Origin of the sequence: Mycobacterium sp. 852002-51057_SCH5723018 (assembly GCF_001667035.1) — a bacterium.
Lineage (GTDB): Bacteria > Actinomycetota > Actinomycetes > Mycobacteriales > Mycobacteriaceae > Mycobacterium.
Genome location: NZ_LZIR01000070.1, coordinates 1 through 230,686, shown reverse-complemented (window position 1 = coordinate 230,686; position 230,686 = coordinate 1). Strand labels below are relative to the sequence as shown.

The following is a 230,686-nucleotide window of genomic DNA, read 5'->3' as shown; positions in this document are numbered from 1 at the left end:
GAAAGACGACCCTGGCCGCGCTGATATCGCAGGCGACCGGCCGCCGGTTCGAGGCCCTGTCGGCGTTGTCGGCCGGCGTCAAGGACGTCCGCGCCGTCATAGACACCGCGCGCAAGGCGCTCCTGGCCGGCGAGCAGACCGTGCTGTTCATCGACGAGGTGCACCGGTTCTCCAAGACGCAGCAGGACGCGCTGCTGTCGGCGGTGGAGAACCGGGTGGTGTTGCTGGTGGCGGCGACCACCGAGAACCCGTCGTTCTCCGTGGTGGCGCCGCTGCTGTCGAGGTCGCTGATCCTGCAGCTGCGCCCGCTGTCCTCCGACGACATCCGCGCCGTGGTGCGGCGCGCCATCGACGACCCTCGCGGCCTGGCCGGGCGGGTCGCGGTGGCGCCCGACGCCGTCGACCTGCTGGTGCGGCTGGCGGCCGGCGACGCCCGCCGCGCGCTGACCGCGCTGGAGGTGGCCTCTGAAGCGGTGGAGGAAGCGGCCGAGGCAGCCGGCGAGGCGGTCAGCGTCGAGACCATCGAGCAGTCCCTGGACGAGGCCGCGGTCCGCTACGACCGCGACGGCGACCAGCACTACGACGTCATCAGCGCCTTCATCAAATCGGTGCGCGGTTCCGACGTCGACGCCGCCCTGCATTACCTGGCCCGCATGCTGGTGGCCGGGGAGGACCCGCGGTTCATCGCGCGCCGGCTGATGATCCTGGCCAGCGAGGACGTCGGGATGGCCGACCCGACCGCGCTGCAGACCGCCGTCGCGGCGGCCCAGACCGTGGCGCTGATCGGCATGCCCGAGGCCCAGCTGACGCTCGCGCACGCCACCATCCACCTGGCCACCGCGCCCAAGTCGAACGCGGTCACCGCCGCGCTGGCGGCGGCGATGGGCGACATCAAGGCGGGCAAGGCCGGCCTGGTGCCGCCCCACCTGCGCGACGGCCACTACTCCGGTGCCGCGGGGCTGGGCAACGCGCAGGGCTACAAGTACTCCCACGACGACCCGGATGGCGTTGTCGCCCAACAGTATCCGCCTGACGAGCTGGTGGGCGTGGACTACTATCGGCCCACCGGCCACGGCTTCGAACGGGAGATGGCCGGCCGCCTGGACCGGCTGCGCGCGATCATCCGCAGGAAGGGACGGCCATGAAAACCTTCACCGACGAGGAGATGGGCCAGCTGCTGCCCACCGCCAAGGAATACAGCGTCGTCATCCTCAAGCGCGGCCCGAGGTTCGGTGACGAGTCGTCACCGGGGCTCATCTGGGAGCACGGGCGGCGCAACTTCGGGCTGCGCGACGACGGCGTGCTCGCGGTGGTGCTGCCGGTCACCGACGAGTCCGACGTCTGCGGGATCGGGGTGTTCGCGGCGACCGTCGACGACACCGCCGCGATCATGAACGACGACCCGGGGGTGGCGGCGGGGGTGTTCACCTACCAGGTGCACCCCTGCCGCGGATTCCCCGGCGACGCCCTGCCCTAGCCAGGCCGACTGCGCGGCTAGACCAGCTCGGGCACCCGCAGGTGGGCGATGGCCAGCTCGAACTCGGCTACGTCGACCACCTCGGCGCCCAGGTCCCGGACGCGCCGGCTGCGCAGCTCGGTCGCCCGGTCGCGGTTCCGCGCCATCGCGTCCATGCTGTCGAACGTCGAGCACGACACCGCCCGCCGGCACGCGGGGTGGTCGACCATCAGGCTGGCGCTGCAGAACCCGTCGAGGTCCTCCAGCTCCGGAAGCACCGACGTGCGGTAGAAGCTCAGCGATCGGCTCAGCTGATCCGGGACCACCTTGAGCCAGGTGGCCCGCACGCACGCCCCGTCGTGCGAACGGTGGTCGCGGTGCAGCAACGCGATGTCCCACTCTTCGACCTTGGCGCTGCCGTCGAACATCAACGCCGCGCGGTCCCGGATCGGCGCCACCCTCTCGGCGCCGGCGCGCATCGCCTCGATGGTCTGCCAGGCGCTGGTCGCGATGCATCTGCCGGACTGGCGGTCCACCAGCAGCGACAGCCCGACATACCCGTTCATCTCCCGCAGTGCGGGCATGACGACGTCGCGAACGTGCGCAATGCCAATGTCGACCGACAGAGGTTGCGCCTGGATGGTGGTGGAGCGTGCGTACACGATCGAGCCTCCTGTGTCGGGGCTTATATTTCCGGGCCCCGGTGGCGGCACCGGTCCCACCGAATACCTTCCTCCTAGCGACCAAGCGTGGCAATGGCCCCGAGACGAGATCAGGCCAGCTCGGGCACCCGTAGATGCGCTACCGCCAACTCGAACTCGCGCTCGTCGACTTCCTCGACGCCCGCCTCGCGCACCGACGCGGTCTTGAGCTCGGTTGCCCGGTCCCGGTTGCGCTGCATCGCGTCAAGGCTGTCGAACGTCACCGAGGACACCGCTCGCCCGGATGCGCGGTCGACAAGCAGGCTGGCGCTGCAGAAGCCGTCCAGCTCCTCGAGCTGGGGCAGCACGGACGACTTGTAGTACTCGATGCCTTGGTCCATTTGGTCCTGCGGCACCTTGACCCAGGTCGCGCGCACGCCCGCGCCCTCGGCCGAGCGGTGGTCACGATGCATCGACGCGATCTCCCACTCCTCGGTGTTTGCCGACCCCCCGAACCTTTCCGAGGCCCGATCGCGGATGGGCGTCACCTGTTCCGCGCTGCCGCGCATGGCCTCCTCGGACTCCCAGGCGCTGGTGGCGATGCACCGGCCGGACTGCCGGTCGACCAACAGGGATACGCCGACGCACCCCTCGAGGTCCCGGAGCGCGGGCATGACCTCATCGCGAACGTGCGCAATTCCGGCGTCGATCGACGAGGGTTGCGCCTGAATAGTGGTAGAGCGTGCGTACACGATCCACCCCCTCTTTCCTCGGGGCGGCGCCCCGGTGGCGCCACCGGTCCACGAGCTACGTTCCTCCTGCCGGTCAGCCCTGGCAATGCCCCCTGGGGGTGTGGCTGCGCTCACAAACGATTGGCCGGTGGCAGTCGGTCCGCCGTAGGCTTGACCGGGTGCATACCGATGTGCTGGAGGTGGACACCGCGCGTCGCCGCATCGTCGATCTGACCGATGCGGTGCGCCGGTTCTGCTTCAGCTACGGCGACGGTCTGTGCAACGTGTTCGTCCCCCACGCGACGGCGGGGGTCGCGATCATCGAGACCGGCGCCGGCTCCGACGACGACCTGGTCGACACGCTGGAACGGCTGTTGCCGCGCGACGATCGCTACCGGCACGAGCACGGCTCCCCGGGGCACGGCGCCGACCACGTGTTGCCGGCGATCGTCGCGCCGTCGGTCACGGTGCCGGTCGCCAGCGGCGACCCGCAGCTGGGCACCTGGCAGAGCATCGTGCTGGTCGACCTGAACCGGGACAACCCGCGGCGGTCGGTTCGGCTGAGCTTCCTGGAGGGTTAGCGGGAGCGCACTCGACCGGCGAATAGGCTGGAAAGGTACGTCAGGCTAGCGGGCTACAAGGAAGAAGCGAACGACAGTGCAGACACACGAGATCAGGAAGCGATTCCTCGATCACTTCGTGAAGGCGGGCCACACCGAAGTGCCGAGCGCCTCGGTGATCCTCGACGACCCCAATCTGCTGTTCGTCAACGCCGGCATGGTTCAGTTCGTGCCGTTCTTCCTGGGCGCGCGCACGCCGCCCTACACGACGGCCACCAGCATCCAGAAGTGCATCCGCACGCCCGACATCGACGAGGTGGGCATCACCACCCGGCACAACACCTTCTTCCAGATGGCCGGCAACTTCTCGTTCGGCGACTACTTCAAGCGCCGGGCCATCGAACTCGCGTGGTCGCTGCTGACCAATCCCATCTCCGACGGCGGATACGGGCTGGATCCCGAACGGCTCTGGGCCACCGTTTATTTCGACGACGACGAGGCGTTTTCGCTGTGGCAGGAGATCGCCGGGCTGCCGGCCGAGCGGATCCAGCGCCGCGGCATGGAGGACAACTACTGGTCGATGGGCATCCCCGGACCGTGCGGCCCGTCGTCGGAGATCTACTACGACCGCGGCGAAGAGTTCGGCGTCGGCGGCGGCCCGATCGCCAACGAGGACCGCTACGTCGAGCTGTGGAACCTGGTGTTCATGCAGAGCGAGCGCGGCGAGGGCACCGGCAAGACCGACTTCGAGATCCTCGGGCCGTTGCCGCGCAAGAACATCGACACCGGCATGGGCGTCGAGCGGGTCGCGTTCGTGCTGCAGGGCGTGCACAACGTCTACGAGACGGACCTGCTGCGGCCGGTGATCGACGCCGTGGCCGCCCGCGCCCCGCGTCCTTATGACGCCGGCAACCACGAGGACGACGTGCGCTACCGCGTCATCGCCGACCACAGCCGCACCGCGGCCATCCTGATCGGCGACGGCGTCAGCCCCGGCAACGACGGGCGCGGCTACGTGTTGCGCCGGCTGCTGCGCCGGGTGATCCGCTCGGCCAAGCTGCTGGGCATCGAGGAACCCGTCGTCGGTGACCTGATGGCCACGGTGCGCGACTCGATGGGCCCGTCGTATCCGGAACTGGTCACCGATTTCGACCGGATCAGGCGCATCGCCGTAGCCGAGGAGACCGCGTTCAACCGCACGCTGGCGTCGGGCTCCAGGCTGTTCGAGGACGTCGCGGGCGCCACCAAGGCGGCGGGCGCCACCGTGGTTTCCGGCTCCGACGCCTTCACCCTGCACGACACCTACGGCTTCCCGATCGAGCTCACCCTCGAGATGGCCGCCGAGGCCGGCCTGCAGGTCGACGAGATCGGCTTTAGGGAACTGATGGCCGAACAGCGGCGCCGCGCCAAGGCCGACGCCGCCGCCCGCAAGCACGCGCATGCCGACCTGAGCGCCTACCGCGAGCTGGTCGACGCCGGGCCCACCGAGTTCACCGGCTTTGACGAATTGGCCTCCGAGGCAAGGGTTCTCGGCATTTTCGTGGACGGCAAGCGGGTGCCGGTGGTCGCGCACGGATCGCAAGGGGAGGGCGCCGGGGCGGACCGCGTCGAACTGGTGCTGGACCGCACCCCGCTTTACGCCGAGTCGGGCGGGCAGATCGCCGACGAGGGCACCATCGGCGGGACCGGGGCCAACGAGAGCGCCCGGGCGGCGGTGACCGACGTGCAGAAGATCGCCAAAACCCTGTGGGTGCACCGCGTCAACGTGGAGTCCGGGGAATTCGTGGAGGGCGACACCGTGGTCGCCGCGGTGGACCCGGGCTGGCGCCGGGGCGCCACCCAGGGCCACTCGGGCACCCACATGGTGCACGCCGCCCTGCGACAAGTGCTGGGCCCCAACGCCGTGCAGGCCGGGTCGCTGAACCGGCCGGGCTACCTGCGGTTCGACTTCAACTGGCAGGGGCCGCTGAGCGAGGAGCAGCGCACCCAGATCGAAGAGGTCACCAACGAGGCCGTGCAGGCCGACTTCGAGGTGCACACCTTCACCGAGCAGCTGGAGAAGGCCAAGGCGATGGGGGCGATGGCGCTGTTCGGCGAGGCCTATCCCGACGAGGTGCGCGTGGTCGAGATCGGCGGACCGTTCTCGCTCGAGCTGTGCGGCGGGACGCACGTGCACAACTCGGCGCAGATCGGCCCGGTGACGATCCTGGGTGAATCCTCGATCGGCTCCGGGACCCGCCGCGTCGAGGCCTACGTCGGGCTGGAATCCTTCCGGCATCTGGCCAAGGAGCGCGCCCTGATGGCCGGGCTGGCGTCGTCGCTGAAGGTGCCCTCCGAAGAGGTGCCGGCCCGGGTGGCCAACCTGGTGGAGCGGCTCAAGGCCGCCGAGAAGGAACTCGAACGCGCCCGGCTGGCGGGCGCGAAGGCCGCCGCCACCAACGCCGCGGCCGGCGCCGAGCGGATCGGTAACGTGCGTGTGGTGGCGCAACGGATGTCGAGCGGGACGACGGCGGCCGACCTGCGCTCCCTGGTCGGCGACATCCGCGGCAAGCTCGGCAGCGATCCGGCGGTGGTGGCGCTGATAGCTGTGAGTTCGGCGGGCGACGGCGGGTCGAGCGTCCCGTATGCCGTCGCCGCCAACGCGGCCGCCCAAGATCTCGGCCTGCGCGCCAACGACCTGGTCAAACAGCTCGCCGTCGCCGTCGACGGCCGCGGCGGCGGCAAGGCCGACCTGGCGCAGGGCTCAGGAAAAGACCCGACCGGCATCGATGCCGCACTCGACGCGGTGCGCGCAGAGATAAAGCGGGTCGGTTGAGTGGTCTTGACACAGCACCGCCTCCCCGACCGGCCCGGCGATCCTGACCAGGACCCCGGGCCGGGCCGACGGGTCGGCGTCGACGTGGGCAGGGTGCGCATCGGCGTGGCCGCCAGCGACCCCGACGGCATCCTGGCCACCCCGGTGGAGACGGTGCGCCGCGACCGCTCCGGCAAGCACCTGCGCCGGCTGGCCGAGCTGGCCGCCGAGCTGGAGGCGGTCGAGGTCGTCGTCGGCCTGCCCCGCACCCTGGCCGACCGCACCGGGCCGTCGGCGCAGGACGCGATCGAGCTGGCCGAGGCCCTGGCCCGGCGGATCGCCCCCACCCCGGTGCGGCTCGCCGACGAGCGGCTGACCACCGTGAGCGCCCAGCGGTCGCTGCGCGCGGCGGGCGTGAAGGCCCGGCAGCAGCGGTCGGTGATCGACCAGGCGGCGGCGGTGGCGATCCTGCAGAGCTGGCTCGACCAGCGTCGCGACGCGGTGGCGAGGGGGGTCACCGATGGTTGACAGCGCGCGGGGCCAGCGGGCCGAGCCCGAGGCGGTCGGGCCGCCGCGACGCCGGATGAGCCGGGTCGCCCGAAACCAGGCCGAACGCGGCAAGCGGCGTAAGCGCTTCGCCGGCCGGATCGCGCTCGCCCTGCTCGTCGTGCTCATGGTCGTGGTCGTCTTCGTCGGCACCCGGCTGTGGAACACGGTGTTCGGGTCCGGCGACGACTACAGCGGCGGCGGCAAGCGGGACATCGTGATCCAGATCCAGTCCGGCGACTCGACGACGATGGTCGGGGAGACGCTGCACAACCAGGGCGTGATCGCCACGGTGCGGGCGTTCGTCAACGCCGCGCACGGCAACTCCGCGATCACCTCGATCCAGCCCGGCTTCTACCGGTTGCGCACCGAGATCCCCGCCGCCAACGCCGTAGCGCGGCTGGCCGACCCCAACAGCCGGGTGGGGCGCCTGGTCATCCCGGAGGGCCGTCAGCTCGACGACACCACCGACATGAAGACCAACGTGCTGACCCCCGGCATCCTGACGCTGATTTCCCGGGCCACCTGCGTCGACCTCGACGGCAACCGGCGCTGCGTCTCCGTCGACGACCTGCGCGCGGCGGCCTCCAACACCAGCCCCCTGTCCCTGGCGGTGCCGCCGTGGGCCGTTGAACCGGTCAACGAGCTGGGCAAGGACCACCGCCGCATCGAGGGCCTCATCGCGCCGGGGACCTTCAACGTCGATCCCTCGTCGTCGGCCGAAAGCATCCTGACCGGCCTGATCAGCGGGGGCGCCGTGGAGTACATGAGGTCGGGCCTGCTGGACTCCGCGCAGGCCATGGGGCTGTCGCCCTACGACATCCTGGTGGTGGCGTCGCTGGTGCAGCAGGAATCCAACATGCAGGACTTCCCGAAGGTGGCGCAGGTCATCTACAACCGCCTGCACGCCCACCACACGCTGGAATTCGACTCGACCGTGAACTACCCGCTGGACCGCCGGGAGGTGGCCACCACCGACGCCGACCGCGCTCAGAAGACCCCGTGGAACACCTATGTGTCCCAGGGGCTGCCCGCCACGGCGATCTGCTCGCCGGGCGTGGACGCGCTGCGCGCGGCCGAGCACCCGGAGCCGGGTGACTGGCTGTACTTCGTCACCATCGACGGCCAGGGCACGACGCTGTTCACCAAGGATTATCAGCAGCATTTGGCCAACATCGAGCTGGCTAAGCGCAACGGTGTCCTCGACAGCACGCGCTAGGAAGGCGGCCGTCCTCGGCTCGCCGATCGCCCATTCCCGTTCCCCGCAACTGCACCTGGCCGCCTACCGCGCGCTGGGCCTGCACGACTGGACCTATGAGCGCATCGAGTGCGGCGCCGACGAGCTGCCGGGCGTGGTCGGCGGGTTCGGGCCCGAGTGGGTCGGCGTGTCGGTGACCAAGCCGGGCAAGTTCGCCGCGCTGCGCTTCGCCGACGAGCGCACCGAGCGGGCGGCGCTGGTCGGCTCGGCCAACACCCTGGTGCGCACGCCGGCCGGGTGGCGGGCCGACAACACCGACATCGACGGGGTGTCGGGCGCCGTCGCGTCAATCGGGGGAGCCTCTGGATGGGCGCTGGTCTGTGGATCGGGCGGCACCGCGCCGGCGGCCGTCGTCGGCCTGGCCCGGCTCGGTGCCACCGGTGTCACTGTCGTCGCGCGCGATCGCGAGAAGGGCGAGCGGCTGGTGGATCTCGGCACCCGGATAGGCCTGGCGACGCGGTTCTGCGGCCTCGGCAGCGGCGCGCTGGCCGACGAGGTTTCGGCCGCCGAGGTGCTGGTCAGCACCATCCCGGCCGACGTGGCGGCGCGGTACGCGGGCACGTTCGCCGCGATCCCGGTGCTGCTGGACGCTGTCTACGACCCCTGGCCCACCCCGCTGGCCGCGGCGGTCCCCGCCGCGGGCGGCCGGGTGATCAGCGGTCTGCAGATGCTGCTGCATCAGGCGTTCGCGCAGGTGGAACAGTTCACCGGGCTGCCCGCGCCGCGAGCGGCGATGGAGGCGGCGCTGCGTTAGCCTGCCGCGCATGGCCGCCGGGGTCGTGTTGCTGTGGATGGGCGCCCTGAGCTTCTGCGACATCCGGCACCGCCGCCTGCCCAACGCCTTGACGCTGCCCGGGGCGGGTCTGATTCTGGTGGCCGCCGCCGTCACCGGCCGCGGGCTGCCCGCGCTGGCCGGGGCGGCGGCGCTGGCGGGGGCCTACCTGCTGGTCCATCTGGTGGCGCCGGTCGCGATGGGCGCCGGCGACGTCAAGCTGGCGATCGGGCTGGGCGGGCTGGCGGGGTGCTTCGGCGTCGACGTGTGGTTCCTGGCGGCGCTGGGCGCTCCGCTGCTGACCGCGCTGGTGGGTGTGGTCGGCTCGGTGCGCGCCGTGCCGCACGGCCCGTCGATGTGTCTGGCCACCGCGGCGGCGGTGAGCCTGGCCCTCGGGTGACGTCCGCTTCGAAATCGACGGCAGCGCGGAAAAGTGCGAGTAGGTCGCGCGCTAGCGTCGATCTGAGCGATAGCCGCGACGGGTGAGGGCTTGAAGCACGCGGTTGAGGATGTCGTCGCGCCTGTCCTCGGCGATCACCCGGATCACGGCCCAGCCCAGGTCTGCGAGTTTGGTTAGTCGCCGCTGGTCCCACACGTATTGCCTGCGGTCGGTGCGGTGTTGGTCGCCGTCATACTCCGCGGCGACCATGTAGTCCTCCCAGCCCATATCCAGCACGCCGACGGGCCGCCAACCGTCGTTGACCGGTATCTGCGTCGTTGGTTTGGGCAGTCCGGCGTCGATCAGAAGCAACCGCAACCAGCTCTCCTTCGGCGACGCAGCGCCACCGTCCACCAGAGGCAGCACCTCCGCCAGTCGTCGTAGACCGCGAGCGCCGCGGTATCGCTTGCCCAATACCGAGACATCTTCGAACGAGAACGGCGTGGCCCGCATGAGCGCGTCCAGCCGCACCAGCGCCTGCTGGCGTGGCAGGTGGCGGCCGAGGTCGAAAGCGGTGCGGGCGACTGACGTCACCGGTAGCCGCCTGATTGTCGTCACTTCGTCGGCCCCAAGGGTTTCGTTTCGGATGATCAGCCCGGGTTGGGGCCGCGCGCTCTTCGAAATGAGTTCGATAGGCGTATCGGCGTCAACCCAGCGTGCACCGTGCAGCGCGGACGCCGCAGTGCCCGTGATTACCGCCCGTCGCCGCGACCACAGCCAGGCGCCAAGCATGCGGTCATTCAGCGACGCCTCGCCGAACTTCGATACATAGACGTCACGGAAGATAGTTCGATACCACCGGCGCAACTGGTACTCGTTCAACGCGCCGGCAGAAATCGCTTCGCTGCCTACAAAGACTTCGCCCATGCCGAGAGAGTGGACCGGAGCACCGACACATCCATCCAGATCGACGCCAGCCCGAAAAAGTTCGAGCAGGCGTGACGGTAGCGTCGATTTCGGTGTGACCTCGCGGATTTAAGTCCGTGGCGGCCCACATGGGAAGATGAACGCGTGTTGCGCTGGATCACCGCCGGAGAATCCCATGGCCGCGCGTTGGTGGCCGTGGTCGAAGGCATGGTCGCGGGAGTGGAGGTAAGCTCCGCCGAAATCGGCGACCAGCTGGCCCGCCGCCGCCTCGGCTACGGGCGCGGCGCCCGGATGAAGTTCGAGCGTGACGCGGTCACCGTGCTGTCCGGGGTTCGCCACGGCGTCACCCTGGGCGGGCCCATCGCCATTGAGATCGGCAACACCGAATGGCCGAAGTGGGAAACCGTGATGGCCACCGACCCGGTCGACCCCGGGGAGCTGGCCGACAGCGCGCGCAACGCCCCGCTCACCCGGCCGCGGCCCGGCCACGCCGACTACGCCGGCATGCTCAAGTACGGCTTCGACGACGCCCGCCCGGTGCTGGAGCGCGCCAGCGCCCGCGAGACCGCCGCCCGCGTCGCCGCCGGCACCGTCGCGCGCTCGTTCCTGCGTCAGGCGCTCGGCGTCGAGGTGCTCTCCCACGTCCTCGCGATCGGACCGTCGGCGCCCTACGACGGACCGCCGCCGTCCGCCGGGGACCTGCCCGCGATCGACGCCAGCCCGGTGCGGGCCTTCGACAAGGCCGCCGAACAGGCCATGATCGCCGAGATCGAGGCGGCCAAGAAGGACGGCGACACCCTCGGCGGCGTGGTCGAGGTGGTGGCGCTGGGCCTGCCGGTCGGGCTGGGCTCGTTCACCAGCGGCGACAACCGGCTGGACAGCCAGCTGGCCGCCGCCGTCATGGGCATCCAGGCGATCAAGGGCGTCGAGATCGGCGACGGCTTCGAGACCGCTCGGCGCCGCGGCAGCCGGGCACACGACGAGATGTACCCCGGCCCCGACGGCGTCGTCCGCTCGACGAACCGGGCGGGCGGCCTGGAAGGCGGGATGACCAACGGCCAGCCGCTGCGGGTGCGGGCCGCGATGAAGCCCATCTCCACCGTGCCGCGGGCGCTGGCCACCGTCGACATGGCCACCGGCGACGAGGCCGTCGCCATCCACCAGCGCTCGGACGTGTGCGCGGTGCCGGCCGCCGGGGTCGTGGTCGAGACCATGGTCGCGCTGGTGCTGGCCCGCGCCGCGCTGGAGAAGTTCGGCGGCGATTCGCTGACCGAGACCCGCCGCAACATCGAGTCCTACCGGCGCGCCGTCGCCGACCGCGAAGCGCCGGCCGCCCGGGGAACCGCGTGATGGCGCCCAAAGCCGTTCTCGTGGGACTGCCGGGCTCGGGCAAGTCCACCATCGGGCGGCGGCTGGCCAAGGCGCTCGGCGTCGGCCTGCTCGACACCGACGCGGCGATCGAGGAGCGGACCGGCCGCGGCATCGCCGAGATCTTCGCCACCGACGGCGAGCAGGAGTTCCGCCGCCTCGAGGAGCAGGCCGTGCGCGCGGCGCTGGCCGACCACGACGGGGTGGTGTCGCTCGGCGGGGGCGCCGTCACCACCTCCGGGGTGCGCGAGGCGCTCGCCGGCCACACCGTGATCTACCTGGAGATCGGTGCCAGGGAAGGGGTGCGGCGCACCGGCGGCAACACCGTGCGGCCGCTGCTGGCCGGGGGAGATCGCGCCGAAAAGTATCGCGCCCTGATGGCCCAACGCGTTCCGCTGTACCGGCGCGTCGCGACCATTCGGGTCGACACCAACCGCCGCAATCCGGGCGCGGTGGTCCGCTACATCCTGTCGCGGCTGCAAGCCCAACAGAGCATCCCGGCGGCCCGCCGATGACCGACGGCACCGGGCCGGTCACCGTGCAGGTGGCGGTCGACCCGCCCTACCCGGTGGTGATCGGCGCCGGCGTGCTCGCCGAGCTGGACGGCCTGCTCTCGGACCGGCACCGGGTCGCGATCCTGCACCAGCCGGTGCTGGCCGACACCGCCGAGGTGATCCGAAACAGCCTGGCCGACAAGGGGGTTGACGCGCACCGCATCGAGATCCCCGACGCCGAGGCCGGCAAGGACCTGCCCGTGGTGGGATACATCTGGGAAGTGTTGGGCCGCATCGGGCTCGGCCGCAAGGACGCGTTGGTCAGCCTCGGCGGCGGGGCGGCCACCGACGTCGCCGGTTTCGCGGCGGCCACCTGGCTGCGCGGCGTCGACATCGTGCATGTGCCCACCTCGTTGCTAGGCATGGTCGACGCGGCCGTCGGCGGCAAGACCGGCATCAACACCGAAGCGGGCAAGAACCTGGTCGGCGCGTTCCACCAGCCGCTGGCCGTCCTGGTCGACCTGGCGACGCTGAAAACTTTGCCGCGCAACGAACTCGTGTCCGGGATGGCCGAGGTGGTCAAGGCGGGGTTCATCGCCGACCCGGTGATCCTCGACCTCATCGAGGCCGACCCGCAGGCCGCGCTGGACCCCGCGGGCGACGTGCTGCCGGAGCTCATCCGGCGCGCGATCGCCGTCAAGGCCGAGGTCGTCGCCGCCGACGAGAAGGAGTCGGAGCTGCGCGAAATCCTCAACTACGGCCACACTTTGGGGCATGCGATCGAGCGCCGCGAGCGCTACCGGTGGCGGCACGGCGCCGCGGTGTCGGTGGGCCTGGTGTTCGCCGCCGAGCTGGCCCGGCTGACCGGCCGGCTCGACGACGCCACCGCGCAGCGCCACCGCACCGTCCTGACCTCGCTGGGCCTGCCGGTCAGCTACGACGCCGACGCGTTGCCGCAATTGCTGGAATACATGGCCGGGGACAAGAAGAGCCGCGCCGGTGTGCTCCGCTTCGTGGTCCTCGACGGGCTGGCCAAGCCCGGCCGGCTGACGGGACCCGACCCGTCGCTGCTGGCCGCGGCGTACGGCGGGCTGGAGGCCTCGTGACTACGGTGAACATCATCAACGGCCCCAACCTGGGCCGGCTGGGCCGGCGCGAGCCCGACGTGTACGGGGACACGACGCACGACCAGCTGGCCGCGCTGGTCGAGCGGGAAGCCGCCGCCCTGGGCCTCAAAGCCGTTGTGCGGCAAAGTGATAACGAAGCGCAGCTGCTGGACTGGATCCACTCGGCCGCCGACGCCGGGCAACCGGTGATCCTCAACGCCGGCGGCCTGACCCACACGTCGGTGGCGCTGCGGGATGCGTGCGCCGAGCTGAGCGCCCCGCTGATCGAGGTGCACATCTCCAATGTGCATGCGCGCGAGGAGTTTCGGCGGCACTCCTACATCAGCCCGGTCGCGACGGGGGTGATCGTCGGGCTGGGAATCCAGGGCTACGTGCTGGCCCTGCGCTACCTGGCCGAGCCGGCCAAGGGTTAGTCCTGCTTGGGCTCCGAGCCGGGCCTGGCGTGCTTGGCGTCGGTGTCGGTGCGGATCGCCTCGGTCTTGGCGTCGTCGTCCCGCGTCGAGATCGTCTCGGTGGGGGCCTCCCGCTCGGGGGTGCGGATAGTCTCGGTCGGCGCCTCGCGCTCGCCCCCCCGATCGGCAACCGCGACCGACGTGGGCCGCTCCTCGGTGCGCGCCTCCGACGCCGTCTGCGCCGGAATCTCGCCGGTCGGCGCGTCGTCGCCCCGAACGGCGGAGAAGACGTCGGTGTCGGCGCGTTCCTCGTCCTCGGCGCCGGCGCGCCGCGCTGGCGGATTGCGGTCGATCCGCCAGCGGCCGAAGGCCACGCCGATGATCGCGGGCACGAAGACGATCAGCGCGGTGAACGCCGCGAACGTCGTCAGCTCGTTGAGCAGCCCACCGGTGTAGATGTCCTTGTACACCAGCGCGATCAGCCAGGCGATCGCGCCGCTGAGCACACCGGCCAGCAGGCCGGCGAGCAGCCAGGTCATCGCCATGTCCTGGCGGCGGTCCGGATCGGGCTGGGCTTTGGCGTCCGCCCGGCCGTCGAGCACCCCCCACACGACGACGCCGGTGATGAACAACAACAGCAGCACTATGCTGATCAGCCCGGCCTGGGTCTGCCACGCATTGATCAGTGCTCCCTGAAACACTCGGACGACGACCATCGCGGCCGCAAACACAAATCCGCGCAGCATCCAGTTCCTCATGAGGGAAAAGCGTAGCGAGTACCGTCAAGAGTCGTGACACATTCCCAGCGTCGAGACAATCTGAAGGCGCAGATCGGGGCCAGCGGACTGGACGCGATGCTGGTCACGGACCTGGTCAACGTGCGTTATCTGTCCGGATTCACCGGATCCAACGGCGCGTTGCTCGTGTTTGCCGACGACTCCGACGATCGAGGCGCCGTGCTGGCCACTGATGGCCGGTACCGCACCCAGGCGGCCGAGCAGGCCCCCGACCTCGAGATCGCCATCGAGCGGGCCGTCGCGCGCCACCTGGCGGGCCGGGCCGCCGACGCCGGCGTGGGAAAGCTGGGCTTCGAGAGCAACGTGGTCACCGTCGACGGCTTCGACGCCCTGACCAGCGAACTCCACGAGCGCAGCGGGACCACCGAGCTGGTGCGGGCCGCCGGGACGGTGGAGGCGCTGCGCGAGGTCAAGGACGCAGGCGAGCTGGCGCTGCTGCGCCTGGCCTGCGAGGCCGCCGACGCCGCGCTGACCGAGCTGGTGTCGCGCGGCGGCCTGCGGCCGGGCCGGACCGAGCGGGAGGTGAGCCGCGAGCTGGAGTCCCTGATGCTCGACCACGGCGCGGACGCGATCTCGTTCGAGACGATCGTCGCCGCCGGGCCGAACTCGGCGATCCCGCACCACCGCCCGACCGACGCCGTGCTGGACGACGGCGATTTCGTCAAGATCGACTTCGGCGCGCTGGTCGCCGGCTACCACTCCGACATGACGCGCACGTTCGTGCTGGGCAAGGCCGCCGATTGGCAACTGGAGATCTACCAATTGGTCGCCGAAGCGCAGCGGGCCGGCCGGGAGGCGTTGAAGCCCGGCGCCGGGCTGCGCGACGTCGACGCCGCCGCGCGCCAGCTCATCGCCGATGCCGGCTATGGCGAGAACTTCAGCCACGGGCTGGGGCACGGCGTGGGCCTGCAGATCCACGAAGCGCCGGGAATCGGCGCCACCTCCGCCGGTACACTACTGGCGGGCTCCGTGGTGACCGTGGAGCCCGGCGTCTACTTACCCGGCCGCGGCGGTGTCCGCATCGAGGACACCCTGGTCGTGCCAGACGAAACCACCGGGCATACCCCGGAACTGCTCACCCGGTTCCCCAAGGAACTGGCCATTCTCTAGGAGACAAACCGACCGTGGCAACGACTGCCGACTTCAAGAACGGACTGGTGCTGGCGATCGACGGCCAGCTGTGGCAGATCGTCGAGTTTCAACACGTCAAACCCGGCAAGGGGCCGGCCTTCGTGCGCACCAAGCTCAAGAACGTATTGTCGGGCAAGGTGGTCGACAAGACCTACAACGCCGGCGTGAAGGTGGACACCGCCACCGTCGACCGGCGCGACACCACCTACCTGTACCGCGACGGCTCGGACTTTGTGTTCATGGACAGCGAGGACTACGAGCAGCATCCCTTGCCGGAGTCGCTGGTCGGCGACGCCGCCCGGTTCCTGCTGGAGGGCCTGCCGGTGCAGGTGGCCTTCCACAACGGCGCGCCGCTGTACATCGAGCTGCCGGTGTCGGTCGAACTCGAGGTCACCCACACCGAGCCGGGGCTGCAGGGCGACCGGTCCAGCGCCGGCACCAAGCCGGCCACCGTCGAGACCGGGGCGCAGATCCAGGTGCCGCTGTTCATCAACACCGGGGACAAGCTCAAGGTCGACACCCGCGACGGCAGCTACCTGGGACGCGTCAACGCGTGAGCCGTCCCGCGCGGCCCGTTAAAGGACGTCACCAGGCCCGCAAGCGCGCCGTGGACCTGTTGTTCGAGGCCGACGCCCGGAGCCTGAGCCCCGCCGAGGTGGTCGACGTCCGCACCGCGCTGGCCGGCTCGAATCCCGAGGTGGCCTCGCTGCACCCGTACACGGTCGCGGCGGCGCGGGGGGTCAGCGAGCACATCGCGCACATCGACGACCTGCTCAGCTCGCACCTGCAGGGCTGGACGCTGGACAGGCTGCCCGCCGTGGACCGAGCCATCCTGCGGGTCGCGGTGTGGGAGCTGCTCTACGCCGACGATGTGCCGGAACCGGTCGCCGTCGACGAGGCCGTGGAGCTGGCCAAGGAACTGTCCACCGACGAGTCGCCCGGCTTCGTCAACGGCGTGCTGGGCCAGGTCATGCTGGTGACGCCGCAGATCCGCGCGGCCGCCCGGGCGGTCCGTTCCGCCGCCGCCCCGGAGGAGCAGGGACCGCAGCCGTGACGCGGCTGGAGCTGCGCGTCGTCGCCGCGGCGTTCCTGGCCGCGACGGTGGTGCTGGGCGCCGTCGTGTGCGCCGCCTACGGGTGGACCATCGGCGCGTCGGCGCTGGCGATCTACGCGCTGGGCGTCGGCGCCTGGCTGTACCACTCGATCGAACGCCTGATCATGGCGCGCCGCATCAGCACGGTCCGCTCGGCGGCCAGGCCGCTGCAGCCGCTGCTGCCGGTGATGGCCGCCATCATGGGCCTGACGCAGGCCGTGGTGCGGTCGCTGAGCGACGTCACCGACCTGCCCGTGCGGCGCTGGGATCTCCCCGTGCTGCGCTGGGTGGACAGCGGGCGGGCGAACCGTCGCGTGGTGGACGGCGACGAGCCGGATCGCTGAGCGAAACGATCCCGCGGTGCCCGCAGGCGAGCACAATGACGACATGAACCGAGACAGTGCGCGCCCGCGCCGCCTTCGCGTGTCCGCACTCGCCGCGGTGGCCAACCCGTCGTACACGCGCCTGGACACGTGGAATCTGCTCGACGACGCGTGCCGTCACCTCGCCGACGTCGACCTGGCCGGGCTGGACAAGACCCACGACATCGCCAAGGTCAAGCGGCTGATGGACCGCATCGGGGCCTACGAGCGGTACTGGCTGTACCCGGGCGCCCAGAACCTGGCGACCTTCCGCGCCCACCTGGAAAGCCTGTCGACGGTCCGGCTCGCCGAGGAGGTCTCGCTGGCGGTGCGGCTGCTGAGTGAATACGGCGACCGCGCGGGGCTGTTCGACACCTCCGCCTCGCTGGCCGAGCAGGAGCTGGTCGCGCGGGCCAAAAAGCAGCAGTTCTACACCGTGCTGCTGGCCGACGACGCCCCGGCGACGACCCCCGACAGCTTGGCCGAGTGCCTGCGGGCGCTGCGCAACCCATCCGACGACGTGCAGTACGCGCTGCTGGTGGTGGGCAGCATCGAAGATGCCATCACCGCGGTCGCGCTGAACGGCGAGATCCAGGCGGCGATCATCCGCCATGACCTGCCGCTGCGGTCCCGCGACCGGGTGCCGTTGATGACGACGCTGCTGGGTTGCGGTGACGCCGACGAAACGGTGGCCGACGACGCCCAGGACTGGGTGGAATGCGCCGAATGGATCAGGGAGCTGCGGCCGCACATCGACCGGTACCTGCTCACCGACGAGTCGATCGCCGCGGAGACCGAGGACGAACCCGACGTCTACGACCGCACGTTCTACCGGCTCAACGACGTCACCGACCTGAACAGCACCGTGCTGGCGGGCTTGCGAAACCGTTTCGCCACACCGTTTTTCGACGCCCTGCGCGCCTACGCGAAGGCCCCGGTCGGGCAGTTCCACGCGCTTCCCGTCGCCCGGGGCGCCAGCATTTTCAACTCGAAGTCGCTGCAGGACATGGGCGAGTTCTACGGCCGCAACATCTTCATGGCCGAGACGTCGACCACCTCCGGCGGGCTGGACTCGCTGCTGGACCCGCACGGCAACATCAGGGCGGCGATGAACAAGGCGGCCGTCACCTGGAACGCCAACGAGACCTACTTCGTCACCAACGGCACGTCGACCGCGAACAAGATCGTCGTGCAGGCCCTGACCCGCCCGGGCGACATCGTCCTGATCGACCGCAACTGCCACAAGTCGCATCACTACGGCCTGGTGCTGGCCGGCGCCTACCCGCTGTACCTGGACGCCTACCCGCTGCCGCAGTACGCGATCTACGGGGCCGTGTCGCTGCACACGATCAAAAAGGCGCTGCTGGACCTGGAGGCCGCCGGGCAGCTGGACCGGGTGCGGATGCTGCTGCTCACCAACTGCACCTTCGACGGCGTGGTCTACAACCCGCGCCGCGTGATGGAAGAGGTGCTGGCCATCAAGCCGGACATCTGCTTTTTGTGGGACGAGGCGTGGTACGCGTTCGCGACGGCGGTGCCGTGGGCGCGGCAGCGCACAGCGATGGTGTCCGCCGAGCGCCTCGAGCAGATGCTCGCCTCCCCGGAATACGCTGCGGAGTACCGGGATTGGGCCGCCTCGATGGAGGGGGTCAACCGGTCGGAGTGGGTCGAACGGCGGCTGCTGCCCGACCCGGCCCGCGCGCGGGTGCGCGTGTACGCCACGCACTCCACGCACAAGTCGCTGTCGGCGCTCCGGCAGGCGTCGATGGTCCACGTCCGCGACCAGGACTTCAAGGCCCTGACCCGCGACGCGTTCGTCGAGGCGTTTTTGACCCACACCTCGACGTCGCCCAACCAGCAGCTGCTGGCGTCGCTGGACCTGGCGCGCCGGCAGGTCGACATCGAGGGCTTCGAGATGGTGCGCAACGTCTACAACATGGCGCTGGTCTTTCGGCATCGTGTCCGCAAGGACCGGCTGATAGGCAAGTGGTTCCACATCCTCGACGAGTCCGACCTGGTGCCCGAGGAGTTCCGGGCCTCCGCGGTTAGTTCCACCGCTTCGATCAGGCAGGGCGCCCTGGCCGAATGGAACGAGGCGTGGCGCTCCGACCAGTTCGTGCTGGATCCGACACGGGCCACGCTGTTCATCGGCAAGACCGGGATGAACGGCTACGACTTCCGCGAGAAGATCCTGATGGACCGCTTCGGCATCCAGATCAACAAGACCTCGATCAACAGCGTGCTGCTGATCTTCACCATCGGGGTCACCTGGTCGAGCGTGCATTACCTGCTCGACGTGCTGCGCCGGATCGCCTGCGACTTCGAGCGCAGTCAGAGCATCGGCGGCAAGGAGGACCGCGCGTTGCAGGAGCGCCGGATCGAGGAGATCACCGAGGACCTGCCGCACCTGCCCGATTTCAGCGAATTCGACATGGCCTTCCGGCCCGTCGACGCCTGCCAGTTCGGCGACATGCGGTCGGCCTTCTACGCCGGATACGAAGAGTCGGACCGCGAGCACGTGCAGATCGGCCGGGCGGGCCGGCGGCTGGCCGAGGGCAAGAGCCTGGTGTCGACCACCTTCGTGGTGCCGTATCCGCCCGGCTTTCCGGTGCTGGTTCCGGGTCAGGCGGTGTCCAAGGAGATCGTCTATTTCCTGGCCCAGCTCGACGTCAAGGAGATCCACGGCTACAACCCCGAACTCGGCCTGTCGGTGTTCACCGAGGCGGCGCTGGCCCGGATGGAGGCCCAGCGCAACGCGGCGATGGCCGCGGTCGGTTCGGCCTTCCCGGCCTTCGAGCTGCCCACTAAAGCCTCGGATGCCTCGGCGCGCAACGGCGACAGCGCCGCGCGGGTGGTTACCGAGGGAGCCTAGGGAGGTCCGCGCGGCCTGGAATGCGGGGCCCCACGGCCGCCGCACCGAGCAGGACGCCGGCGAACACCGCGCCGACCGCACCCGAGATCAGCAGCGGCAGCTGCCCTTTGGCGCCCCACAGGAATCCGGCCCACAGCCCGGCGGCCAGCACCGCGAACCCGCTCAGGCCCTGAAAGAGGCCCTGGGCGCTGGACTGCAGCTCATCGCCGACAATCGTTGACACCCAAGCCTTTCCGACGCCGTCATAGCACGCGGTGAACAGCCCGTACACGACGATCAACACCAGCGCGATCGCGGTGTCAGTCGTGAGGCCCAGGCCGAGATAGGCGACCGAGAAGAACGCCAGCCCGACGCCGTAGACCACGGGCCGGCCGAAGCGGTCCGCGAGCACGCCGGCCGGGAAGCTCGCCATCGCGTAGACCAGGTTGTAACCGATGTAGGCCAAGATGACGGCGACCACCGAGAAGCCGATCTGCTTGAGCCGCAACAACAGCAGCGCGTCGGGGAAGTTGGCGACGCTGAACGCGACCAGGAACGAGACCAGCCGCCAATATCGAAGGGGCAGCCGCTGGGCACCGGCGAGGATCGGCGCCCGGATCGCGCGCGTGTTGTCCCGCGGTCGCTCGCGCACCCAGGCGATCAGCAGCGTGCTCGCCACGGCGGGGATCACGGCCAGATAGAGCACCGGACCGATGCGGTGATCGAACAGCTCGTAGCCGGCCAGGCCGAGCAGCGGCCCGATGACCGCGCCCAGCGTGTCCATCGCGCGGTGAAACCCGAACACCCGGCCTCGCTCGGCGGCCGTCACGCCGTCGACCAGCAGCGCGTCGCGCGGCGCACCGCGCAGTCCCTTGCCCAACCGGTCGACCACCCGCCCGAGCAGCACCCCGGGCCACGCGCCGGCCGCGGCGACGATCAGCTTGCCCAACGCCGCCATCCCGTAACCGGTCCCGATCAGCGGGCGGCGGGCGCACCGGTCACCGAGCGGGCCCGACGCGATCTTGGTCAGCGACGCCGCGCCCTCCGCGGCGCCTTCCACCGCCCCCACGACCGACGGCGGCGCGCCCAGCACGGTGGTCAGGTAGATCGGCAGCAGCGGATACAGCAGCTCGCTGGCCGCATCCTGCAGCAGCGATACCAGCGATAGCACCAGCACGTTGCGGGTGAGCCAGGTTGCGGGCACGAGCAAAGTTATAGCAACGCTTCGGAGATTCCGCTCAGTGGGATCGGAAAGGCGCCGAGCGCACCGAGGTGGCGCAATACCGCCGCCTGCGCCGGTTTGGGCTGGTCGCGGCCGAATCGCCACCGGCGCAATGCGTTGAGGCGCTTTTGCCGGGGCTCCTCGGTCGGCCGAAAATGGCCGTGCCCGGCGATAGCGTGACGGCGTGGCGCAACCAGTACCGATCGGGGACAGTCAAGGCTCGCGGGCCAATCGCGCGCGCCGGGTCGCCGACGTGGTGCGCCAACAGATCCACGCCGGCGCCTACCCGGACGGGCTGCCCGCCGAACTGGAATTGGCGGCCGAATTCTCGGTGTCGCGCAACACCGTTCGTGAGGCGCTCGCCGTCCTCAAACACGAGGGCCTGATCGACCGCGGACCGAAGGTCGGCACCCACGTCGCGCAGCGCAAGTACGAACATGGGCTCGACGCGTTGCTGGGTTTGAAGGAGACGTTCAAGCACCTCGGCGAGGTTCGCAACGAGGTGCGGGCCGCCATGCCGGTGACCGCCCCGCCGTCGGTGGCCCGCCGGCTGCGGCTGCAACCCGGCGAACAGGCGGTGTTCGTCGAGCGGCTGCGCTACCTCGGTGACCTGCCGCTCAGCCTCGACCTGACCTACCTGGCGCCCGACATCGGAAACCAGATCCTGGACCACCCGCTGGAGAACCACCTGGAAAAGCAAGACCTGTTCGCGCTCATCGAGCAGGTCAGCGGGCAGCGGCTGGGCTCGGCGTCGCTGGCGCTGGAGGCCATCCCCGCCGACCCGCACTCGGCGGCCACCCTGCAGGTGCCCGACGGGGCGGCGCTGCTCATGCTGGAGCGGCTCACCTGCCTCGACGACGGCAGGCCCGTTGACCTGGAATACATCCGGATGCGCGGCGATCGAATCACTATGCGCGGCAGCCTGATCAGAGCAACCCGATGAGGAGCAAGCCATGACGCTGGTCAACCACCGCGCCGATGTCCCGGTGACCATCGACGAGTCGCTGTGTATCGACGGCTGCACCCTGTGCGTCGAGGTCTGTCCGCTGGACGCGCTGGCCATCAACCCCGACACGGGCAAGGCCTACATGCATGTCGACGAATGCTGGTACTGCGGCCCGTGTGCGGCCCGCTGCCCGACCGGCGCCGTCACGGTCAACATGCCCTATCTGATCCGCTGAAACGCCAAGGCTTTCCATGAAAAAGCGCGCCCTCCGGCTGATGTCGGTGGCAACCGCCGTCGTCGCCCTGGCCTCCGGTTGCTCGCTGGAATCGCTCTCACAGTCCTCCGGTGTGGTCAACGTCGTGGTGGGCTACCAGTCCAAGACCATCAACACCGTCACCGCAGGCACGCTGCTGCGCGCGCAGGGCTACCTGGAGCACCGGCTCGCCGACATCACCGCCCGCACCGGCACCCGGTACGCGGTGCGCTGGCAGGACTACGACACCGGCGCCCCGATCACCGCGCAGATGCTCGCCGAAAAGATCGACATCGGCTCGATGGGCGACTACCCGATGCTGATCAACGGCTCCAAGACGCAGGCCAATCCGCTGGCCCGCACCGAGATCGTCTCGATCACCGGCTACAACCCCAAGGGCGCCCTGAACATGGTTGTGGTGAAGCCGGATTCGGCGGCAACGGGGCTGGCCGACCTGGCGGGCACGAAGGTCTCGGCCAGCGTGGGCTCGGCCGGCCACGGCACGCTGGTGCGCGCGCTGCAAAGGGCCGGCATCAATGGCGTCGAGGTGCTCAACCAGCAGCCTCAGATCGGCGCCTCGGCGCTGGAATCGGGTCAGGTGCAGGGGCTTTCGCAGTTCGTCGCCTGGCCCGGTCTGCTGGTCTACCAGGGCAAGGCCAAACTGCTCTACGACGGGGCCGAGCTGAACCTGCCCACCCTGCACGGCGTGGTGGTGCGCCGCTCGTATGCATCGGCCCACCCGGAGGTGCTCGCGGCGTTCCTGCAGGCGCAGCTGGATGCCACCGACTTCCTCAACGAAAAGCCGCTGGAGGCGGCCCGCATCGTCGCCCAGTCCAGCGGGCTGCCGCAGGAGGTGGTGTACCTCTACAACGGCCCGGGCGGCACGTCGTTCGACACGACCCTCAAGCCGTCGCTGGTCGACGCGCTGAAAAGCGATGTGCCGTACCTGAAGTCGATCGGCGACTTCGCCGATCTCGACGTCGGAAAGTTCGTGGTGGACGAGCCGCTGCGCGCGGTGTTCGCCGCCCGCGGGCTGGACTACCAGGCCACCCGGGCGCGCACCGCCAACCCGTCGCTGCTGGCCGGCGACCCCGCCCAGGCCAGCGAACTGTGGCTGGACGGGACCGACACGACGCAAACCGTCGCCACCCCAACGGATTTGCTGCGTGCGGTCAGGGACGCGACCGCCCGCGGCGCCAAGGTACGGGCGGCGTACGTGCCCGACGCCGAGCTGGGGACACGCTGGTTCGCCGACAAGGCGGTCTGGGTGCGCCTGCAAACAGGAGGGGCCCAGACCTATCACCCCTTCGGCACCCCGGCCGGGGCGCGTCGCTACGCCACCACGCATCCAGGCAGCGTCGCCATGGATTACCAACAGGCACTGGGAGGTTCGGTATGACCGCCAACATAGTGGTCGATCAGGTGCTCGACCCGGTCGCGGCGCCCCCGCCGGCGCCGCCGCGGCGCCCCACCTCACCCTGGCGGTCGCGCGCGGTGCGGCTGGCGTCGGTGGCCGCCGCGATCGGGCTGTGGCAGCTGCTCACCGCCGGCAAGGTGCGGTTGCTCTTGCACTTCGACACGTTGCCCACCGTGACTTCGATCGTGCACGCGCTGCAGCGCCGGCTCGGCGCCTACGAGTACTGGCTTGACCTGGCGCAGTCGTTGCTGCGGATCCTCACCGGCTTCGGGCTGGCCGCCGTGATCGGCGTCGCGACCGGCGTGCTGCTCGGCCGCTCGCGGTGGTTCGCCGACACCTTCGGCCCGCTGGCCGAGCTGGCCAGGCCCGTCCCGGCCATCGCGATCGTGCCGGTGGCGATCCTGCTGTTCCCGACCGACGAGGCCGGCATCGTGTTCATCACCTTCCTGGCGGCCTACTTCCCGATCATGGTCAGCACGCGGCACGCGGTGCGGGCGCTGCCCACGCTGTGGGAGGACTCGGTGCGCACCCTGGGCGGCGGCCGGCGGGCGGTGCTCAGCCAGGTGGTGCTGCCGGGCATCCTGCCGGGGGTGTTCGGCGGCCTGTCGGTCGGCATGGGGGTGGCGTGGATCTGCGTGATCTCCGCGGAGATGATCTCGGGCCGGCTCGGCGTCGGCTACCGCACCTGGCAGGACTACACCGTGCTGGCCTACCCGCAGGTGTTCGTCGGCATCATCACCATCGGCGTGCTGGGGTTCGCGACATCGGCGGCCGTCGAACTGGTGGGTCGCCGCGTGACGCGCTGGCTGCCGCGGGGCGAGGAGGGCCGGCGATGAAGGGCATGAGCCTCGAGCTGGACCGGGTTCGCTTGTCCTACACCGGGACTCCGGTCATCGACGGCCTGAGCCTGGCGGTGCGGCCGGGGGAGATCCTGGTGCTCACAGGGCCGTCAGGCTGCGGCAAGTCGACGGTGTTGCGCGCCCTGGCCGGCCTGCTGTCGCCCGACGAGGGCCGGGTAGTGGCCGACGGCGCCGAGGTCACCACCACCTCCGGCGACCGCGGCATGGTGTTCCAGGACAACGCGCTGCTGCCGTGGCGCACCGTGCGGTCCAACATCGAGCTGGCGCTGCGGCTGCGCGGGGTGCCGCGTGCGGGCCGACGCGCCCAGGCCGAGCGCTGGATCGACGAACTCGGGCTCACCGGCTTCGGCAACTACCTGCCCAAGAGCCTGTCCGGAGGTATGCGCCAACGCGTTCAGCTCGCCCGCGGCCTGGCCGGGGCGCCGCGGGCGGTGATGATGGACGAGCCGTTCGGGGCGCTGGACACCCAGACCCGGGCCGCGATGCAGCGGCTGCTCATCGCCACCTGGCGCACCCACCCGACCACAATCGTGTTCGTCACCCACGATGTCGACGAGGCGCTGGCGCTGGGGGACCGGATCGTCGTGCTGGGCCGGGCGGGTGAGCCGGTGCGGGCATCGCTTGACGTTCCCGACGCGCGCAGTGATCAACCCCGGTCCGAGCTGCGAGCCGAAGTGCTTGGGGCTCTTGATCATTCGGTGGCGGCATGATGCTGGTTCCGGATCTGGCCCCCGTTCGCCTGGACTGCGACGTGCTGGTGATCGGCGGCGGCACCGCGGGCACCATGGCGGCCCTGTCCGCTGCCGAGCACGGCGCGCAGGTGCTGCTGTTGGAGAAGGCCCACGTGCGGCACTCCGGCGCGCTTGCGATGGGCATGGACGGGGTCAACAACGCCGTCATCCCCGGCAAGGCGGAGCCCGAGGACTACGTTGCCGAGATCACCCGCGCCAACGACGGGATCGTCAACCAGCGCACCGTGTATCAGACCGCCACCCGCGGCTTCGCGATGGTGCAGCGCCTCGAGCGCTACGGGGTGAAGTTCGAGAAGGACGAACACGGCGAGTACGCGGTGCGCCGCGTGCACCGTTCCGGCTCCTATGTGCTGCCCATGCCGGAGGGCAAGGACGTCAAGAAGGCGCTGTACCGGGTGCTGCGGCAGCGCTCGATGCGCGAGAAGATCCGCATCGAGAACCGGCTGATGCCGGTGCGGGTGCTGACCGATCCAAAAATGGGAGGCCGCGCGGTGGGCGCCGCCGCGTTCAACACGCGCACAGGTGAGTTCGTCGCCGTCGGCGCCAAGGCGGTGATCCTCGCGACGGGGGCGTGCGGGCGGCTCGGGCTGCCCGCGTCGGGGTACCTGTACGGGACCTACGAGAACCCGACCAACGCCGGCGACGGGTACGCGATGGCCTACCACGCGGGCGCCGAGCTGTCGGGAATCGAGTGTTTCCAGGTCAATCCGCTGATCAAGGACTACAACGGCCCGGCGTGCGCCTACGTGGCCAACCCGTTCGGCGGCTACCAGGTCAACGCGTTGGGGGAGCGGTTCGTCGACTCCGATTACTGGTCGGGCCAGATGATGGCCGAGGTGAAGAGCGAGATCGACTCCGCCCGCGGCCCCATCTATCTGAAGGTGTCGCACCTGCCCGACGAGACGCTGACCGCGCTGGAGAACATCCTGCACACCACGGAACGGCCCACCCGGGGCACCTTCCACGCCAACCGCGGTCATGATTACCGCACCCACGACATCGAGATGCACATCTCCGAGATCGGCTTGTGCAGCGGTCATTCCGCGTCGGGCGTGTGGGTCGATGAGCACGCCCGCACCACGGTGGCCGGGCTGTATGCCGCCGGAGACCTGGCCTGCGTCCCGCACAACTACATGATCGGGGCGTTCGTCTTCGGCGACCTGGCCGGCACCGACGCCGCCGATTCGCTAGCTGATGTCGCTGCGCCGCAACAGCTTCCGGAAGGCCAGCTGCGCGACGCGCACGAGCTGATCTACCGCCCGCTGCGTCATCCGGACGGCCCGCCCCAACCGCAGGTGGAATACAAGCTGCGCCGGTTCGTCAACGACTATGTGGCGCCGCCGAAGAGCGCCGCGAAGCTGTCCGTCGCGGTGCGCACCTTCGACCGGATGCGCGACGAGATCGCCGAGATGGGCGCCCGCAACCCGCACGAGCTGATGCGCGCCGTGGAGGTGTCGTTCATCCGGGACTGCGCCGAGATGGCGGCCCGGTCCTCGCTGACCCGCACCGAATCGCGTTGGGGCCTTTACCACGACCGCGCCGACCTGCCCGTCCGCGACGACAGCGAATGGGGCTATCACCTCAACCTGCACAAAGGCGGCGACGGCCAGATGGTGTTCCTGAAGCGCCCGGTCGCCCCGTACTTCGTTCCGGTGCCGGAGCTGGACGGCCTGCCGCCGGCCGACCAGACGGTGCACGAGGTGGCGCAGCCGCCACTGATCGGCGGGCAGGCCCCGGCGACCGCGGTGTCCCGAATCGCCTCGACCCCGGCGGGTTTCGAGGCACCCTCGCCGCGCATCGCCGAGGTCCTCGCGCTCGAGGAGCCGGCGATCGCCGACCTCGGGCCCTATCTGACCGATGCCGATCCCGGGGTGCGCCGCACCGCGGTCGCCACGCTGACCGAGCACATTCCCGACGGGTACGCGCCCGCCCTGTTCGCGGCGCTGGACGATGCCGACTCCGCGGTGCGCCGCGCCGCCGCCGAGGGCATCCGTGAGCTGGTCGAGGTGCTGCCCGACCCGGGCGGCGTGGCGGAGCATCTGGGCTCCCGCGACTCGGTGGTGCGCGCGGCCGCGATCTACCTGCTGGCCTCGCGGCGGGCCGGTGCTGCGCAGGAATACCGCCGCGCGCTGGCCGATCCCGATCACCGGGTGCGGATCGAGGCGGTGCGGGCGCTGGTGTCGGTTGACGACGTGGACGGCGTCGTCACCGCCACCCGGGACGAGAACCGGGAGGTCCGCATCGCGTCGGCCGGCGGCCTGGCCACCCTTGGTGGCGGTGGCGGTGGCGGTGGCGGTGCCGTCCGGGCGCTGCTCGCCGACCCCGACCCGCTGGTGCGTGCGGCCGCGCTGGCCGCGCTGGGCGAATTGGGCTGCGAGCAAGGCGATCTGGACGCCGTCGAGCGCGCGCTACTGGCGCCGGCCTGGCAGGTGCGGGTGGGCGCGGCGCGGGCGCTGGCCGGTGCGGCGGCCGAGATTGCGGTGTCCCGGCTGGCCGAGGCGCTGGGCGATGCGCACCTCGACGTGCGCAAGGCGGCGGTGCTGAGCCTGACCCGCTGGGCCGGCGACCCCGCCGCCCGCGACGCGCTGGGCATCGCGCTCAAGGACAGCGACGCCGACGTGCGCGCCTACGCGCGCCGGGCGCTGGAGGGGTAGCCGGGCGCTTTTGAGTGTGCGGTCACGGCTTTGAGTGTGCAGCCCGGGCGGTGTTTGTGCACTCAGGGCGGCCTGGATTCACACGCAAACGGGCCCCTCAGCGCAGCGTCCTGGCGTAGAGCAGGGCGTCCTGCGGCTCGGGGCCGAGCGTGGGGTAGACGGCGTAGCGGGCCAGCCGGCCCTCGAGCGCGAACCCGGCCCGCAGCAGCACGCTCGCCGAGCGCTCGTTGTCGACGTGGCAGGTGGCCCAGGCGCGGTACACGCGGCGATCGGCTTCCAGCGCGGTCATCAGCAGCTCAAGCACCTCGGGCATATAGCCCTTGCCCCACCATTTCCGCCCGAGGCAGTAACCGATTTCCACCGAGTGCGGCACCGGGCGCCGGCAGCTGGTCAGGCCGATGATTTCGCCGCTGTGCCGCAACGTGATTGCCCAGGTTCGTTCGTCGGCGCTGGCGTTGAGTTTCTCGGTGATCACCCGCCGGGTTGCCGCCACGTCGGCGTGCGGTGCCCAGAGCAGGTACTTCGTCACCTGGGGGTCGCGGGCGACCCGCTGGAACAGCGCGCCGGCGTCGTCGAGCACCGGCGGGCGCAACAGCACCCGCGACCCGTCGATGCGGTCGGGCGGGTACTCGGGCATGGCGTCAGAGCCCGAGCGACTGATAGGTCCGGCGGACGAATTTCGGTTGCGCCGTGCGCAGTTTCGCCAGCGACGTGTTACCCGCGACGGCCGTGGCCGCATCCACCGACAGGTCGGGCATGTTCTGAATCAGATACAACAGGATCAGGTCGTCGGCGCTCGGATCGGCTTGCCACCACGTCCCGTAGGCGCCGGGCCAGCTGAATGCTCCCAGCCCGCCCGGGCCGAACAGCGGGATGGACTTCGCCGGGTCGGTCACCACCGACAGGTTCAGCCCGAAGCCGCGGCCCACCCAGTACGGCGCCCCTAGGAAGCTGTGCCGCTTCTGTTCGTCGGTGAGCCGGTCGGTGCGCATGAGGCGGGCCGACTCGGGGGACAACACCCGCACGCCGTCGACCGTCCCGTCGTCCAGCAGCATCCGCACGAACCGCAGGTAGTCGTCGGCCGTCGACCACAGCCCGCCGCCGGCGTTGCAGAACGAGGGCGGCGTGATGTGCGGCGGCCCCATCACGTCGTGGCGCAGCCGGTGATCATCGTCGAGCGAGTACATGGTCGCGGCGCGGCGGCGCGCCTCGGGTGTGACGAAGAAGCCGGTGTCGGGCATGCCCGCCGGACCCAGCACCCGCTCGTCGAGCACCTGGTAGAACGGCTTGCCGTCGATGCGGGAAGCGATGACCCCCAACAGGTCTATGGAGTGGCTGTAGGTGACGCGGTCGCCTGGCTGATGCACCAGGGGCAGCTTGGCCAGTTCCCTCAGCCAGGCGTCCTGCCCCTGGTTGAACGGCAGCCGCATGTAGGCCTTCGAGATCGGCCCGGAGACCGAGAACGCGTAGGCCAGCCCGCTGGTGTGGGTGAGCAGGTCCTCGATGAGGATGGTGCGGCTCGCCGGATGCGTCCGGTCCAGCGGGCCGTGCGGGTCGTCGAGCACCCGCACCTCTGCCAGCTCCGGCGCCCAGCGCGTGACCGGGTCTTTGAGCGCCAGCTTGCCCTCGTCGACCAGGCTCATCACCGCCGCGACGGTGACCGGCTTGGTCATCGACGCGATGCGAAACAGCGTGTCGCGTTGTATGGGCAGGCCGGCGTCGATGTCGCGGTAGCCGATCTCGTTGACCTGCAGCAGTTCTCCGCGCTGCCAGACCACCGTCACCGCGCCGGCCAGCAGGCCGGCGTCGCACACTTCGCGGATGGAGGCCTGGTTGGTGTCGAGATTCATCCGGTTCAGGTTAATGGGCGCCCTGGTGAACTGTGACAAACGGGCATCGGTCCTAAACTGCGCGCATGGAGTCGCGGGGGGCTGCCACCGAGTTGCGGGTCAGCGAGGATGGTCTGCGCGCGGAAGCTGGCTGGTGTGAGGCTTTGGCGGCGAGCCTGGCGGCCAGCAGCGCGCCGACGTTGGTGGGGTCATCAGTACTGGCCAGCGCGGCTGCGGTGAACGCTGCGCACGCGCAGATCGCCGCGGCCGGGCTCAGGTGCAGTTCGCGCATCCAAGCGACGGCCGCCGCACTGACTCGAGTCTCCGCTAGCTATGGCGAGAATGAAGTTCATTCGGCAGCGGAGTTTCGCGCGCTCAGCCCGGTAAAGGCGTGCTAGATGGCGGCCGGCGCAGCGCTGCCGACCTTGTCGCAAGTGCAGACCTTAGACACCGCCTATCTGCGTGAAGCGGCAGAGCATTGGACGCGCGCCGGCCATCTTTGGGAGCAGACGTTCGGCGAAGTGCATAATCGGATTTCGACGCCCGGGGACGCCGCGTGGACGGGTCAGGCCGCCGCCGCGGCCCACGAACGGTCGTACCTCGATCTGGTCAAGGTCCGCGACGCGTCGGACCAGTTGCATGGGGCCGCCGCCGTCGCCGCTCGTGGCGAAGAGCGGTTGCAAGCCTGCATACACGCAGTGTTAGAGGCCGTCGAGGATGCGCGCGCTGACGGCTTTAGCGTGGGTGAGGACTATTCGGTCACCGATCGCATGCGTGGTGGTTCGTCCGAGTTTCGGGCCGCCCGCCTCGCCGTCGCCCAAGGCCATGCGAGCTTCATTCGCCACCGGGTGGCCGCCTTGGTTACCGGCGATCACGAGCTCGCCGCGCGAATCGCCGCCGCTACCAAGGACATCGAGGCGCTCAGCTTCCCCGAGACATCTGCGGTTGATGGCACGACCGCCCGCGAAGACGAGCGCAACAAGGTCCGGGCCGTCGACAATCACACCTTCAAAGAGGCTCCGAATCCCGAACCCGACCCTCCGACTGGCGGCTGGAGCGACGACCCGCTGATGCGGGCCGCACAAAAAATCGCTTACGGTCATGCCAGCAGTCCGAACGGCCACATGGACGATTTTCCCGGAATGACCAAAGACCAACTCGCGGACTTGGTATACGGAAAGTTGAAAAGATCAATTGAGAACCCTGATGGACTACGACTTGGCCCAAGCAGCACCGACCGCGCCCCGGTCATTTACGACCCTAGAGACAATGTGTTGATCATCCGAGACACGAGCGGTGTAGGAGGCGACTGTGGCACAGTATTCAAGCCCGACTTGCAGGCGAGACCCAATTACGTTGACCAAAAGTTCGGCGGTAGCGTCGGCTCGTTTGAGCACCGCCAACTTGCCGACGAGCCGCTTCCGACACCATCCGGATCGCGTCCTGCACCGCCACCGGCGGCCGGCGGAGAACCTGCGCCGACCAAACCACCAGCTGGTCCGCCGGTGGAGACGCCGCCTGTGAAGCCTTTACCCGTTGTCGGAGAGGGCGGTGGCGGAATGCCCGGGCTTCCCTTCGGCGGAGGGCTGTCCATAGAGCCACACGTCATCCATCCGCATAAACCGGGTCAGCACCATGGCATGCCACTATTTGGCGAACTCCCAGATGACAATGAACAATGATGCGACCAAGATGACGCTATTGCCGCGCTGTCCCTCCACTTGGTTAGGCTGAGCCGATGCCGGAATCGGAACTCGTTGCAATCGAGCTGACCGATGAAGAGCGGAAGCTCATTGTTCTTGCCCTCAACGAGTACGCCGGCACCGCACAACACACGTACCGGTTGCTGTGCCCGGTGTTGGGACAATCAAGTAAGCAGGAGTGGTTCCAACTCGTTAACCGGCTCTCTTTAGCCATCGAAATCAAGAAGCCAATGTCTGACCTTGACTGGGCTCGTGCACTGTTTCTCACCGATATTTCGTTCGGCAGTACCCTCGTGGGCTCAGGACTACGTTTCGGACCGGCCGCCGATAAACATTGGTTCGAAGTGCTCCGCTCCGTGCAAAGGAAAGTCAGCAGTCACGACCGGTTTCTTCTGCTCTTGCAGAACACGAGGCAGCCGCCGCTGAAGAGTAAATCCCACGATGGACGCACGAACTAGGTGAACCGAATGACGGAACAAGACCTTGTCGAGATCGAGCTAACCGATGATGAACGTGAATTCATGGTTCTGGCGCTCAACGAGTACGCCGGAACCGCGCAGCACACCTATATGCTCTTGTGCCCGGTATTGGGCCAATCAGATAAACATCAGTGGTTCCAGCTCACTACCCGATTAAAAGAGGCCATCAAGAACAAAGCGCCGCTGTCTGACCTCGACTGGGCGCGAGCTATGTTTCTTACCGATATTTCCTTCGGCAGCACACTTGTCGGCTCGGGCGTGCGTTTCGGACGTTCGGCCGACGAATACTGGTTCGAGATATTGCGCTCCGTGCAAGAAAAAGTCAGTACTTATCCAAGGTTTCTCCTGCTCCTGGAAAACGCCAGCTACCCACCCACAGAGTAGGTCAAACTAGACGTGCTCGTTGCATGACAGAACCAACGTCTCAGCCGGCGTCGAAATGTCGACGTAGTAATGACCCGCACGGGTGGTGCCCTGCGTCATCGCCCTCAACAACTCGATGATCTCTGTGGCCTTGGCATTGTCGAGCCGCCACACCACGCGATCATCGTGCAGCTCGATGTCGGCGGCATCGGGCTCGATGAGAAGATCGTGAACCGCGCCCTCGACCTCCAGCCGCGACGAACCCTGTTGCCGCGCACGGACCAACGCTGAGAGAAAAGTCGTCACCCCATCGGTGTCCATGACCAACACCACCGCGTCGTCACCAAAGTAAAACTGCCGAGCCAGTTCGGCACGAACGACCGTCATGCTTCGCACTGAGTAGCTATCGACACCGACGAAGTCGACTAGCGCCGCTGAGCCCGGACGTACCAGAACGCCATTTCGATCTCGTTGTCATCCACTTCGCGGCGCACCGTCGCGGGCTCCAGCGATTCGATATCCCACCCGGCCCCGCCGAGGACGTCGCGCAGCGTCTGCTCGGACACCGCCGGCCGCGGCCAATCCTCGTTCACCGGGTTCGCGTCGGAGAAGCAGCTGATGAGCAATGTGGCGCCCGGCTTGGTCGCCCGGTGCGCCGCGGCGGCGTAGCTGCGCTTCCCGTCCTCGTCGAGGCAGTGGAACATCCCGCTGTCGACGATCGTGTCGAACGCGTCGGTGTAGCCCTCGAGCTTGGTCGAATCGGTCACCGCGAACCTCACGTCGACGCCCGCGTCCTTGGCCCGCCGCTCGGCGGTGATCAGCGCGGTCGGCGAGATGTCCAGCCCGGTCACGTCGTAGCCGTTCTTGGCCAGGTAGATCGCGTTGTCGCCGAGCCCGCAGCCGATGTCGAGGACGTCACCGTGAACAAAGCCGCCGGTGTGCCACCCGATGACGTTCTCCTTGGGCGCCTTGGTATCCCACGGCGGTGTGGGCATTGGGGGGATTCCTTCGCCGGGGCTCTCGCCGCGGTAGAGGGCGTCGAAGTCCATATCCGCCAGCTTAGGCCTACGCGGCGTGTAGATCGGTGAGTGCGATCGCGACCCGGACTTCGACCTCACTGACGAGGATGTCGAACGGTCCTGGCGGTGGCGGCGCGCCGGACTGGTAGCGCATCTCGGTGGGTGTCTCGAATTCGGCGCGGTGCCCAACCGTTTCGTCCACGGTGGCGGTGACGCGCCAGCCGGGCGCCTCCTTGGCGTAGTTGCACGCTGACCGGGCCTACTCCGTGATCAATCCCGCCGCACCCAGCGCCAGGTTCAAGCCGTGACCGCCCAGCTCCTGACCCTCACCACCAGCAAAGCTGCACCGGGTGCCAAACCGCCAATTAACAAGCGCGCAGGTTTACGTGAGGCAACAGACCGACACGCTGACCGCAATGCGAGCGAGAACGCCGCTAGTGCTACGCTGCCGTGCAGTCGACATCCTTTAACGATCCGTCCAGAGAGGCGGAGAAGGAGGTCAAGGTTTCGCATGGGTGCCGCAGGGGACGCCGCTTTCGCCGGCGAATCCAGGGAATTGATGTCGGCGGCCGACGTGGGCCGCACCATTTCCCGCATCGCGCATCAGATCATCGAAAAGACCGCGCTGGACGGGCCCGACGCGCCACGGGTGGTGCTGCTGGGCATCCCGACCCGCGGCGTGATCCTGGCCAAGCGCCTGGCCGCCAACATCGGCGAGTACAGCGGGGTAGACGTCGCGCACGGTGCCCTTGATATCACCCTCTACCGCGACGACCTGATGCAAAAGCCGCCGCGGCCACTGGAGGCGACATCGATCCCGGCCGGCGGCATCCACGATGCGCTGGTCATCCTCGTCGACGACGTGCTCTACTCCGGGCGTTCGGTGCGCTCGGCCCTGGACGCGCTGCGCGACGTCGGCCGCCCCCGGGTGGTGCAACTGGCGGTGCTGGTCGATCGCGGCCACCGCGAGCTGCCGCTGCGCGCCGACTACGTCGGCAAGAACGTGCCGACCTCGCGCAACGAGAGCGTGCACGTGCTGCTGAGCGAACACGACGGCCGCGACGGCGTGGTGATCTCCCGATGACGCGCCACCTGCTGGCCGCCGGCGACCTGAGCCGCGACGAAGCCACCGCCATCCTCGACGACGCCGACCGGTTCGCGCAGGCGCTGGTCGGCCGCGAGATCAAGAAGCTGCCCACGCTGCGCGGGCGCACCATCGTCACGATGTTCTACGAGAACTCGACCCGCACTCGGGTGTCGTTCGAGGTGGCCGGCAAGTGGATGAGCGCCGACGTGATCAACGTCAGCTCCACCGGATCGTCGGTGGGCAAGGGGGAATCGCTGCGCGACACCGCGCTGACGCTGCGCGCGGCCGGCGCCGACGCGCTCATCATCCGCCATTCGGCGTCCGGCGCCGCGCACCTGCTCGCCGAGTGGACCTGCGTCAAAGACGATGGGCCGTCGGTGATCAACGCCGGCGACGGCACCCACGAGCACCCCACCCAGGCGCTGCTCGACGCGCTGACCATCCGGCAGCGGCTCGGCGGCATCGAGGGCCGGCGCATCGTCATCGTCGGCGACATCCTGCACAGCCGGGTCGCCCGCTCCAACGTGATGCTGCTGGGAACCCTGGGCGCCGAGGTGGTGCTGGTGGCGCCGCCGACGCTGCTGCCGGTAGGGGTCGACGGCTGGCCGGTCACCGTGTCCAACGACTTCGACGCCGAGCTGCCCGCCGCCGACGCGGTGCTGATGCTGCGGGTGCAGGCCGAGCGGATGAACGGCGGCTTCTTCCCGTCGGTGCGCGAGTATTCGTCCCTGTACGGGCTGTCCGATCGCCGCCAGGCGATGCTTCCCGGCCATGCCGTGGTGCTGCACCCGGGACCGATGCTGCGGGGCATGGAGATCGCGTCATCGGTCGCCGACTCATCGCAATCGGCTGTGCTGCAACAGGTCTCCAACGGGGTGCACGTGCGGATGGCGGTGTTGTTCCATGTGCTGGTCGGCACCGAATCTGCGGAGCCGAGGGCCAAGGAGGGCGTGGCGTGAGCGTGCTGCTTCGCGGGGTTCGGCTGTACGGCGAGGGCGACCGCGTCGACATGCTGGTCGATAACGGCCAGATCGCCGAAATCGGCCCCGGCCTTGCGATCCCGGAGTTCGCCGATGTCATCGATGCCACGGACCAGGTGCTGCTGCCCGGCTTCGTCGACCTGCACACCCATCTGCGCGAGCCGGGCCGCGAATATGCCGAGGACATCGAAACGGGCTCGGCGGCAGCGGCTTTGGGCGGGTACACGGCGGTGTTCGCGATGGCCAACACCAAACCGGTCGCCGACAGCCCGGTGGTCACCGACCACGTCTGGCACCGCGGCCAGCAGGTGGGCCTGGTCGACGTCCACCCCGTCGGCGCCGTCACCGTCGGGCTGGCCGGAGCCGAGCTCACCGAGATGGGCATGATGGCGGCCGGTGCCGCGCAGGTGCGGATGTTCTCCGACGACGGCGTGTGCGTGCACGACCCGCTGGTGATGCGCCGCGCCCTCGAATACGCCACCGGCCTGGGCGTGCTGATCGCCCAGCACGCCGAGGAGCCGAGGCTGACCGCCGGCGCCGTGGCGCACGAGGGGCCCACCGCCGCCCGGCTGGGGCTGTCGGGCTGGCCGCGGGCCGCCGAGGAATCCATCGTCGCCCGCGACGCGCTGCTGGCCCGCGATGCCGGCGCCCGGGTGCACATCTGCCACGCCTCCACCGCGGGCACCGTCGAGATCCTGAAATGGGCTAAGACACAAGGTATTTCGATCACCGCCGAGGTCACCCCGCATCACCTGCTGCTCGACGACAGCAGGCTGGCCAGCTACGACGGGGTGAACCGGGTCAATCCGCCGCTGCGCGAGGCCGCCGACGCGCTCGCGCTGCGTCAAGCGCTGGCCGACGGGGTGATCGACTGTGTGGCCACCGATCACGCCCCGCACGCCGAGCACGAAAAATGTGTCGAGTTCTGCTCGGCGCGACCCGGCATGCTCGGCTTGCAGACGGCGCTGTCCGTGGTGGTGCAGACCATGGTGCAGCCAGGGTTGCTGACCTGGCGCGATGTCGCGAAGGTGATGAGCGAAAACCCGGCCCGCATCGTCGGCCTGCCCGATCACGGCCGGCCGCTCGAGGTGGGGGAGCCGGCCAACCTGACCGTGGTGGACCCGGAAGCGACCTGGACGGTCGCCGGGTCCGATCTGGCCAGCCGGTCGGCCAACACACCGTACGAGTCGATGACGTTGCCCGCCACCGTGACCGCAACCCTGTTGCGCGGGAAGGTCACCGCCCGGGACGGAAAGAGCCCGGCATGAACTCAGGCACACTGGTCGGGTCGCTGATCTTCCTGGCCGTGCTGGTGATAGTGATCACGGTGGTCATCCAGCTGATGATGCGCGGCTGGCAGCGCCGCGCGCGGCGGCAAACCGAGTTGATCGGCGGCCTGCCCGACATGCCCGACAAGGTGGGCACCGTCCTCGTCACGGCCCGCGGGGTCTATTGCGGCTGCACGATGGCGCCGGCCTGGAACGAGCGGATCACGGCGGGCGATCTGGGCTACCGCAGCAGGGCGGTGCTGACCCGCTATCCCGAGGGGATCCTGCTGGAACGCGTTCGGGCCAAACCGATTTGGATTCCGCAGGAGTCGATCGTTGCCATCCGGATGGAGCGCGGCCTGGCGGGTAAGGTCGTGGCCCGCGTCGGGATCCTGGCAATCCGGTGGCGGCTGCCGTCCGGGGTCGAGATCGACATCGGTTTTCGCGCTAACAGCCGCGGCGATTACGACGACTGGGTGCAAGACCGGCCGGAAGGCCAGCAGGGAGAGGTTGCGTGAGTTCGTGAGCCGCGCCGACGACGATGCAGAGCGAAGCGATGAGGAGGACCGGCGCTCATGAGCGAAGCCGTATTGGTGCTGGAAGACGGTCGCGTCTTCACCGGCACGCCGTTCGGCAAGATCGGCCAGACGCTCGGGGAAGCCGTCTTTTCCACGGGCATGTCGGGCTATCAGGAGACCCTGACCGACCCGAGCTATCACCGCCAGATCGTGGTGGCCACCGCGCCGCAGATCGGCAACACCGGCTGGAACGGCGAGGACGCCGAAAGCCGTGGCGACAAGATCTGGGTTGCCGGTTACGCGGTGCGCGATCCCTCGCCGCGTGCCTCCAACTGGCGCGCCACCGGTACGCTGGAGGACGAGCTGATCCGCCAGGGCATTGTCGGGGTCGCCGGCATCGACACCCGCGCGGTGGTGCGACACCTGCGCAGCCGCGGCTCGATGAAGGCCGGGGTGTTCTCGGGTGATGCGCTGGCCCAGGCCTTGAACATCGATGTGCTGGTGGAGCGGGTGCGCGGCCAGCAGTCGATGCTGGGCGCCGACCTGGCCGGCGAGGTCAGCACCGAAGGCACCTACGTCGTGGAACCCGATGGCACGCACCGGTTCACGGTGGCCGCGCTGGATCTGGGCATCAAGACCAACACCCCCCGCAACTTCGCCCGGCGCGGCATCCGCAGCCACGTGCTGCCGGCGAAGGCGACGTTCGAGCAGATAGCCGACATCAAGCCCGACGGCGTGTTTCTGTCCAACGGACCCGGCGACCCCGCCACCGCCGACCACGTCGTCGAGCTCACCCGCGAGGTGATAGGCGCCGGAATCCCTTTGTTCGGCATCTGTTTCGGCAACCAGATCCTCGGCCGGGCGCTGGGCCTGTCCACCTACAAGATGGTCTTCGGTCACCGCGGGATCAACGTCCCGGTCATCGACCACGCCACCCGCCGGGTCGCGGTGACCGCACAGAACCACGGCTTCGCGCTGGAAGGCGAGGCGGGCCAGTCCTTCGACACGCCGTTCGGCCGGGCGGTCGTCAGCCACACCTGTGCCAACGACGGGGTGGTCGAAGGCGTCAAACTCGCGGATGGCAAGGCGTTTTCGGTGCAGTACCACCCCGAGGCCGCCGCGGGTCCGCATGACGCGGAATATCTCTTCGATCAATTCGTCGACCTGATGGCGGGTGGGCGATGAGGACCATCTGCGCGAGCGTGCGCAGTTGTACGCGAGTCACGGCGTGTCGGCGTACAGACACGCACGCTCGCGCCGAGAAAGGGGGCCGCTAGTGCCGCGGCGCAGTGACCTCAAGCACGTGCTGGTGATCGGCTCGGGGCCGATCGTGATCGGGCAGGCCGCCGAATTCGACTACTCCGGCACCCAGGCCTGTCGGGTGCTGCGCGCCGAAGGGCTGCAGGTCAGCCTGATCAACTCCAATCCGGCGACCATCATGACCGACCCGGAGTACGCCGACCACACCTACGTCGAGCCCATCACCCCGGCGTTCGTCGAGCGGGTGATCGCCCAACAGGCCGAGCGCGGCAACAAGATCGACGCCCTGCTGGCCACCCTGGGCGGCCAGACCGCGCTCAACACTGCGGTCGCCCTCTACGAGAACGGGGCGCTGGAGCGCTACGGCCTCGAGCTGATCGGCGCGGATTTCGACGCCATCCAGCGCGGCGAGGACCGCCAGCGATTCAAGGACATCGTCGCGAAGGTGGGCGGTGAATCCGCCCGCAGCCGAGTGTGTTTCACCATGGACGAGGTCCGTGAGACGGTCGAGGAGGTCGGCCTGCCGGTGGTCGTGCGGCCCAGCTTCACCATGGGCGGGCTGGGCTCAGGCATGGCGCACTCCGCCGAGGAGGTCGACCGGATGGCCGGCGCCGGGCTGGCCGCCTCGCCCAGCGCCAACGTGCTCATCGAGGAATCGATCTACGGCTGGAAGGAATTCGAGCTCGAGCTGATGCGCGACGGCCGCGACAACGTGGTGGTGGTGTGCTCCATCGAGAACGTCGACCCGATGGGGGTGCACACCGGCGACTCGGTCACCGTCGCGCCGGCCATGACGCTGACCGATCGCGAGTACCAGCGGATGCGCGACCTGGGCATCGCGATCCTGCGCGAGGTCGGCGTGGACACCGGCGGCTGCAACATCCAGTTCGCGGTCAACCCGCGCGACGGCCGGCTGATCGTCGTCGAGATGAACCCTCGGGTGTCGCGGTCAAGCGCGTTGGCCTCCAAGGCCACCGGCTTCCCGATCGCCAAGATCGCCGCCAAGCTGGCTATCGGCTACACCCTCGACGAGATCGTCAACGACATCACCAAGGAAACGCCGGCCTGCTTCGAACCCACCCTCGACTACGTCGTGGTCAAGGCGCCACGGTTCGCGTTCGAGAAATTCCCCGGCGCCGACCCCACGCTGACTACCACGATGAAATCCGTCGGCGAGGCGATGTCGTTGGGCCGCAACTTCATCGAGGCGCTCGGCAAGGTGATGCGGTCGCTGGAGACGACCAGCGCCGGCTTCTGGACCAAGCCGGACCCCGACGGTGACCTCGAACAGGTGCTGACCCGGCTGCAGACCCCGACGGAAGGCCGGCTCTACGACATCGAACTGGCGCTACGGCTGGGAGCCTCGGTGGAGCAGGCCAGCGAGGCCTCCGACGTGGATCCGTGGTTCGTCGCGCAGATCGCTGAGCTGGTCAACCTGCGCGGCGAGGTGGTCGACGCGCCGGTGCTCGACGCCGAGCTGCTGCGGCGGGCCAAGAACAGCGGACTGTCGGACCGCCAAATCGCCGCGCTGCGACCGGAACTGGCCGGCGAGGACGGCGTGCGTTCACTGCGCGAGCGGCTGGGCATCCACCCGGTGTACAAGACGGTGGACACCTGCGCCGCGGAGTTCGAGGCCAAGACGCCCTACCACTACAGCAGCTACGAACTCGACCCCGCCGCCGAGACGGAGGTGGCGCCGCAGGCCGAGAAGCCCAAGGTGCTCATCCTGGGCTCCGGACCCAACCGCATCGGGCAGGGCATCGAATTCGACTACAGCTGCGTGCATGCGGCAACGACGTTGTCGCAGGCGGGATTTGAGACCGTGATGGTCAACTGCAACCCCGAGACGGTGTCCACCGACTACGACACCGCCGACCGGCTGTACTTCGAACCGCTGACGTTCGAGGACGTCCTCGAGGTGTTCTACGCCGAGACGCAGTCGGGGGCCGGTGGCCCCGGCGTCGTCGGCGTTATCGTGCAGCTCGGCGGCCAGACCCCGCTCGGGCTGGCGCAACGGCTCTTCGACGCCGGGGTTCCGATCGTGGGCACCCCACCGGAAGCCATCGACCTCGCCGAGGACCGCGGCGCCTTCGGCGACTTGCTGACCGCCGCCGGACTACCCGCACCGAAATACGGCATGGCAACCACTTTCGCCCAGGCCCGCCGCATTGCCGAGGAGATCGGCTATCCGGTGCTGGTGCGGCCGTCCTACGTGCTGGGTGGTCGCGGCATGGAGATCGTCTACGACGAGGAGACTCTGAAGGGCTACATCACCCGGGCCACCGAGCTCTCGCCCGAGCACCCGGTGCTCGTCGACCGCTTCCTGGAAGACGCGGTGGAGATCGACGTCGACGCGCTGTGCGACGGTGCCGAGGTCTACATCGGCGGCATCATGGAGCACATCGAGGAGGCCGGTATCCACTCCGGCGACTCGGCCTGCGCGCTGCCACCGGTCACCCTGGGCCGCAGCGACATCGAGAAGGTGCGCCGCGCCACCGAGGCCATCGCGCACGGCATCGGGGTGATCGGGCTGCTCAACGTGCAATACGCGCTCAAGGACGACATCCTCTACGTCCTGGAGGCCAACCCGCGCGCCAGCCGCACCGTGCCCTTCGTGTCGAAGGCGACCGCCATCCCGCTCGCCAAGGCGTGTTCTCGAATCATGCTGGGCGCCACCATCGCCCAGCTGCGCGACGAAGGCATGCTGGCACTCGAGGGTGACGGCGCCCACGCGCCGCCCCACGCGCCGATCGCGGTCAAGGAGGCCGTGCTGCCGTTCCACCGCTTCCGCCGCGCCGACGGGGCGGCCATCGACTCGCTGCTCGGCCCGGAGATGAAATCGACCGGCGAGGTGATGGGCATCGACCGCGACTTCGGCAGCGCCTTCGCCAAGAGCCAGACCGCCGCCTACGGATCGTTGCCCGCCGACGGCACGATATTCGTCTCGGTCGCCAACCGCGACAAGCGATCGCTGGTATTCCCGGTCAAACGCCTGGCAGACTTGGGATTCCGCGTGCTGGCCACCGAGGGCACCGCGGAAATGTTGCGCCGCAACGGAATTCCCTGCGACGAGGTGCGCAAGCACTTCGAGCCGCCGCAGGAGGGCCGCCCCGCGGTGTCCGCGGTCGACGCGATCAAGGCTGGGGACGTCAGCATGGTGATCAACACACCGTTCGGCAACTCCGGCCCCCGCATCGACGGCTACGAGATCCGCTCGGCGGCGGTGTCGGTCAGCATCCCGTGCGTCACCACGGTGCAGGGCGCGTCGGCCGCCGTGCAGGGGATCGAGGCGGGCATCCGCGGCGACATCGGCGTGCGGTCGCTGCAGGAGTTGCATAGCGCGATCGGACCGGCGGGGGCCCAGTGACCGGGTTCGGCGCCCGGCTGGCCGCGGCGAAGCTGGCCCGCGGGCCGCTGTGCCTGGGCATCGACCCCCACCCCGAGCTACTGCGGGCCTGGGACCTGCCCACCACCGCGGACGGGCTGGCCGCGTTCTGCGACATCTGCGTCGAGGCGTTCTCCGGGTTCGCCGTCGTCAAACCCCAGGTGGCGTTCTTCGAGGCCTACGGCGCGGCCGGGTTCGCGGTGCTGGAACGCACCATCGCCGCGCTGCGGTCGGTCGGGGTGCTGGTGCTGGCCGACGCGAAGCGGGGGGACATCGGGTCCACGATGGCGGCCTACGCCGCCGCCTGGGCCGGCGATTCGCCGCTGGCCGCCGACGCGGTGACGGCCTCGCCGTATCTGGGGTTCGGCTCGTTGCGTCCGCTGCTGGAGGCCGCCGCGGCCAACGACCGCGGCGTGTTCGTGCTGGCCGCCACCTCGAACCCGGAAGGCGGCACCGTGCAGCGCGCCGCCTTCGACGGCCGCACAGTGGCCCAGCTGATCGTGGACCAGGCCGCGGTGGTCAACCGGTCGGCCACCCCGTCGGAGCCGGGATACGTCGGGGTGGTGCTGGGCGCCACCGTTTTCCAGGCGCCCGACGTGAGCCAGCTGGGCGGCCCGGTGCTGGTGCCCGGTGTCGGCGTGCAGGGAGGCCGGCCTGAGGCGCTGGGCGGCCTGGGCGGTGCGGTGCCGGGCCAGCTGTTGCCCGCGGTGGCGCGTGAGGTGCTCAAGGCCGGGCCGGACGTGGCCGACCTGCGAGGGGCGGGCGAACGGATGCGCGACGCCGTCGCGTACCTGTCGGCGCTCTAGGGGGCGCTAGTCGGACGCGATTGCCGCACTGGGCCTTGCGGTTTCGACGATCACCGTGGTGGCCTTGACGACGGCCACCGCGACGCTGCCCGGCTGCAGGTCGAGCTCCTCGGCGGCCGCGGTGCTCATCAGCGAAACCACCGTGAAGGGACCACACTGCATCTCGACCTGGGTCATCACCTTGTCGCTGACGACCCTGGTGACCAGGCCGACGAACCGGTTCCGGGCCGAGCTGCCGATGCTGAGCGGATCCGGCGGCGGGGCGGGTGCGTTGTTGCGGGAGAACTCGGCCAGATCCTCGCTGGCGATGACCTTGCGGCCGACCGCGTCATGGCTGACCGTCAACGTGCCCTGGTTGATCCAACGGCGGACGGTGTCGTCGCTGACGCCCAGCAGCTCAGCCGCCTGACGGATGCGCAGGTTCGGCACGGGCACGATCGTAGCCGATATGTCGCTGGGCATTCGCTGAAACGTGGCTGGCCACGGGCGCCGACCTGCGGCTTGACGCCGACGCGACACGCGCGACACGCGGCGGGAAAATCCGTGATGCGGGGCACGACCGATTGTGGCTACCCCCGGCCGGCGTCCGCAGCGACCGCCGCCACGGCTTGCGGCGACCTAAAACCGCAGGTGGGAAGGCTATCGCGGGTACCAGCGAGCATCACCCCGCACCCCCGCGAAACCTTCCCCAGCGATGCCGCGAACACCGTCCATGGGCGCTACCCGTCGCGCCCATGCTGGGCTTTTGGCCCATTAACCAGGGGGGCGGGTTAGATTTCGTCAGGAAGGCTGAGTACGGTCGTCTCCGCTGGCAGAAGTACCCGGCAGAGACAAAGAGATCGATTCAGATCGCTTGATCAGATACGGAGGAATTGTGGCCCTTCCCCAGTTGACCGACGAGCAGCGCGCGGCCGCGTTGGAGAAGGCGGCTGCCGCACGTCGAGCGCGAGCAGAGCTGAAGGACCGGCTCAAGCGCGGCGGCACCAACCTCTCCCAAGTGCTCAAGGACGCCGAGAGCGACGAAGTGCTGGGCAAGATGAAGGTGTCTGCGCTGCTTGAAGCATTGCCGAAGGTGGGCAAGGTCAAGGCGCAGGAAATCATGACCGAGCTGGAGATCGCCCCCACCCGCCGCCTGCGCGGCCTGGGCGACCGGCAGCGCAAGGCCCTGCTGGAAAAGTTCGGCTCCTAGCCCGCCCGACGATGCAGGCCGGAAGGCCTGAGGAGGCGGGCCATCAGGCCAGCCGCCCCGGGGGACCGGGCACCGGCCGTGTGGTCGTGCTGTCCGGTCCTTCCGCGGTCGGCAAGTCGACCGTGGTCCGGTGTCTGCGCGAGCGGATTCCCAACCTGCAGTTCAGCGTCTCGGCCACCACCAGGGCGCCGCGTCCGGGCGAGGTGGACGGCGTCGACTACCACTTCGTCACACCCGACCGTTTCCAGCAGCTGATCGACCGGGGTGCCCTGCTGGAGTGGGCCGAGATCCATGGCGGGCTGCACCGATCGGGCACGCTGGCCGAGCCCGTCCGGGCCGCCACCGCGTCCGGGCTACCCGTGCTGATCGAGGTCGACCTGGCCGGTGCCCGGGCGATCAAGAAGGCGATGCCCGAGGTCGTCACGGTGTTTCTGGCGCCTCCCAGCTGGGAGGATCTGCAAGCCAGGCTGGTCGGCCGCGGCACCGAGACACCCGAGGCGATGCGGCGCCGCCTGGACACCGCCCGCGTCGAAATGGCGGCCCAGGACGACTTCGACGAGGTCGTGGTCAACAGTCGATTGGAGTCCGCGTGCGCCGAATTGGTATCCTTGCTGGTGGAAACTGCGCCGGGCCCGGCATGAATCGCTGGCCGGACCAGCCGCCAGATCAGATTCAAGCATCGAAATGTGAGCCGTGAACGGCTCTAATCCGCCAGGAGATTGACTTACGTGAGCATTCCGCAGTCCGACGCGTCGCTGACCGCCGTGGACCAGTTCGATCCGTCGGCAGGTGGTCAGGGCGCCTACGACACCCCGCTGGGCATCACCAACCCGCCCATCGACGAGCTGCTCGACCGCGTGTCGAGCAAGTACGCCCTGGTGATCTACGCGGCCAAGCGGGCGCGGCAGATCAACGACTACTACAACCAGCTCGGCGAGGGCATCCTCGAATACGTCGGGCCGCTGGTCGAGCCCGGGCTGCAGGAAAAGCCCCTGTCCATCGCGTTGCGTGAGATCCACGCCGACCTGCTCGAGCACACCGAGGGCGAGTAACAGGGCAGGCGGGGCGCTGTGGACCGCAAGCGGATCGCCAAACGGGTCATAGTCGGCGTCTCCGGGGGCATCGCCGCCTACAAGGCCTGCACCGTCGTTCGCCAGCTCGCCGAGGCCGGCCACGAGGTCCGGGTCATCCCGACCGAATCCGCGCTGCGTTTCGTGGGGGCCGCCACCTTTGAGGCGCTGTCCGGCCACCCGGTGCACACCGGCGTCTTCGATGATGTCCCCGAGGTCCCGCACGTCCAGCTCGGCAAGCAGGCCGACCTGGTCGTGGTGGCGCCGGCGACCGCCGACCTGCTGGCCAGGGCGGTGTCCGGCCGGGCCGACGACCTGCTGACCGCGACGCTGCTGACGGCGCGATGTCCGGTCATGTTCGCACCGGCGATGCACACCGAGATGTGGTTGCACCCGGCCACCGTCGACAACGTGGCCACGCTGCGTCGTCGCGGCGCGATGGTGCTGGAACCCGCATTCGGGCGCCTCACCGGCACCGACAGCGGCGCGGGCAGGCTGCCTGAGGCCGAGGAGATCACCACGCTGGCCCAGTTGCTCTTAGAGCGCCACGACGCCCTGCCGTACGACCTGGCCGGCTGCCGGCTGCTGGTCACCGCCGGCGGCACCCGCGAGCCGATCGACCCGGTGCGCTTCATCGGCAACCGCAGCTCCGGTAAGCAGGGCTACGCGGTGGCGCGGGTCGCCGCCCAGCGCGGCGCCGAGGTCACGCTGATCGCCGGGCACAACGCCGGGCTGATCGACCCCGCCGGCGTCAACGTGGTGCATGTCAGCTCGGCGCAGCAACTCGGCGAGGCGGTGTCCAAGCACGCGCCCGAGGCGGACGTGCTGGTGATGGCTGCCGCCGTCGCCGACTTCCGGCCCGCGCAGGTCGCCGCCGCCAAGATCAAGAAGGGCCCCGACGATCGGGACGACGCGCCGCTGATCACCTTGGTGCGCAATGACGACGTGCTGGCCGGCGCGGTGCGGGCCCGCGCGCACGGGCAGCTGCCCAGGATGCGGGCAATCGTGGGCTTCGCCGCCGAGACCGGCGACGCCAACGGCGACGTGCTGTTCCACGCGCGGGCGAAGCTGCGGCGCAAGGGCTGTGACCTGTTGGTGGTCAACGCCGTCGGCGACAACAAGGCGTTCGAGGTGGACAGCAACGACGGCTGGCTGCTGGCGTCCGACGGGACGGAGTCGGCGCTGCAGCACGGCTCCAAGACGCTGATGGCCAGTCGTATCGTGGATGCGATCGTCACGTTTCTGCACGGCGGCAGCGGATAGCCAGGGCTATTTCTGCGCGGCGCCCGGGGGCGCTGGACGATGGACGCGCGAAAGATATAATTCGACTAACTAATTATTGGAAGGACTGAGATCGTGACTGAAAAGGGTCGGCTGTTTACCAGTGAGTCGGTGACCGAGGGGCATCCCGACAAGATCTGTGACGCGATCAGCGACTCGGTCCTGGACTCACTGCTGGCGCAGGACCCCCGCTCGCGCGTCGCGGTCGAGACGCTGGTGACCACCGGGCAGGTGCACGTGGTGGGCGAGGTGACGACGTTGGCGAAGGAGGCGTTCGCCGACATCACGAACACGGTTCGCGCGCGCATCCTCGACATCGGCTACGACTCGTCGGACAAGGGCTTCGACGGGGCGTCGTGCGGGGTCAACATCGGGATCGGCGCGCAGTCGCCCGACATCGCGCAGGGCGTCGACACCGCGCACGAGGCGCGTGTCGAGGGCGCCGCGGACCCGCTGGACTCGCAGGGCGCCGGCGACCAGGGCCTGATGTTCGGCTACGCGATCAACGACACCCCCGAGCTGATGCCGCTGCCCATCGCGCTGGCCCACCGGCTGTCGCGCAAGCTGACCGAGGTACGCAAGAACGGAACGCTGCCCTACCTGCGCCCGGACGGCAAGACGCAGGTCACCATCGCCTACGAGGACGACGTCCCGGTGCGCCTCGACACCGTCGTCATCTCCACCCAGCACGCCGACGGCATCGACCTGGAGAAGACGCTGGATCCTGACATCCGGGAGCAGGTGCTCAAGACCGTCCTGAACGAGCTGGGCCACGAGACCCTCGACGCGTCGTCGACCCGGGTGCTGGTCAACCCGACCGGCAAGTTCGTCCTCGGTGGACCGATGGGTGATGCCGGCCTGACCGGCCGCAAGATCATCGTCGACACCTACGGCGGCTGGGCGCGGCACGGTGGCGGCGCCTTCTCCGGCAAGGACCCGTCCAAGGTCGACCGGTCAGCGGCCTACGCGATGCGCTGGGTCGCCAAGAACATCGTCGCCGCCGGGCTGGCGGAGCGGGTCGAGGTGCAGGTGGCCTATGCCATCGGCAAGGCCGCGCCGGTGGGCCTGTTCATCGAGACGTTCGGCACCGCGACGGTCGACCCGGTCAAGATCGAGAAGATCGTCCCCGAGGTGTTCGATCTGCGGCCCGGCGCGATCATCCGCGACCTCGACCTGCTGCGCCCCATCTACGCGCAGACCGCTGCGTATGGGCACTTCGGCCGCACTGACGTCGAGCTGCCGTGGGAGCAGCTGAACATGGTCGACGAGCTCAAGCGCGCGATCTAGGCCCACTGTTGGGCAAAGGGTGATCGGCGTCCAGCGCGGGCAGCCCGTCGATGCTGTGCCCGTTGCGCTGCACCAGCCGAACATAGGCGTCGTCGGGCGCCTTGTTGTGGTGCGCGTCTAGCGCCGGCCGCTCGCCGACCAGCTCGTAGTACGGGACCGCGAATCCGCAGGCGTCGGCGATCCGCTCGACGTCGATGACGATGGCGGCCCGGACGCCCGCATGTTGCTCGCCGAAATGTGTTAGTACGTCGGCGAATTCGGCGTCGTCCGGGCGGACGACCCGCCCGGTTCCGAAAAGCCGCAGGATCCGCGAGTTGCGGGTGAACGAGCAGAACATGACGGTGATGCGGCCGTTGTCACGCAGGTGGGCGATCGTCTCGACACCGCTGCCGAACAGATCGAGGTAGGCGACGGTGTGGTCGTCGAGCACCGCGAAGGTGTCCCGATACCCCTTGGGGGACAGGTTGATTCGGCCGCCGTCAGAGGGGGCGGTGGCGACGAAGAAGACGGCCTGGTCCCCGATGAAGTCGCGCAGCGACTCGTCGATGCGGGAAAACTCCTTTGCCACACCTGAAAGGGTAGCGGCGCCCGCCGACGGCTATCGCTGCGGCTTGCGGGCGACCAAACCGGATGCCGCGGCCGTAGCAGTTACGCGGTGAAGCGGTAGTCGTCGAGATCGAACCGCCTGCTGCGCCAGTAGGCCTCCACCGTGCTGGACGGACGGAGCGGCACGTCGCCGTTCTTGTCGAAGTAGTAGCTGTTGGCCAGCCGGCAGCTGTCCTGCCAGAAGACCTGCCGGTGCCGTCGGCGCATCATCTCGGCGAAGTACCGATCGTTGGCCTCCGGGGTCACCTCGACGCGGGTGGCGCCGTCGCGGCGGGCCCGTCTGAGGCAGCGCACGATGTGATGGGTCTGCATCTCGATCAGCGCGAAATACGAAGAGCCGACGTAGCCGTACGGCCCGAACACGGTGAACATGTTCGGGAAACCCGGAACGCTGACTCCCTCGTAGGCCTGCAGTCGGTGCTCGTCCCAGAACCGGCTCAGGGATTTGCCGCCGCTTCCGGTGACCGAGAAGGTGGGGACGTTGTCGGTGTCCATCACCTTGAAGCCGGTGGCGAGCACCAGCACGTCGATCTCGTGCGCCTCGCCGTCGGTGGTGGCCACCGCGGCGGGCGTGATCTTGTCGATCGGCTCGGTGACGAGCCGCACGTTGTCGAGATTGAAGGTGGCCAGGTAGCCGTTGTGGAAGCCGGGTCGTTTGCAGCCGACGGCGTAATGCGGGGTGAGCTGCTCGCGCACCACCGGGTCTTCTACCTGCTTGCGCAGGTAGGCGAGCCCGGCCGACTCCATACGTTTGGCGAGCGGGAACACCGTGAAGTACTGCGCCGGGATCGGGAAAGTCAGCTCGACGAAGGCCTGGCTGATCAACCGCTGCACGCGGCCGCCGCCGGGGATCCGCATGGCGAGGCGGGCCGGCGCGCGCAACGGGACGTCGAACTTGGGGAAGCACCAGATCGGGGTGCGCTGAAACACCGTGAGGTGGGAGACGATTGGCGCCATCTCGGGAATGACCTGCACGGCCGAGGCGCCCGTGCCGATGACGGCGACGCGCTTGCCGGTCAGGTCCCGGGTGTGATCCCACCGGGCGGTGTGCATGGTGGTGCCGGCGAAGGAGTCCACGCCGTCGATGTCGGGCAGGTTGGGCACCGTGAGCACGCCGCTGGCGCTGATCAGGAATCTGGCGGTGAGCACCCCGCCGGGATCGATCTGCACCCGCCACAGGTGGTTCTCGTCGTCGAATTCGGCGGCCAACACCTTGGTGTTGAACCGGATTCGTGACCGGATGCCGTACTTGTCGACGCAGTGTTCGGCGTAGGCCTTGAGCTCGCGGCCGGGTGCGTAGGTGCGCGACCAGCGCGGGCTCTGTTCGAAGGAGAACTGATAGGAGAACGACGGAATGTCCACGGCGATGCCGGGATAGGTGTTCCAGTGCCACGTGCCGCCGACGCCGTCGCCGGCCTCGAGCACCAGGAAATTGGGCAGCCGCGCCTTGTCGAGCTTGATCGCAGCGCCGATGCCGGAGAATCCGGCGCCGACGATCAGGGTGTCGTAATCGGGTTTCATGAGCGTCCGCTCGCGATGACGTGCACGCCGTGCTTGGGCCGTAGGGTCAAGGTCGCCTCCAGCTCGACCGGATGGTCCGGAACGAGCCGAAATATGAAGCGCTGACTCATGATTGCCGCGATGAGCACCATCTCCATCAGCGCGAAGCTCTGCCCGATGCAGACGCGGCGGCCGCCGCCGAACGGCAGGTACGCCGAGCGCGGCCGGCCCTTGTCCGGCGGGTAGAACCGGTTGGGATCGAAGGCTTCCGGGTCCGGCCACCAGCGCGGGTCGTGGTGAATGTGGTGGATCGGGATGAGGACGGTGGTGCCGCGGCGGATGTGATGGCCGCCAACGACCCCCCCAACGACGTCGTCCTCGATGGCCCGCCGCGCGATGGTCCACACCGCCGAGAAGTAGCGCTGCGACTCCTGCAGGCACGCGGTGGTCCAGCCCAGCCTGCCCAGGTCGTCGGCGGCGGGGCGGCGTCCGCGCAGCACGTCGTCGATCTCGGCCAGCATCCGGTCGCGGGCGTCGGTGTGCTGCGCCATCAGGTACCAGAACCAGGACATGGCGTTCGCGGTGGTTTCGTGGCCGGCGAGCATGAAGGTCAGGGCCTCATCACGGACCCGCCGGCGGGGCCAGCTTCCGCCGTCGGCGCGCAGCAACACGCCCAGCAGGTCGGCGGATTCGGTCGGGTGCAGCATTCGGTGGTCGATCACCGCGTTGACCGCCCTGTCGAGCGTGAGCAGGATCTCCTGCATGTCGCGCAGCGGCGGAGGCATACGGACACCGGAGAACGCCAGCCAGTGCAGCGCGTCGTAGACCGGGGGCGGCATGAGGCCCCACAGCCCGAGCCGCTGCAGCCGCTCGGCATGCCGCAGCCCGCGTGTCGCCAGGTCGTCCATGCTTTCCACCAACGGCCCGAAGTCCTGGCTGAACAGGGAATTGGCGACCACCCGCAGCGTCGTCTCGACCATCGTCTCGTGGATGTCGAATCGGGTACCCGTCGGCAGCGCGTCTGTGACGGCCGTGATCGGGTCGATCATCAGGTCGACGATGCCGTTCAGGTGGCGCCTGGCGAAGGTCGGGTTCAGCGTGCCGCGGTGCGTGGCCCAGGAATCGCCCTCGTCGGTGAGCAGGTTCAGGCCCGCGGTGGCCCGGATGGGCTCGTATTCGTATGACTTGACGTATCGCAGCCGGGCCTCGTGCAACACATGATCGACGTAGTCGGGATGACTGAGCGAGACGAAACGCCTACCGGCGCAGCGGAATCGGACGATGTCGCTGCCGGATACCCGGCTCATGAACCCGTCGCCCACATCGAATCCGACGGTGAGGGCCTCGCGCGTCATCGTCCAGAAGCTCAGGCGTCTGGCGGGTCCCGTCAGAGGCCGCTCAGCGGTGAGGGTCGTCATGACTCAACTGTATGGATGACGCAGGTATCCAGTAATGAGATTATGGGACATCGAGTTGGGAGTTTAGGACAGGCCATGACCCATCCACCGTCAGCCTTGAGTCATCCGGTGCATGCCACCCGGGTGCTGTGTCAGGTGGCCAACGAACGCGGAGTGCCGACGTTTGAGCTGTTGGCGGGCACCGCGATCGACCCGGATGATCTCAACAATCCGGACGCTATGGTCAGCGCGTCCGACGAGATCATGGTGGTGCGCCGGCTGCTGGTCCGGCTTCCGGGCCACAACGGCATCGGCGTGGATGTGGGCAGCCGGTCCACGCTCACCCACTTGGGGTTGTTCGGCTTCGCCGTGATGTCGTGTGGCACCCTTCGGGAATTGTTTTCTATCGCGATGCGCTATTTCGCGCTCACCACGATGCACATCCGCCTGACCTTGTTCGAAACTGCCGAGGACTGTGTGATCGAGCTCGACGCCGGCCATCTGCCCGCCGACGTGCGTGGCTTTTTCATCGAGCGCGACATCGCCGGAATCATCGCGACTACAACGGCTTTCGCGCTGCCCGTGGCGGAGAAGTACGCCGAGACGGTGTCGGCCGAGCTGGCGGTCGACGAGGAGGTGTTGCGGCCGCTGCTCGAGCTCGTGCCGGTGCACGACGTGCGGTTCGGCCGGGCCCACAACCGGCTGCATTTCCCGCGCGCCATGTTCGACGAGCCGCTGCCGCAGGCCGACCCGCACACGCTGGAAATGTGCATGGCGCAATGCGACGTGCTGATGCAGCGCACCGAGTCGCGCCAGGGCATCACCGCACTGGTGCGCAGCAAGCTGTTCCGCGATTCCGGTTTGTTCCCAACGCTTCCCGACGTTGCCGACGAGCTTGACGTTCATCCGCGAACACTGCGCCGCCGGCTCGCCGATGAGGGCACGTCCTTTCGGGCATTGCTCAACGAAGCGCGATCCGCGGTAGCCGTCGACTTGCTGCGCAACGTCGGACTGACCGTGGAGGAGGTGTCCACGCGGCTGGGTTACACCGAAGTCTCGACGTTCTCACACGCATTCAAACGCTGGTATGGCGTTGCGCCCAGCGCGTATTCGCGCCAGGGCTAGTGGCGATCGCAAGCGCGGCGTAGCCGGGCGCAGCGGGTCGCCACCATCGGACGAGTGGCGATCGCAAGCGCGGCGTAGCCGGGCGCAGCGGGTCGCCACCATCGAACGAGTGGCGATCGCAAGCGCGGCGTAGCCGGGCGCAGCGGGTCGCCACCATCGAACGAGTGGGCGCCCGGCTAAGAGTGCAGCGCCTTCTTCAGCGCCGCCAGCCCGCGCTGGGTGGCCTTGGCGGCCGCGGGTATCACCAGGGAAAAGCTGACGTAACCGTGCACCATGTTCGACTCGTTGCTGTGCTCGACGGGCACGCCCGCGGCGTCGAGCAGCTCGGCGTAGCGGGCCCCGTCGTCGCGCAGCGGGTCGTGTTCGGCGGTGCCGATGAAGGCGGGCGGCAAACCGGACAGGTCGGCGGCGTTGGCCGGGGCGAGGGTGGTCGGCAGCTCCTTGGGATCGGTGATCTCGAGGTCGGGCAGGTACCACGACAGGAAGGCCTCGATCACCTCGCGGTCCAGGATGGGCGCGTAGGCGTTCTCGATGTGCGACGGCAGCGACAGGTCCGCGGTGACGACCGGGTACCACAGCAGCTGGAATCTCAGCGCCGGCCCGTCGTTCTCGCGGGCCAAGTGCGCCATCACCGCGGCGAGGTTGCCGCCGGCCGAGTCGCCGGCCACGGCGATCCGGGTCGGGTCGCCGCCCAGTTCGGCCGCGTTCTCGGCGACCCATTGCAGCGCCGCCCAGCAGTCGTTCACCCCGGCCGGGAACGGATGCTCCGGAGCCAGCCGGTAGGCGACCGACACCACGACCGCCTCGGCGCCGACGGCGTGCACGCGGGCGACGGGATCGTGGGTCTCGAGGTCTCCGAGCGCGAACCCACCGCCGTGATAGAAGACGACGACGGGCAGGGCCTTCGCTTCGCTCGCCGGGCGGTAAATCCGGACGGGAATGTCGGTGAGCCCGCCGTGACCGATCGTCCGCTCCTCGGTGTGCAGGTCCGGCAGCAGTTCCGGAGGCACCTTGAGCTGCCGGAGCCTCGAGCGGGCGACCTCGACACCGTCGGCGGCATTGAACGTCATCGGGAACGCGTCTAGCAACGTCTTCAACGTCGGATCGATGCCTGGCCGGGCCATGGTCGGCTCAATCATTCGTCCACGGTACGCCCGGTGTTCACTCAAATAGCGCATTGCGCAGCGCCGCGAGCCCCCGGTCCTGCGCGGCGCTGGCCGCGGGCACCACACCCGCGTAGCCGAGGTAGCCGTGCACCATCGTCTCGGCGTTGTGCACCTCGACGGGCACGCCGGCGGCGGCCAGCAGCTCGCCGTACCGGATGCCGTCGTCGCGCAGCGGGTCGTGGCCGGCGACGGCGATGTAGGCCGGCGGCAGGTCCGACAGGTTCGTCGCCCGGCCCGGCGCCAGGCCCGCCGGCGGGTCGGTCAGATCGAGTTCGCCTGCGTACCAACGAGAGAACTCGGCGATGGCGTGGGTGTCGAGTATCGGGGCGGTGGCGTTTTCGGCGAAGGACGGCAGCGACGGGTCCCACATGATGGACGGATACCACAACAGCTGAAAACGCAGTGCCGGTCCGGCCTCATCGACCGCGTCGCGTGCTCGCTGTGCCGTCGCCGCGGCGATGGTACCGCCGGCCGAATCCCCGGCGACGGCCATCCGCGTGGTGTCGGCACCGATCCGCCGGCCGTGCTCGGCGACCCAGAGCGTTGCGGCCCAAGCGTCTTCGACGGCGGCGGGGTAGGGGTGCTCGGGCGCCAATCGGTAATCGACGGAGACCACGATCGCGCCGGCACCCACCGCGTGCTGACGCGCGGTGCCGTCGTGAGTGTCGAGGTCGCCCACGACGAAGCCGCCACCGTGGAAATACAGCACGACGGGCGCATCACCCCCGGGTTGGCTTGACGGCCAGTAGATCCGGACGCCGATGGGGCCGCCCGGGCCCGGGATGGTCCGGTCCTCGACGCGCAGCTCGGGATGCAACGGCCGGCGCGGCAGGTCGCGGAACCTTTGCCGCGCGGCGTCGACACCATCGTCAGTTGTTAGCCGGAAGGGAACCACATCCAGTACCTTCAGCAGAATGGGGTCGATACCGGGTTTCTCATCGGCGGTGTCCAAGCTGGGCATGGAAGTACCGTACGCACCCCGCCTGGTGTCCGGCGGCTGGGTGGTGGCCGGCTGGGCGGGCCTCGGCTACGGCGTCTACCTGACCGTGCTCGCGTTGCGGTCGCCGCCCGGAACGGAGTTGACCGGGCACTGGATACTTCAGCCGCCGTTCAAGGCGTCGATGGCGTTGTTGCTGACGGTCGCCGCGGTGGCGCATCCCATCGTGCGCGAGCGGCGGTGGTTGATGCCGGCGCTGCTGTTGTCGGCCCTCGGCGACTGGCTACTGGCGATCCCGTGGTGGACGATGTCGTTCGGGTTCGGGCTGGCGGCATTCCTGTTGGCGGACCTGTGTTTCATGGGCGCCCTGTTTCCGTTGGCCCGGACGTCGCGGGTGCGGCTGGCCGCCATCATCCTGGTGTGCCTGGTGACCGTGTCGTTGTTGGCGTGGTTTTGGCCGCACATGGGCCGTGACAGGCTGACGATCCCGGTGACGCTGTACATGATCGTGATGACCGCCATGGTCTGCATGGCGCTGCTCGCTGACCTGCCCACGATCTGGACCGCGGTGGGGGCGGTGTGCTTCGCGGCCTCCGATGCGATGATCGGGATCGACCGGTTCATCCTGTACAACGACGCGCTGGCGGTGCCGATCTGGTGGCTGTATGCCGCGGCCCAGGTCCTGATCACGGCGGGCTTCTTCTTCGGCCGCGAGGAGCCCTACTACGAGCCGGATTACGAGAACTATTACGAGCCCGAGTCCGACGAAGGATAATTGTCGGTTCCCTTGGCCAGCAAGGTAACTCCCGTCGAGGTAGAACCGATCGCCCGGGTGCTGCCGATGCTGTCGGTGCCGCACCTGGACCGCGAGTTCGACTACCTGGTGTCGGCCGAGCAGTCCGACGACGCCCAGCCGGGCGTGCGGGTGCGGGTGCGGTTCCACGGCCGGCTGGTGGACGGGTTCGTGCTGGAGCGCCGCCACGACACCGACCACACCGGCAAGCTGGGCTGGCTGGATCGCGTCGTGTCGCCGGAACCGGTACTCACGGCGGAGATTCGGCGGCTCGTCGACGCGGTGGCGGCGCGCTACGCGGGGACCCGGCCCGACGTGTTGCGGCTCGCGGTGCCCGCGCGGCACGCCCGCGTGGAGCGGGAACCGGCGCCGACGCTGACGTTGCCGGTCGTCGGTCCCGTCGACCCTTCGGGCTGGGAGGCTTACGGCCGCGGCGGGCAGTTCCTGGCCGCCCTGGCCGAGTCGCGCGCCGCCCGGGCCGTGTGGCAGGCGCTGCCGGGGGAGCCGTGGGCCGACCGACTTGCCGAGGCCGCCGCGCAAACCGTAAGAGCGGGGCGCTCAGTGCTGGCGATCGTGCCCGATCAGCGTGACCTGGACACGCTATGGCTTGCCGCGACGGCCCGGATCGACGAGCAGTGCGTCGCGGCGCTGTCGGCGGCGCTCGGCCCGGCCGCCCGCTACCGACGCTGGCTCGCGGCGCTGCGGGGCAGCGCGCGGCTGGTAATCGGTACGCGCAGTGCGGTGTTCGCGCCGCTGAGCGACCTCGGCCTGGTCATGGTGTGGGCCGACGCCGACGACAGCCTGGCCGAGCCGCGGGCGCCGTACCCGCATGCCAGGGAGGTGGCGATGCTGCGCGCGCACCAGGCGCGGTGCGCGTCGCTGATCGGCGGCTACGCGCGGACCGCCGAAGCCCACGCGCTGGTGCGCAGCGGATGGGCGCACGACATCGTCGCGGCCCGGCCGGTGGTGCGGGCGCGAACCCCGCGGGTGATCGCCCTGGACGACACCGGTTACGCCGAGGAACGCGACCCGGCCGCGCGCACCGCGCGCGTTCCGTCGATCGCACTGCGCACCGCGCGTTCGTCGCTCGAGGCGGGGGCGCCGGTGTTGGTGCAGGTGCCGCGGCGGGGATACGTTCCGTCGCTGGCCTGCGCCCGGTGCCGCACCATCGCGCGCTGCCGGCACTGCAACGGTCCGCTGTCGCTGCAGGAGCGCGGCGCGCCTGGCGCGGTTTGCCGGTGGTGCGGCCGCTTTGACCCGGCGCTGCGCTGCGCGCGGTGCGGGTCGGAGGCGATCCGCGCGGTGGTCGTCGGTGCCCGGCGCACCGCCGAAGAGCTCGGCCGCGCGTTCGCCGGTACGCCGGTCGTCACCTCGGCGGGCGACGCGATCGTGGCGGAGGTCGCCGCCCGCCCGGCCCTGGTGGTCGCCACGCCGGGGGCCGAGCCGCGCGCGCCGGGCGGCTACGGGGCGGCGCTGCTGCTGGACACGTGGGCGCTGCTGGGTCGGCAGGATCTGCGTGCCGCCGAGGATGCCCTGTGGCGCTGGATGACCGCCGCCGCGCTGGTACGTGCCCGCGGCGATGGCGGGGTGGTGATGGTGGTGGCCGAATCCGCCATTCCCACGGTGCAATCGCTGATCCGCTGGGATCCGGTGGGTCACGCCGAGACCGAGCTGGCGGCGCGGGCCGAGGTGGGCCTACCGCCCAGCGTGCAGATGGCGGCGATCGACGGCGCGGCCGACGCGGTGGCGGCGCTGCTCGACGAGGCCCGGCTGCCCGACGGGGCCGAGCTGCTCGGCCCGGTGGGCCTGCCGCCGAACGTGCGCCGGCCGGCGGGCACGCCCACAGATGTGCCGGTGACCAGGATGCTGGTGCGGGTCCGCCGCGAGCAGGGCCTGGCGCTGGCCGGGGCGCTCCGCCGCGGCGTGGGCGTGCTCAGCGCCCGGCAAAACCACGAGCCCGTGCGGGTGCAGATCGATCCGCTGCATATCGGTTAGCCAACGCGGCCGGTCGCGCTCGCGGGAGATAATGTACATAGGAAATAATCTCGGTTTACGATATTGCGACGGGTTACGGCTCTGCGGAGGGGACACGATGGCAACGGAAAGCCCGACAGCAGCCGACGAGTCACTGGATGTGATCACCGATGCGCTGCTGACGGCCTCCCGGTTGCTGATGGCGATCTCGGCGCGCTCGCTCGGACAGGTCGACGAGACCATCACCATTCCGCAGTTCCGGACCCTGGTGATCCTGTCCAACCGGGGCCCGGTCAACCTGGCCACGCTGGCCGGCCTGCTGGGAGTGCAGCCGTCGGCCACCGGCCGGATGGTGGACCGGCTGGTCGCCGCGGGCCTGATCGACCGCCTGCCGCACCCGACTTCGCGCCGTGAGCTGCTCGCCGCGCTGACCAAGCGGGGACGCGAGGTCGTGCGCCGGGTCACCGCCTACCGGCGCGCTGAGATCGCCAACATCGTGGAGAAGATGCCCCCGCCCGAGCGCCATGGGCTGGTGCGGGCCCTGACGGCGTTCACCGCCGCCGGCGGCGAACCCGACGTCCACCTCGACGTGGACATGGATCTGTAGAAATCGCTTGCCTGCGGGGCGAAGACCCGCGGCTTCCTAGACTGTGCCCGTGCGTCTTGTCTTCGCCGGCACCCCAGAACCCGCGCTGCCCGCGCTGCGTCGCCTCATCGACTCGCCGCGGCACGAGGTGATCGCCGTGCTGACGCGACCCGACGCCGCCTCCGGCCGGCGCGGCAAGCCCGAGCCGTCGCCGGTGGCCCGCGAGGCGCTCGAACGGGGCATTCCGGTGCTGCGGCCGTCGCGGCCCAACTCGCCCGAGTTCGTCGCCGAGCTCACCGAGTTGGCGCCCGACTGCTGCCCGGTGGTCGCCTACGGCGCGCTGCTGCGCGACGCCCTGCTCGCGGTGCCCCCGCACGGCTGGGTCAACCTGCACTTCTCACTCCTGCCCGCCTGGCGCGGCGCGGCCCCGGTGCAGGCCGCCATCGCGGCCGGGGACAGCATCACCGGGGCGACCACCTTCCGGATCGAGCCGAGCCTGGACTCCGGACCGGTCTACGGCGTCGTCACCGAGGCGATCCGGCCGACCGACACGGCCGGCGATCTGCTTGAGCGCCTTGCCCTTTCGGGGGCAGCGCTGCTGTCGACCACACTGGACGGCATCGCTGACGGAACCCTGGCGCCGCGACCGCAACCGGCCGACGGGGTCAGCCTGGCGCCGAAGATCACGGTCGAGGAGGCCCGGGTGCGTTGGGACCTGCCGGCACCGGTGGTGGAGCGCCGGATCCGCGCCGTCACGCCCAACCCGGGCGCCTGGACGCTGATCGGCGACCTGCGGGTCAAGCTCGGGCCGGTGCAGATCGACGCGGCAGCGCCAGAACCCTTGCAGCCCGGCGCAATTCGGGTCGACCGCAAAAGCGTGTGGGTCGGCACCGGCTCGGAGCCGGTGCGGCTCGACCAGATCCAGCCGCCCGGAAAGAAGTTCATGAACGCCGTCGACTGGGCGCGCGGCGCCCGACTCGACCCCGCCGCGCGGGCGTCATGAGCCCGCCCCGCCCGGCCGCCCGCGGGCCCGCCAGGCGGCGCCGGCCGCTCGACCCGGCGCGCGCCGCCGCGTTCGAGGTGCTTCGGGCCGTCAGCGAGCGCGACGCGTACGCGAACCTGGCCCTGCCCGCGCTGCTGCGCGAGCGCGGAATCAGCGGCCGGGACGCCGCCTTCGCCACCGAACTGACCTACGGCACCTGCCGCGCCCGGGGCCTGCTCGACGCGATCATCGGCGCGGCCGCCGGCCGGCCGCCGGACGCCATCGACCCGGTGCTGCTCGACCTGCTCCGGCTGGGCGCCTACCAGCTGCTGCGCACCCGGGTCGACGCCCACGCCGCGGTGTCCACCACCGTCGAACAGGCCGGCATCGAATTCGATTCGGCGCGAGCGGGATTCGTCAACGGCGTGCTGCGCACCATCTCCGCCCGGGACGAGAAGTCGTGGGTCGACGAGCTTGCCCCCGACCCGTCGCGGGATCCCGTCGGCCACGCCGCGTTCGTGCACGCGCACCCACGCTGGGTCGCACAGGCCTTCGCCGACGCGCTGGGCGCGGCCGCGACGGAACTCGACGCGGTGCTGGCCAGCGACGACGCACGGCCCCAGGTGCACCTGGCGGCCCGGCCAGGAGTGCTGACCGCAGCCGAGCTGGCCGACGCGGTGGGCGGCACGGTCGGGCGCTATTCGCCGTACGCGGTGTATCTGCCGGGCGGCGATCCCGGGCGGCTGGCACCGGTGCGCGACGGCGTGGCGCTGGTCCAGGACGAGGGCAGCCAGCTGGTGGCCCGCGCGCTCACGCTGGCCCCGGTCGACGGCGACACCGGCCGTTGGCTGGACCTGTGCGCCGGGCCGGGTGGCAAGACCGCGCTGCTGGCCGGGCTGGGGGCGGAGGCCGGGGCCCGGGTCACGGCGGTGGAGCCGTCGCCGCGTCGCGCCGACATGGTGGTGGAGAACACCCGCGGGCTGCCGGTCGACGTGCTGCGGGTCGACGGGCGGGAAACCGGCCTGGATCCGGTCTTCGACCGGGTGCTCGTCGATGCGCCCTGCACGGGGCTGGGCGCGTTGCGCCGCCGCCCGGAGGCCCGATGGCGGCGCCAGCCGGCCGACGTGCCGGTGCTGGCCAAACTGCAGCGCGAGCTGCTGGCCGCGGCGATCGCGCTGACGCGGCCAGGAGGTGTGGTGCTGTACGCGACCTGTTCGCCTCATCTCGCCGAAACCGTTGGGGTGGTTGGCGACGCGTTGCGCCGCCAACCGGTGTCGGCCCTGGATACCCGGCCGCTATTCGAGCCCGCGGAGCTGGCGGAGGGCCCCACTGAGGCCTCAGCGCAGCTGTGGCCGCACCGCCACGGCACCGATGCCATGTTTGCCGCCGCGCTGCGTCGCGCCTGACGTGAGGATGCCCGCCGAGCTGCGTAGTCTGGCGCTCATGCCTGGCAATGCGGGACCTCCACCGGGACCTCTGATCGCCCCGTCGCTCCTGTCCGCAGATTTCGCCCGACTCGCCGACGAAGCCGCCGCCGTGCGCGGCGCCGACTGGCTGCACGTCGACGTGATGGACAACCACTTCGTGCCGAACCTGACCATCGGCCTGCCGGTGGTGGAGAGCCTGCTGGCCGCCACCGCCATCCCGGTGGATTGCCATCTGATGATCGAGGATCCCGACCGCTGGGCGCCCCCGTACGCCGAGGCGGGCGCCTACAACGTCACGTTCCACGCCGAGGCGACCGACAATCCCGTCGGGGTGGCGCGCGATATTCGCGCCGCGGGCGCCAAAGCCGGGATCAGTGTGAAGCCGGGGACGCCGCTCGAGCCCTACCTGGAAATCCTGCCGCACTTCGACACCCTGCTGATCATGTCGGTCGAGCCGGGCTTCGGCGGCCAGAGCTTCATCCCCGAGGTACTGAGCAAGGTCCGCACCGCCCGCAAAATGATCGAGGCGGGGGAGCTGACCATCCTGGTCGAGATCGACGGCGGCATCAACGAGGACACCATCGAGCAGGCCGCCGAAGCCGGCGTCGACTGCTTCGTCGCCGGGTCGGCGGTCTACGGGGCGGAGGATCCCGAGGCCGCGGTCGGGGCGTTGCGGCGGCAAGCCGCCGCCGCGTCACCGCACCTACGCGCATGAACCAGCCCTCGAGCCAGTCGGTCGACAGCCTCGACGCGGCCATGCGTCTGGCGATCGAGCACTCCTACCACGTCAAGGGCACCACCTACCCGAATCCACCCGTCGGGTGCGTGATCGTCGACACCCAGGGCAGGGTGGTCGGGGTGGGCGCCACCGAGCCGGCCGGCGGCGACCACGCCGAGGTCTTGGCCCTGCGGCGGGCCGGCGGCCTGGCCGCCGGCGGCATCGCCGTGGTCACGCTCGAGCCGTGCAATCACTACGGCAAGACACCGCCGTGCGTCAACGCCCTGATCGAAGCGAGGGTCAGCGCGGTGGTGTACGCCGTGGCCGACCCGAACGGGATCGCCGGCGGGGGCGCGGGCCGGCTGCAGGCGGCCGGCGTGCAGGTGCGGTCCGGCGTGCTGGCCGATCAGGTGACCGTCGGGCCGCTGCGGGAGTGGCTGCACAAGACGCGGACGGGGCTGCCGCATGTGACGTGGAAGTACGCCAGCAGCATCGATGGCCGCAGCGCCGCCGCCGACGGCACCAGCCAGTGGATCTCCAGCGAGGCGTCCCGCTCCGACCTACACCGTCGCCGCGCCATCGCCGACGCGATCGTGGTGGGCACGGGCACCGTGCTGGCCGACGATCCGGCGTTGACCGCCCGGCTGCCCGACGGCTCGCTGGCCGACCGCCAGCCGCTGCGCGTGGTGGTGGGCATGCGTGAAATGCCGCCGGAGGCAAAGGTTCTCAACGACGATTCGCGCACCATGGTGATTCGTACCCACGACCCCATGGAGGTGATCAAGGCGCTGTCGGACCGCACCGATGTGCTGCTCGAGGGCGGCCCCACGCTCGCCGGCGCCTTCCTGCGGGCCGGGGCGATCAACCGCATCCTGGCCTACGTCGCGCCGATCCTGGTGGGCGGGCCGAACATCGCCGTCGACGACGTGGGGGTGTCCACTATCACGCGGGCGTTGCGCTGGCGCTTCGACGGCATCGACCAGGCCGGACCGGATCTGGTGCTTAGCCTGGTGCCGCACGGCAACTAGCGCTGACGGCGGCGACCCGCCTCGCCCGGCCCGCCGCGGCGCTCAGGGGGTGGTTGCTGGGCTTGTTGCGGCCCGCTCCTCGGGGACCCCGGGTTCCTCGGCGTGTTCCTTGCGGCCGCCGACCAGCAGGCCGAGCAGCGCTCCCACCACACAGATGACGACGGTGACTCCGAAGATGTCGCCGTACATCATCGCGAACGCCTTGAGGTACATCGAGCCCTGGGCGGCCACCCGCTCGAACAGGGTGGCGTTCGGCGGAATCGCCGCCGTGAGCCCGGCCACGATCTGGTTGAACCGGTAGAAGCCCCACGCGGTAAGCGCGGCCACACCGATCAGCATGCCCGTCATGCGGGCCACCACCACCGCCGCGGAGGCGATGCCGTGTTGGGCGGCGGGGACCACTCGCAGGGCGGCCGACGACAGCGGCCCGATCACCAGGCCCAGCCCGAGGCCGGCCACCAGCAGGTCGGCGTGCAGCGCGGGCACACTGAACAACCCGAAAATGTTGTGCCGGTGATCCATGACGTCTTCGCGCCAGTAGTGAATCAGCCAATACCCGTAGGCGGCGATGAGCAGCCCAATGAAGGTCATTAACCGGTCGCCGATCCGGGTGGCGATCCACCCGCCCAGCACGGCGCCGATCGGCAGCGCGATGAGGAACCACAGCAGCAGCCCGGCCGCCTGGTTCTGGTCCATCTGCAGCACGCCCTGCCCGAACAGCTCCACGTCGACCAGCGTCACCATCAGCGCCGCGCCCGCGGTCAACGACGCGCCCAGCGCGGCCAGGAACGGCCGGAAGCGCACCCCGGCCGGATCGATCAGCCGCGTGCGCGAGACGCGCTCCCACACCACGAAAGCCACCGCCGCGACCGCCGCCCCGATCACCAGCGGCAGGCCATAGCTGGGCAGCACCTGTTTGCCGTCGGGGTTGGGGTTGTACAGCCCGATCACCGCAAGGCCCAGCGCGAGCGCCAGCAGCAGGCCACCGACCAGGTCGATCCGTTCCGGCTCTTCGGTGCGCTCCCGCGCCGGCAGGCTGAACTGGATCATCACCATCGCGATCAGCGTCAGCGGGACGTTGATCCAGAACACATACCGCCAGTCGTGGAACAGAAAGACGATGAAGATGCCGTACAGCGGGCCCAGCACGCTGCCGAGCTCCTGCGCGGCGCCGATGCCGCCCAGCACGCCGGCGCGGTTGCGTTGCGACCACAGGTCGGCGCCCAGGGCGAGGGTCACCGGCAAAAGGGCACCGCTCGCCACGCCCTGGATGGTGCGGCCGGCGATCAGCAGGTGGAAGTCGCCGAAATGGCCGGCCAGCGCGGTGACCACCGACCCGACGATGAACAGGGCGAGGCTGGCCTGCAGCAGCAGCTTGCGCCCGAATCGGTCGGAGGCCCGGCCCAGCAGCGGCATGGCGGCGATGTAGCCCAGCAGGTACATCGTGACGATCCAGGTGATCCGTTGCAGCTGGTTAACCGGGATCCCGACGTCGTGCATGATGTCGCGCATGATGGTGACCACGACGTAGGTGTCGAGGGCACCCAGCAGCACCGCGAGGCTGCCGGCGCTGATCGCGACGCGGCGTCCCGTCTGCGCGGTCATGAGCTCACCGGGGGCTTGGTGACGTTGACCGCCTCGCCCCAGTTGGAGAACGTCATCTGGACCGCGTTGCCCGAGCTCTTCTGCAGGTTGGCCTGTACCAGCTGATGGTCGCCGGTCTCCTGGATCCACACCGTGGCCGGCACCGGCTGCGACGCGTTGAAGGGCGGCACCAGCTTGTTCACCGCGTCCGCCGAGACGTTTCCGCTGACCTTGATCGTGGTCTGCCCGTTGATGGTCTCGCGGCCCTCGGCCTTGGCGTTGCTGAAGTTGTTCAGCGCGTTGCCCAGCCCGGTGTCCGGGTTCAGGATCACCGAGACGTCGTAGATGTCGGAGGCCTTGCCGAAATCACTCCACTTGTTTGGCGTCAGTGTGGCGTACAGATCGCCGTCGACGACCGCAAAGTCGACTTGAATGTCAGACCCCCCGAGTGTGATGGTGGCGTTCCCGGACGCGGCGGTGGCCGGTGCGACCGTGAGGTCACCGGTCAGGACCTTGATCGGCATCCCCGTTATCTTTCCGCTCACCGTCAACACGAGGTGGCCGCTCTTCACGTTCTTGGTCGTTTCGGCGGACTGCTTGACCAGCGTCGTGGCGTCGGGAAGCGGCGCGCCGCTCTGCTTCGGGCCCGACGAACATCCGGCGATCAATGCGGTGGTGAGGGTTAGGGAAGCGAGGACGGCCAGTAGACGGTGGCGGGTCTGCATACCCAGCATCGTAGAGGGTGCGGGTGACCGGCCCTGAAAACGCGGGGGCCGGTACCCCGCGCACGGGCGAATTAACCTGGTGCAATGTTCACCGGAATTGTCGAGGAACTCGGAGAGCTAACCGGCCGGGATGTCCTCGCAGATGCCGCGCGCCTGACCATTCGCGGGCCCGTGGTGACCGCCGACGCCCATCACGGCGATTCGATCGCCGTAAACGGCGTCTGCCTGACGGTCGCCGAGTTGCTGGCGGACGGCCAATTCACCGCGGACGTGATGGGGGAGACCCTCAACCGGTCCACCCTGGGCGAATTGCAACCCGGCGGCCGGGTGAATCTGGAGCGCGCTGCGGCGGTCAACAGCCGGCTCGGCGGTCACATCGTGCAGGGGCACGTCGACGGCACCGGCCGGATCGTGGCCCGGGCACCTTCGGAGCATTGGGAAGTGGTGCGCATCGAGATCCCCCCGGAGGTGGCCCGCTACGTCGTCGAGAAGGGGTCGATCACCGTCGACGGGATTTCCCTGACGGTCTCCGGGCTGGGCGCCGAGCCGCGGGACTGGTTCGAGGTGTCGCTGATCCCGACGACGCGGGAGTTGACCACGCTGGGCCGGGCGCCGGTCGGGACGCAGGTGAACCTGGAGGTCGACGTCATCGCCAAATACGTCGAGCGGCTGATGTCGCGGAAATAGGCCACTACCAGCGCAAACGTTCGGAGTCTGGCCATTGACGGGAGCGTAGAGGTGGTACCCGTCGTCTGCGGGGATGACCCCGGGGCGCTCGAACCAAGTTTTCGATCCCCTCTCCTTGCTGCCGAGGGCGGGCACGCGAGGATCGCGACTACGACGGGGGTGACGACAGGAAATGGATGACGTCGCGCAGCGGTTCTGCGGAGGTTGCGAGTTTGCCGATGAACGGGTGCGAAAGTTCCAAGACGAGGAACAGATTGGCGGCTACCAGCACGCCCACGATCGCGACCACGGCGTAGTGCATGACGGGTTCTTCAACGCCATAAACGATCGCGCAGCCCAGCAGCAGCCCGCTGGTCAGCAAGATCACCGCCCACAATGACCACGGTGGGCCCTTGTCCGTCCGGGCCTGCAGTACGCGTTCTGTGCGGGCCTGACTGATCTTGTCGAGGTTGGTGAAAGACGTGCTGAGGAACGTCTTTTGTGTGTCGGTGCGCGGCTGGACTTCCTGGTATGCGGTGGAGAGGCGCTTGAGAGCGTTTTCGGCCTCAGGGTACGAATGGCCGTTCGCCGCTATGGGCCACTCAGCTATGGCGGCACGTTCATAGTCAACCAAGCTCTGTCGGATGCGGTCGCTGTCGCCCTTGTCGAACACGGTCAGGTCCCTGGCCATCTGCACCGCGACCGCGCCCTCGGTCCGCGCCTTGACGTCGGCATTGTTGACTTGCCCCCACATCGCGGAAGCGACGAAACCGGTGAAGAACGCGAACACGAACCCGACGACGCCGAAGGCGAACCGTATCGCATCGTTGTGCTGGTCCCCCTTGAGCCGGGAGAACCGATGCCGGACGCACATCTGGACAAGTACTGCTCCGCCTGCGAGGAGGACGACGAGGCCGAGTAATACCAGCCACGACGGGACGTTGCTCAAGATCCAACGACTCAACACGCCACACTCCTGCCCAGCATCACCCCGGACAATCCCAGGCGGGCTGCTATTACACCGCGCGTGGATTGCGCGGTCAGTCTCTCAACCGCGGCGATGCGGCCGCAACGCCCGCGGGTTGCGGGCCCGGTGGGTCTTGCGGCTCCCCCGACGCGGCCTGATGCGGCAGATGTGGCGAATGAGACTGTGCCACAGTCAGATTCACGTTCAGCAAACTCACTGAACGCCCGTCGCTGACGGGTGGGGACGGCAAAGCGCCGGGCCACGTCGCCTTTCGTCGAGCGCATGGACCACGCGTTGCTGGGGCGGCAAACCGCCCGTGTAACACCGAGAAGGGAACCACCGATGTCACTCTTTAAGCAGGCCAAGGCCGGTCGGTCCCTGCCGCGCGTCTGCTATCTCTGGGAGGTCAGATGCGGGGCTGGGTCAAAGTCCGGCTGTGGGTGCTCGTCGTCGCAGCACTGGCGTGGGTGATCGGCGCACAGGCGACTGGGGCGCACGCGGACACCCCGCGGTATCCGTGCGACTACCCCGGTGTGGGTGTTGGTGGTGGCGGCTTCGGCGGCAGCGGCGCTTACTGCGACTTCCCCGTGGAGGTCAACGGGTCCCACTGGCACTGCCAAACCGGTCGGTTCAGCGTCTTTGACATCATCGGCCCTGGGTCGGTTGCCGCGCCCGGGGTCGGCATCGGCGCAGAGGAATACTCCTGCAGCTTCGAGTGCCCAGACCAGACGCGAGCGATACCTCCGAACCCACCGGGTGCGTGGAAGGCGAACCTGAAGGTCAACATCGACCCCAAGGACAACGTCTGCGTCGGGCACGACGCCCCGCCGCAGCAGTACGACCAGACGCAAGGGGACCAGCCACCGAACCCGGACGTGGGCGGCCCACCGCCGGACGTGACGACGCCCTTGCCGCCGAACCCGGAGCAGGCGCATCCGCCACGATGATGTGCGACACCAGCTCGGAGCCGTTGATGAAAGCAGACCCCTAGCAGCGGCTGTCCTTCGCCGTTGCAGGGGCCTGCTTTAGATCAGGTCGTGCGCCTGGTTACAGCCGGACCCAAACCGGGCCGTTCCAGAATCCCCAGTCATTCACATCGGGATTCCACACGACCTGGGCCCATGGCGCCCACGGCGGTGGCGGCGGCATCGGCCGCGCCCACGGCGGGGGCATGCCATAGCCCGCCGGGCCGCCGTAGTTGTCGTCCCAGTCACGGCAGTTGTTCCAATTCTGGTAGGGACCCCAGCCCTGGTCCCACGCGTCGCCCGGGCACCAGTGGTGGTGATACGCGGGCGCGGGCGGGGGCGCGGCCTGGGCAGTACCCGAGGCGAGCCCCAGCATGGATGCGGCTATACCGCCGGCCGCCGCCGCGCCAATGCACAGGCGGCGCCACGGTCCTGTGTGTTGCGTGTTTGTATTCATGTCCGTCAGGCTTCCCGCTGAAAATGCGCACAAAACGCCATTTACCCTTTCGCAAAATTCAAATTTTATTCTCAGCTGGCACTTATATCCGCCTAACCTGTGCGGCCGCATATCACCTGGTCAAGCCCGTTCGGCAACGCTGCTAGAAATGCGCATTGCGAATGCGTTAATTGCACTGGCCGTCATTAATAGCGGCCCGCGACGGTGATGCACGGCTCGGTGGCACGGCCTCGTTGCGATCGCTCTGTGGGTCGGCCCGGGGCGCCCGACGGAACGGCCGCGCCCGGAAAAGCGGTGGCAATAACAGCGCCGCCGCGGTGGTTCATACTGGATGCAACACTTGGGCTTCCCACCCGGGCCCTCCGACAGCAAGGCAGAAGCGATGACGAGGTTGGACTCCGTCGAGAGGGCGGTTGCCGACATTGCGGCCGGTAAGGCCGTGATCGTCATCGACGACGAGGACCGCGAGAACGAAGGCGATCTGATCTTCGCCGCCGAAATGGCCACGCCGGAGATGGTGGCCTTCATGGTCCGCTACACCTCGGGATACCTGTGTGTGCCGCTGGACGGCGCGATCTGCGACCGGCTCGGGCTACTGCCGATGTACGCGGTGAACCAGGACAAACACGGCACCGCCTACACGGTCACCGTCGACGCGAAAAACGGCGTCGGCACCGGAATCTCGGCATCCGATCGCGCGACAACCATGCGGCTCTTGGCCGACCCCACCAGCGTCGCCGACGATTTCACCCGGCCCGGCCATGTGGTTCCGTTGCGCGCCAAGGACGGCGGCGTGTTGCGCCGGCCAGGCCACACCGAGGCGGCCGTGGACCTCGCCAGGATGGCGGGGCTGCAGCCCGCCGGGGCGATCTGCGAGATCGTCAGCCAGAAGGACGAGGGCTCGATGGCCCAGACCGACGAACTGCGGGTCTTCGCCGACGAACACGATCTCGCGCTGATCACCATCGCCGACCTGATCGAGTGGCGGCGCAAACACGAGAAGCACATCGAGCGGATCGCCGAGGCGCGGATCCCGACCCGGCACGGGGAGTTTCGCGCGATCGGCTACTCCAGCATCTACGAGGACGTCGAGCACGTGGCGCTGGTTCGCGGCGAGATCGCGGGGCCACACGCCGACGGCGACGACGTGTTGGTCCGGGTGCACTCGGAATGCTTGACCGGCGACGTCTTCGGTTCCCGTCGCTGCGACTGCGGGCCGCAACTCGACGCCGCGATGGCGATGGTGGCGCGCGAAGGGCGCGGCGTAGTGCTCTACATGCGCGGCCACGAGGGCCGCGGCATCGGCCTGATGCACAAGCTGCAGGCCTACCAGCTGCAAGACGCCGGCGCCGACACCGTGGACGCCAACCTCAAGCTCGGATTGCCCGCCGACGCAAGGGATTACGGGATAGGCGCGCAAATCCTCGTCGACCTCGGCGTCCGCTCGATGCGGCTGCTGACCAACAACCCGGCCAAGCGGGTCGGGTTGGACGGGTATGGGCTGCACATCATCGAGCGGGTGCCGCTTCCGGTGCGGGCCAACGCGGAGAACATCCGCTACCTGATGACCAAGCGCGACAAGATGGGTCACGACCTGGTTGGGCTGGACGACTTTCACGAATCGGTGCATCTGCCAGGGGAATTCGGCGGTGCTCTGTGAGGCGCGGCGCTAAATGAGTCCTGCCGCCGGCGTGCCGGAATTACCGGCGGTTGACGCGTCCGGTCTGCGGCTCGGCATCGTCGCAAGCACCTGGCACACCGAAATCTGCGATGCGCTGCTGGCCGGGGCCTGCAAAGCCGCCGCCGAATCGGGCATCGATGACCCCACGGTGGTGCGCGTGCTCGGGGCGATCGAGATTCCGGTGGTGGCGCAGCAGCTCGCCTCCAACCACGACGCCGTCATCGCCCTGGGCGTCGTGATCCGCGGCGAGACACCGCATTTCGAGTACGTCTGCGATTCGGTGACCCAGGGGCTGACCCGGGTCGCCCTCGATGCGTCGACGCCGGTCGCCAACGGGGTGCTGACCACGGACACCGAGGAACAGGCGCTGGCCCGGGCCGGGCTTCCGACCTCGGTCGAGGACAAAGGCGCTCAGGCCGTCGGGGCCGCCCTCACCGCGGCGCTGACCCTGCGCGACTTGCGCGCTCGGTCGTGACGTCGCCGCCGAAGGGGGAGCTTTGGGACGTCGAGGTGCGTCCCCACCGCTCGCCGTTGTTCATCTACTCCGCTGCGTTTATGATCGCCGCAGCACACATCGCGGTGGGCGTGCTGCTCAAGATGAGGTCCAGCGGGGTGATCTTCCAGACCTCCGACCAGGTGGCGATGGCCGTTCTGGGCCTGATCATTGCGGGCATCGTGTTGCTGTTCGCACGGCCCCGGCTGCGGGTGGGCCCGTCCGGGCTTTCGGTGCGAAACCTGTTGGGCTACCGGCTGATTCGTTGGCCGGAAGTGGTCGGTGTGTCGTTTCCGTCCGGTAGCCGCTGGGCGCGGATCGACCTGCCCGACGACGAGTACCTTCCGCTGATGGCGATCCAGGCCGCCGACAAGGAGCGCGCCGTCGACGCCATGGACACCGTTCGGTCGCTGCTGGCCAAATACCGTCCGGACCTGCCCTGAGCGCTATAGGATCGCCCGATGGCACGCCATCTGTGGGCGACCGGCGCGTCGGTGATCGCCGCGTTGGCGCTGACCGCGTGCGCGACATCGGTGACGGGCCGGGCCGTTCGGACCTCCGGTCCGCCACCGCCGGGGGTGCCGGCGCTGACGCACACCTCGATCTCGGCGCGTGACCTGCTGTTGCAGGACCGGGATAGGACTCCGCTCGGAACCGTGACCGCGACCGGGGTGGACGACAGCTACTTCACCAGCGCCCGGCCACCCGAATGCTTGGCGGCCCTGCTGTTCAAGGGTTCGCCGCTGCTACCCGCCGGCTCCTCGGCCCACGCGGAGTCGGCCTACCGGGTGGGCGGCCCGGCGTTGTATGCCGAGTCGGTCGACGTCTACGAGAATGCCCAGAAGACCCGCGCCGTGGTCTCGAAGGGCTTCGCCGCCCTGGCCCAGTGCCACGGCGATGCCGTCGGCGTGGCGCCCCTCGGGGAATTTCGGTCGATGCGGCTGAGCTTCTTCGGTACGACGGACGACGGTGTCCTGGTATGGACCATGACCCGGCCGGATTGGACCTGCGACTACGGGCTGGCGGTGGCCGCCAAGGTGGCCCTGATGCTGTCGGCCTGCGACACCAAGCCCGGGTTCCCGATGTCGGAGTGGGCGTCGAAACGACGCGCGTTGATCGACCGCCGGACCGTCTGACGACGACTACAACGGTTGACGTCGTTACGGCCTATTAGCCTGGGTACGTGCCAGATCCCGCAACGTATCGCCCCGCGCCCGGATCCATTCCGGTCGAACCGGGCGTCTACCGATTCCGGGACGTGCACGGGCGGGTCATCTACGTCGGCAAGGCCAAGAGCCTGCGCAGCAGGCTGACGTCATACTTCGCCGACGTCGCCGGCCTGCACCCGCGGACCCGGCAGATGGTGACCACGGCGGCCAAGGTCGAGTGGACGGTGGTCAACACCGAAGTCGAGGCGCTCCAGCTGGAATACAACTGGATCAAGGAGTTCGATCCGCGCTTCAACGTCCGCTACCGCGACGACAAGTCGTATCCGGTGTTGGCCGTCACCCTCAACGAGGAGTTTCCCCGGCTGATGGTCTATCGCGGGCCGCGGCGCAAGGGGGTTCGGTATTTCGGGCCGTACTCGCACGCGTGGGCCATCCGGGAAACGCTGGACCTGCTCACCCGGGTGTTCCCGGCCCGGACCTGTTCGGCCGGAGTGTTCAAGCGGCACAAGCAGATCGACCGCCCGTGCCTGCTCGGCTACATCGACAAATGTTCGGCGCCCTGCGTCGGCAGGGTCAGCGCCGAGCAGCATCGCCAGATCGTGGAGGACTTCTGCGACTTCCTGTCCGGCAAGACGGACCGCTTCGCCCGCGAGCTGGAACAGCAGATGAACGCCGCGGCCGAGCGATTGGACTTCGAGCGGGCCGCGCGGCTGCGCGACGACCTCGGCGCGCTCAAGCGGGCGATGGAAAAACAGGCCGTAGTCCTCGGCGACGGAACCGACGCCGACGTGGTCGCGTTCGCCGACGACGAGCTGGAAGCGGCGGTGCAGGTGTTCCACGTCCGCGGCGGCCGGGTCCGCGGCCAGCGCGGCTGGATCGTCGAAAAGTCGGGGGATCCCGGCGAATCCGGTGAGGAGCGGCTGGTCGAGCAGTTCCTGACCCAGTTTTACGGGGAGCAGGCCGAACTGGGGGGCGCGGCCGACGAATCCGCCAACCCGGTGCCCCGCGAGGTGCTGGTTCCGTGTCTGCCGTCCAACTCCGACGAGCTGTCCAGCTGGCTGTCGGGCCTGCGCGGTTCGCGGGTCACGCTGCGGGTGCCGCGGCGCGGGGACAAGCGCGCACTGGCCGAAACCGTGCAGCGCAACGCGAAAGACGCGCTGCAGCAACACAAGCTGAAGCGGGCCGGCGACTTCAACGCCAGATCGGCTGCGCTGCAGAACATTCAGGACGCCCTGGGCCTGCCCGACGCGCCGCTGCGCATCGAATGCGTGGACATCAGCCACGTGCAGGGCACCGACGTGGTGGGCTCGCTGGTGGTGTTCGAGGACGGGCTGCCGCGCAAATCCGATTACCGGCATTTCGGCATCCGGGAGGCCGCGGGCCGGGGCCGCTCGGACGACGTCGCCTCCATCGCCGAGGTGACGCGGCGCCGGTTCGCGCGGCACCTGTCCGAGCAGAACGACCCGAATCTGCTTTCCGCGGAAGGAAAGTCGCGCCGGTTCGCCTACCCGCCGAATCTCTATGTCGTTGACGGCGGCGCGCCGCAGGTCAACGCGGCCAGCGCCGTGCTCGACGAGCTCGGCGTCACCGACGTCGCGGTGATCGGCCTGGCCAAGCGGCTGGAGGAGATCTGGGTGCCCTCGGAGCCGGACCCGATCATCATGCCGCGCAACAGCGAGGGGCTCTACCTGCTGCAGCGCGTGCGCGACGAGGCGCACCGGTTCGCCATTGCCTACCATCGCAGCAAGCGATCGAAGCGAATGACCGCCTCAGCGCTGGATTCGGTGCCAGGATTGGGAGAACATCGCCGCAAGGCGCTGGTAACCCATTTCGGATCGATAGCCCGGCTCAAGGAGGCCACCGTCGACCAGATCACCGCCGTTCCGGGCATCGGCGTGGCCACCGCCACCGCCGTCCTCGAGGCGCTGCGACCCGAACAGACCGGGGTCGCGGAATGACGAGCCAAGGCGAGTTCACCGATAACCACGCGGGTGACGGTGCGGCCGGCATCGACGTCGTGCTGGTGACGGGGCTCTCGGGCGCCGGGCGGGGTACGGCGGCCAAGGTCCTCGAGGACCTCGGGTGGTACGTGGCCGACAACCTGCCTCCCCAGCTGATCACCCGGATGGTCGATTTCGGGCTGGCGGCCGGTTCGCGGATCACCCAGCTGGCGGTGGTGATGGACGTGCGGTCGCGCGGCTTCACCGGTGACCTCGACGAGGTGCGCAACGAGCTGGCCACCCGCAACATCAGCCCGCGGGTGGTGTTCATGGAGGCGTCCGACGACATGCTGGTGCGCCGCTACGAACAGAACCGCCGCAGCCACCCGCTGCAGGGCGCGCAGACCCTGGCCGAGGGCATCGCCGCCGAGCGCAGGATGCTGGCGCCGGTCCGCGCCACCGCCGACCTGATCATCGACACGTCGACGCTCTCGGTGCGCGGGTTGCGGGAGAGCATCGAGCGCGCGTTCGGCGGCGAGATCGGCGCGTCCACCAGCGTGACCCTGGAGTCCTTTGGCTTCAAGTACGGCCTGCCGATGGACGCCGACATGGTGATGGACGTGCGCTTCCTGCCCAATCCCCACTGGGTCGACGATCTGCGCCCCCTCACCGGGCAACATCCGGCGGTGCGCGATTACGTGTTGAGCCAGCCCGGCGCGGCGGAGTTCCTCGACGCTTACCATCGATTGCTAAACCTGGTCGTCGACGGCTACCGCCGGGAGGGCAAGCGCTACATGACCGTGGCCATCGGCTGCACCGGCGGCAAGCACCGCAGCGTGGCGATCGCCGAGGCGTTGATGCAGCTGCTGGGCAGCAACCCGCAGCTGGTGGTGCGGGTGCTGCACCGGGATCTGGGTCGCGAATGAGCTCACCGGCAAACCAAGGCATCGTCGCGCTGGGGGGCGGCCACGGCTTGTACGCCACGCTGTCCGCGGCGCGCCGGCTGACGCCCCATGTCACCGCGGTGGTCACGGTCGCCGACGACGGTGGCTCGTCGGGCCGGCTGCGCAGCGAACTGGACGTGGTCCCGCCGGGCGACCTGCGAATGGCGTTGGCGGCGTTGGCATCTGACAGCCCATACGGGCGGCTGTGGGCGACCATCCTGCAGCATCGATTCGGCGGCACCGGCGCCCTGGCCGGCCACCCGATCGGCAACCTGCTGCTGGCCGGCCTCAACGAGGTGCTGGCCGACCCGGTCGCCGCTCTCGACGAGCTGGGACGCATCCTCGGCGTCAAGGGCCGGGTGCTGCCGATGTGCCCGATCGCGCTGCAGATCGAGGCCGACGTGTCCGGTCTGGAAACCGACCCGCGCATGTTCCGGCTGATCCGCGGCCAGGTGGCGATCGCGACCACGCCCGGCAAGGTGCGGCGGGTGCGCCTTATGCCGGACAACCCGCCGGCGACCCGGCAGGCCGTCGACGCCATCATGGCCGCCGACCTGGTGGTGCTGGGCCCGGGGTCGTGGTTCACCAGCGTGATCCCGCACGTGCTGGTGCCAGGCCTGGCGGCGGCGCTGCGGGCCACCAGCGCGCGGCGGGCGCTGGTGCTCAACCTGGTGGCCGAGCCGGGGGAGACGGCCGGGTTCTCGGTGGAGCGCCATCTGCACGTGCTGGCCCAGCACGCGCCCGGGTTCACCGTGCACGACATCATCATCGACGCCGAACGGGTGCCCAGCGAGCGCGAGCGTGAGCAACTGCGCCGCACCGCAACGCTGTTACAAGCCGAGGTCCACTTCGCCGACGTGGCCAGACCTGGTACACCTTTACATGACCCGGGGAAGCTTGCGGCGGCGCTGGACGGGGTCCGAGGGGGACAGAAAAGCCCCGAAACCCCTTCGACCAAGACCACCACCGAGATTCGGGTCGACGGTGAAAGTCCAGAGGCCGGCGTGAACCGACCGGCCGCCAGCGGACCGAGGGGTGACGACGCGTGGCGATGACGACCGAAGTCAAGGACGAGCTGAGCCGCCTGGTAGTGAAGTCGGTCAGCGCGCGTCGCGCCGAGGTCACATCCCTGCTGCGGTTCGCCGGCGGTTTGCACATCGTGGGGGGCCGGGTCGTCGTCGAGGCCGAGGTGGACCTGGGCAACATCGCGCGCCGGCTGCGCAAGGACATCTTCGAGCTCTACGGCTACAACGCCGTCGTTCATGTCTTGTCGGCCAGCGGGATTCGCAAGAGCACCCGCTACGTGCTGCGGGTGGCCAACGACGGCGAGGCGCTGGCACGCCAGACCGGGCTGCTCGACATGCGGGGGCGCCCGGTGCGCGGGCTGCCGGCCCAGGTGGTCGGCGGCAGCATCGCCGACGCCGAGGCGGCGTGGCGGGGGGCGTTTCTGGCGCACGGTTCGCTGACCGAGCCGGGGCGTTCGTCGGCCCTGGAGGTCAGCTGCCCGGGCCCGGAGGCGGCGCTGGCCCTGGTGGGCGCGGCGCGCCGGCTGGGGGTCAGCGCCAAGGCCCGTGAGGTGCGCGGCGCCGACCGGGTGGTGGTGCGCGACGGCGAGGCGATCGGCGCGTTGCTGACCCGGATGGGCGCCCAGGACACCCGCCTGGTTTGGGAGGAGCGCCGGATGCGCCGCGAGGTGCGGGCGACGGCCAACCGGTTGGCCAACTTCGACGACGCCAACCTGCGCCGCTCGGCGCGCGCCGCCGTCGCGGCGGCCGCCCGGGTGGAGCGCGCGCTGCAAATACTCGGTGACAGCGTCCCCGACCACTTGGCCTCGGCCGGCAAGCTGCGCGTCGAGCACCGCCAGGCCTCCCTCGAGGAGCTCGGCCGCCTCGCCGACCCGCCGATGACGAAAGACGCTGTGGCCGGGCGCATTCGGCGCCTGCTGTCCATGGCCGACCGCAAAGCCAAGGTCGACGGCATCCCGGACACCGAGTCGGCGGTGACGCCGGACCTATTGGAGGATGCCTGATCGCGGGCTAACGTTCCCGGCATGAAGCGGCTTTCGAGTGTCGATGCGGCGTTTTGGTCTGCCGAAACTGCGGGCTGGCACATGCATGTCGGAGCGCTGGCGATCTGTGATCCCAGCGACTGCGACTACAGCTTTGCCCGACTGCGCGAAATGCTCATCGAGCGGCTGCCCGAGTTGCCGCAGTTGCGTTGGCGGGTCACCGGCGCGCCCCTCGGGCTGGACCGGCCGTGGTTCGTCGAGGACGAGGAACTCGACATCGACTTCCACCTCCGCCGCATCGGCGTACCCGCTCCGGGCGGCCGCTGCGATCTCGAGGAGCTGGTGGGCCGGCTGATGTCCTACAAGCTGGACCGCTCCCGGCCGCTGTGGGAGCTGTGGGTGATCGAGGGGGTCGAGGGCGACCGGATCGCGACCCTGACCAAGATGCACCACGCCATCGTCGACGGGGTGTCCGGCGCCGGGTTGGGTGAAATCCTTTTGGACGTCACGCCGGAACCTCGCCCGCCGTCGCGGGAGGAGGCGGTCGGGTCGCTGGTGGGATTTCAGCTTCCCGGGCTGGAGCGGCGCGCGCTGGGCGCGCTCATCAACCTGGGTGTCAAGACGCCGTTCCGCGTGGCCCGCCTGCTCGAGCAGACGGTGCGCCAGCAGGTCGCCGCGTTGAGCGTCAGCAGCAAGCCGCCGGGTTACTTCGAGGCGCCCAAGACCCGGTTCAACGCGTCGGTCTCGCCGCACCGGCGGGTTACCGGTTGCCGCGTCGAGCTGGCCCGGGCCAAGGCCGTCAAGGACGCCTACGGCGTCAAGCTCAACGACGTGGTGCTGGCATTGGTGGCCGGCGCGGCCCGCGAATACCTGGAGAAGCGTGGTGAGCTGCCGGCCAAGCCGCTCATCGCGCAGATCCCGGTGTCAACCCGGACCGACCAGAGCAAGAGCGACGTCGGGAACCAGATCGGCTCGATGACCGCGTCCCTAGCCACCGACATCGAAGACCCGGCCGAGCGGCTGCTGACCATCCACGAAAGCACCCAGAGCGCCAAGTTGATGGCCGAGGCGCTGTCGGCGCATCAGATCATGGGCCTGACCGAGACCACACCGCCCGGGCTGCTGCACCTGGCCGCGCGGGCCTACACGGCGACCGGGCTGTCGCGAAACCTCGCGCCCATCAACCTGGTTGTGTCCAACGTCCCGGGCCCGCAGTTCCCGCTGTACATGGCGGGTGCCAGGCTGGATTCGCTGGTGCCGCTCGGGCCGCCCATCATGGACGTGGCGCTGAACATCACCTGCTTCTCCTATACCGACTACCTGGACTTCGGGTTCGTGACCACGCCCGAGGTGGCCAACGACATCGACGAGATGGCCGACGCGATGGAACCGGCGCTGACCGAGCTCGAAAAGGCCGCGGCGCTGAGCGGCTAGCGGCGATCGCGAGGGCGGCGGAGCCGGGCGAAGCGGGTCGCCGCCATCGGGGCTACTCGCGCTCGGGCGGATTCGTCGAGTACACCCACGACAAGAACCGCGCCACGGCTTCGGCGGATCGGTGCGCCCGCGGGGAACTGAAAATGTCGAAAGCGTGTTGGGCGTGCGGTAATTCGGCGTAGGCAACGGGGGACTTCGACACCGCCCGCAATTCGTCGACGAACTCCTGCGCCTCGCCGACCGGGATCAGGGAATCGTCGTGGCCGTGCAGGACGAAGAAGGGTGGCGCGTCGGCCCGCAGCCGCCGGATCGGCGACGCATCGACGAAGATGTCGCGGCGCTCGGCGATTTCCTGCTTCACGACGAACTTTTCCAGCAGCCACACGAATTCGGGGCGGCCGTCGCCCTCGGTGGAGAACCAGTCGTAGCGCCCGTAGACCGGGACCGCGGCGACCACCGACGTGTCGGCGTCTTCGAAGCCGGGCTGATATTTCGGGTCGTTGGCGGTCAGCGCCGCCAGCGCGCACAGGTGGCCCCCGGCGGACCCGCCGGTGATCGCGACGAAGTCGGGATCCCCGCCGTAGCGGGCGATGTTCTCCTTGACCCAGGCCAGCGCGCGCTTGACGTCGACGATGTGGTCGGGCCAGGTGTGCACGGGCGACACGCGGTAGCCGATGGACACGCACACCCATCCCCGGGCGGCCAGGTGGCTCATCAGCGGGTAGGCCTGCGGACGGCGCATGCCGATCACCCAGGCGCCGCCGGGCACTTGGAGCAGCACCGGCGCCTTGCCGTCGCGCGGCAGGTCGCGGCGGCGCCAGATGTCGGCCAGGTTGGCCCTGCCGTGCGGGCCGTAGGACACCACGTTGGTCTTCTCGACATAGCGCCGGCGCGCCACCGTGTTGCCCAGGGGCAGGTTGCGCCGCCCGCTGCGGGTGGGTTTGGTGTGGGGCAGGTCGCTCAGCGCCTCGGCGTAGTCGTCCCCGAGCTGGTCGCGCAGCCCTGCCTCCAGCACGGGACCGGGGGTGGTGACGCCGCGGTAGCGGATCGCCCCGAGGATGGCCCAGGACGCGGCCGTCAGGGCCAGCGCCGCCTTTCCCTGTCGTCCGGCGAAGTCGCCGCGGCGCCCGCGCCGCAACGCGTCCAGCAGCGAGGCGGAGAAGTAAATGCCGGGCACCTCCGACGTCGGCCAGCCGAACCAGAACACCAAGACGGTGGTGTAGCCCTTGCGGGCCAGCGGGCGTAATCCGTTGGCGGCGTTGGCCAATTCGACCGCCGCGCGCAGCAGCGGCCGGGGCCTCCGGATTTTCGCTGTCAGCCGCATCAGCCGCTGACCCGCGCCTGCAGTTCGGCGCGCAGGATCTTGCCGGTGTTGCCGCGGGGGAGTTCGTCGAGCACCGTTATCTCGCGCGGCACCTTGTAGTTGGCCAGGTTTTCCCGCACGTGTTGTTTGAGCGTGTCCGGGGTGGCCTGGGCGCCCTGGGTCAGCACCACGAACGCCGCCAACCGCTGGCCGTACTGCTCGTCGTCCACGCCGATCACCGCGGCCTCCGCCACCTCGGGATGGGCCGCCAGCGTCTTTTCCACCTCGATGGGGTAGACGTTCTCTCCGCCGGAGACGATCATCTCGTCGTCGCGGCCGACGACGAACAGCCGCCCGGCCTCGTCCAGGTACCCGACGTCACCCGACGACATGAATCCGGCGTGGAAATCTTTGGTGGCACCCGAGGTGTATCCCGCGAACTGGGTGTCGTTGCGGACATAAATGGTGCCGACCTCGCCGGACGGCAGTTCGTTGAATTCGGAGTCCAGGATCCGGATTTCGGTCCCGCCCGCCGGGCGGCCGGCGGTGTCGGGCGCCGCGCGCAGGTCCTGCGGGGTGGCGGTGGCGATCATGCCGGCCTCGGTGGCGTTGTAGTTGTTGTAGATCACGTCGCCGAACTGGTCCATGAACGCGATGACGACATCGGGCCGCATCCGCGAGCCGGAAGCCGCGGCGAAGCGTAATGACTTGCAGCTGTATCGGTTTCGCACGTCGGCGGGGAGCTCCATGATGCGGTCGAACATCACCGGTACCACGGCAAGGCCCGTCGCCCGGTGGCGATCGATAAGATCCAGCGTCGCCTCTGGGTCGAATTTGCGCCGGGTGACCACCGTGCAGGCCATCGACGCGGCGAATACCAGCTGCGAAAATCCCCACGCGTGGAACATCGGCGCCACGATCACGATCGGCTCCTCCGCGCGCCACGGCGTGCGGTCCAGGATCGCCTTGAGCGTGCCGATGCCGGCGTTACCACCGGTTTGGTTGGCGCCCTTGGGGGTTCCGGTGGTGCCGGAGGTGAGCAGGATCATCCGGCCCTTGCGGCCGCTGCGGTCGGGCCGTTGCCCGCCGTGGTCGGCGATGAGCTTCTCCACCGTGAGTTCGTGCTGCCCGTCGGTCCAGGCCACGATGCGGGTGGCGTCCGGCCGGTCGGCCAGCGCGCGGTCCACCGTCTCGGTGAACTCCTCGTCGTAGATGACCGCCTCGACGCCCTCGCGGTTGACCACCTCGGCCAGCGCGGGCCCGGCGAACGACGTGTTGAGCAGCACGATGTCGGAGCCGATCCGGTTGGCGGCCACCAACGACTCGACGAAACCGCGGTGATTGCGGCACATGATCCCGACAACCTTCGGCATTCCGGCCGATGAGCCGGGAAGACCCTGTTGCAGCGCCGCTGCCAGCGCGTTGATCCGCTCGTCGAGCTGCCGCCACGTCAGCGTGCCCAGCTCGTCGATCAGCCCGGGGCGGTCGGGGCAGCGCTGCGCCGCGCCGGCGAAACCAGAAGTGATGCCGATGCCTTCGCGGCGCATGGCGGCGGCGATCCTCAGGTAGCGGTCGGGCCGCATCGGCGCGATCATGCCGGCGCGGCTCAGGGTGGTGATGACCCCGAGGGCCTGATTGATGCGAGATGCCATGGCTCAGCCCAGAATCGGGAAGCGACGCTTGTCGGCGAGCTTGGTGAGGGCCTCCTGCATCACGGACCGTACGTGTTCGTCGACCTCGTCGACGTCTGGGTCGTCGCCGAACTCGGCGGTGATGTCGATCGGGTCGAGCACCTGCGTCACGATCTTGGTGGGCAACGGCAGGTTCGGCGGTATCACGGCGCTGAACCCGAATGGGAAGCCGAACGAGACCGGCATGATGGCGCTGCGCAGCAAGCGCTTTATGCCCAGCCGCTCGGCCAGCCACGTGCCGCGGGACAGATAGAGCTGGGTCTCCTGGCCGCCGATGGACACCGCGGGCACGATGGGCACGCCGGCCTCGATCGCCGTGCGGACGTATCCCTTGCGCCCGTTGAAGTCGATGACGTTCTCCGAGAAGGTGGGCCGGTAGGCGTCGTAGTCGCCGCCGGGAAAGACGATCACGACGCCGCCGGATCGCAGGGCCCTGGCCGCGTTTTCCCGGCTGGCCCGGATGTAGCCGGTGCGCCGGAAGAACGAGCCGGTAGGGCCGGTCATGAGGATGTCGTGGCTGAGCGTGTAGACCGGCCGGTCGTAGCCGAACTTCTCGTAGAAGTGGACGGTGAAGATCGGGACGTCCATCGGAAACATGCCGCCGGAGTGGTTGGCGACCACCAGCGCTCCGCTCACCGGGAAGGAATCCAGGCCGTGCACCTCGGAGCGGAAGTACGTCCTCAAGAAGGGCCGCAGCACACCCATCAAGCGCTGGGTGAGGCCGGGATCGAATTTTTCGATGTCGCCCATGTCCGGGCTGTCGCTGTCCGTCACGTTCCTCCCTCAACGCTTGCGAGGCCGCATTGCCTCGCGAGTCACTCGATGGTAGCGACCGGGCCCTGAGCGTTTTCCCGGCCCGCCAGGCAAACGAGGGGTTGCTCGCCGCCGTCGGTGGCGCCGGCCTGACTCCGGGGCTATTGTTACCCCCTGCCAAGCACCCGATCCCAGCCGAGAGAGACGAGATGGACGTCGCCGGTTTGTCCGACGAGCGCGATACTCGCTCGGTCGCTGGGCACAGGTCGAACAGCGCTCGCGACAGACGCGGGCGCGGGCTCCACAGCAGCGCCGTCCACTCCGGACCGGCCAACGTACGTCAAGGAGGAGCTATGGCTTCGATGACGGTGCACCGGCCCGCCGGTGATGTGGAGCCCTCGGCCACGGTCGCCGAGACGGCGGATCAGCTCCAAGCCAGCTACTTCCTACGGCTGCTCGCGCAGAGTCGCCGCCACGTGGACCACCGCATCGGCGAATGCCACAAGGCCATCGCGATCGCGGAAGCCGCCGGCGACACCGACGGCGCCGGTAGCCTTCGGCGGATGGCCCGTCTCGAGGAACAGGACCGCCAGACCCTGGACGGCCTGATCGAAAACCTGCGCCGGCGGTTCCCCGTCCGGGCGCCGGGCGGGCCTGCCCACCTGCCGCGCAGGGCGCGCCCCGCGGTCCGCTAGGGCCGCTTCACCGCATTCAATCACGCGGCGCTCCAACGATTTTCGGCTTCTGGCCAACCCCGTTCGGGTTGGTGGATACATTGGTATTGGCCACTGGTTTCACCTCCGAAAGCGAATGAGGCCACCCATGGGATTCATGTCACCGGAGCTTCCGGACGTCGACCCGGATACTTGGCAGGCGCAGCCACGGTCGACGCGGCTGCAGATCGCGACCAGGCACTGGGCGGAACACGGCTTTGGTACGCCCTATGCGGTGTATCTGCTGTATCTGATGAAGATCGCCCTGTACGTGGCCGTTCCCGCCGCGATCATCTCGCTCACCCCCGGCCTGGGCGGGCTTGGGCGCATCGGCGACTGGTGGACGCAACCGATCGTGTATCAGAAGTTCATCGTGTTCACGCTGCTGTTCGAGGTCCTGGGCTTTGGCTGCGGATCCGGGCCGCTGACCGGGCGGTTCATGCCGCCGGTCGGCGGCTTCCTGTACTGGTTGCGTCCCAACACGATTCGGCTACCCGCGTGGCCTGGCAAGGTTCCGTTCACCAGCGGCGACACCCGCACCGTCGTCGACGTCGCCCTGTATGCCGTCGTCTTGATCGGCGGCGGGTGGGCGTTGCTGGCGCCGGGCCCGCTGATCGACCCCGTTCGGGTGTTGCCGACGATCGTGGCCCTGGCGATCTTGGGTCTGCGGGACAAAACCATCTTCCTGGCCGCCCGCGGTGAACACTACTGGCTGAAGCTGATCGTGTTCTTCTTCCCGTTCACCGATCAGATCGCCGCCTTCAAGATCATCATGCTCGGATTGTGGTGGGGTGCAGCAACTTCCAAGCTCAACCATCACTTTCCCTACGTGGTGTCAGTGATGACCAGCAACAACGCGCTGCTGCGCAGCAAGCTGTTCAACCCGGTCAAGCACATGCTCTACATCGACCACGTCAACGACCTGCGGCCCTCCTGGCTGCCGAAGGCGATGGCCCACGTCGGCGGCACCACCGCCGAATTCCTGGTTCCGGGGATTTTGGTGTTCGTCGCCGATGGGCAACCATGGCGGTGGTTCCTGATCGGCTTCATGGTGATCTTCCACCTCAACATCCTCTCCAACCTGCCGATGGGAGTGCCGTTGGAGTGGAACGTGTTCTTCATCTTCTCCCTGTTCTATTTGTTCGGCCACTACGGCGCGATCCACGCCGTCGACCTCTCCTCGCCGCTGCTGCTGGCCATCCTGATCGTCGCGCTCGCCGTGCTGCCGATCGCGGGAAACATGTTCCCCCAAAAGATTTCGTTCCTACCGGCGATGCGGTACTACGCCGGTAACTGGGCCACCAGCGTGTGGTGCTTCCGCGCGGGCGCCGAGGACAAGATCGAGGCCAACATCGTCAAAAGCTCCGCGCTCGTGGTCAATCAGCTGGCCAAGCTCTACGACGCCAAGACGGCGGAGATCATGAGCGACAAGACGTCCGCCTTCCGGGCGATGCATACGCATGGCAGGGCGCTCAACGGCCTATTGCCCCGTGCTTTGGGCGGAGAAGCCAACGAGGCCGACTACAGCGTGCGCGAGGGCGAGATCGTCGCCGGCCCCCTGGTGGGTTGGAACTTCGGCGAAGGCCACCTGCACAACGAGCAGCTGCTGGAGGCGGTGCAGCGGCGCTGCCACTTCGAGGACGGCGACGTCCGTGTCATCGTGCTGGAGGGCCAGCCGATTCACATCCAGAGGCAGTGGTACCGCATCCTCGACGCCAAGGCCGGGGTGATCGAGAGCGGCTACGTCGAGGTCTCGGACATGCTCAGCCGCCAGCCGTGGCCCGAACCCGGCGACCGGTTCCCCGTCCACGTCACCACTTCCCGCGCCACGCGATGACTGTCGATGTCTAACGCGGTGGTCGTCGGGGCAGGGCCCAACGGCCTGGCCGCCGCGATCCACCTCGCCCGCCACGGCATCGACGTGCAGGTGCTGGAGGCTCGCGACACGCCCGGCGGGGGAGCGCGTTCGGGTGAGCTGACGGTGCCCGGAGTCATCCACGACCACTGCTCGGCGGCGCACCCGATGGGCGTGGGTTCGCCGTTCTGGCAAGAGATCGACCTGCAAAGCTATGGGTTGGCGTGGAAGTGGCCCGAAATTGACTGCGCGCACCCGCTCGACGACGGCACCGCCGGCGTGCTGTACCACTCGATCGAGGAGACCGCGGCGGGCATGGGACCCGACGCCACCCGGTGGCGGCGCGCCTTCGGGGACCTCACGGCGGGATTCGATCAGCTGGCGCAGGATTTCTTTCGCCCGGTGATCCATGTGCCGCGCCACCCGGTTCACCTGGCCGCGTTCGGGCCGCGCGCGCTGCTGCCGGCGACCGTGCTGGCCCGCTGGTTTCGCACCGAGCAGGCGCGCGCGGTGTTCGGCGGCGCGTCCGCGCACATGTTCACCCGGCTGGACCGACCGCTGACCGCCGCCATGGGCCTGATGTTCTTGGCCGGTGGGCAGCGCTACGGGTGGCCGGTGGCCGAAGGCGGATCCGGCTCGATCATCGCCGCTCTGGTGGCCGCCCTCGAAGCGCACGGCGGCACCGTCACCACCGGAGTGAGCGTCGCAGGGCGCAAGGACGTCCCCGACGCCGACATCGTCATGCTCGACCTCAGCCCGGCCGGCGCGCTGAGGATCTACGGCGATGACATGCCGGCACGAATCCGGCGGTCCTATCGGCGCTACCGCCAGGGCTCGTCGGCGTTCAAGGTGGACTTCGCCGTCGAGGGCGACATCCCGTGGACCAACCCCGACTGCCGGCGGGCCGGCACGGTCCATCTCGGCGGCACGTTCGCCGAGACCGCCGACACCGAACGTCAACGCGCACAAGGCATCATGGCGCGGCGCCCGTTCGTCCTCGTCGGGCAGCAGTACCTCGCCGACCCGTCGCGGTCGGCGGGCGACGTCCACCCGATATGGGCCTATGCGCACGTTCCGTTCGGCTATACCGGCGACGCCACCGCCGCCGTCGTCGGCCAGATCGAGCGGTTCGCCCCCGGCTTCCGCGACCGCGTCATCGCGACCGTCAGCACGGGAACCGCGGAGCTAGAGGCCTACAACCCCAATTACATCGGCGGCGACATCATCGGCGGCGCGAACGACGGGTTGCAGGTCATCCTTCGCCCGCGGGTCGCCGTCAACCCGTACGCGACCGGCGTGCCGGGCGTCTACCTGTGTTCACAATCCACGCCGCCGGGGGCCGGCATCCACGGCCTGTGCGGCTATCACGCCGCCGAGTCGGCGCTGGGATGGCTGCGCAAGCGAGGGTCGGCGCGAGTCAAACCCGTGTAGCCGAACCGTGACAGAGACTTGATCGAATCGCTAACGCGCCCTGGCGCTTCCGCAGTTCACGCCCCCTACCATCACTATTACAACGATGTCAGTTAAAAGGGACTGGGGCCATGCGTGCGGTTGTGCGGTGTGTTCTTGCGGTGAGCGTGATCGGTGCGAGTGTGGTCGCAAAGCCCGCCGACGTGAGCCTGGCCGCGGCGAACCAGCCGTATGGCTTGGTCGTCGCCTCGGTGCTACCGGCGCGCGGCGCCCTGGTGGGTGTGGCGCATCCCGTGGTGGTGACGTTCCGGGCGCCAGTCAACAATCGGCACGCGGCCGAGCGCGCCATCGACGTCAAATCCGCGCCCGCGATGACCGGCAGGTTCGAATGGCTTGACAGCGACGTGGTGCGGTGGGTTCCTGACCGCTTCTGGCCGGCGCACAGCACGGTGGCGCTGTCGGTGGGCAACGTGCACTCGGAGTTTCAGACCGGCCCCGCCGTCGTCGGTGTGGCCAAGATCTCCGATCACACGTTCACCGTGACCATCGACGGGCTCGAGGCGGGACCGCCGACTTCGTTGCCGGCGCCGCACCACCGGCCCCACTGGGGAGAACAAGGCGTGATGCCGGCCTCGATGGGCAGGCCGGACTACCCGACGCCCGTCGGCTCTTACACCGTCTTGTCCAAGGACCGCATGGTGATCATGGACTCAAGCAGCGTCGGCATTCCCGTCGACGATCGCGACGGGTACCGGATCCCGGTGGATTACGCCGTCCGTATCACCGGCCGGGGCCTCTACGTGCATTCGGCGCCCTGGGCCGTCAATGCGATGGGGCTGGACAACGTCAGCCACGGCTGCATCAGCCTGAGCCCCGAGGACGCCGAGTGGTACTTCAACAGGGTCAGTGTCGGCGACCCGGTGATCGTCGAGGAATAGCAGCGTAGGCGCTCCGCCAGAGCTGTTGCGGCGCAGTGCTTCTCACTGGACGGCCTGATCGCCTGTCGCGCAAACGGAACGGACCCGCCGGGAGCAATCCAGCGGGTCCGTATCGCGGGGAAGCGGATGGGCTCAGCGCGCACCCGAAGGACCGGGCCGAATCGGCTGACCGGCCACCGGGCCGCCGGCCGGCACCGGACCGGTCGGTTCACCCTTGCCGGTCCCAGCCATGTCGATGATCGGAGCGCCGGCCGGTGCAGCACCGTCCAGGGGGCCACCGGCAAGCGCAATCAGCGGAGCACCAACTGGCACCACCGGCACCGGTGCACCGACCGGGACCGGCGCGCCCACCGGCACTGGCGCGCCGACCGGCACCGGCGCACCGACCGGCACCGGTGCACCGACGGGCACTGGCGCGCCGACCGGCACCGGTGCACCGACGGGCACCGGTGCACCGACGGGCACTGGCGCACCGACCGGGACCGGCGCACCAGCCGGGACCGGCGGCCCCAATGCAATCAGCGGAGCGCCGGCCGGCACCACGGGAACGGGCCCGGGCGCAACCAGGGGAACACCGGACATGTCGTTGAGCGGAGCGCTGGCCGTGCAGACGGGCGCCGCGGGCGTTCCGCCGGGACCTGCCGGTCCGGTGCCCGCCGGTCCGCCGGCCGCGGGCGCCCCACCGGCGACCACCGGCCCGCCGGCCGCGGGCGCCCCACCGGCGACCACCGGTCCGCCGGCCGCGGGCGCCCCACCGGCGACTATCGGGCCGGCCGCCGGCGCCCCAGCCTCGCCCGACAGTCCCTGAACGCACGCGTAGCCGCCGGTTTTCAGCGGGGCGGCTACCGCATCCGGGCTCATCGCTATGGCGGCCCCGCACAATCCGGCGATGGTTGCGCCAACTTTGACGTTGAACCGATCGAAGACCGTCATCGACGTCGACTCCTTAAGCACTCAGTGTTTCCGCAATCAAATGGTCAGCAGAACCGCATAGCCCTACCGCAGTCGTGTCGAATGTATGGCTCGTTATTGCTATTCGACACGCGACGATTGCGCGGCTTATAGAACCGATACAAAGGAGACATGCTCCGGTTACCGCAGCCGTGTGAACCCCGGGTACCGCGGGCGGGACTCTTGACCGGCGGGCGGTGAAGCACGTCACTGATCTAGGCTGGCGACGAGCGCTGATCAGCGGACTCGAAGACATTACGAAGACAGGGAGAGACAAGTGACGGTCCGAGTTGGCATTAACGGCTTCGGTCGAATCGGACGCAACTTTTATCGAGCGTTGCTGGCGCAGCAGCAGCAGGGCGGCGCCGATATCGAGGTGGTGGCGGTCAACGACATCACCGACAACGCCACGCTGGCGCACCTGCTGAGGTTCGACTCGATTTTGGGTCGGTTGCCCTACGACGTGAGCCTGGAGGGCGAGGACTCCATCGTGGTGGGCAGCGCCAAGATCAAGGCGCTCGCGGTGCGGGAGGGTCCGGCGGCGATGCCGTGGAGCGACCTGGGTGTTGACGTGGTGGTGGAGTCCACGGGGCTGTTCACCAATGCGGCGAAGGCCAAGGGCCACCTGGAGGCCGGCGCCAAGAAGGTGATCATCTCCGCGCCGGCGACGGATCCCGACATCACGATCGTGTTGGGGGTCAACGACGACAAGTACGACGGCAGCCAAAACATCATCTCCAACGCGTCGTGCACGACGAACTGTTTGGCGCCGCTGGCCAAGGTGCTCCATGACGAGTTCGGCATCGTCAAGGGCCTGATGACCACCATCCACGCCTACACCCAGGACCAGAACTTGCAGGACGGGCCGCACAAGGACCTGCGCCGGGCGCGGGCCGCGGCGCTGAACATCGTGCCGACCTCGACGGGGGCGGCCAAGGCGATCGGGTTGGTGATGCCCGAGCTCAAGGGCAAGTTGGATGGGTATGCCTTGCGGGTGCCGGTCCCGACCGGGTCGGTGACCGATTTGACCGCCGAGTTGTCCAAGTCCGCGGGGGCCGAGGAGATCAATGCCGCGTTCAAGGCGGCCGCCGAGGGTCGGCTCAAGGGCATCTTGAAGTACTACGACGCCCCGATCGTCTCGAGCGACATCGTCACCGATCCGCACAGCTCGATCTTTGACTCGGGCCTGACCAAGGTGATCGACAACCAGGCCAAGGTGGTGTCCTGGTATGACAATGAATGGGGCTACTCCAACCGCCTCGTCGACCTCGTCGACCTGGTCGGCAAGTCCCTGTAACCGTGGCCTCTTCCGCGTCGTCCCTGCCCACGCTCGAAGACCTTCTGGCCGAAGGAGTTTCAGGGCGGGGCGTGCTGGTGCGCTCCGACCTGAACGTCCCGCTCGACTTCGATGCTGGGGGAGCGGCTGAAATCACCGACCCCGGTCGCATCACCGCGTCGGTGCCCACGCTGCAGGCGCTGCTCGAGGCCGGCGCCAAAGTGGTCGTCACCGCGCACCTGGGCCGTCCCAAGGGCGGACCCGACCCGAAGCTGTCGCTGGCACCCGTCGCCGCCGCGCTCGGCGAACAGCTCGGCCGGCACGTGCAACTGGCCGGCTCCGATCAGTCCCGAGTCGTCGGCACCGACGCGCTCGCCCGCGCCGAGGGGCTGACCGACGGCGACATCCTGCTGCTGGAAAACATCCGCTTCGACGCCCGCGAAACCAGCAAGGACGACGGCGAGCGGTTGGCGCTGGCCAGGCAACTGGCCGAATTGGTCGGGCCCACGGGGGCTTTCGTCTCCGACGGCTTCGGGGTGGTGCACCGCAAGCAGGCGTCGGTGTACGACGTCGCCACCCTGCTGCCGCACTACGCCGGCACCCTGGTGGCCGAGGAGATCGAGGTGCTGGAGAAGCTGACCAGCTCCACCACCCGACCCTATGCGGTGGTGCTCGGTGGGTCGAAGGTGTCCGACAAGCTCGGCGTCATCGAATCGCTGGCGACCAAGGCCGACAGCATCGTGATCGGTGGCGGCATGTGCTTCACTTTCCTTGCCGCACACGGTGTTTCGGTGGGCACATCGCTGCTCGAAACCGAGATGGTGGACACCTGTCGCCGGTTGTCGGAGACCTACGCCGACGTGCTTCGTCTCCCGGTGGACATCGTGGTGGCGGAGAAGTTCGCCGCCGATTCGCCGCCGGAAACCGTGGCCGCCGACCGGATTCCGGACGGCAAGATGGGCCTGGACATCGGACCTGAATCGGTCAGGCGGTTCGCTGCGCTGCTGTCCAACGCCGAAACCGTGTTCTGGAACGGCCCGATGGGCGTGTTCGAGTTCCCGGCCTTTGCCGCCGGCACCAAGGGGGTCGCCGAGGCGATCGCCTCGGCCACCGGCAAGGGCGCCTTCAGCGTGGTGGGCGGCGGCGATTCCGCGGCCGCGGTGCGCGCGCTGGGCATCCCGGAGGCCGCCTTCTCGCACATCTCCACCGGCGGCGGCGCATCGCTGGAATACCTGGAAGGCAAGACGCTGCCGGGCATTGAGGTCCTTGGCCGGCCCCAGCCTGACCAAAACAAGGGGGCAGGAGACTCGTGAGCCGCAAGCCACTGATCGCCGGCAACTGGAAGATGAACCTCAACCACTTCGAGGCGATCGCGCTGGTGCAAAAGATCGCGTTCGCGCTGCCGGACAAGTACTACGACAAGGTCGACGTCACCGTCCTGCCACCGTTCACCGACCTGCGCAGCGTGCAAACCCTGGTCGACGGCGACAAGCTGCGACTGACTTACGGGGCCCAGGACCTGTCCCAGCACGACTCCGGCGCCTACACCGGCGACATCAGCGGCGCCTTCCTGGCCAAGCTCGGCTGCAGCTTCGTCGTCGTCGGACACTCGGAGCGGCGCACCTACCACAGCGAGGACGACGCGCTGGTGGCCGCCAAGGCCGCCGCCGCCCTCAAGAACGGCCTGACCCCGATCGTCTGCATCGGCGAGCACCTCGATGTCCGCGAAGCCGGCGAGCACGTCGGTCACTGCGAGGATCAGCTGCGCGGCTCGCTGGCCGGCCTGTCGAGCGAGCAGATCGGCAGCGTCGTCGTCGCCTACGAGCCGGTGTGGGCGATCGGCACCGGGCGGGTGGCCGGCGCCAATGACGCCCAGGAGGTGTGTGCGGCCATCCGCAAGGAGCTGAGCTCGCTGGCCTCGGCGCAGGTCGCCGACGCCGTCCGGGTGCTCTACGGCGGCTCGGTGAACGCGAAGAACATCGGCGACATCATCGCCCAGGACGACATCGACGGGGCGCTGGTGGGCGGGGCGTCGCTGGACGGCGAGCAGTTCGCGACGCTGGCGGCGATCGCCGCCGGCGGGCCCCTGCCCTGACTCCCCGTCGGCACCGGTAGGCTCTCGGACATGGAATTGGCCCTGCAGATCACCCTGGTGGTCACCAGCGTGCTGGTCGTGCTGCTGGTGCTGCTGCATCGCGCCAAGGGCGGCGGCCTCTCCACGCTGTTCGGCGGTGGCGTGCAGTCGAGCCTGTCCGGGTCCACCGTGGTGGAGAAGAACCTGGACCGGCTGACGCTGTTCATCACCGGCATCTGGCTGGTCTGCATCGTCGGCATGGAACTGCTGATCAAGTACCGCTGACGCGCGCCTTTACCCACCGTCCCGCCGCCGAGCGTGCAATTCATGACGCGACACGCCGATGAAGCGTCGTGAATTGCACATTCGGCCGCTTGTGCGGCGGCTTGCCGATACCTCCCGCCGATCTGGGTATCCCTCGCATCGAGCGGTCGCAGGTAAGGAGTGCGCGGTGGGGATTTCGGATAGTTCAGATCGAGGGTGGCTCGGCTGGGCCGCAGGCGCAGTCGGGGTGTGCGCGGCGGTGGCGTCGTTCCCGGCCAGCTCGACGCAAGTCGGCGAAGGCTTTGCCTTCGGTTTCGGCGTCTTCATCACTTTCTTCGGAGTGTTGGCCGTCTTGGCCCGCGAACGCCGGCCCGACTACTGGGGCCTGGTCGTCGTCGGCCTGGCCATGTTCATCGTTCCGTTTCTCGGCAACGGCTATCGGGCCGATCTGGGCGCCTCCTGGACGTGCTGGGTGGCGGGCGCCCTCGCGGTGATCCTCGGTGGCATCGGGTGGACGGGCAGCGCGCCGCCAACCGAGTACGGCGTCAACGAGATCGGCAGCGGTCAAGCCAAGCGCAGCACGTTGAGCTTTTGGATGGGACGGGCCGCACTCGCTGTCGGCTTCGCCACCGTTTTGCTGGGCATCGCAACCCACAAGACAACGGTCGGCACAGCCGTGATGATCGGACTCGGCGGACTCACCGCCGTGATCGCTGTCTGGTCACTGCTCGCCGCCGACCCCACGCACGATTTCCTGACGCTGGCCATCACCGGGTTGGCGCTTTTCCTTTCGCCGTGGGTCGGCGGGTTTGGCGGCGATAACGCGGTGACGGCCTGGGTGACAGGTGCCCTCACCGCGGCGCTCGGCGTGGCGGGTTATCTGCGGGGGGAAAACCTGAACTTCGCCGCCACCGTGCACGACGATGCCGCTGAGCGGTACCGGGCCCGATACCGACCGACCACCTAGCGCTCCGCGATCTCCCCGGTAGTGAGGCGTATTACCCCTCGATGGTGAACCGTGGGCGGGCGGGCCACGCGCTCCACACCGATACTGGGATCCATGGCTGAGGCTTCCGACACCGCGCTCGAACCGATCGGCGCCGTCCGGCGCACCCGCGTCGGGCGCGAGGCGACCGAACCCATGCGCGCCGACATCCGGCTACTGGGCACCATCCTCGGCGACACCGTGCGCGAGCAGAACGGCGAGGAGGTGTTCGACCTCGTGGAACGCGCGCGGGTGGCATCCTTCCGGGTGCGGCGGTCCGAAATCGATCGGGCCGACATGTCCCGCATGTTCGACGGCCTCGACATCCACCGGGCGATCCCGGTCATCCGGGCGTTCAGCCACTTTGCGCTGCTGGCCAACGTTGCCGAAGACATCCACCGCGAGCGCCGGCGCGCGCTGCACGTCGCTGCCGGCGAGCCGCCGCAGGACAGCAGCCTGGCCGCCACCTACGCGAAACTCGATCGGGCGGAACTGGATTCGTCCACCGTGGCCGACGCGCTGCGGGGAGCCCTGGTGTCCCCGGTGATCACCGCCCACCCCACCGAAACGCGCCGCCGCACCGTCTTCGTCACCCAGCACCGCATCACCGAGCTGATGCGCCTGCACGCCGCGGGGCACACCGAGACCGAGGCGGGCCGCGACATCGAGCGCGAGCTGCGCCGCCAGGTCCTCACGCTGTGGCAGACCGCGCTGATCCGGCTGTCGCGGCTGCAGATCACCGACGAAATCGAGGTCGGGCTGCGGTATTACCCGGCCGCGCTGTTCGACGTGATCCCGCATGTCAACGCCGAGGTGCGCGACGCGTTACGCGCCCGCTGGCCCGAGGCCGACCTAGTGTCGGCGCCCATCCTGCAGCCGGGCTCCTGGATCGGCGGTGACCGCGACGGAAACCCGAACGTCACCGCCGACGTGGTGCGGCGGGCTACCGGCAGCGCCGCGTTCACCGCCCTCGCGCACTACATGGCCGAACTCACCGAACTCGAGCAGGAGCTGTCGATGTCGGCGCGGCTCATCACCGTCACCCCCGAGGTGACCGCACTGGCCGAGCGCAGCGACGACAAAGCCCGCGCCGACGAGCCGTACCGGCGGGCGCTGCGGGTGATCCGCGGGCGCCTCACCGCGACGGCCGCCGAGATCCTGGACCGGCAGCCGCAGCACGAGCTCGACCTGGGCCTGCCCCGGTATCAGGCGCCGGCCGAACTGCGTGCCGACCTGGACGCCATCGAGGCCTCCCTGCGCACGCACGGCGCCGGGCTGCTGGCCGACGACCGGCTGGCCCGATTGCGGGAAAGCGTGCACGTCTTCGGGTTTCACCTGTCCGGCCTGGACCTGCGGCAAAACTCCGACGTGCACGAAGAGGTCGTCGGCGAGCTGCTGGCCTGGGCGGGCGTGCACCCCGACTACGGCTCGCTGCCCGAAGACGAACGGGTCGAGCTGCTGGCGCGCGAGCTCGGCACCCGCCGCCCGCTGGTCGGCGACCACGCTCAACTGTCCGACCTGGCCCGCGGCGAGCTGGGCGTCGTCGCGGCCGCCGCCCGCGCCATCGAGCTCTACGGCCCGGCGGCGGTGCCCAACTACGTCATCTCGATGTGCCAGTCGGTGTCGGACGTCCTGGAAGCCGCGATCCTGCTGAAGGAGGCCGGCCTGCTGGATGCCTCGGGGCCGGAACCCTATTGCCCCCTGGGCATCTCGCCGCTGTTCGAGACGATCGACGACCTGCACAACGGGGCGTCGATCCTGCAGGCGATGCTGGACCTGCCCCTGTACCGGTCGCTCGTCTCCGCGCGCGGAGACTCGCAGGAGGTGATGCTGGGCTACTCCGACTCCAACAAGGACGGCGGGTATCTCACCGCCAACTGGGCGGTCTATCGCGCCGAGCTCACCCTCGTGGAGGTGGCCCGCAAAACCGGTATCCGGTTGCGGCTCTTCCACGGTCGCGGCGGCACCGTCGGCCGCGGCGGCGGCCCGAGCTACCAGGCCATCCTGGCGCAGCCACCGGGAGCGGTGAACGGCTCGCTGCGGCTCACCGAGCAGGGCGAGGTGATCGCGGCGAAATACGCCGAGCCGCAGCTGGCCCGGCGCAACCTGGAGAGCCTGGTCGCGGCCACCCTGGAGTCGACACTGCTGGACGTCGAGGGCCTGGGCGACGCCGCGGAGCCGGCCTACGCGGTGCTCGACGAGGTGGCGGCCCTCGCGCACCGCGCCTACGCCGAATTAGTGCACGAGACACCGGGTTTCGTCGAGTACTTCAAAGCCTCCACCCCGGTCAGCGAGATCGGGTCGCTCAACATCGGCAGCCGGCCCACCTCCCGCAAGCCCACCGAATCCATCTCGGACCTGCGCGCCATCCCCTGGGTGCTGGCCTGGACCCAGTCGCGGGTCATGCTGCCCGGCTGGTACGGCACCGGCACGGCGTTCGAGCAGTGGATCGCGGCGGGCCCCGAGGGCGAGAACGAGCGGGTGGCGATACTGCACGAGCTGTATGAGCGGTGGCCGTTCTTTGCCAGCGTGCTGTCGAACATGGCGCAGGTGCTGGCCAAGAGCGATCTGGGCCTCGCCGCCCGCTATGCCGAGCTGGTCGCCGATGAATCGTTGCGGCGCAGGGTGTTCGACAAGATCGTCGACGAACACCGGCGCACCATCGCCATGCACAAGCTGATCACCGGACACGACGACCTGCTCGCCGACAACCCGGCGCTGGCGCGGTCGGTGTTCAACCGCTTCCCCTACCTGGAGCCGCTGAACCACCTGCAGGTGGAGTTGCTGCGCCGCTACCGCTCTGGCGACGACGACGAATTGGTGCAGCGCGGCATCCTGTTGACGATGAACGGGCTGGCGAGCGCGTTACGCAATAGCGGGTAACGGCGGATGATGAAATAATCTTGCTCGGCCGCAGCGGCACCAACTGAGGAGCAATCATGGCTCTTGCTTTGCTGTCCGATCTCGACCAATACAAGGCGGCACCGTTTCCGCCGGGCTATCCCGACGACACCCGGACTTTCTACAGTCCGGTTGACCATGTGCACCAAGCATTGCAGGCGTTGCTGACGTCGGCCAACAAAAGCATCGTGGTGGCCATGTACGGTTACGATGACAGTCAGCTCAACACCATCCTTCAGTCGAAGCTGCACGACGAAAACATCTATGTGCAAATGAGTCTCGATTCCACGCAGGCTGCCGGGAAGGCGGAGCGCGAACTCCTGGCGGCCTGGCTGAACGACAAGACGGGCAACAGCATCGCGATCGGCCACAGCGAGAAGTCGGCCATCATGCACCTGAAGATGGTCATCATCGACGGCGTCGACGTCATCACCGGCTCGACCAACTGGTCCGAGGGCGGCGAGACCAAGCAGGACAACCAGATGACCGTGATCCGCGACCCCTACGTGTGCGCCGAGGCCCGCTCCAGGCTCGACATCATCCACGACGACATGCTCAAGCAGATGGCCGCGCGCGCCGCCAAGGCGAAGTAAGCGCCGCATCCTGCTGATGATGAACGGGCTGGCGAGCGCGTTACGCAATTGCGGGTAATGGGCATTCGGATGCCATGTCGCACGACACATCACCCGTCACCCCGGCGCGGTTGGCCCAAAACAGCGTCTTCGAACGACTGGCCCGCGCCGGGTATGTCGTGAACGGGCTGCTACACCTGATCGTGGGCTACCTGGCCATCCGGATCGCTTGCGGTGAGGGCGGCACCGCCGACCAAACCGGGGCCCTGGCGACGCTGGCGACCAAACCGGGCGGCCCGGTCGTGCTCTGGGTCGCCACGGCCGCCCTTCTGACGCTTGGCCTCTGGCGGCTCGTCGAAACGGCCTTCGGTCGCTCGAGCGACCGCGAGTCGCAGGGCTCATCGTCGGCGGCGTGGGAGCGGGCGAAGGCCTTCGGGCTGGCGGCGGTCTACCTCGCGTTCGCATACTCCGCGCTCGGGTTCGCCCGGGGCGCCGGGCAGCCGGCCGATCGGCAGAATTCGAGCGTCAGCGCCCGCCTGATGCAGACGACCGCCGGCACCCTCGCGCTCATCGCGTGCGGCGTGATCATCGTCGCGGTGGGCGTCTACCACATCTACAAGGGAGCCAGCTGCAACTTCGTCGGCGACCTCAAGGGCAAGACCGGTGACCTGGTGCGACGGCTGGGCGCGGCGGGCTACGTCGCCAAAGGCGTGGTCATCGCCGGGACGGGCGCGCTGGTCGTCGTCGCCGCCTGCAGCTCCGAACCGAAGAAGGCCACCGGACTCGACGGGGCGCTCAAGACGCTCGGGGCTCAACCCTATGGGCCGGCGCTGCTGGTCGCCGCCGGCCTGGGGATCATCACCTACGGCCTGTACAGCTTCGTCATGGCCCGATCGAACAAGATGTGAGTCCTCAGCGGTTGCGCAGCCGGTCGATGACGCCGCGCACGGCGTGCTCGGTGGCCGACAGCGGGGCCATCATCGTTTCACCCGCCCTGACCATGTCGTCGATCCGCGCAACGATGGCCTCCACCGGTTCGACGAGGATGATCAGTCGCTTGGCGAGCTCGTCCAGGCTGGCCAGGGTGCCGTCCAGGTGATCGAGCCCGGTCTCCATGCGTTCGACCGTGGCGTTGAGGCGCGTCAGCGAGCTGTTGAGCTCCTTCATCGTGCTGCTCAGGCCATCGAGGACATCTTCGACCTGCTCGACGGTCTTATCGGCGTTCAGGGCGGCCTGGGTGAGGGTCTTGATCCGGTTCCGCTCACTCCCGCTGCGCACGGTTCTGTCTGCCATGACGGTCATTATGACGCGGACCGGTCAGCGGGGGAGCTTGGCCGCCGCCTCCTCGTCGAGGAACCAGCGGGTTGCCTCGAGTCCGACGGCCCCGGCGGCCGGCACCGACACCGGGGCGGCGCCGCCGATAGCGGCCGCGGCCGCGGCGGCCTTGCCCGACCCGGACACCATCAGCCACACCTCGCGTGAGCGCTGAATCGCGGGCAGCGTCAAGGTGATTCGCTCCGGCGGCGGCTTGGGAGAGTCTTCGACGGCGACCACCATGCGGGTCATCTCGTGCACCGCGGGGGTGTCGGGGAACAGGGAGTTGATGTGGCCCTCGGGTCCCATCCCCAGCAGGTGCACATCGAAATTCGGCACCGGCTGGCCCAGTTCGGCGTTGGCCGCCAACAGTTGCTCGTAGGAGAGCGCCGCGGCGGCGATGTCGTTGCCGAATTCACCGTCGCTGGCCGGCATCGCGTGCACGTGGCTCGACGGGATGTCGATGTGATCGAGCAACGCCTCGCGCGCCTGCTTGTCGTTGCGCTCGTCGTCGTCCTCGGCAACGTAGCGCTCGTCGCCCCAGAACAGGTGTACCTTGGACCAGTCGATGCGCTCACCCTGGGTGCCGAGATACTTCAGCAGCCCGATGCCGTTGCCGCCGCCGGTCAGCACGATCAGCGCCCGCCCCCGGGCCGCCACGGCGGCCCCGATGGTATCGACCAGCCGTCCGCCCGCGGCCTCGACCATGGCGTCGCCGTCCGGAAAAACCTCGACAATGGAACTCACGCGTATTGCACCTTCTTGATACCTTCGAGTGCCTTCTGGTAAATCTCGTCCGCGTCCAGCCGCCGCAGGTCCTCGGCCAGGCATTCACCGGTTTCCCTGCGCGCCAACGGAACCAAAGCTTCCGGCTTGGCCGTGCGGCTCAGTGTGGCCGTCCTGCCCTCCTGGGGCCGGCTCAAGATGATGGTCTCGCTCTTGCGTGTCAACTCGACCTTGAGTTCGCCGACCGCCCGGCGCACCGGACCGTCGATCCGGCTGGCCAGCCACCCCGCCAGGATGTCGAGGGCGGGCTCGGTCTGCAAGCCGGAAACCAGCGCCTCCTCGATCGGTTCGTGGGGCGGCTGGTCGACCGCGGAGGTCAGCAGCGCCCGCCAGTAGGTGATCCGCGCCCAGCACAGGTCGGTGTCGCCGGCGGTGTAGCCGGGCAACCGGCTCTTGATCGCCGACAACGGTTCGACGCCGTTGGTGGCATCGGTGATGCGCCGAATTGCCAACTTGCCCAAGGGGTCTTGGGCCGGCACCGCCGGGGCGATGTCGGGCCACCACGCCACCACCGGGATGTCGGGGAGCAGAAACGGGATGACCACGCTGGCCGCGTGGCCGGCGAGCGCCCCCGACAGCTTCAGGATCACCACCTCGCTGGCGCCGGTGTCGCCGCCCGTTCGCAGCTGTGCGTCCAGCCGCGGTTTGTCGGCGTATGGGTCGCCGCGCATGGTGACGATGATCCGGCTGGGATGTTCATGGCTGGCGTCGTTGGCGGCCTTGAGCGAGTCCTCCAGCACTTCTTCGCTGTCCGGCGCGATGAGCAGCGTCAGCACCCGGCCCATGGTGACGGCACCGGCCTTTTCGCGCAGTTCACTGAGTTTCTTGTTGACCGCCGTGGTGGTGGTTTCGTCCAGATCGACGATCATTGGCGCCGCTCCCGTCCGATCACGGCCGCCGCCATTCCCGCCCCGTGCGGCGCAGCATTTCGAAGGCGGAGTCCGGACCCCAGGTGCCCGCCTCGTACGGGTCGGGCTTGCCGTGTGTCGCCCAGTTGTCGAGGACGGGATCGAGTATCTCCCAGGCCAATTCGACCTCCTCGTTAACCGGGAACAGGGACGGCTCACCGAGCAGCACGTCGAGGATCAGCTGTTCGTAGGCCTCCGGCGATTCCTCGGCGAACGCCGATCCGTAGGAGAAGTCCATGTTGACGTCGCGGACCTCCATGGCGGTGCCCGGCACCTTGGAGCCGAACCGCAGGGTCGTGCCCTCGTCCGGCTGCACCCGGATCACCATCGCGTTGGCGCCCAGCTCGTCGGTCATGGTGGCGTCGAACGGCAGGTGTGGTGCGCGCTTGAAGACCAGCGCGATCTCGGTCACCCTGCGGCCCAACCGTTTTCCCGTCCGCAGGTAGAACGGCACACCGGCCCAGCGGCGGGTGTCGACCTCGAGCGTGATGGCGGCGAACGTCTCGGTGGTGGAGTCCTTCGCGAAGCCCTCTTCGTCCAGCAGCCCGACGACCTTCTCGCCGCCCTGCCAGCCGCCGGTGTATTGGCCGCGGCTGGTGGTCTCGTCGAGCGGTTCGGCCAGCTGCGTCGCCGACAGCACCTTGATCTTCTCGTTTTGCAGGGCCGACGGGTGGAAGCTGACGGGCTCCTCCATCGCGGTCAGCGCCAACAGCTGCATCAGATGGTTCTGGATGACGTCGCGGGCGGCGCCTATGCCGTCGTAGTAGCCGGCCCGCCCACCGAGCCCGATGTCTTCGGCCATGGTGATCTGCACATGGTCGACGTAGTGGGCGTTCCAGATCGGGTCGAACAACTGGTTGGCGAACCGCAGCGCCAGGATGTTGCGCACCGTCTCCTTGCCCAGGTAGTGATCGATCCGGAACACCGCCTCCTCCGGAAAGACGGCGTTGACGGTCTTGTTCAGCTCGCGGGCGCTGCGCAGGTCATGGCCGAACGGCTTCTCGATCACCACCCGGCTCCACCTGTCGCCCTGCGGGCGGGCCAACCCGGACTTGTGCAGCCGCTCGCACACCACCGGGAAGGCGTTCGGCGGGATCGCCAAATAGAAGGCGTGGTTGCCGCCGGTGCCGCGCTCGGCGTCGAGCTTGTCCAGCGCCTCGGCGAGCCGGCCGAACGACTCGTCGTCGTCGAAAGAGCCCGGCACGAAACGGAATCCCTCGGCCAGCCGGTCCCAGTTCTCCTGGCGAAATGGCGTGCGGCAGTGGTCCTTGACCGCCTGGTAGACCACTTTGCCGAAGTCCTGGGTGGTCCAGTCCCGGCGGGCGAACCCCACCAGGGAGAAGGTGGGCGGCAGCAGCCCCCGGTTGGCCAGGTCGTAGATGGCCGGCATCACCTTCTTACGGGCCAGGTCGCCGGTGACGCCGAAAATCACCATGCCGCACGGACCGGCGATCCTGGGCAGCCGCTTATCCCTCTTGTCCCGTAATGGGTTCTGCCACTGCGCGGCTTCCCCGCGCGCGCCCGCCTTGGAGCTCGCCGGGGTCATTTGCCGTTGGAGTCCAGTTGCTTCTGCGTCTCCTCCAGCAGCTCGGTCCAGGACTCCACGAACTTTTCCACGCCCTCTTTCTCCAACACCACGAAGACGTCCGTCAGGTCGATGCCGACGCCCTCCAGCTTGTCGAACAACTCCTGGGCGGCCGAACCGGTGCCGCTGACCGTGTCTCCCTTGATCTCCCCGTGATCGGCCACCGCGTCAATCGTCTTCTCCGGCATGGTGTTCACCGTGTGCGGTGCCACCAGCTCGGTGACGTAGAGGGTGTCGGAGTAATCGGGGTTCTTGACACCCGTCGAGGCCCACAGCGGGCGCTGCACGCGGGCCCCGTCCGACTTGAGCGCCGCGTAGCGATCGCCGCCCTCGAAGACCTCCTGGTAGGCGGCGTAAGCCAGCCGGGCGTTGGCGACGCCGGCCTCACCGCGCAGCCCCAGCGCCTCCTCCGAGCCGATCTTTTCCAGGCGCTTGTCGACCTCGGTGTCCACCCGGGACACGAAAAACGATGCCACCGAATGGATCTTGGACACGTCGTGGCCGGCCTCGCGGGCCTTCTCCAGCCCGGCCAGGTAGGCGTCCATCACCTGGCGGTGGCGCTCGACGGAGAAGATCAGCGTGACGTTGACCGAAATCCCCTCCGCCAAAGTGGCGGTGATGGCGGGAATGCCGGCCTTGGTCGCCGGGATCTTGATGAACAGGTTCGGCCGGTCGACGATCTTCCACAGCTCGACGGCTTGTGCGCTGGTCTTGTCGGTGTCGTCGGCCAGCCGCGGGTCCACCTCGATGGAGACCCGGCCGTCGACGCCGTCGGAGGCCTCCCATTGCGGCCGCAGGACGTCGCACGCGTTGCGGACGTCGTCGGTGGTGACCGTGCGGATCGTCGCGTCGACGTCGGCTCCGCGGTCGGCCAGCTCGGCGATCTGGTCGTTGTAGGTGTCGCTGTCCGCGAGCGCCTTCTGGAAGATCGACGGGTTGGTGGTCACGCCGACGACGCTCTTCGTGTCGATCAGCTCCTGCAGGTTGCCCGACCGCAGCCGCTCCCGCGACAAGTCGTCCAGCCAAACGGATACGCCCGCGGCGCTCAGCGCCGCAAGGTTAGGGTTCTGACTGGCCATGTGAATCACCCTTTCTCAGTTATCGACTACCTGTTCCGCGGCGGCCGCGACGGCCTCGGCGGTAAAGCCGAATTCACGGAACAAAGTCTTGTAATCGGCGGATTCGCCGTAGTGCTCGATCGACACGATCTTGCCGGTGTCGCCGACCAGCTTGTGCCAGCATTGCGCGACGCCGGCCTCGACGGCCACCCGCGCGGAGACATCGGGCGGCAACACGCTGTCGCGGTAGTCCTGCGGCTGGGACTCGAACCACTCGAGGCATGGCATCGATACCACGTACGCGGCAAGGTCCTTGTCCGCCAACAACTTCGCCGCCTCCACCGCGAGCTGGACCTCCGAGCCGGTGGCGATGATGATGACGTCGGCGTCGTCGGCCGGGTTGCCGCCGCCCAGCACGTAGCCGCCCCGGGCGACGCCGTCGGGGCTGGTGCCCTCGAGGGTCGGGACATTCTGGCGGGTCAGGATCAGGCCGACCGGGCCGCTGCCGTTGCCGCGGGCCAGAACGGTGCGCCAGGCGTAGGCCGTCTCGTTGGCGTCGGCCGGGCGCACCACCGAAAGGTTCGGGATGGCACGCAGCGCCGATAGGTGCTCGATCGGCTGGTGGGTCGGGCCGTCCTCGCCGAGGCCGATCGAATCGTGGGTCCACACGTAGATGGTGTCGATGTCCATCAGCGACGCCAGCCGCACCGCGGGCCGCATGTAGTCGGAGAACTGCAGGAACGTGGCGCCGTAGGCCCGGGTCGGGCCGTGCAGCACGATGCCGGACAGGATGGCGCCCATCGCGTGCTCGCGCACGCCGAAATGCAGCGTGCGCCCGTACCAGTGCGCGGTGTAGTCCTTGGTCGATATCGACGGCGGGCCAAAGGAATCCGCGCCCTTGATGGTGGTGTTGGTGCTGCCCGCCAGGTCGGCCGAGCCGCCCCACAACTCCGGCAGTTTCGGCCCGACCGCGTCGAGCACCGCGTTGGACGCCTTGCGGGTCGCGACGGGGTCGGATCCAGGCTCCCAGTGCGGCAGGTCGTCGTCCCAGCCGTCGGGCAGCTCCTCGGCCGTCAACCGGTCCAGCAGCGCCTTGCGTTCGGGTTCGCGCTCGGCCCACGCGTCGAAATCCTGCTGCCACTTCTCGTGGGCTTCCTTGCCCCGCTTGATGAGCTTGCGGGTGTGGGCGAGGACCTCGTCGCGCACCTCGAAGGTCTTGTCGGGGTCGAAGCCCAGGATCTTCTTGACGGCCGCGACCTCTTCGTCGCCCAGGGCCGCGCCGTGCGCCTTGCCGGTGTTCATCAGTTTGGGCGCCGGGTAGCCGATGATGGTGCGCAGCGAGATGAACGACGGCCGGTCGGTGGCGGCTTTGGCGTTGGCGATGGCCTCCTCGATGGCGACGACGTTTTCGCCGCCCTCCACCTCCTGCACGTGCCAGCCGTAGGCGCGATAACGGGCGGCGGTGTCCTCGCACAGCGCGATGTTGGTGTCGTCCTCGATGGAGATCTGGTTGTGGTCGTAGAACACGATCAGGTTGCCCAGCTCCTGCACGGCCGCCAGCGACGACGCCTCCGACGTCACGCCCTCTTCGATGTCGCCGTCGGAGGCGATCACGTAGATGTGGTGGTCGAACGGGCTGGTGCCCGGCTCGGCGTCCGGGTCGAACAGGCCGCGCTCGTAGCGCGAGGCCATCGCCATCCCGACCGCCGACGCCAGGCCCTGCCCGAGCGGGCCGGTGGTCATCTCGACGCCCTTGGTGTGCCGGAACTCCGGGTGCCCGGGCGTCTTGGATCCCCAGGTGCGCAGCGACTCGAGGTCGGACAGCTCCAGCCCGAAGCCGCCCAGGTAGAGCTGGATGTAGAGCGTCAGGCTGCTGTGCCCGGCCGACAGCACGAACCGGTCGCGACCCAGCCAGTACGTGTCGCTCGGGTCGTGGCGCATGGTGCGCTGAAACAGGGTGTATGCCAGGGGGGCCAGGCTCATCGCCGTTCCGGGATGGCCGTTCCCCACTTTCTGGACCGCGTCGGCGGCCAGGACCCGGATCGTGTCGACCGCAGCCGAATCGATCTCGGTCCAGTCGTCAGGCAGGTGGGGTTCGGTCAGCGTGGAGATCTCTTCGAGTGTGGTCACAGCCTCTGTCCTTGGGTCATCAAGCTGATAATGCTCACCCTAATGCGGGAGTGCCGGCTCTTGCAGTGCAGAATTTCGGGGTACCCACCGCCGGCCGCTGTGAAAATTACGCGCCGGCCGCTCGCGCGCTGCAATCAGTCCCGCGATCCGGCCGCAATCACGCGGAATCGACCCTAGGGGCTGGCCACCGCCGGCGGGCGGTCTACCATCGTGCGTAGTAGATTGCTGCGCGCTGCTGCGACCCCGAGGAGTTATTGCGTGAGCGTTCGCGGGCGCGCCGCGCCGAGCGGAGTACCGAGCCGGGTACATACCACGGTGCTCGCGTACCTGGCGCTGACCAAGCCGCGGGTCATCGAACTGCTGCTGGTCACCGCGATACCGGCGATGCTGCTGGCCCATCGCGGCACCGTGAATCCGCTGCTGATCCTCAACACGCTGATCGGCGGGATGTTGGCCGCCGGGGGGGCCAACACGCTGAACTGCGTGGCCGACGCCGACATCGACAAGGTGATGAAGCGCACGGCGCGCCGGCCGCTGGCCCGCGCCGCCGTGCCGAAGCGAAACGCCCTGGTGCTGGGGCTGGTGCTGACCGTGGGTTCGTTCTTCTGGTTGTGGTGGACGACGAACCTGCTGTCGGGGCTGCTGGCCATCGCCACCATCGCGTTCTATGTGTTCATCTACACACTGCTGCTCAAGCGCCGCACGTCGCAAAACGTGGTGTGGGGCGGCGCGGCCGGGTGCATGCCGGTGATGATCGGCTGGTCGGCGGTCACCGGCACCATCGGTTGGCCGGCGCTGGTGATGTTCGCGATCATCTTCTTCTGGACGCCGCCGCACACCTGGGCCCTGGCGATGCGCTACAAGGACGACTACCGGGCGGCCGGGGTCCCTATGCTGCCCGCCGTGGCCACCGAGCGTCAGGTCACCAAGCAGATCCTGATCTACACCTGGCTGACCGTGCTGGCGACGCTGGCGCTGGCGCTGGCCACCGGTTGGCTCTATGCGGCGGTGGCGTTGCTGGCCGGGGTGTGGTTCCTGGCGATGGCCCACCAGCTGTACGCCGGGGTGCGCGCCGGCGAGCCGGTGAAGCCGCTGCGGCTGTTCCTGCAGTCGAACAACTACCTGGCGGTGGTGTTCTGCGCGCTGGCGATCGACTCGGTGGTAGCGCTGCCGACGCTGCTCTGAGCCGGCGGCTCGGGCTAGGGCAGTAGCACCAGCGAGCCGGTCGTCTTGCGGCCCTGCAGGTCCTGGTGGGCCCGGGCCGCCTCGGCCAGCGGATAGCGCCCGCCGACCTCGACGGTGATGGCTCCGCCGGCGATCGCGTCGAACAATTCACCTGCCCGCCATCCGAACTCGTCGCCGGTTCGGACGAAATGCGCCAGCGTGGGCCGGGTCAAGAACACCGAGCCGGCGGCGTTGAGCCGTTGCGGGTCAAACGGGGGCACCGGCCCGCTGGCGGCGCCGAACAGCGCCAGGGTGCCGCGGACGGCCAGGCTGGCCAGGCTGGCATCGAATGTCGTCGCGCCCACGCCGTCGTACACCGCGGCCACCCCGGCGCCGCCGGTCAGCTCGCGAATCCGCCGGCCGAACTGGTCGGGGTCATCGGGGTAGGAGAGCACCTCGTCGGCACCGGCCCGCTTGGACATGCGCTCCTTCTCCGGGGTGGACACCGTCGTGATCACCTGGGCGCCAAGGAGTTTCGCCCATTGGGTCAAGATCATGCCGACGCCGCCGGCGCCGGCATGCACCAGCACCGCGTCGCCGGGCTGCACCGGATACACCGACTTCAGCAGGTAGTGCGCGGTCATGCCCTTCAGCAGCACCGACGCCGCCACCTCCGATGTCACGCCGTCGGGCACCTTCGCGGTCAAAGACGCAGGGGCGGTGGCAAATTCGGCGTACCCGCCGGACGCCGCCGCGCTGACCACCCGGTCGCCGACGCTGAAACCGTCGACACCCTCGCCGGTCGCGGCGACGGTGCCACACAGTTCCGAACCGAGGATGAACGGCACCTCTCGCGGATATTGCCCGGAGCGAAAGTACGTGTCGATGTAGTTGACGCCGATCGCCTCTGCCTCGATCAGCACCTCGCCGGGGCCGGCCGCGGGTTGAGCCGTTTCAACGTAACGCAGGACTTCGGGACCGCCGGTTTCACTGATTTCGATTGCGTGCATAGGGATATCATGCCCGGGCAATGAAACTCGCCCGCCCGGACGTCTTCCATCCCCGCATCGTGCTGGCGGGTGATGGGGGGCACCCCGATGACGGCGGGCTGGTGCCCGCGTTACGGACTCGCGGGCTACACGCCCGCTGGTTGCCCTGGGACGATCCTGCGACCGTCGGCGCTGACCTGGTGATCCTGCGCGCTGCGGACGCCACCGGCCGGCGCGACGAATTCCTCGCCTGGATCCGCCGCGTGCCCCGCCTGCTCAACCCGCCCGACGCGGTCGCCTGGAACCTCGATAAGCGGTACCTGCGCGACCTGGCGAACGACGGGGTCCCCACGGCGCCCGACGAGCGCGCGGAGTCGGCGCTGATCTTTCTCGGCGGGAAGCAGTCGCACGCCTGGCCGGGAGAACCGGAGTTCGAGTCGTGGGACCTCGGTTACGCCGCGATCGCGTCGGGCGCCGAACGCGCCGGAATCGGTCCGCGCGAGCTGCTTTACGCGCGCGCCGACGTCGCGGGGGACCGGCTGGTCGGGCTTGACCTCGTCGCGCCGTCGCTCGGTTGGCGGCACCTCGACGCCGAGGCCCGTGAGCGTGCTCAACGCGAATTCGCGCTGGGGGTGGAATCAGCCTGCGAGCGGCTGGGGCTGGGCCCGTTCTCGCAGCGAGGTCCATAGCGCCGCGGTGGCCGCCGTGCAGGCCGCCGCGCCCGCCACGTGGACCGCGACCAGGGCGGCGGGCACGCCGGTGAAGTATTGCGTGGTGCCGACGGCGGCCTGCGCGCACACCAGCGCGACCAGCACGCCCAGCCGCAGCCGGATGGGGCGGGCGGCGCCGCCCGCCAGCAGCCCGAAGCCCAGCCCCACCAGCAGGGCCAGGTAGCAGACCAGCAGTGACGAATGCGCGTGCACCAGGGTGGTGATCTCGACTTTCAGCCGTGGCACCGTGCGGCTGGGGCTGCGGTCGCCCGCGTGCGGACCCGCCGCCGTCACCAGCGTCCCGGTGACCAGCACCGCCGCCAGGTTGAGCGCGCTCAGCGCCGTCAGCGCCCGCAGCGGGCGCGGCACAAGTTCCCGGACCAACCCGGCTCCTTCGTTATCGGGCTCGCCGATCTTGACGTAGAGCAGCACCGACAGCCACACCATCGTCATCGACGTCAGCAGGTGGATGGCCACCGTCCACCACAGCAGCCCGGTGCGCACGGTGATGCCGCCGATCACCGCCTGCACCACCGTCGACACCGGCATCAGCCACGCGTAGACCAGCACCTCGGTGCGCCGGCGCGCCCTCGTCACCGCCAGCACGGCCAGGGCCGCGGCGATCACCACGGCGAAGGTGATCATCCGGTTGCCGAACTCGACGGCCTGGTGGACGCGGGGGACCTCGGCGACGGCGACCGGGGTGAAGCTGCCCGGGAAGCATTGCGGCCAGGTGGGGCATCCCAGCCCGGAGGCGGTGACGCGCACGATCGCGCCGGTGACGGCGATGCCGCCCTGCGTGAGGATGACGAGGGCGGCGATCATCCGCTGGACGCGCAGGCTGGGCTGGGGGAGCAGGTCCACCAACCGCAGCAGCGTTCGTCTTAGCACCGCCCGATGGTAAGCCAACCAAAACTACGGCCTGTAGTACGGGCTTTGGTGTGCCGAGATATAAACGTCGCACACCCGCGCCGACGTGTCGTCGCAGACGTTTACGTGTCGCGAGCCCTCGGGGAGCTCAGGTGAACCGGAACCAGCGCAGCGCGGCCAGCGCCGCGACAGTTCCCCACATCGCCAGGACGACGACGCCGAACCAGTCCAGCGACAGCGTCATCGCCTGCGAGAGCGCCTCGGTCAGCGCGCCCGAGGGGGTGAGCCGGGCCGCCCACTTGACCCCCGTCGGGATCATCTTCATTTCCACGGTCAGCGCGCCGAGCCCGGCGAAGACGAACCACATCAGGTTGGCCACGGCGAGCACGATCTCGGCGCGCAGGGTCCCCCCGAGCAACAACCCGAGCGCCGCGAACGCCGCGGTGCCCAGCGCGATGACCGCCGCGCCCAGCGCCAGCGCCGCCGGGGCGGGCCGCCACCCGAGCCCAAAACCGATGGCGCCCAATAGGATTGCCTGTAGGAACACCACCGTGACCACCGCCAGTGACTTCCCGGCGATGATGCCCCACACCGGCAGCGGGGTGGCCCCCAGCCGCTTGAGCGCGCCGTAGCGACGGTCGAAGGCGACGGCGATCGCCTGCCCGGTGAACGCGGTCGAGATCACCGCCAGGGCCATGATCACCGGCACGAAGGTGGCGGCGCGGTTGTGGCCGAAGTCGCCGAACGGCAACAGCGTGAGCCCGACGAGCAGGGTGATCGGGATGAACATGGTCAGCAGCAGTTGTTCGCCGTTGCGCAGCAACAACTTCAGCTCCAGGCCGAACTGCGCGGCGAGCATCCGGGGCACGGCGTTCGGTCGCGGGTCGGGGGTAAAGGTCCCCGCCGGGAAGACGTCCGATTGGGTCACGATCGCAATTTCCTGCCGGTGAGGTCGAGGAACACGTCCTCGAGGCTGCGTTGCTCGACGCGCACGTCGGTGGCCAGCACGTCGATCTGCGCGCACCACGCCGTGACGGTGGCCAGCACCTGCGGGTCGACTGGGCCCTCGACCAGGTACTCGCCCGGCGTCACCTCGGTGGCCCGGTAGTCCTCGGGCAGGGCGGATGCCAGCAGGGTCAGGTCCAGCCGCGGCGGCGCGCTGAACCGCAACTGGTCCTTGGCCCCGCTGCGCATGAGTTCCGCCGGCGTTCCGGACGCCACGGTCACCCCGTGGTCGATGATGACCAGCCGGTCGGCGAGCTCCTCGGCCTCCTTGAGCTGGTGGGTGGTCAGCACCACCGTCACGCCGTCGCGGCGCAGCGCGTCGATCAGCTCCCAGACCAGCAGCCGGGCGTGGGCGTCCATGCCCGCGGTGGGTTCGTCGAGGAAAACCAGCTCGGGGCGGCCGACCAGGGCACACGCCAGCGCCAGCCGCTGCTGCTGGCCGCCGGACAGGCGCCGATAGGTGGTGCGCGCCGCTTCAGTCAGGCCCAGGATGTCCAGCAGCCACGCCGGGTCCAGCGGGTCGGCGGCGTAGGCGGCAACCAGGTTGAGCATTTCGCCGGCGCGCGCCGCGGGGTAGCCGCCCCCGCCCTGCAACATCACCCCGATGCGCGCGCGCAGGCGCGCGTTGTCGGCGATCGGGTCCAGGCCGAGAACCTGGATCGTGCCGGCGTCCGGGCGCACGAAGCCTTCGCACATCTCGACCGTCGTGGTTTTGCCCGCGCCGTTGGGCCCCAATAGCGCCAGCACCTCGGCGGCATGCACCTCCAGATCGAGGTTGGAGACGGCCTCAACGACGGCCCCGCCGGACCCGTAGTGCTTGCTGACACCCCGCAGCCGCAGCACGACGTCGGGGGTTTCGGGCGCCCCGTAGGACAAAGTCACGTGGAATCAGCGTAGGCGTCCGGTGCCGCCTCGGAACTGGGGGTGGTCCGCGGTGTCTCTTCGGTCTTGGGCGCGGGCACGGCGTCCAGCACCACCGGCCCATCCGCTTCGGCCGTCGATGGGAGCGGCCGCCACGGCAGGCGGGTGTACGTCAGCCCGATGAGCAACAACACGATGACCGTGCTGGCCAGCGTGGCGTCGATGATCTGGAAGAGGGCGAAGCGGTCCCCGTTGGCCGTCGGGCCGAAGATGCCGACGATGAGAGTGATGGCGATGACGGCGACGCGGAAGCCCGTGCGGGTCGCCCAGGCGGCCAGCGGGATGATCGCCCACAGCAGGTACCAGGGCTGCACGACGGGAAACAGCAGCACGGTAACGCCCAGCGCGACGCCCAGGCCGCCGATCGGGTGCAGCCGGCCGCGGAAGACGGACACCAGCAGCCAGGCCACCATCACCGTGATGATCAGCACGCCGATGGCGCGGGTCAGGCCCAGCACCGCGGTGGTGTGATCGCCCAGGCCCAGCAGGATCCCCACCTGCCCCGTGCCCAGGGCCAGCAGCGTCGGGGGCGACATCCAGCTGCGCACCACGTTGGCGGTGCCCAGCGTGAAGATCCAGCCGAACCCCAGCCCGCTGGCCCAGCCGACGAGGGCCATCACCGCCAGCGAGAGCCCGGCCATCCCGCCGCCGGCCAGGAGCAGTGCCCGCAGGGTGCCCCCGAAGCGGTAGGCCAGCGCCATCGTGACGAAGCCCAGCGCCAGCAGCGACGGCAGCTTCACCTGCGACGACAGCGTGATCAGGATCGCGCCCGCGATCAGCATGCCCAGCGGTTCCCAGTCCGGTCCTGGCTTCCAGGACTTGGGCAGCAGCCGCGGCGCCTTGATACCGGAGACACCGCGCAGCGCGAATTCGGCGCCGGCCAGCATCAGCCCGAGCATCAGCGCCTCGTTATGCACCCCGGCGACGAGGTGCATGATCAGCAGCGGGTTGGCCGCGCCCAGCCACAGGGCGCTGACCTCGGCGACGCCGCAGCGCCGCGCGAGCCGCGGGGTCGCCCAGACGATCAGGGCCACGCCGATGAGCACCACGACGCGATGGCAGAGCACGGCGGCGACGATGTTCTCGCCGGTCAGCGCCGAGATGCCGCGCCCGATCCAGAGGAACAGCGGGCCGTAGGGCGCCGGGGTCTCGCGCCACAGGGTGGGGACGGACAGGGTGAAGACGTGGGACAGGCCCAGCCCCGACGCCGGGCCCACCCGGTAGGGGTCGAGCCCTTCCAGGGAGATCTGGCTCTGGGCCAGGTAGGAGTAGACGTCCTTGCTGTACATCGGCGGCGCCGGCAGCAGCGGCAGCACCCACAACAACAGCGTGCGGTCCAGGTCGCCGCGCGACATCCGCCTGGGGCCCAGCGCGAATCGGCCCAGCATCAACCAGGCCAGCGCCATCATCACCGCCCCGGTGGTCGTCATCGTCAACGACACCGTCTGGATCCGCGACGGCAGGTTCAGCAGCCGCACCCCGAACGTGGGGTCCTGCACGACGGGCCGCGCCCCGGCGCCCAGCGCGCCGATCGCCATCAGGACGGTCCCGGTGGCGCCGAACAGCCGGGTGCGCTGCAGCGCGCTGAGCTCGGTATCGTTCAGCGGCGACCCCACCGCTTGCTCGTCGCCGTGCAGGCTGGCGATCGACGAGCTCAGCGTGTGGTGGCGGGCTGCCATCAGAGCAGCGTAACCGGCTGCCTGGTGGGGTCGGCCGTGTGACCAGCGCAACGCGCACAGAGGGGACCCTTGGTGGACCGATCCCCGGAATTGCGTCACACTGGTGTTGTGAAAATCCGAACCGGCCTCGATGAGGTGTCTGTGCCCGCTGCTGCGGCATCGGATGGTCACACCCGTCGCGCCATCGTGCGTCTGCTGCTGGAATCCGGGTCGATCACCGTCAGCGAGATCGGTGACCGGCTGGGCCTGGCGGCCGCCGGTGTGCGGCGTCACCTCGACGCGCTGATCGAGGCGGGCGACGCCGAGTCGGTGCCTGCGGCGGCCTGGCAGCAGGTGGGCCGCGGGCGCCCCGCGAAGCGCTTCCGGCTGACTTCGGCCGGCCGTGCCAAGCTCGACCACGCCTACGACGACCTGGCGGCCGCGGCCATGCGGCAATTGCGGGAGATCGGCGGAGAGGATGCGGTGCGGACGTTCGCCCGGCGGCGCATCGACGCCATCCTGGCCGGCGTCGAGGCGGCCGAAAGCGACGACGACGCCGCCGTCGAGGCGGCCGCCGAGCGGGTCGCCGGCGCGCTGACCAAGTCCGGCTACGTCGCCACCACGGCGCGCGTCGGCGGGCCGATCCACGGCGTGCAGATCTGCCAGCACCACTGCCCGGTGGCGCACGTCGCCGAGGAATTCCCCGAGTTGTGCGAAGCCGAGCAGCAGGCCATGGCCGAGGTGCTCGGGACGCACGTGCAGCGGTTGGCGACCATCGTCAACGGAAACTGCGCCTGCACCACCCACGTGCCCCTGACCCCGGCGCCCAGCCCGCGCCGCGCCGGCGACGATGCAGAGCGAAGCGATGCGGAGAAGCGGCGCAACATGACCGAGACCACCAACATCAAAGGAGCGTCGTTATGACCCTTGAGGCCGACAAGGCCCTTGCCCCGCCGCTGACCCAGGCGGAGGCCATCGCCTCGCTGAGCCGGTACGGCTACGGCTGGGTGGACTCCGACGCCGCGGGCGCCAGCGCCCAGCGTGGGCTGTCCGACGCGGTGGTGCGCGACATCTCGGGGAAGAAGAACGAGCCCGAGTGGATGCTGCAGACCCGGCTGAAGGCGCTGCGCATCTTCGAGCGCAAGCCGATGCCGACGTGGGGCTCCAACCTCGAGGGCATCGACTTCGACAACATCAAGTACTTCGTGCGATCGACCGAAAAGCAGGCTGCCACTTGGGATGATTTGCCGGAGGACATCAAAAACACCTACGACCGGCTGGGCATCCCGGAGGCGGAAAAGCAAAGATTAGTTGCTGGCGTAGCCGCACAGTACGAGTCCGAGGTGGTGTACCACCAGATCCGGGAAGACCTTGAGGCGCAAGGCGTTATCTTCCTCGACACGGACACCGGTCTGCGTGAGCACCCCGACGTCTTCAAGCAGTACTTCGGCACCGTGATCCCGGCGGGCGACAACAAGTTCTCGGCCCTGAACACGGCGGTGTGGAGCGGCGGTTCATTCATCTACGTCCCGCCGGGCGTGCACGTCGACATCCCGCTGCAGGCCTACTTCCGGATCAACACCGAGAACATGGGCCAGTTCGAGCGCACGCTGATCATCGTCGACGAGGACGCGTATGTCCACTACATCGAGGGCTGCACCGCGCCGATCTACAAGTCGGATTCGCTGCACTCCGCGGTGGTCGAAATCATCGTGAAGCCCGGCGGCCGTTGCCGTTACACGACCATTCAGAACTGGTCGGGCAACGTCTACAACCTGGTCACCAAGCGGGCCCGTGCCGAGGCCGGCGCCACCATGGAGTGGGTCGACGGCAACATCGGGTCCAAGGTGACCATGAAGTACCCGGCGGTGTGGATGACGGGCGAGCACGCCAAGGGCGAGGTGCTGTCGATCGCCTTCGCGGGCGAGGACCAGCACCAGGACACCGGCGCCAAGATGCTGCACCTGGCGCCGAACACGTCGAGCAACATCGTGTCCAAGTCGGTCGCCCGCGCCGGCGGCCGCACCTCCTACCGCGGCCTGGTGCAGGTGAACAAGGGTGCACACGGGTCACGCTCCAGCGTGAAATGCGATGCGCTGCTGGTGGATACGATCAGCCGCAGCGACACCTACCCGTACGTCGACATCCGCGAGGACGACGTCACGATGGGCCACGAGGCCACCGTGTCGAAGGTCAGCGAGAACCAGCTGTTCTATCTGATGAGCCGCGGGCTGACCGAGGACGAAGCGATGGCGATGGTGGTGCGCGGCTTCATCGAGCCGATCGCCAAAGAGCTGCCGATGGAGTACGCGCTCGAGCTCAACCGGCTGATCGAGCTGCAGATGGAGGGCGCGGTCGGATGACCCGCGCCGGCGACCATGCAGAGCGTCGCGATGAGGAGGAGCGGCGCATATGACCGCTGCGCTCAACAAAGGAGAGCTGTTCGCCTCCTTCGACGTCGACGCGTTCGAGGTGCCGCACGGCCGCGACGAGCTGTGGCGGTTCACCCCGCTGCGGCGGCTGCGCGGCCTGCATGACGGATCGGCGGCGGCCACCGGCAAGGCTGAGATCAGCGTCGACGAGCAACCCGGCCTGCGGGTGGAGAGCGTCCGCCGCGGCGACGAGCGACTCGGCCAGGGCGGCGTCCCCGCCGATCGCGTTGCCGCCCAAGCCTTTTCGTCGTTCAACTCCGCGACGCTGATCACCGTCGGGCGCGACACCAGGATCGCGGAGCCGGTCAACGTCACCGTCACCGGACCCGGCGAAGGCGCAACGGCCTACGGCCACCTGCAGATCCGGGTCGAGGAGCTCGCCGAGGCGGTCGTGATCGTCGACCAGCGGGGCAGCGGAACCTATGCCGACAACGTCGAATTCGTCGTCGACGACGCCGCCCGGCTCACCGTCGTGTGGATCGCCGACTGGGCCGACGACATGGTCCACGTCAGCGCGCACCACGCCAGGCTGGGCAAGGACGCGGTGCTGCGGCACGTCACCGTCACGCTGGGCGGTGAGGTGGTGCGCATGGCGGCCAACGTGCGCTTCGTAAGCCCCGGCGGCGACGCCGAGCTGCTGGGCCTGTACTTCGCCGACGACGGCCAGCACCTCGAATCGCGGCTGCTGGTCGACCACGCGCAGCCCGACTGCAGGTCGAACGTGCTGTACAAGGGTGCGCTGCAAGGGGATCCGGACTCCGCGCTGCCCGACGCGCACACCGTCTGGGTGGGCGACGTGCTGATCCGCGCCGAGGCCACCGGCACCGACACCTTCGAGGTCAACCGCAACCTGGTCCTCACCGACGGGGCGCGCGCCGACTCGGTGCCGAACCTGGAGATCGAGACGGGGGAGATCGTCGGCGCCGGACACGCAAGCGCCACGGGGCGTTTCGACGATGAGCAACTGTTTTACCTGCGTTCCCGCGGCATCCCGGAAGAGCAGGCCCGTCGGCTGGTCATCCGCGGATTCTTCGGCGAGATCATCTCCAAAATCGCGGTGCCCGAGATACGGGAACGCCTGACCGCCGCCATCGAACACGAACTGGAAATCACGGAAAAGACTGCTTCATGACGACTCTGGAAATCAAGGACCTGCACGTCAGCGTCGACAACCCGAATGCCGCCGAGGGCGAGCGCGACATCCCCATTCTCAACGGCGTCGACCTGACGGTGAAATCCGGTGAGACGCACGCGCTGATGGGGCCCAACGGCTCCGGCAAGTCGACGCTGTCGTACGCCATCGCCGGCCACCCGAAGTATCGGGTCACCTCGGGATCCATCACGCTGGACGGCGAGGACGTGCTGTCGATGAGCGTCGACGAGCGCGCGCGGGCCGGGATCTTCCTGGCCATGCAGTACCCCGTCGAGGTGCCAGGCGTCTCGGTGTCGAACTTCTTGCGCTCGGCGGCAACCGCCGTGCGCGGCGAGGCCCCCAAGCTGCGCCACTGGGTCAAAGAGGTCAAGGCGGCGATGGGCTCCCTCGAGATCGACCCCGCCTTCGCCGAGCGCAGCGTCAACGAGGGCTTCTCCGGCGGGGAGAAGAAGCGCCACGAGATCCTGCAGCTGGAGCTGCTCAAGCCCAAGATAGCCATCCTCGACGAGACCGACTCCGGGCTGGACGTCGACGCGCTGCGGGTGGTCAGCGACGGGGTGAACCGCTACGCCGAGTCGGAGGACGGCGGCGTCCTGCTGATCACCCACTACACCCGCATCCTGCGCTACATCCATCCGCAATTCGTGCACGTGTTCGTCGGCGGGCGCATCGCCGAATCCGGCGGCTCCGAGCTGGCCGACGAACTCGAGCAGAACGGCTACGTGCGCTTCTCTCAAGCGGCGGCGGAGAAAGTCTGACGGGGCCTGACATGACCACTCCGCTGGACATCGACGCGATCCGCGCCGACTTCCCGATCCTCAAGCGGGTCATGCGGGGCGGAAGCCAGTTGGCGTACCTGGATTCCGGGGCGACGTCGCAGCGGCCGCTGCAGGTGCTCGACGCCGAGCGGGAATTCGTGCTGACCTCCAACGGTGGGGTGCACCGCGGTGCGCACCAGCTGATGGAGGAGGCCACCGACGCCTACGAGCAGGGCCGCGCCGACATCGCGGCGTTCGTCGGCGCCGACGCCGACGAGCTGGTGTTCACCAAGAACGCCACCGAATCGCTCAACCTGGTGTCATACGTGCTGGGGGACAACCGCTTCGAGCGGTCCGTGGGACCCGGTGACGTCATCGTCACCACCGAGCTCGAACACCACGCCAACCTGGTGCCCTGGCAGGAGCTGGCCCGGCGCACCGGGGCCACGCTGCGCTGGTACGGGGTCACCGACGATGGGCGCATAGACCTGGACTCGCTGGAGCTCGACGAGCGCGTCAAAGTCGTGGCGTTCAGCCATCATTCGAACGTGACGGGGGCGGTGGCGCCGGTGGCCGAGCTGGTTGCGCGGGCCAAGGCCGTCGGCGCGTTGACCGTGCTGGACGCCTGCCAATCGGTGCCGCACGAGCCGGTCGACTTCCACGCGCTCGACGTCGACTTCGCCGCGTTCTCCGGCCACAAGATGATGGGCCCCAACGGGATCGGGGCGCTGTACGCGCGTCGCGAGCTGTTGTCGGCCATGCCACCGTTTCTTACCGGCGGGTCGATGATCGAGACGGTCACCATGGAGGCCAGCAGCTACGCAGCGGCGCCGCAGCGGTTCGAGGCCGGCACGCCGATGACCTCCCAGGTCGTCGGGCTGGCCGCGGCCGCACGCTATCTCGGCGCCATCGGCATGGACGCCGTGCAAGCCCATGAACGGGAACTGGTGGCCGCGACCATCGAGGGCCTGTCCGGCATCGACGGCGTGCGCATCGTCGGCCCGGCGTCGATGGAAAACCGCGGTTCGCCGGTGGCTTTCGTCGTCGACGGCGTGCACGCGCACGACGTCGGTCAGGTGCTCGACGACGACGGCGTCGCCGTGCGGGTCGGGCACCACTGCGCGCTGCCGCTGCACCGCAGGTTTCACCTGGCGGCCACCGCGCGGGCGTCGTTCGCGGTGTACAACACCGCCGACGAGGTCGACCGGCTGGTGGCCGGGGTGCGCCGCGCGCTGGATTTCTTTGGGAGAGGCTGACTTTGCGGCTCGAGCAGATCTATCAGGACGTGATCCTCGATCACTACAAGCACCCGCAGCACCGGGGGCTGCGGGAGCCGTTCGCCGCGCAGGTCTACCACGTCAACCCGGTCTGCGGCGACGAGGTCACCCTGCGGGTCACCATGTCCGACGACGGCGAAACCGTCACGGACGTCTCGTATGACGGGCAGGGCTGTTCGATCAGCCAGGCGTCGACCTCCGTGCTCACCCAGCAGGTGATCGGCCAGAGCGTGGGAGAAGCGCTCAAGACGATCACGGCGTTCACCGAGATGGTGTCCTCACGGGGGACCGTCGAGGGCGACGAGGACGTCCTGGGGGATGGGGTGGCGTTCGCCGGGGTAGCCAAATACCCGGCGCGGGTGAAATGCGCGCTGCTCGGATGGATGGCGTTCAAAGATGCGCTGGCGCAGGCCAGCGCGGAAAACCACACGCTGGCCCAGGCCGGCGAAGCTTTTGAGGAGGTTGCAGATGAGCGAGACCGCCGCACCGGATGACGAGTTGCTCGCCGACCTCGAGGAGGCGATGCGCGACGTCGTCGACCCCGAACTGGGCATCAACGTAGTCGACCTGGGCCTGGTCTACGGCCTGAACATCGAAGAGGGCGACGACGGGACCGTCGCCCTGATCGACATGACGTTGACGTCGGCGGCGTGCCCGCTGACCGACGTCATCGAGGACCAGTCACGCAGCGCGCTGGTGGGTGCCGGCCTGGTCGACGACCTGCGGATCAACTGGGTGTGGAACCCGCCGTGGGGCCCGGACAAGATCACCGAGGACGGACGCGAGCAACTGCGCGCCCTCGGCTTCACCGTCTAGATCCCCTCCACCTAGCTAGCCCCGACGGCGGCGACCCGCTTCGCCCGGCCCCGGCCGCGCTCGCGATCGCCGCTAAAGGTGGAAGGGGAGGTGGGGCAGATGCAGGTGGTGGTGCGGGCGGCCCATCGGCGGGCAGGCTTGTAAAGCGATCGTCATCGCTTGCAGCGCGCCGCCGCTGTTCGTTCCCTGGGCACCCATGCACTTGCCGTTCCCGATCGCCTCGGCGCCCGAAGGCGTCTGCTTGTTGTAGGTGGTCGAGCCGGCGACGGTGACGTTGGTCGGCGCGCTTTGACCGCCGGGACCCAGACCGTTGACGGCAATGGTGTCGCCCGAAACCGACGCGACCATCCCGTAGAAACCGGCCGGCGGCGGACATTTCCCGTCGATCGCCGGGGTGATCGTCACGGATTGGGCGGTGATCGCGGCAGGGGGCGGCGCGCTTTGCGGAGTGGCACGCACGTTGACGCAACTGCCCGGGGTGACGTCGGTCAGCCGGGCCGGCGCCTGCTCGACGACCCGTGTCGCCGGTGAGAAGTCCACCGTGGCCGAGCCCGTCCGCGTCCGCAGCTGGATCGTGCCGCCGGACACCGACTCGACCAGGCCCTCGACGTAGTCCTTGGCGACCGGTGGGGGCGGGGGAACCGCGCTCGGCGCCGCGGCGGGCGCCGGGCTCGTCGGGACCGCTGTCACCGTCCGCTTGGCGGCGCCGCCACTCGCCGTGTGGTCCGAGTGGCACATGGCCACGCTCAAGCTGACGACGGCGACTACCGCGACGATCGCGACCTGGGCCAGCCGAGGTCTGACGGATCGTGCGGTGCGCATTCGGCGCGGAATACCCAGCGGAGCGCCGTTTTCACCGACGGGTTATCAAGATCACCTCAGTGTCCGCGCGGCGGCTGCCCCGGCGCCGGGCACTTGCCGTCGACGGCCGCGCGCAGCCTGATCGACGTCGCCTGCAGCGTGCCGCCGTCCATGGTTCCGCGCGCGGCGACGCACTTGCCCTGCGTGATCGCCTCGGGGGTCGAGGAGGTCAGCTTGGAATACTTGGTCTGGTCGTCGACGGTTACGGGCGTCTGCGTGGTGTTGCCGCTGGCATCCGTGCCCGCGACGGTGATGGTGTTACCCGTCACCGAAGCGACCGAGCCCTGCAGCGGCTTCGGCTTGGGCGGCGCGGGGGTCGGCGAACCCGAAGGCGCCGGCGTCGTCGAACCCGGTCCGGAACCCGGCTTCTCCTTGGGCTGCGGGCAGGTGCCGTTGACCGAGGGGCTCACCCGGACCGACGCCGCGGTGACCGGCTGCTGCCCGCCACCCTGGATTTCCTTGGTGGGCCGCACGGTGACGCAGCTTCCCGAGGTCACGTCAGTGAGCGTCGCGGGAGCGATCTCGGTGACCTTGGTCGTCGAGGTGAAATTCACGGGGGCGTTGCTGTTGTCGTCCTTGGTGACCTGTATGGAGTTGCCCGCCACCGACGCGACGAGGCCGTTGACCTGCGCTTCGCCTTGTGCCGGTGCCGGTGATGTGGTGGTCGAGGTCACCGTCGAAGTAGAGGTGGAGGTCGAGGTCGGGCTAGCGTTATTCGACGAGCCGCACGCCGCCACCGACAGCGCGGTGGCGCCCGTAACGGCGAGGAGGGCGAAGCGGGCGAGCCGAGGCGTAGGACAGCTGACAGGCATCAACGTATCTCCAATCGTGGATGGGCCACGAAAAGATGTACCCGCTGGAGCTGTGCGTGAACTGTGCGACTACCCCTCAGAAGGCGTCTTCGGAAATGCGCATGATGTCGTCGTCGATGGACTCGATGACCCTGCGCTGCGCGGTCAGCCTCGGCAGCATGTTCTTGGCGAAGAACGCGGCGGTGGCGATCTTGCCCCGATAGAACAGCGCGTCGCTCTCGGACGGTGCGTCGGCAAGGGCGGCGTGCGCGGCGCCGGCCTGCACCAGCAACAGCCAACCGATCAGCAGGTCACCGACCGCGAGCAGGTATCGCACCGAGCCCAGTCCCACCTTGTAAATCTCGGTCGGGTGTTGGGTCGCCGACATCAGGTATCCGGTCAGCGCGCCCGTCATCACGGTGACGTCGTCCAGCGCGGTTTGCACTAGCTCGGCTTGCGGCTTGAGCGCCTCGTCGCAGGTGTCGATGGTCTTGGTGATCTGGGCCGTCACGAACTGCAGGGCCTCGCCGCGGTCGCGGACGATCTTGCGGAAGAAGAAGTCCAGCGCCTGGATGGCGGTGGTGCCCTCGTAGAGGGAATCGATCTTGGAATCGCGGATGTACTGCTCTAGGGGATAGTCGACCAGGAACCCCGAGCCGCCCAGCGTCTGCAGCGACTCGGTCAAGATCTCGTAGGCCCGTTCGGAGCTCACCCCCTTGACGATCGGCAGCAGCAGGTCGTCGACGCGGTGCGCCATGTCGTGATCGGCACCCGAAATCCGTTGCGCCACAGCGTCATCCTGATGGGCGGCGGCATACATGTACAGCGCGCGCAGGCCCTCGGCGTAGGCCTTCTGGGTCATCAGGCTGCGCCGCACGTCGGGGTGGTGGATGATCGTGACGCGCGGAGCAGCCTTGTCGGCCATCTGGGTCAGATCCGCGCCCTGCACCCGCTCTTTGGCGAAGGCCAGCGCGTTCAGGTAGCCGGTGGACAGGGTGCCGGCGGCCTTCACGCCGATCGTCATGCGGGCCTGCTCGATCACGGTGAACATCTGCGCGATCCCGTTGTGCACGTCGCCCACCAGGTATCCGACAGCGGGCACGTCGGTGGCGCCGAAGGTCATTTCACACGTCGGCGAGGACTTGATGCCCATCTTGTGTTCCAGTCCCGTGACGAAAACCCCGTTGCGGGAACCGAGTTCGAGCGTGTCCGGGTCGAACAGAAACATCGGCACGTAAAACAGGCTGAGCCCCTTGGTGCCCGGTCCGGCGCCCTCGGGCCGGGCCAGCACCAGGTGGAAGATGTTCTCGGCCGTATCGCCCACGTCGCCGCCGGAGATGAAGCGCTTGACGCCCTCGATGTGCCACGTCCCGTCGGGCTGCGGTATGGCCTTGGCCCGGCCCGCGCCGACGTCGGATCCGGCGTCGGGTTCGGTGAGGACCATGGTGGCCTGCCAGCCGCGCTCCACACCCATTGCGGCCCAACGCTTTTGCTCTTCGTTGCCCTCGACGAAGAGCGCCTGGGCCATGAAGTAACCCAGGCAGAAGAAGTTGGCGGAGGGGTTGGCGCAGATGAGCATTTCGTTGACCGCCCAGACCAGCGGCGCCGGCGCGGGCATGCCGCCGATCTCTTCGGCCAGGTTCAGCCGCCACCATCCGGCGTCCTTGAGCGCCTGCACCGTCTTCGCCAACTCGTCGGGCACGCTGATCGTGTGCTCGGCGGGATCGAACACGGGTGGGTTGCGATCGGCCGCCGCGAAAGATTCGGCGACGGGCCCCTCGGCGAGGCGGGCCGCCTCGCCCAGGATCGTTCGGACCGTGTCCTCGTCGAGGTCGCTGTAGCTTCCGCTGCCCAGTACGGCGCCGACATCGAGAACCTCGAACAGATTGAACTCGAGATCGCGGACATTGGCGATGTAGTGACTCAAGGCTTCTCCCTCTGACGGTCCCGTCCCGGTCCCTTAGCAGGCGGATCGTCAGCCCTAAGTCTGTCCGACGTGGGAAAACGTACGCAACCGTAACCTCGGTCGGCCCGGCGCGCCGCGCCGCCGGCGCGGCGATAATTCGGCGCGCATAAAACGCCGTTGTGCCAGAGGCCAATTCAAACGCCGGGGGGAGCTGCGGGAACATCACACCAGCTCGGTACGTTAAAAGTTTTGTGACCACACTCGATCTCACCGCTGAGAAGTTCAACGAAACCATCGAGGGCAACGACATCGTGCTCGTCGACTTCTGGGCCTCCTGGTGCGGACCATGCCGCCAGTTCGCGCCGACCTTCTCCGCGTCGTCGGAGAAGCACCCCGACGTCGTCTACGCCAAGGTCGACACCGAAGCCGAGCCGCAGCTGGCGGCCGCCGCCCAGATCCGGTCCATCCCCACGCTGATGGCCTTCAAGAAGGGCAAGCTGCTGTTCAACCAGGCCGGTGCGCTGCCGCCGGGCGCGCTGGAGGACTTGGTGCAGCAGGTCAAGGCGTTCGACGTCTCGGAGGTCTAGGGCGGCCCAGGCCGAACAGGCCTGATCAGACCAGTTGCCGCTGGAACCGGGCGCCGTTGCGCAGCGGTGCCGCCCCACGGCCCTCGGCGACTCGGACGAACAGGGATTTCAGGGTCGCCATGTAGCGGCTGACGGATTCGCGGGCGATCGGATTGTTCGGGAAAAACACGATCATGTGCGTTTCCTTCTCGTACCGATTCACACGTAAATCGAATCGGGCCGGAACCCTGCCGTCGTGGTAAATCTTCAGATTTGTCCCTCTCCAGTCGGAATTGACGACCGTGGAAAGGGGAGGGCTGCTGGCGTCCAGGTGAAACAGCAAGGGGACCCGTTCGTCCGGCATTCTCAACCAGGGCGCCAGCTCCAGCACCCGACTGAACGGTACGTCGGCCAGGTCTTTGCCCGAATCGAACGATTGCTGCGCGGCGCGGGCGGTAGCGCCGAACGACGACAGGTCCACGGGGATGGTGACCGGCACAAAACCGGTGAACCAGCCGATCGTGGCAAAGTCTGTGGGAGTGCTGCGCAGATCGCGCGCGACAAGCCCGTAATACGTTTCGGCGCCGGTCAACTCGTATTGGGCGAGGGCGGCGCACGCGAATACGCCGCCGCTGAAACGGGCGCCCCCGGCGATGCACGCGGTTTCGAAGGCGGCGGTTTGCCGCTCGTCCATCACCTTGACGAACATCAACTCGCAGGATCCCGATCCATCGCCGAGCGATACCGGGCATTCCGGAAGTGTTCCGGCGTTTTGCTCGAAAAAGTCCACCCACGCGCGTATTTGCGGCGAGTCCAGGGTGAGCGCGGATGTCTGGCGATGCTGGCGGACGCTGTAATCCTGGTAGCTGCCCGGGGCGGGGAGCGAAACCGGCGCTCGACCCGCCAGCAGGGCGCTGTACATCACGTAAAACTCCATGCCGATCGCACCGATAAACTGCGCATCGATGTAGAGGTGATCGATCATGAAGCAGAAGGTGAAGTTGTTCGCGCGTTGAATAACGGCGAAACGGAAGCAATCCCAGTCCAAGGGACTCGGTGTGGCCAATACGTGCTCGCGCCATTCCGCCGGTGTCAACTCACCCTGCTTGATGGCAACGCATCGGATATCTGCGGGATCGGTCACCGTGTGCCGAACGATCTGGTCGGTTTCGGTGAACTCGAACCAGCTGTGATATACGTCATGCCTGCGGAGATGCGTGTTGATGACGTAGGTCAGGACCCGGATGTCGCATTGGCCGGGCATGTCCCAGCTGCCGATACACAGCCGGGACATATCGGCCCCGCGGCCGGCATGTTCGCGAAAGTTACGCAGGTGGCGGGCTTGCTGGTGGCTGGCCGGCACGGCGCTGACCGGCGCCTGCCTGACCTTGGCGAGCGAGCCGGGCGAGGGATGCCAGCAGACCACCGAACCCGGTTCCGGCACCCAGTCGTCGATGGCCCCGAATGCCTCTTCTCCTGGGATGAACAAGTTTCCTCCCTACCTGCTTCATCGCCTGCGCACAGCCAATTCATAAACTCCATCGCAGCGTTGCCGACGGCGGTCCATCTCCGTTGGTCGGATCCTTTTGGGGTATAGCGCATTTCGCGCGCCAACAGCCCCCGCCACTGACGCTTGCGCAACCAACCAAGACGTCCCATCGGGCCGCACCTGCGACCTGCCCAATGGTGGCTAAAAGATAGCAGACCAAAAGAAACCCAGCGGGCGGAATCGGGACTTTCAGAACGTAAGCGTCTCCTCTTGACCGCTATCGCCCGGGCCGCTGTACCGGCGCCGGCACGATTGCCTCAAGTGCAGGCGAAGCCCCCGCCGCGGGCGGTAGAGTGCCGCCCATGTGGGCCACAGTGCTGGCATTAGGGCTGTTCGCGGGCGCGGACCCGGTGCGGATCGGGATTGCCGTCCTCCTGTTTTCGCGGCGCCGCCCCATGTTGCATTTGGTGGCCCTGTGGCTAGGCGGACTTGCGGCGGCCGTGGTACTGGGCGTGGGCATGCTGATCGGGCTGCACGACGTCGCGGCCGGGGTGATGCCCCGGGTGGAGCGTGCCACGACAAGCTCGACGGTGGGGCACATACAGATCGGGATGGGGGTACTCGCGCTGGTGGTCGCCGCGTCCATCGCGGTCGGCTCTTCGCTGCGTCAACCGGCGAAGGTGGGAATGGCCGCCGGCGATCGGCCGGATCAGGTTCGGGCTAACGCATTTTCGCGGCTGTCGACGCGCGCGCTCGATGCGCTCCAATCGTCTCCGCCGTGGGTGACATTCCTTGTCGGCGTCACGATTACCACCGACTTCCGGTACCTGGGAGTGCTCACCGCCATCCTGGCCTCCGGAACCGCTGTGGGCACCCAGATCAGCGCGGCCGCGGTCTACACGGCGCTGTCGCTGGCGTTCGCCGAGATCCCGATAGTCAGCCAACTGGTGGCGCCGGCAGGGACCAGTGCGGTGATGTCGCGCGTGCACGAATGGGTGAAAGCCCGCTGGCGGGCGGTCCTGGGCGTCGTCGTGGCCGTGCTAGGGATTTTGCTGATGACCACCGGCATGGGTCACGTCTGAGCCGTACGCGCTACCTTTCACAGGTGAGTTTGGTACTGGTAGAGCACCCGCGGCCCGAGGTCGCGCTGATCACCCTCAATCGGCCGGAGCGGATGAACTCCATGGCGTTCGACGTCATGGTGCCGTTCACAGAGGCCCTCGAGAACATCACCTACGACAATTCCGTGCGCGTGGTCGTGCTGACGGGGGCGGGTCGAGGGTTCTCCTCAGGCGCCGACCACAAGTCGGCGGGCACGGTGCCCAACGTCGAGGGACTGACACGCCCGACCTACGCACTGCGGTCGATGGAGCTTCTCGACGACGTCATCCTCGGGCTGCGGCGGCTACACCAGCCGGTGATCGCGGCGGTCAACGGCCCAGCCATCGGCGGGGGGCTGTGCCTGGCGCTGGCCGCCGACATCCGGGTGGCCTCGACCAGCGCTTACTTCCGGGCCGCGGGCATCAACAACGGGCTGACCGCCAGCGAGCTGGGCTTGAGCTACCTGCTGCCCAGGGCGATCGGATCGTCGCGAGCGTTCGAGATCATGATGACCGGTCGCGACGTCAGCGCCGAGGAAGCCGAGCGCATCGGCCTGGTGTCGTGTCAGGTGCCCGAAGGCCAGCTGCTGGACACCTGCTATGCGATCGCCGCGCGCATAGCGGCCTTCTCGCGGCCGGGAATCGAGTTGACCAAACGCACACTGTGGAGTGGACTGGACGCCGGTAGCCTGGAAGGGCACATGCAAGCCGAGGGCTTGGGACAGCTTTTCGTCCGTCTGCTCACCGCCAACTTCGAAGAAGCGGTTGCCGCGCGCGCGGAGAAACGGCCGCCGGTGTTCACCGACGACAAATAGCGGAAACAAGGGAAGTAGCAGGAGATGATGTGATCACGGCCACGGACCTCGAGGTCCGCGCCGGCGCGCGCATTCTGCTCTCACCCGACGGCCCGGACCTGCGCGTGCAGCCCGGCGACCGCATCGGTCTGGTCGGTCGCAACGGCGCGGGCAAGACGACGACCCTGCGCATCCTGGCGGGGGAGACCGAGCCCTACTCCGGATCGATCACCCGCACCGGCGAGATCGGTTATCTGCCGCAGGATCCCAAGGAGGGCGATCTCGACGTGCTGGCCCGGGACCGGGTCTTGTCGGCGCGCGGGTTGGACGTCCTGCTCACCGACCTGGAGAAGCAGCAGGCCCTGATGGCCGAGGTGGCCGACGACGACGCCCGGGACCGCGCGATCCGCCGCTACGGGCAGCTCGAGGAGCGCTTCGTGGCGCTCGGCGGCTACGGCGCCGAAAGCGAGGCCGGCCGCATCTGCGCGAGTCTCGGCCTGCCGGAACGGGTCCTGACCCAGCAGCTGCGCACCCTGTCCGGTGGGCAGCGCCGCCGGGTGGAACTGGCGCGCATCCTGTTCGCCGCCGCTGAGGGAGGGGCGACCGGCTCCGGTTCTTCCACCACTTTGCTGCTGGACGAGCCCACCAATCACCTGGACGCGGATTCGGTTGGCTGGCTGCGGGATTTCCTGCGGGCACACAGCGGCGGGCTGGTGGTCATCAGCCACAACGTGGAGCTGCTGGCCGACGTCGTGAATCGGGTGTGGTTTCTGGACGCGGTGCGCGGCGAAATGGACGTCTACAACATGGGCTGGCAAAAGTATCTCGATGCCCGGGCCACCGACGAACAGCGCCGCCGCCGGGAACGGGCCAACGCCGAACGCAAGGCCGCCGCGCTGCGCACGCAGGCCGCCAAGCTGGGCGCCAAGGCCACCAAAGCCGTTGCGGCGCAGAACATGTTGCGCCGCGCGGATCGGATGATGGCCGCCCTTGACGAGGAGCGGGTCGCCGACAAGGTGGCCCGGATCAAATTCCCCACCCCGGCCGCGTGCGGCCGCACCCCGCTGGTGGTCAAGGGCCTGAGCAAGTCCTACGGGTCGCTCGAGGTGTTCAGCGGCGTCGATCTGGCCATCGACCGCGGATCGCGGGTGGTGGTGCTCGGGCTCAACGGCGCCGGCAAGACCACGCTGCTGCGGCTGCTGGCCGGCGTCGAAAAACCCGACGCAGGGGGGCTGGAGTCCGGACACGGTTTGCGGATCGGCTATTTCGCGCAGGAACACGACACGCTGGACCTCGACGCCACGGTCTGGGAGAACATCCGCCACGCCGCACCCGAAGCCGGCGAACAAGACCTGCGAGGCCTGCTCGGCGCCTTCATGTTCAGCGGCCCCCAGCTCGATCAGCCGGCCGGGACCCTGTCCGGTGGCGAGAAGACCCGCCTCGCGCTGGCCGGCTTGGTGGCGTCAACGGCCAACGTGCTGCTGCTCGACGAACCGACCAACAACCTCGATCCCGCATCGCGCGAGCAGGTGCTCGACGCGCTGCGCAGCTATCACGGCGCGGTAGTGCTGGTGACGCACGATCCGGGAGCGGCCGAGGCCCTTGACCCGCAACGCGTGGTGCTGTTGCCCGACGGCACCGAGGACTACTGGTCCGACGAATACCGCGATCTCATCGAACTGGCCTAGCTCGCACAAGTGGCCGCAGGCGATTTCGCCAATTCGGCCCGCGGCCCACGATGGCTTCCTACTGTATGTGCTTGGAATCGACTTCGAGGCGTGGAGGGACCTTGACGAGCATGGTGAGAAAGCCGAAGAAGACGCGCGACCAGTTAGCGCACGAGCTACGCAACGCGTACGAGGGCGGTGCCAGTATCCGCAATCTGGTTGCCACCACGGGCAGGTCGTACGGCTCGATTCACAGCATGCTGCTGGAGTCCGGCACCACGCTGCGCAGCCGCGGGGGCCCCAACCACACTTCCAGTCGGCGCCAATCGACGCGGGCGTAGCGTCACTGCGAAATCACGTCCCCTTGTTCGCAGTGGCGCTACGCCCAGAGTTGTTGCGGCGCACCGAGTTTTCCACCAGGTCCAGGACGGCGGCCAGCCGGCGCGGATCTTCGCCGGATGCCAGCCGGGCCACCAGGCCGTCGAGAACCAGTTCCAGGTAGCACTGCAACACGTCGCCGGGAACGTCGTCGCGCACCCGGTGTGCCTCCTTCTGGCGGCGCAGCCGATCGGTCGTGGCGGCCGCCAGTTCCGCGGAACGCTCCGCCCAACCGCGGCTGAACACCGGGTCGTTGCGCAGCTTGCGTGCGATCTCCAACCTGGTGGCCAGCCAGTCGAACTGGTCGGGCGCGGCGAGCATGTCGCGCATCACCTGGATCAGGCCCTCGCGGGAGGCCACGTCGGCCATCCGCTCGGCGTCCTCGTGCGCCAGCGCGAAAAACAGCGCGTCCTTGTCGCGGAAGTGGTGAAAGATCGCGCCGCGCGACATCCCGACCGCCTTCTCCAGCCGGCGCACCGTCGCCTTGTCGTAGCCGTATTCGGCGAAGCAGCGGCGGGCGCCGTCGAGGATCTGACGGCGGCGAGCCGCCAGATGGTCCTCGCTGACCTTCGGCACGTTGCCGGCTAGCCGGACTTCAGCATGTTGCGCAGCACGTACTGCAGGATGCCGCCGTTGCGGTAATAGTCGGCCTCACCCGGGGTGTCGATGCGCACCACCGCGTCGAACTCGATCGGGTCACCGGAGGCCCCGTCTTCTTTGCTCGCCTTGACGTGCACCGTCTTCGGCGTCTTGCCGTCGTTGAGCGCCTCGATGCCGGTGATGTCGAAGACCTCGGTGCCGTCCAGCCCCAGCGACCCGGCCGACTCGCCCTCGGGGAACTGCAGCGGGATGACGCCCATGCCGATCAGGTTGGAGCGGTGGATCCGCTCGAACGACTCGGCGATCACCGCCCGCACGCCCAGCAGCAGCGTGCCCTTGGCCGCCCAGTCCCGCGAGGAGCCGGACCCATATTCTTTGCCGCCCAGCACCACCAGCGGAATGTCTTGTGCCGCATAGTTTTGCGCCGCGTCGTAGATGAACGCCTGTGGGCCGCCGTCCTGGGTGAAGTCGCGGGTGTATCCGCCGGCGACATCGTCGAGCAGCTGATTGCGCAGCCGGATGTTGGCGAAGGTGCCGCGGATCATCACCTCGTGGTTGCCACGCCGCGAACCGAAGGAGTTGTAGTCCTTGCGGTCCACGCCATGCTCGTCGAGGTACTGCGCCGCGGGGGTGCCCGGCTTGATGCTGCCGGCCGGCGAGATGTGGTCGGTCGTCACCGAGTCGCCCAGCAGCGCCAGCACCCGCGCGCCGCTGATGTCGCTGACCGGCTCCGGGTCGGCCGACATGCCCTCGAAGTAGGGGGGCTTGCGCACGTACGTCGAATCCGGGTTCCACTCAAAGGTGTTGCCGCTGGGCGTTGGCAGGTTGCGCCAGCGCTCGTCGCCCTTGAACACGTCGGCGTAGTTCTTGGTGAACATCTCCTGGCTGATCGCCGAGGCGATGGTGTCCGAGACGTCCTTCTGCGACGGCCAAATGTCTTTCAGGAAGACGTCGTTGCCGTCTTTATCTGCACCGAGCGGCTGCTCATCGAAGTCGAAGTCCATGGTGCCGGCCAGGGCGTAGGCAACGACCAGCGGCGGCGACGCGAGGTAGTTCATCTTCACGTCGGGGTTGATGCGACCCTCGAAGTTACGGTTGCCCGACAGCACCGCCGCCACCGAAAGGTCGTTGTCGTTGATCGCCTTCGAAACCTCTTCGGGCAGCGGGCCCGAGTTGCCGATGCACGTCGTGCAGCCGTACCCGACCAGATAGAACCCGAGCTTCTCCAGGTAGGGCCACAGGCCGGCCTTGTCGTAGTAGTCGCTGACCACCTGGGAGCCCGGCGCCATCGACGTCTTCACCCAGGGCTTGGAGGACAAGCCCTTGTCGACGGCGTTGCGGGCCAGCAACGCCGCGCCCAGCATCACCTCGGGGTTGGAGGTGTTGGTGCACGACGTCACCGCGGCGATCACCACCGCGCCATGGTCGAGCTCGAACTCGCCCAGCTCGTCGGACTTCACCCGCACCGGGTTGCTCACCCGGCCCTTGGCATGCGCGGCAGCCGATTCCACCCTCGGCGCGTCGTCGGCGTCGCCGTTCTCCAGCGCCCCCGGGTCGCTGGCCGGGAAGGACTCGTCGACCGACTCGTCCAGCTTCGAATAGTCCTTCTTGTCGGGGTCGTCGCCGACGTAGTTCGGAATCTGTTCGCGGAACGTGGCTTTCGCGTCGGACAAGGCGATGCGGTCCTGCGGACGCTTGGGGCCGGCGATCGACGGCACCACGTCGGACAGGTCGAGCTCGAGGTATTCGGAGAACTCCGGCTCGTGCTTGGGGTCGTGCCACATGCCCTGTTCCTTGGCGTAGGCCTCGACCAGCGCCAGCTGCTCGTCGGTGCGGCCGGTGAACCGCAGGTAGGAGATGGTCTCCTCGTCGATCGGGAAAATCGCTGCGGTGGAACCGAATTCGGGGCTCATGTTGCCGAGGGTGGCGCGGTTGGCCAGCGGCACCTCGGCCACGCCGTCGCCGTAGAACTCGACGAACTTGCCCACCACGCCGTGCTTACGCAGCATCTCGGTGACGGTCAGCACGACGTCGGTGGCCGTGACGGCGGGCTGTATCTCGCCGGTCAGCTTGAAGCCGACGACCCGCGGGATCAGCATCGACACCGGCTGGCCGAGCATCGCGGCCTCGGCCTCGATGCCGCCCACGCCCCAGCCGAGCACGCCCAGCCCGTTGACCATCGTGGTGTGCGAGTCGGTGCCCACGCAGGTGTCGGGATAGGCGACCCCGTCGCGGTCCATCACCACGCTCGCCAGGTATTCGATGTTGACCTGGTGCACGATGCCGGTACCCGGCGGCACCACCTTGAAGTCGTCGAAAGCGCCCTGCCCCCAGCGCAAGAACTGGTAGCGCTCGCCGTTGCGCTGGTACTCGATCTCCACGTTGCGCTCGAACGCGTCGGCCCGGCCGAACAGGTCGGCGATCACCGAGTGGTCGATCACCAGGTCGGCGGGCGCCAGCGGGTTCACCTTGTCCGGGTTGCCGCCCAGGTCGCCGATGGCCTCGCGCATGGTGGCCAGGTCGACGATGCACGGCACGCCGGTGAAGTCCTGCATCACGACGCGGGCGGGGGTGTACTGGATCTCAATGCTGGGTTCCGCCTTGGGATCCCAGTTCGCGATCGCCTCGATGTGGTCCTTGGTGATGTTGCTGCCGTCCTCGTTGCGCAGCAGGTTTTCGGCGAGGACCTTGAGGCTGTAGGGGAGCTTCTCGGTGTTGGGGACGGCGTCGAGGCGATAGATCTGGTAACTGTTGTCGCCGACCTTGAGGGTGTCACGGGCTCCGAACGAGTTCACAGAATCAGTCACTTCAACTCCCAAGGATTTAGTTCTTCCGCCGACGGGCCGTGTCGGCGGTGTTACTTTAACAGTACGCTTGTCCTGCATTACGCCGGGCGCTCGTAGTTCCAGTCTTGTCGCGTCCGGCGCACGTTTAAACCCCCTGCGGCGAATCGCGTTATCGGGCTGCCCGGGCGTGTCACGCGGCGAGACATAACGCACGTCGACCCGCGTCGGCGAGTCGTGTGCGAGGTTTATGTGTCGCGGCATGCCACCGCGCGATCCGGCGAACCCGAATCGCGTACGGTGCCTGTAGCACTGGGCAGGAGGGAAACATGACGGGGTACGAGTTTCTGCCGCTCTACATTCCGCAAGACGTCGACATGACGGCGATCAAGGCCCAGGTCGCGGCCGACGGCGTCAGCGCGACGCCGGCCGCCGCGCCCGGGCTGCTCGATGTGGTCAACGAGGCTCACGCCAAGGGCATCAACCTCAAGATCGTGCTGCTCGACCACAACCCGCCGAACGACACTCCGTTGCGCGACATCTCGACCGTGGTCGGCGCCGACTACCACGACGCGACGGTCCTGACGCTGAGCCCGAATTTCGTTGGCAGCTACAGCACGCAGTTCCCGCGCGTCACTCTCGAGGCGGGCGAGGACATCGCCAAGACGGGCAACCCGGTGGTCTCGGCGCAGCATTTTTTGCACGAGCTGGAAACGCCCGAGTTTCCGTGGACCGGGCTGACGATATTGCTGCTGATTGCCGTCTTCGCGGCGGCCGCCGGCACCCGGTTCCTGCAGTTGCGCGGAAAGCGTGCAGCAACGTCGGAGGGAGCGCCGGAAGCGGCGACGGAAGCGCCCGATAACGCCGTCTAACCGCGCCATCCGGCTCGGCCGGCTCTGACGCACAGCCCCTCGCGGCAAACACGATAGATCACCGTTCGGTCACATTAAACGCACGTCAAGAGTGCAGTTTGTGACGAACGTTTCCCCGGCGTCCCCTGTGACGTACGGTGCAAATGATGCTCGTGTTGTTTATGGCGCCTTCGGAAAACGTGTGCGTGGCGCCGTCCGTCCGCGTTGAGCCGTAGGAGACCTGAGCCGTATGAGACGCACCCGGTGTGGCTCTTCTGCGCGACCCGCCGTCAGGCTGGTCCGGACGCTCATACCCCCGGTCTTGTGCGCGGCCCTGCTCGTGGGCACCCCCGGGCTGGCGGAGGCCGACCCCGCCGCCGACGGCCTGGCCGCGATGATCGCCAACGTCGCCAGGGCCAACCAGCGGCTGGAAGACATGACCGCGCAAATCGAGACGCAGCAGGAAAGCGTCAACAAGGCCCTCGTCGACGTGGAGAGCGCCCGCGACAATGCGACCGCCGCCGAACACAACCTCGAGGCCAGCCAGCAGGCGGTCAAGGACGCCAACGCGGCGATCGCCGGGGCCCAGCAGCGCTTCAACACCTTCGCGGCGGCCACCTACATGAACGGCCCGTCGGGCAGCTACCTGACCGCGACCAGCCCGGAAGACATCATCGCCACCGAATCGGCCGCCCGCACCCTGACCGCCAGCTCCCAGGCGGTGATGGACAACCTGCAGCGGGCCCGCACCGAGCAGGTGAACAAGGAATCGGCGGCGCGGCTGGCCAAGCAGAAGGCCGACAAGGCCGCCGCCGACGCCAAGGCCAGCCAGGACGGCGCGGTGGCGGCGCTCACCGACTCCAAGCGCAAGTTCGACGAGCAGCGTCAGCAGGTCGTCCGCCTGGCCGCCGAGCGCGACGATGCCCAGGCGAAGCTCGAGGCGGCCAAGCTGCAATGGGCGGCGGGCAGGGGCGGCGGCGCCGTCCCGACGACGGGCGACCGGTGGGATCCCGGCGCACCGGCCGCCGCGCGGCCCTCGGGCGGTCGTCAGTGGGATGGTTGGGACCCGACGCTGCCCATGGTGCCCAGCGCGAACGTCCAGGGCGACCCGATCGCGGTGATCAACCAGGTGCTGGGGATCTCGGCGACGTCGACGCAGGTCACCGCCGGCATGGGGCGCAATTTCCTGCAGCAGATGGGCATCCTGCGACCCGACGACACCGGCATCACCAACGCCGCCCCGGGCCGCCCGTCCCGGATCCCGCGCGTCTACGGGCGGCAGGCCACCGAGTACGTGATCCGGCGCGGCATGTCGCAGATCGGGGTTCCCTACTCCTGGGGTGGCGGCAACGCCGCAGGCCCGAGCAAGGGCATCGACTCCGGAGCCGGGATCACCGGCTTCGACTGTTCGGGGCTGGTCCTGTATTCATTCGCCGGCGTGGGCATCAAGCTGCCGCACTACTCGGGTTCGCAGTACAACCTGGGCCGCAAGATCCCGTCGTCGCAGATGCGCCGCGGCGACGTCATCTTCTACGGCCCGGGCGGCAGCCAGCACGTGACGATCTACCTCGGCGACGGCCAGATGCTCGAGGCCCCCGACATCGGTTTGAAGGTCCGGGTGGCGCCGGTGCGCACCAGCGGCATGACGCCCTACGTGATCCGCTACATCGAGTGGTGACGAGTGAGTACTAGACGAGGAGCCATGCGCCGCAACGCGTTTCGCCTAATCAACCTGGCTCTCAAGCTGGGGGTGATCACCGCCGTGGTGACCGGGCTGATGTTGTCTGTGGCGAGCCCCGCCACGGCCGACCCCGGCCAGTGGGATCCCACGCTGCCGGCCGCCGTCAGCGCCGGCGCCCCGGGGGATCCGCTCGCGGTCGCCAACGCGTCGTTGCAGGCCACCGCCCAGGCCACCCAGACCACGCTGGATCTGGGCAAGCAGTTCCTCGGTGGGCTCGGGATCAACCTGGGCGGCAACACCCCGCCCCCCGCGGCCGACCCCAACGCCACCAGCCCCAGCCGCATCCCGCGGGCCAACGGCCGCCAGGCCATCGAGTACGTGATCAAGCGCGCCGGGTCGCAGATGGGTGTCCCGTACTCCTGGGGCGGCGGCTCGCTGCAGGGTCCCAGCAAGGGCGTCGGCGACGGCGCCAACATCAACGGCTTCGACTGCTCGGGCCTGATGCGCTACGCGTTCGCGGGGGTCGGCGTGCTGATCCCGCGGTTCTCCGGCGACCAGTACAACTTCGGCCGCCACATCCCCCAAGACCAGGCCAGGCGCGGCGACCTCATCTTCTACGGGCCGAACGGCAGCCAGCACGTCACCATGTATCTGGGCAACGGTCAGATGCTGGAGGCGTCGTCACTGGCCGGCAAGGTCACCGTCAGCCCGGTTCGCAAGCCCGGCATGACGCCGTTCCTGACTAGGATCATCGAGTACTGACCCAGGTGTGCCGCCCGTTGGCTGCTCGAACGGCGCGTCGACGGATTTCGGCAGGCCTGGAATAGTTGGACGCGGGCACGTTGCTGCCCCACGACATCGGTCGTGCAGCAGTCGTGTCCCAATGAGCTGTGGAGGGTTCTTGATGACATCACCAGGTGGGCCGCCCCCGGGCGCCAGCAGTTACCCGGGCCCAGGTGGCCAGTCCGGCCCCCCGGCCCATGAAGCGCCCACCGGCGGTGGCGGTGCCGGTAACGGCCTGGCCGCCGAGGTGCACACGCTGGAGCGCGCGATCTTCGAGGTCAAACGGATCATCGTCGGCCAGGACCAGCTGGTGGAGCGGATGCTCGTCGGCCTGTTGGCCAAGGGCCACGTGCTGCTCGAGGGTGTGCCCGGCGTGGCCAAGACGCTGGCCGTCGAGACCTTCGCGCGCGTCGTCGGCGGGACGTTCGCGCGCATCCAGTTCACCCCCGACCTGGTGCCCACCGACATCATCGGTACCCGCATCTACCGGCAGGGCAAGGAGGAATTCGACACCGAGCTCGGCCCGGTGGTGGTCAACTTCCTGCTCGCCGACGAAATCAACCGCGCGCCGGCCAAGGTGCAGTCGGCGCTGCTGGAGGTCATGCAGGAACGCCATGTATCGATCGGCGGCAAGACCTTCCCGCTGCCCAGCCCGTTCCTGGTGATGGCCACGCAGAACCCGATCGAGCACGAGGGCGTCTACCCGCTGCCCGAGGCCCAGCGCGACCGCTTCCTGTTCAAGATCAACGTCGGCTACCCGTCGCCGGAAGAGGAGCGCGAGATCATCTACCGGATGGGCGTCAAGCCCCCGGTGCCCAAGCAGATCCTGAACACCGGCGACCTGCTGCGGCTGCAGGACATCGCGTCCAACGTCTTCGTCCACCACGCGCTCGTCGACTATGTGGTGCGCGTCGTCACCGCCACCCGTAACCCCGAGCAGCTCGGCATGAACGACGTCAAGACCTGGATCTCGTTCGGCGCGTCCCCGCGTGCCTCGCTGGGCATCATCGCCGGCGCGCGTGCGCTGGCCCTGGTGCGGGGCCGCGACTATGTCATCCCGCAAGACGTCGTGGAAGTCATCCCCGACGTGCTGCGCCACCGGTTGATACTCACCTACGACGCGCTTGCCGACGAGATCTCGCCGGAAATCGTCATCAACCGGGTCCTGCAGACGGTGGCCTTACCGCAGGTGAATGCCATTCCGCAGCAAGGACATTCGGTTCCCCCGGTAATGCAGACCGTGGCGGCTAGCGGTCGGTGACCGATCCTCAGAAGCCGGCGGTGCGCCACCCGCCATCGTTTGAGCGCGGGCAGATCGACGACCCGAAGCTGTCGGCGGCGCTGCGCACGCTCGAGCTCACGGTCAAACGCAAGCTCGACGGGGTGCTGCACGGCGATCATCTCGGCCTGATCCCGGGACCGGGCAGCGAGCCGGGGGAGTCGCGCGAGTATCAGCCCGGCGACGACGTCCGGCGGATGGACTGGGCCGTCACCGCGCGCACCATGCACCCGCACGTCCGGCAGATGATCGCCGACCGCGAGCTGGAGACCTGGATGGTGGTCGACATGTCGGCCAGCCTGGACTTCGGCACGACGGTGTGCGAGAAGCGCGACCTGGCGGTGGCGGCCGCGGCGGCGATCACCTACCTCAACAGCGGCGGCGGCAACCGGCTCGGCGCGATCATCGCCACCGGCGCGACCCTCACCCGCGTGCCGGCCCGCTCCGGGCGCCAGCACGAGCAGACGCTGCTGCGGACCATCGCCACCACGCCCAAGGCGCCGGTCGGCGTGCGCGGGGATCTGGCGACGGCGATCGACGCGTTGCGCCGGCCGGAACGCCGCCGCGGAATGGCCGTGATCATCAGCGACTTCCTCGGTCCGATCAACTGGATGCGCCCGCTGCGGGCCATCGCGGCGCGCCACGAGGTGCTGGCCATCGAGGTCCTCGACCCCCGCGACGTCGAACTGCCCGACATCGGTGACGTCGTGCTGCAGGACGCCGAAACCGGCGTCACGCGGGAGTTCACCATCGATGCCCAGCTGCGCGACGACTTCGCCAAGGCCGCCGCGGCGCACCGCGCCGAGGTGTCCCGCACCATCCGAAGCTGCGGGGCACCGGTGCTGACGCTGCGCACCGACCGCGATTGGATCGCGGACATCGTCCGTTTCGTCGAGTCACGCCGGCGCGGGGCGCTCGCGGGGCGGCAGTGACGCGTTAATGACAGTGCCCCTGCTGGGCCCGATGACGCTGTCGGGCTTCGCGCATTCGTGGTTCTTCCTCTTTCTCTTTGTGGTCTTCGGGCTGGCCGCGCTCTACATCCTGCTGCAGCTGGCGCGCCAGCGGCGGATGCTGCGGTTCGCCAACATGGAGCTGCTGGAGAGCGTCGCCCCGCAGCGGCCTTCCCGATGGCGGCACGTGCCGGCGATCCTGCTGGTGTTGTCTCTGCTGCTGTTCACCATCGCGATGGCGGGGCCCACCAACGACGTCCGCATCCCGCGCAACCGCGCGGTGGTGATGCTGGTGATCGACGTGTCGCAGTCGATGCGCGCCACCGACGTCCAGCCCAACCGGATGGCCGCCGCCCAGGAGGCCGCCAAGCAGTTCGCCGACGAGCTGACGCCGGGCATCAACCTGGGGCTGATCGAGTACGCGGGCACGGCGACGGTGCTGGTGTCCCCGACGACTAACCGCGACGCGACCAAGAACGCGCTGGACAGGTTGCAGTTCGCCGACCGCACGGCCACCGGGGAGGGCATCTTCACCGCGTTGCAGGCCATCGCGACGGTGGGCGCGGTGATCGGCGGCGGCGATAAACCGCCGCCGGCGCGCATCGTGTTGTTCTCCGACGGCAAGGAGACGATGCCGACCAACCCGGACAACCCGAAGGGTGCGTTCACCGCCGCGCGCACCGCCAAGGACCAGGGCGTGCCGATCTCGACGATCTCGTTCGGAACCCCCTACGGCTTCGTTGAGATCAACGACCAGCGCCAGCCCGTCCCCGTCGACGACTCCACCATGAGGAAGGTCGCCGAGCTCTCGGGCGGCAATTGGTACAACGCCGCGAGCCTGGCCGAGCTGAAGGCCGTCTACGCGTCGTTGCAACAGCAGATCGGCTACGAGACGATCAAGGGCGACGCCAGCACGGGCTGGCTGCGGCTGGGGGCGCTGGTGCTGGCGCTTGCCGGGCTGGCGGCGCTGCTGATCAACCGCCGCCTGCCCACCTAGCTGTTCGCCCGCCTCGCGGGCGTAACGCCATGGCGATTCTCGGCTCGATTTCTCGCCCTGGCGTTACGAGCGGCGGGCTCGCGCGAGGGCCACTCGGCGGATGATGTCGTCGGAGTGGTCTTCGGCGATGGCCCTGACCACGATCCACCCGTAACGCTCCAGCATCTCCAGCCTCCGAATGTCCTTCACGTATTGATATCGGCTGGATCGATGCTGATCCCCGTCATACTCGACCGAGACCTTGATCTCCTCCCACCCCATATCCAAATACGCTTCGGCCCAACCCCATTCGTTGCGCACCGCGATCTGCGTCTGCGGTCGTGGAAAGCCGGCACTCGTCAGCAGCATGCGTAGCCACGTTTCCTTCGGCGATTGGGCTCCGCCGTCGACCAGCTCGAGGGCCGATCTAGCGGCTCGCATACCGTGACGGCCGCGGTAGCGGTCGACAAGCAGCTCAACGTCGGCCATCTTCAACTCGGTCGCTTGCATCAATGCGTCCACCGCGGCGATTGCGACGCCCCTGGGATAGCGGCGGGCCAGGTCGAGTGCGGTGCGCGCCGGTGTGGTGACGCACATGCGGTCAACGATGGCGATCTCGTCGGGCTCGATGCGCTCTTCCCAGACATGCACCCCGGGGGTCTTGCGGCGGTTCGTGTCGATGATCTCGGCCGGCCGCGACGGGTCGATCCACCGAGCGCCATGAAGCGCGGCGGCGGAGAATCCTGCCAGGACGCCGCGACGGCGCGAGCGCAGCCAGCAGGCTCTCGCGCGCAATACGGCGGTCATGTCGACATTTCGCGGAACATATACGTCTTGATGAAGCGCAACGTATCGGCTACGCAGTTGATGGCGGGTCAACCAGCCTTCCGCTAAGGCTTCGCTGCCCAGGAACGGGTCTGTCATGGCGGAAGTGTGCCGACGGTCACCGACAGCGCCGCGGGCGTAACGCCACGGCGAAATTCTGGTCGATTCTTCGCCATGGCGTTACGCGCGCGGTGTGAAGCGGGGCGATTTCGGCCGTTCCGCGGTGAAGCGCTAGGTTGGCGGGGTGACTGACACGGCCACCGAGAACACCACCGAGAGCGCATCCAGTTGGGGCAGACCCGCATTCGTATCCCGCTCGGTCCTGGTGACGGGCGGAAACCGGGGGATCGGCCTGGCGATCGCGCTGCGGTTGGCCGCCGACGGTCACAAGGTGGCCGTCACGCACCGCGGTTCCGGGGCGCCCGAGGGGCTGTTCGGCGTCGAGTGTGACGTCACCGACAACCACGCCGTCGACCGCGCGTTCAAAGAGGTCGAGGAGCACCAGGGTCCGGTCGAGGTGCTGGTCGCCAACGCCGGCCTGGCCGCGGACGCGTTCCTCATGCGGATGACCGAGGAGAAGTTCGAGACGGTCATCAACGCCAACTTGACCGGGGCGTTCCGGGTGGCTCAGCGGGCATCGCGCAACATGCAGCGACAGAAGTTCGGCCGGATGATCTTCATCGGTTCGGTCTCCGGCACCTGGGGCATCGGCAACCAGGCCAACTACGCGGCTTCCAAGGCCGGTGTGATCGGCATGGCCCGTTCGATCGCCCGGGAGATGTCGAAGGCCAACGTGACCGCGAATGTGGTGGCCCCGGGCTACATCGACACCGACATGACCCGCTCGCTGGATGAGCGGATCCAGGAGGGCGCACTGCAATTCATCCCGGCCAAGCGGGTCGGCACCGCCGCAGAGGTCGCCGGGGTGGTCAGCTTCCTGGCGTCCGAGGATGCGAGTTACGTCTCCGGTGCGGTCATCCCGGTCGACGGCGGCATGGGCATGGGCCACTGAATTTTGAACGACGGCATAAGGACGGACATGGCAGGACTGCTCGAAGGCAAACGGATTCTGGTCACCGGGATCATCACGGACTCGTCGATCGCGTTTCACATCGCGCGGGTGGCCCAAGAGCAGGGCGCCGAGCTGGTGCTGACCGGGTTCGACCGGCTGCGGCTGATCCAGCGCATCGCCGACCGGCTGCCGCAGAAGGCCCCGTTGCTCGAGCTCGACGTGCAGAACGACGAGCATCTCAACACCCTCGCCGGGCGGGTCACCGAAGTGATCGGGGAGGGCAACAGGCTTGACGGCGTGGTGCATTCGATTGGCTTCATGCCGCAGAGCGGGATGGGCATCAACCCGTTCTTCGACGCGCCCTACGAGGACGTCTCCAAGGGCATCCACATCTCCGCCTACTCCTACGCCTCCCTCGCCAAGGCGTTGCTGCCGATCATGAACCCCGGCGGTTCCATCGTGGGCATGGACTTCGACCCGACCCGCGCCATGCCGGCCTACAACTGGATGACGGTCGCCAAGAGCGCTCTGGAATCCGTCAACCGGTTCGTGGCACGGGAGGCCGGCCCGTACGGCGTGCGCTCCAATCTCGTTGCCGCCGGGCCGATCCGGACGCTGGCGATGAGCGCGATCGTCGGTGGTGCGCTCGGCGACGAGGCCGGCGCCCAGATACAGCTGCTCGAGGAGGGCTGGGACCAGCGCGCGCCCGTCGGCTGGAACATGAAGGACCCCACGCCGGTAGCAAAGACGGTGTGCGCCTTGCTTTCCGAGTGGCTGCCTGCCACGACGGGGACCGTCGTCTACGCCGACGGCGGCGCGAGCACCCAATTACTTTAGGGCGCAATGGAATACCGTGCTTTTTGATGCCGTCCTGCTGCTGTCCTTCGGCGGGCCGGAGGGCCCCGAGCAGGTGCGGCCGTTTCTGGAGAACGTCACCCGCGGCCGCAACGTGCCGGCCGAGCGCCTGGACGAAGTCGCCGAGCACTACTTGCATTTCGGCGGGGTGTCACCGATCAACGCGATCAACCGCGCGCTGATCGCCGAGCTGCGCGCCGAACTGGACCTCCCGGTCTATTTCGGCAACCGTAACTGGGAACCCTACGTCGAAGACGCCGTTACGGCCATGCGTGACAACGGCATTCGTCGCGCGGCGGTGTTCACCACGTCGGCATGGAGTGGGTATTCCAGCTGCACGCAATACACCGAAGACATCGCCCGGGCGCGTCGGGCGGCCGGTCCGGACGCGCCGGAGTTGGTCAAGCTGCGCCCGTATTTCGACCACCCGCTCTTCGTGGAGATGTTCGCCGGTGCCATCGCGGCGGCCGCCCAAACCGTACCGGCCGAGGCGCGGCTGGTGTTCACCGCGCATTCCGTCCCGCTGGCCGCCGACGAACGCTGCGGGCCTCGGCTGTACAGCCGCCAGGTCGCCTACGCCACAATGCTGGTCGCGGCGGCCGCCGGGTATGACGATTACGACCTGGTCTGGCAGTCGCGCTCCGGGCCGCCCCAGATCCCGTGGCTGGAGCCCGACGTCGCCGACCACCTGAGCGCGCTGGAAGCCGCGGGCGTCAAGGCTGTCATCGTCTGCCCGATCGGGTTCGTCGCCGACCACATCGAGGTCGTCTGGGACCTCGACCACGAGTTGCGATCACAAGCCGAGGCGGCGGGGGTGGCATTCGCGCGCGCGGCAACGCCCAACGCGGACCGCCGATTCGCGCGGCTGGCCGCCGGCCTGATCGACGAACTCCGCCACGACCGAAAGCCCGAACGGGTCAGCGGACCCGACCCGGTTCCGGGCTGCCTCGCGAGCGTCAACGGCGCGCCGTGCCGGCCGCCGCACTGCGCGGCACTCCCAAGTCCTCCAGAGTGAAACGTGGGCGGCGACACGCCGAGCAGTCCCGCCACCGCTTCACACTGGACGCCGTCGGCTCACACTCGCCGCCCAGGGCACTTGGCTGTCGAGCGCCCTACTCGGCCCAGGCCGAGTGCAGGATGGCGTTCACCGCGGCGATCCGCGCCGACCGCACCACCGTGGTCAGCGGGCGCAGCGCATCGGTGGCGATCTGCGCTTGCGACGACGATTGGGTGATACCGACGGCGATGCGGTCCCCGGGGAGGTCGGACGATCGGCTCAGCCCCGCGCTGACCGCGATGATGGCGTCGACGTGGGCGGCGTTTTCCAGCACCCGCAACGCGCGCGACGGCGCGTGGTCCGGAATGCGGTGTTGCCGTGTGGATTCCAGCAGCTGCTCGACGAGCCCGCGCGGATCGTCGACGTCGGACGCGGCGCCCAGCCCGATCTCGCCGAGCGCATCGGCGGCCGACCGCACGGCCGACCGCAGCGTGTATTCGGCGTCGCCCAGCTCGTAGTGGTCGAACACGGGCGCCCCCGGCAGCGAGTACACCGTCCACGCCAGCGCGCACAACTCCGGCACGATGTCGTCGTCGGCTTCCTCCGAATCGCCATAGGAGAACTCGGGGACCAGCCCGACGGCGGTGCCGGGATGGTCGGGGTTGGTGACGATGACCGCCTCGCCCGCGGCGAGGGCATCGCGCCCGAACTGCGTGCCGGGCGCCAGGCCGCGGACATCGCCGGGCACCGGCACGACCACGTTGATCGTGCCCCGCAAACGCCCCGGAACGCCGGGCGACGGCGCCGATGCCCGGCCGACGGCCGCGCGCAGCGTCGGCAACAGCGTGACCGTCCCGGCGTCGTGCACGTCGGGCCACGGCAGTCCGGTGTGGCCCGCGGCGACGGCATCATACGCGGTGACGGATTGTTTTGGCGCCCAAAGGGATAACGCGTCCAAGACGTCATCGGGCGCGGCCTTGCCCGCGAGCCAGGCGTTGGCCCACAGGGACAGCGAAACACTGGGACACCACATGATCTCGGAGTGTAGTTGTTTGGTCCCGCAAAGGCCGATCACGCGTATTCTGACCGCATGCCCGCCGCGGTGATTTGGCTCATATTCGGGCTGGTCCTGGCCGGCGCCGAAGCGCTGACCGGCGACATGTCCTTGCTGATGCTCGCCGGCGGGGCGCTGGCCACCGCGGGCTGCAGCTGGCTATTGGAATGGCCGGTCTGGGCCGAGGCGTCGGTGTTCCTCGTCGTGTCCGTCTTGCTGCTGGTCCTGGTGCGGCCCGCGCTGCGGCGTCGGCTGACCCCGGCGAAGGGGCTGCCGACCGGCATCGAGGCGCTGCAGGGCAAGAGCGCGCTGGTGCTGGACCGGGTCGCTCGCGACGAGGGCCAGGTCAAGCTCGACGGCCAGGTGTGGACGGCGCGGCCCTTCAACGACGACGATGTGTACGAGCCGGGCGAGCGGGTGACGGTCATGCAGATCAGCGGCGCCACCGCGGTGGTATTCAAGGACTTTTAATCGCTGGCAGACAAATAGGAGGAACGTGATGCAAGGTGCAGTCGCGTTGTTAGTGGTAGCGCTCGTGCTGATCGTCTTCGCGATCATCGTGGTGGCCAAGTCCGTCGCGCTGATCCCGCAGGCCGAGGCGGCGGTGATCGAACGGCTGGGTCGTTACAGCCGCACGGTCAGCGGGCAGCTGACGCTGTTGGTGCCGTTCATCGACCGCGTCCGAGCCCGCGTGGACCTGCGCGAGCGGGTGGTGTCGTTCCCGCCGCAGCCGGTGATCACCGAGGACAACCTGACCCTCAACATCGACACCGTGGTCTACTTCCAGGTCACCGTCCCGCAGGCCGCCGTCTACGAGATCAGCAACTACATCGTCGGGGTCGAGCAGCTCACCACGACCACGCTGCGCAATGTGGTCGGCGGGATGACGCTGGAACAGACGCTGACCTCTCGCGACATGATCAACGGCCAGCTGCGTGGCGTCTTGGACGAGGCCACCGGCCGCTGGGGTCTGCGGGTCGCCCGGGTCGAGCTGCGCAGCATCGACCCGCCGCCGTCAATCCAGGCCTCGATGGAAAAGCAGATGAAGGCCGACCGCGAGAAGCGGGCGATGATCTTGACCGCCGAAGGGAACCGGCAGGCCGCGATCACCCAGGCCGAGGGCGCCAAGCAGGCGCAGATCCTGGCCGCCGAGGGCGCCAAGCAGGCCGCGATCTTGGCCGCCGAGGCCGAACGGCAGTCACGGATGCTGCGCGCCCAGGGTGAGCGCGCCGCGGCGTACCTGCGGGCGCAGGGGCAGGCCAAGGCCATCGAGAAGACGTTCGCCGCGATCAAGGCCGGCCGGCCCACCCCGGAGATGCTGGCCTACCAGTACCTGCAGACGCTGCCGGAGATGGCCCGCGGCGACGCCAACAAGGTGTGGGTGGTGCCCAGCGACTTCAGTGCGGCGTTGCAGGGATTCACCAAGCTGCTGGGCGCGCCGGGCGAGGACGGGGTGTTCAGGTTCCAGCCTTCGCCGGTCGAGGACGTTGCCAGGCACGCCGCCGAAGATGACGAAGAAGTCAAAGACTGGTTCTCCACCGAAACCGACCCGGCGATTGCCCAGGCGGTGGCCAAGGCCGAGGCGATAGCCCACCAGCCGGTGGATGGTCACCCGGGGGCGCCGCCGGAGTTGACCCAATAGGGCTGCTGATCTATGAGTGCGCTCACCTCGCCGAAAACCTATGCGGCGCTGGCCGCTTTCCATGCCGTCGACGCCGTCGCGTGCGGCGTCCAAATAGCCCCCATCAAAAAGACTTTGGATGACGTGGGGCTTCCGGATAGCGTTCGGCCCGCGCTGCCGGTGGTCAAGGCGGCCGCCGCGGTCGGGTTGCTATCGGTCAACCGGTTTCCCGCGTTGGCGAGGCTGACGACGGCGATGCTGACGCTGTATTTCGCCCTGGCCGTGGGCGCGCACATCCGGGTGCGGGACAAGATCGTCAACGCCCTTCCGGCCGCGGCGTTCCTGGCCACCTTCGCCGCGATGACCGTGAAGGGACCGGACCGCAGCTAAACCGGCGAACCGCCGACGCAACGGATTCCGAGTTTGCTGAAAGGCGACTGTGAATCGTCGGTTTGCGCCTCGTTCCTGCCTCGATTCGTATTGCCTAGCCATTAGGCCAGTGCTAGCGTCAAGCCGTTAGGTAGTTCGGTGTCATCGATCGATGGGGGCGGCATCGCAGCCAGGCTCGCCGATTTGCCATACCGCCAAACACGTTGTGTCCCCTGGTTTTCTGCTTCGGATGCGGCGTGCGAGGTCCTCGGCACATCTCGGCCCTGCCGACCACGGGCTGTACTGCCGCGACACCGAGAGAGGGGGGCGAAAATGGCGTGCTCATCTCGGCCGGCGGTGCCCCAAATTCAATCCCGCGACGCGCGCTTGCAGATCTACTCGAGGTTGCTGAGCGCCCCCGCCACGGCGGTCGCAAAGCAGCGACATTTTGCTGAATACGTTCTGCAGTCGGGCGTCCTCGAGGCGAGATCCGCATCACGAAGGGAGCATCCATGAGCACCGCCGCCGAGCGCGCAGCGCAGCTTGATCTGGTTGCACGCTTGAAATCGGCGTATCCGGAACTTCCGGACGCTCCGACCCCTGACCTGATCGACCATGACCGCCTGACCGCGTACCTCAAGCCGGTGCACGACGTCGGCGGTGAGCCTGATGCGCCGATGACCTACGAGAACAAGCAGTACGAGCAGTGGGAAGAAGCGACCTACGTGATCTGCGAGGTGCTCGCCTGGCGGGGCATCTGGCTGTCGGAGGAACGGCGCAGAATCGGCAACGTCGACGTGGGGCGGGCGCAATACCTGGGGCTTCCGTACTACGGTCGCTGGCTGTTGGCCGTCGCTCGCGTCCTGGTGGAGAAGCACCACATCGGTCTCACCGAGCTGACCGAACGGATGGCCGAGGTGAAGGCACGCTACGCCGGCGGCCTCGATGGCAGAAAGCCGGAGGCGCAGCCGAACTTCGAAGGCGACGGCTCGCAGGTAAGGCGTAATCGCCACCACCAGCATGCCGTCGGCAAGGGCGACCCTCAGGTGTATGCCGGCCTGGCCGGTGAGCCCAAGTTCGCCGTCGGCCAAGCGGTGAGGGTTCGCGAGCTTCCTGTCGTCTTCTATACCCGCACCCCCGAATACACGCGCGGCGCAACGGGAGTGATCGCGACAATCGCCTATGAGAGCCCGGCCGCGGAGGACGAAACCTGGGACCGCTCCGACGCGAAACCGGAGTGGTTTTACGTCGTTCAGTTCAACCAGTCCGAGCTGTGGCACGGCTACACCGGGACGTCGACCGACACCTTGCAGACGGAGTTGCCCGAGCACTGGCTCGAGGCGGCCAGCTAGCCGAGGAAGGCACGGACATGACCCACGACCACGACCACGACCGAACGGTCAAGCCGATGGTGGACGAGATCACCGATTTCGAGGTGCTCGAGATCGCGCTGCGCGAATTGTGCATCGAGAAGGGAATCTTCACCGCCGAAGAGCATCGCCACTTCACCGAATTCGCCGAGCAGATCGGCCCCACACCCGCCGCGCGCCTGGTCGCGCGGGCCTGGCTAGACCCCGACTTCAAGCAACTCGCCCTCACCGAACCGATGACCGCGAGCAAGCAGGTCGGCGTCGACTGGCTCGAGCCCACCGGATTCGGGACGCCGAGCGACTTCACGGCCTTCGAGATCCTCGCGGACACACCGAAATTGCACCATGTGATCGTCTGCGCACTGTGCTCGTGCTACCCACGGCCCATCCTCGGCAATTCGCCAGAGTGGTACCGCACCCCCAACTATCGGCGGCGAATGGTGCGTTGGCCCCGCCAGGTGCTCGCCGAGTTCGGACTGTATCTGCCCGACGACGTTGAGGTCCGGGTGCAGGACTCGAACCAAAAGCACCGCTTCATGGTGATGCCGATGCGGCCGGAGGGTACCGAGGGCTGGACTGAGGATCAGTTGACCGAGATCGTGACCCGCGACTGCCTGATCGGCGTGGCGCTGCCCAAGGCCGGTGTTACCACCAACGTGATCACCCACACCCGCCCGGCCGTTCATGGGATCGGTGACTGAGGCCGCAATGGGTACGGCATTCAACCCCAACCAAGATGGGCCGATCGAGACGCTGGCGCGCATCGTCGAACGTAATCAAGTCTGGCCGCGCATGGCCGCAAAGTACGGTGTCGAAAATCCGGTACCGCCGTGGAAGACCAGCCTCGACGGCATGTGTGATGCCTTGGACCACAGCGACTGCCGCGACGTCAAGGTGCCAGACTTCAAGGAGCGTCGCGACGAGGAGGACGAACTGTCTGCCAGCGTCTACGCCGGTCTGCCGTACCCCGAGAATCAGCTCGTGTCGTTGGCGCACTCACTTGTCGTCCGCGGCGTCCTCGGTGAGGCTGAGCTGCAGCGGCGACTGGCGATCATCCGCGCTCGGCTCGAAGCCTAGGTCGGCTGCCCGCGCAGACGCGACGCCAGTCGGCGACGCGGGCCGAATGTTGTGCCGGTGCCCCTGCCGATAGAGCTCGAAAGGAGATAAATAACGAAGGCAGGCAAGAGGGTCGCTATCAAAACCGTTCCACCGACTCTTACGATAAGCCCGAAATTGGAGCTAAGCGATATGGTTTCAATCGCGGCCAATGCGGTAGCGAAAACGGTACTGACCACCGCGTACCCGACCACAAACGAGGTGCCACGCGATAAGCGGGCAAGGCTTTCATCCTTGGAACCATCGACCACACCCGCTCTGCGAACACGCTTTACGGTATTAATGCCCAGAATGGCTCCGAGCAGCGGGCCGACCGTCATTATCGATGGACCGACAGCCGCCGGCGCATCCGGCAAGACGACACGCAAATAGCTCATTATCGCGATGCACAAACGGAAGATGGCAACGAACACCATCGCGCCCACCATGAGGCCCCCAAGGCCCATCAAGTAGATGCGTTGCTGAGGGGAGAACGCCTCCCGCAGGGCCAGCAACCAGCACAAACCGCAAACCAACGCCACGCTGCCGACCGCGAGCATCCCCCCGGCGGTTACTGCTTGGCCCCAGCCGAGCCGGCAGAGTGCACCAGTCATCTGCTTTGGCAAACCGCTGAGCTGCGCAAAGAGGTAGCTGTCTAATCCCAGCGTGAGAAAACCGGCGGAGAATAAACCAATCGTTTCGGTGTCGTGCGCTTTGCCGCTAGCCAGCAGTATGGACAGTGCGGCAAACTGAAACCCCGCAAGTAACCCGGCAAGCGACGCGTACGTCGATGCCGAATTGACGAAGCTCCACAAGCTAGTGCAATCCATTATCCCCCCCGACTCGCACGAACTCCCGCGGCGAATTTAGCATGCACCGGGGGAGGATTTGCGGCTCGAAACGCCATTCCAGCGGGGCGCGAACACCTTTGACACAGCGGCTCGCGGGGGGCGGTTAGATCCGGACGGCTAGGCGGGCGGCCGGCCCTGATCCAGCCGGAACTCGACCATCGGCAGCGGGGTGCCGGTATCGGTGATCGGCGCGCCGAGCGTCTCCTCCAGCACCGGGCGCATCCGCTCCCACGCCCGGGGATGACGGGCGCGGTAGGCGGCCAGCGTTCGGTCCGTCTCGTCTTGGTCGAGGACGCGCGCGGTGGCGGGCCTCGGCGGGTGGCTGCCGGCGTAGACGCGGACGCGCGGGTTGGCCTGAATGTTGCGGAACCACTGGGCTTTTCGGCCGAAGCCCGAGGCGACGACGTAGGCGTCGGGGGTACGGTGACCAACGACCTCCAGCACGGCATAGCGCGGCGCGCCGGACTTGCGGCCGATGTGTTCGACCATCACGATTCGCGAGCCGAACAGCGCGCCCGCCCGAGCCTTGTAGATCCACACCGGCGCGCGCATGAGCGGACGCGACCGCAGTAGCCGTCCACCGGCCCTGGCAAATAGGGACGGGGAGTGCGGTTCGGTCATGTTTCCATCCTCCCAGCCCGGGGAGTCGCAACGGCCGCATAGGCGGCCGCACTTTCGGGTATGCCACTCTCTCGATGCGCAGCAAAGCGGGTTAGCGTCACGGCGGGAACGTTTGACGCGGGAAGGGATCACCGTGGTCGATGCCGGCGCGGCCCGTCGATCGATCGAGGGCACGGCGATCGGCAACTTCATGGAGGCGTACGACTTCACCCTCTTCAGCCTGGTCGCCACGATCCTCGCGCAGAAGTTCTACCCGGGGGAGAATTCCGGCACGGGAAGCCTCATCGCCACCTTCGGCACGATGACGGCGGGGTTTGTCGTGCGACCGCTCGGGGGGTTCATCTTCGGCCCCCTGGGCGACCGCATCGGGCGCAAGCCCGTGCTGGTGGTGACGATCTCGCTGATGGCGGTGTGCGCCGCCGCGACCGGTGTGCTGCCCGTCTACCACACCATCGGGGTCTGGGCACCGATCCTGCTCACGGTCATCCGCGTCTGCCAGGGCCTTTCCTCCGGCGGCGAATACGCGGGCGCGATGACCTTCATCGCCGAACACGCCCCGGACCAGAAGCGGGGCATGATGGCCGGATTCCTGCCGGTGGGCACTCTCGCGGGCTTCGTGGTGGGCGCCACGCTGGTGACGGGGCTGCAGACGGCGCTGCCGAGCGCCGACATGCTGGCCTGGGGCTGGCGCGTCCCGTTTCTGCTGGCCGCTCCGCTCGGCCTGATCGCCATTTACCTGCGGTCGCGGATCGACGAATCGCCCGAGTACGAGGAGGTGCACGCGCGCCAGCAGCCGCTCTCCGGTCGGAAGCAATTCGTGCAGACGGTCGTGCGCCAGTGGAAGCCGCTGTTGATCTGCCTGGGTGTGGAACTTGCGGTCACCGACACCAGCTACATGGTCAGCGGGTACGTGCCGACCTACCTGAAGAAGACCGCGGGCGTGGGGGACACCGCGGCGCTGGTGATGGTCCTGGCGGTGCTGGCCGTCCTGACGGTCGGGGTGCTCCTCGTCGCGATGCTGTCGGACCGCATCGGCGTCAAACCGCTGATGTGGACGGGCTGCGGGCTGCTCATCGCGGTCTCGCTACCGGCGTTTGCGTTGATGCGGTTCGGCGGGGGGTATCCGACGAAGTTCGGTGGTGTGCTGCTCGTCGGGCTGCCCATGCTGTTCTTGAGCAGCCTCGAGCCGGTGATCCTGCCCGCGCTGTTTCCTACCAACGTGCGCTACGGCGCGGTGTCGATCGGATTCAACATCGCGGTGTCGGCCTTCGGCGGCACCACGCCGCTGATCGCCGAGACGCTGGTCGCCGGCACCGGCAACCCGATGGTGCCGGCGTACATGCTCATGTTCGCCGGGGCGGTCGGCGCCGTCACTCTGTTCTTCGCCCCGGAAGTGGCCGGCAGGCCGCTGCTGGGTTCGCGACCGTCGGCCGATCGGATAGGCCGGGCAGATACCACGCCCGGCGCCGACCTGGGCGCGCTGCCCGGCACCGGCGGGGCGGTGTAGACGCAACCCGGCCGGTCACCGACGATCGGCGTCCTTGGCGGCGAGGATGGCGGCCGCATCGAGGCGCGCTCCCGTCGCGTCCACCCGGGCGCGGGCACGGGCGACGACGGCGCGGACGGTCGGCTTATCGGCTGTCTCCACGGGCAGGCCGCGCAGGTATTCCTGCAGCGACCGCCCGGACCGTGCGGCTCGTGCGAACTTGAAGCGAACCTGAAGAAAGCCGCTTCCCAGGTCGTTTCGCCGGCAGGGAGCGCTAACAATGAGGCATGGCTGATTCCCGGCGCGGCACGCCGCGGGTGCTGGTGGTCGAGGATTCCGAGACCATCCGGGAAATGGTCAGCGAGGCGCTGGCCGACGCCGGATACCACGCGGACGCGTGCCGCGACGGCGACGGGTTGGAACGGGCGCTCGATGGCCTGCGACCGGACCTGGTGGTGCTCGACGTGATGCTGCCGGGCCGCGACGGATTCGAGCTCATCGGCGTGATCCGCGACTGGGGCGACGCGGGCATCGTGCTGATCACCGCCCGCGACGGCCTCACCGACCGGGTGCGCGGCCTCGACGGCGGGGCCGACGACTACGTCGTCAAACCGTTCGAGCTGGCCGAGCTCGTGTCCCGGGTGGGTGCGGTGTTGCGCCGGCGCGGACGGCTGCCACAGGCCCTTCAGGTCGGCGACCTGATGCTCGACGTCGACGCGGGCGTCGCCGTCCGCGCCGGACACGCGCTGGACCTGACCGCCACCGAGCTGCGGCTGCTGCACTTCCTCGTCGAGCAGCGCAGCCGGATCGTGAGCGCCAACCAGATCCTGAGCGCGGTCTGGGGCTACGACGCCTACGACCCCAACCTGGTGCAGGTGCACGTCAGCGGGCTGCGGCGCAAGCTCGAGGCGCACGGGCCGCGCATCGTGCACACCGTGCGGGGCATCGGCTATCGACTGCAACCGCACCGATCATGAGCACCCCCGGGGCGACCGACCCGGCGACACCGACGCCGTCGCTGCGGCTGCGGGTGACGGTCGTGGTGATCGGATTGCTCGCGGTGTTGCTGCTGGTGGTGGGGACGGTCATTGACATGACCCTGCGCGCGCAGGCCCGCCGGGACCTCAACGACCGGCTGCTCGCGGCCACGTCCCGCGCGGACGCGCTCGCGGCGGCGCACACCCCGCCGAACCAAATCGCCGCCCAACTCAACGGCGGCGCGGTGCGGGCGCTCGTCGTCACGGCCGACGGCGCCGGCTACGGTGACGCCGCGATCAATCCCGACACCGCAATCGGCACGTTCGTTCCGCCAGGTTGGCCACCACCGCCGGCTTTGCCGCCGGGCTATCCGCCCATGCCGCCCGGCTACCCGGCCTTCCCGCCGGGCGTTCCTCTTCCGCCACCGGGCTTTCCGCCGCCAGCACCGGGTGAACCACCGGCGCCGCCGGACGCGACGGCCACCGAGCTGGTGCATCCGCTGCCCGACGGCGCCCGGCTGATCCTGGTGGCCGATACCACCCAGACCACGCAGGTGACCCGTCAGCTGCGTCAGCTGATGATCGGGGCGGGCGTGGTGACGCTGTTGGTGGCGGCGCTGCTGTTGGTCGCGGTGAGCCGGGCCGCGCTGCGGCCGTTGGACCGGCTCACCGCGCTGGCCACCGACATCGCGACCGGTGACCGCGGCCGGCGGTTGCGGCCCAAGCGCACCGATACCGAACTTGGGCGGGCGGCCAGCGCCTTCGACGGAATGCTCGAGGCGCTGGAAGCCTCCGAGCGGCGGGCCCAGGACGCGGCCGCGGCCGCCCCGCGCGCCGAGGCGGCCACCCGGCGATTCCTCGTCGACGCCGCGCACGAGCTGCGCACGCCGATCGCCGGCATCCAGGTCGCCGCCGAACAACTGGCTACCAGCGCGGCGCAGCAGCGCGACGACGAGGCGCGCGCCCAGCACCGCCGGGCCAGCCTGCTGCTGTCGGACGCGCGCCGCGCCGGACGCCTGGTCGCCGACATGCTGGATCTGAGCCGCATCGACGCCGGACTGCCGCTGGACCTGCAGGACGTCGATCTGGCCGCCGTGGTCGATGCCGAAGCCGACCGGACGGCCCTGCTGGCACCCCGGCTCACGGTCTCGCGGACCGGCCTGGCCAAGCTCCACGTCAGCGCGGACCCGACCCGGCTGACGCAGATTTTGTCCAACCTGCTCGACAACGCCCGCAGGTACACCACGGCGGGCGGCGCCATCACCATCGACCTCCGCACCGGCGACCACACCGCCGAGGTGACCGTTACCGACACCGGCCCCGGCGTTCCCGACGACGAGCGCGACCGCATCTTCGAGCGGCTGGTGCGCCTCGACGCCGGGCGCGACCGGGACCACGGTGGCGCCGGACTGGGGCTACCGATCGCACGGGCGCTGGCGCGCGCCCACGGCGGGACGCTGGCCTGCCTTCCGCACGAGGGCGGGGCCCAATTCCGGCTCAGCCTCCCCTTCGAGGGCCGGCTCTAGAACCCCGGCGGCGGCGGCGGTCCGGGGTGTGGCGGCCCAAACGGTCCGCCGGGTCCACCCGGTCCGGGCGGGGGCGGGCCGAACGGTCCGCCAGGCCCGCCGGGTCCGGGCGGCGGCGGTCCGGGTTGTCCCGGCGCCGGCGGGGGCGGGGGCGGCTCCGCGCTTGCCGCCGTGGCGCCAAAGCCGGTCGCGGCCACGCCGAGGGCGCCCGCGAGCAGGGAACCGGCGATGAGTTGCTTGATCTTCATGGACCATTTCTCCTGTTCGTTGTTCATCGGGTTGGCGGCGTCGGCGTTGCGGGGACCGAAGGTGATGCTCCCGGCGCCCCCGGAGGGGAGGGGATCTCAGGTGGCACCGGCCGGCCCGGCTGCGGTGGGAAGCCGAACGCTCCGGGCGGTGGTGGTGGCGGAGCCCAGCCGAATGGCGGTGGGGGCGGAGGGCCCCAGGCGCCCGGGGGCGGCGGCGCAGGCGGCCCCCAGCCCGGCGGCGGGGACAGCGGTCCGCACAGGCCGAAAAAGGTGGCGGCGGAGAAGGCTCCGACGGCCAGGCCGGATAGGCCGGCGGCGACCGCGACGCCGACGGGGTGTCGGTGCACGAGCGATCGTGGTGTCGCCGTCGTCGGGCCATGGGGGGTGGCCGCATAAAAGGCTGGAGCCGCGGGCTCGGCGCCTACCGAAGGTTCGCCTTGCCCGAATGTGCTGTGAGTCGATTCTTCGCCGGTCACTGAGCCTCCTAGTCGATGTGGCGATGCCGGCGACGGTAGGAAGCCGAGCTGAAGTCAACCTGAAGACGGCAGGCCAGGGCTCATATCTTCAGGTTCGCTTCAGACCGCGAGGATGGACGGCGGTCAGCCGACGACGGCCGGCTCGGGGGAAGGCTCGTCGCCGGGTGAGGCGCATTGCGTGTTGCGCCGATGGTGGTGCCGGTAGTGGCGGACCTCGATGATCAGCCCCGTCACACCCAACGCGGCCGTGCACAGCAGCGCCAGGAAGAGGCGGGGGCTGGGATGGCCGGCGATCGCGTCGCCGAGGACCACGACGGCGGCGGTGCCCGGCAGCAAACCGGCCACCGTGGCCAGCGTGTACGGCAGCGGCCGCGTGGCCGACGCGCCGGCGGCGTAGTTGATCGCCGAAAACGGCACCACGGGGATCAGGCGCAGCGACAAGACGGCCGCCCAGCCCCGTTTGCGCAGGCGCTCGTTCACCGTCACGATCGATCGGTGGCGCACCAGACGGGTCAGCTGCCACCCCGCCGCGCGCACCAGCAGCATCGCCAGCACCGCGCTCGCGGTGCTGGCGACCACCGCGATGAGCACGCCCAGCAGGGGGCCGAACAACAGCCCGGCCGCAAGGGTGAAGGCCGTGCGGGGGAGCGGTAAGACCGTCGCCACGATGTGCGCGCCGAGAAACGCCAGCGGGAACCACGGGCCCACCGATTCCGCCCAATCCCGCATCTGCACCGGGCTGGGCGAGGGAAGCCAGGTCGCGGCCGCGATCAGGAGTGTGATACCGACCACGGTGGCCAAGGTGCGTGGGCCGGCCAGCTGCCGCGCCGCCGCGCGCAGCCCGCGGCCGATGTCGCGTTGCCTCTCGGTGATTTTGCTGGTGGCGGGATCCGTCACGCCTGTCAAGGTTACGGGCCCGACATGGATAGCTCGTTTCCCGAGGCTGGCGTTTCGGCACGGAGCTGTCCGGACGGCCGCATCTTGCGGTTTTTTCCGGCGAGGCCTCATCAATTAGCCTCATTAGCAAGTGGCAATCCCCGGAGCAGCCCGATCAGCTGGGAAAAAGGGAGCAATCGGTGTCCATTGATGTACCCGAGCTCGCCGACCTAGAACAGGTTCGCGAGCGTTGGCGCACTGCGGTCGCCGGTGTGCTGTCCAAGAGCACCCGCAAGGACCCCGGGGAGCTCGGGGACGAGCCCGAGCGGCTGCTGGAAACCCCCACCTACGACGGGATCGCGGTCCGGGCGCTGTACACCGCGCTCGACGAGCTGCCGGAGCCGCCGCTGCCGGGCGAGTGGCCCTACGTGCGTGGTGGCGACGCGCTGCGTGACGTCAACGCGGGATGGAAGGTCGCCGAGACGTTCCCGGGGCCCAGTGGCCCCGAAACAGGCGGTGACCACAACGCCGCGGTGCTGGCCGCCCTCGCCGAGGGGGTCAGCGCGTTGCTGATCCGGGTGGGTGAGTCTGGGGTGGCAGCCGGCGAGCTCGAGCGGCTGCTGTCGGGTGTCTACCTGGACCTGGTGCCGGTGGTCCTCGACGCGGGCGCCGCCTACGCCGAGGCTGTCGAGGCCCTGCTGGAGCTGGCCGACCGGGTCGCGGACAAACCGACGGTGTCGATCGACCTGGGCGCCGACCCGCTGACCGGCAAGCTGAGCGGCCGGGCGTCCCCCTCGATGGAGCAGGTGCTCGCGGCCGCGACGCGCGCGGCGGGCACACCCGGCGTGCGGGCCATCACCGTCGACGGCCCCGCCTTCCACAATCTCGGCGCCAACGCCACCTGGGAGCTGGCCGCCGGCGTCGCGGCCGCGGGGTCCTACCTGCGGGCGCTCACCGACGCCGGGCTCCCGGTCGGAAAGGCGTTGCGGCAAGTCAGCTTCCGGCTGGCAGCCGACGACGACCAGTTCCTGACGATCGCGAAGATGCGCGCCGCGCGCCGGCTGTGGGCGCGGGTCGCCGAGGTGGCCGGCGATCCCGACGGCGGCGCGGCCGTCGTGCACGCGGAGACGTCGCTGCCGATGATGACGCAGCGCGACCCGTGGGTGAACATGCTGCGCGGCACGCTGGCGGCGTTCGGCGCCGGTGTCGGCGGCGCCGACACCGTGCTGGTGCTGCCGTTCGACGTGGCGATCCCGGGCGGCTTCCCCGGCGTGGGGCGCGGGTTCGCGCGCCGCATCGCCCGCAACACCCAGCTGCTGCTCCTGGAGGAGTCGCACGTCGGTCAGGTGCTGGACCCGGCCGGGGGCTCGTGGTTCGTCGAGGACCTCACCGAACGGCTCGCCCGGCAGGCGTGGCAGCAGTTCCAGGCGATCGAGGCGCGGGGCGGCTTCGCCGACGCGCGCGACTTCGTCGCCGAGCAGATCGCCGACATCGCCACGCGACGCGCCGAGGACATCGCGCATCGACGCACCGCGATCACCGGCGTCAACGAATACCCGAACCTCGAGGAACCGCCTTTGAGGCAAGGGGAGCCGCAGGGTGATTCGTCATCGGCGGTGCGGCGCTACGCGGCGGAATTCGAAGCGCTGCGGGATCGCTCGGACGCGTTCCTGGCGCGCACCGGCTCCCGTCCGAAGGCGTTGCTGCTGCCGCTGGGCCCGTTGGCCGAGCACAACGTCCGCACGACGTTCGCGGCCAACCTGCTTGCGTCGGGCGGCATCGAGGCGGCCAACCCCGGGCCGGTCGACGCCGCCGGGGCCGCCGCCGCGGTATCGGAAGCGGGCTCGCCGCCGGTGGCGGTCATCTGCGGGACCGACAAGCGCTATCGCGACGAGGCGTCCGGTGTCGTGGAGTCGGCGCGAAGGGCCGGTGTGTCGAGGGTCTACCTGGCGGGGTCCGAGCAGGCGCTGGGGGACGCTCAGCACCGGCCGGACGAGTTTTTGACCGCGAAAATCGATGCGGTGCAAGCCTTATCGAACCTGCTCACCCGGTTGGGAGCGTAGCCGCTATGACTGTTGACAATGTCGCCGACCAAGCGGCTCCGGCGCCGACCGGCGCCATTGGCAGTTTCGAAGACGTGCCGCTGCACGGCGACCGCGAGGGATGCCCGCCCACAGAGGCCGCCGTCGAAGAACACATCGCCGCGGCCGCGTCGGCGCACGAATACGCACCCGAGCAGCTGCGGTGGTATACGCCGGAAGGCATTGACGTCAAACCGGTGTACATCGCCGCCGACCGTGCCGCCGCGGCGGCCGACGGTTATCCGCTGAACAGCTTCCCGGGCGAGCCGCCCTTCGTGCGGGGCCCCTACCCGTCGATGTATGTCAACCAGCCCTGGACGATTCGCCAGTACGCCGGGTTCTCGACGGCCGCGGATTCCAACGCGTTCTACCGCCGCAACCTGGCCGCCGGGCAGAAGGGTCTGTCGGTCGCGTTCGACCTGGCCACCCACCGCGGCTACGACTCCGACCATCCGCGCGTGCAGGGCGACGTCGGAATGGCAGGCGTGGCAATCGATTCCATCCTCGACATGCGGCAGCTGTTCGACGGCATCGACCTGTCGTCGGTGTCGGTGTCGATGACGATGAACGGCGCCGTGCTGCCGATCCTGGCGCTGTACGTGGTGGCCGCCGAGGAGCAGGGGGTGCCGCCGGAGAAGCTGGCGGGCACCATCCAGAACGACATCCTCAAAGAGTTCATGGTGCGCAACACCTACATCTATCCGCCCAAGCCGTCGATGCGCATCATCTCCGACATCTTCGCCTACACCAGCGCCAAGATGCCCAAGTTCAATTCCATCTCGATCTCCGGCTACCACATCCAAGAGGCCGGCGCCACAGCGGATTTGGAGCTGGCCTACACGCTGGCCGACGGCGTCGACTACATCAAGGCGGGCCTGGACGCCGGGCTCGACATCGACAAGTTCGCGCCCCGGCTGTCGTTCTTCTGGGGCATCGGGATGAACTTCTTCATGGAGGTCGCCAAGCTGCGGGCCGGCCGGCTGATATGGAGTGAACTAGTCGCCGGATTCGGCGCCAAGAACCCCAAATCCCTATCGCTGCGCACACATTCGCAGACCTCGGGCTGGTCGCTGACCGCCCAGGACGCCTTCAACAACGTCGCGCGCACCTGCATCGAGGCGATGGCCGCCACCCAGGGCCACACCCAGTCGCTGCACACCAACGCGCTGGATGAGGCGCTGGCGCTGCCCACCGACTTCTCGGCCCGCATCGCGCGCAACACGCAGCTCCTCCTGGCCCAGGAGTCGGGCACCACCCGGCCGATCGACCCATGGGGCGGCTCGTATTACGTGGAGTGGCTGACCCACCGGCTGGCGCAGCAGGCCCGCGCGCACATGGCCGAGATCGCCGAGCACGGCGGCATGGCGCAGGCCATCGACGACGGCATCCCCAAGCTGCGCATCGAGGAGGCCGCGGCGCGCACCCAGGCCCGTATCGACTCCGGCCAGCAGCCCGTGATCGGGGTCAACAAGTACCAGGCCGACGAGGACCAGGAGATCGAGGTCCTCAAGGTCGAAAACAGCCGCGTGCGTGCCGAGCAGCTGGCCAAATTGCAAGAGCTGCGCGCGAATCGGGACCAGTCGGCCGTCGACGCCGCCCTGGCCGAGCTGTCCCGCGCGGCCGCCGCCCGCGGGCGCGTCGGGGAAGACGGGCTCGGCAACAACCTGCTGGCGCTGGCCATCGACGCGGCGCGGGCCAAGGCCACCGTGGGCGAGATCTCCGACGCGCTGGAGAAGGTGTATGGCCGTCACCAGGCGGAGATCCGTACCATCGCCGGGGTCTATCGCCACGAAGCCGGAAGGGCCACCAACATCGCCAGCGCCACCGAATTGGTCGAGAAGTTCGCCGAGGCCGACGGCCGCCGGCCGCGAATCCTGGTGGCCAAGATGGGGCAGGACGGCCACGACCGCGGGCAGAAGGTGATCGCGACGGCGTTCGCCGACATCGGGTTCGACGTCGACGTCGGTTCGCTCTTCTCCACCCCCGAGGAGGTGGCCCGCCAGGCCGCCGACAACGACGTGCACGTCATCGGGGTGTCGTCGCTGGCCGCCGGCCACCTGACGCTGGTGCCGGCGCTGCGCGACGCGCTGGCCGAGGTCGGGCGGCCCGACATCATGATCGTGGTCGGTGGCGTCATCCCGCCCGGCGACTTCGACGCGCTGTACGCCGCCGGGGCCGCCTCCATCTTCCCGCCCGGCACGGTTATCGCCGACGCCGCAATCGGCTTGCTGCACAAGCTCGCCGAGCGGCTGGGGTACGACCTGGGCCAGTGACCGGACCCTTCCCGGCGCCTTCCACATGACACGCGAGCAGAGCTACTCCGTCGAGGAACTGACCAAGGCCGTCCGCGGCGGTGACCGCGCCGCCTTGCCGCGGGCCATCACACTGCTGGAGTCCACCCGCGCCGATCACCAGGAGAAGGCCCAGCAGCTGCTGCTGGAGTTGATGGCGGACTCGGGCAACGCACATCGCGTCGGCATCACCGGGGTGCCCGGCGTGGGCAAGTCCACCACGATCGAGTCCCTCGGCACGAACCTGATCGAGCGGGGCCACCGGGTGGCCGTGCTGGCCGTCGACCCGTCGTCGACGCGCACCGGCGGCTCGATCCTGGGTGACAAGACCCGGATGGCGCGCCTGGCGGTGCACGCGGACGCCTACATCCGTCCGTCGCCGACGTCGGGAACCCTCGGCGGGGTGGCGAAGGCCACCCGGGAGAGCATCGTGCTGCTCGAGGCCGCCGGGTTCGACGTGATCGTCGTCGAAACCGTCGGGGTCGGGCAGTCCGAGGTGGCCGTGGCCAACATGGTGGACACCTTCGTGCTCCTGACCCTGGCGCGCAGCGGCGATCAGCTGCAGGGCATCAAGAAGGGCGCGCTGGAGCTGGCCGACATCGTGGTGGTCAACAAGGCGGACGGGGAGCACCTGGCCGAGGCGCGCTCGGCCGCCCGGGAGCTGTCCAGCGCGATCAGGCTGATCCACCCCCGTGAAACACTTTGGCGCCCACCGGTTCTCACCATGAGCGCGATCGAGGGAACCGGCCTGGCGGAGCTGTGGGACACCATCGAGCGCCATCGCCGGGTGCTCAGCGAGGCCGGGGAGTTCGAGGAGCGCCGACGGGCCCAGCAGGTGGACTGGACGTGGCAGCTGGTGCGCGACACGGTCGTCGACCGGGTGCTGTCCCACCCGGAGGTACGCGAGATGCGCGCCGACGTGGAACGGCGGGTCAAGGCGGGGGAGCTGACCCCGGCGCTGGCCGCCCAGCAAATCCTGAAGGCCGCAGCAGACCAGTAGCAGACTAGTAGTGGTATCGGGCTTTGAGGATTTTGTCGTCGGCGCCCGCTCGATACACAGCCGATGTTCGTCGTGGATACGGCGGGACCAGTATTTTAAGGACCGGGTCAATCCCGGGTGCCCTGCCTTGTCCCGGGCCACTGCTTCCATCAGTCGCCTGGCATTTTCGGGTGAGCGCAGCAGGTAGACAGTCTCTTGCCACGAGTCGTCGTCCGCAGACATCAATACGGCATCCCCGGCTTTGGAGGTGATGCGCACGGGTTGCTAACGGAAAGGTAACTAAATCCACGATTGCCCTACAGAAGGTATGTCATCCAAGTAAATTCGTTAGCGTGACAACGGAGTCTCGGATCGATCGCCGCGCGATCCCACACCACGATGGCCCTGGCGCCGGCCATCGTGTGTTCGGTGCGGCGGATCCCCATTTTGCGTGCGCCGTTCGCAGCTTTTCCAGCATGTTTCCCGGCCGCCGGTTTGGCGGCGGCGCGCTGGCCGTGTACGTCGACGGCCTCCCCGCCGTCGACGTGTGGACCGGCTGGGCAGACCGGGGCGGTCACGTGCCGTGGTCGGCCGACACCGCCGCGATGGTGTTCTCGGCAACCAAGGGAATGACCGCCACGGTCATCCACCGGCTCGCCGATCGCGGGCTCATCGACTACGAGGCGCCCGTCGCCGAGTATTGGCCGGAGTTCGCCGCCAACGGCAAGGCGGACCTCACCGTGCGTCAGGTGATGCGACACGCCGCCGGCCTGTCGGGTCTGCGGGGCGCCACCCAGGAAGACCTGCTCGACCATCTCGTCATGGAGGAGCGGCTCGCCGCGGCGCCGCCGGGGCGCCTGCTCGGCAAGTCCGCGTATCACGCGCTGACGTTCGGCTGGCTGATGTCCGGGCTGGCCCGGGCGGTCACCGGGGAGGGCATGCGTGCGCTGATTCGGGAGGAGCTCGCCGAGCCACTGGGCACCGACGGCATGCACCTGGGCCGGCCCCCCACCGAGTCCCCGACGCGGGCCGCCCAGATCATCATGCCGCAGAGCATCATCAACAATTCGGTCGTCAACTTCGTGACGCGCAAGGTCGCCAACGAGCTGTCCGGCGGCTGGCGGTCAATGTACTTCCCCGGCGTGATCGCCGCCGTCCAGGGCGAGGTCCCCTTGCTCGACGCCGAGATCCCTGCAGCCAACGGCGTGGTGACGGCCCGCGCGCTGGCGCGCATGTACGGGGCGATCGCCAACGGCGGCGAGATCGACGGCACCCGATTCTTGTCCCGCGAGCTGGTTGCCGGCCTGACCGGTCGACGCAGCCTGCGGCCGGACCGGAACCTCTTCGTGCCGTTGGCTTTCCACCTCGGCTACCACAGCCTGCCCTTCGGCGACGTGATGCCCGGGTTCGGTCATGTGGGGCTGGGCGGTTCGGTCGGCTGGGCCGACCCCGCCGAGGGTGTGGCGTTCGCGCTGGTGCACAACCGGCTGCTGACACCGTTCTCGATCACCGATCACGCCGCGTTCGTCGGGATCTACAAGCTGATCCGGCAGGCCGTCGCCAAGGTGCGCCAACGTGGGCTGCAGCCGATCACCGAGTTCGGGGCGCCGTTCTCCGAGCCGGGGGCGGTCGCCGGCTGAGCTAGGGCGGCGGTGCTGAGCTTCGATTTCCCACTGCTCGGCAAGGGTTTTGTCGCTGTCCTGGGGTCAACCCAAGGCTGCTACGAGCTGACGGTAGCGCTGCTGCGCGCCGGGCTCGACGACTTGTCTCTGCTCGAGTAACTGCACGCAGTGAAGAGCGAGATCGAACGAGCTGTAGCACCAGTGGACAATGAGCGCGAGGTGCTTAAGTTGCTCGTTGCTCATCGAGTCTGCGTGCGCGAAGTCTCGCGCATAGACGAGATCGGCCTCGAGGAGTTGGTTGAACGGCCGAGCGGGGTCGACAAATGGTGTGATGGGCCAATTTTTGAGTGCCGCGAAGCAATGAGGGATGAAACCTTGCGCTCGCAGTTCGAGGTCGACCTCACCCAGGCACGGCTGCTCGCGATATAGAGTCACAAAGGACACCTCGGCTTGCACTACTACAGCTTCGGCGAGTTTGGTTGCGCCGCTTTGCATCACCGCGAGTTCGCTGCCTTGAGCATCTATTTTGAGAAAATCGACGTGCTGGATTTCGGTGATGTCGTCGAGTTTGCGGGAGTGCACGGGGACGCGGTCAACAACGGTCGCCAAAAGTTTGAGATATTCGAAGAGGTTTAGGGTATCCGGGTCCGGTTCGAAGAGACTTGTCATACCCGATCCACGGCAGACGGTGAGCGTGTGTTCGGCGCCGTCGCCGACGGCGTAAGGAAGGTAAACCTCGTTCAGGCCTCGCATCGCTTCCAGTTTCTGCAAGGCCTCTGGTTGAGGTTCAAATCCGGTGACGCGGCATAGCTTGGCGGCCAGCATCGTTGAGTAGGGTGGGTCGCCGTCGATCGGGTTTGCGCCGACGTCCACTATCTCGGTGAGGCGTTGTGGTGAGAGCAGATCATGCAGGCTCGTGCTCATGTGCGCTTCCCTCCACGCAACTTTCATCGGACCAAATCTAGCTTGCGGTCGGTTGCGCCCGCTGACGGATTTGTGTTTGGGTCAGGGAAGCCGTCTGGTGTCTGCTGCCCAACTCAGCCTCGCTGCCGGCCTTGGGCAAGAGGCCACGACAAGCCGACGTGCCAGTCCAGCCGAACAGATCAGGCCGGGATTTCGCCAATCACATCGTGACTGAGTGCTCAACTTCTTGCTGCTGTGCGTACGACCATGGGCTCACTTGTATCAAGCATTGCCGGTGCAAGTCGGCGAAGTAAGCCTAAGCCGGCTAGATCGGGTCGGGCTCGCGGGCTGGCATCCTCTGCTTCTTTCGCGAGATTGAAGAACCAGCGGTCCAAAATGAAGAAGCGGCCTATCCAGACGACGCCGAAGCCGAGCACCTGGACCACGAATACCGCCGTGGCACGAATGGCTGTTGTCTTATCAACCAGCGCATGATCAACCAGGTACGTGGAGAAGGTGGCCAGTGACACGGCCAGCATCACGACAATCCAAAATATAACCACCTGCTCGCGCAACTTCTCATCCGATGTCACGCGCCAGACGAAGTGCTTATTAGCCAAGAAGTTGGGAACGGTGACGATAGCCGCTGCTAGAAGCGATGCGGCGGTGTAGTTGCCCAGCCAAGCGCCTATGAACTGGATCAGGCCCTGGCCGATTGGTAGGAATACCAGCGCCACGGCAAGGTAGCGCAGCTTCCTACGGCTATTGACCGAACCAGGGTATGCAACCAAGCCCCCCGTGACCTGCATAGCCAGAAAAATACTCGGAGATTTGAAAGCCGTGACTGAAACTGGCTGTTCTCGCGGCGGCTACCAACTTCCCGTTGGGCGGAGGGCGTTTCGGGTGCTTACACGGGCAGCTTCTACGCCGCGGCAACCATGCTCTTGGCTTCACCGGGATCGCCGGAGGCATGACGTCGTGCATATTTGCCAGAAACTCTGCAGAGCGGGACCTGATCTCGTAGGCTCCCAGCATCGGGATCCATCTCAGTAAGGGATTGCTCTTGTAACTGTTCGACCCTGGGGCGGGGTTTTGAGCAAAGCGGAGGGGGCGGTTTTCGCATGTCAGCTCATCCCACTGAACGCATCTGCATCATCGGCGGCGCCGGGCATGTTGGGCTACCGCTGGCGCTGGTGCTCGCGGACGAAGGTTTTTCCGTCGAGATCCTGGATACGAACGTGGCCGCGTTGAAGGCCATCATGGCCGGCCGGATGCCGTTCGTGGAGGATGGAGCCGAGGATCTGCTCAAGCGGCTACTGCCGACCGGGCGTATCACGGCCACCACCGATTCATGGGCGGTCAGGAATTCCGACATCGTGATCTGCGTCGTGGGGACACCGGTCGACGAATACCTGACCCCGCAGGCGCACACCTTCTTTCGCATCATCGACGAGATCAGCCCCTACTTCCGCGATGGGCAGACGCTGGTCCTCAGAAGCACGGTCTACCCGGGGCTGAGCCAGCGTGTCCACGACATGTTCCAAGAGCGGGGGATCGGCGTCCACGTCGCCTTTTGCCCGGAGCGCATCGCGCAGGGCCACTCGATCCGCGAGCTGAGGATCATTCCCCAGATCATCAGCGGCTTCGATCCTGAGGGACGCCGGATCGTTCGCGAACTCTTTTCGCGGATAGCCGGCGAGATCATCGAGGTCGAGCCCCAGGAAGCCGAGCTGGCCAAGCTCTTCTGCAACGCTTACCGATACATCCAGTTCGCGGTCGCCAACCAGTTCTACCTGCTCAGTCGGGAGGCTGGGCTCGACTTCGACCGCGTCCATCACGCGGCCACCTACCAGAATGGTCGCGTCGACAGCCTGCCCAGAGCCGGATTGGCGGCCGGCCCTTGCCTGCTGAAGGACACCATGCAGCTCGCCGCCTTCAGCAACAACAATTTCATGCTCGGGCACGCGGCGATGCTGGTCAACGAAGGCCAGCCGCAGTTCATCGTCAACATGCTCAAGCGCCGGGTCAACCTGCGCGACAAGACCGTTGGCCTTCTCGGTATGACGTTCAAGGCCGATTGCGACGACACGCGCGACTCGCTGAGCTTCAAGCTCCGGCATCTCCTGATGCTGGAGGCCAAAAAGGTGATGCTGCACGATCCGTTCCTGGACGGCCCGGATTACTACCCGCTGGACGCCGTCTTGGGCCGTGCCGACGTCCTCGTCGTCGGCGTGCCCCACTCCATCTACCGGGGGCTGCGAATCCCGCGCGGCAAGATCGTCGAGGACGTCTGGAGTTGCTTGGACGTGAACCAGTATGACGACAACGCTGCGGATGAGGCCCCGGCGGCGACGACGAAGGTAGGCGCGGGAGCGGCGGCCCGGTGAGGGTACTGGTTACTGGCAGCGCGGGATTCATCAACGGCTACGTCGTCGACGAGCTGCTCCGAGCCGGGCACGAAGTCGTCGGCATCGACAACTACTCGAAGTACGGCAAGGTCAAGAAAAGCTACGACGAACACCCGCGCTACGAGTTCGTCGAGGGCGACGTCAAAGACGTTGATCTGATGTGTCGCCTTGTCGAGGGTTGCGACCAGATGGTGGCAAGTGCTGCCCGGATCGGCGGCATTACCTACTTCCACGAGTATGCCTACGATCTGTTGGCCGAGAATGAACGCATCGCGGCCGCCCATTTCGACGCCGCCATCTACGCATATCGCAAGGGCTGGCTCAAGAAGATCAATGTGATGAGTTCGTCGATGGTATTCGAGAACGCCACCGTTTTCCCGACGCCGGAGAAGCACATCACCGAATGCCCGCCCCCGACAAGCACATACGGATTTCAGAAGCTCGCCTGTGAGTACTTCGCGCACGGCGCGTACGAGCAATACGGTCTCCCATACACCATCATCCGCCCGTTCAATTGCGTGGGTACCGGCGAGCAACGGGCGCTCGGCGGTCGCGAAATCCCCAGTGGCAACGTCAAACTCGCCATGAGTCACGTCGTGCCGGACCTCATCCAGAAAGTGGCCAAGGGCCAGGATCCATTGCACATCCTCGGCGACGGCACCCAGGTGCGGCACTACACCTACGGCGGCGACCTGGCTCGCGGCATCCGTATCTGCCTGGAACACCCGGCCGCCCTCAACGGCGACTTCAACCTTTCGACGCCCCAGGCGACCACGGTCCTGGAGCTGGCGGAGGTGATCTGGAAGAAGATGCGGCCCGATACGCCGTTTCGCTACGAAAGCGATCCGCCGTTCGAGCACGATGTCCAACTGCGCTCACCGGATGTTCACAAGGCCTCCCAAGTTCTCGGCTTCGAGGCGACAAGTTCGCTCGATTCCATGCTGGACGAAGTCATACCCTGGATCGTCGATGCCGTTGAGGCCGGGACGATCTGAGGTGAGCTGCTTCCCGCCGCCAGGACGCCATGCACAGCGCGGGTAAGCCCGACCTGCAGCAGCTCTACCGCAATCGCTTCGGCCACGCCCGCGAGTCGCGGTCCGCCATCTGGGCGGTAATAGTTCGCGACTTCTTCCAGGCGTGGGTCAAGCGCAGCGATACGGTGGTCGACCTCGGCTGTGGTTACGGCGAGTTCCTCAACCACATCGTCGCAGCCCGCCGAATCGGCGTCGATCTGAACCCGGACAGTGCCGGCATGCTGGAGCCTGGGATCGACTTCCGTCAGGGTCGGGCCGACGATCTCGGCTTCCTCGCGGATGGCACGGTCGACGTGGTCTTCACCAGCAACCTGTTGGAGCATTTGGAGGGCAAGGCCGAAGTCGAGCGCACGATCGCCGAGGCCCGCAGGGTACTCAAGCCGGGCGGACAGTTCATCGCCATGGGGCCCAATATTCGCTTTGTCCCGGGCGACTATTGGGACTTCTGGGACCACACCGTGCCGATCAGCGATCGTTCACTGATCGAGCTGCTGGAATCCTGCGAGTTCGAGATCGTGGAAAGCTACGATCGCTTTCTGCCGTACACCGCGTCTTCGCCGCTGCCGCAAGCGCCGATCTTGGTGCGGTTGTATCTACGCTCCAGGATGGCGTGGCCCCTCCTGGGTAAGCAGTTCGTTATTCGCGCCCGCAAGTCCCGATCGTTGCCCGAGCCGGAGGGCGAGCGTCTAGTGAGCGTGGTCATCCCCGTTTACAACGAGGGTGAAAACATTCAAGCGTGTGTCCGGAGGCTTACAGAGGCTTTGCGCGACACGCCCCATGAACTGCTGGTCTGTTACGACTTCGACGAGGACAGCACCCTGCCGGCGCTCGCTGCCATGCCCGACAAGCCAGCCACCCTACGGCTGGTCCGCAACTTGCTCGGGAAGGGTGTAGCGAATGCATTGATCGCCGGATTCGCGGCCGCGAGGGGTGACGTCGTCGTCACCAGCATGGCCGACCTATCGGATCCGCCTGCGGTAATCCCCTTGATGGCGGCCAAGATTCGCGAAGAGCGGGCAGATGTCGTCAGTGGCTCGCGGTATATGCCTGGCGGTTCCCAGCATGGCGGGCCCCGGATGAAGACGCTGATGTCGCGGGCCGCCGGCCTCAGCTTGCACTATGTGGGCCGCCTGCCGACCCACGACGCGACGACGAACTTCCGTGCGTACAGCCGCCGCTTTCTCGAGAACGTTGCGGTGGAGAGCGTGCGCGGGTTCGAGGTGGGACTGGAGCTCACGACGAAGGCGCACCTGCTCGGCTATCGGGTCGACGAGGTGCCCAGCAGCTGGGACGACAGAACGGCCGGCAGCAGCAAGTTCGACGTGGTCGGTTGGCTGCCCGCCTACCTCCACTGGTACGGGTTGGCCATGCGGCGGCCCGTGTTGCGCTGGACGGGCGGCGGGCTTGCCTGGCTCGGGGCGCTGCGACTCGTGCGCCGGTACAGACGTGGTGATCTCCGGTTCGGCCGGCCGCGAAAGGGCTTGTCGTCAAAGTGAATGGCGCGAACAGGGACACACCATCAATGCGAGAAATGATGCCGGAGGAGGCGCGCGTAAATGGCCGACAGCGGAGCACCGGGCGTTCCGCGGCCGATCACGGTGGGCCTCAAACGGTTTCGACGAATGCACCACCCGGCACGCCGTCGCGACCGAAAGGCAGGTTCGCCTTACTGGTGGCGGTCGCCTGCGCGGTCATCGGCTCCAGGCTCATCGTTATTTCGGCGCTTGGTTCGCCCTGCCCGCTGCTCGATCAATGGAACGGAGAGGCCGACCGACTATATGCGCCCTATTTGAAGGGCGCACTGTCCTTCGCCGACCTGATGGCCCCGCACAACGAGCACCGCATCTTCGTTTTTCGCGTGCTCGCTCTGATCCATCTCGAGCTGGCGGGTGAGTGGAACACGCGCCTGGAGATGATTCTCGGCGCGATCACTCTCACCGCTACGGTCACGTGGCTCGCGGCACTGCTGATGCCACTTGTCGCGCCGCAACGCCGGATCCTCTTGGCATGTTTCGTAGCATTCGTTTTTGCATTCCCGATCGCCTACGAGAACGCGTTGTGGGGCTTCCAGTGTCAGGTTTACCTCGCGTTGTTCTTCGGGATCGCGGCTCTGGTTGCGTTCGCTCCCGCGGGCCCGTTCTCCTTGCGCTGGTTCGCAGGATTGGCCGCCGCGGTTCTCAGTTGCTTGTCCTTCGCGACAGGTGTGGCCACCGTTCTGGCGGCTGGCGGGCTGGTAGGTCTGCAACTGGCAACGAACGCGAGGAAGCGGTCTGTCCGCGAATTGGCCGCGGTCGCCGTTCTGGCGTCAGTCGCCGTGGGGGTGATCATGTGGGAATCGTCGGGCGCGAATCCAATGTCTACCCCGTGGACATTCCTTCAAGGACTCCTCCTGTTCACGGGCGCGATTATTCTCGCCGTGATTCCGCTGGCATGGTTCTGTTGGCACACGCTGGCGAGGCGCCCGGCCGTCTCCGAGCGGGCGTGGATCCTCGTTGGAATCGTCGGGTGGGTCGCCGTCCAGGTGGTGATGCTCGCCTACGGCCGTGGAAACCTCGTCGCCCCGCGCTACATGGATATCGTCCTGTTCGTCTATCCGCCGGCGCTGGTAGCCGTGTTCGCATTCGCTGACAGAGCCCGTGCCGCGCGGTTCAGCCGGTACGTGGGCCCGGGCGCGGCGATCTGGGTGTTCACCGTTGTGGCAGCCGGTGCGATGCTGGGCTACGCGTCCGTGCTCATGGCGATCGAATGGAGCAAGTCCGCAGCGGACCAGGCGGCCGACGTGCGGTCCTATATAGCCACGGGAAATGTCGACGACCTGAGAGCGAAGGGTGGGCGCGGCCAGACGGTCGACCTCTCCTACCCACTCCCGCAGCTGTTGGCCGGGATCCTCCGAGATCCTGAGGAAAGGGCAATTCTGCCGTCCGAACTACGACCCCCCGACGCCGACAACGCCGGGGCGCGAAATCGCATGTGGCTCAAGGGTGCGCCCGCAGGCGTCACCGCGACCGCGGTTCGAATTCTGCCCTGGATAAGCCCTGCGTTGCTGGCGCTGGGAGTGAGTTTGTTCTTCGCCGTCGGAGCACGACGTGACTCGTTTGACCCACACTCGACTTGCGGTGGATGAGATCGGGATTTGAAAGCTCCCCGGCGACGATGGCCGATGCTTCGCTCATTCCAGGCTTTCGAAGGCGGCGATCTGCTCCCGGGTCACCGCAAGTGGGTCGTCGCCCGCATGCACCCGCCGTTCCCAGTCGATCGTCCACGCCAGGGCGTCGCGGAAGCCGAGGCGGTTGCGCCAGCCGAGTTCCCGCTCCGCCTTGGAGGCGTCGAGGGCGAGCAAGTTCGCCTCGTGCGGATGAGCCCCGCGGTCAAGTTCCCAACGCGCGCCGCCGCCCCACAGCTCGGCCGCCAGTGTGGCGACCTGGCCGACCTCGACGAAGCTGTCGCGGTCCGGCCCGAAGTTCCACTCGCCCAGGCCGGTACCGGCCAGCAGCGCGTCGGCGAGGGTGAGATACCCGTTGAGGCAGTCCAATGCGTGCTGCCACGGCCGCACCGCGCGGGGAAATCGCAGCCGCGGTGCCTCTCCCTGAGAATAAGCGGTCACCAGGTCCGGCAGCAGTCGCTCACGGCTGACATCGCCGCCGCCAATCACGTTGCCCGCGCGCGCAATCGCGGTGGGAGAGCCGGGGAAGCTGCGAATCCATGACTGCGCCAACAGATCCGCCATCGCCTTGGATGCGCTGTACGGATCGTCGCCGCCGAGGGGATCGGATTCGATGTAACCGGCCTCCTGGTCGACGTTGCGGTAGACCTTGTCGGTGGTCACGACGACGTGCGCGCGCACCGATGGTGTGGCCGCGACGGCCTCCAGCACGTTGAGCGTGCCCATCGTGTTGGTCTCGTAGGTGTAGCGCGGGTTGCGGTACGACTCGCGGACCAACGACTGAGCGGCCATGTGTACCACCACATCTGGCGCCGCGGCCGACACCGCTGCCGCCGTGGCCTCGGCGTCGCGGATGTCCACCCTGAAGTCGGAGACGAGCAGGTCGGCAAGCGCTGCCCGCTTGAACAGGCTGCCGTCGGCCGGGTCGAGGGCCAGGCCGGATACCCGGTGCCCGCGGCCGAGCAGCAGCAGCGTCAGCCAAGGGCCTTTGAAACCGGTATGACCGGTAATCAGGTAGTGCACGGCTATTGCGAGGCCTCTATTCGTAGAGCGAGTGCGCGAGAAACTACGGCGAACCGTTCATCCCGTTCAGTCCGAGCAGCAGGCCGCCGGTGCCGCCGGCGCCGGCGGTGCCGGTGGCCGGGCCGGTCCCGCCGTTGCCCCCGTTGCCGCCGTTGCCGATCAGCACGGCGTTGCCGCCGTTGCCGCCTGCGCCGCCGACTATCCCACCGGCGGTGGCGCTGCCGCCGGTACCACCGGTGCCGCCGTCGCCGATCATTCCGGCCCTACCGCCGTTACCGCCCGGACCGCCGGTCAGGTCGCTGGCCCCGCCGTCTCCGCCGGCTCCACCGTTGCCAAACAGCATGCCGGCGTTGCCGCCGGCCACGCCGATCCCGCCGGTGGTGGCGCCGAATCCGCCGGTCCCCGCGGCTCCGCCGCTGCCGACGAGCATGCCGGCGTTGCCCCCGGCCCCGCCGTTCCCGCCGGTGATGCCGCCGGGTCCGCCCATGCCGCCGGCGCCGCCGTTACCGAAGAACCCGCCGGCGTTGCCGCCGGCGTTGCCGACCCCGCCGGCGACGAGGCCGAACCCGCCGTTCCCGCCGTTGCCCGGGGTGCCGTAGAGGAGGCCGGAGGCGCCACCAATGCCGCCGTCCCCGCCGGCCATGGTGGCGCCTTGCCCGCCGTTGCCGCCGTTGCCGCCGTTGCCGCCGAACATGCCGCCGGCTCCGCCGGCTCCGGCGTCCCCGGAGTTCTGACCGTCCGCGCCCCCGGCGCCGCCGGCGCCGCCGTTGCCGAACATCCCCCCGGCCCCGCCGTTGCCGCCGTTGCCAGACATGATGCCCGCCGTCGAGTGTCCGCCGGTGCCGCCGGCGCCGCCGGTGCCGAACAGCCCGGCGATGCCGCCATTCCCGCCGGCCCCGCCCAAGCCGGTTACGGAGCTTCCGCCGGTGCCGCCGGCTCCGCCGGTGCCGAACAGCGTCCCGCCCGCGCCGCCGCTCCCGCCGGCCCCGCCGGCCACGGTTCCAGAGCCACCGGCGCCGCCGGCACCGCCGTGGCCGAAGAACCCCCCGGCCCCGCCGTTGCCGCCGTTTTGGCCTGTCCCTACCGCCGCGTTGGCCCCGGACCCGCCGGCCCCGCCGTTACCAACCAGCCATCCTCCGGGCGCGCCATTTTGGCCGGTCCCAGCGGCCCCGTTGGCGCCGTTGCCAACTAGCGGGCGCCCGCTTAGCGTCAGGAAGGGCGTATTGATCGCGTTGAGCAGATCCTGCTGTACCGTCTGCGCCGGATTGGCCATAAAGGCCGACACATTGGCGGCCTCCGCGCTGGCATAGGACCCCGCGCCTCCAGTCAACGCCTGCACGAATTGCTCATGAAACGCCGCCGCCTGCGCACTCAGTGTCTGAAAGCCCTGACCGTGGGCGGAGAACACCGCCGCAATGGCCGCCGACACCTCGTCCTCGGCTGCGGCCAGCACCCCGGTAGTCTGGGTCGCCGCGGCCGCGTTGGCTGCGCTGAGCGCCGATTGGATGCCGGCCAAATCCGTCGCCGCCGCCGTCATCATCTCCGGCGCCGCCATCACAAACGACATCCCGTACCTCCAAGCAGACAGGGCTACCAGCCATCGGCTGGCGATCGGTGACACGCAGATCGTATGCCGAATTCCGGTGGCGCACGGGTCGAACGGGATTTGCAGCCGGCGCTGGTTCGTCCAGCGAGCGTCCACCAGTGCGCTGCGTGGCTTGCGGCCGCTCACCGACCCGCCAGGTCCCAGCTTCTGCCGAACTCATCCCGCTGTCGTCGTTCGAAGCCTTTCCTTCGAGTAGAGTCGCCTCTGATCTGCTGGGCCGTTGTATCAACCTGCCGAGGTACGCCGACATGACCGACGACGACCTGAATCGCGGGGACGTTCTGCACCGAGTGGTGAGGAACACGATCTGCTCCAGAAGGAATGGGTAGCGGGGGATCGATCAGTGGGTGAGGCAACCAAGCGCATTGGCATCTTTGCGCATGGAGAGGTCGGGTATGCCATTCTCGAAAAATTGCTCAGCTATGCCTCCGAAAGTATCTTTGCCCTGATAACCGACACAGAGGAGGCGTCCGAGGAGTTCGACATTCCGGAGGGATGCGAAGCCAGACTTTGGCGAGACCAAGACGAAGATGAGAGAGCAGACTGGCTTCGCTCCAGGCGGCTCGATGTCATCATTCTTGCCTGGTGGCCACATTTGCTCAAGGGAGCCGTTCTGAACGCAGCGCCGGTTATTCTGAACACTCATCCAAGCCTGCTGCCTTACTGTCGAGGAAAAGACCCGAATTTCTGGGCAATTGTCGAAAGTGTGCCGTACGGCGTCACGCTTCATCACGTAAATGCCGCGATCGATGCTGGCGACATCGCATTCCAGAAAGAAATACCGGTTTCCTGGTCTGACACAGGTGGGACGCTATACCAAAAGGCGCTGACCGGAATGGTCGAGCTTTTTGAAGAGGTCCTTCCGACGATCGTGCACGGCACAATCCCGCGGATTCCGCAAGCAGACGTCGGTAGTCTGCACTTCCGCAAGCAGCTCGAGCCGGCGAGTGTCATAGACCTAGATGCGCCGACAACGGCCAGAGATCTGTTAAACCGCCTCCGCGCCCGCACCTTCTTGCCGCATCCCGCGTGCCGCTTTTACGACGGAGACGACGTTTTCGAGGTTCGAGTCACCATAGATAAGTTAAGGTAGTTTTCTCGTCGGCTTCGCGTAAGTCGGACATGGCGCTCAGTCAGGAGCATATACGTTGTCCGTGGCTGTCAGGTGGAGCAAAGCTCTCGCACAACTTGCACGATCCGATACTCCTCGTCTTCGGTGATGTCGTGAAAGCTCGGAAGATTGATTGCACGGTTAGGGATATCGCTCGCCCATTTGCCTCCGGGCGATCCTGCAAACGGGGGCGTCGCAGATAGAGGATGAAAAAATACCCGTGCATCAATATTTTCGGCCGCGAACGCCGTCGTAATACGCTCGGAAGTTAGCCCTAGCGACTGATCGAATACAACTGTGGGCATCCAGAATCCATTCTGTGTGCCTGGCGGCTCGGGGTTCATCGATATTCCCTCGACGCCGACGACACCATCGTTGTAAGCCTGGAATATCTGGCGCTTCCGCAAAACCAGTTCCTCGGCCCGCTCTGTTTGTGCGCAACCGATGGCTGCCTGGATGTTCGACATTTTGTACTTGAAGCCGACCATATCTGGCCAGAACTGCTTGGTTTGACTGCGTGCGCGGCCATGGTTACTCAGAGTAAGCACCGTCTCATAAAGGTCGTCATCGTTGGTCACGAAGATTCCGCCTTCACCCGTGGTGATCGTTTTGGTGCCGTGAAACGAGAAAGCCCCGAAGCACCCCATGGAGCCGGCGGGCTTTCCGTGGTAAATCGAACCAATGGCCTCCGCCGCATCCTCAATCACCGGGATACCATGCTTTTCCCCGATTGCAAGGAGACGGTCCATCTCGCAGAGATTGCCGTATAAATGCACTGCGACAATGGCCTTGGTGCTCGGCGTGATCGCGGCTTCCGCCTGTTCCGGATCGATGCACCAACTATCGGGCAAGATGTCGACGAAGACAGGTCTGGCCCCGAGGTGAACGATAGGCGCCGCCGAGGCAATCCAGTTTGTGTCGGCCATGATGACCTCGTCACCCGGGCCGATTCCCAGCCCAGCCATGCCCATGTGGAGCGCGCCGGTGCCACTCGACGTGGCGATCGCGTGCTTGACCCCTAGGTGCGCCTTGAAAGAATCCTCGAAGCGTGCGATGTATGCATAGCAACGCTCGCCCCAGCCGTTGGCGGCAGCATCGGTGGCATAGCGCACCTCGAGTTCGGTGATCGACGGCTTGGTGTAGGGGATACGAGGCTTCACAGGAAACTCAATTCGGGAACCGCCGTCACGAAACGTGTGCCGCGCAGGGCAAGCTCAGCCAATTGACTCCGGACCTCAGTGGCGATATTCCACGGCAGGATGACGACGTAGTCTGGCGGGTTCTCCCACAGTGCATCAGGCGAATAGATCGGGATATGGCTTCCCGGCATGAATTTTCCCTGTTTGGAACCGGCGGCATCACAAACGTACGGCAGCAAGTCCGGCCTGACACCCGCGTAGTTCAGCACCGTGTTACCTTTCGCAGCGGCTCCGTAGGCCGCCACGCTGCGCCCGGTGCGTTTTTGTTCGATTAGGAAGGCCAGTAGATCGTCCTTCACACGGTCGGCACGCTTCTGGAACTCGGTGTAGGTCTCAACCTTGGTCACTCCAAACCGGTGCTCTCGCGTGAGAAGCGATTCGACCCGGTTCGTAGTGGCGATCGCTGCGGCGGCATGGCAGCCGTACACTCGCAGGCTGCCGCCGTGGGTTGGCAACTCTTCCACGTCCCATACGCGCAAGTCGGCCGCGGCGAAGATGTCGGCGAGCGCGGTGAGCGACAGGTAAGAGAAATGCTCGTGATAGATGGTGTCGAACTGGGTGTGTTCGATCAACGGCACTAGGTGGGGAAATTCGAGCGTAACGGTGCCTTCCGGCTTCAGCGCGGCAGCCAATGCACGAGTGAAGTCGTTGATGTCGGGCACGTGGGCATACACATTGTTGCCCACGATCAGATCCGCCGCCCGTCCGTCGTCGGCCAGTCGACGCCCTAGGGCTTCGTCGAAGAATTCCCGCATGACCGGGATACCCAGCGCCTCGGCTGCTGCGGCCGTACCGGCTGTCGGCTCAATGCCCAGGCAGGGGATGCGCTCTGCCACAAAGTTCTTCAGCAGGTAGCCATCGTTGGAGGCCACCTCAATGACAAAGTTCTCGGGCCCAAGTTGCAGCCGCTCGGTGACCATGCGCACGTACTCGGCCGCGTGCTGGAGCCAACTGCTCGAGGTGCTGGAGAAGTAGGCGTAGTCAGGGCTGAACAGTTCCTCAGCGCGCGCGTAGTCCTCGGTCTGCACCAACCAACACCGGTGGCACACCTTCACGCGCAGTGGGTAATGCATCTCGGGGTTGCATAGGTCGTCAGCCTGCAGGTAGGCGTTGGAGGGGGGCGCGAAGCCCAGGTCCACAAAGGTGTGCTCCAGGGGCGTCCCGCAGTGTCGGCATTTCATAACGCGAGTCCTACGAAGTCGGCGTCCAGTAGCGGATGGGATAGGTCCCGAGGTGAAAGGTCCTGCGGCGGCAACGGCCAGGTAATGGCGAGCCGGGGGTCGTCGTAACGCAGACCGCCCTCGGAAGGCCGGTGGTAGAACTCCGTGTGCAGGTATAACAACTCGCTGTCGGGCTCCAACGCCTGGAAGCCGTGAGCGAATCCTTCTGGGATGACAAGCATCTGCGCGTCGCCCTGTGCCAATTCTTCGGCGTGCCACTGCAAGAATGTAGGGGATCCCCTCCGCAGATCAACCGCCACGTCCCAAACCCGGCCGCGAAGGCAGCGGATCATCTTCATTTCCGCGTGCGGCGGGCATTGGAAATGCATGCCACGCACGGCCCCGACGTGGCTGGTTTTGGAGTGGTTGATCTGCGCGATCTGACGCTGGCCAAGCAAGGGCTGGAGTTCCTGGCCGCAGAAGAGGCGGATGAACGTGCCCCGGGCATCGCGGTGGGGGACCGAACGCACGGTCTTCAGGTCGGCCAGCGGGGTGTCGAGGATGTTCATGCCCCCGCCCAAACCTGGTGTGGGCTAACTCCGTCGGCCATATGGCCAGTGACGAGGAGCCGGCGCCCACGATAGGAACTTCCGAGAGCGATCAATGCCAGCATTTCCACGGCGCTTTGCCGCTACTCCACAATTCTTCGAGCAGATTCCTGTCTCGAAGCGTGTCCATGGGTTGCCAGAAGCCTGAATGTTCGAACGCCATCATTTCGCCATCGGCAGCGAGGCGAGCCAAGGGCGGCCCTTCCCAAGAGGTGTGGTCGCCTTCGATGTAGTCGAGCACCGCGGGCGACAGGACGAAGAATCCGCCGTTGATGAGGCCGCCATCGCCTCGTGGCTTCTCGACAAACCGCGTGACCCTGTCGCCTGCGCACTCGATGGCCCCATAACGCCCGGGCGGAAGCACCGCCGTAACCGTGGCATGACGCTCGTGCTGACGGTGAAATTCGATGCTCTTCCCGATGTCCACGTCGCTGAGTCCGTCACCATAGGTGAAGCAAAAAGCCTCTTCGTCCTGAATGTAGGGTGCCACGCGCTTGAGGCGCCCGCCGGTCATGGTGTCGTCACCAGTATCCACCACCGTCACTCGCCAGGGTTCTGCGTGGCGCTGATGCACTTCCATCCTGTTGGCGGACATATCAAAAGTCACGTCCGACATGTGCAGGAAATAGTTGGCGAAATATTCCTTGATGACGTAACCCTTATAGCCACAACAAACGACAAAATCATTGATACCGTGATGGGAGTAGAGCTTCATGATGTGCCAGAGGATCGGCCGGCCGCCGATGTCCACCATGGGTTTGGGGCGGATGACTGTTTCTTCCCTGAGGCGAGTACCTGCGCCACCGGCCAGTAATACGGCTTTCATTTAACTCGCTTATGTTGGGGATGATGCCAACTCGACGACTTCCCTGGCTGACCTGCTAATCCATGGGCGTAACTTGAGTTACCTTCCATTATGCCAGTCATATATCCAAATCTTCCGCAGGAATGTTTGAACAATTTTCCATAACGTGACGAATTAGAAAGGACCCCCAATAGTCAGATACTTCGCGCCCTCACGGTCCAGTTGCGTCCGAGCGCGTAGGCGTTCTCATGCTGCTGCCCGAACGCCGCGACCGCAATCAGCAGCAACACGCGGTGAGCGTACACCGGTCACGGCCACCCCGACTGCGGAAACCGCGAGACAAATTGCGGGCGACCGCGGCCCTGATGATTTGCCCGGCCACGTGGCTCCCGCGCGCCCTCGACGAACCGCCTGTCATGACTCCAATCTCTCCTGAAGTGAAGTCTGTGGACCTGGCGGGGCGGTCGACTCGCCTGTGGTCAAACGAAATCGCAATTGACTCACGTAGTCGGTGATGCATCGGTACAGTTACGTCACTGACATGTCCGTCGGGGAGGCAACGCGTGACTGGTGACGGTCAATCGAGCCATGTGGACTCGGTCAGCGTCGTGATTCCCGTGTACAGCGGAGCCGAGACCTTGCCCGGCGTGGTGAAAGAGCTTGAGCAGCTTCGTTCGACCCAGAAAACGCCCGACGGCCGTCAGTTTTGCGTCGACGAGGTGCTCCTGGTGTGGGACCGGGGCATTCGCGGCAGCGATGAAGTCGTGCGTGAGCTGGCCGCGCGCGACGAGTGGATACGCCCAATATGGTTGTCTCGCAACTTCGGACAGCACCCGGCGACACTCGCCGGCATGACGTCGTCAGGCGGGGACTGGATCGTCACGATGGACGAGGACGGACAGCACGATCCGGCATATATCGGCGACCTAGTCGACAAGGCGTACCGGGATCGCACGCAACTCGTTTACGCCACGCCGACGAACCGACCACCACACGGTGTCTTGCGCAACGCGGCGTCTTGGCTAACGAAGTGGTTGTTCGTGCACGTCTTGATGTCGGCTGACGGGCCCAAAGCCTTCAACAGTTATCGACTGATTATGGGCGAGGCGGGGCGAAGCGTCGCGGCCTACACCGGCGCCGGGGTGTTTCTGGACGTCGCCCTTAGTTGGGTTGTCGCCAACCCCTCGACCTGTCCGGTGTTGATGCGTCAAGAAGGACGACCCGCCAGCGCATATACCATCCGCCGCCTGTTTGCGCATTTCTGGCGGCTCGTCATCTCTTCGGGTACCCGTCCGCTGCGGTTCGTCTCGATGATGGGCATTCTGTTCGCCCTATTGGGTTTTGGCATGGCGATCAACAGCGCCGCCCAGAAAGCGCTTGGTGACGTGAGCGTGCAAGGGTGGACATCGGTGTTTGTGGCGGTACTTGTCGTGGGCGGAGCCGTCTTGTTCGCCCTGGGGATCATCGCTGAGTACATCGCGGCTGCGGCCAATATGGCAATGGGTAAGCCGTTGTATGTCATCGTGCGCGATCCCAGTGACGTATTCGACCGCGGGGCGGACTGACCGGTGCTTACCTGGATCGTGGGCCGCGGCGGACTGCTCGGCAGTGCCGTGTCCCGAGCGATCGACCCGAAGTTCACAGAAGTCCGGGTGCCATGGGGGGACCACGATGCGGCGGTCGAGGTGCTCAACGCCGATCTCAAGCGATTCATCCGAGAGGCCCAAAACGATGATTGGGCGATTATTTGGGCCGCCGGCAGCGGCGTCGTCGGTTCCACCGCCGACAAGCTCGCCGCGGAGACGCGCATCATGTCTCACTTACTCGCAAGGCTGCGAGACGAGCGGCCGAGCGGTCGGGGTGCGTTCTTCCTCTCGTCGTCGGCGGGCGGCATCTATGCCGGGTCGGTTCATCCACCATTCAGTGAGTCAACGACGCCAAGGCCACTGAGCCCGTACGGCGAGACGAAACTCGCCCAGGAGGAGATCCTCCAGACGACCCTCGCAGGCTGCTTCCCACTCGTCATAGGACGGTTCTCAAACCTCGCCGGGCCAGGCCAGAATCTCGTGAAGCAGCAGGGTCTGGTCAGCCAGATGTGCCGCGCCGCAATCACCCGACAGTCGTTGAACGTTTTTGTGCCGATGGAGACACTCCGCGACTACTTGTACGTCGATGATGCCGCCTGCATGGTGCGCATGCTGGTCGAGAAAGCGGTGCACAACCAGCCGTCGGCGCCGGTGCTGCGCAACATCTCATCTCAGCATCCCGTGTCCGTCTGCACCGTCGTACGGACGGTACAACAGGTTGCCCACCGCACGGTCCGCATCGCGCTCGGCACCAGCCCGTCCTCGAAATATCACGTTCGGGACTTGCGGCTTTGCACACGCTTCCCCCGCGACTTCCAAGGTGTGGCGATCACGCCGTTTCCGGTGGCAGTCAAGCGTGTGTACGACGATGTACTACGGCACCAAGCAATGTGCAATTAGCTTCGAGCCGGCTCCGAAGACTGTGATGCCTTGGCTCCTTAGGGCATGTTGCCGGTGTCGCCTTGCCTGCCGACAGTCGCGGTCTCGAGGCGCTTGCGGCCGAGCCAGCGATACATCGCGTGTCGTCCGAGGGTGTTCATGTGGGCTCGCGTGCTCCCGAGGAGCAGGTGCTGTCGATTGAGCAGCCCGGGGTTTGCAGCGGCCAACTCGCGAAAAAAAGCGACGACGTCCTCCGTCTGGGTGTGCTTATACGTTCGCACGGTCTCCTGAGCACCGCTGAGCCGAAATGCCCAGAGCGGCCGGGGTACTGCGACGAGAGTGCCGTGGCTGTGAAGCAGCACCCTGCAGTAGGTCGCCAGATCAAACAGGAAGGGACGGTTGGCTTCCCAACCACCGGCTTCGATCAGCGCGTCGCGCCTGAACAAGGCCGTTGGCGGCTCGCCGAAAATGTTCGTGCCGGCGAGAACGGTGCGCCGGATAGCGTCAACGCCGCTGACTTCACCGCGCAGTCCGGCCAGCCCGCGGTTGCGCAGGACCATCCTTCCCGATGCGTCGATGACATCTCTGGAACTTACGGCCAGCACCGCTGACGGGTACGCTCTCAGTTCCTTCACCAGCACCGCGAGGTTGTCGGGATAGAGCACGTCATCGGCACAGACCGCCTTGATGAATTCGCCAGTGGCGAGGTCTGTGACGTGCTTGAAGTTCACGGGTGCCGGACCGGGGGCGTCCAGGCGGGTCAGGCGAACCCGTGGGTCGGCGGCGTACCGCTGCAGTGCCTCCCAGGTGCCGTCGGTGGAATACCGCTCCGAAACCAGCAGCTCGAAGTCACTGAACGTCTGCGCCAGAATCGACTGCATCGTCTCATGGATGAACGCGACGCCGTTATACACCGGCACGACGACCGATACCAACGGCGTCACGACACTGCCTCCTACTGCTCGGCCAGGCGGAGTTCGGCGGGATTGCGCTACGAAAAGCGAACCAGCTGTACCGCGGACTGCGTGACGATGAGCTGCGACAACCGAGTGAACTCCAGCAGCTCAGTAATCTAGTTCCTAAGTTATGTTGGCGCTCGGCTTTTCAGATATTGGCCAGCGGCCCGGGTAGTGGACCGATATGTTACGTAAGGTCTACGCCAAAACGCCGCTTGCTGAAACGAGAGAGCAAGTCATGATCGCCTCAACGCTGTACCCGCCGACGAGTGGTATTCGACGATGATCCTGGCTGACGGCGCGGACCGTGGACCGGATGCGACGATCGACGCGCCGATGCGGGGTGGGCCGACGCCCCCTTTTGTCGTCATGGCGAGTGAGTATCGGCCAGGCGCAGGTCGCGCGGGCGCCGCTTGCGGCGTCACTCCCGACGCGCTGATTTTTCGCCCCCACCGCACGCCTACGGAAGCCTCGCCAAGGTGACGGTTGCGGCGGCGGTGAAAGCCCGGGTGGGGCGGCCTGTGCTGCTCAATCTGCGCCCGCTGCGGGACCGCCGCGCCGACGAGGCGGGCCGCTGCGTGGTGTGCGGCGCCGATACCACCTTCGCCTTCAATTCCTGGACCACCCCTGACGAGTTGCACGCTTTTTGGGCCGACGCCAATGTGTCCCGGGCCTACACGCGGCGCGAGAGCATGTTCTGCCGGTACTGCTGCAGCAATTTGAGAGTGAGGCGGATCGCCGAGGTTCTCGTCGATGTCTACGGCCCTCCCGGGTGCAGGTCGTTCGCTGAACTGATCGAGGACCCCGCGTTCCGCGAGCTCGATGTTGCCGAAGTAAACACGATCGGCTCGCTTGGATCGCTGCACGCGCTGCTGCGGCGACTCCCGCGACTTGCCTTCTCCGATTACCGGGGGCCGGAGCGCCTGGGCGAGATTGTCGACGGCAACCGTAACGAAGACATCTGCCGCCTCACCTACCCCGATGCCGCCTTCGACCTCATCCTGTCGTCCGACACGCTCGAGCATGTACACGACTTTCGGATCGCGCTGGCTGAGACCCGGCGCGTGCTGCGGCCTGGAGGCCGCCATGTTTTCACGGTGCCGGTCCTCTGGACGCGCGCGACGACGGAAACACGGGCCAAGATAGGCGACGACGGCGAGATCGTGCACCTGATGCCGGCCCTGTACCATGGCAGAGGCAGCGGGGCCTACCGGTTCATTCCGGTGGGAGTCGATATGCTGACGTTCACCGAATTCGGCCGCGACATCGTCGATTACGTGCGCGAGGCGGGCTTCGAACCTGAGGTCTATGCAGGCCCCGACGACGGTATAGGCGCAGAGATCGTATTCGCAGGACGCGTCCGCGAGTGACCGCTTTTTTGTCTCCCGTCGAGATGATGAGCTTTCCAGGAGCAGGTCGGATGGAAGGGCGGCCGGCGGAGTCAGCTCGGCCTTCGCGATCCCGTGGCGTTGACGACCGGCTGGGAGCGAAGCGGGCGCGCCGACGTGTTCCCGGGGACAGCTCGCCGCGTTCGAAGGCATCAAAATGACTGAATTCGACCTGGTGCCCGAATCGGCGCCGCCGGGGCCGCTGATCCGGCTCATCCGCGACCAGCGCGTGGCATTCCTGGTGGTCGGGGGCATCAACACCGTCGTCGGGTTCGGGATCTTCGTCGCGTGCTCCGAGACCGTGGGGCATTTGGCCGACCGCCGGTTCGGCACGCTGGCCGGGTCGCTGGTGACGGTCACCCTCGCACACGTGCTGAGCGTGCTGTTCGCCTTCGTGATGCACCGCCGGTTAGTGTTCCGCGTTCGGGGGCACGTGCTGCGTGACCTCGTGCGCTTCGAGAGTGTCTACCTCACCACGTTTGGCATCAACGCGATCGGCTTGGCAGCGCTGGTCGAGCTGGGCGTGCACCGCATCCCAGCGCAAGCAATCGTCTTTCTGCCCACCTTGTTGCTGAACTACCTCGGTCACCGGTACTTCTCTTTTCGGCGAAGTGCCGCCGACCGTCACACCGCCGCAACTCAGGACGAGACGTCGCGCACCTAGACCGTTCAGCCGTTACAGCCAGCCGGTGACGGAGACTTTATGCAACTGGGTACGGACCGCTGAAAGTCGGCTTCCGCCAGGAAGATTCGCACTGCCAACGGCATCAGGCCGGCCCGATAAAGCGGCTGACGAATGGACCGCATTTCGAAGCAGTCGAGGGAAGCACGGCCTCAGCGTGGTAGAAGTCCTCGGAACCTCGCCTGCGGCCTGGAGCGGCTAAACAAGTCAGGTGTAATCGGTCGCTTGCCCAAACCGCGTGAATACCACGTTGATTAGGAAGGCGTTGGGTAAACTGCCGGGCGGCGGAGTTGGGGGGCGCCTTGCTCCCACTACTGTTCGCGAGAACCGGGGAGAATGCAGTGAGGCAACCCCTCGACGTGCTACGGGACAGAATCTCGGCTGTCCGGGAGCGGCTGTCGGCGCTGACCGGCCAATCCGAGCGCACCATCTTGCTCGGCGTCGTCTTGCTGGCGTCGGCTTTGTCGGCTGCGACGTGCTTTGTCCTCACCCAGTACTACTCGATCGACGTGCTTTCCTCTCTTGTTTTTGTGCCAGATGACTGCACCTTTGATTGGACTACGAACTTCGGCCGCCACTGCTTCGGCGACGCTGTCTTGACGATGGACTTCGGGCGGCGGCCCAATCCTTGGGAGCCTTACCCGGCCCCGCCGCTGTCATCGCATCTGCCGCGCCTGAACGGCTACATTCCGGCCACCATTGCGAGTAACTATCCCGCGGCCGGCATGCTGCCGCACATGACCTTTTGGCTGGTCGGGCAATGGCTGCACGCGCCGCGGCTGGGGTTGTTCGCCTACCTGCTCGTTTTGGCGATTGCGGTGATGAGTCCCGCGCTCTGGGCGGCTCGGGGAGCACGTGGCCTCGAGCGGGTCGTAGTCTTCGTGGCATGCGGCATCGCCGCCATCCCGGCGTGGATGGCGGTCGATCGAGGCAACTCGGTGGGGTTCGTGGTACCGATCGCGTTGGTTTTCCTGGTAGCGCTATGCCGACGACGGTGGGGTCTTGTCACCGTCATGGTGGTGCTTGCCGCGATGGTGAAACCGCAATTCGCGCTTGTCGGTTTGGCATTATTCGCGGCCCGACAGTGGCGGTGGGGGGGCGTCGCGGTGGCCGGGGTTGTGACGTCGAATGCCGCGGCGTATCTCCTGTGGCCACGCGACTTTCCGGACACGATCATGCAGTCGGTCCGCCACGCCATCAGCTACGGCGGAGTTTCCCAGGCGGCTACCACGCTGAACGTGTCCTTCGGAAAGGGGCTCCTCATGGTCCCCGACGGCATCAAAGCCAGCGCAAATGGCGGCACGGTACCGGACGGCTATCTCGCCGGTCCGCGATCACTAATCGGGTACGCAATCCTCGTGCTCGTCGTCGTCTCCGTCCTCGCGCTTGGGCGGCGCATCCCGCCTGTCATGGTGGGCATAGTGCTGCTGGCCACGGCCGCCCTCTTTCCAGCTGTGGCGTTGCCGTACTACTTGGTCTTCGCATTACCGGTCGCCGCGTTGGTGGCCCGCGACCCTGCCGGGCCGCCGGGAACCGGCATCTTCGAAAGGCTCGCGGCTGCCGGTGAGCGTCGCCGCGTCGTCGGTGTTTGGGTGAGTGTTGCCGCGGCACTGAGCATCGTCCACATTGCGTTACCCAGCCCATCGGTTCCGGCGGAGATAGCCGGGCCGCTGCAGAACGGGGTCAGCGCGATCGTTCAGACCAGGGCGCTGGTCCTTACGACGGCCTCGGTTGCGCCGCTCCTCTGGTTGATCGCATGCGGCGCGGTCATCATCTCCTACGCCCGGCGGCCGGCCCCCTCAAGTCTCGACGATCAGGAGCCGGCTCACGAGGCCCCGTCGAACACTGCTGTCAGCGCCTCACACGCATCCGAGGAATTGACCGGGCTCTGATCAAACAACCGCCCGCGTAATGCGCGGACCCCCGTGCACAAGGCGGATCTACCGGTAGACGCTGGTGGGCACCTCTCGGCGACCTTTTGCGCGATGAATCACCGCAATCGAGTCGTAGAATTCGACCTTCTCCACCAGCGTTGTCGCCAGCGGCACCCGGAACTCGGTCAATCGATGCGAATCACCCACTCGGAAATCGAGTTCCCGGCTGCCGGGCGTTTGGTACTGGGCATGCATGGCATCGATCAGCCACTTCGTGAGGTCAGCGAACGACATGGGAGTGTCGCGGTACGGCCGCCAGTAGTTCGAGTGCAGATCCTCGACCATGTAGACGCCACCAGGGGCCAATCCATTAGGGAAGAGGAACCGAAACGTCTGTGCGATATGGGAATTCATGTGACTGCCGTCGTCCAGAATCACATCGAACGGGCCCAGCTCATTGACCACGCCCTGTAGGAAGGAGATGTCCGTTTGGCTTCCAATGCGAACATGCGTCCGCCCAGAGGCATCGTCGAACTGCCGAGTGGCCGGGTCGATGTCGACGCCAACGATTGTCGACTCCGGATGGAGATAACGCCGCCACATCTGCAGCGAGCCGCCGCGCGCCACACCGATTTCGAGCATCCTTATGGGACGTGAGCGGAATGGGGCCAGCGCCGACTCATAGGCGGGCAGGTAGTGGAGCATCTTATGGATGTTTGGTATCTCCGAAAAAATCGAGGCCAGCTCGCCCTCTGGGGCGGGCATGTCGGAGGCGGTCCACGTTACTTCCCTGCCGAGGTCCGGACCGAGCGCCTTGAGCATGCGGCGACGGCCCCGATACTGGGAGTGGTACGTCAGGAAAGGCGGGCGCGCCGTAGGCACCAGGCCGACGGCAAACAAGCCCTCGCGAATACGCTTGCTCAAATGAGATGGCACACGAAAACCTTTGTAGCGGTTGAAGTCTCAGCGGGTGAGTCTTGGGTCAATGTAAAAGTAGCAAACATGGACGCCCCCCGTGACGGGGCCACGCGTCATGTTAGACGGTTCGAGTCCGGCGCACCGCCATATGTGCCAGCAAGTCGGCAGCGACACGGTAGTCGGACGCGCGAATTTGCCGACGCGAGCTGCACGAATAGCCTTCGCGATCGGTCTCTGCTAACTTTCTGAACACACTCGGATGCTATGAGCTCACCTTGAAACTCCGAACCATGATGCGCTTGCAATACGAGCGCAACTCCCGTCAGCTGGCCGCGACGCCCTCCTACCTGGCTGCCGCACGCTACCGGCTCCGCGGCAACGCATTGCGCTTCATTCGCGAAACGCATCAGGAGTTGCCGTCCCAGCCACCGCCCGACCGCCGCACGCTGGTCTTGTTCGCGCACTACGATCTGCAGGGCATCGTCGACCCCTATGTCGTCTACTACCTGGAGGCGCTGTACGGCTTGGACGCGACCATCGTTTTCGTGTCCGGCTCGCCCACGCTCAGCCCGGAGTCGGTCGCGCCCATCAAAGCGTTGTGCGCGGGTATTTTCACGCGCCGCACCCTGTCCCTGGATTTCGGCTCGTGGCATCTGGCGTGGTGCATCCTGCGGGAGCGTGGCTGGTCGCTCGAGCAGTTCGACCGGTTGGTCATCGCCAACGACAGCGTGTTCGGTCCGCTGTATCCCATCGAAGAAATGTGGGGCTCCTTCCGTGATGCCGACATGTACGGCGCCATCGAAAGCGCCGAGCAGTCCCGGCATCTGCAGTCGTTCTTCCTGGCGTGGGACCTCAATTCGCGCACCCGCGCGTTCCTCGACGAGTTCTGGGATGGCTTTCAGTACATCGTGGACAAGGACATCCTCATCCAGCAGTACGAGATCGGCCTGTCCGAGCGCGCTCGCGAAGCGGGGCTGAGTGTGAAACCGTTCATCCCGGTCGACGCCATCGAAGCGGCTTACCGGCTCGCGCCGGCGCACGAATGGACCGACATCTTGTCCGGGGAGCCCACCAACAACACGCTGTACTTCTGGGACGGCCTCATCGAATACCTCCGATTCCCCTTCCTCAAGGCGATCCTGCCGCGACACAACCGGCCGTGGCACGACTCCATGGCGCACTTGCGCGACTTCATCGAACGCCACACGAACTACCCGTACGAATTGATCCAATCGAACCTCGACAGGCTGGGCTGCGGGCCGTCCTCCTGGGTCAGGCCGCCGGCGATCCAGTCCTGACGACTGCTCTCCGAGAAGCCTTGCGCGCCAGGAATTTACGCAGACGAGGCCGGCTAGGCGGGAATCTCGGCGGCCACGTCGAATTCGGCGAACGTGCGTAACATGTCTTCGCGCAGCGCATCCCGGGAGTTCGTCCTGCCACAGAGGTATGCGTTGACGGTAATGAAGATCTTCTGGTGGACCCGTCCCGAAACCGCAAAGAGCTGGCCGCCTATGCGTTCCAGGGAGCGCCTGCTGATCCCCGGTTCGACCAATCGTCCCGACGCGAAGTCCGCCTCGGTGCCATCCGGGCGGTTCACCGCCGGGGGCATGTCTCCGACGTTGGAGCAACCGATGGGAAGGCGGGCGGCCCCCAGCCCCATCCCCGTCGCCCGGCGCGCGATCCATTTGGGCGTCAAGGACGTCAGCGGCAGCGGTCCCAGCAGCTCCTCGGTGATCTCGGACAGGTCGGCGAATGCCTGCTTGAACTCGAGCCGAAGTTCCCCGAGGTCGGTGCACAAGTGCGTCGGCTCGACCGAAACGACCGGAAACACCACGGCGTTGCCGCGCGTGTCGTCTTCGGTGCGGTCGCTGATCGGAAACGAAAGTGTGACCGTGCCGTCGTCGCAGACACGCCCCATTCTCACGCCGAGCCTGGCCGCCCACCCGGCTAGCAGCGTAAAGCTGTTACCACCAATGCCTTTCGCGCGTGCGTCCCACTCCGCGAGATCGACATACGCAGTGACAGAAGGCACCACCACCGGCTGATCGTCTCCGACCGTCCGTGCCGGCGGCGGGGCCGATGCGATCGACGCGGCGACGTCCTTGCGCCTGCGCCGGGTGATGCGGACCGTCGCCGCCACCGCCCGCGCCAGTTCGGGCACCGAAGCGATGGTTTGCCGGGCGTCCTCCCGCAGGGCCCGCCCGCGGGTGCGCGAACCGGGATGCGGATAGCCCAGGTAGCGCGTCCTGCCGTTGGCCGCGTCGGCGATTGCCTGCAGAATCCCGAGCCCGTCCACCAGCGTATGGGAAGTCACCAGGCTGATCGCGGTCCCGCCGTCGTCGAGCGGAAGTACGCCCAGGTGAAAGCTGGGTCCGTATTCGGGATCGAGCGGCAGGAGCGTGCGCTCATTGAGCCACCCGCTCAGTTCCGCTCGTGGACGCGGTGTTTCAGCGATCTCGATGTCTGCGGGGCCGCGGGAAATGACCCAGCGATCACGCGCGAAGGGCAACGGGGACCGCTCGACCCGTCGTCCCAGCAAACCGTAACCAAGGTTACGGTGGAAACGGCGCAATCCCTCGATATCTGCCGGCCGATCGTATATCCAGCTGAATTGGACCAGCGCCCCGTAGCCAAGCGCCCGCAGACCCAGGAAAGACGCCTGGTCCATGTGTGCGAGTCGATTGTCCACCGCGTCTAAGGTAGTTTATGCGCCGGGCCGGTGGGCAGCGATTTTCGGTTGTCCGGCTACCAGGCACCCACGGTGCGGTGGGCCACCGGGCGCGGCGGCGGTTGGTGCGGTTGTAACCTTGCCGTTCCTGGCCAGAAACACTCTTGACGAAGGTAATCTCTTGTCCGTGGTTCAGACTTCGATTCCGGGCGTGCTGCGCGAGCGCGCCAGCCTGCAGCCCAATGACACGGCGTTCACATACGTTGACTATGACCACGATTGGGACGGCGTCGCGCAGACCCTGACCTGGTCGCAGCTGTATCGGCGAGTGGTGAACCTCGGTGAGCAGCTCAGGGCCCGCGGGTCGACCGGTGACCGGGCACTCATACTGGCGCCACAGGGGCTGGACTACGTCCTCAGCTTCCTGGGCGCGCTGCAGGCCGGGCTTGTCGCGGTTCCGCTTTCGGTTCCCTTCGGCGGCGCCCACGACGAACGCACCATCGCCGTGCTGGCCGACACATCGCCGTCGGTCATCCTCACGACGTCATCGGTCATCGAGAATGTCCGCGCGTCGGTGCAGTCGCAGCAGGGGCAATCGGAACCCTCGATTGTCGAAGTCGATTCGCTGGACCTCGAATCGCGGCAGCGCCCCACGGGCCCGAGGCCCCGCGCCGCCGCCGGTGACGGGTCGGACTTCATCTATCTGCAGTACACGTCGGGGTCCACCCGGACGCCGGCCGGCGTCATGGTCTCGAACAAGAACGTCTTCGCCAATTTCGAACAGATCATGGGCGACTTCTTCGCGCCCGAGGGTGGGGTAGTCCCTCCCGGGACCACCGTGGTGTCGTGGCTGCCGCTCTACCATGACATGGGCCTGCTGTTGGGCATCCTGATGCCGATTCTGGCGGGCGTACCGACGCTGCTGAGCAGCCCGGTGGGGTTCTTGCAGCGACCGGCCCGCTGGCTGCAATTGCTGGCCCGCAACGGCCGCACGATTACGGCGGGACCGAACTTCGCGTACGAGCTCGCGGTGCGCAAGACGTCCGACGACGACCTGGCCGGGCTCGATCTGGGTGGCGTGCACACGATCCTCAACGGTAGTGAACGAGTGCAACCGGCGACCCTCAAGCGCTTCGCCGACCGGTTCGCCCGCTTCAATTTCGACCCCCGGGCGCTGCGGCCGTCGTATGGCATGGCAGAGGCGACGGTGTACATCGCGAGCCGTCAGGTGGGTGAACCACCCAAGATTGGTCAGTTCGACTCGGAGAAATTGCCCGCCGGCCAGGCCATCCCGCGCCTGGATGGAAGCGGCACACCGCTGGTCAGTTACGGAAGCCAGCAGTCGACGCTGACGCGCATCGTCGATCCGGACACGGCCAGCGAGTGTCCTGATGGGACGGTCGGGGAGATCTGGATACGCGGCGAAAACATTGCCTTGGGCTATTGGCAGAAACCCGAGGAGACCCAACGCGTCTTCGGCGGAATGATCGTCAACCCTTCCGAGGGCACGCCCGAGGGGCCGTGGCTTCGAACCGGTGACTCGGGCTTTGTCTCGGACGGCGAGTTGTACATCATCGGCCGCATCAAGGACCTGTTGATTGTCTACGGGCGCAACCATTCTCCCGACGACATCGAGGCCACCATCCAGGAGATCACCGCGGGCCGCTGCGCGGCGATAGCGGTTCCGGACAAGGGCGTGGAAAAACTGGTCGCCATCATCGAGCTGAAGAAGCGCGGCGAGTCCGACGAGGAGGCGGCCGACAGGATACGCGGCGTCAAACGCGAAGTCACGTCGGCGATTTCGAAGTCTCACGGCCTGAGCGTGGCGGATCTGGTTCTGGTATCGCCCGGTTCGATCCCGATCACGACGAGTGGCAAGATCAGGCGGTCACAGTGTGTTGAGCTGTACCGGCAGGACGAATTCGTCCGGTTGGACGCCTGAATTCCTTCTTTTTAGGACCGGTTCTTACGCGCCGGGCCCGAACAACGGAAGCGGTTGGCTGGCGTCGACGTCGGCGGGTTCTTCGCCGATCTTCTCCCCGTCGGCGTGATGCCCGTTGCCATTCGCTTTCCCGTTGCCATTGCCATTGCCGTTTCGGTTGCCTTTGCCGTTGCTGCCCAGGCTGATTGGCCGGCGCGACTCGATGTCCTGCCCGAACAACGGTAGGGAGTGCGCGGGATGGCGCTCCTGCTTGGGCTTGGCGCTGCCCACGCTGGCCTTCGCCGAATCCAACCCCGACTGTTGCAGATCGTTGGCCAGGTGCTCCGGCAGGCCGCTGAGGTCGAACAACGGAAGCGCGTGCGAGGGAACACGTTCGATCGACCGCTTGCCATTCGTCGCCGCCGGGGTCGCGGGCCTCGCCTTGCGCTTGGCGCCGGCCGGCCGGGGCCGCTTCTTGGTCCGCGGCTTGTGGCTGGGGGGGACGAGTTTGAGTCGGACCAGCAGATCGTCGGAAAGCCACGGCCGTTCCGGTTGTCCGACCGCCTCGCGGGCGACCGGCGCACCGGGGGCCGCCCAAGTCTCGCGGCTGGGTATCACCTTCATCCGGACCAACTGATCGGTCAACTGGTCCAGCTGCTGCTGCTTCTTCTGGTGCGCCGCGACAACCTGCGCGGCGCTCTTGCCCAGATGCGAAGGCCACCAGTTCTTCTGGCCGATCAGCGCGGCCATGGCCGGCACCGTGATCGTGCGGACCAGGAAGGTGTCGATCAAGATTCCCATGCCGAGGATGAAGCCGGCCTCGGCCATGGTGTAGATGCTGGCGGTCATCAATCCGAACATCGAGGCGGCGAAGATCAGACCGGCCGAGGTGATCACGCCACCGGTCGAACCCACGGTGCGAATCACGCCGACACGCACGCCGTGCGGCGACTCGTCGCGGATGCGGGAGATGAGCAGCATGTTGTAGTCCGCGCCGACCGCGACAAGCAGGATGAAGGACAGCCCGGGCAGGCTCCAATGCAGGTTCTGCCCAAGGATCATCTGGAACACCAACACGCCGAGACCCATGGCGGACAAGTACGAAAGCAGCACCGAACCAATGAGATACAGCGGCGCGACGACCGCCCGCAGCAAGCCGACCAGAATCAGGAATACGATGAGGATGGTCGCGAAGACGATGAACGCGATGTCGTCGTTGTAGTAGGTGCGCGTGTCGTCAAGCCCGCTGGGAAGACCCGCCACCCGCACCTTGGCGTCCGACAGCTCGGTGTTCGGCTGCGCCGATTGCGCCGCCCTGATGATCTTCGGGATCTGATCCATGGCGTCGGTGGTGAACGGACTGAGGGAGCTTTGGATCAAATACCGCGCTGCGTGCCCATCGGGAGAGAGGAAGATGGCCGCGCCCTGCTTGAACTCGTCGCGCGTCATGATCTGCGGTGGGATGTTGAAGCCGGCCATCGAGGGCTTGGCGTCGGTGTCGTGCTTCATGCTCAGCAGGAACTGCGACGCCTCGCCGAGCCCGCTGCCGATCTTTCGGGTCTGATCGACCAGTTCTTTGACGCCACCGGCGATGGCTCGGCTGCCGTCGGCGAGGGCATTGGCGCCCTGCTGCGCCTGGCTCATCGTGTTTTGCAGGTTCTTGATCGTCGTCAGGGCGTTGGACGCCTGGGTCAGCGTCTGCTGGACCTTGTCGAGTGTCTGGCCGATGGTCTGCGTCTTCTGCGCCGCTTGCAGGTTGCGGGCCATCGCCTTGATCGAGGTGAGGGTGCCGTCGTTGTTGGCCTGAACCATCGCCGCCAACCCGGAGCGCGAGCTCACACAGCCCGGGTCGGCATTGCAGTCCGGACTGTTGTTGAGCGCCACCAACATCGGTGTGGCCCATGCGGCGATGGTTTCCGTATTCACCGTGGACGCGTTGAGATTGTCGCCGAGCGATTTCATCTGACCGGTGAGCGAGGCACCCTGGTCGAGGGCGGCGATGGTCTTGTCGCCGCCCGCCAGCTGCTCCATCGTCATCAGCGCCGAGGCCACGGGGGCGAGGCTGCTCACCGCCCCGGTGACCTGATCCCGAAGCTGGGCCAGGGCGTCGGCCAACTGATTGGAGCCGTTGACCAGCCTGTCCAGATCGTTCCCATGCTCATTGATCGCGCGGGATCCGTCGTCGAGTTTGGTGCCAACTTCGCCGGCTTGGAATGAGATCTTGGTCTGCTCCAGCGGTTCTCCGTTGGGCCGGGTCAACCCCCGCACCATCGAGATGTCCGGCAGCTGGCTCACCCGGCTGGCCATCTGCTCGAGGTCGGCGAGGGCGGTCGGCGTGCGCAAGTCGTGGGAGGGTGACTGGATGAAGAGCACCATGGGTGTGAGCGCGTTCATCGGGAAGTGGCGATTCATCGCGTCGTATCCCTTGGAGCTGTCCACGGACGCGGGCATGGTCTTCAGATCGTCGTAGTTGAAGCGCATCACGGTCGTGCAGCCGGCCAGCGCGATCAGCACCACCAGGCTTCCGATCAGATGGATGCGCGGCCGGCGCACGACGCGCGTTCCCATGATCCGCCACGTACGAGTGGTCAGGTCGCGTCGGGGCTTGATCCAGCCGCGTCGTCCGGCGAGCACCAGCAGGGCGGGCAGCAGGGTGATCGCACACAGGAATGAGACGATGACCGAGATCGAAATCGCCGGCCCGACAGCCGAAAACACTTCCAGTTTGGTGAAGACCATCGCCAGGAAGGCGACCGCGACGGTGGCCGCAGATGCCGCGATCACCTTGCCGATCGACATCAGTGCCATCCTGACCGCTTGGTCAGAATCCTCGCCGCGCCGCACATAGTCGTGATAGCGGCTGATCAGGAAGACGGCGTAGTCCGTTCCCGCTCCGACCATCACCGCCGTCATCAGGACGAGGCACTGCAGGTTCACCGGCAGGTCGAACACGTTGCTCAGCCCGGACAAGACGCCCTGCGACGTCCCGATGGACGCACCGATGTTGAGCAGCGGCACCAACATGGTGACCAGGTTGCGATAGATGACGAACAGGATGAGGAGTACGGCCAGCACGGTGCCGATCTCAATGAAGTGCGCGTCTTCCATCGCCATTTCGGTGGCGTCGGCGAGGGTGGCCTCCGGTCCGCTGGCGTAGGCGGTCAGTGAAGTTCCCGCGGTGACCTTTTTGGCGATGTCTTTGACGTGGTGGTAGCTAGCGATCGTCGACGGCGCCGTGGCCGCGCCGGGGAAAGAAACCGGCAGGATGAAGGCCTTGCCGTCCTTGCTCGCCAGGACTTCCCGCATCTGCGGGTTGGCGAGGAAGTCCTGCACCGTCAGCTTGTCCTGGGTGTCTTTGTGCAGCTCGTCCACCAGCTTGCGGTAGACGTCCTCGTCGGCCGGCGTGATCCCCTTCTCGTCGGTCAGCAGGATCATCAGAAGGGAACCGCCACCGCCCAGCGGGTTTGCGCCACCCGCTTCGGTGTCTCCGGGCTTCTTGCCTTGTGTGGGGCCTTTCGAGGCCGGGGAATCCGCAGCCAGTGGAGCGAACGCCTTCGCCATTTCCTGGTTGGTGACGATCGTCGGGGCGTTGTCGGGCAGCGGCTTCTGCTCGCGCTTTCCGGCCTCCACCATCAGCGGGGGAAACACCAGCGCCAGCGTGGCCGCGACCGCTATCCAGCAGGCGATGACAAGCAGCGGCCACCGCACCACGACATCGCCGATGCGGTCGAACATTCCCCCAGGCTTGGCTGCCTCGCCCGTGCCAATGCGGCTCGACACGCAAACAACCCTACAATCAAGCCCCCGCGCGCGCCGGATAATCAAGATCTACACAGCCGCCGTGATATTGCCGTGATCTTGACGGTGAACCCGCTGGTCAGGGGGGCGATCGCTGGGCCGGAGCGGGTGGGCTGTGAGCTATTCGACGGTGGCGGGCGACGAAAGGTGTAAGACTCTGCGGGTGGCCACGAGATTCCGCCTGCAGTCCAATCCGTTGATCGGGAAAATCGCTACCAAGTACCTTCTGCCCCTCGGAACCCGCCAAGTCGGCGACGACGTGGTGTTCTTCAATTTCGGCTACGAAGAAGATCCGCCAATGGCGCTGCCGCTCAACGCATCCGACGAGCGCAACCGCTACTGCATCCAGCTCTACCACGTCACCGCTGCCCAAGTGGACCTCACCGGCAAGAAGGTGCTCGAGGTCAGTTGCGGAGCCGGCGGGGGAGCTTCCTACATCATGCGCAACCTGGGCCCCGCCTCCTACACGGGCCTGGACCTGAACCCGGCCAGCATCGAGCTGTGCCGTAAGACCCACCACCTGGCCGGTCTGGAATTCGTGCAGGGCGACGCGCAGAACCTGCCGTTTCCCGACGAATCCTTCGACGCGGTGATCAACGTCGAGGCCTCGCACCAGTACCCCGACTTCGCACGTTTCCTCACCGAAGTGGCCCGCGTGCTGCGCCCGGGCGGCCATTTCCTCTACACCGACAACCGCCGGCCCCAGGCGGTCTGGGGCTGGGACAAGCTGCTCTCCGAAGCCCCGCTGCGACAGCTTTCGCAGCGAGACATCCTCGAAGAGGCCAAGCGCGGCCTGGAGGCGAATACGCAGCGGTCACACGAGGTGCTCAGCCGCCGCGTGCCGCCGATTCTGGCGCGCGCGATCCGCTATGGCGTCGGTGTGATGGACCGGGATCTGGAACGGGACGGCGGCATCGCCTACCGGCTGTACTGCTTCGTCAAGGACTGACGGGGCGTGGTGACTCGAGCTTGTCGGCCAGCTGCCGGGCTCTGGCGAACTCGGTAACGCGCGCGTCGGCCAACAGCTTGACCCGCGAGCGCCGCTCCGGCCCGAGCAGCGCGGCCCCCAAGCACATCGCCGTCCACTTGAGCACCCACCACACCCGGGCCGTGACCCGAACCACGGTGGGTGACGCCGGGTCGACGATGAGCCAGGTGAGGATGCGAAGGTGGTCGAGCCAGTTCCGCCGCGCCTTCAAGATGCTCAGCGATGTGGTGCCCACCGAGTGCGATCGAACCGAAAGTTTCTGCGGCACAAAGCAAACCTCGCAGCGCAGCATCAGGCGTAGCCAGAAGTCCAGGTCGACCAACTGGTAGATGTCGTCGCGCAGGCCGCCCACGTCCTGGGCGAGCTGCCGACGGAACATCACGCAGGTTGGTTCACCGATCCAGTTGGCTCCGCCGGCCTGCAGCATCATCTGCGCGACCAGCGTCGGCCCGTGGTTGTATCTCCGCAGCCACGGAAACCAGATGTGGGCCGGTCCCAACCTCCGGTGCAGCGGGACGTTCTTGTCGTTGATCACGCGGCGCGGCGCGAACACCATCCCCACCGCCGGATCGTCGAAGTGGGGGACAAGCGTGCGTAGCGCTCCCGGCATCAGCCAGTCGTCGCCGTGGACGAACTGGATGTAGCGGCCGCGCGCCAATTCGATGCACTTGTTGTGATTGCCGTTGAGACCGAGATTGGGCTGGTTGCGAATCAGCCGGTCTCCGGGTCGCAGCATGGAGGCGGCGATTGCGGCGCAGTCGTCGGACGAATTGTCGTCGACGACGACGAGTTCGAAGTCGGCTCCATCCTGCTCCAGGACGCTGCGCAGACAACGCTCGATCGTCTTGCTGTTGTTGTACATGGGCACGCACACCGAGATCGGCGGGCTGGCCGGCAAGTCATGGACCTCGTTGGCGTTCACCTAGTTACCTTGGGCGATCAGAGACTGCTTATGCCCTGGACCAGGGACGCAATGCCCATCACCGCCAGCATGGTCTCGACGATCTGCCGACGATGAGCAGTGATCCAGCCGTTCATTGCCATCATCACCGATTGCGTTCTTTGCGGCGCCGCCAGGTAGCTGACCAATGGAATCTCGATGAAGACAAGGACTAGGAGGATAAAGACGATGAAGGCGACGAACTGTGTGCCGGCAGCGGCCCGCGAACCCATGATGACGGTCAGCGCCATTGGGCCTTCGATGGGCGGAAAGGTGGACATGAGACCGACCACGAACGCGGGCCAAGCGAAGCCGGATTCCAGCATTTCGTGGATGCGGGTCGCCATAAGCGAGAACAGAGTCCGTTTGGGTTCCTCCGGCAGGGCATCCGATGAACCGCCGCCCCCTACCGATACGGGCACCGGCGCCGCCACTTGAGCACGATCGCGAACCAGCATGACCGCCAAGGCAACCAGCGCGAGCACCCCAAGAGTGATGCGAAGGTGTTCGCCGGTGAGGATTATCACCGCGGACCTCACGTCGTTGATCGTTGCCGCGGCGGCTTCAATGGCGACCAGTGCAACGTCGTGCAGCAATATGAGCACGGCAATCCCGACCGTGACACCTGCGATCATGCCGCCCACCCAGAAGGCGAGCAAACTGACGATGGCCTGCCGACGTGACATCAGGACAGCCGCGATGCCGATCCGTACGGGATCGATCAACATCGCAAAACCCAGACAAAAAACGTAAGTCCACATCAGTCTGGGACGTTACTAGGTTGGGCCGTATCTCGCGGCGTAACGGGCGAATTCGCTGACTTCATGACTAACTGGTGGGGCACCCAAACGTCGTTGACCATCTCAAACACCCACCCGGACGGTCTGCTCCAAGAGATCGGCGGCGGTGGCAACGCCGACGGCCGGTTTCGTCAGCCGCGGGGCGATCTCGCGGGCGCGGGCCACGTAGTCCGGCGCCAGGATCTTGCGCAGCCGGGCCACCAGGGACTTTCGGGTGATGTTCGAAAGGCGCTTGGCGGAACCGACTTTCAGCCGTTTCACCTGGGTCGCCCAGATGAACTGGTCGGCCACGTCCCACAGGATCAAGGTGGGCAGTCCGGCCCGCAGGCCCGCCGCGGTGGTGCCCGCGCCGCCATGGTGCACCGCCGCGCGGCACATGGGCAGGATCGTCGAGTAATTGAGCTGGCCGACGAGCTTCACGTGGTCGGCGTGCGGAATGGACTCGTCGCCCGAATAGATCAGCGCCCGTTCACCCAGTTCGGCGCAGGCGTCGGCGATCATGGCCACCGTCTCGGCTGGGGATTGGACCGGGGTGCTGCCAAAACCGAAGTAAATCGGCGGTTTTCCCGCGGCGATCCAGGACGCGACCTCGTCGTCGGTGTGCGCCGCCAGCTCCAGCGACAGCGCGCCGACGAAGGGGCGCCGGTCATTCCACTCCGCCGCGAGCCCGGGAAACACCGCTTGGTCGTAGGCCTGGATTTCCAGGGTTCCGCCGTCGGCCATCCGTTGCCAAGCGGAAACCGCCGCCCGCGGCAGCCCCAGTTCGCGGCGCTGCGCGTCCTCGTCGGCCTTGGTGATGCGTGAATACAGCCACCAGCCCGCCTTCAGCGTGGTGCGCACGGCGGGCGCCGGCGACGGCAGGAACGGAACGCCGATCTGGCCGTTGACCCGCACCGGGAAGTGATGCAGCCCCGCCACCGGAATGTCGTGGTACTCCGCCACATTGGCGACGACCCCGTGGTAGGTCTGGCCCGTCATCAGCAGATCGGCGCCGTCGGCCAGCGAGGTCAGCGTCCGGCTCATCCCCGCCCAGCCCTCGACGAAAAGCTCCCGGAGGGAACGCATGAAGCCGGCCGGGTTTTGGACCTTGAAGGCGTTGTGCGTGAAATCCGCGACGGCGACGATCTGCTCCCGGGTGTCGGGCCCGTAGGCGACGGCGGAAACCCCGGCCGACTCAACGAAGTCAACCAGGTTGGGCGGCACCGCCATTCGGACCTCGTGTCCCCGGCGGCGCAATTCCGCACCGACTGTCGCGCAGGGCTCGACATCGCCGCGAGTCCCATGGGCGGCCAGAACAAACTTCATCCGCGCAACTTTCAGTTGCCAGACGGGTGGGCCAAGTCTTCGACGCCTACCTGGCTACGCGAACCGGCACCGCGGCCAGGCGGCCGGCGACCACCCGCTCGAACACCGACTTCATCGCGTCGGTGAAGCGGATCACGGACTCCCGGGCAACCGGGTTGTTCGGGTAGGACACCATGATCGAGACCTCGTCGAACAGCCGGAACACCGTGGAGTACATGTATGCCGGGCTGCGCCCATCGGTGAACGCCGTCGCGTTGACGCCGTCCAGCGCGGTGGCGACGATGGCCGAAAGCGGAGGCAGGCCCGCGTCCATGTAGCTCATCATCGTGAACTGCGGCCCGTGCCTGCGCAGCCAGGGCGCCAGCTCCAACACCCGGTCGAACGGCACATTCGACAGGTCCATGTTCTCGTCGAACGACGCCTGGGCCGCGCGGGCGGTTTCGGCGAACGAGTTCGGGTCGACCGGCACGGTGAACGGCACCACGCCGGTGAACCAGCCCACCGTCATGAAGTCCGCCGGACTCTTCCGCTTGTCGGTGGGCGTCAGGCCGTAATACGTTTCGGCACCGGTCAATTCGTAGTGCGCCAGCGCCGAGCAGGCGAACAGCCCGCCGCTGAACCGGGCACCCGCCTGTTGGCACAGCGCTTCGAACTGAGCCGTTTGCTCCGGGCCCAGCAGCCGCTCCACGTGGACGTCCCCGCCGCACGGAATCGACTGGTCACCAAGCGGCAACGGGAAGTCGGGCAGCGTTCCGCCGTTGGCCTCGGCGAACTCGATCCACTTTCGCACCTCGGGCGACTCCAGGGTCATGCTGGAGACGCACTGGCTCTCCCGCATGCAGAAGTCGTCATAGCTGGCCGCGGGCGGCAGGGTGACGGGCGCCTTGCCCTCGAGCAGGGCGTTGTAGTTCATCACGATCTCCACATACAGCCCGGCGATCAGCATCGGGTCGCAGTGCAGGTGGTCGACGACCGCGTACAGCGAGAAGCGGTCCTCGTGCTGAATGATGCCGAACCTGAAGCAGTCCCAGTGCAACGGGTCGGGCGTGGCCAGCACGTGGTCCTGCCACTCCTGCTGGGTCAGCACGCCGTACTCCTTCGCGACGAACTGAATGTCGCGAGGGTTCTTCAGGGTGTGCCGAACGATGTTCTTCGCGTCCGTGTACTCGAACCAGCTGTGGTAGGTCGCGTGACGGCGAAGGTGCGCGTTGATGACGTAGGTCATGGCGCGGATGTCGCACCGGCCGGGCACCTCCCAGGACCCCATGACCGCCCGCGAGTAGTCCAGCCCCCGGTCGCGGAACTCGACGAAGCCCCGCAGGTGGCCCCCTTGCATCGAGCTGGGCGGCACCGGGCTTACCGGTGCCTGGCGTGCTTTCGCCGCGCATCCCGGTGTCGGCTCCCAACTGACGACCGTCCCCCCCAACCCCGGGTCCCAATCGTAGGCGTTGCCAACGCGCAGGCTGTCGTGCTCAGAGCCTCCACCTATGAACACGTTTCCCTCCTTAGTACCGACCTGTCCAATGCAGTCGACGTTGACGAATGAGCCATCTCACGCTGGTGCAGCGGCGCTCTCCTCCTTGGGCGCCAGCTTCGAAAACAGGTGATCCGCCAACCCCCGGACGGTCGTGATGTCCGCTGAGGTAATGCGTACCCCCGTTTGAGCCTCGATATGGGTGCGTAATTCGAGATTGCCCAAAGAGTCCAGGCCGTACTCGGAAAGCGGGTGGTCCACATCGATGTTGCGGCGCAGGATGAGCCCGATCTGCTCGGAGAGCAGCCGCCGCAGCCGGGTGGGCCATTCGTCGAGCGGGAGCTCGGACAGCTCGGCCCTCAGCTTGCTCGAGCCGGAGCGCTTTTCGCCCGCCGACTTGAACATCTCGAGGAACTTGCTGCGTTCCGCGAACGACGCGATCCACGGAGTCCCGATGAGCGGGCTGTAGCCGCTGTATGCGCGGCTGTGGCGCAGCAGCTCCTCGAACGCGTAGGCGCCCTCGTCGGGGGTGATGGCGGCGCCGCTGCCTTCGGCGAAGTCGGCGCCGCGGCCGATCTCGCCCCAGGCGCCCCAGGCGATGGCGGTGGCCGGCAGGCCCTGGGCGCGTCGCCAGTGGGTGAAGGCATCCAGCCAACTGTTGGCGGCGGCGTAGGCGCCCTGACCCGGTGAGCCGAGCAGCGCTGCGGCCGAGGAGAACGCGCAGAACCAGTCCAGGGGCTGCTCGGCGGTGGCCTGGTGAAGGTTCCACGCGCCGTAGACCTTGGGTGCCCAGTCGCGGTCGATGAGCTCATCGGTGATGTTGGTCAGCGTGGCGTCTTCGACCACCGCGGCCGCGTGCAGCACCCCGCGCAACGGCAGCCCGGTCGCGGTGGCGGTGGCGACCAGCCGTGCGGCCGTCTCGGAAGCGGCGATGTCGCCACACTCGACCACCACGTCTGAGCCGATGGAGCGGACCAGTTCGATCGTCTCGAGCGCCTTGAGCGTGGGCTGAGAGCGCGAGGTGAGCACGATGCGGCCCGCGCCGGCCGCGGCCATCTTCTCGGCGAGGAACAGGCCCAGCCCGCCCAGACCACCGGTGATGATGTAGGAGCCGTCCTTGCGGAAGACCGGCGCCTGCTCCGGCGGCAGCACCACGCTGCTGCGCCCGGCCTGCGGGATGTCGAGGATGAGCTTGCCGGTGTGTTCGGCGGCGCTCATCACGCGAATCGCGGTGGCGGCCTCGGCCAGCGGGTAGTGCGTGGCTTCGGGCATCGGCAGTGCGCCCTCGGCGGTCAACCGGTAGACCGTGGCCAGGATCTGGCTGACGTGGGTCGGGTGGCTGACCGACATCAGGCCCAGGTCCACGCCCCAGAACGCCAGGTTGCGGCGGAACGGGAAGAGGCCCAGCTTGGTGTCGCCGTAGATGTCGCGCTTGCCGATCTCGACGAACCGCCCACCCAGCGCCAGCAGCTTGAGCCCGGCCAACTGCGCCGCGCCCGTCACCGAGTTGAGCACGATGTCGACGCCGTAGCCGCCCGTGTCGGCGCGGATCTGGTCGGCGAAGTCGACGGTGCGCGAGTCGTACACGTGCTCGATGCCCTGGTCGCGCAGCATCTGGCGGCGCCCCTCGCTGCCGGCGGTGGCGAAGATCTCGGCGCCGGCCGCCCGGGCGATCGCGATTGCCGCCTGGCCCACGCCGCCGGTGCCGGAGTGGATCAGCACCTTGTCCCCGACCTTGATGCGGGCCAGGTCGGTCAGCCCGTACCAGGCGGTGGCGTGCGCGGTGGTCACCGCGGCCGCCTGGGCGTCGGTCAACCCGTCGGGCAGCTTGGTGGCCAGGCGCGCGTCGCAGGTGACGAACGTGGCCCAGCAGCCGTTCGGGGACATGCCGCCGACGTGGTCACCGACCTGGTGGGTGGTGACGTCGGGTCCGACGGCGGAGACCACACCGGCGAAATCGGTGCCCAGCGCCGGCAGGATCCCATCCAGGCTCTGGTAGCGGCCGAACGCGTTCAGCACGTCGGCGAAGTTGATGCTCGACGCGGTGACCGCGACCTCGATCTGTCCGGGGCCCGGCGGCACCCGGTCGAACGCGGCGAACTCCATCGTCTGCAAATCGCCCGGCGTGCGGATCTGCATGCGCATGCCGTCGTTGTCGTGGGACGCGATGGTGGTCTGCCGCTCCTCGGGCCGCAGCGGCGAGGGGCACAACCGCGCGGTGTACCACTCGTCGTTGCGCCAGGCGGTCTCATCTTCACCGGGCGCCACGAGCAGCAACTGGCGCACCACCTGCTCCGCGCTCGTCTGCTCGTCGACGTCGATGTGGGTGGTGTGCAGGTGCGGGTGCTCGGCGCCGATCACCCGCAACAGGCCGCGCAGCCCGCCCTGATCCAGGTTGGGCACGTCCTCCGACAGCACCTTCTGCGCGCTGCGAGTCACCACATACAGCCGGGGCGACTCGCCCTGGATGTCGGGCAGCTCGCGGGCGATGCGCACGAGGTGGTGGATGTAGTCGCCGCCTCGGACCGCGCTTTCGTCGTCCGGGTTGCCGTTCTTCGGCTCGGTGACCACAACAACGCCGGTGAACCCGCCCTTTTCGATATCGCCGCGCAGCCGCTCGGCGATGGCCGGGTGGTCGGCGTCCTGCGGCCAGGACAGGGTGGTGCATTCCGCGTCGTGCAGCTTCATCGCGTCGGTGAACGCCGCTGCGACAAGGTCGGCCGCGTCGGAGGTGCTGACCAGCAGCCACGCTCCGGATTCGGTGGTCGCCACCTCGGGCAGCTGGCGCTGCTGCCATTCCACGGTCAGCAACCGTTCGGCCATCACGCGGGCGCGCTCGCCGGTCGCCGAGACGCCGGTGCCCATCTGCAGCCCGCGCACGGTCAGCAGGACGGTGCCGTGCTTGTCCAGGATGTCCAGGTCGGCGTCGACGGATCCGCCGGTCGCCGCGGTCACCCGCGAGTAGCAGTAGCGGGCCGTGTGGACCGGGCCGTAGACCCGCAGCTCACGCACGCCCAGCGGCAGCAGCAGGCCGCCCAGGCTGGCGTTGACGACGCTGGGGTGAGCGGCGACCGACTGGAAGCAGGCGTCCAGCAGTGCCGGGTGCACGCCGTAACTGGTCTGCTGCGTGCGGATCACGCTGGGCAGGCCGATCTCGGCCAGCACCGTCGTGCCGGTCCCGTCGGCGGTGTGCGCGGTGGCCAGGCCGGTGAACGCCGGGCCGTACTGGATGCCGCACAGGTCCATGGCGTCGCGAAGGTCGGCGCCCTCGAGGCTGCTCTGGTGCGCGGCCAGTAGGGCGTCGATGTCCTGCGGGGCCGGGCGGTTCTCGTCCTCGACCGAGTGCAACACCGCGGACGCGCGGCGGGCTGACACCCCGTCCTCGTTGGTTTCCACCGCGAACGTCAGGGCGCCGGGCACCTCAGCGGTTGCGGTGAGGCTGATCTGGGTTTCCTCATCGAGCATCAGCATCTGCTCGAAGCGCACATCGCGCACGGCCGATGCCTCGCCGAAGACCGTTCCGGCCGCGGCCAGCGCCATCTCGCAGTAGGCCGCACCCGGCAGGGTGGGGGTGCCGTGGACCTGGTGGTCGGCCAGCCACGGCAGGGTCGCGGTGCCGATCTCGGCCTGCCACACGTGACGCTCGGGCTCCTCGGGCAGGCGCACGTGCTGGCCCATCAGCGGGTGCACCGCGACGCTGGAACGCAGCGCGCGGGAGCTGTGGCCGTCGCGGCTCAGCAGCAGGGTGCGGTGCGTCCAGGCCGGCAGGGGAGCGTCGACCAGGTGCCCACCGGGGTAGAGCACCGAGAAGTCGATTGCGGCGCCGGTGCCGAACAGGTCTCCCAGCAGGCCGCGCAGGCCGTGCGGCAGCGGCTGTTCGCGCCGCATCGCCGCGAGAGCCGCCACGGTCATGTCCAGGCTGCGGGCGGTCTGGTCGACGGCGTGGGTGAGCAGCGGGTGCGGGGACAGCTCGGCGAAGACCCGGAAGCCGTCTTCGAGGGCGGCCTGCACCGCGGCCGAGAACCGCACCGTGTGGCGCAGGTTGTCGATCCAGTAGTTGGCGTCGCAGTAGGGCTCCTCGCGCGGGTCGAACGAGGTGGCCGAGTAGTAGGGCACCTCCGGCGTCAAGGGCTCGATCTCAGCCAGCACGTCGTACAGCTCGTCGAGGATCGGGTCGACCTGCGGCGAGTGCGAGGCCACGTCGACGGCCACCTCGCGGGCCATCACCTCGCGCTGCTCCCAGACCGCCACCAGCTCGCGGACCGTCTCGGTGGCGCCGCCGATCACGGTGGACTGCGGGGAGGCCACCACCGCCACCACGGCGTCGTTGACGCCGCGGGCCATCAGCTCGGAAAGCACTTGCTGGGCGGGCAGTTCCACCGACGCCATCGCGCCGGCACCGGCGATCGTGGTCATCAGTCGCGAGCGGCGGCAGATGACCTTCGCCCCGTCCTCGAGCGAAAGCGCGCCGGCGACGACGGCCGCCGCCGACTCACCCATCGAGTGGCCGATGACCGCGCCGGGCTGCACTCCGTAGGACTTCATGGTGGCCGCCAGGGCGACCTGCATGGCGAAGATCGTCGGCTGCACCCGGTCGATGCCGGTCACCTTCTCCGGCGCGGTCAGCGCCTCGGTCACCGAGAAGCCGGACTCGGCGGCGATCAGCGGCTCGATCTCGGCGATCCTCGCCGCGAAGGCCGGCTCGTTCGCCAGCAGGTCGACGCCCATCGCGGCCCACTGCGAGCCCTGCCCGGAGAACACCCAGACCGGACCGCGCTCCTCCTGACCCACCACTTCCTGGTAGAGCGCGTCACCGTCGGCGACCTCGCGCAGCGCCGCCAGCAGCTCGTCGTTGTCGCTGGCCAGCACGGCGGACCGCACCGACCGATGTCCACGCCGGCGGGCGAGGGTGTAGGCCACGTCCGGCGTGGCCAGCTCTGCCTTGTGTGCCTCGACCCAGTCGGCGAGGCGGCCAGCGGTTTCCCGCAGCCCGTCGACCGACGACGACGACAGCGGGAACAGCAGCGTGCCGTCGCGGCTCGGCCTGGTCGCCGCGCCGTTGCGGGACAGCGGCTCGGGCGCCTGCTCGACGATGGCGTGCACGTTGGTGCCCGAAATGCCGTACGCCGACACCGCCGCGCGTCGCGGTTGCGCGCCGCTCAGCGGCCACGGCGTGAGCTCCTGCGGCACAAACAGTCCGGTGTCGATCCGGGCCATCTCGTCGGGCAGGGCTTCGAAGTGCAGGTTCTTGGGGACCACACCGTGCTGGACGGACAGGACCGCCTTCATCATGCCGAGCGCACCTGCGGCCGCCTGGGTGTGCCCGAAGTTGGTCTTCGAGGCTCCGAGCACGCAGGGATTGTCGATGCCGTATACCTCGGCGGTGCTCGCGTATTCGATGGGGTCACCGACCGGCGTTCCCGTGCCGTGCGCCTCGACCATGCCGACGGTGCCGGCGTCCACGCCCGCCGCGGCGAGCGCCGCGCGGTACACCGCGGCCTGCGCCTCGCCCGAGGGCATCGCGATGTTCATGGTGTGGCCGTCCTGGTTGGCGGCCGTACCGCGGATGACGCCCAGGATCCGGTCACCGTCGCGCTGCGCGTCGGCCAGGCGCTTGAGGAGCAGCACCACGCAACCCTCGCCGGAGACGAAGCCGTCGGCCTTGACGTCGAAGGCGTGGCAGTGCCCGGTGCCCGAGAGCATGCCGCCGGCCGACGCCGAGGCGGACCTGCGGGGCTCCATCATGACGTTGACGCCGCCCGCGAACGCGAGCTTGCTCTCTCCGTCGTTCAGGCTGCGGCACGCCTGGTGAATCGCGAACAGGCCGGAAGAGCAGGCGGTGTCGATGGTGACGGCGGGCCCATGCAGCCCGAGCGCGTACGCGACCCGGCCGGAGGCCATGCAAGAGATGGTGCCGGGGTTGCCGTAGGGGCCGTCGAAGGCGTCGGTGGCGGCGTGGACGAATTGGTAGTCGCCATAGTTCAATCCGATGAAAACGCCGGTTTCGTCGGCAATGGTGTCCTTGGTGAGGCCGGCGTGTTCCATGGCCTCCCACGAGGTTTCCATCAGCAATCGGTGCTGAGGGTCCATCGCAGTGGCTTCTTTTTCGGTGATGCCGAAGAACTCGGGGTCGAAGTCGCCGACGCTGTTCAGGAACGATCCCCACTTGCACACCGACCGGCCAGGCACACCCGGCTCGGGGTCGTAGTAGTAGTCGACGTCCCAACGCTCGGCGGGAATCTCCTTGACAAAGTCCTCCCCGCGCAGCAACGCTTCCCAAAAGAGGTCAGGGGAGTCGATTCCCCCCGGCAGCCGGCACGCCATCCCAATGACGGCAACCGGAGTAACGCCTGCCTTATCCACTGTCCTTCACCTCTCCTTGCCTATCCACAAGTTCCTATCACTGCCGCACGCTCTTATCAGGGCTTCGAGAAATATCGCCGAATTTTTTTGTGCGAGCTGGCAACTCCGCAGCAACGCACCATCAACCCACCGACCCCCGCTATCGAAGCTCGCCGTAAGAACCTGGCGCGATCAGCAGCGTAGCGGCTTTGCTCTACAGCCGTGGAAAAATCGTGCGAACGTACAAAAATTTAACAAGCCCCCCTTCTGACCTCGGGCGGGCCAGCAAGGAAATCACATACCTTTCGGACGGTACCGCGGCATTGCGCTGGTGTTGTAGTAGCTCCTAAGGCGCTGTCCACCAACGGTGTCGGGGTTTCCGGAACCTGTATCTGCAGTAGACTTCAGGCGTTGTCAACCGTCACGACATCGGGACGCCACCAAGTGGCCCGATCCGGGCAAGGGCTGGTCAAATGCAATTAGACGCGCCCATACGCAGCATCGGTGATGCGCAATCACGATATGGTAAACGTTGTCGCGAAAGCACGCAGGCGAATCGCTGAAATCATAAAGATTGCAAGTTAAGTTCGCGGGAAGTGCCGTACCGGATCCTGGCGGGTGTCGGGCCGCGCGGCGGTGGGGGCCGGGGCTTCCCGCTTCGAGGCGATCGTCCCGGCACCTCCGGCCGGCCGATTTGAATTCATCTTGCGGTTACCTGGCGGCCGGAGTCGTAACCGCCTTGGCGACAACGGGTTTCACGCACGCGCATACCGGCTTGGCGGCCAGCCGGCGGCTTAGGCATTGGCGCGGTGGGCTTTTCGCACGAACCGGGTGCGCGTGGCTCGAAGATCCCGGGCGATCGCTGGCTACCATGGCCGATGACCGCCGAGGTGTCCCGCAAGTACACGGAGTGCGCATGCCATGACGACAGCCCGGGTACCAAAACTGCCGCTCGACGAGGCCAAAGCCGCCGCCGACGAAGCCGCCGTGCCCGACTACATGGCCGAGCTCAGCATCTTCCAGGTGTTGCTGAACCACCCGCCACTGGCGCGCGCGATCAACGACCTGTTGGCCACCATGTTGTGGCACGGTTCCCTCGACCCGCGGTTGCGCGAGCTGGTCATCATGCGGATCGGCTGGGTCACGGCGTGCGACTACGAGTGGACGCAGCACTGGCGGGTGGCGTCGAGGCTGGGCGTGAGCGACGACGACCTGGTGGCCGTGCGCGATTGGCGCGGACATGAAGGGTTCGGTCCGGTCGAGCGGGCGGTGCTGGCGGCGACCGACGACGTGCTGCGCGACGGCGCGGTGAGCGCCGAGAGCTGGGCGGCTTGTGAACGCGAATTGCACGGCGACACAATGGTTCTCATCGAGCTGGTGGCCGCGATCGGCGCCTGGCGAATGGTCGCGTCGATCCTGCAGAGCCTCGGTGTCCCGTTGGAGGAGGGCGTGTCCAGCTGGCCGCCGGACGGCCGGTCACCCGCCATCGATTGACATATCAATCGATGGCTTCCTAGCGTCGGTAAATGCGAACCAGAGTTGCCGAACTGCTCGGCGTCGAGTTCCCGATCTGCGCCTTCAGCCACTGCCGCGATGTGGTGGCGGCGGTGACCAACGCGGGCGGCTTCGGGATCCTGGGCGCCGTCGCGCACAGTCCCGAGCGACTGCGGAACGAATTGGCCTGGATCGAGGAGCAGACCGGCGGCAAGCCCTATGGCGTGGACCTGCTGTTGCCGCCGAAGTACGTCGGCGCCGAGAAGGGCGGAATCGACGCCAAGCAGGCCCGGGAGCTGCTGCCCGAGGAGCACCGCGCGTTCGTCGACGACATCATGGCCCGCTATGGCGTCCCCGCGCGCACCGACGAGCCGCGCACCTCATCCGGCGGCCTCAACATCTCGCCGAAGGGATACGAGCCGCTGCTTGACGTGGCCTTCGACCACAACATCCGGCTGATCGCCAGCGCCCTGGGCCCGCCGCCGGCCGACCTGGTCGAGCGCGCCCACGGCCGCGACGTGCTGGTGGCCGCGCTCGCCGGCACCACGCAACACGCGCGCCGGCACGCGGCCGCCGGTGTCGACCTGATCGTCGCGCAGGGCACCGAGGCCGGCGGCCACACGGGCGAGGTGGCGACGATGGTGCTGGTGCCCGAGGTGGTGGACGCGGTCGCGCCCGTCCCGGTGCTGGCCGCCGGCGGCATCGCCCGCGGGCGCCAGGTCGCGGCGGCCCTGGCGTTGGGGGCGGAGGGCGTGTGGTGCGGGTCGGTGTGGCTGACCACCGAGGAGGCGGAAACGACGCCGGTGGTCAGGGACAAGTTTTTGGCCGCCAGCTCCTCGGACACGGTGCGGTCGCGGTCGCTGACCGGTAAACCCGCGCGGATGCTGCGCACCGCGTGGACCGACGAGTGGGCCCGGCCCGACAGTCCCGATCCGCTCGGCATGCCGCTGCAGACCGCGCTGGTAACCGAGTCCCAGGTGCGCATCAACCGGGCCGCCGGTCAGCCGGATTCCCAGGCCCGCGAGCTGGCGACCTACTTCGTCGGGCAGGTGGTGGGCTCCCTGGACCGGGTCCGGCCGGTGCGGGCGGTGGTGCTCGACATGGTCGAGGAGTTCATCGACACCATCGGGCGGCTGGACGGCCTGGTCGAGATGTGACCGCTGACCTGGCTGGAAGCTGTGGATGTACGTAATAACCGCATAAAGATCCGGCCGCCCGGGCCGGGTCACATTGACCGCGTCGTACCGGTCGTGCATTATCGGCACGGTATGCACCTCGTTAGGTGAGGCGTCTACACGAATACAGGCCACTGACCCCGAACGTCGAAAGACGCCCCGGGTCAGGACAGCTCCTCCCGGCTTAAGGGTTGAGCCCAGGTGGCTTCCGGAACACCGGACACGTCGTGTGGTGCCAAAGCTCTGACGAGAGGGGTGCAAGTTTCCGGCGGTCGCCGGTTTCTGTACTCCTTTTGGTGCGCGCAGATGGCGCGGGCAGCCGCACGCGTCGTGGCCGTTGAGGAGGTGAGGGACAAATGAGTTCCAGCGATAGTCCGGACCGAAGTCCGAACTCCGTTTCGTCCCGATCCGGTCTCCGGCACGACGCTCTCCGCTGAGTCGTCGAAACGCTAATCGGCTTATCGCCCAAGCGTTCTCAGGACCGGAACCACCACGGGACGGGACACGTCAGTCCATTCAGTGCTCGTTTGGGATTCCCCGCCTAGGAGGCGATCATGACCGCAGTTGTGTACGACGAAGTGGTAACCGTAGCGCCCGCCCGCAAGCTGGCGGTGGTGCGCGATGCCGACACGATTCAGGCGCCGGCGCCCAAGAAGGCGACGCGTCAGCCTGAGCGCCCGACCATCGTCATCAGCGACCCGCTGGTGGATGGCGCCGCTCGCTTCTTGACCATCGGCATGCGTCATGTGTACGCGGCGCTGTGGCGGGTTGGCGTGCTCGAGGTCCAGGCCTAGTGGTGAAGTTTGATGGATAGCGAGCGATCAGGGCTCCAAGGAGCTACCCGGCCGCAGGTGTTCCCTGAGGCCAGGTAGCTCCTTGGGCCGCGCCATTCCGTAGAATTCACACATCGGCGTCGATCCGGCCATCACCGGGGAGCCTTCGGAAGAACAGCCTGCCCGGCTCAGTAGAACCGAACGGTTGGGCCCGTCACAGCCTGCAACGAGCGGCCGCGCGGCAGCGCGGCAAGCGGGGTGGTACCGCGGCGCTCGCGCACGAAGCGCGTCGTCGTCCCCGGCCTGAGCATGATGGCCACAGGAGATGACGCAGATCGTGACGGATAACGCCGAAGTCAAGGGCTACCCCAAGCCGGCCGGCGGGGCGCCCGACTTCCCGGCGCTCGAGCTCGAGGTCCTCGACTACTGGGCCCGCGACGACACGTTTCGGGCCAGCATTGCCCGCCGCGACGGCGCGCCGGAGTACGTGTTCTATGACGGCCCGCCGTTCGCCAACGGCCTGCCGCACTACGGGCACCTGCTCACCGGCTACGTCAAGGACCTCGTTCCGCGCTATCGCACCATGCGCGGCTACAAGGTGGAGCGCCGGTTCGGGTGGGACACCCACGGGCTGCCCGCCGAACTGGAAGTGGAGCGCCAGCTCGGCATCACCGACAAGTCGCAGATCGACGCCATGGGGATCGCCGCGTTCAATGAGGCCTGCCGCGAATCGGTGTTGCGCTACACCGACGAGTGGCAGGCGTACGTGACCCGCCAGGCCCGCTGGGTCGACTTCGACAACGACTACAAGACGCTGGATCCCAGCTACATGGAGTCGGTGGTCTGGGCGTTCAAACAGCTGTGGGACAAGGGCCTGGCCTACGAGGGCTACCGGGTGTTGCCGTACTGCTGGCGCGACGAGACCCCGCTTTCCAACCACGAATTGCGGATGGACGACGACGTCTACCAGAGCCGCCAGGACCCCGCGATCACGGTGGGGTTCAAGGTGGTCGGCGGTGATTTGGACGGCGCCCACCTGCTGGTGTGGACGACCACGCCGTGGACCCTGCCATCGAACCTGGCTGTGGCCGTCAACCCCGAGGTGACCTACGTGCAGGTCCGGGTGGGGGAGCGTCGGTTCGTGCTGGCCGAGGCGCGGCTGGCCGCCTACGCCCGCGAGTTGGGTCTCGAAAAAGGTGAAGAACCGGAGGTGCTCGGCGCCTATCGCGGCGCCGACCTGCTGGGCACGCGCTACCTGCCGCCTTTCCCGTATTTCATGGAGACCGCCAAGGCTTTTCGGGTGCTTCCAGGTGACTTCGTTACCACCGAGGACGGCACCGGGATCGTGCACATGGCGCCGGCCTACGGCGAGGACGACATGGTGGTCTGCGAGGCGGCCGACATCGCGCCGGTCACCCCCGTCGACGCCAGGGGCCGGTTCGACGCGACCGTCCCCGATTACCAGGGGCAGCACGTTTTTGACGCCAACGCGCAGATCATCCGCGACCTGAAGAACGGCAGCGGCCCGGCGGCGGCCAACGGCGCGGTGCTGGTCCGCCACGAAACCTACGAGCACCCCTACCCGCACTGCTGGCGGTGCCGCAACCCGCTGATCTATCGGGCCGTGTCGTCGTGGTTCGTCGCCGTCACCGAATTCCGGGACCGCATGGTCGAACTCAACCAGCAGATCACCTGGTACCCCGAACACGTCAAGGACGGGCAGTTCGGCAAGTGGCTGCAGGGCGCCCGCGACTGGTCGATCTCGCGAAACCGATACTGGGGCACGCCGATTCCGGTCTGGAAGTCCGACGACCCGGCCTACCCGCGAATCGACGTGTACGGCAGCCTCGACGAGCTGGAGCGCGACTTCGGGGCGCGGCCCACGAACCTGCACCGGCCCTTCATCGACGAGCTCACCCGGCCCAACCCCGACGACCCCACCGGTCGCAGCACGATGCGGCGCATCCCCGACGTGTTGGACGTGTGGTTCGACTCGGGCTCGATGCCGTATGCCCAGGTGCACTACCCGTTCGAAAACGCCGATTGGTTCGACAGTCATTACCCGGGCGACTTCATCGTCGAATACATCGGCCAGACCCGCGGCTGGTTCTACACCCTGCACGTGCTGGCCACCGCGCTGTTTGACCGTCCGGCGTTCAAAACCTGTGTGGCACACGGGATTGTGCTGGGCTCCGACGGCCAGAAGATGAGCAAGTCGCTGCGCAACTATCCCGACGTTTCCGAGGTGTTCGACCGCGACGGCTCCGATGCCATGCGATGGTTTTTGATGGCCTCCCCGATCCTGCGTGGCGGCAACCTGATCGTCACCGAGCAGGGGATTCGCGAAGGCGCGCGGCAGGTGCTGCTGCCGCTGTGGAATGCCTATAGCTTTCTGGCGCTCTACGCGCCGAAAGTCGGCAATTGGCGCAGCGATTCGGCGCACGTGCTGGATCGCTACATCCTGGCCAAACTGGCGGTGCTGACCGACGACCTGACCGCGTCGATGGAGGTCTGCGACATCTCCGGGGCGTGCGAGCAGCTGCGCCAGTTCACCGAGGCCTTGACGAACTGGTATGTGCGACGGTCGCGTTCGCGGTTCTGGGAGGAAGACGCCGACGCCATCGACACCCTGCACACGGTGCTGGAGGTGACGGCTCGGCTGGCCGCGCCGCTGCTGCCGTCGGTCACCGAGATCATCTGGCGCGGTCTGACCGGAGGGCGGTCGGTGCACCTGACCGACTGGCCGCAGGCCGGTGCCGTGCCGGCGGATCCCGATCTGGTCGCCACGATGGATCAGGTCCGCGAGGTGTGCTCGGCCGCGTCGTCGCTGCGCAAAGCCAAGAAGCTGCGGGTGCGGCTGCCGCTGCCGAAACTGACTGTGGCGGTGGAAAATCCGCGGCGGCTGGAGCCGTTCGTCGACCTGATCGCCGACGAGCTCAACGTCAAGCGCGTCGAGCTGACCGACGCCATCGACAGCTATGGCCGGTTCGAGCTCACCGTCAACGCGCGGGTGGCCGGGCCGCGGCTGGGCAAGGATGTGCAGGCCGCCATCAAGGCGGTCAAGGCCGGCGAGGGCGTCGTCAACCCGGACGGCACCCTGACCGCGGGTCCGGCGGTGCTGCAGCCCGAGGAGTACAGCTCGCGCCTGGTGGCCGCCGACCCGGAGTACACCGCGGCGCTGCCCGACGGAACCGGACTGGTCGTATTGGACGGCACGGTGACCCCGGAGCTGGAGGCCGAGGGTTGGGCCAAGGACCGGATCCGCGAGCTGCAGGAGCTGCGCAAGTCGACTGGGCTGGACGTCTCCGATCGCATCAGCGTGGTGATGTCGGTGCCGGCCGAGCGGGTCGATTGGGCGCGCACCCATCGGGACCTCATCGCCGGGGAGATCCTGGCGACCAGCTTCGAGTTCGGCGAGCCTGGCGATGGCTCAGAGATCGGCGACGGCGTGCGGGTGGGCATCGCGAAGGTGTAGTGCTCGCGGGGGTTGTCAGCGGCCCGGAAAAAAGTTTCCAGAAAAGTGTCCGACCCATGGCAGGTGGCTGCTCTTACCTGTGACGGCGGTCCACCCGGGGCCGCACCACACTTAAGGAACACGCCATGAGCATCATCGAAGACTTCCAGTCGGCCACCTTCGCCGCGATCCCGCACGACGACCTGACGGTCGCCGCCGCCCCGCACGACGACCTGACGGTTGCCGCCGCCCAGCGCGATGACCTGACGGTTGCCGCCGCCCAGCGCGACCACCTGACGGCTGCCGCCCCCCCGCACGAGGACCTCACGGTCGCCGAGGCGTGGGCGTCGAGCCCGCTGGGCGATCCGACGTTCGAAGACGGATTCCTGTCGGGGCCCGCGGAATTTGAGGAGGAGCTGCCGGCGGAGGCCCCCGCGAAGCGGCGCTTGACGGGAACGAATGTCCTGGTGGGCGGTGCCGTGATTGCGGCGATCGGGATCGCGTCGGGCCTCGGTCTGATGTTGATAAATGACACCGGGTCGAGCCAGCGCAACCAACCGGCCGTCATCGTCCCGAACTCCAGCGTCGGTTCGGTGGCGCCCCAGCCTGCCGGCGCGGTTGCGCCGCAGTCGGTGGCGCCGGCGCCACCCGCGCCGGCTATCGTTCCCGATGCCGGCCAGGTTTCGAGCGGACCCGCAAACGGTGGGGATGTCCCGTTGGTGACCGCTCCCGCGCAGCTGCCGGCGCCGGTCGTCATAGCACCCCCGGCCGCTCCCGCTCCGCCGGCCGACCCGGCTCCGCCGGCCGACCCGGGCACCCCGCCGGCCGGACCTTCCGTGACCGTCAACCTCCCGCCGGTGTTCGTGCCGGTGCCGGTGCCGGTGCCGACGCATGACGGCGACGACCATCAGGGCGGTCAGCAGAACGGTGGCGGTCAGCAGAATGGCGGCGGTCAGCAGAATGGCGGCGGTCAGCAGAATGGCGGCGGTCAGCAGAATGGCGGCGGTCAGCCGAACGGTGGCGGCCACGGGCCGGTTCAGTGCCTTGCCTGCCACCAGCCGGTCCAGCAGCAGCCGGTCCACCCCCAGCCGATCCAGCAGCAGCCGATCCAGCAGCAGCCGATTCACCCGCAGCAACCCGTGCACCCCCAGCCGGTGCAGCAGCAACCCGTTCAGCAGCATCACTGAGACGGCGCGGCACACCGTGAGGCCGGACGATAAGTCCGGCCTCACGCGTGTCTTCGCGGGAAACTATCCGCCCCAGCAGGATTCAATCGTCGAGCGTTACGCTCGCGGCTTTGCGGCTCAACCGTGCGAGTGCAGCGCCCGGCGCGCGTGCGGCCAGAACGGCATGCCGGCCACGACGGTCGCGCCCGTCGCGATGAGCCCGACCGCCACGTCGACGCTTCGGCGGCCCTCCTGCGCCCAGTACACGTCCTTGAGGTCCAGCAGCAGGGCCAGCTCGTCGACGATCATCGCGTTCGCGGCACCGAAAGCGATCGCCGCCGCGGGGTGTCGCCGTTGTTCTTCGCTTCCGCGCAGACCCACGCCGGCCACCGTCGCCAGCATGCCGATGCCGATGTTGTAGTGGTGAAAGTGCTTGCCGCCCAGCTTGACACCGCCGCCCGACGGCCCGTGGCCGGCCCGGATCCAGTGCGTCAGTCCGCGCAACCCCGCGAACGTGAGCGTGAACGACGCCCACGCCAAAACGGTGGCCTGTTCGCCGGGCTGCAGCCGTTCGCTCCATTGGTGGCGTAGCTTTGCCAACCGCGTCGCTACGGCGCCGCCGGGCCCGGTTGTTTCCATTAGCCGGCCTTGATCGCGCGCCAGCGCTGCCTGCCGCCGCGGACCTCGACGTCGATGTCGCGAAAACCCGCCGCGCGCAAGCGATCCGGCAGCGTGGCCGGCGGGACCGTGTTACACGTGTCCCGGAAATGCAGGACGCGGAATTTCAACGACGTGACGCTGTCGCTGCCGGCGAACACACCGCCGGGCCGGAGCACCCGGAAGGCCTCGGCGAACAGCCGGTCTTGCAGTTCGGCGGTCGGGATGTGGTGCAGCATCGTGAACGACACCACCGAGCTGAACTCGTCGGCCGGCAACCCGGTGTCGGTGCCGTCGGCGTTGATGATGCGGGCACGGTCGCCGTACAACCGCTGTAGCCGGTGGGCCATCGGGGCGTCGATCTCCACCGACGTGAGATTCGGCGTCTTGTCGACCAGCACCCGCAGGATCGCGCCGTACCCGGGCCCGATCTCCAGGGTGCTGTCGCCCAACTCCACGTCGGCGAGCACCCAGGGAAGCAACTGGTCTTCGACTTCCTTTGCCCAGCGGTCCGAGTTGCACACCAGCCGGTGGCACAGGTTCATGGCCATACCCCAGGACGTTAGACCAATAGCATTTGCAGTTGTGGAGTCCCGCTGGGTGCTGCACCTGGACATGGACGCGTTCTTCGCCTCCGTCGAGCAACTCACCCGGCCGACCCTGCGGGGGCGGCCGGTGCTGGTCGGCGGCTTGGGTGGCCGCGGCGTGGTGGCCGGCGCCAGCTACGAGGCGCGGGTGTTCGGCGCCCGGTCGGCCATGCCGATGCATCAGGCCCGCCGGCTGGTCGGCGTGACCGCGGTGGTGTTGCCGCCGCGCGGCGTGGTGTACGGGGTGGCGAGCCGGCGCGTCTTCGACACCGTGCGCGGCCTGATACCCGTCATCGAGCAACTGTCCTTCGACGAGGGCTTCGGTGAGCCGCCGCAACTTGCCGGGGCGTCGGCCGAGGAGGTCGAGGCGTTCTGCGAGGGGCTGCGGCGACGCGTCAAGGATGAGACCGGGCTGGTCGCCTCCGTCGGTGCGGGCTCGGGCAAGCAGGTCGCCAAGATCGCCTCGGAGCTGGCCAAACCCGACGGCGTGCGGGTGGTGCGGCGCGCCGAGGAACGAGCGCTGCTCGGCGGACTGCCGGTGCGGCGGCTGTGGGGCATCGGTCCGGTCGCCGAGGAAAAGCTGAATCGCCTGGGCATCGACACGATCGGGCAGCTGGCCGCGCTGACCGACGCCGAGGTGGCCAACATCCTGGGCGCGACGGTAGGGCCGGCGCTGCACCAGCTGGCGCGCGGCGTCGACGACCGGCCGGTCGCCGAGCGCGCCGAAGCCAAGCAGATCAGCTCCGAGTCCACCTTCGCCGTCGATCTGACCAGCCTCGAGCAGTTGCGTGAGGCGATCGACCCGATCGCCGAGCACGCCCACCAACGCCTGTTGCGCGACGGCCGCGGCGCCCGCACCGTCACGGTGAAGCTGAAGAAGTCCGATATGAGCACGCTGACCCGCTCGGCGACGCTGCCCTACGCGACCACCGAGGCCGGCGCGCTCGTCGCGGTGGCCCGCCGGCTGCTGCTCGACCCGCGCGAGATCGGGCCGATTCGCCTTCTCGGCGTGGGGTTTTCGGGGCTGAGCGACGTGCGCCAGGAGTCACTGTTCCCGGACCTGGAGCTGGCGGGAGCGACCCAAAATTCGCTGGAGGAACAGCCCGCGGAAACCCCGGTGACCGCCACCGAGGCCATGTTCGCCCCGGCCGAGGAGGCCTCGCGCTGGCGGGTCGGCGACGATGTCGCACACCGCGACTTCGGGCACGGCTGGGTGCAGGGCGCGGGCCACGGCGTGGTGACCGTGCGGTTCGAGACGCGCAGTTCGGGCCCGGGCCAGGCGCGGACCTTTCCCGCCGACACCGGTGACCTCGTCGGCGCCAACCCGGTCGACTCGCTGGACTGGCCGGAGTACGTCGGCGCGTTGCAGGTCAGCGCGCCGTCAACCCCAGCGGCCGACGACATCGGCGACCGGTAGTCGGGCGGACAGCGCCGCCATCAGCAGCACCCGCGCCTGAGGGGGCCGCAGCCGCGGCACCATCACCGCGCCGGCCGCCGCCATCGCGTGGCCGGGACCGTACGCCGCGCTGACCCGCCCGCCGGGCACCCGGGTGGACACCGCGACGACGACCCCCTCGCGGCAGTGGCGGCGCACCCCGTCGACCACGGCGTCGCCGGCGTTGCCCGACCCAAGCGCCTCCAGCACCACGGCCCGCGCGCCGGCGTCCACACAGGCGTCCAGCGCCACCGCGTCACTGCCCAGGTAGGCCGCGACGATGTCGACCCGCGGGGCGCCGGCTGCGCTCAGATCGCCGAGGTAGGGGCGCGTCTTGGCGCCGGTCAACGTCGCGCCGCCGCCGCCCGACGTGCCGACCAGCTCGCCGGCGAAGCCGCTCAAGTCCTCGGTGGCGACCTTGTGCAGGCCCAACGGTTGCAGCACCCGACCGGCGAAACACACCAAAACTCCCAGGCCCCGCGCCGCCGGGCTGGCGGCCACCGCCAGCGCGTCGCGCAGGTTGCCCGGGCCGTCGGCATCGGGGGCGTCGGCGCTACGCATGGCGCCGGTCAGGACGACGGGGACGTCTCCGGCATGGGTCAGGTCGAGCCACAGGGCGCTTTCTTCCATCGTGTCGGTGCCGTGGGTGATGACCACGCCGTCGGCGCCGCCGTCGATCGCCGTCCGCACGGCGCCGCGGACGCGATCCCAATCGGCCGGCGTCAGCTGGGAGCTGTCGAGGGCCAGCAGGTCGACGACATCGACGTCGAGGCCCGCCGCCAGGTCCGCCCCGCTGTAAGCCGGTCGGCGCACCCCGTCGGCGTCCCTGCCGGTCGATATCGTTCCCCCGGTGGCGATCACGGTGAGGCGGGCCTTCGAGGAGGTCGTCGAGGAGGTCTTCGAGAAGGTCACCGTGGAATCATTGCGCACTCGCGCACGGGCTCCGGCGAGGCAGCGTCCGCACTAAGGGAAGATGGGGGAGTGCCCGAGGAACGAACAGGACCGGCCGAGCCGGCGGAGGCCGGGGACGCCGATGAGGTGGCCGAACCGGCGGCCGCGGCGTCGTCGCGCAGGTTGCGCCTGCTGCTGTCGGTCGCGGCGGTGGTGCTGACCCTGGACATCGTGACCAAGGTGCTTGCGGTCAAGCTGCTGCCGCCCGGCCAGCCGGTGTCGATCATCGGCGACACCGTGACCTGGACGCTGGTGCGCAATTCGGGCGCGGCGTTCTCGATGGCCACCGGTTACACGTGGGTGCTGACGCTGATCGCCACGGGTGTGGTGGTCGGCATCGTCTGGATGGGGCGGCGGCTGGTGTCGCCGTGGTGGGCCGTCGGCCTGGGGATGATCCTGGGCGGGGCCATGGGCAACCTGGTCGACCGCTTCTTCCGCGCGCCCGGGCCGCTGCGCGGCCACGTCGTGGACTTCCTCTCGGTGGGCTGGTGGCCGGTCTTCAACGTCGCCGACCCGTCGGTGGTCGGCGGGGCCATCCTGCTGGTGGTGCTGTCGATTTTCGGCTACGACTTCGACATCGTGGGTCGCCGCAAGCCCGATCTGGGGCGCCGAAAGGCCGACCAGCGCTGATGGGGCCCGCCGCCAGCGACGATGCAGAGCGTAGCGATGAGGAGGAGCGGCGCAATTGACCGCTGAGCGTTCGATGCCCGTTCCGGAGGGCCTGGCGGGCATGCGCGTCGACGCCGGGCTGGCCCGCCTGTTGGGCCTGTCGCGCAACGCCGCGGCCACGCTGGCCGAGGACGGCGGCGTCGAACTGGACGGGGTGCAGGCGGGTAAGTCCGATCGCCTGACCGGCGGGGCGTGGCTGCGGGTGCGCCTGCCGGACGCGCCGGCGCCGCTGGAGAACACGCCCGTCGACATAGAGGGCATGACGATCCTGTACTCCGACGACGACATCGTCGCCGTCGACAAGCCCGCGGCGGTGGCCGCGCACGCGTCGGTGGGCTGGACCGGGCCGACGGTGCTGGGCGGCCTGGCCGCCGCCGGCTACCGGATCACCACGTCCGGTGTGCCCGAGCGGCAGGGCATCGTGCACCGCCTCGACGTCGGGACCTCGGGGGTGATGGTGGTGGCGCTGTCAGAGCGCGCCTACACGGTGCTCAAGCGGGCGTTCAAATACCGCACCGTCGACAAGCGCTACCACGCGCTGGTGCAGGGACATCCCGATCCGTCCAGCGGCACGATCGACGCGCCGATCGGTAGGCACCGCGGCGGCGAGTGGAAGTTCGCGGTCACCAAGGACGGCCGGCATAGCCTCACCCACTACGACACCCTGGAAGCGTTCGTGGCGGCCAGCCTGCTCGACGTGCACCTGGAAACCGGCCGCACGCATCAGATTCGGGTGCACTTCTCGGCGCTGCATCACCCCTGCTGCGGCGACCTGGTGTACGGTGCCGACCCGACGCTGGCGAAAAGGCTTGGGCTGGAACGACAATGGCTGCACGCGCGGTCGCTGTCCTTCGCGCACCCGGCCGATGGCAGGCGAATGGAGATCGTCAGCCCGTACCCGCCCGACCTGCAGCACGCGCTGGACGTGTTGCGGGACGAGGGCTGATCACCCCGGCTTGCGGGCTTCGACGAGCACCCTCGTCGGGTGCGCGACGAACGGCCCCTCCGCCTCGATCCGCTCGTGAAGTTCCCGCAGCCGGTCCCGATAGCGCGCCACGGTGAAGTCCGGCACCGTCCACACCACCTTGCGCAGGAAGTAGACGACGGCGCCGATGTCGAAGAACTCGGCGCGTAGCCGCTCCATGCGCAGGTCCACGATCTCCAGCCCCGCGCTTTCTGCCTGCGCGCGGACCGAGTCCGGGTGGAACTCGGCCCACTTCTCCGGCTGCGGCCCGATGAAGTACTCGACGAGCTCGCCCATCGTGGCGGGTCCGATGTGTTGCGCGAAGTAGGTGCCGCCCGGTCGGAGCACCCGACGGATCTCGCTCCACCACACCGAGATCGGATGCCGGGTGGTCACCAGGTCGAACGCTTCATCGGCGAACGGCAACGGCGGCTCGTCGCGGGTCGCCACGAGTACCACGCCGAGGGGATGCAGGCGTTTGGTTGCCAGGGCAGCGTTCGGAGGCCACGTCTCGATGGCCACCATGGCGGGCGGAAACGGTCCGGCGCCCGACAACACCTCCCCGCCGCCGGTGTGAATGTCCAGCCCGGTCGTGACCGTCGCCAAGCGGGTGCTGAGCGACCGCTGATAGCCCCACGACGGCCGTTCTTCGCTCGCACGTCCGTCGAGCCAGGAGAAGTCCCAGCCGTCAACGGATACCGAATCGGCTTCCGAGATCAGGTCTTCGAATGTGCGGGGCATGCATTGCATTGTGCGCCCCAACGCCAAATCGGAAACGCGCTACGCCTGGCTACCAGGCCAGCACTTCAAGAACGTCGAACTCGATGGGCAGGGTGATCGGGCCGCTCAGCCCGGTCAGCGGTTTCCAGGGTGCGGTGGCGGTACGCCGGGCGCCCGGCATGCGCCGCGCCATGATGGCCAGAGCTTCGGCGAGTTCGAGCCTGGCGAGATTGGCGCCCAGGCAGTAGTGCGCGCCTGCGCCGAAGGTCTGCATCGCCGGCGCGCCCGCACGCGTGATATCCAGCCGATCAGGATCGTCGTAAACGGACGGATCGCGGTTGGCGGCAGCGGTGTTGGCGATGACCAGCGTGCCCGCGGGGATCGTGACGCCCGCCAGCTCAACATCCTCCATCGCAAGGCGCAGGGCCCCGGCCGCGATCGGCGAATGGCGCATCGTCTCCTCGACGGCGTTCGGTGCGAGCTCGGGGTGCTCGGCCAGCAGTGCCCACTGGTCGGGGTGATCACACAGCGCATGCACGGAGGCCGCCAACTGGTTTCGCGTGGTGTCGGTGCCCGCCATCAGCAGCCCCGCTACCAGCATCCGCAGCTCTTCGGTGCTGAGGTGATCGCCGTGGTCCTCGGCGCGGATCAGCTCCGAGATGAGGTCGTCGGTCAGGGTATGGCGCCGGCGGCCAACCATGTCGTCGATGTAGGCGTCGAGTTCGTCCCACGCCGCCAGAATGGTTGCCTCGTGCGCGGCGACGTTCCAGTCGAAGACCTTGAAAATGTCGTCGGCCCAGTCGGAAAACAGCTCCCAGTCCTCAGCCGGAGCGCCGAGCAGCGCGCAGATGATCGGGATGGGATATTGGCGGGCGATGTCGGCGACCACATCGCAGTGCCCCGAGCCGGCGTGCTGGTCGACCAGGCCGGTGATGACGCCGGTGATCGTCGCGTCCAGCCGGGCCGTGGCGCGGGGCGTGAAGGCTTTGGAGATGAGGCGACGCAGCCGGTGGTGTTCGCTGCCGTCCAGACTGATCAGATTCGTCGCCACCCGGTCCCACAGTGCGCCGGAGGTAATGCCTTGGGACGCAAGGAACATCCCTTGGGGCACGCGGAAGCGTGGGTCGCGCAGCACGCCGCGGACCAGCTCGTAGGTCAGCAGCTCTGGTCCGTGGGTGCCCATCGCCACCGGCGCCCGCGCGCGGGCCTGCGCGATCAGCCGATGCGCCTCGGCGGGATCGTCCAGGTGCTCGTACGCCAAGGTGGGCAACCCAGCGTCGAAGACGTTCGGGCAACTTCGTGGAGGCATCGTGTCAACGCTCGTGCTAGCCACGACGCCATCGTTGCTCTGGTTCGCCAACGACGCGTGAGTAGTCGGCTACTCGATTCCTGCCCGAGTGAAGGGCTTCGTGGTGCCGCGTTCAGACCGTGCTGGTCTCCGCCGACACGATGTCGGGGGCCAGCGGCGCGATGGCGCCGAGGATGTCGGTGACGGTCGCCGACGGCACCCCGGCGGCGGCCAGCGCCTCGGCCAGGTGTCCGGCCACCAGGCTGAAGTGGTGCATGGTGATTCCGCGTCCCTGGTGCACCTGTTTCATCGGTGCGCCGGTGTAGGGCTCGGGGCCGCCGAGGGCGGCCGCGAAGAACTCGACCTGCTTGCCTTTGAGGCGGTTCATGTTCGTCCCGGCGAAAAAGCCCGACAGTTGATGGTCGGCGAGCACGCGCGCGTAGAAGTCCTCGACCACCACTTCGAGGGCCTCGTGCCCGCCGATCCGCTCGTAGATCGTGGCCGGCTCGGGTTTGCGGAAGCGCGCCAGCATTTTCATGATGTCGATTGGAACATCTGGGCGTTGCCCCTCAGTTAGTGCGCGATCACACACGGATTGCGGTGTGTAACAAGCCGATTGCGCTCACGTGGCCGTGCTGCGGACCGCCGTGTGAGACGCAAAACCCGTTTACTTGGCGGCAATCTGCATCTGGTGGCCCACCAATGGCATAGGTTAGGTTTTATGACCCACGTCACAGCGCCCACGGGGACGAACATCGAGGGGGAAACCGGTGAATCTTTTTGGTGACTTGACGAGCTTGGTGGAAAAGCCGATCGCGGCGGTCTCCAGCATCATCAACACCCCGAACTCGGCCGGGCGATATCGGCCGTTCTATCTGAGGAATCTGCTCGACGTGGTGCAGGGCCGCACGGTTGCCGATGCCGTGCAGGGCAAGACCATCCTCATCACCGGGGGGTCGTCGGGCATCGGGGAGGCCGCCGCCAAGAAGATCGCCGAGTCGGGCGGCGAGGTGGTCCTGGTCGCCCGGACCCGGGAAAACCTCGAGAAGGTCGCCGACGAGATCCGCGGCGACGGGGGCATCGCCCACATCTACCCGTGCGACCTGACCGATATGGACGCCATCGCCGCGATGGCCGACAAGGTGCTCGATGACCTCGGCGGTGTGGACGTCCTGATCAACAACGCGGGGAAGTCCATTCGGCGCTCGCTGGAGCTGTCCTACGACCGCATTCACGACTACCAGCGGACGATGCAGCTGAACTATCTCGGCGCCGTGCAGCTGATCCTCAAGTTCATCCCCGGGATGCGGGAGCGCGGCTTCGGGCACATCGTCAACGTCTCCTCGGTGGGCGTGCAGACCCGCGCGCCGCGCTTCGGCGCCTACATCGCCAGCAAGGCCGCGCTGGACAGCCTGTGCGACGCCGTGCAGGCCGAAGTCGTGAACGACAACGTCAAATTCACCACGGTGCACATGGCGCTGGTGCGCACGCCGATGATCAGTCCGACCACCATGTACGACAAGTTCCCGGCGCTGACGCCGGATCAGGCGGCCGGCGTGATCACCGACGCGATCGTGCACCGGCCCCGGCGCGCGAGCTCGCCGTTCGGGCAATTCGCCGCCGTCGCCGACGCGCTCAACCCGGCGGTCATGGACCGCCTGCGCAACCGCGCGTTCGTCATGTTCGAAGACTCCGATGCCGCCAAAGGCGGCGAATCTGCCAGCGACGCAAAGCCTTTCGACCAACGAAGCGAGACCTTCGTGCGGGCGACCCGCGGAATCCATTGGTGACGCCGTGAGTCTGCCAAAACCCGACACAGATACGACCGTCGTCATCACCGGAGCCTCATCGGGGATCGGCGCCGAGCTGGCCCGCGGCCTGGCCCGCCGCGGCTTCCCGCTGTTGCTGGTCGCCCGGCGCCGCGAGCGCCTGGACGAACTCGCCAACGAGGTGGGCATGGAGTACTCGGTGGCGGTGGAGGTGCTGCCGCTCGACCTCAGCGACACGAAGGCCCGCGCCAAGTTGGCGGACCGGCTCCGCAATGAACCGATCGCCGGCCTGTGCAACAGCGCCGGTTTCGGCACCAGCGGCGTCTTTCACACGCTGCCGCTGGAACGCGAGAGCGAAGAAGTGGTCCTCAACGCGCTGGTGTTGATGGAGCTCACCCACGCCGCCCTGCCCGGCATGATCGAACGCGGTGCCGGGGCGGTGATGAACATCGCCTCGATCGCCGGATTCCAGCCGATGCCCTACATGGCGGTGTATTCGGCGACCAAGGCGTTCGTGCAGACCTTCTCCGAGGCCGTGCACGAGGAGCTGCACGGGACGGGCGTGTCGGTCACGGTGCTGTGCCCGGGCCCGGTGCCGACGGAATGGGCCGAGATCGCCAACGCCGAGCGGTTCAGTGTTCCGCTCGCGCAGGTCTCGCCGCACGATGTCGCCGAGGCGGCCATCGGCGGGATGCTGGCCGGCAAGCGCAGCGTGGTGCCCGGCATCGTGCCCAAGGTGGTCAGCACCGGCGGCCGGTTCGTACCGCGCAGCCTGCTGCTGCCCGGGATCCGGATCGGCAACCGGTTCCGCGGGGGGCCGACGCGATGAGCTCCTTGGTAACGGCCGCCACTTGAGTCTCTGGCTCGGGGCGGTCGATGATTTGTCCGCCTCAGCGCGACAGCTTCCTGCGCGCCCGGATTGTCGCGCGTAGGTGGACAAGAAGGATGTCTCCTCCGGCCAGGGGCCAATGTGGCGGGTGTGACGAACCTTCGGGCTAGGCTCAAGGCCATGGCCTCCGTTGACATGACCACCGACTTGCCGATGACCCCGCAGGACATGTGGGACCACGTGTCGGACTTGTCGGAGCTGGGCGATTGGCTCGTCATGCACGAGGGGTGGCGCAGCGAGCTGCCCGACGAGATCACCGAAGGGACCCAGATCGTGGGCGTGGCGCGTTCGAAAGGGCTGCGCAACCGGGTCACGTGGACGGTGACGAAGTGGGACCCGCCGCACGAGGTCGCGATGGAGGGATCCGGCAAGGGCGGAGCGAAATACGCTGTGCGGCTGACGGTTCGGCCCGCGAAGGAGGGGTCGACCCTTGGCCTGCGGCTCGAGCTGGGCGGGCGTCCGTTGTTCGGTCCGGTGGGCTCGGCCGCGGCCCGCGCGGTCAAGGGCGACGTGCAGAAGTCGCTGCGGCAGTTCGTCGAGCTCTACGGATAGCTAGCGAGCCTTGGCCGGCATCACCGCCGTGTCGCCGTCTTCCCACAGCAGCAACTGGCGCACCGCCGCGCGTGACCCGTAGGGCTGAAGCATCGTGCTGGCCGGGCGCGGCCGCACCCGCTGCGGCCACCAGAACCAGCGCCCCAGAAGCGTTGCGACAGAAGGCGTCATGAACGACCGCACGATCAGCGTGTCGAACAACAGCCCGAGGCCGATGGTGGTCCCGATCTGACCCAGCACTTGAAAACCGCTGAACACGAACGCGCACATGGTGACTGCGAATACCAGTCCGGCGGAGGTGACCACCGAGCCGGAGCCGGCCATCGAGCGAATGATGCCAGTTTTGAGCCCGGCGTGGATTTCTTCCTTGAACCGGGAGATCAACAGAAGGTTGTAGTCGGATCCAACGGCCAGCAGCAGGATCACGGCCAGCGCCAGCACCACCCAATACAGCTTGATGCCGAACATGTACTGCCACACCAGCACCGACAGCCCGAACGAGGCGCCCAGCGAAAGCGCCACCGTGCCCACGATGACGAGCGCGGCGATCAGGCTGCGCGTGATAATCATCATGATCAGCAGGATGAGGGCGAGCGCGGCGAGCCCCACGATCATCAGGTCGTACTTGGCGCCGTCCTGGATGTCCTTGTACGTCGCCGCGGTGCCGCCAATGTAGATCTGGGCGTCGGCCATCGGCGTGCCCTTCAGGGCCTCGTGCGCCGCCCTGGTGATCGGGTCGATGTGTGAGATGCCTTGGGGGGTCGCGGGATCGCCGTCATGGGTGACGATCATCCGGACCGCCTTGCCGTCGGGGGAGAGGAACAGTTTCAGCCCGCGCTTGAAGTCGGGGTTGTTGAAAACCTCGGGAGGCAGATAGAAGGTGTCGTCATTCTTGGCCGCGTCGAAGGCTCGACCCAGCGCCGTCGCATTGTCGATCGCCGCCTGCGTCTGTGCGTTGATACCCGACTGGGTGGCGTGGCTCGCCAACGTCAATTCGCGATTGGTCTCCTGGCTGTCGATCTGCGGTGGTATGAGCGCCACCAGTTTCGGCTGCAACGCGTCGAGCTTGTCCAGGGTGGCCGTGAGGTTTTCGAACTTCTCGGTGAGCTGATCGATACCGTCGAGGGCATCAAGGACCGAGCGGATCGCCCAGCACGCCGGGATGTCGAAGCAATGCCTCTCCCAATAGAAATAGCTGCGGATCGGCCGGAAGAAGTCGTCGAAGTTGGCGATCTTGTCCCGCAGGTCCCTGATCGTGTCGACGGTATCGTGGAAGCTCTGGGTCTCGGCGTGGGTGGCGGCGGCCAGCTGCTGCTGCAGGGCGTACTGCTGCTTCAAAATGTCGATCGTCTTGGATAATTCGCCGGCCTGCTTGAGCAGGTCGTCGGCTCGGTCCCGCTGGTACGTCAGGTTCTCCTGCTGGGCGGCGCTCTGATTGCTGACCACAAAGGCGAGCGAGCTGTGGTCGAGTGGGGTGCCCAGGGGCCTGGTGATCGTCTGCACCTGGGCGACGCCCGGGACGTGAAACACCGCCTTGGCCACCCGGTCCACGATCAGCATGTCGGCCGGGTTGCGCATGTCGTGATCCGTTTCGACCATGAGCAACTCGGGCTCCAGCCGGGCGCGCGAGAAATGCTTCTCGGCGGCGGTGTAGCCGACGTTGGCCGGCGCGCTTTGGGGCATGTAGGGGCGAGTGTCGTAACTCGTCTTGTATCCGGGCAACGCGAGCAGGCCCACGAGGGCCAGGGCGCACGCCGCGACGAGAATGGGGGCCGGCCATCGCACGATGGCAGTGCCGATCCGCCGCCAGCCGCGGGTTCTCATCGCGCGTTTCGGGTCGAAGACGCCCAGGGCGGCGCCCAGAGTGAGCACCACCGGGCCCAGCGTGAGCGAGGCGAACAGCGCAACGAGGATGCCGAGAGCGGCTGGGATTCCGAGACTTTGGAAGTAGGGCAGCCGGGTGAAGGCTAGACAGAACACCGCGCCGGCGACGGTCAGGCCCGAACCCAAGACGATGTGGGCCGTCCCCCGAAACATCGTGTAGAAGGCGGTTTCCTTGTCCTCGCCGGCCCACCGCGCTTCCTGATAGCGGCCGACGATAAATATTGCGTAGTCCGTTCCGGCGGCGATCACCAGCAACGTCAGGAGGTTGGTCGCGTACGTCGACAAGCCGATAACCCCGGCGTTACCCAGAAAGGCGACGATCCCGCGGGCGGCGGACATTTCGATTAGCACCGTGACGAGCACGAGCAGCATCGTGAAGATGGAACGGTATACGAACAGCAACATCACCGCGATCACCCCGACGGTGATCGCCGTGACCTTCGCGGTGCCCTTGCTGCCCACGTCGAATTGATCGGAGATGAGCGGCGCCGCGCCGGTCACATAGACCTTGATACCGGGCGGTGGTTGCATGTGCTCGACGATGTCGCGGACGGAGCCCACGCCCTCATTGGCCAACGCCGAGCCTTGATTGCCCGCGAGGAACAGCTGGACGTAGGCGGCCTTGCCGTCGCTGCTCTGCGAGCCCGCAGCGGTCAGGGTGTCTCCCCAGAAGTCCTGGACGTGCTCGACGTGCTTCTTGTCCTGCTCGAGCTTGCGGACCATCTCGTCATAAAACCGGTGGGCGTCCGCGCCGAGCGGCTTGTCGCCTTCCAGGACGATCATCGCCTGGCTGTCGGTGTCGAACTCCTGAAACTTTTGACCAATGCGCTTGATCGCCTTCAGCGACGGCGCGTCGGGCGAATTCAGCGCCACATTGTGTGTCTTGCCAACGTCTTCCAGCTGCGGCACCGCGATGTTGGTGATGGCGGCCAGCGCCACCCAGAACAGCAGGATCGGCAGCGCAAGCCGGCGGATGGTGTGCGGCGTACGGGGCCGCGACTGTTGATCGTTGCTCATCCAGACTTATCCAGACAGAAGGTGTAGGCGGCGGCTTCGTTGACGGTGCGTTGGTCCTTGACTTCACCGTTGACGATGATGCGGCAGCCAAGGGTATCCCCGTCGCCCTGCGCCACGACGTTGCCGATGACCGCGGGTTCCGTCGTGGTGATCGTGTACGACCAGGGCAGGGGGGCGTCGTTGACTTGCTGGGGCTGGGCGTTCACGTCAAGGTAGTTGATGGTCGCCACGGCGCCCGGTGCGCCGAACACCTCGAGGACCACCTGCTTGGGGTTGAACGGCACGATCTGATTGGAGAGGCCGCTATTGGCCGAGGTGCGGTAATGCGAACCGAAGATTCCGTGCAGGCGGTAGATGGCGAATCCCGTGAGCGCGACGACGAGCACCGCGACTAGCGGTATCCACCCCCTCCTGAGGAGGGACGTGATCGAAAACCCTTTCACCCGTCGGCCTTTCGATGCTCGGGCGCTACGGTGACGCGTCCGTTGTGAGCGTGATCGTCGGATATGACCCTACGGTACTGATCAGTACTGCACAAGAGACGCGACCGTACACTTTGCATCAACTTGCCTGATATCCGTTGGATCGGGTGAGCCCGGGCATGAGGAAGCCGTCGATGAGGTCTTGCACGGTGCGACGGGTGGGCGGCCGGCCGGGGATGATGCACCGATAGATCAGATATCCGGGCAACAGGTCCCAGAGCTCGTCGGCGATGGCGGTCTTGGCGATCTCGCCCCGGTCGACGGCCTGTTGCAGCACGTGCTGGAGCAGGGCCTTGCGCTGATCGAGGAACTGATGCTGCATGGCGTCGTTGAGGCCGGGGTGGCGCGACACCTCGACCAGCACCGCGCGGATGGTGCCGGCATGCTGGCGGCCGTGCGCACAGATCTTGTCCCCGAGCTGCAACAAGTCGCCCCGCAACGTGCCGGTGTTCGGTGCGACCGCGACCTGGCGGATGCCCTCGGTGAAAGCCGCCAGAACCAACTCGGCTTTCGAGGGCCAGCGCCGGTAGACCGTCGCCTTGCTCGCGCGGGCGGCGCTGGCCACAGCGTCGACCGTCAACCCGTCGTAACCGTGGTCCTGCAGCAGCCGCAACGTCACCGCCAGCAGCTCGGCCTCCCGCGGCGACCACGGCGATGACGCCGCGCACCGGTCGGCAGTCTGGGTCATAGGGCCCACCTTAAGTCCGTTGCGCCCACGAGCGGGGTTAAAAGACACACGATGCGACACGCCGGGGTTGCGTCGGTGGTCAGTCATAGACTGGCGTCCCTATGAGCGATTCATCTTCGCGGTCCTTCGTGCACCTGCATAACCACACCGAGTACTCGATGCTGGACGGTGCCGCGAAGATCACGCCCATGCTCGACGAGGTCGAGCGGCTGGGCATGCCGGCGGTGGGGATGACCGACCACGGAAACATGTTCGGGGCCAGCGAGTTCTACAACGCGGCGACCAAGCATGGCATCAAGCCGATCATCGGCGTGGAGGCCTACATAGCGCCGGCCTCGCGGTTCGACACCCGGCGTGTCAGCTGGGGTGACCCGAGCCAGAAGGCCGACGACGTCTCCGGCAGCGGCTCCTACACGCACCTGACCATGCTGGCCGAGAACGCCGCCGGGCTGCGCAACCTGTTCAAGCTGTCCTCGCTGGCCTCCTTCGAGGGCCAGCTGAGCAAGTGGTCGCGAATGGATGCCGAGCTCATCGCCGAGCACGCCGAGGGCATCATCATCACCACCGGTTGCCCGTCGGGGGAGGTGCAGACCCGGCTTCGCCTGGGCCAGGATCGCGAGGCGCTGGAGGCGGCCGCCAGGTGGCGGGAGATCGTCGGGCCCGACAACTACTTCCTCGAGCTGATGGACCACGGCCTGACCATCGAGCGGCGGGTCCGCGAGGGGCTGCTGGAGGTCGGCCGCACGCTGGGCATCCGGCCGCTGGCCACCAACGACTGCCACTACGTCACCCGCGACGCCGCGCACAACCACGAGGCGCTGTTGTGCGTGCAGACCGGCAAGACGCTGTCGGATCCCAACCGCTTCAAGTTCGACGGCGATGGCTACTACCTCAAGTCGGCCGCCGACATGCGCCAGATCTGGGACGACGAGGTGCCGGGCGCCTGCGACTCGACCCTGTTGATCGCCGAGCGGGTGCAGTCCTACGCCGACGTCTGGGAGCCGCGCGACCGGATGCCGGTCTTCCCGGTGCCCGAGGGTCACGACCAGGCTTCGTGGCTGCGGCATGAGGTGGACGCCGGGCTGCGGCGGCGGTTTCCGGACGGCCCGCGGGAGGGTTACGCCGAGCGGGCGGCCTACGAGATCGGCGTCATCTGCGACAAGGGCTTCCCGTCCTACTTCCTGATCGTGGCCGACCTGATCAACTACGCGCGGTCGGTGGGCATCCGGGTCGGCCCGGGACGGGGTTCGGCGGCAGGGTCGCTCGTGGCCTATGCGCTGGGTATCACCGACATCGACCCGATCCCGCACGGCCTGCTCTTCGAGCGGTTCCTCAACCCCGAGCGCACCTCGATGCCCGACATCGACATCGACTTCGACGACCGCCGCCGTGGTGAGATGGTGCGCTACGCCGCCGACAAGTGGGGCCACGACCGCGTCGCCCAGGTCATCACCTTCGGCACCATCAAGACCAAGGCGGCGCTGAAGGATTCGGCGCGCATCCACTACGGCCAGCCCGGCTTCGCCATCGCCGACCGGATCACCAAGGCGCTGCCGCCGGCGATCATGGCCAAGGACATCCCGCTGGCCGGCATCACCGACCCGGCCCACGAGCGCTACAGGGAGGCGGCCGAGGTCCGCGGCCTGATCGAGACCGACCCGGACGTGCGCACCATCTACCAGACCGCGCGCGGCCTGGAGGGCCTGATCCGCAACGCCGGTGTGCACGCCTGCGCCGTGATCATGAGCAGCGAGCCGCTGACCGAGGCCATCCCGCTGTGGAAGCGCCCGCAGGACGGGGCCATCATCACCGGCTGGGATTACCCGTCGTGCGAGGCCATCGGCCTGTTGAAGATGGATTTCCTGGGCCTGCGCAACCTGACGATCATCGGCGACGCGATCGAGAACATCAAGGCCAACAAGGGAATTGACCTGGACCTGGAGTCCGTTCCGCTAGACGACAAGGCCACCTACGAGCTGCTCGGCCGCGGCGACACGCTGGGCGTGTTCCAGCTCGACGGCGGGCCGATGCGCGACCTGCTGCGCCGCATGCAGCCGACCGGCTTCGAAGACGTCGTCGCCGTCATCGCGCTGTACCGGCCCGGGCCGATGGGCATGAACGCCCACAACGACTACGCCGACCGCAAGAACGGCCGGCAGGCGATCAAGCCGATCCACCCCGAACTCGAGGAACCGCTGCGCGAGATCCTCGCCGAGACCTACGGCCTGATCGTGTATCAGGAGCAGATTATGCGCATCGCGCAGAAGGTGGCGAGCTACTCGCTGGCCCGAGCGGACATTCTGCGCAAGGCAATGGGCAAGAAGAAGCGCGAGGTGCTGGAGAAGGAGTTCGAGGGCTTCTCCGAGGGCATGAAGGCCAACGGGTTTTCGGCCGCTGCCATCAAGGCGTTGTGGGACACCATTCTTCCGTTCGCCGACTACGCGTTCAACAAGTCGCACGCCGCGGGCTACGGCCTGGTCTCCTACTGGACCGCCTACCTCAAGGCCAACTATCCCGCCGAGTACATGGCGGGGCTGTTGACGTCGGTCGGCGACGACAAGGACAAGGCGGCCGTCTATCTCGCCGACTGCCGCAAGCTGGGCATCACCGTGCTACCGCCCGACGTCAACGAGTCCGGCCTGAACTTCGCGTCGGTGGGCCCCGACATCCGTTACGGGTTGGGCGCGGTGCGCAACGTCGGCGCCAACGTAGTCGGCTCGCTGATCCAAACCCGAAGCGACAAGGGCAAGTTCACCGACTTCTCGGACTACCTGAACAAGATCGACATTTCGGCGTGCAACAAGAAGGTCACCGAATCGCTGATCAAGGCGGGTGCGTTCGATTCGCTGGGTCACGCCCGCAAGGGTCTCTTCCTGGTCCACACCGACGCCGTCGACTCGGTGCTGGGCACCAAGAAGGCCGAGGCGATGGGTCAGTTCGACCTGTTCGGCGGCTCCGGGGAGGCCGGCGACCCTGGAGACCCTGTGTTCACCATCAAGGTGCCCGACGACGAGTGGGAGGACAAGCACAAGCTCGCCCTGGAACGGGAGATGTTGGGGCTGTATGTGTCCGGGCATCCGCTCAACCGGGTGGCGCACCTGCTTGCGGCCCAGGTCGACACCGCGATCCCGGCGATCCTGGACGGCGACATCCCCAACGACACGCAGGTGCGGGTGGGCGGCATCCTGGCGTCGGTGAACCGGCGGGTCAACAAGAACGGGATGCCCTGGGCCTCAGCGCAATTGGAGGACCTCACCGGCGGCATCGAGGTGATGTTCTTCCCGCACGCGTACTCCACGTTCGGCGCCGACATCGTCGACGACGCGGTGGTGCTGATCAACGCCAAGGTGGCGATCCGCGACGACCGGATCGCCTTGATCGCCAACGAGCTTGTGGTGCCAGACTTTTCCAATGCCCAGGCGGACCGGCCGCTGGCCGTCAGCATGCCGACGCGACAGTGCACCTTCGACAAGGTCAGCGCGCTCAAGCAGGTGCTGGCGCGCCACCCCGGCACATCCCAGGTGCATCTGCGGCTCATCAGCGGCGATCGGATCACCACCCTGGAGCTGGACGCCTCGTTGCGCGTCACCCCCTCGCCGGCGCTGATGGGCGACCTCAAGGCGCTGCTCGGCCCGGGGTGCCTCGGGGTTTAGCGGGTCGGTCGGTTCGCCCGCGAGGGTGCGCGGATGTACGCGATCTGCGGCGTGTCGACGTAACAACACGCACGCTCGCGAGAGGTTGGCGGCCCTAAGCCGGTGACGATCAGCAACCGCGCCAGCAAAAAGTGTAGGGAAATCCCTAATTGATTCGGTGGCCGTACGGGGCGTTTGCTGAAGCCACCGCGCGGGCGGCCGTTTGCCTCATCGACGAATACGACACACGACGAATAAAGGGCATAGGGGCACGACTGCGTGCCGCTGCATCCGCGTATCGAAAGGAACGCCATGCCGACGAATCCGCCTACGCGTCGCCTTATGCGTGCTGACTCTGGCCGCTGCCGCGGCGCGACCCCACGGACCCGCACCGTGGCGGGTCTGTTCGCGGCGTTTGCCGTAGCCACGAGTACCGCACCGCAGGCGATGTTGCCCGCGGCCCACGCCGACCCCGGGCAACACACCGTGGTCTACCGGATCCTCGGCGGCGGTGACGTGTTCTCCGTCATCCCCGACCCCGGAACCCCGGTCTATCCATCGAGCACGACGACCTGGGTTTCAACTCCCTGGTCGCAGACCGTGCAGGTCACCGGAAACCCGTACCTGGCGTTGAACTACACCGACAAAACCGGCGGCCCTCACGACTGCGCGATTCAGGTGGATGGCCACCCCGTCGCGCTCACCGAACACCAGCCCGGCAGGTGCGCTTATCAGATCCCCGGCCCGGCGCAGTAAAGCGCGGACGGCACCGCGAGCGCGACCGCGCAGCGACGACTAACAAGAAGGAGAGCAGCCGTGAAGCATGGGATCGCAGCCGGCCTAGCCGGCGTGGCCGTCGTTGTCGCGAGTTGCGTTGGCTGTTCCAGCAATAAGTCAAACACGGGAGCGTCGAACCCGGCACCCGCTGGACCGCAGGTCATCGTTGACGGAAAGAGCCAGAACGTCAGCGGTCCGGTCACCTGCAACCCGGCCGGCAACAAAATCACCATTGGCATCGGCGAGCCGGCCAACGGTGTCGGTGCGGTGATCAGCAATGACAACCCGCCAATCGTTCACTCGGTCGGGCTGGGCACGGTCGACGGCATCAACTTCGGTTATTCCGACGCCGCACCAGGTCAGGGCGGAACCGCCGGAGCCGCGGCAAGCGGCAAGTCTTATCAGATCAAGGGCACCGCGACCGGCGCCGATATGCGCAATCCGCAGCAGCCGCAGCCGGTAACCAAGCCATTCGAGTTGGACGTGACCTGCCCTTAAGGGCTGAGTGCACCCACCGACATCGTTCGGACCGAATCCCGAGAGGGGACCCAGCTAATGTCTATGAAACGTGTCGCCGCAGCAGCCGCAGTTGCGGCGGGCCTTGGCGCCTCCGCAACGGTGTTCCATGCGGGGTTCGCCAACTCCGTCCCGTGCCCCGCGTGGCAACACGACAAGACTTGTGATCCACCCCCCGCTAACCAGGGCCCCGGCTTCGGGGGCACCTCGAGCTTCACTCCAGGGCCATCACAGGTTCCCGGCGCCGGCACGCCGCACGTGACCACTTCGGCGCCGGGGGGCACCACGCACGTGACGACCTCGCCGCCGGTGGTCACCACGCACGTGACAACCACGACGCCGTGGAGCGGTTCGACCCCGCAGGTGACAACCACGACGCCGTGGGGCGGCTCGACCCCGCAGGTGACAACCACGACGCCGTGGAGCGGTTCGACCCCGCAGGTGACAACCACGACGCCGTGGAGCGGTTCGACCCCGCAGGTGACAACCACGTCGCCGTGGGGCGGTTCGACGACTCAGCCGGGTGGGAGCACTTCCTACCCGGGGGCGACCACGACCCGCCCGGTCCTCAACGCGCCGAGCGATCAGCCGCCTCACGCGCCGTACTATCCGCCGCGCGGTCCCATCTTGCGCGGCACTGCGCAAGTCGGCGGTCCTGTCGACGCGCCTGGTGGCTTCTACGGCTGGGGTCCGGGAGTGCCGCCGCCTCCGCCTCCGCCGCGGCCGAACGGCTACGGCTGGAACGACGGCCCGGCTCCTGGCCACCCCCCGCCGAACTGGGAAGGCCCGCCGCCTGCCAGTGGCTGGGACGGGGCGCCGCCTCCCGGTGGTTGGAACCGTCCCTGGGTCGGGCCGCCGGTTGACGCGAGCTACGGACAGCGCTATTTCGCGCCGTTCACCTACAACACCTACACCGTCCTCCCGATCTTCAACTGGCAGTACGGGGGTTGGGGTTACTGGTTCGACGGCGTCTGGATCCCGCTGTACTGACGCTTAGCCGCGAGGGTGCGCAGATGCACGCGATCTACGGCGTGTCGCCGTACAGACACTCAGTGTCATGGTGGCGGTGCCGCATTGGCGGTGGTTGGGTCTGGATCACCCGATGTTTGGCTCTTGCAGACA

207 protein-coding genes, 4 pseudogenes and 1 riboswitch (1 of these 212 cut by a window edge) are annotated in these 230,686 nt (G+C 67.8%); of the genes and pseudogenes, 133 read left to right on the top strand and 78 right to left on the bottom strand.

The features are described 5' to 3' along the window. Both A5764_RS14185 and A5764_RS14180 read left to right on the top strand, forming a co-directional pair. Nucleotides 1-1,145, top strand: partial view of a replication-associated recombination protein A gene (locus A5764_RS14185; protein WP_067114121.1) — the 3' portion only. The gene continues 217 nt to the left of window position 1, outside the view; 1,145 of the gene's 1,362 nt are visible here — the last part of the coding sequence; its start codon lies off the left edge, out of view; its stop codon occupies nt 1,143-1,145. Then, nucleotides 1,142-1,477: a hypothetical protein gene (locus A5764_RS14180; protein ID WP_067114120.1), complete on the top strand. Its 336-nt coding sequence runs from the start codon at nt 1,142-1,144 to the stop codon at nt 1,475-1,477. The genes A5764_RS14185 and A5764_RS14180 overlap by 4 nt, the downstream gene beginning before the upstream one ends. A gap of 17 nt (nt 1,478-1,494) precedes the next feature. Here the strand turns inward: A5764_RS14180 and A5764_RS14175 are convergent, their stop codons facing one another. Next, entirely contained in the window at nt 1,495-2,118 is a 624-nt protein-coding gene (locus A5764_RS14175; protein WP_067114119.1) for a hypothetical protein, read from the bottom strand. A gap of 110 nt (nt 2,119-2,228) precedes the next feature. Then, a complete protein-coding gene (locus A5764_RS14170; RefSeq protein ID WP_067114118.1) occupies nt 2,229-2,849 on the bottom strand; it encodes an antibiotic biosynthesis monooxygenase in 621 nt (206 codons plus the stop codon). Between the two features lie 170 nt (nt 2,850-3,019). Here A5764_RS14170 and A5764_RS14165 point away from each other — a divergent pair, with 170 nt between their 5' ends. The 6 genes from A5764_RS14165 (at nt 3,020) to A5764_RS14140 (ending at nt 9,158) form a co-directional block, all read left to right on the top strand. Beyond that, nucleotides 3,020-3,409, top strand: a complete 390-nt coding sequence (locus A5764_RS14165; protein WP_197501411.1) for a secondary thiamine-phosphate synthase enzyme YjbQ — start codon at nt 3,020-3,022, stop codon at nt 3,407-3,409. Nucleotides 3,410-3,485: 76 nt separating this feature from the next. Next, nucleotides 3,486-6,203 carry an alanine--tRNA ligase gene (alaS, locus tag A5764_RS14160; protein ID WP_067114116.1) on the top strand — a complete coding sequence of 906 codons (2,718 nt, stop codon included), beginning with the start codon at nt 3,486-3,488 and terminating at the stop codon, nt 6,201-6,203. Further along, nucleotides 6,204-6,710 (top strand): Holliday junction resolvase RuvX, encoded by a 507-nt coding sequence (ruvX, locus tag A5764_RS14155; protein ID WP_067114115.1) that lies wholly within the window; start codon nt 6,204-6,206, stop codon nt 6,708-6,710. Beyond that, nucleotides 6,703-7,947 carry an endolytic transglycosylase MltG gene (gene mltG / locus A5764_RS14150; protein WP_067114114.1) on the top strand — a complete coding sequence of 415 codons (1,245 nt, stop codon included), beginning with the start codon at nt 6,703-6,705 and terminating at the stop codon, nt 7,945-7,947. Before ruvX ends, mltG begins: the two co-directional genes overlap by 8 nt. After that, the gene (locus A5764_RS14145; RefSeq protein ID WP_082951691.1) at nt 7,925-8,740 is read left to right on the top strand and encodes a shikimate dehydrogenase; all 816 of its coding nucleotides are present in this window, start codon (nt 7,925-7,927) and stop codon (nt 8,738-8,740) included. The genes mltG and A5764_RS14145 overlap by 23 nt, the downstream gene beginning before the upstream one ends. 10 nt (nt 8,741-8,750) lie before the next feature. Then, nucleotides 8,751-9,158 carry an A24 family peptidase gene (locus tag A5764_RS14140; protein ID WP_067114113.1) on the top strand — a complete coding sequence of 136 codons (408 nt, stop codon included), beginning with the start codon at nt 8,751-8,753 and terminating at the stop codon, nt 9,156-9,158. A gap of 51 nt (nt 9,159-9,209) precedes the next feature. Here the strand turns inward: A5764_RS14140 and A5764_RS14135 are convergent, their stop codons facing one another. Next, the gene (locus tag A5764_RS14135; RefSeq protein WP_067114112.1) at nt 9,210-10,064 is read right to left on the bottom strand and encodes a hypothetical protein; all 855 of its coding nucleotides are present in this window, start codon (nt 10,062-10,064) and stop codon (nt 9,210-9,212) included. 144 nt (nt 10,065-10,208) lie between these two features. Between A5764_RS14135 and aroC the strand changes: the two genes are divergently transcribed. From aroC to aroQ, 4 genes are read left to right on the top strand one after another with little or no spacing between them, the layout of a single operon-like run. After that, the gene (gene aroC, locus A5764_RS14130; RefSeq protein ID WP_067114111.1) at nt 10,209-11,414 is read left to right on the top strand and encodes a chorismate synthase; all 1,206 of its coding nucleotides are present in this window, start codon (nt 10,209-10,211) and stop codon (nt 11,412-11,414) included. Next, nucleotides 11,414-11,947: a shikimate kinase gene (locus tag A5764_RS14125; protein WP_067114110.1), complete on the top strand. Its 534-nt coding sequence runs from the start codon at nt 11,414-11,416 to the stop codon at nt 11,945-11,947. The genes aroC and A5764_RS14125 overlap by 1 nt, the downstream gene beginning before the upstream one ends. Next, on the top strand, nt 11,944-13,032 hold the full coding sequence (aroB, locus tag A5764_RS14120) for a 3-dehydroquinate synthase (protein ID WP_067114109.1): 1,089 nt from the start codon (nt 11,944-11,946) through the stop codon (nt 13,030-13,032). Before A5764_RS14125 ends, aroB begins: the two co-directional genes overlap by 4 nt. Continuing rightward, nucleotides 13,029-13,466, top strand: a complete 438-nt coding sequence (gene aroQ, locus A5764_RS14115; protein ID WP_067114108.1) for a type II 3-dehydroquinate dehydratase — start codon at nt 13,029-13,031, stop codon at nt 13,464-13,466. Before aroB ends, aroQ begins: the two co-directional genes overlap by 4 nt. Here aroQ and A5764_RS14110 read toward each other — a convergent pair. Then, nucleotides 13,463-14,203, bottom strand: coding sequence for a B-4DMT family transporter (locus A5764_RS14110; RefSeq protein ID WP_067114107.1), 741 nt, complete (start codon nt 14,201-14,203; stop codon nt 13,463-13,465). The genes aroQ and A5764_RS14110 overlap by 4 nt on opposite strands. A 33-nt stretch (nt 14,204-14,236) precedes the next feature. Between A5764_RS14110 and A5764_RS14105 the strand changes: the two genes are divergently transcribed. The 5 genes from A5764_RS14105 to A5764_RS14085 are packed head-to-tail and all read left to right on the top strand — an operon-like array spanning nt 14,237 to nt 19,700. Beyond that, on the top strand, nt 14,237-15,352 hold the full coding sequence (locus A5764_RS14105) for a Xaa-Pro peptidase family protein (RefSeq protein ID WP_067114106.1): 1,116 nt from the start codon (nt 14,237-14,239) through the stop codon (nt 15,350-15,352). A gap of 14 nt (nt 15,353-15,366) precedes the next feature. Next, a complete protein-coding gene (efp, locus tag A5764_RS14100; protein WP_067114105.1) occupies nt 15,367-15,930 on the top strand; it encodes an elongation factor P in 564 nt (187 codons plus the stop codon). Then, nucleotides 15,927-16,427: a transcription antitermination factor NusB gene (nusB, locus tag A5764_RS14095; RefSeq protein ID WP_082951690.1), complete on the top strand. Its 501-nt coding sequence runs from the start codon at nt 15,927-15,929 to the stop codon at nt 16,425-16,427. Before efp ends, nusB begins: the two co-directional genes overlap by 4 nt. Beyond that, nucleotides 16,424-16,810 carry an antitermination protein NusB gene (locus tag A5764_RS14090; protein WP_067114104.1) on the top strand — a complete coding sequence of 129 codons (387 nt, stop codon included), beginning with the start codon at nt 16,424-16,426 and terminating at the stop codon, nt 16,808-16,810. The genes nusB and A5764_RS14090 overlap by 4 nt, the downstream gene beginning before the upstream one ends. A gap of 43 nt (nt 16,811-16,853) precedes the next feature. Continuing rightward, a complete protein-coding gene (locus A5764_RS14085) occupies nt 16,854-19,700 on the top strand; it encodes an aminotransferase class I/II-fold pyridoxal phosphate-dependent enzyme (RefSeq protein WP_067114241.1) in 2,847 nt (948 codons plus the stop codon). On the opposite strand, the gene A5764_RS14080 is transcribed toward A5764_RS14085, so the two are convergent. Beyond that, a complete protein-coding gene (locus A5764_RS14080) occupies nt 19,684-20,883 on the bottom strand; it encodes an MFS transporter (RefSeq protein WP_231989707.1) in 1,200 nt (399 codons plus the stop codon). The genes A5764_RS14085 and A5764_RS14080 overlap by 17 nt on opposite strands. Before the next feature lie 202 nt (nt 20,884-21,085). Between A5764_RS14080 and A5764_RS14075 the strand changes: the two genes are divergently transcribed. From A5764_RS14075 to A5764_RS14050, 6 genes are read left to right on the top strand one after another with little or no spacing between them, the layout of a single operon-like run. Continuing rightward, on the top strand, nt 21,086-21,844 hold the full coding sequence (locus A5764_RS14075) for a GntR family transcriptional regulator (protein ID WP_067114103.1): 759 nt from the start codon (nt 21,086-21,088) through the stop codon (nt 21,842-21,844). A 10-nt stretch (nt 21,845-21,854) separates the two neighbouring features. After that, nucleotides 21,855-22,082: a ferredoxin family protein gene (locus A5764_RS14070; RefSeq protein ID WP_067114102.1), complete on the top strand. Its 228-nt coding sequence runs from the start codon at nt 21,855-21,857 to the stop codon at nt 22,080-22,082. Between the two features lie 16 nt (nt 22,083-22,098). Further along, nucleotides 22,099-23,499 carry an ABC transporter substrate-binding protein gene (locus A5764_RS14065; RefSeq protein WP_067114101.1) on the top strand — a complete coding sequence of 467 codons (1,401 nt, stop codon included), beginning with the start codon at nt 22,099-22,101 and terminating at the stop codon, nt 23,497-23,499. Then, nucleotides 23,496-24,353 (top strand): ABC transporter permease, encoded by an 858-nt coding sequence (locus tag A5764_RS14060; RefSeq protein WP_067114100.1) that lies wholly within the window; start codon nt 23,496-23,498, stop codon nt 24,351-24,353. Before A5764_RS14065 ends, A5764_RS14060 begins: the two co-directional genes overlap by 4 nt. Next, nucleotides 24,350-25,087: an ABC transporter ATP-binding protein gene (locus tag A5764_RS14055; RefSeq protein WP_067114099.1), complete on the top strand. Its 738-nt coding sequence runs from the start codon at nt 24,350-24,352 to the stop codon at nt 25,085-25,087. Before A5764_RS14060 ends, A5764_RS14055 begins: the two co-directional genes overlap by 4 nt. Then, a complete protein-coding gene (locus A5764_RS14050) occupies nt 25,084-27,783 on the top strand; it encodes a fumarate reductase/succinate dehydrogenase flavoprotein subunit (protein ID WP_197501385.1) in 2,700 nt (899 codons plus the stop codon). Before A5764_RS14055 ends, A5764_RS14050 begins: the two co-directional genes overlap by 4 nt. Nucleotides 27,784-27,880: 97 nt before the next feature. Here A5764_RS14050 and A5764_RS14045 read toward each other — a convergent pair whose 3' ends face one another. The 3 genes from A5764_RS14045 to A5764_RS28315 are packed head-to-tail and all read right to left on the bottom strand — an operon-like array spanning nt 27,881 to nt 29,904. Beyond that, on the bottom strand, nt 27,881-28,420 hold the full coding sequence (locus A5764_RS14045) for a GNAT family N-acetyltransferase (RefSeq protein WP_067114098.1): 540 nt from the start codon (nt 28,418-28,420) through the stop codon (nt 27,881-27,883). A gap of 4 nt (nt 28,421-28,424) precedes the next feature. Continuing rightward, nucleotides 28,425-29,633, bottom strand: a complete 1,209-nt coding sequence (locus A5764_RS14040; protein WP_067114097.1) for a serine hydrolase — start codon at nt 29,631-29,633, stop codon at nt 28,425-28,427. A gap of 52 nt (nt 29,634-29,685) precedes the next feature. Further along, nucleotides 29,686-29,904: a hypothetical protein gene (locus A5764_RS28315; protein ID WP_156664668.1), complete on the bottom strand. Its 219-nt coding sequence runs from the start codon at nt 29,902-29,904 to the stop codon at nt 29,686-29,688. Between the two features lie 106 nt (nt 29,905-30,010). Between A5764_RS28315 and A5764_RS14030 the strand changes: the two genes are divergently transcribed. The 3 genes from A5764_RS14030 to A5764_RS14020 are packed head-to-tail and all read left to right on the top strand — an operon-like array spanning nt 30,011 to nt 32,178. Then, complete coding sequence (locus A5764_RS14030) at nt 30,011-31,294, top strand: hypothetical protein (RefSeq protein WP_067114095.1); 1,284 nt, start codon at nt 30,011-30,013, stop codon at nt 31,292-31,294. A gap of 56 nt (nt 31,295-31,350) precedes the next feature. Beyond that, on the top strand, nt 31,351-31,773 hold the full coding sequence (locus A5764_RS14025) for a hypothetical protein (protein WP_067114094.1): 423 nt from the start codon (nt 31,351-31,353) through the stop codon (nt 31,771-31,773). Between the two features lie 9 nt (nt 31,774-31,782). Beyond that, nucleotides 31,783-32,178, top strand: coding sequence for a hypothetical protein (locus tag A5764_RS14020; RefSeq protein WP_156664667.1), 396 nt, complete (start codon nt 31,783-31,785; stop codon nt 32,176-32,178). 6 nt (nt 32,179-32,184) lie between these two features. Here A5764_RS14020 and A5764_RS14015 read toward each other — a convergent pair whose 3' ends face one another. The 3 genes and pseudogenes from A5764_RS14015 to A5764_RS28310 form a co-directional block, all read right to left on the bottom strand. Beyond that, nucleotides 32,185-32,544 carry a hypothetical protein gene (locus A5764_RS14015; RefSeq protein WP_082951689.1) on the bottom strand — a complete coding sequence of 120 codons (360 nt, stop codon included), beginning with the start codon at nt 32,542-32,544 and terminating at the stop codon, nt 32,185-32,187. A gap of 38 nt (nt 32,545-32,582) precedes the next feature. Further along, on the bottom strand, nt 32,583-33,215 hold the full coding sequence (locus A5764_RS14010; protein ID WP_156664685.1) for a cyclopropane-fatty-acyl-phospholipid synthase family protein: 633 nt from the start codon (nt 33,213-33,215) through the stop codon (nt 32,583-32,585). A gap of 7 nt (nt 33,216-33,222) precedes the next feature. Next, nucleotides 33,223-33,423, bottom strand: a pseudogene (locus tag A5764_RS28310) (HNH endonuclease); the annotation flags it as partial. Between the two features lie 264 nt (nt 33,424-33,687). On the opposite strand from A5764_RS28310, the gene pyrR reads away from it, so the two are divergent. The 7 genes from pyrR (at nt 33,688) to pyrF (ending at nt 42,480) form a co-directional block, all read left to right on the top strand. Next, the gene (pyrR, locus tag A5764_RS14005) at nt 33,688-34,260 is read left to right on the top strand and encodes a bifunctional pyr operon transcriptional regulator/uracil phosphoribosyltransferase PyrR (protein ID WP_067114091.1); all 573 of its coding nucleotides are present in this window, start codon (nt 33,688-33,690) and stop codon (nt 34,258-34,260) included. After that, nucleotides 34,257-35,222 carry an aspartate carbamoyltransferase catalytic subunit gene (locus A5764_RS14000; protein ID WP_067114090.1) on the top strand — a complete coding sequence of 322 codons (966 nt, stop codon included), beginning with the start codon at nt 34,257-34,259 and terminating at the stop codon, nt 35,220-35,222. Before pyrR ends, A5764_RS14000 begins: the two co-directional genes overlap by 4 nt. Continuing rightward, the gene (locus A5764_RS13995; protein ID WP_067114089.1) at nt 35,219-36,511 is read left to right on the top strand and encodes a dihydroorotase; all 1,293 of its coding nucleotides are present in this window, start codon (nt 35,219-35,221) and stop codon (nt 36,509-36,511) included. Before A5764_RS14000 ends, A5764_RS13995 begins: the two co-directional genes overlap by 4 nt. Further along, nucleotides 36,508-37,029, top strand: a complete 522-nt coding sequence (locus tag A5764_RS13990) for a transporter (RefSeq protein ID WP_067114088.1) — start codon at nt 36,508-36,510, stop codon at nt 37,027-37,029. The genes A5764_RS13995 and A5764_RS13990 overlap by 4 nt, the downstream gene beginning before the upstream one ends. Before the next feature lie 57 nt (nt 37,030-37,086). After that, nucleotides 37,087-38,214, top strand: a complete 1,128-nt coding sequence (gene carA, locus A5764_RS13985) for a glutamine-hydrolyzing carbamoyl-phosphate synthase small subunit (protein ID WP_067114087.1) — start codon at nt 37,087-37,089, stop codon at nt 38,212-38,214. 91 nt (nt 38,215-38,305) lie between these two features. Further along, nucleotides 38,306-41,656, top strand: coding sequence for a carbamoyl-phosphate synthase large subunit (gene carB, locus A5764_RS13980; protein ID WP_067114237.1), 3,351 nt, complete (start codon nt 38,306-38,308; stop codon nt 41,654-41,656). Continuing rightward, complete coding sequence (pyrF, locus tag A5764_RS13975; protein WP_067114086.1) at nt 41,653-42,480, top strand: orotidine-5'-phosphate decarboxylase; 828 nt, start codon at nt 41,653-41,655, stop codon at nt 42,478-42,480. The genes carB and pyrF overlap by 4 nt, the downstream gene beginning before the upstream one ends. 6 nt (nt 42,481-42,486) lie before the next feature. On the opposite strand, the gene A5764_RS13970 is transcribed toward pyrF, so the two are convergent. After that, complete coding sequence (locus A5764_RS13970; protein WP_067114236.1) at nt 42,487-42,909, bottom strand: molybdopterin-binding protein; 423 nt, start codon at nt 42,907-42,909, stop codon at nt 42,487-42,489. Nucleotides 42,910-43,354: 445 nt separating this feature from the next. Here A5764_RS13970 and mihF point away from each other — a divergent pair, with 445 nt between their 5' ends. The 5 genes from mihF (at nt 43,355) to metK (ending at nt 47,307) form a co-directional block, all read left to right on the top strand. Then, nucleotides 43,355-43,669: an integration host factor, actinobacterial type gene (mihF, locus tag A5764_RS13965; RefSeq protein ID WP_067114085.1), complete on the top strand. Its 315-nt coding sequence runs from the start codon at nt 43,355-43,357 to the stop codon at nt 43,667-43,669. 11 nt (nt 43,670-43,680) lie between these two features. Then, entirely contained in the window at nt 43,681-44,310 is a 630-nt protein-coding gene (gene gmk, locus A5764_RS13960; protein ID WP_082951688.1) for a guanylate kinase, read from the top strand. An 87-nt stretch (nt 44,311-44,397) separates the two neighbouring features. Then, nucleotides 44,398-44,721: a DNA-directed RNA polymerase subunit omega gene (gene rpoZ / locus A5764_RS13955; RefSeq protein WP_067114083.1), complete on the top strand. Its 324-nt coding sequence runs from the start codon at nt 44,398-44,400 to the stop codon at nt 44,719-44,721. Nucleotides 44,722-44,739: 18 nt separating this feature from the next. Continuing rightward, nucleotides 44,740-46,002 carry a bifunctional phosphopantothenoylcysteine decarboxylase/phosphopantothenate--cysteine ligase CoaBC gene (gene coaBC / locus A5764_RS13950; protein ID WP_067114082.1) on the top strand — a complete coding sequence of 421 codons (1,263 nt, stop codon included), beginning with the start codon at nt 44,740-44,742 and terminating at the stop codon, nt 46,000-46,002. 93 nt (nt 46,003-46,095) lie between these two features. Then, nucleotides 46,096-47,307, top strand: coding sequence for a methionine adenosyltransferase (metK, locus tag A5764_RS13945; protein WP_067114081.1), 1,212 nt, complete (start codon nt 46,096-46,098; stop codon nt 47,305-47,307). Here the strand turns inward: metK and A5764_RS13940 are convergent. The 3 genes from A5764_RS13940 to A5764_RS13930 form a co-directional block, all read right to left on the bottom strand. Next, entirely contained in the window at nt 47,291-47,875 is a 585-nt protein-coding gene (locus A5764_RS13940) for a pyridoxamine 5'-phosphate oxidase family protein (RefSeq protein ID WP_067114080.1), read from the bottom strand. The two genes, metK and A5764_RS13940, sit on opposite strands and share 17 nt — an antisense overlap. An 80-nt stretch (nt 47,876-47,955) precedes the next feature. Beyond that, entirely contained in the window at nt 47,956-49,434 is a 1,479-nt protein-coding gene (locus A5764_RS13935; RefSeq protein WP_067114079.1) for an NAD(P)/FAD-dependent oxidoreductase, read from the bottom strand. Continuing rightward, entirely contained in the window at nt 49,431-50,831 is a 1,401-nt protein-coding gene (locus A5764_RS13930) for a cytochrome P450 (RefSeq protein WP_067114078.1), read from the bottom strand. Before A5764_RS13930 ends, A5764_RS13935 begins: the two co-directional genes overlap by 4 nt. A 75-nt stretch (nt 50,832-50,906) precedes the next feature. Here A5764_RS13930 and A5764_RS13925 point away from each other — a divergent pair, with 75 nt between their 5' ends. Then, nucleotides 50,907-51,935: an AraC family transcriptional regulator gene (locus A5764_RS13925; RefSeq protein WP_067114077.1), complete on the top strand. Its 1,029-nt coding sequence runs from the start codon at nt 50,907-50,909 to the stop codon at nt 51,933-51,935. Here the strand turns inward: A5764_RS13925 and A5764_RS30070 are convergent. The 3 genes and pseudogenes from A5764_RS30070 to A5764_RS13915 all read right to left on the bottom strand — a co-directional run. Beyond that, a pseudogene (locus A5764_RS30070) lies at nt 51,900-52,078 on the bottom strand (gamma-glutamyl-gamma-aminobutyrate hydrolase family protein); the annotation flags it as partial. The gene A5764_RS13925 and the pseudogene A5764_RS30070 sit on opposite strands and share 36 nt — an antisense overlap. A 33-nt stretch (nt 52,079-52,111) precedes the next feature. Then, a complete protein-coding gene (locus A5764_RS13920; protein WP_067114076.1) occupies nt 52,112-53,074 on the bottom strand; it encodes an alpha/beta hydrolase in 963 nt (320 codons plus the stop codon). Nucleotides 53,075-53,096: 22 nt separating this feature from the next. Continuing rightward, the gene (locus tag A5764_RS13915) at nt 53,097-54,062 is read right to left on the bottom strand and encodes an alpha/beta hydrolase (protein WP_067114075.1); all 966 of its coding nucleotides are present in this window, start codon (nt 54,060-54,062) and stop codon (nt 53,097-53,099) included. Between A5764_RS13915 and A5764_RS13910 the strand changes: the two genes are divergently transcribed. From A5764_RS13910 to ribD, 7 genes are all read left to right on the top strand, one after another. After that, the gene (locus A5764_RS13910; RefSeq protein ID WP_067114074.1) at nt 54,061-54,813 is read left to right on the top strand and encodes a lysoplasmalogenase; all 753 of its coding nucleotides are present in this window, start codon (nt 54,061-54,063) and stop codon (nt 54,811-54,813) included. The genes A5764_RS13915 and A5764_RS13910 overlap by 2 nt on opposite strands. 66 nt (nt 54,814-54,879) lie before the next feature. Then, a complete protein-coding gene (locus A5764_RS13905) occupies nt 54,880-56,826 on the top strand; it encodes a primosomal protein N' (RefSeq protein WP_067114235.1) in 1,947 nt (648 codons plus the stop codon). 97 nt (nt 56,827-56,923) lie between these two features. Beyond that, entirely contained in the window at nt 56,924-57,412 is a 489-nt protein-coding gene (locus A5764_RS13900) for a MarR family winged helix-turn-helix transcriptional regulator (protein ID WP_067114073.1), read from the top strand. Nucleotides 57,413-57,461: 49 nt separating this feature from the next. Further along, nucleotides 57,462-58,394: a methionyl-tRNA formyltransferase gene (gene fmt / locus A5764_RS13895; protein WP_067114234.1), complete on the top strand. Its 933-nt coding sequence runs from the start codon at nt 57,462-57,464 to the stop codon at nt 58,392-58,394. Then, complete coding sequence (locus A5764_RS13890; RefSeq protein ID WP_067114072.1) at nt 58,391-59,779, top strand: RsmB/NOP family class I SAM-dependent RNA methyltransferase; 1,389 nt, start codon at nt 58,391-58,393, stop codon at nt 59,777-59,779. The genes fmt and A5764_RS13890 overlap by 4 nt, the downstream gene beginning before the upstream one ends. Nucleotides 59,780-59,807: 28 nt before the next feature. After that, nucleotides 59,808-60,515: a ribulose-phosphate 3-epimerase gene (gene rpe, locus A5764_RS13885; protein WP_156664684.1), complete on the top strand. Its 708-nt coding sequence runs from the start codon at nt 59,808-59,810 to the stop codon at nt 60,513-60,515. Beyond that, nucleotides 60,512-61,546, top strand: coding sequence for a bifunctional diaminohydroxyphosphoribosylaminopyrimidine deaminase/5-amino-6-(5-phosphoribosylamino)uracil reductase RibD (gene ribD / locus A5764_RS13880; protein ID WP_067114071.1), 1,035 nt, complete (start codon nt 60,512-60,514; stop codon nt 61,544-61,546). Before rpe ends, ribD begins: the two co-directional genes overlap by 4 nt. Nucleotides 61,547-61,588: 42 nt before the next feature. Here ribD and A5764_RS13875 read toward each other — a convergent pair whose 3' ends face one another. Both A5764_RS13875 and A5764_RS13870 read right to left on the bottom strand, forming a co-directional pair. After that, on the bottom strand, nt 61,589-63,151 hold the full coding sequence (locus A5764_RS13875) for an MFS transporter (RefSeq protein ID WP_067114070.1): 1,563 nt from the start codon (nt 63,149-63,151) through the stop codon (nt 61,589-61,591). Then, on the bottom strand, nt 63,148-63,855 hold the full coding sequence (locus A5764_RS13870; RefSeq protein ID WP_067114069.1) for an LppX_LprAFG lipoprotein: 708 nt from the start codon (nt 63,853-63,855) through the stop codon (nt 63,148-63,150). The genes A5764_RS13875 and A5764_RS13870 overlap by 4 nt, the downstream gene beginning before the upstream one ends. An 84-nt stretch (nt 63,856-63,939) precedes the next feature. Between A5764_RS13870 and A5764_RS13865 the strand changes: the two genes are divergently transcribed. Next, nucleotides 63,940-64,542, top strand: a complete 603-nt coding sequence (locus tag A5764_RS13865) for a riboflavin synthase (protein WP_067114068.1) — start codon at nt 63,940-63,942, stop codon at nt 64,540-64,542. A 148-nt stretch (nt 64,543-64,690) separates the two neighbouring features. Here the strand turns inward: A5764_RS13865 and A5764_RS13860 are convergent, their stop codons facing one another. Beyond that, nucleotides 64,691-65,485 (bottom strand): DUF4239 domain-containing protein, encoded by a 795-nt coding sequence (locus tag A5764_RS13860; protein WP_231989712.1) that lies wholly within the window; start codon nt 65,483-65,485, stop codon nt 64,691-64,693. Between the two features lie 413 nt (nt 65,486-65,898). Here A5764_RS13860 and A5764_RS13855 point away from each other — a divergent pair, with 413 nt between their 5' ends. Then, nucleotides 65,899-66,435: a hypothetical protein gene (locus tag A5764_RS13855; protein ID WP_067114067.1), complete on the top strand. Its 537-nt coding sequence runs from the start codon at nt 65,899-65,901 to the stop codon at nt 66,433-66,435. Nucleotides 66,436-66,535: 100 nt separating this feature from the next. Here A5764_RS13855 and A5764_RS13850 read toward each other — a convergent pair whose 3' ends face one another. Beyond that, nucleotides 66,536-66,910 carry a hypothetical protein gene (locus tag A5764_RS13850; RefSeq protein ID WP_067114066.1) on the bottom strand — a complete coding sequence of 125 codons (375 nt, stop codon included), beginning with the start codon at nt 66,908-66,910 and terminating at the stop codon, nt 66,536-66,538. Nucleotides 66,911-67,292: 382 nt separating this feature from the next. On the opposite strand from A5764_RS13850, the gene A5764_RS13845 reads away from it, so the two are divergent. Genes A5764_RS13845 through A5764_RS13805 form a run of 9 tightly spaced genes read left to right on the top strand, consistent with a single transcriptional unit; the run spans nt 67,293 to nt 76,579 of the window. After that, nucleotides 67,293-68,570: a bifunctional 3,4-dihydroxy-2-butanone-4-phosphate synthase/GTP cyclohydrolase II gene (locus tag A5764_RS13845; protein ID WP_067114065.1), complete on the top strand. Its 1,278-nt coding sequence runs from the start codon at nt 67,293-67,295 to the stop codon at nt 68,568-68,570. Nucleotides 68,571-68,583: 13 nt separating this feature from the next. After that, nucleotides 68,584-69,066 (top strand): 6,7-dimethyl-8-ribityllumazine synthase, encoded by a 483-nt coding sequence (gene ribH, locus A5764_RS13840; RefSeq protein WP_067114064.1) that lies wholly within the window; start codon nt 68,584-68,586, stop codon nt 69,064-69,066. Continuing rightward, entirely contained in the window at nt 69,063-69,527 is a 465-nt protein-coding gene (locus tag A5764_RS13835; protein WP_067114063.1) for a PH domain-containing protein, read from the top strand. Before ribH ends, A5764_RS13835 begins: the two co-directional genes overlap by 4 nt. 18 nt (nt 69,528-69,545) lie before the next feature. Continuing rightward, complete coding sequence (locus A5764_RS13830; RefSeq protein WP_067114062.1) at nt 69,546-70,220, top strand: sensor domain-containing protein; 675 nt, start codon at nt 69,546-69,548, stop codon at nt 70,218-70,220. Between the two features lie 47 nt (nt 70,221-70,267). Next, nucleotides 70,268-72,211 carry an excinuclease ABC subunit UvrC gene (gene uvrC / locus A5764_RS13825; protein ID WP_067114061.1) on the top strand — a complete coding sequence of 648 codons (1,944 nt, stop codon included), beginning with the start codon at nt 70,268-70,270 and terminating at the stop codon, nt 72,209-72,211. Next, nucleotides 72,208-73,119: an RNase adapter RapZ gene (gene rapZ / locus A5764_RS13820; RefSeq protein ID WP_067114060.1), complete on the top strand. Its 912-nt coding sequence runs from the start codon at nt 72,208-72,210 to the stop codon at nt 73,117-73,119. Before uvrC ends, rapZ begins: the two co-directional genes overlap by 4 nt. After that, on the top strand, nt 73,116-74,192 hold the full coding sequence (locus A5764_RS13815; RefSeq protein ID WP_067114059.1) for a YvcK family protein: 1,077 nt from the start codon (nt 73,116-73,118) through the stop codon (nt 74,190-74,192). Before rapZ ends, A5764_RS13815 begins: the two co-directional genes overlap by 4 nt. Further along, on the top strand, nt 74,189-75,166 hold the full coding sequence (whiA, locus tag A5764_RS13810) for a DNA-binding protein WhiA (protein WP_067114231.1): 978 nt from the start codon (nt 74,189-74,191) through the stop codon (nt 75,164-75,166). Before A5764_RS13815 ends, whiA begins: the two co-directional genes overlap by 4 nt. A gap of 21 nt (nt 75,167-75,187) precedes the next feature. Beyond that, complete coding sequence (locus A5764_RS13805; RefSeq protein WP_067114058.1) at nt 75,188-76,579, top strand: wax ester/triacylglycerol synthase family O-acyltransferase; 1,392 nt, start codon at nt 75,188-75,190, stop codon at nt 76,577-76,579. A gap of 52 nt (nt 76,580-76,631) precedes the next feature. On the opposite strand, the gene A5764_RS13800 is transcribed toward A5764_RS13805, so the two are convergent. Genes A5764_RS13800 through A5764_RS13790 form a run of 3 tightly spaced genes read right to left on the bottom strand, consistent with a single transcriptional unit; the run spans nt 76,632 to nt 80,347 of the window. After that, on the bottom strand, nt 76,632-77,903 hold the full coding sequence (locus A5764_RS13800) for an alpha/beta hydrolase (protein ID WP_067114057.1): 1,272 nt from the start codon (nt 77,901-77,903) through the stop codon (nt 76,632-76,634). Further along, nucleotides 77,903-79,534: an acyl-CoA ligase FadD12 gene (fadD12, locus tag A5764_RS13795; RefSeq protein ID WP_067114056.1), complete on the bottom strand. Its 1,632-nt coding sequence runs from the start codon at nt 79,532-79,534 to the stop codon at nt 77,903-77,905. Before fadD12 ends, A5764_RS13800 begins: the two co-directional genes overlap by 1 nt. 3 nt (nt 79,535-79,537) lie before the next feature. Next, nucleotides 79,538-80,347: a lysophospholipid acyltransferase family protein gene (locus A5764_RS13790; protein WP_067114055.1), complete on the bottom strand. Its 810-nt coding sequence runs from the start codon at nt 80,345-80,347 to the stop codon at nt 79,538-79,540. A 332-nt stretch (nt 80,348-80,679) separates the two neighbouring features. Between A5764_RS13790 and A5764_RS13785 the strand changes: the two genes are divergently transcribed. From A5764_RS13785 to A5764_RS13770, 4 genes are all read left to right on the top strand, one after another. Continuing rightward, complete coding sequence (locus tag A5764_RS13785; protein ID WP_231989706.1) at nt 80,680-81,021, top strand: hypothetical protein; 342 nt, start codon at nt 80,680-80,682, stop codon at nt 81,019-81,021. Between the two features lie 127 nt (nt 81,022-81,148). Next, nucleotides 81,149-82,876: a DUF3556 domain-containing protein gene (locus A5764_RS13780; RefSeq protein WP_067114054.1), complete on the top strand. Its 1,728-nt coding sequence runs from the start codon at nt 81,149-81,151 to the stop codon at nt 82,874-82,876. Nucleotides 82,877-82,882: 6 nt separating this feature from the next. Continuing rightward, nucleotides 82,883-84,325 carry an NAD(P)/FAD-dependent oxidoreductase gene (locus A5764_RS13775; protein ID WP_067114053.1) on the top strand — a complete coding sequence of 481 codons (1,443 nt, stop codon included), beginning with the start codon at nt 82,883-82,885 and terminating at the stop codon, nt 84,323-84,325. 110 nt (nt 84,326-84,435) lie between these two features. Further along, nucleotides 84,436-85,242 (top strand): L,D-transpeptidase family protein, encoded by an 807-nt coding sequence (locus tag A5764_RS13770; RefSeq protein ID WP_067114052.1) that lies wholly within the window; start codon nt 84,436-84,438, stop codon nt 85,240-85,242. 132 nt (nt 85,243-85,374) lie between these two features. On the opposite strand, the gene A5764_RS13765 is transcribed toward A5764_RS13770, so the two are convergent. After that, nucleotides 85,375-86,175, bottom strand: coding sequence for a beta-xylosidase (locus tag A5764_RS13765; protein ID WP_067114051.1), 801 nt, complete (start codon nt 86,173-86,175; stop codon nt 85,375-85,377). A 295-nt stretch (nt 86,176-86,470) separates the two neighbouring features. On the opposite strand from A5764_RS13765, the gene gap reads away from it, so the two are divergent. From gap to A5764_RS13725, 8 genes are all read left to right on the top strand, one after another. Beyond that, nucleotides 86,471-87,490 (top strand): type I glyceraldehyde-3-phosphate dehydrogenase, encoded by a 1,020-nt coding sequence (gap, locus tag A5764_RS13760; protein ID WP_067114050.1) that lies wholly within the window; start codon nt 86,471-86,473, stop codon nt 87,488-87,490. 2 nt (nt 87,491-87,492) lie between these two features. Beyond that, nucleotides 87,493-88,782 carry a phosphoglycerate kinase gene (pgk, locus tag A5764_RS13755; RefSeq protein ID WP_067114049.1) on the top strand — a complete coding sequence of 430 codons (1,290 nt, stop codon included), beginning with the start codon at nt 87,493-87,495 and terminating at the stop codon, nt 88,780-88,782. Further along, a complete protein-coding gene (tpiA, locus tag A5764_RS13750) occupies nt 88,779-89,564 on the top strand; it encodes a triose-phosphate isomerase (RefSeq protein ID WP_067114048.1) in 786 nt (261 codons plus the stop codon). Before pgk ends, tpiA begins: the two co-directional genes overlap by 4 nt. Nucleotides 89,565-89,594: 30 nt before the next feature. Beyond that, nucleotides 89,595-89,828, top strand: coding sequence for a preprotein translocase subunit SecG (gene secG, locus A5764_RS13745; RefSeq protein ID WP_067114047.1), 234 nt, complete (start codon nt 89,595-89,597; stop codon nt 89,826-89,828). A gap of 166 nt (nt 89,829-89,994) precedes the next feature. After that, a complete protein-coding gene (locus A5764_RS27495; protein WP_231989705.1) occupies nt 89,995-90,774 on the top strand; it encodes an SPW repeat protein in 780 nt (259 codons plus the stop codon). Nucleotides 90,775-90,867: 93 nt separating this feature from the next. Further along, nucleotides 90,868-93,675 (top strand): phosphoenolpyruvate carboxylase, encoded by a 2,808-nt coding sequence (gene ppc, locus A5764_RS13735; protein ID WP_067114046.1) that lies wholly within the window; start codon nt 90,868-90,870, stop codon nt 93,673-93,675. A 56-nt stretch (nt 93,676-93,731) separates the two neighbouring features. Then, on the top strand, nt 93,732-94,286 hold the full coding sequence (locus A5764_RS13730) for a phospholipase D-like domain-containing protein (RefSeq protein ID WP_067114045.1): 555 nt from the start codon (nt 93,732-93,734) through the stop codon (nt 94,284-94,286). 74 nt (nt 94,287-94,360) lie between these two features. After that, nucleotides 94,361-95,173, top strand: a complete 813-nt coding sequence (locus A5764_RS13725; protein WP_067114044.1) for a DUF1206 domain-containing protein — start codon at nt 94,361-94,363, stop codon at nt 95,171-95,173. A gap of 4 nt (nt 95,174-95,177) precedes the next feature. Here the strand turns inward: A5764_RS13725 and A5764_RS13720 are convergent, their stop codons facing one another. The 6 genes from A5764_RS13720 to tkt are packed head-to-tail and all read right to left on the bottom strand — an operon-like array spanning nt 95,178 to nt 102,046. Then, nucleotides 95,178-95,567 carry an ATPase gene (locus A5764_RS13720; protein WP_067114043.1) on the bottom strand — a complete coding sequence of 130 codons (390 nt, stop codon included), beginning with the start codon at nt 95,565-95,567 and terminating at the stop codon, nt 95,178-95,180. A gap of 15 nt (nt 95,568-95,582) precedes the next feature. Then, a complete protein-coding gene (pgl, locus tag A5764_RS13715) occupies nt 95,583-96,326 on the bottom strand; it encodes a 6-phosphogluconolactonase (RefSeq protein WP_067114042.1) in 744 nt (247 codons plus the stop codon). Beyond that, nucleotides 96,323-97,234 (bottom strand): glucose-6-phosphate dehydrogenase assembly protein OpcA, encoded by a 912-nt coding sequence (gene opcA / locus A5764_RS13710; RefSeq protein ID WP_067114041.1) that lies wholly within the window; start codon nt 97,232-97,234, stop codon nt 96,323-96,325. Before opcA ends, pgl begins: the two co-directional genes overlap by 4 nt. A gap of 19 nt (nt 97,235-97,253) precedes the next feature. After that, on the bottom strand, nt 97,254-98,819 hold the full coding sequence (gene zwf / locus A5764_RS13705; protein WP_067114040.1) for a glucose-6-phosphate dehydrogenase: 1,566 nt from the start codon (nt 98,817-98,819) through the stop codon (nt 97,254-97,256). Continuing rightward, nucleotides 98,816-99,937 (bottom strand): transaldolase, encoded by a 1,122-nt coding sequence (gene tal / locus A5764_RS13700; protein ID WP_067114039.1) that lies wholly within the window; start codon nt 99,935-99,937, stop codon nt 98,816-98,818. The genes zwf and tal overlap by 4 nt, the downstream gene beginning before the upstream one ends. Nucleotides 99,938-99,952: 15 nt before the next feature. Further along, on the bottom strand, nt 99,953-102,046 hold the full coding sequence (gene tkt, locus A5764_RS13695; protein ID WP_067114038.1) for a transketolase: 2,094 nt from the start codon (nt 102,044-102,046) through the stop codon (nt 99,953-99,955). A gap of 258 nt (nt 102,047-102,304) precedes the next feature. Between tkt and A5764_RS13690 the strand changes: the two genes are divergently transcribed. Then, nucleotides 102,305-103,231, top strand: a complete 927-nt coding sequence (locus tag A5764_RS13690) for a heme o synthase (protein WP_067114037.1) — start codon at nt 102,305-102,307, stop codon at nt 103,229-103,231. A gap of 14 nt (nt 103,232-103,245) precedes the next feature. Here the strand turns inward: A5764_RS13690 and A5764_RS13685 are convergent, their stop codons facing one another. Further along, nucleotides 103,246-104,220 (bottom strand): quinone oxidoreductase, encoded by a 975-nt coding sequence (locus A5764_RS13685; protein ID WP_067114036.1) that lies wholly within the window; start codon nt 104,218-104,220, stop codon nt 103,246-103,248. Nucleotides 104,221-104,240: 20 nt separating this feature from the next. Between A5764_RS13685 and A5764_RS13680 the strand changes: the two genes are divergently transcribed. Next, nucleotides 104,241-104,888, top strand: coding sequence for a hypothetical protein (locus tag A5764_RS13680; RefSeq protein WP_067114035.1), 648 nt, complete (start codon nt 104,241-104,243; stop codon nt 104,886-104,888). Here A5764_RS13680 and A5764_RS13675 read toward each other — a convergent pair. From A5764_RS13675 to mptB, 4 genes are all read right to left on the bottom strand, one after another. Further along, nucleotides 104,838-105,734, bottom strand: a complete 897-nt coding sequence (locus A5764_RS13675; RefSeq protein ID WP_156664683.1) for a heme A synthase — start codon at nt 105,732-105,734, stop codon at nt 104,838-104,840. The genes A5764_RS13680 and A5764_RS13675 overlap by 51 nt on opposite strands. Before the next feature lie 193 nt (nt 105,735-105,927). Continuing rightward, nucleotides 105,928-106,707: an ABC transporter permease gene (locus tag A5764_RS13670; RefSeq protein ID WP_067114033.1), complete on the bottom strand. Its 780-nt coding sequence runs from the start codon at nt 106,705-106,707 to the stop codon at nt 105,928-105,930. Beyond that, on the bottom strand, nt 106,704-107,660 hold the full coding sequence (locus A5764_RS13665; RefSeq protein ID WP_156664682.1) for an ABC transporter ATP-binding protein: 957 nt from the start codon (nt 107,658-107,660) through the stop codon (nt 106,704-106,706). The genes A5764_RS13670 and A5764_RS13665 overlap by 4 nt, the downstream gene beginning before the upstream one ends. Before the next feature lie 2 nt (nt 107,661-107,662). Continuing rightward, entirely contained in the window at nt 107,663-109,384 is a 1,722-nt protein-coding gene (gene mptB / locus A5764_RS13660) for a polyprenol phosphomannose-dependent alpha 1,6 mannosyltransferase MptB (protein ID WP_067114032.1), read from the bottom strand. Between the two features lie 69 nt (nt 109,385-109,453). On the opposite strand from mptB, the gene A5764_RS13655 reads away from it, so the two are divergent. The 7 genes from A5764_RS13655 to A5764_RS13625 are packed head-to-tail and all read left to right on the top strand — an operon-like array spanning nt 109,454 to nt 115,799. Then, complete coding sequence (locus A5764_RS13655; RefSeq protein WP_197501382.1) at nt 109,454-110,287, top strand: metalloregulator ArsR/SmtB family transcription factor; 834 nt, start codon at nt 109,454-109,456, stop codon at nt 110,285-110,287. Continuing rightward, complete coding sequence (sufB, locus tag A5764_RS13650) at nt 110,284-111,726, top strand: Fe-S cluster assembly protein SufB (RefSeq protein ID WP_067114031.1); 1,443 nt, start codon at nt 110,284-110,286, stop codon at nt 111,724-111,726. Before A5764_RS13655 ends, sufB begins: the two co-directional genes overlap by 4 nt. A 49-nt stretch (nt 111,727-111,775) precedes the next feature. After that, nucleotides 111,776-112,927 (top strand): Fe-S cluster assembly protein SufD, encoded by a 1,152-nt coding sequence (gene sufD / locus A5764_RS13645; RefSeq protein WP_067114030.1) that lies wholly within the window; start codon nt 111,776-111,778, stop codon nt 112,925-112,927. Beyond that, a complete protein-coding gene (gene sufC, locus A5764_RS13640; protein WP_067114029.1) occupies nt 112,924-113,706 on the top strand; it encodes a Fe-S cluster assembly ATPase SufC in 783 nt (260 codons plus the stop codon). Before sufD ends, sufC begins: the two co-directional genes overlap by 4 nt. A gap of 11 nt (nt 113,707-113,717) precedes the next feature. Further along, nucleotides 113,718-114,962 carry a cysteine desulfurase gene (locus tag A5764_RS13635; RefSeq protein ID WP_067114028.1) on the top strand — a complete coding sequence of 415 codons (1,245 nt, stop codon included), beginning with the start codon at nt 113,718-113,720 and terminating at the stop codon, nt 114,960-114,962. Next, the gene (sufU, locus tag A5764_RS13630) at nt 114,959-115,477 is read left to right on the top strand and encodes a Fe-S cluster assembly sulfur transfer protein SufU (RefSeq protein ID WP_156664664.1); all 519 of its coding nucleotides are present in this window, start codon (nt 114,959-114,961) and stop codon (nt 115,475-115,477) included. The genes A5764_RS13635 and sufU overlap by 4 nt, the downstream gene beginning before the upstream one ends. Further along, a complete protein-coding gene (locus tag A5764_RS13625) occupies nt 115,452-115,799 on the top strand; it encodes a metal-sulfur cluster assembly factor (RefSeq protein WP_067114026.1) in 348 nt (115 codons plus the stop codon). Before sufU ends, A5764_RS13625 begins: the two co-directional genes overlap by 26 nt. A gap of 72 nt (nt 115,800-115,871) precedes the next feature. On the opposite strand, the gene A5764_RS13620 is transcribed toward A5764_RS13625, so the two are convergent. From A5764_RS13620 to A5764_RS13610, 3 genes are all read right to left on the bottom strand, one after another. Then, on the bottom strand, nt 115,872-116,621 hold the full coding sequence (locus A5764_RS13620) for a DUF5666 domain-containing protein (protein ID WP_067114025.1): 750 nt from the start codon (nt 116,619-116,621) through the stop codon (nt 115,872-115,874). Nucleotides 116,622-116,677: 56 nt separating this feature from the next. Next, entirely contained in the window at nt 116,678-117,334 is a 657-nt protein-coding gene (locus A5764_RS13615; RefSeq protein ID WP_231989704.1) for a DUF5666 domain-containing protein, read from the bottom strand. Between the two features lie 214 nt (nt 117,335-117,548). Further along, the gene (locus A5764_RS13610) at nt 117,549-119,378 is read right to left on the bottom strand and encodes an acyl-CoA dehydrogenase (protein ID WP_067114024.1); all 1,830 of its coding nucleotides are present in this window, start codon (nt 119,376-119,378) and stop codon (nt 117,549-117,551) included. Between the two features lie 230 nt (nt 119,379-119,608). On the opposite strand from A5764_RS13610, the gene trxA reads away from it, so the two are divergent. Further along, the gene (gene trxA / locus A5764_RS13605) at nt 119,609-119,944 is read left to right on the top strand and encodes a thioredoxin (protein ID WP_067114023.1); all 336 of its coding nucleotides are present in this window, start codon (nt 119,609-119,611) and stop codon (nt 119,942-119,944) included. A 25-nt stretch (nt 119,945-119,969) separates the two neighbouring features. Here the strand turns inward: trxA and A5764_RS13600 are convergent, their stop codons facing one another. Next, on the bottom strand, nt 119,970-121,367 hold the full coding sequence (locus A5764_RS13600; protein WP_304441328.1) for a condensation domain-containing protein: 1,398 nt from the start codon (nt 121,365-121,367) through the stop codon (nt 119,970-119,972). Nucleotides 121,368-121,774: 407 nt separating this feature from the next. Here A5764_RS13600 and A5764_RS13595 point away from each other — a divergent pair, with 407 nt between their 5' ends. The 4 genes from A5764_RS13595 (at nt 121,775) to A5764_RS13580 (ending at nt 125,314) form a co-directional block, all read left to right on the top strand. After that, nucleotides 121,775-122,494 (top strand): GAP family protein, encoded by a 720-nt coding sequence (locus tag A5764_RS13595; protein WP_067114022.1) that lies wholly within the window; start codon nt 121,775-121,777, stop codon nt 122,492-122,494. After that, nucleotides 122,491-123,327: an enoyl-CoA hydratase gene (locus A5764_RS13590; RefSeq protein WP_369807322.1), complete on the top strand. Its 837-nt coding sequence runs from the start codon at nt 122,491-122,493 to the stop codon at nt 123,325-123,327. Before A5764_RS13595 ends, A5764_RS13590 begins: the two co-directional genes overlap by 4 nt. Before the next feature lie 29 nt (nt 123,328-123,356). After that, the gene (locus A5764_RS13585; RefSeq protein ID WP_067114020.1) at nt 123,357-124,994 is read left to right on the top strand and encodes an ABC-F family ATP-binding cassette domain-containing protein; all 1,638 of its coding nucleotides are present in this window, start codon (nt 123,357-123,359) and stop codon (nt 124,992-124,994) included. 113 nt (nt 124,995-125,107) lie between these two features. Further along, a complete protein-coding gene (locus A5764_RS13580; protein WP_067114225.1) occupies nt 125,108-125,314 on the top strand; it encodes a helix-turn-helix domain-containing protein in 207 nt (68 codons plus the stop codon). Between the two features lie 13 nt (nt 125,315-125,327). On the opposite strand, the gene A5764_RS13575 is transcribed toward A5764_RS13580, so the two are convergent. Together A5764_RS13575 and A5764_RS13570 are read right to left on the bottom strand one after the other, a co-directional pair. Further along, entirely contained in the window at nt 125,328-125,927 is a 600-nt protein-coding gene (locus A5764_RS13575) for a TetR/AcrR family transcriptional regulator (RefSeq protein WP_067114019.1), read from the bottom strand. An 8-nt stretch (nt 125,928-125,935) separates the two neighbouring features. After that, the gene (locus A5764_RS13570) at nt 125,936-128,758 is read right to left on the bottom strand and encodes an aconitate hydratase (RefSeq protein WP_067114018.1); all 2,823 of its coding nucleotides are present in this window, start codon (nt 128,756-128,758) and stop codon (nt 125,936-125,938) included. A gap of 305 nt (nt 128,759-129,063) precedes the next feature. Between A5764_RS13570 and A5764_RS13565 the strand changes: the two genes are divergently transcribed. The 6 genes from A5764_RS13565 to A5764_RS13540 all read left to right on the top strand — a co-directional run bounded on the left by A5764_RS13565 (nt 129,064) and on the right by A5764_RS13540 (nt 135,275). Further along, nucleotides 129,064-129,606 (top strand): DUF6676 family protein, encoded by a 543-nt coding sequence (locus A5764_RS13565; protein ID WP_067114017.1) that lies wholly within the window; start codon nt 129,064-129,066, stop codon nt 129,604-129,606. 229 nt (nt 129,607-129,835) lie between these two features. Then, complete coding sequence (gene ripA / locus A5764_RS13560) at nt 129,836-131,263, top strand: NlpC/P60 family peptidoglycan endopeptidase RipA (RefSeq protein WP_067114016.1); 1,428 nt, start codon at nt 129,836-129,838, stop codon at nt 131,261-131,263. A gap of 24 nt (nt 131,264-131,287) precedes the next feature. Next, a complete protein-coding gene (gene ripB / locus A5764_RS13555) occupies nt 131,288-132,028 on the top strand; it encodes an NlpC/P60 family peptidoglycan endopeptidase RipB (protein WP_067114015.1) in 741 nt (246 codons plus the stop codon). A gap of 142 nt (nt 132,029-132,170) precedes the next feature. Beyond that, a complete protein-coding gene (locus A5764_RS13550) occupies nt 132,171-133,310 on the top strand; it encodes a MoxR family ATPase (protein WP_067114224.1) in 1,140 nt (379 codons plus the stop codon). After that, entirely contained in the window at nt 133,307-134,260 is a 954-nt protein-coding gene (locus A5764_RS13545; RefSeq protein WP_067114014.1) for a DUF58 domain-containing protein, read from the top strand. The genes A5764_RS13550 and A5764_RS13545 overlap by 4 nt, the downstream gene beginning before the upstream one ends. Nucleotides 134,261-134,267: 7 nt before the next feature. Then, entirely contained in the window at nt 134,268-135,275 is a 1,008-nt protein-coding gene (locus A5764_RS13540) for a VWA domain-containing protein (protein ID WP_067114013.1), read from the top strand. A 63-nt stretch (nt 135,276-135,338) separates the two neighbouring features. Here the strand turns inward: A5764_RS13540 and A5764_RS13535 are convergent, their stop codons facing one another. Further along, nucleotides 135,339-136,178: a DUF559 domain-containing protein gene (locus A5764_RS13535; RefSeq protein ID WP_067114012.1), complete on the bottom strand. Its 840-nt coding sequence runs from the start codon at nt 136,176-136,178 to the stop codon at nt 135,339-135,341. A gap of 145 nt (nt 136,179-136,323) precedes the next feature. On the opposite strand from A5764_RS13535, the gene fabG1 reads away from it, so the two are divergent. The 3 genes from fabG1 to A5764_RS13520 are packed head-to-tail and all read left to right on the top strand — an operon-like array spanning nt 136,324 to nt 138,961. Beyond that, a complete protein-coding gene (gene fabG1, locus A5764_RS13530) occupies nt 136,324-137,091 on the top strand; it encodes a 3-oxoacyl-ACP reductase FabG1 (RefSeq protein WP_067114011.1) in 768 nt (255 codons plus the stop codon). A gap of 27 nt (nt 137,092-137,118) precedes the next feature. Beyond that, on the top strand, nt 137,119-137,928 hold the full coding sequence (gene inhA / locus A5764_RS13525; protein ID WP_067114010.1) for an NADH-dependent enoyl-ACP reductase InhA: 810 nt from the start codon (nt 137,119-137,121) through the stop codon (nt 137,926-137,928). A 16-nt stretch (nt 137,929-137,944) separates the two neighbouring features. Then, nucleotides 137,945-138,961, top strand: a complete 1,017-nt coding sequence (locus A5764_RS13520) for a ferrochelatase (RefSeq protein WP_067114009.1) — start codon at nt 137,945-137,947, stop codon at nt 138,959-138,961. A gap of 97 nt (nt 138,962-139,058) precedes the next feature. On the opposite strand, the gene A5764_RS13515 is transcribed toward A5764_RS13520, so the two are convergent. Further along, nucleotides 139,059-139,976: a hypothetical protein gene (locus A5764_RS13515; protein WP_067114008.1), complete on the bottom strand. Its 918-nt coding sequence runs from the start codon at nt 139,974-139,976 to the stop codon at nt 139,059-139,061. Nucleotides 139,977-140,033: 57 nt separating this feature from the next. On the opposite strand from A5764_RS13515, the gene A5764_RS13510 reads away from it, so the two are divergent. From A5764_RS13510 to A5764_RS13485, 6 genes are all read left to right on the top strand, one after another. Next, nucleotides 140,034-140,468: an NfeD family protein gene (locus tag A5764_RS13510; protein WP_067114007.1), complete on the top strand. Its 435-nt coding sequence runs from the start codon at nt 140,034-140,036 to the stop codon at nt 140,466-140,468. A gap of 28 nt (nt 140,469-140,496) precedes the next feature. After that, nucleotides 140,497-141,639: an SPFH domain-containing protein gene (locus tag A5764_RS13505; protein WP_067114006.1), complete on the top strand. Its 1,143-nt coding sequence runs from the start codon at nt 140,497-140,499 to the stop codon at nt 141,637-141,639. Nucleotides 141,640-141,651: 12 nt separating this feature from the next. Continuing rightward, nucleotides 141,652-142,008, top strand: a complete 357-nt coding sequence (locus A5764_RS13500; RefSeq protein WP_067114005.1) for a DoxX family protein — start codon at nt 141,652-141,654, stop codon at nt 142,006-142,008. Between the two features lie 491 nt (nt 142,009-142,499). After that, nucleotides 142,500-143,339: an SH3-like domain-containing protein gene (locus tag A5764_RS13495; RefSeq protein WP_067114004.1), complete on the top strand. Its 840-nt coding sequence runs from the start codon at nt 142,500-142,502 to the stop codon at nt 143,337-143,339. A gap of 17 nt (nt 143,340-143,356) precedes the next feature. Next, nucleotides 143,357-144,058, top strand: coding sequence for a thiocyanate hydrolase subunit gamma (gene scnC / locus A5764_RS13490; protein WP_067114003.1), 702 nt, complete (start codon nt 143,357-143,359; stop codon nt 144,056-144,058). Nucleotides 144,059-144,065: 7 nt separating this feature from the next. Continuing rightward, nucleotides 144,066-144,434 carry a thiocyanate hydrolase gene (locus A5764_RS13485; protein ID WP_067114002.1) on the top strand — a complete coding sequence of 123 codons (369 nt, stop codon included), beginning with the start codon at nt 144,066-144,068 and terminating at the stop codon, nt 144,432-144,434. Here A5764_RS13485 and A5764_RS13480 read toward each other — a convergent pair. Then, entirely contained in the window at nt 144,431-145,267 is an 837-nt protein-coding gene (locus A5764_RS13480) for a hypothetical protein (protein WP_156664663.1), read from the bottom strand. The genes A5764_RS13485 and A5764_RS13480 overlap by 4 nt on opposite strands. Nucleotides 145,268-145,420: 153 nt before the next feature. After that, complete coding sequence (locus tag A5764_RS13475; RefSeq protein WP_156664681.1) at nt 145,421-145,855, bottom strand: nitroreductase family deazaflavin-dependent oxidoreductase; 435 nt, start codon at nt 145,853-145,855, stop codon at nt 145,421-145,423. Nucleotides 145,856-146,036: 181 nt separating this feature from the next. On the opposite strand from A5764_RS13475, the gene A5764_RS13470 reads away from it, so the two are divergent. Further along, nucleotides 146,037-147,431: an MFS transporter gene (locus A5764_RS13470; RefSeq protein ID WP_255361083.1), complete on the top strand. Its 1,395-nt coding sequence runs from the start codon at nt 146,037-146,039 to the stop codon at nt 147,429-147,431. A 15-nt stretch (nt 147,432-147,446) separates the two neighbouring features. Here A5764_RS13470 and A5764_RS29690 read toward each other — a convergent pair whose 3' ends face one another. Then, a complete protein-coding gene (locus tag A5764_RS29690) occupies nt 147,447-147,572 on the bottom strand; it encodes a hypothetical protein (protein WP_255361082.1) in 126 nt (41 codons plus the stop codon). Nucleotides 147,573-147,697: 125 nt separating this feature from the next. On the opposite strand from A5764_RS29690, the gene A5764_RS13460 reads away from it, so the two are divergent. Together A5764_RS13460 and A5764_RS13455 are read left to right on the top strand one after the other, a co-directional pair. After that, nucleotides 147,698-148,387, top strand: a complete 690-nt coding sequence (locus tag A5764_RS13460; RefSeq protein WP_067113998.1) for a response regulator transcription factor — start codon at nt 147,698-147,700, stop codon at nt 148,385-148,387. Beyond that, entirely contained in the window at nt 148,384-149,913 is a 1,530-nt protein-coding gene (locus A5764_RS13455; protein WP_067113997.1) for a HAMP domain-containing sensor histidine kinase, read from the top strand. The genes A5764_RS13460 and A5764_RS13455 overlap by 4 nt, the downstream gene beginning before the upstream one ends. Here A5764_RS13455 and A5764_RS13450 read toward each other — a convergent pair. Then, nucleotides 149,910-150,161 (bottom strand): hypothetical protein, encoded by a 252-nt coding sequence (locus A5764_RS13450; RefSeq protein ID WP_067114222.1) that lies wholly within the window; start codon nt 150,159-150,161, stop codon nt 149,910-149,912. The genes A5764_RS13455 and A5764_RS13450 overlap by 4 nt on opposite strands. A gap of 599 nt (nt 150,162-150,760) precedes the next feature. Continuing rightward, nucleotides 150,761-151,534: a TVP38/TMEM64 family protein gene (locus A5764_RS13445; RefSeq protein WP_067113996.1), complete on the bottom strand. Its 774-nt coding sequence runs from the start codon at nt 151,532-151,534 to the stop codon at nt 150,761-150,763. A 179-nt stretch (nt 151,535-151,713) separates the two neighbouring features. Here A5764_RS13445 and mutA point away from each other — a divergent pair, with 179 nt between their 5' ends. From mutA to meaB, 3 genes are read left to right on the top strand one after another with little or no spacing between them, the layout of a single operon-like run. Then, a complete protein-coding gene (gene mutA, locus A5764_RS13440; RefSeq protein ID WP_067113995.1) occupies nt 151,714-153,576 on the top strand; it encodes a methylmalonyl-CoA mutase small subunit in 1,863 nt (620 codons plus the stop codon). A gap of 5 nt (nt 153,577-153,581) precedes the next feature. Further along, nucleotides 153,582-155,867 carry a methylmalonyl-CoA mutase gene (gene scpA / locus A5764_RS13435; protein WP_067113994.1) on the top strand — a complete coding sequence of 762 codons (2,286 nt, stop codon included), beginning with the start codon at nt 153,582-153,584 and terminating at the stop codon, nt 155,865-155,867. 25 nt (nt 155,868-155,892) lie between these two features. Next, a complete protein-coding gene (gene meaB, locus A5764_RS13430; protein WP_067113993.1) occupies nt 155,893-156,885 on the top strand; it encodes a methylmalonyl Co-A mutase-associated GTPase MeaB in 993 nt (330 codons plus the stop codon). A gap of 4 nt (nt 156,886-156,889) precedes the next feature. Here meaB and A5764_RS30065 read toward each other — a convergent pair. After that, a pseudogene (locus tag A5764_RS30065) lies at nt 156,890-156,978 on the bottom strand (type II toxin-antitoxin system YoeB family toxin); the annotation flags it as partial. Between the two features lie 3 nt (nt 156,979-156,981). Then, nucleotides 156,982-157,149, bottom strand: a pseudogene (locus tag A5764_RS27485) (type II toxin-antitoxin system Phd/YefM family antitoxin); the annotation flags it as partial. Nucleotides 157,150-157,217: 68 nt separating this feature from the next. Between A5764_RS27485 and A5764_RS13425 the strand changes: the two are divergent. Then, a complete protein-coding gene (locus tag A5764_RS13425; protein WP_067113992.1) occupies nt 157,218-158,504 on the top strand; it encodes a serine hydrolase domain-containing protein in 1,287 nt (428 codons plus the stop codon). A gap of 66 nt (nt 158,505-158,570) precedes the next feature. Here A5764_RS13425 and A5764_RS13420 read toward each other — a convergent pair whose 3' ends face one another. Together A5764_RS13420 and A5764_RS13415 are read right to left on the bottom strand one after the other, a co-directional pair. Then, the gene (locus A5764_RS13420) at nt 158,571-159,410 is read right to left on the bottom strand and encodes an FkbM family methyltransferase (RefSeq protein ID WP_067113991.1); all 840 of its coding nucleotides are present in this window, start codon (nt 159,408-159,410) and stop codon (nt 158,571-158,573) included. A 218-nt stretch (nt 159,411-159,628) separates the two neighbouring features. Then, the gene (locus tag A5764_RS13415; RefSeq protein ID WP_067113990.1) at nt 159,629-160,198 is read right to left on the bottom strand and encodes a hypothetical protein; all 570 of its coding nucleotides are present in this window, start codon (nt 160,196-160,198) and stop codon (nt 159,629-159,631) included. A gap of 312 nt (nt 160,199-160,510) precedes the next feature. Here A5764_RS13415 and A5764_RS13410 point away from each other — a divergent pair, with 312 nt between their 5' ends. The 4 genes from A5764_RS13410 (at nt 160,511) to A5764_RS13395 (ending at nt 165,955) form a co-directional block, all read left to right on the top strand. Further along, the gene (locus tag A5764_RS13410) at nt 160,511-161,776 is read left to right on the top strand and encodes a nucleotide sugar dehydrogenase (RefSeq protein WP_067113989.1); all 1,266 of its coding nucleotides are present in this window, start codon (nt 160,511-160,513) and stop codon (nt 161,774-161,776) included. Further along, a complete protein-coding gene (locus A5764_RS13405; protein WP_067113988.1) occupies nt 161,773-162,792 on the top strand; it encodes an NAD(P)-dependent oxidoreductase in 1,020 nt (339 codons plus the stop codon). Before A5764_RS13410 ends, A5764_RS13405 begins: the two co-directional genes overlap by 4 nt. Before the next feature lie 29 nt (nt 162,793-162,821). Further along, a complete protein-coding gene (locus A5764_RS13400) occupies nt 162,822-164,327 on the top strand; it encodes a glycosyltransferase (RefSeq protein WP_067113987.1) in 1,506 nt (501 codons plus the stop codon). 176 nt (nt 164,328-164,503) lie between these two features. Continuing rightward, nucleotides 164,504-165,955 (top strand): hypothetical protein, encoded by a 1,452-nt coding sequence (locus tag A5764_RS13395; protein ID WP_156664660.1) that lies wholly within the window; start codon nt 164,504-164,506, stop codon nt 165,953-165,955. Between the two features lie 45 nt (nt 165,956-166,000). On the opposite strand, the gene rfbG is transcribed toward A5764_RS13395, so the two are convergent. Both rfbG and A5764_RS13385 read right to left on the bottom strand, forming a co-directional pair. Then, nucleotides 166,001-167,017 carry a CDP-glucose 4,6-dehydratase gene (gene rfbG, locus A5764_RS13390; RefSeq protein ID WP_067113985.1) on the bottom strand — a complete coding sequence of 339 codons (1,017 nt, stop codon included), beginning with the start codon at nt 167,015-167,017 and terminating at the stop codon, nt 166,001-166,003. A 43-nt stretch (nt 167,018-167,060) separates the two neighbouring features. Continuing rightward, nucleotides 167,061-168,584, bottom strand: coding sequence for a PE family protein (locus A5764_RS13385; RefSeq protein ID WP_067113984.1), 1,524 nt, complete (start codon nt 168,582-168,584; stop codon nt 167,061-167,063). Between the two features lie 382 nt (nt 168,585-168,966). Here A5764_RS13385 and A5764_RS27480 point away from each other — a divergent pair, with 382 nt between their 5' ends. Continuing rightward, on the top strand, nt 168,967-169,716 hold the full coding sequence (locus A5764_RS27480) for a formyltransferase family protein (RefSeq protein WP_156664659.1): 750 nt from the start codon (nt 168,967-168,969) through the stop codon (nt 169,714-169,716). 68 nt (nt 169,717-169,784) lie between these two features. On the opposite strand, the gene A5764_RS13375 is transcribed toward A5764_RS27480, so the two are convergent. The 4 genes from A5764_RS13375 to rfbF form a co-directional block, all read right to left on the bottom strand. Continuing rightward, nucleotides 169,785-170,894: a DegT/DnrJ/EryC1/StrS aminotransferase family protein gene (locus tag A5764_RS13375; protein WP_067113983.1), complete on the bottom strand. Its 1,110-nt coding sequence runs from the start codon at nt 170,892-170,894 to the stop codon at nt 169,785-169,787. Beyond that, entirely contained in the window at nt 170,891-172,114 is a 1,224-nt protein-coding gene (locus A5764_RS13370) for a class I SAM-dependent methyltransferase (RefSeq protein WP_067113982.1), read from the bottom strand. Before A5764_RS13370 ends, A5764_RS13375 begins: the two co-directional genes overlap by 4 nt. Beyond that, on the bottom strand, nt 172,111-172,662 hold the full coding sequence (locus A5764_RS13365; protein WP_067113981.1) for a dTDP-4-dehydrorhamnose 3,5-epimerase family protein: 552 nt from the start codon (nt 172,660-172,662) through the stop codon (nt 172,111-172,113). The genes A5764_RS13370 and A5764_RS13365 overlap by 4 nt, the downstream gene beginning before the upstream one ends. Before the next feature lie 91 nt (nt 172,663-172,753). Further along, a complete protein-coding gene (gene rfbF / locus A5764_RS13360) occupies nt 172,754-173,527 on the bottom strand; it encodes a glucose-1-phosphate cytidylyltransferase (RefSeq protein ID WP_067113980.1) in 774 nt (257 codons plus the stop codon). 542 nt (nt 173,528-174,069) lie between these two features. Here rfbF and A5764_RS13355 point away from each other — a divergent pair. Both A5764_RS13355 and A5764_RS13350 read left to right on the top strand, forming a co-directional pair. Beyond that, nucleotides 174,070-175,071: a glycosyltransferase gene (locus tag A5764_RS13355; protein ID WP_067113979.1), complete on the top strand. Its 1,002-nt coding sequence runs from the start codon at nt 174,070-174,072 to the stop codon at nt 175,069-175,071. 3 nt (nt 175,072-175,074) lie between these two features. Next, nucleotides 175,075-175,992 (top strand): NAD(P)-dependent oxidoreductase, encoded by a 918-nt coding sequence (locus A5764_RS13350; RefSeq protein ID WP_067113978.1) that lies wholly within the window; start codon nt 175,075-175,077, stop codon nt 175,990-175,992. A gap of 38 nt (nt 175,993-176,030) precedes the next feature. Here the strand turns inward: A5764_RS13350 and A5764_RS13345 are convergent, their stop codons facing one another. Continuing rightward, nucleotides 176,031-176,915, bottom strand: a complete 885-nt coding sequence (locus A5764_RS13345) for a glycosyltransferase family 2 protein (RefSeq protein ID WP_067113977.1) — start codon at nt 176,913-176,915, stop codon at nt 176,031-176,033. Between the two features lie 491 nt (nt 176,916-177,406). Here A5764_RS13345 and A5764_RS13340 point away from each other — a divergent pair, with 491 nt between their 5' ends. From A5764_RS13340 to A5764_RS13330, 3 genes are all read left to right on the top strand, one after another. Continuing rightward, nucleotides 177,407-178,297 carry a class I SAM-dependent methyltransferase gene (locus A5764_RS13340; RefSeq protein ID WP_067113976.1) on the top strand — a complete coding sequence of 297 codons (891 nt, stop codon included), beginning with the start codon at nt 177,407-177,409 and terminating at the stop codon, nt 178,295-178,297. 175 nt (nt 178,298-178,472) lie between these two features. Continuing rightward, on the top strand, nt 178,473-178,979 hold the full coding sequence (locus A5764_RS13335) for a GtrA family protein (RefSeq protein WP_067113975.1): 507 nt from the start codon (nt 178,473-178,475) through the stop codon (nt 178,977-178,979). A 359-nt stretch (nt 178,980-179,338) separates the two neighbouring features. Continuing rightward, nucleotides 179,339-180,889 carry a glycosyltransferase family 87 protein gene (locus A5764_RS13330; RefSeq protein ID WP_067113974.1) on the top strand — a complete coding sequence of 517 codons (1,551 nt, stop codon included), beginning with the start codon at nt 179,339-179,341 and terminating at the stop codon, nt 180,887-180,889. Nucleotides 180,890-180,937: 48 nt separating this feature from the next. Here A5764_RS13330 and A5764_RS13325 read toward each other — a convergent pair whose 3' ends face one another. After that, nucleotides 180,938-181,807, bottom strand: a complete 870-nt coding sequence (locus tag A5764_RS13325; protein WP_231989702.1) for a class I SAM-dependent methyltransferase — start codon at nt 181,805-181,807, stop codon at nt 180,938-180,940. 272 nt (nt 181,808-182,079) lie between these two features. Here A5764_RS13325 and A5764_RS13320 point away from each other — a divergent pair, with 272 nt between their 5' ends. Beyond that, nucleotides 182,080-183,087, top strand: a complete 1,008-nt coding sequence (locus tag A5764_RS13320) for a rhamnan synthesis F family protein (protein WP_067113972.1) — start codon at nt 182,080-182,082, stop codon at nt 183,085-183,087. Nucleotides 183,088-183,140: 53 nt separating this feature from the next. Here A5764_RS13320 and A5764_RS13315 read toward each other — a convergent pair whose 3' ends face one another. Beyond that, entirely contained in the window at nt 183,141-184,457 is a 1,317-nt protein-coding gene (locus A5764_RS13315) for a hypothetical protein (protein WP_067113971.1), read from the bottom strand. A gap of 187 nt (nt 184,458-184,644) precedes the next feature. On the opposite strand from A5764_RS13315, the gene A5764_RS13310 reads away from it, so the two are divergent. Next, nucleotides 184,645-186,399 carry an AMP-binding protein gene (locus tag A5764_RS13310; RefSeq protein ID WP_067113970.1) on the top strand — a complete coding sequence of 585 codons (1,755 nt, stop codon included), beginning with the start codon at nt 184,645-184,647 and terminating at the stop codon, nt 186,397-186,399. Nucleotides 186,400-186,423: 24 nt separating this feature from the next. Here the strand turns inward: A5764_RS13310 and A5764_RS13305 are convergent, their stop codons facing one another. Beyond that, entirely contained in the window at nt 186,424-190,146 is a 3,723-nt protein-coding gene (locus tag A5764_RS13305; protein WP_369807321.1) for an RND family transporter, read from the bottom strand. A 124-nt stretch (nt 190,147-190,270) separates the two neighbouring features. On the opposite strand from A5764_RS13305, the gene A5764_RS13300 reads away from it, so the two are divergent. Next, nucleotides 190,271-191,125, top strand: coding sequence for a phthiotriol/phenolphthiotriol dimycocerosates methyltransferase (locus A5764_RS13300; RefSeq protein WP_231989711.1), 855 nt, complete (start codon nt 190,271-190,273; stop codon nt 191,123-191,125). On the opposite strand, the gene A5764_RS13295 is transcribed toward A5764_RS13300, so the two are convergent. The 5 genes from A5764_RS13295 to pks2 form a co-directional block, all read right to left on the bottom strand. Continuing rightward, a complete protein-coding gene (locus A5764_RS13295) occupies nt 191,115-192,086 on the bottom strand; it encodes a glycosyltransferase family 2 protein (protein WP_067113967.1) in 972 nt (323 codons plus the stop codon). The genes A5764_RS13300 and A5764_RS13295 overlap by 11 nt on opposite strands. A 17-nt stretch (nt 192,087-192,103) precedes the next feature. Beyond that, nucleotides 192,104-192,865, bottom strand: coding sequence for a GAP family protein (locus A5764_RS13290; protein ID WP_067113966.1), 762 nt, complete (start codon nt 192,863-192,865; stop codon nt 192,104-192,106). A 102-nt stretch (nt 192,866-192,967) separates the two neighbouring features. Continuing rightward, a complete protein-coding gene (locus A5764_RS13285) occupies nt 192,968-194,209 on the bottom strand; it encodes a glycosyltransferase (RefSeq protein WP_067113965.1) in 1,242 nt (413 codons plus the stop codon). A 46-nt stretch (nt 194,210-194,255) separates the two neighbouring features. Continuing rightward, complete coding sequence (locus A5764_RS13280; protein WP_082951683.1) at nt 194,256-195,704, bottom strand: condensation domain-containing protein; 1,449 nt, start codon at nt 195,702-195,704, stop codon at nt 194,256-194,258. Nucleotides 195,705-195,761: 57 nt separating this feature from the next. Continuing rightward, nucleotides 195,762-202,046 (bottom strand): type I polyketide synthase, encoded by a 6,285-nt coding sequence (gene pks2, locus A5764_RS13275; protein ID WP_067113964.1) that lies wholly within the window; start codon nt 202,044-202,046, stop codon nt 195,762-195,764. A gap of 900 nt (nt 202,047-202,946) precedes the next feature. On the opposite strand from pks2, the gene A5764_RS13270 reads away from it, so the two are divergent. The 5 genes from A5764_RS13270 (at nt 202,947) to A5764_RS28290 (ending at nt 210,108) form a co-directional block, all read left to right on the top strand. Continuing rightward, nucleotides 202,947-203,519: a carboxymuconolactone decarboxylase family protein gene (locus tag A5764_RS13270; RefSeq protein ID WP_067113963.1), complete on the top strand. Its 573-nt coding sequence runs from the start codon at nt 202,947-202,949 to the stop codon at nt 203,517-203,519. 32 nt (nt 203,520-203,551) lie between these two features. Beyond that, complete coding sequence (locus A5764_RS13265) at nt 203,552-204,676, top strand: nitronate monooxygenase family protein (protein ID WP_067113962.1); 1,125 nt, start codon at nt 203,552-203,554, stop codon at nt 204,674-204,676. Nucleotides 204,677-204,786: 110 nt separating this feature from the next. Then, nucleotides 204,787-204,956: riboswitch (M-box (ykoK) riboswitch) on the top strand. A 292-nt stretch (nt 204,957-205,248) separates the two neighbouring features. Beyond that, a complete protein-coding gene (locus tag A5764_RS13260) occupies nt 205,249-205,488 on the top strand; it encodes an Rv1535 family protein (RefSeq protein WP_067113961.1) in 240 nt (79 codons plus the stop codon). 316 nt (nt 205,489-205,804) lie between these two features. Continuing rightward, entirely contained in the window at nt 205,805-208,942 is a 3,138-nt protein-coding gene (ileS, locus tag A5764_RS13255; RefSeq protein WP_067114219.1) for an isoleucine--tRNA ligase, read from the top strand. A 125-nt stretch (nt 208,943-209,067) separates the two neighbouring features. Then, nucleotides 209,068-210,108, top strand: a complete 1,041-nt coding sequence (locus tag A5764_RS28290; protein WP_067113960.1) for a hypothetical protein — start codon at nt 209,068-209,070, stop codon at nt 210,106-210,108. A gap of 117 nt (nt 210,109-210,225) precedes the next feature. Here A5764_RS28290 and A5764_RS13245 read toward each other — a convergent pair whose 3' ends face one another. Together A5764_RS13245 and A5764_RS13240 are read right to left on the bottom strand one after the other, a co-directional pair. Continuing rightward, entirely contained in the window at nt 210,226-210,726 is a 501-nt protein-coding gene (locus tag A5764_RS13245) for a hypothetical protein (RefSeq protein WP_067113959.1), read from the bottom strand. Next, nucleotides 210,726-211,295, bottom strand: coding sequence for a class I SAM-dependent methyltransferase (locus A5764_RS13240; RefSeq protein WP_067113958.1), 570 nt, complete (start codon nt 211,293-211,295; stop codon nt 210,726-210,728). Before A5764_RS13240 ends, A5764_RS13245 begins: the two co-directional genes overlap by 1 nt. A gap of 49 nt (nt 211,296-211,344) precedes the next feature. Between A5764_RS13240 and A5764_RS13235 the strand changes: the two genes are divergently transcribed. Then, nucleotides 211,345-212,748, top strand: coding sequence for a DNA polymerase IV (locus A5764_RS13235; RefSeq protein WP_197501402.1), 1,404 nt, complete (start codon nt 211,345-211,347; stop codon nt 212,746-212,748). Here the strand turns inward: A5764_RS13235 and A5764_RS13230 are convergent. Next, complete coding sequence (locus A5764_RS13230; protein WP_067114218.1) at nt 212,713-213,678, bottom strand: asparaginase; 966 nt, start codon at nt 213,676-213,678, stop codon at nt 212,713-212,715. The two genes, A5764_RS13235 and A5764_RS13230, sit on opposite strands and share 36 nt — an antisense overlap. 69 nt (nt 213,679-213,747) lie before the next feature. Here A5764_RS13230 and lspA point away from each other — a divergent pair, with 69 nt between their 5' ends. Together lspA and A5764_RS13220 are read left to right on the top strand one after the other, a co-directional pair. Then, nucleotides 213,748-214,347, top strand: a complete 600-nt coding sequence (lspA, locus tag A5764_RS13225) for a signal peptidase II (protein ID WP_067113956.1) — start codon at nt 213,748-213,750, stop codon at nt 214,345-214,347. 73 nt (nt 214,348-214,420) lie between these two features. Continuing rightward, nucleotides 214,421-215,332 (top strand): RluA family pseudouridine synthase, encoded by a 912-nt coding sequence (locus A5764_RS13220; protein ID WP_067113955.1) that lies wholly within the window; start codon nt 214,421-214,423, stop codon nt 215,330-215,332. Here the strand turns inward: A5764_RS13220 and A5764_RS13215 are convergent, their stop codons facing one another. The 3 genes from A5764_RS13215 to A5764_RS13205 all read right to left on the bottom strand — a co-directional run bounded on the left by A5764_RS13215 (nt 215,333) and on the right by A5764_RS13205 (nt 217,896). Next, the gene (locus tag A5764_RS13215) at nt 215,333-216,091 is read right to left on the bottom strand and encodes a class I SAM-dependent methyltransferase (protein WP_067113954.1); all 759 of its coding nucleotides are present in this window, start codon (nt 216,089-216,091) and stop codon (nt 215,333-215,335) included. Nucleotides 216,092-216,140: 49 nt separating this feature from the next. Then, nucleotides 216,141-217,379, bottom strand: coding sequence for a cytochrome P450 (locus A5764_RS13210; RefSeq protein WP_067113953.1), 1,239 nt, complete (start codon nt 217,377-217,379; stop codon nt 216,141-216,143). Between the two features lie 112 nt (nt 217,380-217,491). Further along, nucleotides 217,492-217,896 (bottom strand): group 1 truncated hemoglobin, encoded by a 405-nt coding sequence (locus A5764_RS13205; protein WP_067113952.1) that lies wholly within the window; start codon nt 217,894-217,896, stop codon nt 217,492-217,494. A 232-nt stretch (nt 217,897-218,128) separates the two neighbouring features. Between A5764_RS13205 and A5764_RS13200 the strand changes: the two genes are divergently transcribed. From A5764_RS13200 to A5764_RS13190, 3 genes are all read left to right on the top strand, one after another. Further along, nucleotides 218,129-219,148, top strand: coding sequence for an SDR family NAD(P)-dependent oxidoreductase (locus A5764_RS13200; RefSeq protein WP_067113951.1), 1,020 nt, complete (start codon nt 218,129-218,131; stop codon nt 219,146-219,148). A 4-nt stretch (nt 219,149-219,152) separates the two neighbouring features. Continuing rightward, complete coding sequence (locus A5764_RS13195) at nt 219,153-219,956, top strand: SDR family oxidoreductase (protein ID WP_067113950.1); 804 nt, start codon at nt 219,153-219,155, stop codon at nt 219,954-219,956. Nucleotides 219,957-220,136: 180 nt separating this feature from the next. Next, nucleotides 220,137-220,568, top strand: coding sequence for an SRPBCC family protein (locus tag A5764_RS13190; protein ID WP_067113949.1), 432 nt, complete (start codon nt 220,137-220,139; stop codon nt 220,566-220,568). Here the strand turns inward: A5764_RS13190 and A5764_RS13185 are convergent, their stop codons facing one another. The 3 genes from A5764_RS13185 to A5764_RS13175 all read right to left on the bottom strand — a co-directional run bounded on the left by A5764_RS13185 (nt 220,569) and on the right by A5764_RS13175 (nt 224,639). After that, nucleotides 220,569-223,469 carry an RND family transporter gene (locus A5764_RS13185; protein WP_067113948.1) on the bottom strand — a complete coding sequence of 967 codons (2,901 nt, stop codon included), beginning with the start codon at nt 223,467-223,469 and terminating at the stop codon, nt 220,569-220,571. Beyond that, entirely contained in the window at nt 223,466-223,912 is a 447-nt protein-coding gene (locus A5764_RS13180) for an MmpS family protein (protein WP_197501379.1), read from the bottom strand. Before A5764_RS13180 ends, A5764_RS13185 begins: the two co-directional genes overlap by 4 nt. 118 nt (nt 223,913-224,030) lie before the next feature. Then, a complete protein-coding gene (locus A5764_RS13175) occupies nt 224,031-224,639 on the bottom strand; it encodes a TetR/AcrR family transcriptional regulator (RefSeq protein WP_067113947.1) in 609 nt (202 codons plus the stop codon). Nucleotides 224,640-224,740: 101 nt separating this feature from the next. On the opposite strand from A5764_RS13175, the gene dnaE reads away from it, so the two are divergent. The 4 genes from dnaE to A5764_RS28285 all read left to right on the top strand — a co-directional run bounded on the left by dnaE (nt 224,741) and on the right by A5764_RS28285 (nt 230,554). Beyond that, nucleotides 224,741-228,292 (top strand): DNA polymerase III subunit alpha, encoded by a 3,552-nt coding sequence (dnaE, locus tag A5764_RS13170; protein ID WP_067113946.1) that lies wholly within the window; start codon nt 224,741-224,743, stop codon nt 228,290-228,292. Nucleotides 228,293-228,664: 372 nt separating this feature from the next. After that, the gene (locus A5764_RS13165) at nt 228,665-229,027 is read left to right on the top strand and encodes a hypothetical protein (RefSeq protein WP_067113945.1); all 363 of its coding nucleotides are present in this window, start codon (nt 228,665-228,667) and stop codon (nt 229,025-229,027) included. Between the two features lie 60 nt (nt 229,028-229,087). Then, entirely contained in the window at nt 229,088-229,546 is a 459-nt protein-coding gene (locus A5764_RS13160; protein WP_067113944.1) for a lipoprotein LpqH, read from the top strand. Nucleotides 229,547-229,603: 57 nt separating this feature from the next. Next, nucleotides 229,604-230,554: an MAP_0585 family protein gene (locus tag A5764_RS28285; RefSeq protein ID WP_369807318.1), complete on the top strand. Its 951-nt coding sequence runs from the start codon at nt 229,604-229,606 to the stop codon at nt 230,552-230,554. Nucleotides 230,555-230,686 lie beyond the last annotated feature (132 nt).

Coding starts and splice junctions, on each gene's coding strand:
- A5764_RS14180 (WP_067114120.1), top strand. CDS start 1,142: ATGAAAACCTTCACCGACGAGGAGATGGGCCAGCTGCTGCCCACCGCC.
- mltG (WP_067114114.1), top strand. CDS start 6,703: ATGGTTGACAGCGCGCGGGGCCAGCGGGCCGAGCCCGAGGCGGTCGGG.
- A5764_RS14140 (WP_067114113.1), top strand. CDS start 8,751: ATGGCCGCCGGGGTCGTGTTGCTGTGGATGGGCGCCCTGAGCTTCTGC.
- A5764_RS14135 (WP_067114112.1), bottom strand. CDS start 10,064: ATGGGCGAAGTCTTTGTAGGCAGCGAAGCGATTTCTGCCGGCGCGTTG.
- A5764_RS14125 (WP_067114110.1), top strand. CDS start 11,414: ATGGCGCCCAAAGCCGTTCTCGTGGGACTGCCGGGCTCGGGCAAGTCC.
- aroB (WP_067114109.1), top strand. CDS start 11,944: ATGACCGACGGCACCGGGCCGGTCACCGTGCAGGTGGCGGTCGACCCG.
- A5764_RS14110 (WP_067114107.1), bottom strand. CDS start 14,203: ATGAGGAACTGGATGCTGCGCGGATTTGTGTTTGCGGCCGCGATGGTC.
- A5764_RS14085 (WP_067114241.1), top strand. CDS start 16,854: ATGAACCGAGACAGTGCGCGCCCGCGCCGCCTTCGCGTGTCCGCACTC.
- A5764_RS14070 (WP_067114102.1), top strand. CDS start 21,855: ATGACGCTGGTCAACCACCGCGCCGATGTCCCGGTGACCATCGACGAG.
- A5764_RS14065 (WP_067114101.1), top strand. CDS start 22,099: ATGAAAAAGCGCGCCCTCCGGCTGATGTCGGTGGCAACCGCCGTCGTC.
- A5764_RS14060 (WP_067114100.1), top strand. CDS start 23,496: ATGACCGCCAACATAGTGGTCGATCAGGTGCTCGACCCGGTCGCGGCG.
- A5764_RS14055 (WP_067114099.1), top strand. CDS start 24,350: ATGAAGGGCATGAGCCTCGAGCTGGACCGGGTTCGCTTGTCCTACACC.
- A5764_RS14050 (WP_197501385.1), top strand. CDS start 25,084: ATGATGCTGGTTCCGGATCTGGCCCCCGTTCGCCTGGACTGCGACGTG.
- A5764_RS14045 (WP_067114098.1), bottom strand. CDS start 28,420: ATGCCCGAGTACCCGCCCGACCGCATCGACGGGTCGCGGGTGCTGTTG.
- A5764_RS14040 (WP_067114097.1), bottom strand. CDS start 29,633: ATGAATCTCGACACCAACCAGGCCTCCATCCGCGAAGTGTGCGACGCC.
- A5764_RS28315 (WP_156664668.1), bottom strand. CDS start 29,904: ATGCGCGAACTGCACCTGAGCCCGGCCGCGGCGATCTGCGCGTGCGCA.
- A5764_RS14030 (WP_067114095.1), top strand. CDS start 30,011: ATGGCGGCCGGCGCAGCGCTGCCGACCTTGTCGCAAGTGCAGACCTTA.
- A5764_RS14025 (WP_067114094.1), top strand. CDS start 31,351: ATGCCGGAATCGGAACTCGTTGCAATCGAGCTGACCGATGAAGAGCGG.
- A5764_RS14020 (WP_156664667.1), top strand. CDS start 31,783: ATGACGGAACAAGACCTTGTCGAGATCGAGCTAACCGATGATGAACGT.
- A5764_RS14015 (WP_082951689.1), bottom strand. CDS start 32,544: ATGACGGTCGTTCGTGCCGAACTGGCTCGGCAGTTTTACTTTGGTGAC.
- pyrR (WP_067114091.1), top strand. CDS start 33,688: ATGGGTGCCGCAGGGGACGCCGCTTTCGCCGGCGAATCCAGGGAATTG.
- A5764_RS14000 (WP_067114090.1), top strand. CDS start 34,257: ATGACGCGCCACCTGCTGGCCGCCGGCGACCTGAGCCGCGACGAAGCC.
- A5764_RS13990 (WP_067114088.1), top strand. CDS start 36,508: ATGAACTCAGGCACACTGGTCGGGTCGCTGATCTTCCTGGCCGTGCTG.
- carA (WP_067114087.1), top strand. CDS start 37,087: ATGAGCGAAGCCGTATTGGTGCTGGAAGACGGTCGCGTCTTCACCGGC.
- gmk (WP_082951688.1), top strand. CDS start 43,681: ATGCAGGCCGGAAGGCCTGAGGAGGCGGGCCATCAGGCCAGCCGCCCC.
- A5764_RS13935 (WP_067114079.1), bottom strand. CDS start 49,434: ATGAAACCCGATTACGACACCCTGATCGTCGGCGCCGGATTCTCCGGC.
- A5764_RS13930 (WP_067114078.1), bottom strand. CDS start 50,831: ATGACGACCCTCACCGCTGAGCGGCCTCTGACGGGACCCGCCAGACGC.
- A5764_RS13925 (WP_067114077.1), top strand. CDS start 50,907: ATGACCCATCCACCGTCAGCCTTGAGTCATCCGGTGCATGCCACCCGG.
- A5764_RS13920 (WP_067114076.1), bottom strand. CDS start 53,074: ATGATTGAGCCGACCATGGCCCGGCCAGGCATCGATCCGACGTTGAAG.
- A5764_RS13910 (WP_067114074.1), top strand. CDS start 54,061: ATGGAAGTACCGTACGCACCCCGCCTGGTGTCCGGCGGCTGGGTGGTG.
- A5764_RS13915 (WP_067114075.1), bottom strand. CDS start 54,062: ATGCCCAGCTTGGACACCGCCGATGAGAAACCCGGTATCGACCCCATT.
- A5764_RS13905 (WP_067114235.1), top strand. CDS start 54,880: ATGCTGTCGGTGCCGCACCTGGACCGCGAGTTCGACTACCTGGTGTCG.
- A5764_RS13900 (WP_067114073.1), top strand. CDS start 56,924: ATGGCAACGGAAAGCCCGACAGCAGCCGACGAGTCACTGGATGTGATC.
- A5764_RS13890 (WP_067114072.1), top strand. CDS start 58,391: ATGAGCCCGCCCCGCCCGGCCGCCCGCGGGCCCGCCAGGCGGCGCCGG.
- ribD (WP_067114071.1), top strand. CDS start 60,512: ATGAACCAGCCCTCGAGCCAGTCGGTCGACAGCCTCGACGCGGCCATG.
- A5764_RS13875 (WP_067114070.1), bottom strand. CDS start 63,151: ATGACCGCGCAGACGGGACGCCGCGTCGCGATCAGCGCCGGCAGCCTC.
- A5764_RS13870 (WP_067114069.1), bottom strand. CDS start 63,855: ATGCAGACCCGCCACCGTCTACTGGCCGTCCTCGCTTCCCTAACCCTC.
- A5764_RS13865 (WP_067114068.1), top strand. CDS start 63,940: ATGTTCACCGGAATTGTCGAGGAACTCGGAGAGCTAACCGGCCGGGAT.
- A5764_RS13855 (WP_067114067.1), top strand. CDS start 65,899: ATGCGGGGCTGGGTCAAAGTCCGGCTGTGGGTGCTCGTCGTCGCAGCA.
- A5764_RS13850 (WP_067114066.1), bottom strand. CDS start 66,910: ATGAATACAAACACGCAACACACAGGACCGTGGCGCCGCCTGTGCATT.
- A5764_RS13845 (WP_067114065.1), top strand. CDS start 67,293: ATGACGAGGTTGGACTCCGTCGAGAGGGCGGTTGCCGACATTGCGGCC.
- ribH (WP_067114064.1), top strand. CDS start 68,584: ATGAGTCCTGCCGCCGGCGTGCCGGAATTACCGGCGGTTGACGCGTCC.
- A5764_RS13830 (WP_067114062.1), top strand. CDS start 69,546: ATGGCACGCCATCTGTGGGCGACCGGCGCGTCGGTGATCGCCGCGTTG.
- rapZ (WP_067114060.1), top strand. CDS start 72,208: ATGACGAGCCAAGGCGAGTTCACCGATAACCACGCGGGTGACGGTGCG.
- A5764_RS13815 (WP_067114059.1), top strand. CDS start 73,116: ATGAGCTCACCGGCAAACCAAGGCATCGTCGCGCTGGGGGGCGGCCAC.
- whiA (WP_067114231.1), top strand. CDS start 74,189: ATGACGACCGAAGTCAAGGACGAGCTGAGCCGCCTGGTAGTGAAGTCG.
- A5764_RS13805 (WP_067114058.1), top strand. CDS start 75,188: ATGAAGCGGCTTTCGAGTGTCGATGCGGCGTTTTGGTCTGCCGAAACT.
- A5764_RS13800 (WP_067114057.1), bottom strand. CDS start 77,903: ATGCGGCTGACAGCGAAAATCCGGAGGCCCCGGCCGCTGCTGCGCGCG.
- fadD12 (WP_067114056.1), bottom strand. CDS start 79,534: ATGGCATCTCGCATCAATCAGGCCCTCGGGGTCATCACCACCCTGAGC.
- A5764_RS13785 (WP_231989706.1), top strand. CDS start 80,680: ATGGCTTCGATGACGGTGCACCGGCCCGCCGGTGATGTGGAGCCCTCG.
- A5764_RS13780 (WP_067114054.1), top strand. CDS start 81,149: ATGGGATTCATGTCACCGGAGCTTCCGGACGTCGACCCGGATACTTGG.
- A5764_RS13775 (WP_067114053.1), top strand. CDS start 82,883: ATGTCTAACGCGGTGGTCGTCGGGGCAGGGCCCAACGGCCTGGCCGCC.
- A5764_RS13770 (WP_067114052.1), top strand. CDS start 84,436: ATGCGTGCGGTTGTGCGGTGTGTTCTTGCGGTGAGCGTGATCGGTGCG.
- A5764_RS13765 (WP_067114051.1), bottom strand. CDS start 86,175: ATGACGGTCTTCGATCGGTTCAACGTCAAAGTTGGCGCAACCATCGCC.
- secG (WP_067114047.1), top strand. CDS start 89,595: ATGGAATTGGCCCTGCAGATCACCCTGGTGGTCACCAGCGTGCTGGTC.
- ppc (WP_067114046.1), top strand. CDS start 90,868: ATGGCTGAGGCTTCCGACACCGCGCTCGAACCGATCGGCGCCGTCCGG.
- A5764_RS13730 (WP_067114045.1), top strand. CDS start 93,732: ATGGCTCTTGCTTTGCTGTCCGATCTCGACCAATACAAGGCGGCACCG.
- A5764_RS13725 (WP_067114044.1), top strand. CDS start 94,361: ATGTCGCACGACACATCACCCGTCACCCCGGCGCGGTTGGCCCAAAAC.
- A5764_RS13720 (WP_067114043.1), bottom strand. CDS start 95,567: ATGACCGTCATGGCAGACAGAACCGTGCGCAGCGGGAGTGAGCGGAAC.
- opcA (WP_067114041.1), bottom strand. CDS start 97,234: ATGATCGTCGATCTGGACGAAACCACCACCACGGCGGTCAACAAGAAA.
- zwf (WP_067114040.1), bottom strand. CDS start 98,819: ATGACCCCGGCGAGCTCCAAGGCGGGCGCGCGCGGGGAAGCCGCGCAG.
- tal (WP_067114039.1), bottom strand. CDS start 99,937: ATGGCCAGTCAGAACCCTAACCTTGCGGCGCTGAGCGCCGCGGGCGTA.
- A5764_RS13685 (WP_067114036.1), bottom strand. CDS start 104,220: ATGCACGCAATCGAAATCAGTGAAACCGGCGGTCCCGAAGTCCTGCGT.
- A5764_RS13680 (WP_067114035.1), top strand. CDS start 104,241: ATGAAACTCGCCCGCCCGGACGTCTTCCATCCCCGCATCGTGCTGGCG.
- A5764_RS13675 (WP_156664683.1), bottom strand. CDS start 105,734: ATGATCGCCGCCCTCGTCATCCTCACGCAGGGCGGCATCGCCGTCACC.
- mptB (WP_067114032.1), bottom strand. CDS start 109,384: ATGGCAGCCCGCCACCACACGCTGAGCTCGTCGATCGCCAGCCTGCAC.
- sufB (WP_067114031.1), top strand. CDS start 110,284: ATGACCCTTGAGGCCGACAAGGCCCTTGCCCCGCCGCTGACCCAGGCG.
- sufD (WP_067114030.1), top strand. CDS start 111,776: ATGACCGCTGCGCTCAACAAAGGAGAGCTGTTCGCCTCCTTCGACGTC.
- sufC (WP_067114029.1), top strand. CDS start 112,924: ATGACGACTCTGGAAATCAAGGACCTGCACGTCAGCGTCGACAACCCG.
- A5764_RS13635 (WP_067114028.1), top strand. CDS start 113,718: ATGACCACTCCGCTGGACATCGACGCGATCCGCGCCGACTTCCCGATC.
- A5764_RS13625 (WP_067114026.1), top strand. CDS start 115,452: ATGAGCGAGACCGCCGCACCGGATGACGAGTTGCTCGCCGACCTCGAG.
- A5764_RS13620 (WP_067114025.1), bottom strand. CDS start 116,621: ATGCGCACCGCACGATCCGTCAGACCTCGGCTGGCCCAGGTCGCGATC.
- A5764_RS13595 (WP_067114022.1), top strand. CDS start 121,775: ATGTGGGCCACAGTGCTGGCATTAGGGCTGTTCGCGGGCGCGGACCCG.
- A5764_RS13565 (WP_067114017.1), top strand. CDS start 129,064: ATGACGGGGTACGAGTTTCTGCCGCTCTACATTCCGCAAGACGTCGAC.
- ripA (WP_067114016.1), top strand. CDS start 129,836: ATGAGACGCACCCGGTGTGGCTCTTCTGCGCGACCCGCCGTCAGGCTG.
- ripB (WP_067114015.1), top strand. CDS start 131,288: ATGCGCCGCAACGCGTTTCGCCTAATCAACCTGGCTCTCAAGCTGGGG.
- A5764_RS13550 (WP_067114224.1), top strand. CDS start 132,171: ATGACATCACCAGGTGGGCCGCCCCCGGGCGCCAGCAGTTACCCGGGC.
- A5764_RS13540 (WP_067114013.1), top strand. CDS start 134,268: ATGACAGTGCCCCTGCTGGGCCCGATGACGCTGTCGGGCTTCGCGCAT.
- A5764_RS13535 (WP_067114012.1), bottom strand. CDS start 136,178: ATGACAGACCCGTTCCTGGGCAGCGAAGCCTTAGCGGAAGGCTGGTTG.
- inhA (WP_067114010.1), top strand. CDS start 137,119: ATGGCAGGACTGCTCGAAGGCAAACGGATTCTGGTCACCGGGATCATC.
- A5764_RS13515 (WP_067114008.1), bottom strand. CDS start 139,976: ATGTGGTGTCCCAGTGTTTCGCTGTCCCTGTGGGCCAACGCCTGGCTC.
- A5764_RS13510 (WP_067114007.1), top strand. CDS start 140,034: ATGCCCGCCGCGGTGATTTGGCTCATATTCGGGCTGGTCCTGGCCGGC.
- A5764_RS13505 (WP_067114006.1), top strand. CDS start 140,497: ATGCAAGGTGCAGTCGCGTTGTTAGTGGTAGCGCTCGTGCTGATCGTC.
- A5764_RS13500 (WP_067114005.1), top strand. CDS start 141,652: ATGAGTGCGCTCACCTCGCCGAAAACCTATGCGGCGCTGGCCGCTTTC.
- A5764_RS13495 (WP_067114004.1), top strand. CDS start 142,500: ATGAGCACCGCCGCCGAGCGCGCAGCGCAGCTTGATCTGGTTGCACGC.
- scnC (WP_067114003.1), top strand. CDS start 143,357: ATGACCCACGACCACGACCACGACCGAACGGTCAAGCCGATGGTGGAC.
- A5764_RS13485 (WP_067114002.1), top strand. CDS start 144,066: ATGGGTACGGCATTCAACCCCAACCAAGATGGGCCGATCGAGACGCTG.
- A5764_RS13475 (WP_156664681.1), bottom strand. CDS start 145,855: ATGCGCGCGCCGGTGTGGATCTACAAGGCTCGGGCGGGCGCGCTGTTC.
- A5764_RS13460 (WP_067113998.1), top strand. CDS start 147,698: ATGGCTGATTCCCGGCGCGGCACGCCGCGGGTGCTGGTGGTCGAGGAT.
- A5764_RS13455 (WP_067113997.1), top strand. CDS start 148,384: ATGAGCACCCCCGGGGCGACCGACCCGGCGACACCGACGCCGTCGCTG.
- A5764_RS13450 (WP_067114222.1), bottom strand. CDS start 150,161: ATGAAGATCAAGCAACTCATCGCCGGTTCCCTGCTCGCGGGCGCCCTC.
- scpA (WP_067113994.1), top strand. CDS start 153,582: ATGACTGTTGACAATGTCGCCGACCAAGCGGCTCCGGCGCCGACCGGC.
- meaB (WP_067113993.1), top strand. CDS start 155,893: ATGACACGCGAGCAGAGCTACTCCGTCGAGGAACTGACCAAGGCCGTC.
- A5764_RS13420 (WP_067113991.1), bottom strand. CDS start 159,410: ATGAGCACGAGCCTGCATGATCTGCTCTCACCACAACGCCTCACCGAG.
- A5764_RS13415 (WP_067113990.1), bottom strand. CDS start 160,198: ATGCAGGTCACGGGGGGCTTGGTTGCATACCCTGGTTCGGTCAATAGC.
- A5764_RS13410 (WP_067113989.1), top strand. CDS start 160,511: ATGTCAGCTCATCCCACTGAACGCATCTGCATCATCGGCGGCGCCGGG.
- A5764_RS13400 (WP_067113987.1), top strand. CDS start 162,822: ATGCACAGCGCGGGTAAGCCCGACCTGCAGCAGCTCTACCGCAATCGC.
- A5764_RS13385 (WP_067113984.1), bottom strand. CDS start 168,584: ATGTCGTTTGTGATGGCGGCGCCGGAGATGATGACGGCGGCGGCGACG.
- A5764_RS13370 (WP_067113982.1), bottom strand. CDS start 172,114: ATGAAATGCCGACACTGCGGGACGCCCCTGGAGCACACCTTTGTGGAC.
- A5764_RS13365 (WP_067113981.1), bottom strand. CDS start 172,662: ATGAACATCCTCGACACCCCGCTGGCCGACCTGAAGACCGTGCGTTCG.
- rfbF (WP_067113980.1), bottom strand. CDS start 173,527: ATGAAAGCCGTATTACTGGCCGGTGGCGCAGGTACTCGCCTCAGGGAA.
- A5764_RS13335 (WP_067113975.1), top strand. CDS start 178,473: ATGACTGAATTCGACCTGGTGCCCGAATCGGCGCCGCCGGGGCCGCTG.
- A5764_RS13320 (WP_067113972.1), top strand. CDS start 182,080: ATGATGCGCTTGCAATACGAGCGCAACTCCCGTCAGCTGGCCGCGACG.
- A5764_RS13315 (WP_067113971.1), bottom strand. CDS start 184,457: ATGGACCAGGCGTCTTTCCTGGGTCTGCGGGCGCTTGGCTACGGGGCG.
- A5764_RS13290 (WP_067113966.1), bottom strand. CDS start 192,865: ATGTGGACTTACGTTTTTTGTCTGGGTTTTGCGATGTTGATCGATCCC.
- A5764_RS13285 (WP_067113965.1), bottom strand. CDS start 194,209: ATGAAGTTTGTTCTGGCCGCCCATGGGACTCGCGGCGATGTCGAGCCC.
- A5764_RS13270 (WP_067113963.1), top strand. CDS start 202,947: ATGACGACAGCCCGGGTACCAAAACTGCCGCTCGACGAGGCCAAAGCC.
- A5764_RS13265 (WP_067113962.1), top strand. CDS start 203,552: ATGCGAACCAGAGTTGCCGAACTGCTCGGCGTCGAGTTCCCGATCTGC.
- A5764_RS13260 (WP_067113961.1), top strand. CDS start 205,249: ATGACCGCAGTTGTGTACGACGAAGTGGTAACCGTAGCGCCCGCCCGC.
- A5764_RS28290 (WP_067113960.1), top strand. CDS start 209,068: ATGAGCATCATCGAAGACTTCCAGTCGGCCACCTTCGCCGCGATCCCG.
- A5764_RS13245 (WP_067113959.1), bottom strand. CDS start 210,726: ATGGAAACAACCGGGCCCGGCGGCGCCGTAGCGACGCGGTTGGCAAAG.
- A5764_RS13240 (WP_067113958.1), bottom strand. CDS start 211,295: ATGGCCATGAACCTGTGCCACCGGCTGGTGTGCAACTCGGACCGCTGG.
- A5764_RS13220 (WP_067113955.1), top strand. CDS start 214,421: ATGCCCGTTCCGGAGGGCCTGGCGGGCATGCGCGTCGACGCCGGGCTG.
- A5764_RS13215 (WP_067113954.1), bottom strand. CDS start 216,091: ATGCCCCGCACATTCGAAGACCTGATCTCGGAAGCCGATTCGGTATCC.
- A5764_RS13210 (WP_067113953.1), bottom strand. CDS start 217,379: ATGCCTCCACGAAGTTGCCCGAACGTCTTCGACGCTGGGTTGCCCACC.
- A5764_RS13205 (WP_067113952.1), bottom strand. CDS start 217,896: ATGAAAATGCTGGCGCGCTTCCGCAAACCCGAGCCGGCCACGATCTAC.
- A5764_RS13190 (WP_067113949.1), top strand. CDS start 220,137: ATGGCCTCCGTTGACATGACCACCGACTTGCCGATGACCCCGCAGGAC.
- A5764_RS13185 (WP_067113948.1), bottom strand. CDS start 223,469: ATGAGCAACGATCAACAGTCGCGGCCCCGTACGCCGCACACCATCCGC.
- A5764_RS13175 (WP_067113947.1), bottom strand. CDS start 224,639: ATGACCCAGACTGCCGACCGGTGCGCGGCGTCATCGCCGTGGTCGCCG.
- dnaE (WP_067113946.1), top strand. CDS start 224,741: ATGAGCGATTCATCTTCGCGGTCCTTCGTGCACCTGCATAACCACACC.
- A5764_RS28285 (WP_369807318.1), top strand. CDS start 229,604: ATGTCTATGAAACGTGTCGCCGCAGCAGCCGCAGTTGCGGCGGGCCTT.